At 68.7% G+C, this 226,952-nt stretch carries 217 protein-coding genes, 3 tRNA genes and 2 pseudogenes (2 of these 222 cut by a window edge); 106 read left to right on the top strand and 116 right to left on the bottom strand.

What is annotated here, in order from left to right; genetic code table 11:
* Positions 1 to 422, top strand: partial view of a MarR family winged helix-turn-helix transcriptional regulator gene (locus tag OG555_RS13950; protein ID WP_329483275.1) — the 3' portion only. 46 nt of this gene lie to the left of the window's left edge; 422 of the gene's 468 nt are visible here — the last part of the coding sequence; its start codon lies off the left edge, out of view; its stop codon occupies positions 420 to 422.
* Positions 423 to 524: 102 nt separating this feature from the next.
* Positions 525 to 2,132, top strand: a complete 1,608-nt coding sequence (locus OG555_RS13945) for a molybdopterin-dependent oxidoreductase (protein WP_329483274.1) — start codon at positions 525 to 527, stop codon at positions 2,130 to 2,132.
* Here OG555_RS13945 and OG555_RS13940 read toward each other — a convergent pair.
* Positions 2,113 to 2,724 carry a TetR/AcrR family transcriptional regulator gene (locus tag OG555_RS13940; protein WP_329483273.1) on the bottom strand — a complete coding sequence of 204 codons (612 nt, stop codon included), beginning with the start codon at positions 2,722 to 2,724 and terminating at the stop codon, positions 2,113 to 2,115. The two genes, OG555_RS13945 and OG555_RS13940, sit on opposite strands and share 20 nt — an antisense overlap.
* Positions 2,725 to 2,780: 56 nt before the next feature.
* On the opposite strand from OG555_RS13940, the gene OG555_RS13935 reads away from it, so the two are divergent.
* Both OG555_RS13935 and OG555_RS13930 read left to right on the top strand, forming a co-directional pair.
* Positions 2,781 to 3,497 carry a hypothetical protein gene (locus OG555_RS13935; protein ID WP_329483272.1) on the top strand — a complete coding sequence of 239 codons (717 nt, stop codon included), beginning with the start codon at positions 2,781 to 2,783 and terminating at the stop codon, positions 3,495 to 3,497.
* Positions 3,494 to 5,557 (top strand): YhgE/Pip domain-containing protein, encoded by a 2,064-nt coding sequence (locus tag OG555_RS13930; protein WP_329483271.1) that lies wholly within the window; start codon positions 3,494 to 3,496, stop codon positions 5,555 to 5,557. The genes OG555_RS13935 and OG555_RS13930 overlap by 4 nt, the downstream gene beginning before the upstream one ends.
* Here the strand turns inward: OG555_RS13930 and OG555_RS13925 are convergent.
* The 3 genes from OG555_RS13925 to OG555_RS13915 form a co-directional block, all read right to left on the bottom strand.
* Positions 5,554 to 6,795, bottom strand: a complete 1,242-nt coding sequence (locus OG555_RS13925; RefSeq protein WP_329483270.1) for a hypothetical protein — start codon at positions 6,793 to 6,795, stop codon at positions 5,554 to 5,556. The genes OG555_RS13930 and OG555_RS13925 overlap by 4 nt on opposite strands.
* A gap of 109 nt (positions 6,796 to 6,904) precedes the next feature.
* Positions 6,905 to 7,576 carry an N-acetylmannosamine-6-phosphate 2-epimerase gene (locus OG555_RS13920; protein ID WP_329483269.1) on the bottom strand — a complete coding sequence of 224 codons (672 nt, stop codon included), beginning with the start codon at positions 7,574 to 7,576 and terminating at the stop codon, positions 6,905 to 6,907.
* Entirely contained in the window at positions 7,573 to 8,460 is an 888-nt protein-coding gene (locus tag OG555_RS13915; protein WP_329483268.1) for an N-acetylglucosamine kinase, read from the bottom strand. The genes OG555_RS13920 and OG555_RS13915 overlap by 4 nt, the downstream gene beginning before the upstream one ends.
* A gap of 113 nt (positions 8,461 to 8,573) precedes the next feature.
* Here OG555_RS13915 and OG555_RS13910 point away from each other — a divergent pair, with 113 nt between their 5' ends.
* Complete coding sequence (locus OG555_RS13910) at positions 8,574 to 9,404, top strand: LLM class flavin-dependent oxidoreductase (protein WP_329483267.1); 831 nt, start codon at positions 8,574 to 8,576, stop codon at positions 9,402 to 9,404.
* Here OG555_RS13910 and OG555_RS13905 read toward each other — a convergent pair.
* Positions 9,401 to 10,831, bottom strand: a complete 1,431-nt coding sequence (locus OG555_RS13905) for a gamma-aminobutyraldehyde dehydrogenase (protein WP_329483266.1) — start codon at positions 10,829 to 10,831, stop codon at positions 9,401 to 9,403. The two genes, OG555_RS13910 and OG555_RS13905, sit on opposite strands and share 4 nt — an antisense overlap.
* A 7-nt stretch (positions 10,832 to 10,838) precedes the next feature.
* Positions 10,839 to 12,464, bottom strand: coding sequence for an amidohydrolase (locus OG555_RS13900; RefSeq protein WP_329483265.1), 1,626 nt, complete (start codon positions 12,462 to 12,464; stop codon positions 10,839 to 10,841).
* A gap of 177 nt (positions 12,465 to 12,641) precedes the next feature.
* Between OG555_RS13900 and OG555_RS13895 the strand changes: the two genes are divergently transcribed.
* The 3 genes from OG555_RS13895 (at position 12,642) to OG555_RS13885 (ending at position 15,851) form a co-directional block, all read left to right on the top strand.
* Positions 12,642 to 14,030 carry an aspartate aminotransferase family protein gene (locus tag OG555_RS13895; RefSeq protein WP_329483264.1) on the top strand — a complete coding sequence of 463 codons (1,389 nt, stop codon included), beginning with the start codon at positions 12,642 to 12,644 and terminating at the stop codon, positions 14,028 to 14,030.
* Between the two features lie 868 nt (positions 14,031 to 14,898).
* Positions 14,899 to 15,267, top strand: coding sequence for a hypothetical protein (locus OG555_RS13890; protein WP_329483263.1), 369 nt, complete (start codon positions 14,899 to 14,901; stop codon positions 15,265 to 15,267).
* 2 nt (positions 15,268 to 15,269) lie between these two features.
* Positions 15,270 to 15,851: a carboxymuconolactone decarboxylase family protein gene (locus tag OG555_RS13885; RefSeq protein WP_329483262.1), complete on the top strand. Its 582-nt coding sequence runs from the start codon at positions 15,270 to 15,272 to the stop codon at positions 15,849 to 15,851.
* A 284-nt stretch (positions 15,852 to 16,135) separates the two neighbouring features.
* On the opposite strand, the gene OG555_RS13880 is transcribed toward OG555_RS13885, so the two are convergent.
* From OG555_RS13880 to OG555_RS13860, 5 genes are read right to left on the bottom strand one after another with little or no spacing between them, the layout of a single operon-like run.
* On the bottom strand, positions 16,136 to 17,503 hold the full coding sequence (locus OG555_RS13880; RefSeq protein ID WP_329483261.1) for an NAD(P)/FAD-dependent oxidoreductase: 1,368 nt from the start codon (positions 17,501 to 17,503) through the stop codon (positions 16,136 to 16,138).
* Positions 17,500 to 18,297: an ABC transporter permease gene (locus OG555_RS13875; protein WP_328524980.1), complete on the bottom strand. Its 798-nt coding sequence runs from the start codon at positions 18,295 to 18,297 to the stop codon at positions 17,500 to 17,502. Before OG555_RS13875 ends, OG555_RS13880 begins: the two co-directional genes overlap by 4 nt.
* Positions 18,294 to 19,196, bottom strand: a complete 903-nt coding sequence (locus tag OG555_RS13870) for an ABC transporter permease (RefSeq protein ID WP_329483260.1) — start codon at positions 19,194 to 19,196, stop codon at positions 18,294 to 18,296. Before OG555_RS13870 ends, OG555_RS13875 begins: the two co-directional genes overlap by 4 nt.
* A complete protein-coding gene (locus OG555_RS13865) occupies positions 19,193 to 20,329 on the bottom strand; it encodes an ABC transporter ATP-binding protein (RefSeq protein ID WP_329483258.1) in 1,137 nt (378 codons plus the stop codon). The genes OG555_RS13870 and OG555_RS13865 overlap by 4 nt, the downstream gene beginning before the upstream one ends.
* A gap of 1 nt (position 20,330) precedes the next feature.
* A complete protein-coding gene (locus tag OG555_RS13860; protein WP_329483257.1) occupies positions 20,331 to 21,521 on the bottom strand; it encodes a polyamine ABC transporter substrate-binding protein in 1,191 nt (396 codons plus the stop codon).
* A 146-nt stretch (positions 21,522 to 21,667) separates the two neighbouring features.
* Here OG555_RS13860 and OG555_RS13855 point away from each other — a divergent pair, with 146 nt between their 5' ends.
* A complete protein-coding gene (locus tag OG555_RS13855) occupies positions 21,668 to 22,150 on the top strand; it encodes an Lrp/AsnC family transcriptional regulator (protein WP_329483256.1) in 483 nt (160 codons plus the stop codon).
* Positions 22,135 to 23,496: an NAD(P)/FAD-dependent oxidoreductase gene (locus OG555_RS13850; RefSeq protein WP_329484818.1), complete on the top strand. Its 1,362-nt coding sequence runs from the start codon at positions 22,135 to 22,137 to the stop codon at positions 23,494 to 23,496. The genes OG555_RS13855 and OG555_RS13850 overlap by 16 nt, the downstream gene beginning before the upstream one ends.
* On the opposite strand, the gene OG555_RS13845 is transcribed toward OG555_RS13850, so the two are convergent.
* The 3 genes from OG555_RS13845 to OG555_RS13835 all read right to left on the bottom strand — a co-directional run bounded on the left by OG555_RS13845 (position 23,482) and on the right by OG555_RS13835 (position 24,697).
* Positions 23,482 to 24,123: a nucleotidyltransferase domain-containing protein gene (locus OG555_RS13845; protein WP_329483255.1), complete on the bottom strand. Its 642-nt coding sequence runs from the start codon at positions 24,121 to 24,123 to the stop codon at positions 23,482 to 23,484. The genes OG555_RS13850 and OG555_RS13845 overlap by 15 nt on opposite strands.
* A gap of 80 nt (positions 24,124 to 24,203) precedes the next feature.
* A complete protein-coding gene (locus OG555_RS42825; protein WP_442914529.1) occupies positions 24,204 to 24,377 on the bottom strand; it encodes a hypothetical protein in 174 nt (57 codons plus the stop codon).
* Between the two features lie 80 nt (positions 24,378 to 24,457).
* Entirely contained in the window at positions 24,458 to 24,697 is a 240-nt protein-coding gene (locus OG555_RS13835; RefSeq protein WP_329483254.1) for a hypothetical protein, read from the bottom strand.
* Positions 24,698 to 24,995: 298 nt separating this feature from the next.
* Between OG555_RS13835 and OG555_RS13830 the strand changes: the two genes are divergently transcribed.
* Positions 24,996 to 26,354 (top strand): hypothetical protein, encoded by a 1,359-nt coding sequence (locus OG555_RS13830; protein WP_329483253.1) that lies wholly within the window; start codon positions 24,996 to 24,998, stop codon positions 26,352 to 26,354.
* Between the two features lie 4 nt (positions 26,355 to 26,358).
* Here the strand turns inward: OG555_RS13830 and OG555_RS13825 are convergent, their stop codons facing one another.
* On the bottom strand, positions 26,359 to 27,252 hold the full coding sequence (locus OG555_RS13825; RefSeq protein WP_329483252.1) for a phosphotransferase family protein: 894 nt from the start codon (positions 27,250 to 27,252) through the stop codon (positions 26,359 to 26,361).
* Positions 27,253 to 27,414: 162 nt separating this feature from the next.
* Between OG555_RS13825 and OG555_RS13820 the strand changes: the two genes are divergently transcribed.
* From OG555_RS13820 to OG555_RS13785, 8 genes are read left to right on the top strand one after another with little or no spacing between them, the layout of a single operon-like run.
* A complete protein-coding gene (locus tag OG555_RS13820; protein ID WP_329483251.1) occupies positions 27,415 to 28,203 on the top strand; it encodes a TIGR03084 family metal-binding protein in 789 nt (262 codons plus the stop codon).
* On the top strand, positions 28,200 to 29,912 hold the full coding sequence (locus OG555_RS13815; protein WP_329483250.1) for an acyclic terpene utilization AtuA family protein: 1,713 nt from the start codon (positions 28,200 to 28,202) through the stop codon (positions 29,910 to 29,912). The genes OG555_RS13820 and OG555_RS13815 overlap by 4 nt, the downstream gene beginning before the upstream one ends.
* Positions 29,909 to 31,030, top strand: coding sequence for an acyl-CoA dehydrogenase family protein (locus OG555_RS13810; protein ID WP_329483249.1), 1,122 nt, complete (start codon positions 29,909 to 29,911; stop codon positions 31,028 to 31,030). Before OG555_RS13815 ends, OG555_RS13810 begins: the two co-directional genes overlap by 4 nt.
* Positions 31,027 to 32,637 carry an acyl-CoA carboxylase subunit beta gene (locus tag OG555_RS13805; protein WP_442914503.1) on the top strand — a complete coding sequence of 537 codons (1,611 nt, stop codon included), beginning with the start codon at positions 31,027 to 31,029 and terminating at the stop codon, positions 32,635 to 32,637. The genes OG555_RS13810 and OG555_RS13805 overlap by 4 nt, the downstream gene beginning before the upstream one ends.
* A 5-nt stretch (positions 32,638 to 32,642) precedes the next feature.
* Positions 32,643 to 34,634: an acetyl/propionyl/methylcrotonyl-CoA carboxylase subunit alpha gene (locus OG555_RS13800; protein ID WP_329483248.1), complete on the top strand. Its 1,992-nt coding sequence runs from the start codon at positions 32,643 to 32,645 to the stop codon at positions 34,632 to 34,634.
* Positions 34,631 to 35,788 (top strand): acyl-CoA dehydrogenase family protein, encoded by a 1,158-nt coding sequence (locus tag OG555_RS13795; protein WP_329483247.1) that lies wholly within the window; start codon positions 34,631 to 34,633, stop codon positions 35,786 to 35,788. The genes OG555_RS13800 and OG555_RS13795 overlap by 4 nt, the downstream gene beginning before the upstream one ends.
* Before the next feature lie 48 nt (positions 35,789 to 35,836).
* Positions 35,837 to 37,402, top strand: coding sequence for an AMP-binding protein (locus tag OG555_RS13790; protein WP_329483246.1), 1,566 nt, complete (start codon positions 35,837 to 35,839; stop codon positions 37,400 to 37,402).
* On the top strand, positions 37,395 to 38,039 hold the full coding sequence (locus OG555_RS13785; protein ID WP_329483245.1) for a TetR/AcrR family transcriptional regulator: 645 nt from the start codon (positions 37,395 to 37,397) through the stop codon (positions 38,037 to 38,039). The genes OG555_RS13790 and OG555_RS13785 overlap by 8 nt, the downstream gene beginning before the upstream one ends.
* On the opposite strand, the gene OG555_RS13780 is transcribed toward OG555_RS13785, so the two are convergent.
* Positions 38,012 to 38,740, bottom strand: coding sequence for an AraC family transcriptional regulator (locus tag OG555_RS13780; RefSeq protein WP_329483244.1), 729 nt, complete (start codon positions 38,738 to 38,740; stop codon positions 38,012 to 38,014). The genes OG555_RS13785 and OG555_RS13780 overlap by 28 nt on opposite strands.
* A gap of 55 nt (positions 38,741 to 38,795) precedes the next feature.
* Here OG555_RS13780 and OG555_RS13775 point away from each other — a divergent pair, with 55 nt between their 5' ends.
* Positions 38,796 to 39,929, top strand: a complete 1,134-nt coding sequence (locus OG555_RS13775) for an MFS transporter (protein ID WP_329483243.1) — start codon at positions 38,796 to 38,798, stop codon at positions 39,927 to 39,929.
* On the opposite strand, the gene OG555_RS13770 is transcribed toward OG555_RS13775, so the two are convergent.
* Positions 39,926 to 42,175 (bottom strand): NACHT domain-containing protein, encoded by a 2,250-nt coding sequence (locus OG555_RS13770; RefSeq protein ID WP_329483242.1) that lies wholly within the window; start codon positions 42,173 to 42,175, stop codon positions 39,926 to 39,928. The genes OG555_RS13775 and OG555_RS13770 overlap by 4 nt on opposite strands.
* Before the next feature lie 216 nt (positions 42,176 to 42,391).
* Between OG555_RS13770 and OG555_RS13765 the strand changes: the two genes are divergently transcribed.
* The 3 genes from OG555_RS13765 (at position 42,392) to OG555_RS13755 (ending at position 45,524) form a co-directional block, all read left to right on the top strand.
* On the top strand, positions 42,392 to 43,846 hold the full coding sequence (locus OG555_RS13765; protein ID WP_329483241.1) for an MDR family MFS transporter: 1,455 nt from the start codon (positions 42,392 to 42,394) through the stop codon (positions 43,844 to 43,846).
* Positions 43,847 to 43,949: 103 nt separating this feature from the next.
* The gene (locus OG555_RS13760; RefSeq protein ID WP_329483240.1) at positions 43,950 to 44,453 is read left to right on the top strand and encodes a hypothetical protein; all 504 of its coding nucleotides are present in this window, start codon (positions 43,950 to 43,952) and stop codon (positions 44,451 to 44,453) included.
* A 33-nt stretch (positions 44,454 to 44,486) separates the two neighbouring features.
* Positions 44,487 to 45,524, top strand: a complete 1,038-nt coding sequence (locus tag OG555_RS13755) for a GNAT family N-acetyltransferase (RefSeq protein WP_329483239.1) — start codon at positions 44,487 to 44,489, stop codon at positions 45,522 to 45,524.
* On the opposite strand, the gene OG555_RS13750 is transcribed toward OG555_RS13755, so the two are convergent.
* On the bottom strand, positions 45,521 to 45,952 hold the full coding sequence (locus OG555_RS13750) for a MarR family winged helix-turn-helix transcriptional regulator (protein WP_329483238.1): 432 nt from the start codon (positions 45,950 to 45,952) through the stop codon (positions 45,521 to 45,523). The genes OG555_RS13755 and OG555_RS13750 overlap by 4 nt on opposite strands.
* 76 nt (positions 45,953 to 46,028) lie before the next feature.
* Here OG555_RS13750 and OG555_RS13745 point away from each other — a divergent pair, with 76 nt between their 5' ends.
* Positions 46,029 to 46,376 (top strand): MarR family winged helix-turn-helix transcriptional regulator, encoded by a 348-nt coding sequence (locus OG555_RS13745; RefSeq protein WP_329483237.1) that lies wholly within the window; start codon positions 46,029 to 46,031, stop codon positions 46,374 to 46,376.
* A 1,093-nt stretch (positions 46,377 to 47,469) separates the two neighbouring features.
* Here the strand turns inward: OG555_RS13745 and OG555_RS13740 are convergent.
* A complete protein-coding gene (locus tag OG555_RS13740; protein ID WP_328524955.1) occupies positions 47,470 to 47,643 on the bottom strand; it encodes a hypothetical protein in 174 nt (57 codons plus the stop codon).
* Between the two features lie 240 nt (positions 47,644 to 47,883).
* Between OG555_RS13740 and OG555_RS13735 the strand changes: the two genes are divergently transcribed.
* The 4 genes from OG555_RS13735 (at position 47,884) to OG555_RS13720 (ending at position 51,889) form a co-directional block, all read left to right on the top strand.
* Positions 47,884 to 49,179 carry an XRE family transcriptional regulator gene (locus OG555_RS13735; RefSeq protein ID WP_329483236.1) on the top strand — a complete coding sequence of 432 codons (1,296 nt, stop codon included), beginning with the start codon at positions 47,884 to 47,886 and terminating at the stop codon, positions 49,177 to 49,179.
* Between the two features lie 7 nt (positions 49,180 to 49,186).
* Complete coding sequence (locus tag OG555_RS13730; RefSeq protein ID WP_329483235.1) at positions 49,187 to 49,747, top strand: GNAT family N-acetyltransferase; 561 nt, start codon at positions 49,187 to 49,189, stop codon at positions 49,745 to 49,747.
* 27 nt (positions 49,748 to 49,774) lie between these two features.
* Positions 49,775 to 50,659 (top strand): oxygenase MpaB family protein, encoded by an 885-nt coding sequence (locus tag OG555_RS13725; protein ID WP_329483234.1) that lies wholly within the window; start codon positions 49,775 to 49,777, stop codon positions 50,657 to 50,659.
* Between the two features lie 81 nt (positions 50,660 to 50,740).
* Positions 50,741 to 51,889 (top strand): ROK family transcriptional regulator, encoded by a 1,149-nt coding sequence (locus OG555_RS13720; RefSeq protein ID WP_329483233.1) that lies wholly within the window; start codon positions 50,741 to 50,743, stop codon positions 51,887 to 51,889.
* Positions 51,890 to 51,949: 60 nt separating this feature from the next.
* On the opposite strand, the gene OG555_RS13715 is transcribed toward OG555_RS13720, so the two are convergent.
* The 6 genes from OG555_RS13715 to OG555_RS13690 all read right to left on the bottom strand — a co-directional run bounded on the left by OG555_RS13715 (position 51,950) and on the right by OG555_RS13690 (position 58,127).
* Positions 51,950 to 52,546 (bottom strand): ParA family protein, encoded by a 597-nt coding sequence (locus OG555_RS13715; protein ID WP_329483232.1) that lies wholly within the window; start codon positions 52,544 to 52,546, stop codon positions 51,950 to 51,952.
* A gap of 112 nt (positions 52,547 to 52,658) precedes the next feature.
* On the bottom strand, positions 52,659 to 53,615 hold the full coding sequence (locus tag OG555_RS13710; protein WP_329483231.1) for an ABC transporter substrate-binding protein: 957 nt from the start codon (positions 53,613 to 53,615) through the stop codon (positions 52,659 to 52,661).
* Positions 53,612 to 55,582 (bottom strand): ABC transporter permease subunit, encoded by a 1,971-nt coding sequence (locus OG555_RS13705; protein WP_329483229.1) that lies wholly within the window; start codon positions 55,580 to 55,582, stop codon positions 53,612 to 53,614. Before OG555_RS13705 ends, OG555_RS13710 begins: the two co-directional genes overlap by 4 nt.
* Complete coding sequence (locus OG555_RS13700; RefSeq protein WP_329483228.1) at positions 55,582 to 56,637, bottom strand: quaternary amine ABC transporter ATP-binding protein; 1,056 nt, start codon at positions 56,635 to 56,637, stop codon at positions 55,582 to 55,584. Before OG555_RS13700 ends, OG555_RS13705 begins: the two co-directional genes overlap by 1 nt.
* A gap of 119 nt (positions 56,638 to 56,756) precedes the next feature.
* A complete protein-coding gene (locus OG555_RS13695) occupies positions 56,757 to 57,215 on the bottom strand; it encodes a group II truncated hemoglobin (protein ID WP_329483227.1) in 459 nt (152 codons plus the stop codon).
* Positions 57,216 to 57,227: 12 nt separating this feature from the next.
* On the bottom strand, positions 57,228 to 58,127 hold the full coding sequence (locus OG555_RS13690) for an aminoglycoside phosphotransferase family protein (protein WP_442914502.1): 900 nt from the start codon (positions 58,125 to 58,127) through the stop codon (positions 57,228 to 57,230).
* A 38-nt stretch (positions 58,128 to 58,165) separates the two neighbouring features.
* On the opposite strand from OG555_RS13690, the gene OG555_RS13685 reads away from it, so the two are divergent.
* Complete coding sequence (locus OG555_RS13685) at positions 58,166 to 58,882, top strand: hypothetical protein (RefSeq protein ID WP_329483225.1); 717 nt, start codon at positions 58,166 to 58,168, stop codon at positions 58,880 to 58,882.
* On the opposite strand, the gene OG555_RS13680 is transcribed toward OG555_RS13685, so the two are convergent.
* Entirely contained in the window at positions 58,860 to 59,501 is a 642-nt protein-coding gene (locus tag OG555_RS13680; RefSeq protein ID WP_329483224.1) for a class I SAM-dependent methyltransferase, read from the bottom strand. The genes OG555_RS13685 and OG555_RS13680 overlap by 23 nt on opposite strands.
* A gap of 182 nt (positions 59,502 to 59,683) precedes the next feature.
* Positions 59,684 to 60,517, bottom strand: a complete 834-nt coding sequence (locus tag OG555_RS13675) for a siderophore-interacting protein (RefSeq protein ID WP_329483223.1) — start codon at positions 60,515 to 60,517, stop codon at positions 59,684 to 59,686.
* A gap of 201 nt (positions 60,518 to 60,718) precedes the next feature.
* Between OG555_RS13675 and OG555_RS13670 the strand changes: the two genes are divergently transcribed.
* Entirely contained in the window at positions 60,719 to 63,322 is a 2,604-nt protein-coding gene (locus OG555_RS13670) for an AAA family ATPase (RefSeq protein WP_329483222.1), read from the top strand.
* A gap of 6 nt (positions 63,323 to 63,328) precedes the next feature.
* Here OG555_RS13670 and OG555_RS13665 read toward each other — a convergent pair whose 3' ends face one another.
* The 3 genes from OG555_RS13665 to OG555_RS13655 all read right to left on the bottom strand — a co-directional run bounded on the left by OG555_RS13665 (position 63,329) and on the right by OG555_RS13655 (position 65,270).
* Entirely contained in the window at positions 63,329 to 63,769 is a 441-nt protein-coding gene (locus OG555_RS13665) for a type II toxin-antitoxin system VapC family toxin (protein WP_329483221.1), read from the bottom strand.
* Positions 63,766 to 64,020: a type II toxin-antitoxin system Phd/YefM family antitoxin gene (locus OG555_RS13660; protein ID WP_329483220.1), complete on the bottom strand. Its 255-nt coding sequence runs from the start codon at positions 64,018 to 64,020 to the stop codon at positions 63,766 to 63,768. Before OG555_RS13660 ends, OG555_RS13665 begins: the two co-directional genes overlap by 4 nt.
* Before the next feature lie 125 nt (positions 64,021 to 64,145).
* Positions 64,146 to 65,270, bottom strand: a complete 1,125-nt coding sequence (locus OG555_RS13655) for an endonuclease (protein ID WP_329483219.1) — start codon at positions 65,268 to 65,270, stop codon at positions 64,146 to 64,148.
* A 452-nt stretch (positions 65,271 to 65,722) separates the two neighbouring features.
* Here OG555_RS13655 and cysS point away from each other — a divergent pair, with 452 nt between their 5' ends.
* Positions 65,723 to 67,186 carry a cysteine--tRNA ligase gene (cysS, locus tag OG555_RS13650; protein ID WP_329483218.1) on the top strand — a complete coding sequence of 488 codons (1,464 nt, stop codon included), beginning with the start codon at positions 65,723 to 65,725 and terminating at the stop codon, positions 67,184 to 67,186.
* A 25-nt stretch (positions 67,187 to 67,211) separates the two neighbouring features.
* On the opposite strand, the gene OG555_RS13645 is transcribed toward cysS, so the two are convergent.
* From OG555_RS13645 to OG555_RS13630, 4 genes are read right to left on the bottom strand one after another with little or no spacing between them, the layout of a single operon-like run.
* On the bottom strand, positions 67,212 to 68,111 hold the full coding sequence (locus OG555_RS13645; RefSeq protein ID WP_329483217.1) for an ornithine cyclodeaminase family protein: 900 nt from the start codon (positions 68,109 to 68,111) through the stop codon (positions 67,212 to 67,214).
* The gene (locus OG555_RS13640; protein WP_329483216.1) at positions 68,111 to 69,238 is read right to left on the bottom strand and encodes a pyridoxal phosphate-dependent aminotransferase; all 1,128 of its coding nucleotides are present in this window, start codon (positions 69,236 to 69,238) and stop codon (positions 68,111 to 68,113) included. Before OG555_RS13640 ends, OG555_RS13645 begins: the two co-directional genes overlap by 1 nt.
* The gene (locus OG555_RS13635) at positions 69,222 to 69,845 is read right to left on the bottom strand and encodes a helix-turn-helix transcriptional regulator (RefSeq protein WP_329483215.1); all 624 of its coding nucleotides are present in this window, start codon (positions 69,843 to 69,845) and stop codon (positions 69,222 to 69,224) included. The genes OG555_RS13640 and OG555_RS13635 overlap by 17 nt, the downstream gene beginning before the upstream one ends.
* A complete protein-coding gene (locus tag OG555_RS13630; protein ID WP_329483214.1) occupies positions 69,842 to 70,648 on the bottom strand; it encodes a PrsW family intramembrane metalloprotease in 807 nt (268 codons plus the stop codon). Before OG555_RS13630 ends, OG555_RS13635 begins: the two co-directional genes overlap by 4 nt.
* Before the next feature lie 225 nt (positions 70,649 to 70,873).
* On the opposite strand from OG555_RS13630, the gene OG555_RS13625 reads away from it, so the two are divergent.
* Entirely contained in the window at positions 70,874 to 74,515 is a 3,642-nt protein-coding gene (locus OG555_RS13625; RefSeq protein WP_329483213.1) for a S8 family serine peptidase, read from the top strand.
* A gap of 59 nt (positions 74,516 to 74,574) precedes the next feature.
* Here OG555_RS13625 and OG555_RS13620 read toward each other — a convergent pair whose 3' ends face one another.
* From OG555_RS13620 to OG555_RS13610, 3 genes are all read right to left on the bottom strand, one after another.
* Positions 74,575 to 75,552: a helix-turn-helix domain-containing protein gene (locus OG555_RS13620; protein WP_329483212.1), complete on the bottom strand. Its 978-nt coding sequence runs from the start codon at positions 75,550 to 75,552 to the stop codon at positions 74,575 to 74,577.
* 336 nt (positions 75,553 to 75,888) lie between these two features.
* Complete coding sequence (locus tag OG555_RS13615; RefSeq protein ID WP_329483211.1) at positions 75,889 to 77,721, bottom strand: hypothetical protein; 1,833 nt, start codon at positions 77,719 to 77,721, stop codon at positions 75,889 to 75,891.
* Positions 77,706 to 78,461 carry an ABC transporter ATP-binding protein gene (locus OG555_RS13610; RefSeq protein WP_329483210.1) on the bottom strand — a complete coding sequence of 252 codons (756 nt, stop codon included), beginning with the start codon at positions 78,459 to 78,461 and terminating at the stop codon, positions 77,706 to 77,708. Before OG555_RS13610 ends, OG555_RS13615 begins: the two co-directional genes overlap by 16 nt.
* Before the next feature lie 137 nt (positions 78,462 to 78,598).
* On the opposite strand from OG555_RS13610, the gene OG555_RS13605 reads away from it, so the two are divergent.
* Positions 78,599 to 79,429, top strand: a complete 831-nt coding sequence (locus OG555_RS13605; protein WP_329483209.1) for a carbon-nitrogen hydrolase family protein — start codon at positions 78,599 to 78,601, stop codon at positions 79,427 to 79,429.
* A gap of 5 nt (positions 79,430 to 79,434) precedes the next feature.
* Here OG555_RS13605 and OG555_RS13600 read toward each other — a convergent pair whose 3' ends face one another.
* The 4 genes from OG555_RS13600 to OG555_RS13585 all read right to left on the bottom strand — a co-directional run bounded on the left by OG555_RS13600 (position 79,435) and on the right by OG555_RS13585 (position 83,998).
* Entirely contained in the window at positions 79,435 to 80,184 is a 750-nt protein-coding gene (locus tag OG555_RS13600; protein ID WP_329483208.1) for a hypothetical protein, read from the bottom strand.
* Entirely contained in the window at positions 80,177 to 82,915 is a 2,739-nt protein-coding gene (locus OG555_RS13595; RefSeq protein WP_329483207.1) for a CHAT domain-containing protein, read from the bottom strand. The genes OG555_RS13600 and OG555_RS13595 overlap by 8 nt, the downstream gene beginning before the upstream one ends.
* A complete protein-coding gene (locus OG555_RS13590) occupies positions 82,916 to 83,755 on the bottom strand; it encodes a hypothetical protein (RefSeq protein ID WP_329483206.1) in 840 nt (279 codons plus the stop codon).
* 156 nt (positions 83,756 to 83,911) lie between these two features.
* Positions 83,912 to 83,998 (bottom strand) — tRNA-Leu (locus tag OG555_RS13585).
* A 167-nt stretch (positions 83,999 to 84,165) separates the two neighbouring features.
* Here OG555_RS13585 and OG555_RS13580 point away from each other — a divergent pair.
* From OG555_RS13580 to pknB, 6 genes are all read left to right on the top strand, one after another.
* On the top strand, positions 84,166 to 84,993 hold the full coding sequence (locus OG555_RS13580; RefSeq protein WP_329483205.1) for a DUF3662 and FHA domain-containing protein: 828 nt from the start codon (positions 84,166 to 84,168) through the stop codon (positions 84,991 to 84,993).
* Positions 84,994 to 85,003: 10 nt separating this feature from the next.
* Positions 85,004 to 85,486, top strand: a complete 483-nt coding sequence (locus OG555_RS13575; protein WP_328524923.1) for an FHA domain-containing protein FhaB/FipA — start codon at positions 85,004 to 85,006, stop codon at positions 85,484 to 85,486.
* Positions 85,487 to 85,496: 10 nt separating this feature from the next.
* The gene (locus tag OG555_RS13570; RefSeq protein ID WP_329483204.1) at positions 85,497 to 86,882 is read left to right on the top strand and encodes a PP2C family protein-serine/threonine phosphatase; all 1,386 of its coding nucleotides are present in this window, start codon (positions 85,497 to 85,499) and stop codon (positions 86,880 to 86,882) included.
* The gene (locus OG555_RS13565) at positions 86,879 to 88,276 is read left to right on the top strand and encodes an FtsW/RodA/SpoVE family cell cycle protein (protein ID WP_329483202.1); all 1,398 of its coding nucleotides are present in this window, start codon (positions 86,879 to 86,881) and stop codon (positions 88,274 to 88,276) included. Before OG555_RS13570 ends, OG555_RS13565 begins: the two co-directional genes overlap by 4 nt.
* Positions 88,273 to 89,727 (top strand): peptidoglycan D,D-transpeptidase FtsI family protein, encoded by a 1,455-nt coding sequence (locus tag OG555_RS13560; RefSeq protein ID WP_329483201.1) that lies wholly within the window; start codon positions 88,273 to 88,275, stop codon positions 89,725 to 89,727. Before OG555_RS13565 ends, OG555_RS13560 begins: the two co-directional genes overlap by 4 nt.
* Before the next feature lie 112 nt (positions 89,728 to 89,839).
* Positions 89,840 to 91,684 (top strand): Stk1 family PASTA domain-containing Ser/Thr kinase, encoded by a 1,845-nt coding sequence (gene pknB, locus OG555_RS13555; protein WP_329483200.1) that lies wholly within the window; start codon positions 89,840 to 89,842, stop codon positions 91,682 to 91,684.
* Positions 91,685 to 91,741: 57 nt separating this feature from the next.
* On the opposite strand, the gene OG555_RS13550 is transcribed toward pknB, so the two are convergent.
* Positions 91,742 to 92,359, bottom strand: a complete 618-nt coding sequence (locus OG555_RS13550) for an aminodeoxychorismate/anthranilate synthase component II (RefSeq protein ID WP_328524918.1) — start codon at positions 92,357 to 92,359, stop codon at positions 91,742 to 91,744.
* A gap of 30 nt (positions 92,360 to 92,389) precedes the next feature.
* Positions 92,390 to 93,160, bottom strand: coding sequence for a DUF881 domain-containing protein (locus OG555_RS13545; protein WP_329483199.1), 771 nt, complete (start codon positions 93,158 to 93,160; stop codon positions 92,390 to 92,392).
* 99 nt (positions 93,161 to 93,259) lie between these two features.
* On the opposite strand from OG555_RS13545, the gene OG555_RS13540 reads away from it, so the two are divergent.
* Entirely contained in the window at positions 93,260 to 93,520 is a 261-nt protein-coding gene (locus tag OG555_RS13540) for a cell division protein CrgA (protein WP_328524916.1), read from the top strand.
* Positions 93,521 to 93,703: 183 nt separating this feature from the next.
* On the opposite strand, the gene OG555_RS13535 is transcribed toward OG555_RS13540, so the two are convergent.
* Entirely contained in the window at positions 93,704 to 94,150 is a 447-nt protein-coding gene (locus OG555_RS13535) for an Lrp/AsnC family transcriptional regulator (RefSeq protein ID WP_329483198.1), read from the bottom strand.
* A gap of 81 nt (positions 94,151 to 94,231) precedes the next feature.
* Here OG555_RS13535 and OG555_RS13530 point away from each other — a divergent pair, with 81 nt between their 5' ends.
* The 5 genes from OG555_RS13530 (at position 94,232) to OG555_RS13510 (ending at position 97,986) form a co-directional block, all read left to right on the top strand.
* Positions 94,232 to 94,849: a PQ-loop domain-containing transporter gene (locus tag OG555_RS13530; RefSeq protein WP_329483197.1), complete on the top strand. Its 618-nt coding sequence runs from the start codon at positions 94,232 to 94,234 to the stop codon at positions 94,847 to 94,849.
* Between the two features lie 47 nt (positions 94,850 to 94,896).
* Positions 94,897 to 95,505 carry a hypothetical protein gene (locus tag OG555_RS13525; protein ID WP_329483196.1) on the top strand — a complete coding sequence of 203 codons (609 nt, stop codon included), beginning with the start codon at positions 94,897 to 94,899 and terminating at the stop codon, positions 95,503 to 95,505.
* 75 nt (positions 95,506 to 95,580) lie between these two features.
* Positions 95,581 to 96,105 carry an EXLDI protein gene (locus OG555_RS13520; protein ID WP_329483195.1) on the top strand — a complete coding sequence of 175 codons (525 nt, stop codon included), beginning with the start codon at positions 95,581 to 95,583 and terminating at the stop codon, positions 96,103 to 96,105.
* Positions 96,106 to 96,238: 133 nt separating this feature from the next.
* Positions 96,239 to 97,198 (top strand): ATP-binding cassette domain-containing protein, encoded by a 960-nt coding sequence (locus OG555_RS13515; protein WP_329483194.1) that lies wholly within the window; start codon positions 96,239 to 96,241, stop codon positions 97,196 to 97,198.
* On the top strand, positions 97,195 to 97,986 hold the full coding sequence (locus OG555_RS13510; RefSeq protein ID WP_329483193.1) for an ABC transporter permease: 792 nt from the start codon (positions 97,195 to 97,197) through the stop codon (positions 97,984 to 97,986). The genes OG555_RS13515 and OG555_RS13510 overlap by 4 nt, the downstream gene beginning before the upstream one ends.
* Here the strand turns inward: OG555_RS13510 and OG555_RS13505 are convergent.
* The 3 genes from OG555_RS13505 to sigJ all read right to left on the bottom strand — a co-directional run bounded on the left by OG555_RS13505 (position 97,983) and on the right by sigJ (position 100,928).
* Positions 97,983 to 98,663 carry a pyridoxamine 5'-phosphate oxidase family protein gene (locus tag OG555_RS13505; protein WP_328524911.1) on the bottom strand — a complete coding sequence of 227 codons (681 nt, stop codon included), beginning with the start codon at positions 98,661 to 98,663 and terminating at the stop codon, positions 97,983 to 97,985. The two genes, OG555_RS13510 and OG555_RS13505, sit on opposite strands and share 4 nt — an antisense overlap.
* A gap of 54 nt (positions 98,664 to 98,717) precedes the next feature.
* Positions 98,718 to 99,890, bottom strand: coding sequence for an NAD(P)/FAD-dependent oxidoreductase (locus OG555_RS13500; RefSeq protein ID WP_329483192.1), 1,173 nt, complete (start codon positions 99,888 to 99,890; stop codon positions 98,718 to 98,720).
* A gap of 93 nt (positions 99,891 to 99,983) precedes the next feature.
* Positions 99,984 to 100,928 carry an RNA polymerase sigma factor SigJ gene (sigJ, locus tag OG555_RS13495; protein WP_329483191.1) on the bottom strand — a complete coding sequence of 315 codons (945 nt, stop codon included), beginning with the start codon at positions 100,926 to 100,928 and terminating at the stop codon, positions 99,984 to 99,986.
* Between the two features lie 18 nt (positions 100,929 to 100,946).
* On the opposite strand from sigJ, the gene pdxR reads away from it, so the two are divergent.
* Positions 100,947 to 102,335, top strand: coding sequence for a MocR-like pyridoxine biosynthesis transcription factor PdxR (gene pdxR, locus OG555_RS13490; protein WP_329483190.1), 1,389 nt, complete (start codon positions 100,947 to 100,949; stop codon positions 102,333 to 102,335).
* 129 nt (positions 102,336 to 102,464) lie between these two features.
* On the opposite strand, the gene OG555_RS13485 is transcribed toward pdxR, so the two are convergent.
* From OG555_RS13485 to arfA, 4 genes are read right to left on the bottom strand one after another with little or no spacing between them, the layout of a single operon-like run.
* Positions 102,465 to 103,400 carry a hypothetical protein gene (locus tag OG555_RS13485; protein WP_329483189.1) on the bottom strand — a complete coding sequence of 312 codons (936 nt, stop codon included), beginning with the start codon at positions 103,398 to 103,400 and terminating at the stop codon, positions 102,465 to 102,467.
* Between the two features lie 53 nt (positions 103,401 to 103,453).
* Positions 103,454 to 104,371: a glycoside hydrolase family 43 protein gene (locus OG555_RS13480; RefSeq protein ID WP_329483188.1), complete on the bottom strand. Its 918-nt coding sequence runs from the start codon at positions 104,369 to 104,371 to the stop codon at positions 103,454 to 103,456.
* Position 104,372: 1 nt separating this feature from the next.
* A complete protein-coding gene (locus tag OG555_RS13475) occupies positions 104,373 to 106,601 on the bottom strand; it encodes a family 43 glycosylhydrolase (protein WP_329483187.1) in 2,229 nt (742 codons plus the stop codon).
* 19 nt (positions 106,602 to 106,620) lie between these two features.
* Positions 106,621 to 108,108: an arabinosylfuranosidase ArfA gene (gene arfA / locus OG555_RS13470; protein ID WP_329483186.1), complete on the bottom strand. Its 1,488-nt coding sequence runs from the start codon at positions 108,106 to 108,108 to the stop codon at positions 106,621 to 106,623.
* Positions 108,109 to 108,234: 126 nt separating this feature from the next.
* On the opposite strand from arfA, the gene OG555_RS13465 reads away from it, so the two are divergent.
* The gene (locus tag OG555_RS13465; protein ID WP_329483185.1) at positions 108,235 to 109,233 is read left to right on the top strand and encodes a LacI family DNA-binding transcriptional regulator; all 999 of its coding nucleotides are present in this window, start codon (positions 108,235 to 108,237) and stop codon (positions 109,231 to 109,233) included.
* 214 nt (positions 109,234 to 109,447) lie between these two features.
* Here the strand turns inward: OG555_RS13465 and OG555_RS13460 are convergent, their stop codons facing one another.
* On the bottom strand, positions 109,448 to 109,669 hold the full coding sequence (locus tag OG555_RS13460) for a hypothetical protein (protein WP_329483184.1): 222 nt from the start codon (positions 109,667 to 109,669) through the stop codon (positions 109,448 to 109,450).
* A 71-nt stretch (positions 109,670 to 109,740) separates the two neighbouring features.
* Entirely contained in the window at positions 109,741 to 110,886 is a 1,146-nt protein-coding gene (locus OG555_RS13455; RefSeq protein WP_329483183.1) for an FAD-dependent oxidoreductase, read from the bottom strand.
* A 92-nt stretch (positions 110,887 to 110,978) separates the two neighbouring features.
* Between OG555_RS13455 and OG555_RS13450 the strand changes: the two genes are divergently transcribed.
* The gene (locus OG555_RS13450) at positions 110,979 to 111,530 is read left to right on the top strand and encodes a TetR/AcrR family transcriptional regulator (protein WP_329483182.1); all 552 of its coding nucleotides are present in this window, start codon (positions 110,979 to 110,981) and stop codon (positions 111,528 to 111,530) included.
* Here the strand turns inward: OG555_RS13450 and OG555_RS13445 are convergent.
* From OG555_RS13445 to OG555_RS13435, 3 genes are all read right to left on the bottom strand, one after another.
* Positions 111,527 to 112,312 carry a sugar phosphate isomerase/epimerase family protein gene (locus tag OG555_RS13445; RefSeq protein ID WP_329483181.1) on the bottom strand — a complete coding sequence of 262 codons (786 nt, stop codon included), beginning with the start codon at positions 112,310 to 112,312 and terminating at the stop codon, positions 111,527 to 111,529. The two genes, OG555_RS13450 and OG555_RS13445, sit on opposite strands and share 4 nt — an antisense overlap.
* Before the next feature lie 12 nt (positions 112,313 to 112,324).
* Positions 112,325 to 114,352, bottom strand: a complete 2,028-nt coding sequence (locus OG555_RS13440; protein ID WP_329483180.1) for a DUF4328 domain-containing protein — start codon at positions 114,350 to 114,352, stop codon at positions 112,325 to 112,327.
* A gap of 301 nt (positions 114,353 to 114,653) precedes the next feature.
* Positions 114,654 to 115,379, bottom strand: a complete 726-nt coding sequence (locus OG555_RS13435; protein ID WP_329483179.1) for a DUF4328 domain-containing protein — start codon at positions 115,377 to 115,379, stop codon at positions 114,654 to 114,656.
* 109 nt (positions 115,380 to 115,488) lie between these two features.
* On the opposite strand from OG555_RS13435, the gene OG555_RS13430 reads away from it, so the two are divergent.
* Positions 115,489 to 115,962, top strand: coding sequence for a methylated-DNA--[protein]-cysteine S-methyltransferase (locus tag OG555_RS13430; RefSeq protein ID WP_329483178.1), 474 nt, complete (start codon positions 115,489 to 115,491; stop codon positions 115,960 to 115,962).
* A 177-nt stretch (positions 115,963 to 116,139) separates the two neighbouring features.
* The gene (locus tag OG555_RS13425) at positions 116,140 to 116,478 is read left to right on the top strand and encodes a hypothetical protein (RefSeq protein ID WP_329483177.1); all 339 of its coding nucleotides are present in this window, start codon (positions 116,140 to 116,142) and stop codon (positions 116,476 to 116,478) included.
* A gap of 116 nt (positions 116,479 to 116,594) precedes the next feature.
* Here the strand turns inward: OG555_RS13425 and OG555_RS13420 are convergent, their stop codons facing one another.
* Entirely contained in the window at positions 116,595 to 117,440 is an 846-nt protein-coding gene (locus OG555_RS13420; protein WP_329483176.1) for a hypothetical protein, read from the bottom strand.
* A gap of 360 nt (positions 117,441 to 117,800) precedes the next feature.
* Between OG555_RS13420 and OG555_RS13415 the strand changes: the two genes are divergently transcribed.
* Both OG555_RS13415 and OG555_RS13410 read left to right on the top strand, forming a co-directional pair.
* Positions 117,801 to 118,343 carry a peptidylprolyl isomerase gene (locus OG555_RS13415; RefSeq protein ID WP_442914501.1) on the top strand — a complete coding sequence of 181 codons (543 nt, stop codon included), beginning with the start codon at positions 117,801 to 117,803 and terminating at the stop codon, positions 118,341 to 118,343.
* Between the two features lie 60 nt (positions 118,344 to 118,403).
* Positions 118,404 to 119,144: a rhomboid family intramembrane serine protease gene (locus OG555_RS13410; protein WP_329483175.1), complete on the top strand. Its 741-nt coding sequence runs from the start codon at positions 118,404 to 118,406 to the stop codon at positions 119,142 to 119,144.
* An 865-nt stretch (positions 119,145 to 120,009) separates the two neighbouring features.
* On the opposite strand, the gene OG555_RS13405 is transcribed toward OG555_RS13410, so the two are convergent.
* From OG555_RS13405 to OG555_RS13395, 3 genes are read right to left on the bottom strand one after another with little or no spacing between them, the layout of a single operon-like run.
* Complete coding sequence (locus tag OG555_RS13405) at positions 120,010 to 121,041, bottom strand: S-adenosylmethionine:tRNA ribosyltransferase-isomerase (protein ID WP_329483174.1); 1,032 nt, start codon at positions 121,039 to 121,041, stop codon at positions 120,010 to 120,012.
* A complete protein-coding gene (locus OG555_RS13400; RefSeq protein WP_329483173.1) occupies positions 121,038 to 121,757 on the bottom strand; it encodes an SDR family NAD(P)-dependent oxidoreductase in 720 nt (239 codons plus the stop codon). Before OG555_RS13400 ends, OG555_RS13405 begins: the two co-directional genes overlap by 4 nt.
* Before the next feature lie 45 nt (positions 121,758 to 121,802).
* Positions 121,803 to 123,368 carry an FAD-binding oxidoreductase gene (locus OG555_RS13395; protein WP_329483172.1) on the bottom strand — a complete coding sequence of 522 codons (1,566 nt, stop codon included), beginning with the start codon at positions 123,366 to 123,368 and terminating at the stop codon, positions 121,803 to 121,805.
* A 119-nt stretch (positions 123,369 to 123,487) separates the two neighbouring features.
* On the opposite strand from OG555_RS13395, the gene OG555_RS13390 reads away from it, so the two are divergent.
* The 3 genes from OG555_RS13390 to OG555_RS13380 all read left to right on the top strand — a co-directional run bounded on the left by OG555_RS13390 (position 123,488) and on the right by OG555_RS13380 (position 126,715).
* Entirely contained in the window at positions 123,488 to 124,108 is a 621-nt protein-coding gene (locus tag OG555_RS13390; protein ID WP_329483171.1) for a TetR/AcrR family transcriptional regulator, read from the top strand.
* Positions 124,109 to 124,146: 38 nt separating this feature from the next.
* Positions 124,147 to 125,679, top strand: coding sequence for a glycerol-3-phosphate dehydrogenase/oxidase (locus OG555_RS13385; RefSeq protein WP_329483170.1), 1,533 nt, complete (start codon positions 124,147 to 124,149; stop codon positions 125,677 to 125,679).
* 76 nt (positions 125,680 to 125,755) lie between these two features.
* Positions 125,756 to 126,715, top strand: coding sequence for a DUF4328 domain-containing protein (locus OG555_RS13380; protein WP_329483169.1), 960 nt, complete (start codon positions 125,756 to 125,758; stop codon positions 126,713 to 126,715).
* On the opposite strand, the gene OG555_RS13375 is transcribed toward OG555_RS13380, so the two are convergent.
* Together OG555_RS13375 and OG555_RS13370 are read right to left on the bottom strand one after the other, a co-directional pair.
* Positions 126,712 to 127,467, bottom strand: a complete 756-nt coding sequence (locus OG555_RS13375) for a protein phosphatase 2C domain-containing protein (RefSeq protein ID WP_329483167.1) — start codon at positions 127,465 to 127,467, stop codon at positions 126,712 to 126,714. The genes OG555_RS13380 and OG555_RS13375 overlap by 4 nt on opposite strands.
* Positions 127,468 to 127,479: 12 nt before the next feature.
* Complete coding sequence (locus OG555_RS13370; RefSeq protein ID WP_329483166.1) at positions 127,480 to 128,367, bottom strand: NAD-dependent epimerase/dehydratase family protein; 888 nt, start codon at positions 128,365 to 128,367, stop codon at positions 127,480 to 127,482.
* A 143-nt stretch (positions 128,368 to 128,510) separates the two neighbouring features.
* On the opposite strand from OG555_RS13370, the gene OG555_RS13365 reads away from it, so the two are divergent.
* On the top strand, positions 128,511 to 129,116 hold the full coding sequence (locus tag OG555_RS13365; RefSeq protein ID WP_329483165.1) for a pentapeptide repeat-containing protein: 606 nt from the start codon (positions 128,511 to 128,513) through the stop codon (positions 129,114 to 129,116).
* Positions 129,117 to 129,211: 95 nt separating this feature from the next.
* Here the strand turns inward: OG555_RS13365 and OG555_RS13360 are convergent, their stop codons facing one another.
* Positions 129,212 to 129,856: a VanZ family protein gene (locus OG555_RS13360; RefSeq protein ID WP_329483164.1), complete on the bottom strand. Its 645-nt coding sequence runs from the start codon at positions 129,854 to 129,856 to the stop codon at positions 129,212 to 129,214.
* Between the two features lie 320 nt (positions 129,857 to 130,176).
* Between OG555_RS13360 and OG555_RS13355 the strand changes: the two genes are divergently transcribed.
* The 3 genes from OG555_RS13355 to OG555_RS13345 are packed head-to-tail and all read left to right on the top strand — an operon-like array spanning position 130,177 to position 132,441.
* The gene (locus OG555_RS13355) at positions 130,177 to 130,590 is read left to right on the top strand and encodes a hypothetical protein (protein ID WP_329483163.1); all 414 of its coding nucleotides are present in this window, start codon (positions 130,177 to 130,179) and stop codon (positions 130,588 to 130,590) included.
* Positions 130,591 to 130,600: 10 nt separating this feature from the next.
* Positions 130,601 to 131,824 (top strand): sensor histidine kinase, encoded by a 1,224-nt coding sequence (locus OG555_RS13350; protein ID WP_329483162.1) that lies wholly within the window; start codon positions 130,601 to 130,603, stop codon positions 131,822 to 131,824.
* The gene (locus OG555_RS13345) at positions 131,821 to 132,441 is read left to right on the top strand and encodes a response regulator transcription factor (protein WP_329483161.1); all 621 of its coding nucleotides are present in this window, start codon (positions 131,821 to 131,823) and stop codon (positions 132,439 to 132,441) included. Before OG555_RS13350 ends, OG555_RS13345 begins: the two co-directional genes overlap by 4 nt.
* A 1-nt stretch (position 132,442) precedes the next feature.
* Here OG555_RS13345 and OG555_RS13340 read toward each other — a convergent pair whose 3' ends face one another.
* Positions 132,443 to 133,054: an FMN-binding negative transcriptional regulator gene (locus OG555_RS13340; RefSeq protein ID WP_329483160.1), complete on the bottom strand. Its 612-nt coding sequence runs from the start codon at positions 133,052 to 133,054 to the stop codon at positions 132,443 to 132,445.
* Positions 133,055 to 133,145: 91 nt separating this feature from the next.
* Positions 133,146 to 133,784, bottom strand: coding sequence for an SDR family NAD(P)-dependent oxidoreductase (locus OG555_RS13335; RefSeq protein WP_329483159.1), 639 nt, complete (start codon positions 133,782 to 133,784; stop codon positions 133,146 to 133,148).
* 80 nt (positions 133,785 to 133,864) lie between these two features.
* Here OG555_RS13335 and OG555_RS42820 point away from each other — a divergent pair, with 80 nt between their 5' ends.
* Complete coding sequence (locus OG555_RS42820) at positions 133,865 to 134,080, top strand: amidohydrolase family protein (RefSeq protein ID WP_442914528.1); 216 nt, start codon at positions 133,865 to 133,867, stop codon at positions 134,078 to 134,080.
* On the opposite strand, the gene OG555_RS13330 is transcribed toward OG555_RS42820, so the two are convergent.
* The 4 genes from OG555_RS13330 to OG555_RS13315 all read right to left on the bottom strand — a co-directional run bounded on the left by OG555_RS13330 (position 134,070) and on the right by OG555_RS13315 (position 136,669).
* A complete protein-coding gene (locus OG555_RS13330; RefSeq protein WP_329483158.1) occupies positions 134,070 to 134,858 on the bottom strand; it encodes an LLM class flavin-dependent oxidoreductase in 789 nt (262 codons plus the stop codon). The two genes, OG555_RS42820 and OG555_RS13330, sit on opposite strands and share 11 nt — an antisense overlap.
* A gap of 36 nt (positions 134,859 to 134,894) precedes the next feature.
* A complete protein-coding gene (locus tag OG555_RS13325; protein ID WP_329483157.1) occupies positions 134,895 to 135,815 on the bottom strand; it encodes an NAD-dependent epimerase/dehydratase family protein in 921 nt (306 codons plus the stop codon).
* Positions 135,812 to 135,967 (bottom strand): hypothetical protein, encoded by a 156-nt coding sequence (locus tag OG555_RS13320; protein WP_329483156.1) that lies wholly within the window; start codon positions 135,965 to 135,967, stop codon positions 135,812 to 135,814. Before OG555_RS13320 ends, OG555_RS13325 begins: the two co-directional genes overlap by 4 nt.
* Before the next feature lie 129 nt (positions 135,968 to 136,096).
* Positions 136,097 to 136,669: a TetR/AcrR family transcriptional regulator gene (locus tag OG555_RS13315; protein ID WP_329483155.1), complete on the bottom strand. Its 573-nt coding sequence runs from the start codon at positions 136,667 to 136,669 to the stop codon at positions 136,097 to 136,099.
* Between the two features lie 90 nt (positions 136,670 to 136,759).
* Here OG555_RS13315 and OG555_RS13310 point away from each other — a divergent pair, with 90 nt between their 5' ends.
* Entirely contained in the window at positions 136,760 to 137,158 is a 399-nt protein-coding gene (locus tag OG555_RS13310) for a nuclear transport factor 2 family protein (protein ID WP_329483154.1), read from the top strand.
* Positions 137,159 to 137,313: 155 nt separating this feature from the next.
* Here the strand turns inward: OG555_RS13310 and OG555_RS13305 are convergent, their stop codons facing one another.
* On the bottom strand, positions 137,314 to 138,939 hold the full coding sequence (locus tag OG555_RS13305; RefSeq protein WP_329483153.1) for an ABC transporter permease: 1,626 nt from the start codon (positions 138,937 to 138,939) through the stop codon (positions 137,314 to 137,316).
* Positions 138,936 to 139,871 carry an ABC transporter ATP-binding protein gene (locus tag OG555_RS13300; RefSeq protein WP_329483152.1) on the bottom strand — a complete coding sequence of 312 codons (936 nt, stop codon included), beginning with the start codon at positions 139,869 to 139,871 and terminating at the stop codon, positions 138,936 to 138,938. Before OG555_RS13300 ends, OG555_RS13305 begins: the two co-directional genes overlap by 4 nt.
* A gap of 274 nt (positions 139,872 to 140,145) precedes the next feature.
* Here OG555_RS13300 and OG555_RS42815 point away from each other — a divergent pair.
* Positions 140,146 to 140,304 (top strand): annotated as a pseudogene (locus tag OG555_RS42815) (nitroreductase family deazaflavin-dependent oxidoreductase); the annotation flags it as partial.
* 42 nt (positions 140,305 to 140,346) lie between these two features.
* Complete coding sequence (locus OG555_RS13295) at positions 140,347 to 140,535, top strand: hypothetical protein (protein WP_329483151.1); 189 nt, start codon at positions 140,347 to 140,349, stop codon at positions 140,533 to 140,535.
* 318 nt (positions 140,536 to 140,853) lie between these two features.
* On the opposite strand, the gene OG555_RS13290 is transcribed toward OG555_RS13295, so the two are convergent.
* Together OG555_RS13290 and OG555_RS13285 are read right to left on the bottom strand one after the other, a co-directional pair.
* The gene (locus OG555_RS13290) at positions 140,854 to 141,702 is read right to left on the bottom strand and encodes a hypothetical protein (protein ID WP_329483150.1); all 849 of its coding nucleotides are present in this window, start codon (positions 141,700 to 141,702) and stop codon (positions 140,854 to 140,856) included.
* 524 nt (positions 141,703 to 142,226) lie between these two features.
* Positions 142,227 to 142,667, bottom strand: coding sequence for a GNAT family N-acetyltransferase (locus OG555_RS13285; protein ID WP_329483149.1), 441 nt, complete (start codon positions 142,665 to 142,667; stop codon positions 142,227 to 142,229).
* Positions 142,668 to 143,068: 401 nt separating this feature from the next.
* On the opposite strand from OG555_RS13285, the gene OG555_RS13280 reads away from it, so the two are divergent.
* On the top strand, positions 143,069 to 143,380 hold the full coding sequence (locus OG555_RS13280; RefSeq protein ID WP_329483148.1) for a nucleotide pyrophosphohydrolase: 312 nt from the start codon (positions 143,069 to 143,071) through the stop codon (positions 143,378 to 143,380).
* A gap of 154 nt (positions 143,381 to 143,534) precedes the next feature.
* On the opposite strand, the gene OG555_RS13275 is transcribed toward OG555_RS13280, so the two are convergent.
* From OG555_RS13275 to gyrB, 6 genes are all read right to left on the bottom strand, one after another.
* Positions 143,535 to 143,610, bottom strand: a tRNA-Ala gene (locus tag OG555_RS13275).
* Between the two features lie 10 nt (positions 143,611 to 143,620).
* Positions 143,621 to 143,752, bottom strand: a complete 132-nt coding sequence (locus tag OG555_RS13270) for a DLW-39 family protein (protein WP_405070156.1) — start codon at positions 143,750 to 143,752, stop codon at positions 143,621 to 143,623.
* Between the two features lie 29 nt (positions 143,753 to 143,781).
* Positions 143,782 to 143,858 (bottom strand) — tRNA-Ile (locus OG555_RS13265).
* A gap of 96 nt (positions 143,859 to 143,954) precedes the next feature.
* Complete coding sequence (locus tag OG555_RS13260) at positions 143,955 to 144,854, bottom strand: DUF3566 domain-containing protein (RefSeq protein WP_329483147.1); 900 nt, start codon at positions 144,852 to 144,854, stop codon at positions 143,955 to 143,957.
* Between the two features lie 3 nt (positions 144,855 to 144,857).
* A complete protein-coding gene (gene gyrA / locus OG555_RS13255) occupies positions 144,858 to 147,461 on the bottom strand; it encodes a DNA gyrase subunit A (protein ID WP_405072149.1) in 2,604 nt (867 codons plus the stop codon).
* A 148-nt stretch (positions 147,462 to 147,609) separates the two neighbouring features.
* Positions 147,610 to 149,673, bottom strand: coding sequence for a DNA topoisomerase (ATP-hydrolyzing) subunit B (gene gyrB / locus OG555_RS13250; RefSeq protein ID WP_442914500.1), 2,064 nt, complete (start codon positions 149,671 to 149,673; stop codon positions 147,610 to 147,612).
* Positions 149,674 to 150,026: 353 nt separating this feature from the next.
* Between gyrB and OG555_RS13245 the strand changes: the two genes are divergently transcribed.
* The 3 genes from OG555_RS13245 to OG555_RS13235 are packed head-to-tail and all read left to right on the top strand — an operon-like array spanning position 150,027 to position 151,818.
* The gene (locus tag OG555_RS13245; RefSeq protein WP_329483145.1) at positions 150,027 to 150,662 is read left to right on the top strand and encodes a hypothetical protein; all 636 of its coding nucleotides are present in this window, start codon (positions 150,027 to 150,029) and stop codon (positions 150,660 to 150,662) included.
* Positions 150,659 to 151,261 carry a hypothetical protein gene (locus OG555_RS13240; RefSeq protein ID WP_329483144.1) on the top strand — a complete coding sequence of 201 codons (603 nt, stop codon included), beginning with the start codon at positions 150,659 to 150,661 and terminating at the stop codon, positions 151,259 to 151,261. Before OG555_RS13245 ends, OG555_RS13240 begins: the two co-directional genes overlap by 4 nt.
* The gene (locus OG555_RS13235) at positions 151,258 to 151,818 is read left to right on the top strand and encodes a hypothetical protein (RefSeq protein WP_329483143.1); all 561 of its coding nucleotides are present in this window, start codon (positions 151,258 to 151,260) and stop codon (positions 151,816 to 151,818) included. The genes OG555_RS13240 and OG555_RS13235 overlap by 4 nt, the downstream gene beginning before the upstream one ends.
* Positions 151,819 to 151,837: 19 nt before the next feature.
* Here the strand turns inward: OG555_RS13235 and OG555_RS13230 are convergent, their stop codons facing one another.
* The 6 genes from OG555_RS13230 to dnaA form a co-directional block, all read right to left on the bottom strand.
* Positions 151,838 to 153,196, bottom strand: coding sequence for a hypothetical protein (locus tag OG555_RS13230; protein WP_329483142.1), 1,359 nt, complete (start codon positions 153,194 to 153,196; stop codon positions 151,838 to 151,840).
* 66 nt (positions 153,197 to 153,262) lie between these two features.
* Positions 153,263 to 153,850: a DUF721 domain-containing protein gene (locus OG555_RS13225; protein WP_329483141.1), complete on the bottom strand. Its 588-nt coding sequence runs from the start codon at positions 153,848 to 153,850 to the stop codon at positions 153,263 to 153,265.
* Positions 153,828 to 154,967 (bottom strand): DNA replication/repair protein RecF, encoded by a 1,140-nt coding sequence (gene recF, locus OG555_RS13220; protein ID WP_329483140.1) that lies wholly within the window; start codon positions 154,965 to 154,967, stop codon positions 153,828 to 153,830. The genes OG555_RS13225 and recF overlap by 23 nt, the downstream gene beginning before the upstream one ends.
* A 1-nt stretch (position 154,968) precedes the next feature.
* The gene (gene gnd / locus OG555_RS13215; RefSeq protein WP_329483139.1) at positions 154,969 to 155,886 is read right to left on the bottom strand and encodes a phosphogluconate dehydrogenase (NAD(+)-dependent, decarboxylating); all 918 of its coding nucleotides are present in this window, start codon (positions 155,884 to 155,886) and stop codon (positions 154,969 to 154,971) included.
* Between the two features lie 26 nt (positions 155,887 to 155,912).
* On the bottom strand, positions 155,913 to 157,058 hold the full coding sequence (gene dnaN / locus OG555_RS13210; protein WP_329483138.1) for a DNA polymerase III subunit beta: 1,146 nt from the start codon (positions 157,056 to 157,058) through the stop codon (positions 155,913 to 155,915).
* A gap of 496 nt (positions 157,059 to 157,554) precedes the next feature.
* Positions 157,555 to 159,099, bottom strand: coding sequence for a chromosomal replication initiator protein DnaA (dnaA, locus tag OG555_RS13205; protein ID WP_329484813.1), 1,545 nt, complete (start codon positions 159,097 to 159,099; stop codon positions 157,555 to 157,557).
* Positions 159,100 to 160,731: 1,632 nt separating this feature from the next.
* On the opposite strand from dnaA, the gene rpmH reads away from it, so the two are divergent.
* From rpmH to OG555_RS13165, 8 genes and pseudogenes are all read left to right on the top strand, one after another.
* On the top strand, positions 160,732 to 160,869 hold the full coding sequence (gene rpmH, locus OG555_RS13200) for a 50S ribosomal protein L34 (RefSeq protein ID WP_130386492.1): 138 nt from the start codon (positions 160,732 to 160,734) through the stop codon (positions 160,867 to 160,869).
* 26 nt (positions 160,870 to 160,895) lie between these two features.
* A complete protein-coding gene (gene rnpA, locus OG555_RS13195) occupies positions 160,896 to 161,252 on the top strand; it encodes a ribonuclease P protein component (RefSeq protein ID WP_329483137.1) in 357 nt (118 codons plus the stop codon).
* Complete coding sequence (yidD, locus tag OG555_RS13190; RefSeq protein ID WP_328524856.1) at positions 161,249 to 161,563, top strand: membrane protein insertion efficiency factor YidD; 315 nt, start codon at positions 161,249 to 161,251, stop codon at positions 161,561 to 161,563. The genes rnpA and yidD overlap by 4 nt, the downstream gene beginning before the upstream one ends.
* 66 nt (positions 161,564 to 161,629) lie before the next feature.
* A pseudogene (gene yidC, locus OG555_RS13185) lies at positions 161,630 to 162,553 on the top strand (membrane protein insertase YidC); the annotation flags it as partial.
* Between the two features lie 312 nt (positions 162,554 to 162,865).
* Positions 162,866 to 163,393, top strand: a complete 528-nt coding sequence (locus tag OG555_RS13180) for a Jag family protein (protein WP_442914499.1) — start codon at positions 162,866 to 162,868, stop codon at positions 163,391 to 163,393.
* A 10-nt stretch (positions 163,394 to 163,403) separates the two neighbouring features.
* Positions 163,404 to 164,078 (top strand): 16S rRNA (guanine(527)-N(7))-methyltransferase RsmG, encoded by a 675-nt coding sequence (gene rsmG, locus OG555_RS13175; protein ID WP_328524855.1) that lies wholly within the window; start codon positions 163,404 to 163,406, stop codon positions 164,076 to 164,078.
* An 890-nt stretch (positions 164,079 to 164,968) separates the two neighbouring features.
* Positions 164,969 to 165,904: a ParA family protein gene (locus OG555_RS13170; RefSeq protein WP_329483136.1), complete on the top strand. Its 936-nt coding sequence runs from the start codon at positions 164,969 to 164,971 to the stop codon at positions 165,902 to 165,904.
* Positions 165,905 to 166,016: 112 nt separating this feature from the next.
* Positions 166,017 to 166,976 (top strand): ParB/RepB/Spo0J family partition protein, encoded by a 960-nt coding sequence (locus OG555_RS13165; protein ID WP_329483135.1) that lies wholly within the window; start codon positions 166,017 to 166,019, stop codon positions 166,974 to 166,976.
* Between the two features lie 412 nt (positions 166,977 to 167,388).
* Here the strand turns inward: OG555_RS13165 and OG555_RS13160 are convergent, their stop codons facing one another.
* The 5 genes from OG555_RS13160 to OG555_RS13140 form a co-directional block, all read right to left on the bottom strand.
* A complete protein-coding gene (locus OG555_RS13160) occupies positions 167,389 to 168,192 on the bottom strand; it encodes a class I SAM-dependent methyltransferase (protein ID WP_329483134.1) in 804 nt (267 codons plus the stop codon).
* Positions 168,193 to 168,233: 41 nt separating this feature from the next.
* Positions 168,234 to 168,587: a DUF3817 domain-containing protein gene (locus OG555_RS13155; RefSeq protein WP_329483133.1), complete on the bottom strand. Its 354-nt coding sequence runs from the start codon at positions 168,585 to 168,587 to the stop codon at positions 168,234 to 168,236.
* The gene (locus OG555_RS13150) at positions 168,584 to 169,429 is read right to left on the bottom strand and encodes an SURF1 family protein (RefSeq protein WP_329483132.1); all 846 of its coding nucleotides are present in this window, start codon (positions 169,427 to 169,429) and stop codon (positions 168,584 to 168,586) included. The genes OG555_RS13155 and OG555_RS13150 overlap by 4 nt, the downstream gene beginning before the upstream one ends.
* A 7-nt stretch (positions 169,430 to 169,436) precedes the next feature.
* The gene (locus tag OG555_RS13145; RefSeq protein WP_329483131.1) at positions 169,437 to 170,384 is read right to left on the bottom strand and encodes a D-alanine--D-alanine ligase family protein; all 948 of its coding nucleotides are present in this window, start codon (positions 170,382 to 170,384) and stop codon (positions 169,437 to 169,439) included.
* A gap of 134 nt (positions 170,385 to 170,518) precedes the next feature.
* The gene (locus tag OG555_RS13140; protein WP_329483130.1) at positions 170,519 to 171,829 is read right to left on the bottom strand and encodes an aminotransferase-like domain-containing protein; all 1,311 of its coding nucleotides are present in this window, start codon (positions 171,827 to 171,829) and stop codon (positions 170,519 to 170,521) included.
* A gap of 208 nt (positions 171,830 to 172,037) precedes the next feature.
* Here OG555_RS13140 and OG555_RS13135 point away from each other — a divergent pair, with 208 nt between their 5' ends.
* From OG555_RS13135 to OG555_RS13120, 4 genes are all read left to right on the top strand, one after another.
* The gene (locus OG555_RS13135; RefSeq protein ID WP_328524847.1) at positions 172,038 to 172,220 is read left to right on the top strand and encodes a hypothetical protein; all 183 of its coding nucleotides are present in this window, start codon (positions 172,038 to 172,040) and stop codon (positions 172,218 to 172,220) included.
* A gap of 85 nt (positions 172,221 to 172,305) precedes the next feature.
* Positions 172,306 to 172,962 carry a GNAT family N-acetyltransferase gene (locus OG555_RS13130; RefSeq protein ID WP_329483129.1) on the top strand — a complete coding sequence of 219 codons (657 nt, stop codon included), beginning with the start codon at positions 172,306 to 172,308 and terminating at the stop codon, positions 172,960 to 172,962.
* A 13-nt stretch (positions 172,963 to 172,975) separates the two neighbouring features.
* Positions 172,976 to 173,380: a DUF2784 domain-containing protein gene (locus tag OG555_RS13125; protein ID WP_329483128.1), complete on the top strand. Its 405-nt coding sequence runs from the start codon at positions 172,976 to 172,978 to the stop codon at positions 173,378 to 173,380.
* A gap of 30 nt (positions 173,381 to 173,410) precedes the next feature.
* Positions 173,411 to 174,073 carry a permease prefix domain 1-containing protein gene (locus tag OG555_RS13120; protein WP_329483127.1) on the top strand — a complete coding sequence of 221 codons (663 nt, stop codon included), beginning with the start codon at positions 173,411 to 173,413 and terminating at the stop codon, positions 174,071 to 174,073.
* On the opposite strand, the gene OG555_RS13115 is transcribed toward OG555_RS13120, so the two are convergent.
* On the bottom strand, positions 174,053 to 174,379 hold the full coding sequence (locus OG555_RS13115) for a PadR family transcriptional regulator (protein WP_329483126.1): 327 nt from the start codon (positions 174,377 to 174,379) through the stop codon (positions 174,053 to 174,055). The genes OG555_RS13120 and OG555_RS13115 overlap by 21 nt on opposite strands.
* Before the next feature lie 85 nt (positions 174,380 to 174,464).
* Here OG555_RS13115 and OG555_RS13110 point away from each other — a divergent pair, with 85 nt between their 5' ends.
* Positions 174,465 to 176,618 (top strand): MMPL family transporter, encoded by a 2,154-nt coding sequence (locus tag OG555_RS13110; RefSeq protein ID WP_329483125.1) that lies wholly within the window; start codon positions 174,465 to 174,467, stop codon positions 176,616 to 176,618.
* On the opposite strand, the gene OG555_RS13105 is transcribed toward OG555_RS13110, so the two are convergent.
* The 8 genes from OG555_RS13105 to OG555_RS13070 form a co-directional block, all read right to left on the bottom strand.
* On the bottom strand, positions 176,615 to 177,739 hold the full coding sequence (locus OG555_RS13105) for an N-acetylmuramoyl-L-alanine amidase (protein WP_329483124.1): 1,125 nt from the start codon (positions 177,737 to 177,739) through the stop codon (positions 176,615 to 176,617). The two genes, OG555_RS13110 and OG555_RS13105, sit on opposite strands and share 4 nt — an antisense overlap.
* A gap of 41 nt (positions 177,740 to 177,780) precedes the next feature.
* Entirely contained in the window at positions 177,781 to 178,098 is a 318-nt protein-coding gene (trxA, locus tag OG555_RS13100; protein WP_442914170.1) for a thioredoxin, read from the bottom strand.
* A 41-nt stretch (positions 178,099 to 178,139) separates the two neighbouring features.
* A complete protein-coding gene (trxB, locus tag OG555_RS13095; protein WP_329483123.1) occupies positions 178,140 to 179,141 on the bottom strand; it encodes a thioredoxin-disulfide reductase in 1,002 nt (333 codons plus the stop codon).
* A gap of 110 nt (positions 179,142 to 179,251) precedes the next feature.
* A complete protein-coding gene (locus OG555_RS13090; RefSeq protein WP_329483122.1) occupies positions 179,252 to 180,013 on the bottom strand; it encodes an anti-sigma factor family protein in 762 nt (253 codons plus the stop codon).
* Positions 180,014 to 180,124: 111 nt separating this feature from the next.
* Positions 180,125 to 180,847: an RNA polymerase sigma factor SigM gene (gene sigM / locus OG555_RS13085; protein WP_329483121.1), complete on the bottom strand. Its 723-nt coding sequence runs from the start codon at positions 180,845 to 180,847 to the stop codon at positions 180,125 to 180,127.
* Positions 180,844 to 182,508 carry a protein kinase family protein gene (locus OG555_RS13080; protein ID WP_329483120.1) on the bottom strand — a complete coding sequence of 555 codons (1,665 nt, stop codon included), beginning with the start codon at positions 182,506 to 182,508 and terminating at the stop codon, positions 180,844 to 180,846. Before OG555_RS13080 ends, sigM begins: the two co-directional genes overlap by 4 nt.
* A 139-nt stretch (positions 182,509 to 182,647) precedes the next feature.
* Entirely contained in the window at positions 182,648 to 184,294 is a 1,647-nt protein-coding gene (murJ, locus tag OG555_RS13075) for a murein biosynthesis integral membrane protein MurJ (protein WP_329483119.1), read from the bottom strand.
* Positions 184,287 to 186,566, bottom strand: coding sequence for a DUF6049 family protein (locus tag OG555_RS13070; RefSeq protein WP_329483118.1), 2,280 nt, complete (start codon positions 186,564 to 186,566; stop codon positions 184,287 to 184,289). Before OG555_RS13070 ends, murJ begins: the two co-directional genes overlap by 8 nt.
* A 63-nt stretch (positions 186,567 to 186,629) precedes the next feature.
* Here OG555_RS13070 and OG555_RS13065 point away from each other — a divergent pair, with 63 nt between their 5' ends.
* On the top strand, positions 186,630 to 188,051 hold the full coding sequence (locus OG555_RS13065; RefSeq protein ID WP_329484811.1) for a CCA tRNA nucleotidyltransferase: 1,422 nt from the start codon (positions 186,630 to 186,632) through the stop codon (positions 188,049 to 188,051).
* Here OG555_RS13065 and OG555_RS13060 read toward each other — a convergent pair.
* On the bottom strand, positions 188,048 to 188,821 hold the full coding sequence (locus OG555_RS13060) for an aminotransferase class IV (protein WP_329483117.1): 774 nt from the start codon (positions 188,819 to 188,821) through the stop codon (positions 188,048 to 188,050). The genes OG555_RS13065 and OG555_RS13060 overlap by 4 nt on opposite strands.
* 53 nt (positions 188,822 to 188,874) lie before the next feature.
* Here OG555_RS13060 and OG555_RS13055 point away from each other — a divergent pair, with 53 nt between their 5' ends.
* Positions 188,875 to 189,489 carry a hypothetical protein gene (locus tag OG555_RS13055; protein WP_329483116.1) on the top strand — a complete coding sequence of 205 codons (615 nt, stop codon included), beginning with the start codon at positions 188,875 to 188,877 and terminating at the stop codon, positions 189,487 to 189,489.
* Here OG555_RS13055 and OG555_RS13050 read toward each other — a convergent pair.
* Positions 189,486 to 189,944, bottom strand: a complete 459-nt coding sequence (locus tag OG555_RS13050; protein WP_329483115.1) for a GNAT family N-acetyltransferase — start codon at positions 189,942 to 189,944, stop codon at positions 189,486 to 189,488. The genes OG555_RS13055 and OG555_RS13050 overlap by 4 nt on opposite strands.
* A gap of 106 nt (positions 189,945 to 190,050) precedes the next feature.
* Between OG555_RS13050 and OG555_RS13045 the strand changes: the two genes are divergently transcribed.
* The 3 genes from OG555_RS13045 (at position 190,051) to OG555_RS13035 (ending at position 192,251) form a co-directional block, all read left to right on the top strand.
* Positions 190,051 to 191,313 carry an amidase gene (locus OG555_RS13045; RefSeq protein WP_329483114.1) on the top strand — a complete coding sequence of 421 codons (1,263 nt, stop codon included), beginning with the start codon at positions 190,051 to 190,053 and terminating at the stop codon, positions 191,311 to 191,313.
* A gap of 151 nt (positions 191,314 to 191,464) precedes the next feature.
* Positions 191,465 to 191,812 carry a hypothetical protein gene (locus OG555_RS13040; RefSeq protein ID WP_329483113.1) on the top strand — a complete coding sequence of 116 codons (348 nt, stop codon included), beginning with the start codon at positions 191,465 to 191,467 and terminating at the stop codon, positions 191,810 to 191,812.
* 40 nt (positions 191,813 to 191,852) lie between these two features.
* Complete coding sequence (locus OG555_RS13035; protein WP_329483112.1) at positions 191,853 to 192,251, top strand: hypothetical protein; 399 nt, start codon at positions 191,853 to 191,855, stop codon at positions 192,249 to 192,251.
* Positions 192,252 to 192,301: 50 nt separating this feature from the next.
* Here OG555_RS13035 and OG555_RS13030 read toward each other — a convergent pair whose 3' ends face one another.
* The gene (locus tag OG555_RS13030) at positions 192,302 to 194,206 is read right to left on the bottom strand and encodes a discoidin domain-containing protein (RefSeq protein ID WP_329483111.1); all 1,905 of its coding nucleotides are present in this window, start codon (positions 194,204 to 194,206) and stop codon (positions 192,302 to 192,304) included.
* A gap of 112 nt (positions 194,207 to 194,318) precedes the next feature.
* Here OG555_RS13030 and OG555_RS13025 point away from each other — a divergent pair, with 112 nt between their 5' ends.
* The 3 genes from OG555_RS13025 (at position 194,319) to OG555_RS13015 (ending at position 197,751) form a co-directional block, all read left to right on the top strand.
* Complete coding sequence (locus OG555_RS13025) at positions 194,319 to 195,347, top strand: LacI family DNA-binding transcriptional regulator (RefSeq protein WP_329483110.1); 1,029 nt, start codon at positions 194,319 to 194,321, stop codon at positions 195,345 to 195,347.
* 38 nt (positions 195,348 to 195,385) lie between these two features.
* Positions 195,386 to 196,849, top strand: coding sequence for a M81 family metallopeptidase (locus OG555_RS13020; RefSeq protein WP_329483108.1), 1,464 nt, complete (start codon positions 195,386 to 195,388; stop codon positions 196,847 to 196,849).
* A 227-nt stretch (positions 196,850 to 197,076) separates the two neighbouring features.
* Positions 197,077 to 197,751, top strand: a complete 675-nt coding sequence (locus OG555_RS13015) for a hypothetical protein (protein WP_329483107.1) — start codon at positions 197,077 to 197,079, stop codon at positions 197,749 to 197,751.
* A 27-nt stretch (positions 197,752 to 197,778) separates the two neighbouring features.
* Here OG555_RS13015 and OG555_RS13010 read toward each other — a convergent pair whose 3' ends face one another.
* On the bottom strand, positions 197,779 to 198,366 hold the full coding sequence (locus tag OG555_RS13010) for a TetR/AcrR family transcriptional regulator (RefSeq protein WP_329483106.1): 588 nt from the start codon (positions 198,364 to 198,366) through the stop codon (positions 197,779 to 197,781).
* Between the two features lie 56 nt (positions 198,367 to 198,422).
* On the opposite strand from OG555_RS13010, the gene OG555_RS13005 reads away from it, so the two are divergent.
* Genes OG555_RS13005 through OG555_RS12970 form a run of 8 tightly spaced genes read left to right on the top strand, consistent with a single transcriptional unit; the run spans position 198,423 to position 204,779 of the window.
* A complete protein-coding gene (locus OG555_RS13005) occupies positions 198,423 to 199,658 on the top strand; it encodes an acyl-CoA dehydrogenase family protein (protein ID WP_329483105.1) in 1,236 nt (411 codons plus the stop codon).
* Complete coding sequence (locus OG555_RS13000; protein WP_329483104.1) at positions 199,655 to 200,440, top strand: SDR family oxidoreductase; 786 nt, start codon at positions 199,655 to 199,657, stop codon at positions 200,438 to 200,440. The genes OG555_RS13005 and OG555_RS13000 overlap by 4 nt, the downstream gene beginning before the upstream one ends.
* Positions 200,433 to 201,482: a phosphotransferase family protein gene (locus tag OG555_RS12995; RefSeq protein WP_329483102.1), complete on the top strand. Its 1,050-nt coding sequence runs from the start codon at positions 200,433 to 200,435 to the stop codon at positions 201,480 to 201,482. The genes OG555_RS13000 and OG555_RS12995 overlap by 8 nt, the downstream gene beginning before the upstream one ends.
* Positions 201,483 to 202,163 carry a histidine phosphatase family protein gene (locus OG555_RS12990; protein WP_329483101.1) on the top strand — a complete coding sequence of 227 codons (681 nt, stop codon included), beginning with the start codon at positions 201,483 to 201,485 and terminating at the stop codon, positions 202,161 to 202,163.
* Positions 202,164 to 202,170: 7 nt separating this feature from the next.
* A complete protein-coding gene (locus OG555_RS12985) occupies positions 202,171 to 202,917 on the top strand; it encodes an SDR family oxidoreductase (RefSeq protein ID WP_329483100.1) in 747 nt (248 codons plus the stop codon).
* Position 202,918: 1 nt separating this feature from the next.
* Complete coding sequence (locus tag OG555_RS12980; RefSeq protein ID WP_329483099.1) at positions 202,919 to 203,869, top strand: LLM class F420-dependent oxidoreductase; 951 nt, start codon at positions 202,919 to 202,921, stop codon at positions 203,867 to 203,869.
* 59 nt (positions 203,870 to 203,928) lie between these two features.
* The gene (locus OG555_RS12975) at positions 203,929 to 204,339 is read left to right on the top strand and encodes a type II toxin-antitoxin system prevent-host-death family antitoxin (RefSeq protein WP_329483098.1); all 411 of its coding nucleotides are present in this window, start codon (positions 203,929 to 203,931) and stop codon (positions 204,337 to 204,339) included.
* A gap of 8 nt (positions 204,340 to 204,347) precedes the next feature.
* Positions 204,348 to 204,779 (top strand): hypothetical protein, encoded by a 432-nt coding sequence (locus tag OG555_RS12970; protein WP_329483097.1) that lies wholly within the window; start codon positions 204,348 to 204,350, stop codon positions 204,777 to 204,779.
* Positions 204,780 to 204,824: 45 nt separating this feature from the next.
* Here the strand turns inward: OG555_RS12970 and OG555_RS12965 are convergent, their stop codons facing one another.
* From OG555_RS12965 to OG555_RS12945, 5 genes are all read right to left on the bottom strand, one after another.
* Positions 204,825 to 205,199 (bottom strand): MmcQ/YjbR family DNA-binding protein, encoded by a 375-nt coding sequence (locus tag OG555_RS12965; RefSeq protein ID WP_329483096.1) that lies wholly within the window; start codon positions 205,197 to 205,199, stop codon positions 204,825 to 204,827.
* 124 nt (positions 205,200 to 205,323) lie between these two features.
* On the bottom strand, positions 205,324 to 206,505 hold the full coding sequence (locus tag OG555_RS12960; protein WP_329483095.1) for a methyltransferase domain-containing protein: 1,182 nt from the start codon (positions 206,503 to 206,505) through the stop codon (positions 205,324 to 205,326).
* Entirely contained in the window at positions 206,430 to 207,401 is a 972-nt protein-coding gene (locus OG555_RS12955; protein WP_329483094.1) for an MvdC/MvdD family ATP grasp protein, read from the bottom strand. The genes OG555_RS12960 and OG555_RS12955 overlap by 76 nt, the downstream gene beginning before the upstream one ends.
* Before the next feature lie 15 nt (positions 207,402 to 207,416).
* A complete protein-coding gene (locus OG555_RS12950; RefSeq protein WP_329483093.1) occupies positions 207,417 to 207,698 on the bottom strand; it encodes a hypothetical protein in 282 nt (93 codons plus the stop codon).
* Between the two features lie 218 nt (positions 207,699 to 207,916).
* Entirely contained in the window at positions 207,917 to 208,219 is a 303-nt protein-coding gene (locus OG555_RS12945; protein ID WP_329483091.1) for a hypothetical protein, read from the bottom strand.
* A gap of 190 nt (positions 208,220 to 208,409) precedes the next feature.
* Between OG555_RS12945 and OG555_RS12940 the strand changes: the two genes are divergently transcribed.
* Complete coding sequence (locus OG555_RS12940; RefSeq protein WP_329483090.1) at positions 208,410 to 209,636, top strand: helix-turn-helix domain-containing protein; 1,227 nt, start codon at positions 208,410 to 208,412, stop codon at positions 209,634 to 209,636.
* A gap of 74 nt (positions 209,637 to 209,710) precedes the next feature.
* Entirely contained in the window at positions 209,711 to 210,256 is a 546-nt protein-coding gene (locus OG555_RS42810) for a flavoprotein (RefSeq protein WP_442914498.1), read from the top strand.
* Here the strand turns inward: OG555_RS42810 and OG555_RS12935 are convergent.
* Together OG555_RS12935 and OG555_RS12930 are read right to left on the bottom strand one after the other, a co-directional pair.
* Entirely contained in the window at positions 210,198 to 212,084 is a 1,887-nt protein-coding gene (locus OG555_RS12935) for a sensor histidine kinase (protein WP_329483089.1), read from the bottom strand. The genes OG555_RS42810 and OG555_RS12935 overlap by 59 nt on opposite strands.
* Positions 212,074 to 212,772, bottom strand: a complete 699-nt coding sequence (locus OG555_RS12930; RefSeq protein WP_329483088.1) for a response regulator transcription factor — start codon at positions 212,770 to 212,772, stop codon at positions 212,074 to 212,076. The genes OG555_RS12935 and OG555_RS12930 overlap by 11 nt, the downstream gene beginning before the upstream one ends.
* 113 nt (positions 212,773 to 212,885) lie before the next feature.
* On the opposite strand from OG555_RS12930, the gene OG555_RS12925 reads away from it, so the two are divergent.
* From OG555_RS12925 to OG555_RS12910, 4 genes are read left to right on the top strand one after another with little or no spacing between them, the layout of a single operon-like run.
* Complete coding sequence (locus OG555_RS12925) at positions 212,886 to 213,941, top strand: hypothetical protein (protein ID WP_329483087.1); 1,056 nt, start codon at positions 212,886 to 212,888, stop codon at positions 213,939 to 213,941.
* The gene (locus OG555_RS12920) at positions 213,938 to 215,245 is read left to right on the top strand and encodes a peptidoglycan-binding protein (RefSeq protein WP_329483086.1); all 1,308 of its coding nucleotides are present in this window, start codon (positions 213,938 to 213,940) and stop codon (positions 215,243 to 215,245) included. The genes OG555_RS12925 and OG555_RS12920 overlap by 4 nt, the downstream gene beginning before the upstream one ends.
* Positions 215,242 to 215,934 carry an ABC transporter ATP-binding protein gene (locus OG555_RS12915; RefSeq protein ID WP_329483085.1) on the top strand — a complete coding sequence of 231 codons (693 nt, stop codon included), beginning with the start codon at positions 215,242 to 215,244 and terminating at the stop codon, positions 215,932 to 215,934. Before OG555_RS12920 ends, OG555_RS12915 begins: the two co-directional genes overlap by 4 nt.
* A complete protein-coding gene (locus tag OG555_RS12910; protein WP_329483084.1) occupies positions 215,928 to 217,274 on the top strand; it encodes an ABC transporter permease in 1,347 nt (448 codons plus the stop codon). Before OG555_RS12915 ends, OG555_RS12910 begins: the two co-directional genes overlap by 7 nt.
* Here OG555_RS12910 and OG555_RS12905 read toward each other — a convergent pair.
* From OG555_RS12905 to OG555_RS12895, 3 genes are read right to left on the bottom strand one after another with little or no spacing between them, the layout of a single operon-like run.
* Positions 217,176 to 218,534 (bottom strand): MFS transporter, encoded by a 1,359-nt coding sequence (locus OG555_RS12905; RefSeq protein WP_329483083.1) that lies wholly within the window; start codon positions 218,532 to 218,534, stop codon positions 217,176 to 217,178. The two genes, OG555_RS12910 and OG555_RS12905, sit on opposite strands and share 99 nt — an antisense overlap.
* Before the next feature lie 44 nt (positions 218,535 to 218,578).
* Positions 218,579 to 219,055, bottom strand: coding sequence for a DUF4188 domain-containing protein (locus tag OG555_RS12900; protein ID WP_329483082.1), 477 nt, complete (start codon positions 219,053 to 219,055; stop codon positions 218,579 to 218,581).
* Between the two features lie 50 nt (positions 219,056 to 219,105).
* Positions 219,106 to 220,059, bottom strand: a complete 954-nt coding sequence (locus OG555_RS12895) for an acyl-ACP desaturase (protein ID WP_329483081.1) — start codon at positions 220,057 to 220,059, stop codon at positions 219,106 to 219,108.
* Positions 220,060 to 220,164: 105 nt separating this feature from the next.
* Here OG555_RS12895 and OG555_RS12890 point away from each other — a divergent pair, with 105 nt between their 5' ends.
* Together OG555_RS12890 and OG555_RS12885 are read left to right on the top strand one after the other, a co-directional pair.
* Positions 220,165 to 220,581, top strand: coding sequence for an acyl-CoA thioesterase (locus tag OG555_RS12890; RefSeq protein ID WP_329483080.1), 417 nt, complete (start codon positions 220,165 to 220,167; stop codon positions 220,579 to 220,581).
* Positions 220,578 to 221,684 (top strand): zinc-dependent alcohol dehydrogenase family protein, encoded by a 1,107-nt coding sequence (locus OG555_RS12885; protein WP_329483079.1) that lies wholly within the window; start codon positions 220,578 to 220,580, stop codon positions 221,682 to 221,684. The genes OG555_RS12890 and OG555_RS12885 overlap by 4 nt, the downstream gene beginning before the upstream one ends.
* On the opposite strand, the gene OG555_RS12880 is transcribed toward OG555_RS12885, so the two are convergent.
* A complete protein-coding gene (locus tag OG555_RS12880) occupies positions 221,666 to 222,124 on the bottom strand; it encodes a YciI family protein (protein ID WP_329483078.1) in 459 nt (152 codons plus the stop codon). The genes OG555_RS12885 and OG555_RS12880 overlap by 19 nt on opposite strands.
* A 158-nt stretch (positions 222,125 to 222,282) precedes the next feature.
* On the opposite strand from OG555_RS12880, the gene OG555_RS12875 reads away from it, so the two are divergent.
* Positions 222,283 to 223,728 (top strand): M12 family metallo-peptidase, encoded by a 1,446-nt coding sequence (locus OG555_RS12875; RefSeq protein WP_329483077.1) that lies wholly within the window; start codon positions 222,283 to 222,285, stop codon positions 223,726 to 223,728.
* A 402-nt stretch (positions 223,729 to 224,130) separates the two neighbouring features.
* On the top strand, positions 224,131 to 225,288 hold the full coding sequence (locus OG555_RS12870) for a pre-peptidase C-terminal domain-containing protein (protein WP_329483076.1): 1,158 nt from the start codon (positions 224,131 to 224,133) through the stop codon (positions 225,286 to 225,288).
* 56 nt (positions 225,289 to 225,344) lie between these two features.
* On the opposite strand, the gene OG555_RS12865 is transcribed toward OG555_RS12870, so the two are convergent.
* Positions 225,345 to 226,532, bottom strand: coding sequence for a M20 metallopeptidase family protein (locus tag OG555_RS12865; protein ID WP_329483075.1), 1,188 nt, complete (start codon positions 226,530 to 226,532; stop codon positions 225,345 to 225,347).
* Between the two features lie 314 nt (positions 226,533 to 226,846).
* Positions 226,847 to 226,952, bottom strand: the 3' end of a protein-coding gene (locus tag OG555_RS12860) for a hypothetical protein (RefSeq protein WP_329483074.1). Its footprint extends 860 nt past the window's final position; the window shows 106 of its 966 coding nt (coding positions 861–966); its start codon lies beyond the right edge, outside the window; it ends in the stop codon at positions 226,847 to 226,849.

The raw sequence follows: 226,952 nt of genomic DNA, 5'->3' as shown, positions 1-226,952 counted from the left end.
ATCATCTGATGCGCCACTCCCTGAAGCGCAGTGGACTGCAAATGGCAATGTTCGAACTGTTGCTGCGGCTGGCCCGCAGCCACGGGGAGAAGCAGCGTCTCACGTCCCTCGCCCGGGAGTTGACCGTCACCACCGGCGGCATCACCCGGCTGGTGGACCGCGCCGAGAATCTCGGCCTGGTGCGCCGGGAGCCGTGTCCCGACGACGCCCGCGGCTCGTTCGCGGTGCTGACCGAGGAGGGGAAGCGGCGGCTGCGCGAAGCACTGCCGGACCACCTCCTCGAGATCGACAGCCTCTGGATGTCCCAGCTGGCCGACGAGCGGGACCTCGTCCTCGGCAAGCTCCGCCGGGTCCGGGACAACGCCCGCCGCTGGCCGAACGGCCGCCCGGGCCTGGGGCCGATCTCACCCGACCGGATCTGAACCACAGCGACAAACCTGAAAATCGGATACGAAGCATTACCCGCTACTAACGGTTGGGGCGCTCGGCTGGTGTCGAGCGCCCCGGCGCGTAATGGTTGAGAGGTGAAGCAACCAACCGGTCAGGTGCGCACGGACACCCCCAGCCGACGTACCGGCGGACCCGGAGACGGTGGCCCGCCGACCGGGCAGGAGCTGAGCCGGTGGCGGCATGCGACGCGGTGGCGGGGCGCTGTCGCCGGCGTGCTTTCGGCGTTGGCCGGACTGGCGGCGGGGAGTGTGGCGGCGGGTCTGCTCGGCACCTCGCAGACACCGGTGGTCGCGATCGGGTCGGCGTTCATCGACCGGACACCGCCGTGGCTGAAGGATCTCGCCATTTCGTGGTTCGGCACCAACGACAAGAACGCACTGCGGGTCGGCATCCTGATCGTCGTCCTGGCACTGGCCGCGATCGGCGGCGTTCTCGCCGTACGGCGCTATTGGGCCGGCGCACTCATCATCGTCGTACTGACCGGCGTGGCCGTGATCGCGGCGATGACTCGGGCGGACTCCGGGCAGACCGGGTTCCTGCCGTCGGCGGTCGCCGGGATCACGGCGTTGCTCATCCTGCGGCTGTTCAGCAAGCGGCTCGAGCCACTGATCGACTTCCCCGATGACGGCGTCACCCGCCGGGGGTTCCTGCAGTTGTCGGCCGGGGTCGCACTCGGGTCGGCGGCAGTCGGTCTGCTGGGCCGAGTGGTCAGTGGAAATCGTGCGGCCGTCGCGGACGCGCGGAAGAGCCTGAAGCTGCCCCAGCCGCCGACCCTCGCTCCGCCGGCCGGTGTGCAAGCCGACGGCGCCACCCCGTGGGCCACGTCGAACGCCGACTTCTATCGCATCGACACCGCACTCTCGGTGCCGCAGATCCTGCCGACGGACTGGAAGCTGCGCATCCACGGCATGGTCGACAACGAGATCCAGCTGACCTTCGACGACCTGCTGAAGCGCCAGGTGCTGCACAAGTGGGTGACGCTGACCTGTGTGAGCAACGAGGTCGGCGGCGACCTCATCGGCAACGCGCTCTGGTCCGGCGTACTCCTCAAGGACCTTCTGCAGGAAGCCGGACCGTCCAAGGACGCCGATGCGATCAAGTCGACGTCGAAGGACGGATTCACCGCCGGTACGCCGCTCAGCACGCTGCTCGACGATCGGCAGGCGATGCTCGCGTTCGCGATGAACGGTCAGCCGCTGCCGGTCGAGCACGGTTTCCCGGTGCGGATCGTCGTACCCGGGCTGTACGGCTATGTGTCGGCGACGAAGTGGCTGGTGGACATCGAGGTGACCCGGTTCGACCAGTTCGAGGCGTACTGGACGCCGCGTGGGTGGTCGGAGCTCGGCCCGATCAAGCTGTCGTCGCGGATCGACGTTCCGTTCGGCAAGAAGGTGACCGCAGGTCCGGTGACCGTGGCCGGGGTCGCGTGGGACCAGCACGTCGGGGTGTCCAAGGTCGAGGTGCGCGTTGATGGGGGCCCTTGGCAACAAGCGACGCTGGCGACGGACGCGTCGATCGACACCTGGCGGCAGTGGCACTGGACCTGGAACGCGCCGCATGGCACGCATCTGCTGCAGGTACGGGCGTTCGACGACAAGGGCAACCCTCAGGTCGAGGCGTCGGCTCCGCCCGCTCCGAACGGCTCGACCGGCCTGCACACCGTCAGCGTGAAGGTCGACTGACCGCAGCCAGCACCATGGGCAGGAACGTGTGCTCGAGCGAACCCGCCGGCACCTTCCGAGGCTCCAGCAGGCTCTGTGAGCGTGCGCCCTCATGCAACGCGATGACCATCCGGACGAACTGCTCCGGCGGCACGCTGAACGTCAGCCCACTGGCCGCGGAAATCTCCTCGACCAGTTTCGTCAGGCTGTCCCGGAACATCGCCCGCTGGCGGTTCAACGCCCGCGCCGCCTCTGGATGCCGCAGCGCGTGCAGAGTGAACTCGGTCGAGATCAGATGCCACTGCCGCTGGTCCGGCGACGCCTCGTCGAGCAGACCGAGGACGGCGTCCAGCAACGTGCCCGGCTGATTCGCGAGGTCGGGCAACAGCGCGGCGATCTGCTCGAGCAGGCGGTCGGTGGTGGCCTGGAACAACGCGAGGACCAACTCGTCCTTGGACGCGAAGTTCGAGTAGAAGGCGCCGCGGGTGAACCCGGCCCGGTCGCAGATGTCCTCCACCGAGGCTCCGTGGAATCCGCGCTCGGCGAAGACTTCGAGGGCGCCGTCGAGCAGACGGGCCCGGGTGGCGGAGCGACGGCGTTTGGGCGGTTCCATACGAGTAGGATACAGTTCTGTATTGAATACACAACCGTATTGAACGGGGAACTGGGATGCAGCTCGAGGCCACCGGGATCAGCGTGCGCGGTCCACACGCGCCAATGCTGGCCGCGACGTCGGTGCGCGTCGCCGATCATCAGCTGGTGGTGCTGGCGGGCTACCCCGGTCCGGGCCATGTCGCGGCCGGCCTAGGGCTGTCAGGTCGTCTCAAGCCCGACACCGGCTCGGTCCGGCTCGACGGGAAGGCGGACGCGGCGCTCCTGCGTCGGCGGGTCGCTGTGATCGATGCACCCGGTATTACCGAGCCGGACGACGCCCTGCCCGTTCAGACCGTCGTGGGCGAGGAGCTGGCGATCGCGGGTCGCAAGGCCGGCCGGAAGGCTGTCCTGGAGTGGCTGAACGAGCATGACGCGGCGGAGCATGCGGACAAGCGGTTCGAGCACCTGCCGGTCGGCGTACGGACCAGCCTGCTCGCGGAACTGACCGTCGCGCGGCCGGACGTGAAGCTGGTCATTCTGACGATGCCGGATCGGCACGGTGGAGATCCGCACGAGTGGTACGCGCTCGGTCGCGACCTGGCGTCCCGCGGGTACGGCGTGATCATCACGTGCGCCGATGCGTCGGCACGGCTGCTGGACGTGGAGGCCGCCCGGCTCGGCTCGACCGACCAGCCGGACCCGGTGCAGGTCACACCCATCGCACCCATCGCACCGATCGAGGACCCGACGCCGGAAGACGTCGTACCGCTGGAAGAGGAGACGAACGCGTGACCGCGATCAGGATGGCCTTGAGCGAGTTGCGCAGGCTGACCGCGGGGCGGTTGCCCAAGCTGGCCGTGGTCGCCCTGCTGCTCGTGCCAGTGCTGTACGGCGGTCTGTACCTCTACGCCAACCATGACCCGTACGGGCGCCTCGACAAGATCCCCACCGCGGTCGTGGTGGAGGACGCGGGGACGACGCTCGCCACCGGGGAGAAGCTGAACGTCGGACCGCAGGTCGCGGACGAACTCGTGAAGTCGCGGAGCTTCGACTGGCATAGCGTCGACCGGGCGGACGCGACAGCGGGAGTGTCGGACGGGAAATACGAGTTCGCGCTCGTGCTGCCGAAGTCGTTCTCCGCTGACCTCGCGTCCAGCGCCGAGTTCACGCCGCGGCAGGCGCAGCTCGAGCTGCTGACCAACGACGCCAACAACTACATCGCCCACACCATCGCGAACCAGGTGGTCGCGCAGGTGACCAAGACCGTCGCGTCGCAGGTGAGCGAGACGGCGGCGAGCCAGTTGCTGGCCGGGTACAACACGATCCACACGCAGATCGGGCAGGCGGCTGCCGGTGCTGCTCAGCTCCAGACCGGACTGACGTCGGCGGCGACGGGCGTGACCAAGCTCCAGACCGGCGCGACCCAGCTCAATACGGCACAGAAGCAGCTGTCGGCCGGCGCGACCAAGCTGGCGGCCGGCACCACTCAGGCATCGCAGGGCGCGACGTCGCTTGCGGCCGGTGCGAGCAAGCTGGACAGCGGTCTGGACACACTCAAGCGGAAGACGGCGACGCTGCCGAAGCAGACCAAGACCCTCGCCGCCGGTGCCGATCAAGTGGCTGACGGCAACGAGAAGATCGCAACCGCCGGACGCCAGGCCGCGACCGCGTCGAGCACGCTGGTGAAGGACCTCAGCACGCTCGATTCCGGATTGGCTGCCCGGCTCAGGGCCCGCGGCTTCAGCCAGCACCAGATCAACGAGGTCCTGACCGAGACCGCCAAGCTGCGTGGGCCCGTCGTACGCGCGAACACCAAAGTCCAGTCGACGTCCAAGCAGCTCAACCAGTTGGCCACCGGAGCCCGCAAGGTCTCGAACGGCGCGGCCGCGCTGGCCAAGGCGACGCCGGCGCTGACGAGTGGCATCAGTACGGCGGCCAACGGCGCACAGCAACTGGACTCCGGCGCGGGGCAACTCAAGACCGGCCTCAACAGCCTGCAGACCGGCGCACAGCAACTCGCGACCGGTGAGAAGCAGGCGGTGGTCGGACAAGGGCAGCTGCTGACCGGCGTGAACAGCCTTGCCACCGGAGTCACCAAGCTGAAGACCGGTGCGACTCAGCTGAACACCGGACTGGCCAGCGGCCTCAAGCAGATCCCCAACCCGTCCGCTGACCAGCGCAAGGCGGCAGCCGAGACGCTCGGCGCGCCCGTGACCCTGCAGAACGTCTCACAGGCGACGGCCGACAGCTATGGCGCCGGTCTGGCTCCGTTCTTCCTGAGCCTGGCCTGCTGGATCGGGGCGTACGTGCTCTTCCTGCTGGTCCGGCCGCTGTCACCGCGGGCGCTGGCGGCGCTGCAGTCGCCGTTCCGGGTCGCGCTGGGCGGCTGGTTGCCCCCGGCCCTCTTCGGCGCGATCCAGGCGACGCTCGTCTTCACCGCGGTCACCCTCGGCCTCGGCATCCACGCGGCGCATCCGTGGCTGACCGTCGGGTTCCTGATCCTCACGTCGTTCACGTTCGTGGCGATCCTGCATGCGCTGTCCGCGTGGTTCGGCGCGGTCGGCAAGTTCCTCGGTTTGGTCCTGATGGTGGTCCAGCTGGTCAGCGCCGGCGGCACGTTCCCGTGGCAGACCATCCCCGCGCCGCTCTACTTCTTCCACCACGCCCTCCCCATGAGCTACGCCATCGACGGCGTCCGCCACCTCATGTACGGCGGCCCCGGCACCTCCCTCGGCCGCGACCTCCTGGCCCTGCTGGCTTGGTTCGCAGTAGCCCTCGCCGCGTCGACCCTGGCGGCCCGCAAACAACGCGTCTGGCCAGCCAAGAGCCTCCAGCCGGAACTTGCGCTTTAGGTGTTCATGAAGGCGGTGGTGCGGGAGAGCAGTTGGGTGGTGGTGGGTTGGTCGAAGTAGGTGATGAGGGCTTCGTAGGCGCCGGATTCGGCGGCGGAGTGGTCTACGACGTAGCCGTAGTAGCCGTCGGTGTAGCCGACGACGCGGGTGACGGGGTGGGTGCTGTCGGCTTGCAGGCAGGCGCCGTGGACGGCGAAGAGTTCGACGGGGAGGTTGACCCAGCAGACGTCGCCCATCGTCACGACGCTGATGGGCAGCTCGAGGGAGTCCGGTAACGGCACGGCTGCCATCAGCGCTTGGCCGCGGGCGCCGTCGAGGCGGGTCTGGGCGATCCGGCCGGAGGGGTCGTCCTGGCCATTGGCCCGGCTCTCGGCCGCGACGACGAGTCGGGCGGCCTCGGCGGCCGACGGGATCTCGCGCACCTTGAGGTCCAGCGTCGTACGGCGAATTGCCGGTGCCGACTGTGGGAGCGCCAGGCCAGGCCCGGCCAGCGCTTCGCGGACCCGTGAGGCGAGCAGACCGCCGAGCCGGGCGACCTCGGCGGCTCCGCGACCCTGCCGAGTGAAGCGGGGACTCACATCACCGGCGGCACCCTGCAGGAACCCGACCACAGCGGGAGCGAGCGCGGCGCGGGCAGCGCCCGGCCAGTCGGCGGAATACCGCAGGTTTTCCGGACCATAGGTGGTCGGATGGCAGGCGAAGTCCAGCAGAACCGCCTCGAGTGAGCCCTCCGGCGAGTGCAGCGCGAGGATGCCGGCGGTGTTGTCGTGCGGACCGCTGCGACGGTGCCGATTGGTCCCGACACCGATCACCTCGACCGACCGCCACGACGCCGTCACCGACCGGCGCGCGAGACACGTCGCCCGGACCTCGGTCGTCAGCGCGTCGACCAGGTCCCGCTCCCGCTCGGCCGGGATGACCGGATGGATCTCACCGGTCCAACCGGACGGACCGGAATGCGTATGCGAGGCGGACACCACCACGTGCGACGCCGGGATGCCCGCCGCTGCGCCGGCCGCAACAGCCAGCTCTGTAGTCAGGTTCTTGCCGACGGCAATCGCGTCCAGCGTCAGCCACAGCACACCGGGCTCGTCCGCCGTACTCAGCCAGATGATGGTGGCCCGGAGTGGGTCCGCGGCCCCGGTCGCGAGGTCGGTACGGGCGGCATAGCCGTCCAGCCGGTGACCCGGTGGCGGGGTGACGTCCAGGGATGTCGCGGCCAAGAGGAGTTCGGTCACGTCGGGGCTCCAGCGTTCATACCGGCTTTGATCTGGCAGGGGCAGGCGAGTCGGTGTTGTGTACCAAGACAACCAGGTATTCGTTCCACCTGCCCAGACACAGAGCGGACTACCGCCGCGCGGGAATCGCGCTGACCAGGCGGGCGGTGATGTCCGTGGGGTCGGTGATCGCGTGGCCGACGACGACGGCGTACGCGCCCGCGTCGCAGACGCCACGGACGTCCTCGGTGGTGCGGATCCGGCCCTCGGCGACGACCGGGCAGTCCAGCCTCGCTGCGAGCCGGCGGACCAGTTCGACATCAGGTCCGGTCGGCGTAGGACCCGAGGTGTAGCCCGACAGGGTGGTCGCGATCAGGTCGGCACCCGCGTCCCGGGCAGCCAGGCCGGCGTCGAGGCTGTCCACGTCCGCCAGCACAGGTACGCCGAGTTCGTCATGGATCCGGCGGATCTGCCGGTCGAGCGGCTGTCCGTCGGGCCGCGGCCGGAGTGTGCCGTCGAGCGCGACGAGGTCGGCGCCGGCCGCGACGACGCCGGCCGCGACGTCGTACGTCGGGGTGATGAACACACCGGCCGGGTCGCCGAGCTTGTGCAGACCGATGATCGGCAGGCTGGTCACGGCCCGGATCGCAGCGATGTCGGCCGGCCCGTTGGCCCGGATCGCACCGGCTCCGCCGGCCTCAGCGGCCTGGGCCATCAGCGCCATCGCAGCCGGGGAGTCGAGCGGGTTCCCGGGACCTGCCTGGCAGGACACCACCATGGTGCCGGGCGCGAGAGCTGTCATCGACGGTGCGTCACGATCAAGTCGGCGTACGTTCCGACCGGCCCGGTCGCCAACCGCTCCGCGCCGTCGAGCGAGTTGCCCACGGCCGGGGTGAGCTGCGCTCTGGGCGACAACGCCGTACGGACCGGGGTCAGCAGCTGCTCGCCGGCGCCGTCGAACAGTCCGCCGACACACGCCACCGGAACAGGGCCTTCGCCGGCCAGTTGCGCCACGGCCGCACTGACCGTCTCGGCGATGTCGCCGGCCGCGCGTACGACGAGATCGTGCGCGACCGGATCACCCTCGGCGGCACACCGCAGCACCTCGGGAGCGAAGCGGGCGACGTCGTCGACCAGCGTCGAGGACCGGTAGAGCGTGACCGGATCGAGCGCGGTTTCCGCGAGCTTGGTCACCGGGCCGCGGCCGTCACGGGCACGCTGGACCGCGACCAGGCCGGCGCGGCCGATCGCGAACGCGCTCCCCGCGTCGCCGAACAGGTACCCATGCCCGTCGAGCTTGCGCCAGGTGCCGTCCCGGTCCACCGCGAGGCAGACCAATCCGGTGCCTGCGGCAACCACGACGCCGTACCCGTCGGGCAGGGCGCCGGCGTGCGCGGTCACCATGTCCTGGGCCAGTCGCACCTCGTCGGCGTCGAACAAGGCGCCGACCTCCGCGGCGAACGCCTGCGCCGCGCCCGGTGCGGGCGGGTAACCGGTCAGGCCGAGAGCAACCACCTCGACCGGCCCACTGACACCTGCCTCGGCCGCGGCGTCGCTGATGGCCGCCAGCATGCGTCGGGGAGCGTCCGGGCCGTGGGTGTACCCAGGCCCCCTGCCGGTACGGCGCGAAGGGAGGGCTCGGAGTCTGAGGGCGGACTGTCCGCCGTCGATCGCAATGCGGGTCACCGGTTCACTCTTTCCCACCAAGCGCGGCCGGTAAAGCACCTCGGGTAGACCACTCGGGCGGATCGCACCGAACACTGTGGCAGGCTGGCAGGAATCCTCGGGAGGGATCAGGTATGCGCTTCGGACTCAAGGTCAACCCGGCAGGCTGGGACGACGCGTCGTCCTGGGCGGCGATCGCGGAGGAGGCCGGCTTCGACGGGCTGTGGACCGGCGACAACCTGCGCAACCCGCGCGATCCCGCCATCGCGGTGCACGACGGGCCGACCATCATCGCCGGCTGGGCCGCGACCACGCGACGGATCCGGGTCGGCTTGCTGATCGCGAACCTGGTGTTCCGGCACCCGACCGTCCTGGCCAAGCAGGCGACGACACTCGATCATGTGTCGGGCGGCCGGTTCGATCTCGGCATCGGCTCCGGCGTCTGGCCGACCGACCACGGCATGGCCGGTACGCCGATCTGGACCGCGCGGGAGCGGACCGAGCGGCTGGCCGAGTTCGTGGCGATCGTCGACCGGCTGTTGTCCGGGGACGTGGCCGATCACGCCGGGCCGTACTACCCGTACTCGCTGGCCGCGATGACACCTGGGACGGTGCAGGAACGGCTGCCGCTGATCATCGCGGCGAACGCGCCCCGCGCCCTCGCGGTCGTCGCGGCGCACGGCGACGGGTGGGTGACGTTCCCGGGTGCGGCGACCGAGGCGGAGTTCTACGCGAAGTCGGTCGAGCGCGTGCAGGCCCTGGACGCGGTCCTCGACGGCAGGAGGATCCGGCGACTCCTGCTCGCCTACGGGCAGATCGATCCGTGGGCGTCGGAGGACGGGTTCGCCCGGCTGGTCCAGCGCTACCAGGGCATCGGCTTCGACGAACTGGTCGTCTACGCGCCGAAGGATCACGAACGCGCCGTCTTCGACAAGGTGGCGAAGCGGCTTGACGACTACCGCTAGTCCTCGATGTTGGACATGACGTGCTTGATGCGGGTGTAGTCCTCGAGGCCGTACATGGACAGGTCCTTGCCGTAGCCGGAGTGCTTGAAGCCGCCGTGCGGCATCTCGGCGACGATCGGGATGTGGGTGTTGATCCAGACGCAGCCGAAGTCGAGGCGGCGGGCCATCCGCAGCGCGCGGCCGTGGTCGCGGGTGAAGACCGAAGAGGCCAGTCCGTACTCGACCCCGTTGGCCCAGCGCAGCGCCTCGTCCTCGTCGGTGAATCGCTGGACCGTGATCACCGGGCCGAAGATCTCCTGCTGGATGGCGTCGTCGTTCTGCCGGAGTCCTGAGACGACGGTCGGCGCGTAGAAGTAGCCGCGTTCGCCGACGGCCGCGCCACCGGTCCGGACGGTCGCGTGGTCGGGCAGGTTGCGGATGAAGTCGCTGACCCGGTGCAACTGGGCTTCGTTGTTCAGTGCGCCGTACGCCGCGTCCGGATCGTCGGGCTGGCCGGTGTGGGTGTGGTTGGCCCGCTCGGTCAGGGCGTCGACGAAGTCGTCGTGGATGCCGGGACCGGCCAGCACCCGGGTCGCGGCCGTGCAGTCCTGGCCCGCGTTGAAGTAGCCCGCGTCCGCGATCGCCTGCGCAGCCTTCGCCAGGTCGGCGTCGTCGAAGACGACCACCGGCGCCTTGCCACCGAGCTCGAGGTGGGTGCGCTTGAGCTGCCGGGCCGCGGCCGACGCGACCTCCATCCCGGCGCGGACCGAACCGGTGATCGCGACCAACTGCGGGATCTCGTGGTCGACCAGCGCGCGGCCGGTGTCGCGGTCGCCGCAGACCACGTTGAGCACCCCTGGCGGCAGGAACTCGTTGCACAGCTCGGCGAGCAGCACGGTCGACGCCGGCGTGGTGTCGCTCGGTTTCAGCACCACCGTGTTCCCCGCGGCCAGAGCGGGCGCGATCTTCCAGATCGCCATCATCAGCGGGTAGTTCCACGGCGTCACCTGACCGACGACACCGATCGGCTCCCGCCGGATCCAGGACGTGTGGCCGGTCATGTACTCGCCGGCTGACCTGCCCTCCAGCACCCGGGCCGCGCCGGCGAAGAACCGCAGCTGATCCACACACGGCGGCACCTCGTCGGTGGCCGTGATGGACAGCGGCTTGCCCGTGTTCCGGCTCTCCACCGCGATGAACTCGTCCGCCCGCCGCTCCATCGCGTCCGCGATCCGCAGCAACGCCAACTGCCGCTCGGCCGGCGTCGTGTCCCGCCAGGTCTCGAAGGCCCGCGCGGCCGCGGTCATCGCCTGGTCGACATCCTCCGGCCCGGACAGCGGCGCCCGCGTGTAGACGTCACCGGTCGCCGGCGCGATCACGCCGTACGTCGCGCCACTCAGCGCGGCCACCGGCTTGCCGTCGACGATGTTGGTGAGGGTCTGGTCCATGACGGTCCTATCTGCTCGATTCTTCGCCGAAGACGCACTCGCCCTCGACGTAGGTGGCCCGCACCCGGGCTTGCGCGATCTCGTCCGGCGGTCCGGCGAACGGGTCGCGGTCGAGGACCGCCAGGTCCGCGAGCGCCCCGGCCTCGATCCGGCCGGTCTCGTCGGCGTGGTTCACCCACGCGCTGCCCGAGGTGTACGCCGCCAGCGCGGCAGCCAGGTCCAGCGCCTGCTCGGGGAGGAATGCGTCGGCCGCGCGGTCGTCCCTGCGATTCACCGCGACGTGTACGGCGGCCAACGGGTCCGGGCTCGACACCGGCCAGTCCGATCCGGCGGCGATCCGGGCACCCGACCGGGCCAGGGCACCGAACGGGTACTGCCACGCGGTCCGCTCCGGCCCGAGGAACGGGATGGTCAGGTCGACCATCTGCGGTTCGTACACCGCCCACAACGCCTGCATGTTCGCGGCCACCCCCAGCTTGGCGAAGCGGCCGACGTCATCGGGATGAATCACCTGCAGATGAGCGATGTGGTGTCGCAGGTCGCCGTCGCCGTTCTCGGTCAGCGCCGTCTCGAACGCATCGAGCGCCTCCCGCACGGCCCGGTCGCCGATCGCGTGCACGTGGACCTGGAACCCTTCCGCGTCGAGCCGCGTGACGTGCTGCCGCAACTCGGCCGGATCCACGAACGACAGGCCAGCGTTGGCGGTCCGGCAACCACAGCCGTCGAAGTACGGCTCGAGCATCCCGGCCGTGAAGTTCTCCGCCACGCCGTCCTGCATGATCTTCACGCTGCCGGCCCGGAACCGCGGGTAGTTCAGGGAGTCTCGCCGTACGACGAGGTCCGGGATCTGGTCGGCGCCGCGGTCCCGCTGCCACCAGAGCGCGCCGACGACCCTGGCGGTCAGGCGGCCTTCACGGGCGAGTTCGACGTACGCCGGGGTCGCATCGCCCATGTTCGCGTAGGCACCGAGGATCGCGTCCTGCCAGCCGGTGATGCCGAGCGAGTGCAGATACGCCTGCGCGTCCATCAGGGCCGCGACCAGCTCGACATGCGTGGTCGGCGGGAGCAGCCGGCCGACGAGGTCCATCGCACCCTCGTGCAGGGTGCCGGTCGGCGATCCATCCGGGCCGCGCTCGATCCGGCCGTCGGGCGGGTCCGGCGTACGCGCGTCGATCCCGGCCAGGGCGAGCGCCCGGGAGTTGGCCCAGGCGCCGTGGTGGTCCGCGTTCACGAGGAAGGCCGGGCGGTCGCCGGTGACTGGGTCGAGGTCGATCGCGACCGGCGCGGCGCCCGGGAAGTCGGGCTGGTGCCAGCCGCCGCCGAGGATCCACGGGACGTCCGGGTGCTGTACGGCGTACCGCGAGATCGTCTCCTGGTACGCCGCCAGCCCGGAGGCGGGCGCGAGATCGCAGCGGGCACGTTGCAGACCGCCCTGCACCGGGTGGATGTGGGCGTCAACGAATCCGGGGAGTAGCAGGCCGCCAGCCAGGTCGACCACCGTGGTGTGTGGACCACGCAGCTCGCCGAGGTCGGGACCTATCGCGGCGATCCGGCCGGAGCGGACCGCGAGGGCCAGGCCGGGCCGGTGCCGCAGCCCGTCGAAGACCGAGCCGTTGACGAACAGCGTGTCCACCGCCGACCTCCCGCTGTGCTCGGTGCTGTCACCCCAGTCGACTGATTCCGCATCAGATGCCTATCTGAACTGCCGACATCGACACACTATCGGCTCACTGGGAACGAAATCACTTGCCCGAACGCATTTTTCCAGGCACCATGGCGGGCAACGCCAGCCTGAGACGAGGGAACCACCATGTCGTCCGACACGCTCGACGACGCCGACTTCGCCCACCTGCAGCAGTCGGCTCGCGATCACCTGTGGATGCACTTCACCCGCTTGTCGAGCTACCAGACCGGTGAGGTGCCGGTCATCGTCCGCGGTGACGGCGCCTACATCTACGACGCCCGCGGCAAGCGATACCTGGACGGTCTGGCCGGTCTGTTCGTCAGCCAACTGGGCCACGGGCGGACCGAGCTCGCCGAGGCGGCCGCCAAGCAGGCTTCGGAGCTGGCGTTCTTCCCGCTCTGGTCGTACGCGCATCCCAAGTCGATCGAGCTGGCAGAGCGGGTCGCGGGCTATGCGCCGGGGGACCTCAACCGGGTCTTCTTCACCAGCGGCGGCGGCGAGGCCGTCGAGACCGCCTGGAAACTGGCCAAGCAGTACTTCAAGCTGACGGGCAAGCCCGGTAAGCACAAGGTGATCAGCCGTGCGATCGCCTACCACGGCACCTCTCAGGGTGCATTGTCCATCACCGGGCTGCCGGAGCTGAAGGCGCCGTTCGAGCCGTTGGTGCCGAGCACGTTCCGGGTCCCGAACACCAACATCTACCGCGCCCCGATCCACGGCGACGACCCGGCCGCGTTCGGCCGCTGGGCCGCCGACCAGATCGCGGTCGCGATCGAGAACGAGGGCGCCGACACCGTCGCCGCCGTCTTCCTCGAACCGGTGCAGAACGCGGGCGGTTGCTTCCCGCCACCACCCGGGTACTTCGAGCGGGTCCGCGAGATCTGCGACGAGTACGACGTACTGCTCGTCAGCGACGAGGTGATCTGCGCGTTCGGCCGGCTCGGACACATGTTCGGCGCCGAGCGGTACGGCTACCAGCCGGACATGATCACCTGCGCGAAGGGCATCACCTCCGGCTACTCACCGCTCGGCGCGATGATCGCGACCGACCGGCTGATCGAGCCGTTCCTGCACGGCGACACCACATTCGCCCACGGCTACACCTTCGGTGGCCACCCTGTATCCGCCGCGGTCGCGCTGACCAATTTGGACATCTTCGAGCGCGAAGGCATCAACGAGCACGTCCGGAGCCGGGAGGGGGATTTCCGGGCGACGCTCGAGAAGCTGCTCGATCTGCCCTTGGTCGGCGACGTCCGCGGCGCTGGGTACTTCTACGGGATCGAACTGGTCAAGGACAAGGCGACCAAGGAGACGTTCGACGACGACGAGTCGGAACGCCTGCTCCGCGGCTTCCTCTCCAAGGCCCTCTTCGACGCCGGCCTCTACTGCCGCGCCGACGACCGCGGCGACCCCGTCATCCAGCTCTCCCCACCCCTGATCTGCGACCAGCCCCACTTCGACGAAATGGAACAGATCATCCGAGCCGTCCTCATCGAGGCCGAGTCGAAGCTGTAGGCGTCGTCGGACCACCTCCGGGGGTCTGGACACCTTCGGGGGGTCTGGACACCTTCCGGGGGGTTCGGACACCTTCCGGGGGGTTCGGACACCTTCCGGGGGGTTCGGACACCTTCCGCGGGTTCAGCCACCTTCCGGGGGTGTGGACACCTCCCGGGACGTCGGACACCTCCCCGGGGGCGTGAACACGAAATAACCTGTGCCGGCCCACCACGTCTTGTCCGAGGCCCCGGCAGTTGGCTAGCGACTGGCCCAACCCCATCCCAGCGGACACCACCCGCCAGCGGACACCACCGCCCAGCTTGACAGCAGCCCGGCTGCACAGGAGCCCCGCTGCCACACCTTCGTCCGGGCCGATCACTTTGTGCACCAGATCCGTACGCCGACCACCTCGGCGTACGGATCCGGTGCACAAAGACGATCCCCGCCCTCGACCACAGCTCCGATCCACCCCGGCCGAGGACGGCGCCCGCGGGGGCAGCGCACGGAACCGACGTCACCACCACGGGGCGGTTCGGATCCGTGGCGCGGATCTGGGCCACTCACCAAGCAGACACCGCCCCCGACCGGTCACGCTCAAACCTGCACCCGTGATGACGCTGCAGTGGGGTTGGTGAGTGCCCCAGGTCCGCACCAGCAACGATCCGGGCACACCGGTCTCGAACACCGCCAGGACCAGTCGCCCACGGAAACGACACAAAGAGCCGAAATAACCTGTCGCAGCCCACCACGACCTGTCCCAGCCCACCAGACGTGGACCGATCCGCGGGCAACGAGCCCGCCGGCAGCCCGCAAGTCTGGCGGCGGTACGTCTTTGCGGCTGGTTTCGGGCGGATGTCGCGTTGAGCGCGCGCCGATCGTCATACAGGTGAGGGCAGATAGCCTGACTGCGGAGGAGGAGGCGGAGAGTGCCGTGCCGGATGACGACAAGAAGCGAGCAGCGCACCAGGCTCTGGTCGATCGAGTCCTGAGCGGGGAAGGCAAGGCACCCGCGGATCAGCGAGCGCGTGCCTTCAGGAACGACGGGCTGGCCCCACCGTTGGACGCCCTGATCGCCAAGGTCGCCGACAGGCCCGCGCAGATTACCGATGAGGACCTCGCTGCGGCCAAGGCGTCGGGCTGCACCGAGGATCAGCTGCTCGAGCTCGTGGTCTGCGCCGCGGTCGGCCAGGCTGCCCGGCAGTACGAAGCCGGACTGGCCGCCCTCGCCGAAGCGACCGGCCAAGGCGAGGCCTGATCATGCGTCTCGACATCCTCAACCACGGTTACGGGCCAGGCACCAAGATGCTCTTCGCGGTCATCCGGCTGTTCTCCCGGCACCCGGTACCGGACGCCGCCAAGCTGGTGTTCTACCGGCCCGACTTCTACGGCACCCGCGCCAAGGAGTTCACCCACGAAGCGATGCGCGGACCGTCCGCTTGGTCGGTCGGCGACCGCGAACTGATGGCCGCCTACGTGTCCAAGGTGAACGACTCCGCGTTCTGCATCAGCGCCCACACCGCAACCGCCTCCCGGGCCTACCAGGACGGCCCACGAGTCGCGGCGGTCCTGGCCAACCCGGACTCGCCCCCAGTCGAGGAGCCACTCCGGTCAACGCTGCGGATGCTAGGCAAACTGACCCGCGAGGGAAAGGTCGGCGCCGAAGACATGCGCGAAGTACTCACCTCCGGCGCCACACCCCAACAGATCAAGGACGCCCTAGCTGTCTCCGCTGCCTTCAACACCACCGACCGCCTGGCCGACACCTTCGGCTTCGAACTACTCACCCCCGAAGGCTTCGACGCAGGAGCCAAGTACCTCCTCAAACGGGGCTACCGGTAACCGATCTTGCCGACGGTGGATCGTTGCCGAGCCCTCCGGTCTTCCAGGCGAACTGACGATGGACCCGCCCCAAGGCGAACAGGAGCATGTCGCCGCGTACCGACGAACGGGTAGTGGTGTCGACATCGAGCGGCTGATGGATCCCGCAACGCCTGACGGGTGGAGGCGGGCGGCACTACTACCCGTTCGTCGGTACACAGACCTGGACATCGCGGGCAGAGGTTGCGATGGCACGCGCGTGAGCGCGACGGAGGAGTGGGGCCGCACGCCGGGGTCGGCTGCGGCTAGAAGTCGAAGCCTAGGCCCATTCGGTCGAGGGTTCGGAGCCAGAGGTTGCGGTGGCCGGCGTGGGCGTCGGCTTGGGACATGGACCAGCGGGTGAGGTGGATGCCGGCGGCGCGGAAGGGCTCGGGTGGGAAGCGGTGGGGGCGTTCGCGGACCATGCGGAGGCGGGTGCGTTCGGTGTCCTCGCCGTACAGGAGGTCGAGCATGACGTCGGCGCCGAAGCGGGTAGCGGCTACGCCCAGGCCGGTGTAGCCGAGGGCGTAGCCGACCCTGCCGGCGTGGGCGGTGCCGAAGAAGGCGCAGAAGCGCGTGCTGGTGTCGATGACGCCGCCCCACCGGTGGGTGAAGTGCAGGCCTTCCAGTTGGGGGAACGTGGTGAAGAAGTGCCGGGCCAGGAGCTTGTGGATGGAGTCGCGCTGCTCGAAGGCCGGGTCGATGCGGCTGGCGTAGTGGTAGAGGGGGAGGTAGCCGCCCCAGAGGATCCGGTTGTCGCGGGTGAGGCGGTAGTAGTGGAAGAGGTTGGAGGCGTCGCCGATGCCTTGGCGGTGGCGCCAACCGATGGATGAGAGTTGGGCGGCGGAGAGCGGCTCGGTGACGAGGACCAGGTCGTAGACGGGGACGGTGTACTTCCGCAACCGCCGCAGCAGCGAGGGGAACGCGTTGGTGGCGAGGGCGATGTGCTCGGCGCGGACGGAGCCTGTTGCTGTTGCCAACGAGCGGGTGTGCATCCGGTTGACCTGGCTGTTTTCGTGGATGCGTACGCCGAGGTCGAGGCAGGCCTGGCGCAGTCCCCAAGCGAGCCGCGCGGGCTCGACGAGTGCGGTGCGGCCGGGGTCGTGCAACGCGCCGAGATAGGTAGGTGAGTTCACCTCGGCGCGGGCCGCGTCCTGGTCCAGCAACCGCACGCCGGAACGCTCCTCGGCTTCCGCGGCCAGCTCGTCCAGGTGATGCGGCGCGGTGGCGACGGTGAGCTCGCCGGTTCGTTGCCAGTCGCAATCGATGCCGAGCCGGGTGACGGTGGCACCGATCGCGTCCAGGTTCTCCAGGCCCAGGCGCTCCAGGTCATCCATCTCAGCAGGCCAGCGGGCCTGCCCGTTGGCGAACCCGTGGGTGAGGCTGGCGTCGCAGAAGCCGCCGTTGCGGCCGCTGGCCGCGGATCCGCAGGTGTCCGATTCCAGGAGTACGACGTCCAGCGACGGGTACCGCTCCTTCGCCCTCAGCGCCGTCCACAGGCCGGTGTACCCGCCGCCGACCACGGCCAGGTCGGCCTCGGCCCGCCCGAGCAGTGCGGGCGCCGGCTCCGGCGCGGACTTGTCGTCGAGCCAGAAGACCCGCGGTTCGGCGTCTGCGAGCGCCGCGAGTTTCATCGCGCCCGTCGCCGCCGCGTGAGTTCGCCGCCCAGTACGAGGACGAGGGCGAGCAGGAACATCGCCGTACCGACGACGTTGATCTGCGGCGGGATGTCGCGTTGGGCCGAGCCCCAGACGAACATCGGGAACGTGACCGTGGTGCCGGCGTTCAGGTTGGTGATGATGAAGTCGTCGAAGGACAACGAGAAACTCAGCAGCGCCGCGGCCACGATGCCGGGGAGCACCAGTGGGAAGGTGATCCGCCAGAACGCCTGCCACTCGTTCGCGTACAGATCCATCGCGGCCTGTTCGAGCCGGAAATCCATCCCGTTCAGCCGGGCCTTGACCGTCACGACGACGAACGACAGGCAGAACATCACGTGCGCGATCAGCACCGTCCAGAACCCGAGCTGACCGCCGAACCCGCTGGAGACGAACAGCGCGAGCAGCGACGAACCGAGCACGATCTCCGGCGACGCCATCGGCAGGAAGATGAACAGGTTCGTCGCGGACCGGCCGCGGAAGCGGTGCCGCACCATCGCGAAGGCCATCAGCGTGCCCAAAGCAGTCGCGATCACCGTCGCGAGCAGGCCGATCCGCAGGCTGGTGCTGACCGCGTCGCACAGCCCGAACGGCCGGCACGGATGCTGCCAGTTCTGCCACGTGAAGCCGTCGAAGGTGTACGAAAGCTTGCTCTTCGGCGCGTTGAACGACATCAACATCACGACCATGATCGGCGCGAAGAGGTAGAGCAGCACGAGCACGGCGAACATCATGACCAGGTTCCGCCTGATCCAGCGCCCGGCCCTCATACCAGTTCCTCCGTCCCCGAGCGCCAAACGTAGACAACGACCAGTAGGACGATCGCCGCCATCAGTGTCACCGACAGCGCGGCCGCGGTCGGATACGCGCCCGCGGCGAACAGTCGCTGGATGTCGTTGCCGATCATCCGCTGCTTCGGCGTACCGAGCAGTTGCGCGTTGATGTAGTCGCCGGCCGCCGGGATGAAGGTGAGCAGCGTGCCCGCGACCAGGCCCGGCATCGACAGTGGCAGCGTGACGGTCCGGAACGTGGTGAACGGGTTGGCGAACAGATCCCCGCCCGCCTCGATCAACCGCGGGTCGATCCGTTCCAGGCTCGCGTACAGCGGCAGCACCATGAACGGCAGGAAGTTGTACGTCAGCCCGGTGACGACCGCGGTCGTGGTGGCCAGCAGCCGGCCGTCCTGGCCGAGGATGTGCAGCCACTTCAGCGTGTCGACGACGAACCCGTTGTCGCTCAGCAGCAGCTTCCACGACAGCGTGCGGATCAGGAAGCTGGTGAAGAACGGCGCGATCACCAGCGCCAGCATCAGGTTCTTCCACCGGCCTGCCTTCATCGCGATCGCGTACGCCAGCGGATACCCGAGGATCAGGCAGAACGCGGTCGTGATCAGCGAGTACCACAACGACCGGAAGAACGGCCGCGCGTAGTCCGCCATCGCGTCGGCGAAGTTCTGGAAGTGCCAGGTCATCTTGAACCCGGACTCGATCGAACCGTTCGGGTCGTACAGGCTGGCCGCGAGCAACGTCACCAGCGGTACGACGAAGAACAACAGCAGCCAGAGCCCACCCGGGAGCAGCAGCAGGTACGCCGTGAGCCGCCGGCCGGACCGTTGGGGCTTGGCGGTCGGGGCCGCGGTGGCCGCACCCAGCTGGCCGACCGCGCTCATCCGGCGCCGCCCCCCGCGTCGTCGATCTTCTCGACCCCGGCGTGCGCATCCTGCTCCGCGTCCAGCACGAACGTATGCGACGGTTGCCAGTGCAGGTCGACCGCGTCCCCGACGGCGAACGTGTCGCGGGCGCCGGTGTTCTGCTCGAAGACCGTCAGTTCCTGATCCCACGGCAGCTTCGCCAAGTACTGCGTACTGACGCCGACGTAACTCACATCGGTCACCAGCGCACCGCGCAGCTGGTTCGCTCCGTTGCTCTGCTCGGTGCCCGCTCGCGCCAGGAAGACCTTCTCGGGTCTGATCCCCATCCAGACGTCGCCCTCGGTCACCCGGCACCTGGGCAGCGGCACGGTCACCTTGCGTCCGTGCACGTCCACCACCAGGTTCTCGTCGGCCTGGCCGATGATGGCGGCCCGGATCAGGTTGGACTGACCGAGGAAGTTCGCCACGAACGTCGTGGCGGGCAGGTCGTAGAGCTCGGTCGGCGTACCCATCTGCTCGATCACGCCGGCGTTCATCACCGCGATGGTGTCGGCCATCGTCATGGCCTCCTCCTGGTCGTGGGTGACGTGCACGAAGGTGATGCCGACCTCGGTCTGGATCCGCTTCAGCTCCAGCTGCATCTGCCGGCGCAGCTTGAGGTCGAGCGCACCGAGCGGCTCGTCCAGCAGCAGCACCTGCGGGCGGTTGATCAGCGCCCGGGCCAGGGCGATTCGTTGCTGCTGGCCACCGGACAGCTGGCTCGGCTTGCGCTTGCCGTACCCGCCGAGCTCGACCAGGTCGAGCATCTCGTCGACCTTCGGCTTGAAGTCCTTGACGCCGCGGCGTCTCAATCCGAACGCGACGTTCTCGAAAATGTCGAGATGCGGGAACAGCGCGTAGTTCTGGAACACCGTGTTGACCGGACGCTTGTACGGGCGTAGCGCGGTGATGTCCTGCTCACCCAGCCGGATCTTCCCGGCGCTCGGCTCCTCCAGCCCGGCGACCATCCGCAGCGTGGTCGTCTTGCCGCACCCGGACGGGCCGAGCAGCGCGAAGAAAGCCCCCTCCGGCACGGTCAGATCCAGATCGTCGACCGCCCGATGCGCGCCGAATTCCTTGCTGATGCCGGTGAGAACCAGATCGCTGGTCATCTCAGCCCCCGATCGCGAGATTGAAGTCGGTTTCGTAGAGGGCCGCCTTGGCTGTGTCCAGTGGCATGAACGCGGAAGTCTTGGCCAGCATCGCCTCGTCGGGGAAGATCAGCGGGTCGTCGACGACGTCGGGATCGACCGTCTCCATCGCCTTCTTGGCGCCGGTGACCGGGCAGATGTAGTTCACCCAGTCGGCCAGCGTCGCGGCGACCTCAGGTTCGTAGTAGTAGTTCATCAGCTTCTCGGCGTTGCCCTTGTGGGTCGCCTTGTTCGGCACCAGCATGTTGTCCGACCAGAGATTCAGGCCCTCCTCGGGCACCACGAACTTGATGTCCGGGTTGTCGGCCTGCATCGCGATCACGTCGCCGGACCAGGCCTCGCAGGCGGCGATGTTGCCGGCGTTCAGGTCCTGCACGTAGTCGTTGCCGGTGAAGCGGCGGATCTGCCCGGTGCTGACGACGTCCTCGAGCTTCTGCAGCGCCTTGCTCCACTCGGCGTCGTTGAACTTCTCCGGGTCGGCGCCGACCAGCTTGAGCATGAACGACATCGTGTCCGGCATCTCGGACAGCAGCGTGATGCGGCCCTTCAGGTCCTCCCGGGTGAGCAGATCCGTGAAGCTGCCCACTGGCTTGGTGACCTTCGCGTTGTACGCGATCCCGGTCAGACCGCTCTGCCATGGGACGCTGTAATCGCGGTTCGGGTCCCAGCTCGGCGCCTTGAGCTTGGCCAGCAACTGCTGGTCGACGTTCGGAATCTTCGCGTGGTCGAGCTTCTGGATCCAGCCCAGGCCGATCATCCGGGCCGCCATCCAGTCGGTCAGCACGAAGATGTCCCGGCCGCAGGACTGGCAACTGCCGAGCTGGTCGCGCACCTTGGCGTAGAACTCGGCGTTGTCGTTCACGTCGGTGGTGTAGGTGACCTTGATACCGGACTGGGTCTGGAAGTCCTCCAGGGTCGGCAGCACCGTCTTGCCGTTGACCTTCTCGTCGGACTCGTCCATGTAGCTCGGCCAGTTCGAGAAGTTCAGCGTCTTCTGTTGCGCCGACTCATCGGTGCTGATGCAGTCGCCCGCGCTCTGCTTGGCCGCGGGGATCCCGCAGCCGGTGAGGACCCCGCCCAGCCCGAGGGCGGACAACGACATCCCCTTCAGCACCGCCCGGCGCCCGACAACAGGCTGGTGACGAGGACTCATTGGACCCCCCTAGAAAGCGTCGTTCGCGGGCGATACTGTCAAACCGGGCCGACATAGACAAGGGATTCCGAAGTTATTCGCCCATTTCGCAACGAATTCCGCTTTGTCGACTTGCTTACGCCCGGTGACACTGACAGGATCTCCGCGTGGCAGTACGAACGGGGAACTCCGACAAGAACCAGACTCTGCTCGATGACACCTCGAAGGCGATCATCGAGCAGCTGCAGCTCGACGGGCGTCGCTCGTACGCGGCGATCGGCAAGGCGGTCGGCCTGTCCGAGGCGGCGGTCCGGCAGCGCGTGCAGCGGCTGACCGAGGCCGGCGTGATGCAGGTGGTCGCGGTGACCGATCCGCTCGAGCTCGGCTTCGACCGGCAGGCGATGATCGGGATCAAGGCCGAGGGCTCGCTGGAACCGATCGCCGACGAGCTCGCGAAGATGGACGAAGTCGAGTACGTCGTGATCACGGCCGGCTCGTTCGACCTGCTGGCCGAGGTGTTGTGTGAGAGCGATGAGCACCTCCTGAAGGTGCTGTCGGAGCGGGTCCGGCAGATCGAGGGCGTGAAGGCGACGGAGACGTTCGTCTACCTGAAGCTGGTCAAACAAACGTACTCCTGGGGTGTGCGCTGAACCTCTGGTCCACGACCACCTCGGCCACCGAACGCCCCGGGCTCGCCGGTGACCGGGACGCCGACGTAGCGATCGTCGGCGCCGGGTACACCGGCCTGTGGACCGCGTACTACCTGGCGAAGGCCGATCCGTCGCTGCGCATCGTCGTACTCGAGGCACACACGGCCGGGTTCGGTGCGTCAGGGCGCAATGGTGGTTGGTGTTCCGCGCTGTTCCCGGTGTCGTCGCGGCGGTTGGCGTCGCTGCCGGGATCGAGCCGGGAGGCGGCGATCGAGCTGCACCGCGCGATGCAGGCGACGGTGAACGAGGTGGGGCTGGTCACCGCCGCCGAGGGGATCGACTGCGATTACCACAAGGGCGGGACGATCGTGCTGGCCCGCACGCCGGTGCAGCTCGCCCGCGCTCGCGCCGAGGTGGCCGCCGCTCATGAGTGGGGACCTGGCGACCTCCGGTTTCTCGAGCCGGACGAGGTCGCCGCGCAGGTGCGGGCAACAAAGGTGCTCGGGGCAACATTCACACCGCATTGCGCGGCGATCCATCCGGGCAAGCTCGTGCGCGGGCTGGCCGCCGTGGTCGAGCGTCTCGGCGTGACGATTCACGAGCACACGCCGGTACACACGATCGAGCCCGGTCGCGCGATCACGTCGTACGGCGGAGTGCGGGCGGACGTCGTGGTCCGGGCGACCGAGGGATTCACACCGGGGCTGGCCGGAGAGTCTCGGGCGGTGGCGCCGGTGTACTCGTTGATGGTGGCGACCGAGCCGCTCGATGCCGCCGTGTGGGAGCGGATCGGGCTGGCGGATCGGCCGACGTTCGGCGACCACCGGCACCTGATCATCTACGGGCAGCGGACGGCCGATGGGCGGCTGGCGTTCGGCGGGCGGGGTGCGCCGTACCACTTCCGGTCGCGGATCAAGCCGTCGTACGACGAGATACCGCGAGTGTTCAAGGGGTTGCAGGCGACGTTGCGGGAGCTGTTCGATCTGACCGAGGTTCAGTTCACGCATGCGTGGGGCGGGCCGCTGGGGATACCGCGCGACTGGTGTGCGTCGGTCGGGCTGGATCGCGGGTCGGGGCTGGCGTGGGCCGGTGGGTACGTCGGGGATGGCGTGAGTACGACGAACCTCGCGGGGCGGACGTTGACTGATCTGATCCTCGGGCGGGACACCGGGTTGGTCCGGTTGCCGTGGGTCGGGCATCGCTCGCGGCAGTGGGAGGCCGAACCGCTGCGGTGGCTCGGGATCAACGCCGGGCTGCGCGGGATGACGCTCGCGGACATGGAGGAGCGGGTGACCAGGCGGGAGAGTCGGATCGCGCGGTTGATGGCGCCGCTAGTGGGCCACTAGCGTCCGGCCGGATTCTGCCATCAGGGCTGCGAGCGGGAGACCGGTCAGTTGGATGCTGGGACGCATCCAGTCGTTGAGGATCGGCTCCTCGATGGCGAGGTGGCCGGCCAGCTCGGTCCGGCTGAGCTCGAAGACATGGGCCGGGTTGCCGGTGAGGTCGACCACGGTCTGCATCAAGCGGCCGGCCTGGTCCTCCCAGAGCACGTCGCCCGCATCCAGGTGGTCCGGCCGGATCAGCAGCAGGTCGACGTCACTGTCCGGATCACCGTCGCCGCGCGCGAGAGCGCCGTACACACTGGCGTGGACCGGCGGGATCCGCCAGCCGTTGATCTCGTCCGCGAGCCGGCTGATGAACGTACTGCGGAGGTCCGCGAGGAACTCGACCGCGGGGGCGACGAGGTGCTTGCGGTTGAGGCGATAGAGCAACGAGTTGCCCACGTCATCGACATGCACCAGCCCGGTTGCCGCCAGCCGCTGCAGCACGAGCCGGACGCCCGCGACACTCCCCGACCCGGCCAGCTTGTGGATCTGCCGTCCCGACAGCCCTTCCTCACTCCGCGCCAGCACCTGCAGGACCGGCCCGTCCAACGACGGCACCACAACACTGATCGGGCTCTTGAGATCCATGGTCCGCCCCACCCTAGTGATCCCCCGACCACTCAAGTAATCACCGTGACGAGTCAGCGATCGGAGACCTGGGGAGGATTTCAACCCGATTCGGGGGTGTGTTCTGAAGGGACATGTCTGACAGCCCGATTCGGGGGCAAGATCCTCCCCAGGCAGCGTGCCACCTTCGGCCGGCTCGTGTAGGTCCCGCTGCCGTGCCTGCGGATCAGCAACTCCTCGATCACCAACTCGTCCACCGCCCGCCGCAACGTCATCCGCGCCACGTTCCACCGCACCGCCAACTCCCCGCTCCGCCGGCAACGCCGGCCTTTCACCCGAATCGAGCCCAATCGCACTAGACCACTTCGCCATCGCGAGGGTAGTGCCCGACGTTGCTGGGACCGCACGCAGGCGGGCGCATCAACTTGAGGTAGCTGACGATTCCGGCGGTGTGGTGATGCAACTCTTCGTCAGGGTTGTCCCACGTGATGTAGATCCAGAGCGGCCCAGAGCCGTCAACGGTCCCGGCGCCGTACTCGAAGTGGCTGACCCGGTCCCCCTTCTTCAACCTCCACCAACGCAGCTCATCGGTCATCTTCGTCCCCGTGGTGGATTGAGAGATGGAGTGGTCAGCGAATCCGTCCGTCTTCTCGTGGTGGACGGGGCCGACGCCGGTCGCAGGGAATTCACAACGCCGGCCCCGCCGATCGAGGAGAACGTCTTCATCTCAGCGCCAAAACCACTTGGCCGGGAGATGCAAAGACCGTGCACACGGCAACGACCTGTGCAGAGCCTGTGCACTCACAGGCGACCCGCGGACTGGAACGACTGTTCGCTCTGCCATCCACCGGCTACTGTGAGTGGTTCAGACCAGTGCTTCTTGAAGAGGCTGCATGAATTCGCCCAACGAGTTGCTCGCCGCGCTGCTGGATGAGGCCGACTGCTCACGAAGTGCCCTCGCGCGCGATATCCGCGCACTCGCGGCAGCCAGAGGGCTTGAGGACATCCGCTGTGACCATGTCGATGTCGGCCGCTGGCTGAAGGGAATGGTGCCCCGTGGTGCCAAGCCGGTGCTGATCGCCGAGGCTCTTGGGCGCCGCCTCGGACGTGTGCTGTCGTTGAGCGATCTGGGCTTCGCCTCCGGGCAACCACTGACGCTCGGCCTGACCTTCTCCGAGTCCCGCGACACAACGATTCGAACCTCTCGCACGCTCTGGACAGAAGACTTGAGACGCTCGGACTTCCTCCGCATGGCAGTAACAGCGGGCACCCTGACCACGCCCATGGCCCGGTGGCTGGTCTCACCGCCAGCCGATCCGCCGTACCGTACGCAGGGGAATGACCGGGTCGGTGCCGACGACGTCGCGGCCGTTCGCGCGACCCTGCAGATGTTCGAACGTCTCGATCATCAGTTCGGTGGTGGTCACGCGCGAACTGCGGCGGTTCAGTACCTCAATGACGCGGTGACACCACGACTACACGCGAGTTACGGCGACGCGATAGGACGCGAGTTGTTCTCGGTCGCGGCACAGTTCACCTACAAGACAGGAGCAATGGCGTACGACGTCGGTCTGCACGGACTTGCCCGACGCTACTTCGTCCAGGCTCTGAATCTTGCCCACGCCTCCGGAGATCGCCCGCTGGGCGGGAAGGTCCTCGCGCTGATGAGCCACCAGGCCAACTATCTCGGCGAGCACCGGGAGGCCGTTGATCTGGCCAGGGCAGCGGCCCTAGGGGCGGGCGCGGACGCCACGCCGCGGGTCAGGTCGATGTACGCCGCTATGGAGGCGCGTGGACTGGCCAGCATCGGAGACAAGCGTGCCTGCCTACGGATGATGCGGCGGGCCGAGACTAGTTTCGCGAACGGCGCCGAGGTTGATGAGCCGGACTGGATCGGGTACTTCGATCAGGCCGAGCTCCAGGACGAACTGGCGCATTGCTTCACCGCACTCCGGATACCCCGAGAGGCCGAACTGCACGCGCACGCCGCGCTCGGACAGTCCATCGACCTGCATCCTCGGAGTCGGACGTTCTGCCGGATCTCACTCGCCACGTCGTATCTTGCTGCGGGCGACGTACCGCGGGCCTGTGAGACCGCTGGAGAGGCATTGGCGGCTGCGGGCAGGATCAAGTCCGCTCGGGTTCGGAAGTACGTGCATACCTTCGACCGCACGTTGAACGGTTTCGGGCGGCACCGGTCGATCTCGGAGTTCCGTGAGCAGGCGCGGGAGATCGTGAGTTACGCGTCGTGAGGTGTCAGGTGCCCGGCGTCCACAATCTCGGCGCCTCCGGGTCGCGGAGGGAGGCGATGCGGCGGGTGGCTTCGGGTTGGAGGCGGGGTTCTCGGGCGAGTCTGCTGATCAGCCAGGCGGTCATGCGGAACTCGCGGAGGGCAGCGAAGACGGTGATACCGTCCCAGGTCCGTACGTCCCAGCCATAGGCGGTGACGAAGGCGTCGTACTCGGGATCGGTGTACCAGCCGAGTCTCTGGTAGACCGCCGGTACGACGAGATCGAACTCACGCGGGCCGACGCTGAACCGCTCCAAGTCCAGCAGTACGGCGACCCCATCGTACCCGCGGATCGCGTTCTTCCGGTTGGCGTCGCCATGGATGACGCACACCGGCAGCCCGGTACTCACCTGCGCGTACTCGTGCCGAAGTTGATCCAAACGCTCTGCCAGAAAGCGGTGATCGCCGACTGACAGCGCTGTGTCGGCTGCAGCCAGATGTTCCTCGAGCCGAACGAATGGGTCCAACGCCGGGATCTCGAAGTTCGTCGGGACCGGCAGCGTGTGGAGCTGTCGAAGGAGCCCCGCGAGCTCCGCCGTACTCGCCATCGACGCGTCAGGCACTTCGTGCCAGATCGTCACAACATGTCCGTCGACGGACCACGGCAGGTCTGTCGACTCCAGCGGCTTCACCGCCGGCACACCCTGGGCCGCCAACCACCGACCCGTGCGGACCTCACGCAAGGCCCGCTGGTACGCCGAGCCTATCGAGATCCGAGCCACCAGCTGACCCGGCAACCGGAAGACCGCGTTGTCTGCGATCGGCCCGAGCAATTCAATCCCCGCGTCCTCCAACTCGAGCGTTGCGGCAACAGCCCGAACCACCTCGAACGCAGCTGCCCGATCAACCGCCCCAGCCATGCGTGAAGTCTCTCATCACCCGGGGCGACGGACGTTGTCCGCGCGCCTCGCCTTCTTCAACCTCGTACCCAGACAGGGCGGTCGTCGGAAAACAAGCACACTTGATTCTTTTTGCTGGGCGTGCCAGTGTCGGCTGCACGATCCCCGGCGAGGGAGTGCAGCGTGCAACTGGACGAAGTGCTGGCCGATCTGTGGGCCGAGAGCGCGGAGCTGGATCGGCTCGTCGGCGGCCTGGCCGCGGATGCGTGGGCGACACCAACGCCGGCCGAGGGCTGGACGATCGCACATCAGATCGCCCACCTGGCCTGGACCGACGAGGCCGCGCACCTGGCCGCCACCGATCCGGACGGGTTCAAGGCCTCACTGCAGAAGGCCGTCGCCAACCCGACCGGCTACGTGGACGAGGGCGCGGCCGAGACCGCGGCGCTGCCCCCCGACCAGCTCCTGCCGTACTGGCGCGAGACCCGCACCGAGCTCGTGGACGCATTGAAGAAGGTCCCGACCGGCGAGAAGGTGCTCTGGTACGGCCCGCCGATGAGTCCGACCTCGATGGCGACCGCCCGGTTGATGGAGACCTGGGCGCACGGGCAGGACGTGGTCGACGCGCTCGGCGTCCACCGCCAGCCGAGCAATCGACTGCGGCACGTCGCGCATCTCGCCGTCCGCACCCGCGACTTCGCCTACCTGCTGAACGACCGCACCCCGCCGGCCGAGCCGTTCTACGTGGAACTCACCGGCCCCGATGGCGACACCTGGACCTGGGGCCCGGACGACGCTGCCGACCGCGTGACCGCTCCCGCGCTCGACTTCTGCCTGCTGGCGACTCAACGCCGCCATCGCGACGACCTCGCCGTACGCGCGGAAGGCGCGCAGGCGGAGGAGTGGCTCGAGATCATCCAGGCCTTCGCCGGGCTCCCGGGGAAGGGCCGTGAACCGGGGCAGTTCGGATGACCGCGCCGATCCGGATCGGCAATGCGTCCGGCTTCTACGGCGACCGGTTCAGCGCGGTCCAGGAGATGCTCACCGGCGGTCCGCTCGACGTACTGACCGGCGACTATCTGGCCGAGCTGACCATGCTGATCCTCGGCCGGGATCGCCTCAAGGACCCGTCCCTCGGGTACGCGCGAACCTTCCTCAAGCAACTCGAGACCGGCCTGGGCGAGGCGCTCGACCGCGGCGTGAAGATCGTCAGCAACGCCGGCGGCCTCCACCCCGCCGGACTCGCGCAGGCCATCCAGCAGCTCGCCGACCGCCTCGGCCTGCACCCGAAGATCGCGTACGTCGAAGGCGACGACCTGCTCGCACGAGCCGAGGAGCTGGACCTCGGCACCCCGCTGACCGCCAATGCGTACCTCGGCGCCTGGGGCATCGCGGAAGCGCTCCAAGCCGGCGCAGACGTCGTGGTCACCGGCCGCGTCACCGACGCCTCGGTGATCGTCGGGCCCGCCGCCGCCCACCACGGCTGGAAGCGGACGCAGTACGACGAACTCGCCGGAGCGGTCGCAGCCGGCCACGTGATCGAATGCGGCTGCCAGGCGACCGGCGGCAACTACGCGTTCTTCAGCGAGATCCGCGACCTCGGCCGGCCCGGCTTCCCGATCGCGGAGATCCATGCCGACGGCAGCAGCGTGATCACCAAGCACGACAACACCGGCGGCGCGGTCACCATCGACACGGTCAAGGCGCAACTGCTCTACGAGATCACCGGCGCCAGGTACGCCGGTCCGGACGTCACCGCCCGCCTGGACACGATCGAGCTCGACGACGACGGGCCGGATCGGGTCCGGATCTCCGGTGTCCAGGGTGAGCCGCCGCCACCGACGTACAAGGTCTCGCTGAACAGCGTCGGCGGGTTCCGCAACGAGGTGGATTTCGTGCTCACCGGGCTTCAGCTGGAGGAGAAGGCCGAGCTGGTCAAGGCGCAGCTCGAGCAGGCGCTCCCGAAGCGGCCGGCCGAGCTGCGATGGACCGTGGCCTGGACCGAGAAGCCGAACGCGGACACCGAGGAGGAGGCCAGCGTGTTCCTCCGGTGCGCGGTGAAGGACCCGGATCAGAAGGTGGTCGGCCGGGCATTCTCCAGCGCCGCGGTCGAGCTGGCGCTGGCGAGTTACCCCGGTTTCCACGTGACCGCGCCGCCGGGCGACGGATCGCCGTACGGCGTCTTCCGGGCCGGGTACGTCGACATCCGCGAGGTGGAGCAGGTCGTCGTACTGCCGGACGGGGCGCGGAAGGTGATCGAGCCCGCGGCGGAGACGCAGCCGCTGACCGCGGTCGAGGAGACCGGACTGCCGATGCCGTTGCCCCAGCTCGCCTCGAGCGGACGACCGCGGACGCGCGAGATCCCGCTCGGCCGGATCGCCGGTGCGCGGTCCGGCGACAAGGGCGGCGACGCGAACGTCGGCGTGTGGGTGCGGCAGGAGAAGGCCTGGCGATGGCTGGCGCATTCGCTGACGGTCGAACTCTTCCAGGAGTTGCTGCCGGAGACCAAGGAGCTGACGGTCACGCGATATCTGCTGCCCAATCTGTGGGCAGTCAACTTCGTGGTCGAGGGGCTGCTCGGCGAGGGAGTTGCCGCGCAGTCGCGGTTCGATCCGCAGGCGAAGGCGGTCGGCGAGTGGCTGCGGTCCCGGTACATCGACGTACCGGAGGTGTTGCTGTGAACGACTTCCGGCAATCCGTCCGGCGCTTCATGGCCGCCGAGGTGCTGCCCCACTTGGACCAATGGGAGCGCGACGGCGAGCTGCCGCGCGAGCTGCACAAGAAGGCCGGTCAGCTCGGGTTGCTCGGGGTCGCGTTCCCGGAGGCGGTCGGTGGTGGCGGTGGTTCGTTACTCGATGCGCTCGCGGTGGTCGAGGAGATGCACTACGCCGGTGGGTCCGGCGGGCTGGTCGCCTCGCTGCTGACCTGCGGAATCGCCGTTCCCCACATCGTTGCTTCAGGCAACCAGGAGCAGGTCGACCGGTGGGTGCGGCCGACCCTCGACGGTGAGCTGATCGGCGCGCTGGCGATCACCGAACCCGACGGCGGTTCGGACGTCGCCTCGCTCCGTACGACGGCCCGCCGCGAGGGCGACGTGTTCGTCGTGAACGGGGCGAAAACGTACATCACCTCAGGGTGCCGCGCGGACTTCGTGACGACCGCAGTCCGCACCGATGGGCCGGGTGCGCACGGGATCAGCCTGCTGGTGATTGAGAAGGGCACACCGGGATTCGAGGTGTCGCGCAAACTGGAGAAGCTGGGATGGCTGTGCTCGGACACGGCTGAACTGTCGTTCACCGACGTACGGGTTCCGGTGGAGAATCTGGTGGGAGCCCAAGGCAGTGGGTTTGTGCAACTCGCGGTGAACTTCGTCGCCGAGCGGCTGACCCTGGCGGTGCAGGCGTACGCGGGAGCGCGGCGAGCGCTCGACCTCACCGTCGAATGGTGCAGGAACCGGGACACATTCGGCCGGCCGTTGATCTCGCGGCAGACCGTGCAGCACACGCTCACCGAGATGGCCCGCCGGATCGACGTCGCCCGGGTCTACGTGCACCACGTGGCCGAGCGAGCGATGAACGGCGACGACGTGATCGCCGAGGTGTGCTTCGCCAAGAACACCGCCGTCGAGGCCGGCCAGTGGGTGTGCGACCAGGCGCTCCAGTTGCACGGCGGTCTCGGCTACATGCGCGAGGCCGAAGTGGAGCGTCAGTACCGCGACCAGAAGATCCTCGCCATCGGCGGCGGCACCACGGAGATCCTCACCGGCCTGGCCTCGAGACGACTGGGGTTCACCGCATGAACAACACCGTTACGTCCGAAGATCCGAGGGCTCCAGGGCACACTTCTTCGGACGCAAGCAATCGCGAGGCGATGCTGGAGAAGCTGCGCGCGCTGGAGGTGGAGCACGCGAAGGCGCTGGCGGGGGGTGGGGAGAAGTACGTCGAGCGGCATCACCAGCGCGGGAAGTTGCTGGCGCGGGAGCGGATCGAGTTGCTGCTCGACCCGGATTCGCCGTTCCTCGAGCTGTCGCCGCTGGCCGGCTGGGGTTCGGACTTCACCGTCGGCGCAAGCCTGGTGACCGGAATCGGTGTGGTCGAGGGGGTCGAGTGTCTGATCACCGCGAACGATCCGACGGTGAAAGGTGGCGCCAGCAACCCGTGGACGCTGCGCAAGGCGCTGCGATCCGATGAGATCGCGCGGGCGAACCGGTTGCCGGTGATCAGCCTGGTCGAGTCCGGCGGCGCGGATCTGCCGACGCAGAAGGAGATCTTCATCCCCGGCGGCGCGATGTTCCGCAACCTGGCCCGGCTGTCGGCCGAGGGGATCCCGACGGTCGCGCTGGTGTTCGGCAACTCGACCGCGGGCGGCGCGTACATCCCCGGCATGAGCGACTACGTGGTGATGGTCGACGGCGGCGCGAAGGTGTTCCTGGCCGGGCCGCCGCTGGTGAAGATGGCGACCGGCGAGGACGCGGACGACGAGTCGCTCGGTGGCGCGTCGATGCACGCGCGGAAGTCGGGCCTGGCGGACTACTTCGCGGTCGACGAGCAGGACGCGATCCGGCTCGGGCGGCAGATCGTGTCCCGGCTGAACTGGCGCAAACTCGGTCCGCCGCCGGCTCCGTCGTACGTCGAACCTCTCTACGACTCCGACGAGCTCCTCGGGATCGTGCCCGGGGACCTGAAGATCCCGTTCGATCCGCGGGACGTGATCGCTCGCGTGGTGGACGGCTCGGTGTTCGACGAGTTCAAGCCGCTGTACGGCTCGTCGCTGGCGACCGGGTGGGCCTCGGTGCACGGATATCCGGTCGGCATCCTGGCGAACGCGCGTGGCGTGCTGTTCAGCGAGGAATCGCAGAAGGCAGCCCAGTTCATACAGCTGGCGAACCGGGCGAACACGCCGCTGATCTTCCTGCACAACACCACCGGCTACATGGTCGGGCAGGAATACGAACAGGGCGGGATCATCAAGCACGGAGCGCAGATGATCAACGCTGTCTCGAACTCCAAGGTGCCGCACATCTCGATCCTGATGGGCGCGTCGTACGGCGCCGGCCACTACGGGATGTGTGGTCGCGCCTTCGATCCGCGCTTCCTGTTCGCGTGGCCGTCGGCCAAGTCGGCGGTGATGGGACCGCAGCAGCTCGCCGGGGTGCTGTCGATCGTGGCGCGGGCGGCCGCGGAGGCGAAGGGGCAGCCGTACGACGAGCAGGCCGACGCCCAGATGCGCGCGTACGTCGAGGGCCAGATCGAGGCGGAGTCGCTGCCGATGTTCCTGTCCGGCAGGTTGTACGACGACGGCGTGATCGATCCCCGCGACACCCGCACTGTGCTCGGGATCTGCCTGTCCGCCATTCACTCCGCACCGGTCGAAGGCACTTCGTCCTTCGGTGTTTTCCGGTTGTGAGCCCGATGACTGTGCTTTTGGAGCCGCGCGTGATCACCTCCGTGCTCGTTGCCAATCGGGGCGAGATCGCTCGGCGGATCTTCCGTACCGCCCGCGCGCTCGGACTCGCCACGGTCGCCGTTCACTCGACCGCCGACGCGGGATCGCCCCACGTGGCTGAGGCGGACGCGGCGGTTCATCTGCCCGGGAACACGCCCAGCGAGACCTACCTGCGTGGTGACCTGGTGATCGAAGCCGCGTTGCGCGCGGGCGCCGACGCCGTACATCCCGGCTACGGCTTCCTGTCGGAGAACGCCGGGTTCGCGCAGGCCGTGATCGATGCGGGTCTGACGTGGATCGGGCCGCCGGTGGACGCGATCTCGTCGATGGGCTCGAAGATCGAGGCGAAGAAGCTGATGGCTGCCGCCGGCGTGCCGGTGCTCGCCGAGCTCACGCCCGCGGAGGTCTCCGCGGACGACTTGCCGGTGCTGGTGAAAGCATCGGCCGGCGGTGGTGGACGCGGGATGCGAGTGGTCACGCGGCTGGAGGACCTGCCGAACGAGATCGAGGCGGCCTCCGCCGAAGCGTTGTCCGCTTTCGGGGACGGCACGGTCTTCTGCGAGCGCTACCTCGCGTCCGGCCGGCACATCGAGGTCCAGATCATGGCCGATCTGCACGGCACGATCTGGGCGGTCGGCGAACGCGAGTGCTCCATCCAACGCCGCCACCAGAAGATCATCGAGGAAGCGCCGTCCCCGCTGGTCGAGCGGATCCCGTCCATGCGGGCCGAACTGTTCGACGCTGCCCGCAAGGCGGCTGCCGCGATCGCGTACGTCGGCGCCGGCACCGTCGAGTTCCTCGCCGACGAGCAGGGCGCGTTCTACTTCCTGGAGATGAACACCCGCCTCCAGGTGGAACACCCAGTCACCGAGGAGACCACGGGCCTCGATCTGGTGGAGTTGCAGTTCGCGATCGCAGCCGGCGAACCGCTGCCCCCGGGGCCGCCTGAGACGGTCGGTCACGCGATCGAGGTGCGCGTCTACGCCGAGGACCCAGCCCACGACTGGCAGCCCACAACCGGCCGGATTCACCGCTTCAGTGTCGGGGATGGTCAGCTGTGGGGAAACAAACTTGCACCAGGTGACGAAAAGTTTCCCCACGGCGGCAGAGGATCTCGGCTGCGGGTCGAGTCCGGGGTGGTTGACGGGTCGGCGGTGTCGCCGTTCTACGACGCGATGCTGGCCAAGGTGATCGTCTGGGCGCCGAGCCGAGCCGTGGCGGCGGCGCGGTTGGCCGCGGAGCTGGCGCGGGCGAAGATCCACGGCGTGGGCACCAACCGCGACTTGCTGGTGTGGATCCTGCGGCATCCCGCGTTCTTGGCGGGTGACACGGACACCGGGTTCTTCGAGGTCCACCGGATTGCGCCCGCTGTTGATGCCGAGGTCGTCAGGGTTTCGGCGTTGGCGGCTGCGCTGGCGGATGCGGCCGCCCGGGTGCCGGTGGTCCGGGTGCCGAGTGGGTGGCGGAATCTGGCGTCGCAGCCGCAGCGGAAGAGCTACCGGGCCGGGGGCGACACCTACCAGGTCGAGTATCGGCTGACCCGGGACGGGTTGGTTGCTGCGGGCAACGTTCAGCTCGTCGACAGTACGGCGGACCGCGTGGTGCTGGCGGCTGACGGCGTACGGCGTACCTTCGAAGTAGCGGCGTACGACGGGCTCGTCTGTGTGGACTCGTCACTGGGGAGCGTCGCGTTGACGCCGGTGGAACGGTTCACGGACCCGTCGCAGCAGGTCGCGGCCGGATCGTTGGTGGCGCCGATGCCGGGGATCGTGATCCGGGTCGGGGTGCAGGTGGGTGACGAGGTGAAACAAGGACAACCGTTGCTGTGGCTGGAGGCGATGAAGATGGAACACACCATCGCCAGCCCGGCAGATGGAATTGTCAACGAGATCACGGCCGAGGCAGGACAGCAGGTCGAGGTCGGCGCCATCTTGGCGGTCGTAGGGGAGGAAGCATGAGCTTCATCGAATCCGAAGAACGCCAAGTGCTCCGCAAGGCAGTGCGGGAGCTAGGGAAGAAGTACGGCTACGCGTGGTTCAACCAGCAGGCGCGGAGCGGCGGGCACACGACCGAGCTGTGGCTGGAGGCCGGCAAGCTCGGCTACCTCGGCGTGAACCTGCCCGAGGAGTACGGCGGTGGAGGCGGCGGCATGGCCGACCTGTCCATCGTGCTCGAGGAGCTCGGCGCCGCGGGCTGCCCGTTGCTGATGCTGGTGGTCTCGCCGTCGATCTGCGGCACGGTGATCGCCCGCTTCGGCACCGACGAGCAGAAGCAACGCTGGCTGCCCGGTCTGGCCGACGGTACGACGATCATGGCGTTCGCGATCACCGAGCCCGACGCCGGGTCGAACTCCCACCAGATCACCACGACCGCCCGGCGTACCGAGGACGGCTGGTCGCTGACCGGGCGGAAGGTCTTCATCTCCGGGCTCGACGTGGCCCAGGCCGTGCTCGTGGTCGGCCGGACCGAGGACGCCCGGACCGGCAAGCTCAAGCCGGCGCTGTTCATCGTCCCGGTGGACGCGCCGGGGGTGGAGTACCGGCAGATCGAGATGGACCTGATCAGCCCGGACAAGCAGTTCGCCTTGTTCCTCGACGACGTACGACTGCCGCGCGAGGCGCTCGTCGGCTCCGAGGACGCGGCCCTGATGCAGCTGTTCGCCGGGCTCAACCCGGAGCGGATCATGGCGTCCGCGTTCGCGCTCGGGATCGCCCGGCACGCGCTCGGCAAGGCGACCGCGTACGTCAAGGAGCGGCAGGTCTGGAACACGCCCATCGGCGCCCACCAAGGGATCGCGCACCCGCTCGCGCAGATCAAGATCGAGCTCGAGCTGGCCCGGCTGATGATGCAGAAGGCCGCCGCGCTGTACGACGCGGGCGACGACCTGGCGGCCGGCGAGGCCGCGAACATGGCCAAGTACGCCGCCGGCGAGGTGGCGGTCCGGGCCACCGACCAGGCGGTCCAGTCGCTCGGCGGCAACGGCATGACGACGGAGTACGGCGTCGCCTCGCTGGTCGCGGCCGCCCGGGCGACCCGGATCGCCCCGGTCAGCCGGGAAATGATCCTGAACTTCGTCGCCCAGCACTCGCTGGGTCTACCCAAGTCGTACTGAGATCCAGCACAGTCTGTTCACCATCCGGGCAAGGAGAGGATCCCGCCGATGATCATCACCAGTGAATTCCCGCCCGTCGAAGTGCTCGACGTCCCGATCCACGACGCCGTCCTCGGTCGCGCCCAGGAGTACGGCGACCGGCCGGCCATGGTCGACGGGGTCACGGGCCAGGAGATCAGCTACGCCCAGCTGGACGCGATGAGCCGCCGGGTCGCGGCCGGCCTGGCCGAGCTCGGGATTCGGCACGGCGACACGATCGCGCTCTACAGCCCGAACACGATCCTCTACCCGGTCGTCTTCTACGGGGCCACCCGCGCCGGCGCGACAGTCACCACGGTCAACGCGCTCTACACCGCGGACGAGCTGCACAAGCAGCTGGTCGACTCGAAGGCCAAGTTGCTGGTGACGATCTCGCTGTTCCTGCCGGTCGCCACCCGGGCGGTCGAGGGCACGGACGTCGGCGAGATCTTCGTCTGCGACAGCGCCGAGGGGTACCGCTCGGTGCTGGAACTGATCGCGTCCACGGGCCCCGAGCCGGACGTGACGATCGATCCGGCCGAGGACGTCGCCGTACTCCCGTATTCCAGCGGGACCACCGGCGCGGCCAAGGGCGTGATGCTGACGCATCGGAACATCGCGACGAACATCGCGCAGGCCGAGGTGATGATCAAGCTCGGCGAGGACGAGCGGATCATCGCGATCCTGCCGTTCTTCCATATCTACGGCCTGACCGTGCTGATGAATCTCCCACTGCGCCTCGGTGCGACGGTCGTCGTGCTGCCGAAGTTCGACCTGGACCAGTTCCTCACCACGCTCGACCAGCAGAGGATCACCCGCGCGTTCGTGGCGCCGCCGGTGGTGCTGGCGCTGGCCAAGCACCCGGCGGTGGACGGGGTCGACCTGTCCGCGCTGAAGTACGTGATGTCCGCGGCGGCGCCGCTGGACGGTGAGCTGGCCGAGGCGTGCGCGAAACGGCTCGGGCTGCACCCCGTACTGCAGGCCTATGGCATGACCGAGCTGTCGCCGGGTACGCACTCGGTGCCGCAGGACGACCAGGAGCCGCCGCCCGGCGCCGTGGGCAAACTGTTCCCGTCCACCGAGATGCGGCTGGTCGGTGCCGATGGCAACGATGTGGGCGACGAGGAGACCGGCGAGATCTGGATCCGCGGGCCACAGGTGATGAAGGGTTACCTGGGCCGGCAGGCCGAGACCGACGCGACCATCGACCCGGATGGCTGGCTGCACACGGGCGACATCGGCCGGGTGGACGAGCGCGGTTATCTGTACGTCGTCGACCGGGTGAAGGAACTGATCAAGTATCACGGCTACCAGGTGCCGCCGGCCGAGCTGGAGGCGGTGCTGCTCACCGACGACCGGATCGCGGACGCGGCGGTGATCGGGGTCGATGTCGAAGGCAACGAGGTGCCGAAGGCGTTCGTGGTGCCGATGCCGGGGATCGAGCTGACCGAGGCCGACGTGATGGAGTACGTCGCGGCGCGGGTGGCGCCGTACAAGAAGATCCGGCAGGTGGAGTTCATCGAGGCGGTGCCGAAGGCCGCATCCGGCAAGATCCTGCGGCGGGAGCTGCGAGCCCGCGAGGCCGCCCGTGAGTGAAGTGTTCAATGGTGAACTCGCTGCGCTCGCTCACGGCCTCAAAGCACCCCAGCAGGACCGCAGCCGGGCGACCCGGCAGCGGCTGCTCGCGGCGGCCGTGGAGTCGCTGGCCGAGGTCGGGTACGCCGCGACGACGGTGAGTGTCGTGGCGACCCGGGCCGGGGTGTCGCGGGGTGCCGCTCAGCACCACTTCCCGACGCGGGCGGATCTGTTCGCGGCGGCGGTCGAGTACATGACCGAGGTGCGGCTGGCCGAGATCCGCGCACAGGCTGGTGGACTGCCCAGCGGGCCCGGCCGGACCGAGGCAATCGTCGGGATGCTCGCGGAGGTCTACACCGGACCGCTCTTCCGGGCGGCCCTGCATCTGTGGGTCGCGGCATCGACCGAGGAGGCGTTGCGGCGGCAGATCGTCCGGTTGGAGGCGCATGTCGGGCGCCAGGCCCACCGGGCGCTGCTGGAAGTGCTCGAGGTGAGCGAACGGACACCTGGTGTCCGGGAGACCGTGCAGGGTGTGCTGGACATGGCGCGCGGTCTCGGGCTGGCTGACCTGCTCACGGATGACAGTGCGCGGCGTCGGGGGATCGTGCGGCAGTGGAGCCGCATCCTCGATCAGGCCTTGCGAGACCCCGGCGTGTGACCGAAGGCTCGGCGGAAGGTGTCGATGAACGCACTCGTCGACGCCCACCCACACTGGTGCGCCACGCGGGTCACCGACTCGTTGTGGGCCAGGAGCCGGAGAGCGTGATGCAGGCGCAACTGCGTGCGCCACTGCGGGAACGTCATACCCAGGTCGGTCTGGCAGAGGCGGCTCAGGGTGCGCTCACTCGCGCCGACCTCACGGCCCAGCTCCGTCAGCGTCCTGGTGTCCGCGGGGTCCTCGCGCAACAGGTCGCAGACAGCGGCCAGCCGTGGGTCGTGGGGTGCCGGTAGATACATAGGCCGCTGCGGCGATCGCCGCAGCTGATCAAGCAGTACGGCGTGGAGCCGCTCCCGTTCCACCTGGTCGCCATCACCTGACGTGTAGGCCAGGATCAGCTCCCTCAGCAGCGGGCTGACCACCAAGGCCGACGGTACGTCCAGACCGAGCGGGTTCTCGGTGAGACCCACTGTGTGCAGCGTGGTTTCGCCGTAGGCGCGGTGTTGGTGGAGGGTGCCGCCGGGGACCCAGATCGCCCGGGTGGCCGGGGCGATCCAGCTGCCCGCGTCGGTGGTGACCGAGAGGACGCCGCGGCCGGCGTAGACGATCTGATGCTGGTCATGCCAGTGCGCCTCGATGCCGCCGCCGGCCCGGATCGGCTGGTGGCCGGTGGTCGCGGTACGTTGGCGGGTTTCCGGCATAGGTTGGCATTTTATCGGAAGCCGGACAGGCAGTCCGCCCACGACGATCGATGGTGTGCGGAGACTGCGACCGATCGGGCTGATGGCGGTCGGCCACGCCTGCGTGGATGTCTACCAGGGCAGCGTCCCGGCGCTGGTGCCGTTCCTGGTCGCCGAGCGCGGGCTCGGGTATGTCGCGCTGTCCGGGATCACCTTGGCCGCGACCTTGCTGTCCTCGGTGGTCCAGCCGGTGTTCGGCGTACTGACGGACCGGCGCCCGCTGACCGGGCTGATCCCGGTCGCCATGACCACCGCCGGGCTCGGGATCGCGCTGGTCGGGGTCGGGCCGTCGTACTGGCTGAGCTGGCTGGCGGCCGCGTTGTCCGGGCTGGGGGTGGCGGCGTACCACCCGGAGGCCGCGCGGATGGCGCGGGCGGTGAGTGGCGGGAGCCATGTCGGGATGAGCTGGTTCTCGGTCGGCGGGAACGTCGGGTTCGCGCTGGCACCGGTGCTGGTCACGCCGCTGATCGCGGTCGGTGGATTGTCGCTCACACCGCTACTCATGATCCCAGCACTCTTCGGCGCAGCGGTCACCCAGCTCGCGCTTCGATCCACCCATCTAGTTGCCCCTAGCAAACAATCGTTGGCCGGCGCCGACGACTGGTCGTCGTTCCTGCGGTTGTCGGCGATCATGATCTGCCGATCGATCGTGTTCGTCGGACTCGGCACGTTCATCGCCCTGTACGCCGGTCAGCGGGTCGGCGGCGGGACGACGACGACCGGCGGGGTGGCGCTGTTCGTGCTGTTCGCGGCCGGTGCGTTCGGCACGCTGCTCGGCGGCCGGTTCGCCACCCGCTACGGGCGGGTCCGGACCCTGCGGACGTCGTACGCCGTCGCCGTGCCGGCGCTCGCGGGTCTGGTGCTCGCGCCCGGGCCGGCGTTCTTCGGGTTCCTCGCCGTCACCGCGATCGCGATGTCGATCCCGTTCTCGCTGCACGTCACGCTCGGCCAGGACTTCCTCCCCAGCCGGGTCGGCACCGCCGGCGGGATGACGCTCGGCCTGGCCGTCAGCATCGGTGGCGTCGCCACCCCGGTCCTCGGCACGATCGCCGAGCACACGTCCCTAGGCGTCGCGCTCAGCACGCTGATCGCCCTTGCCCTCACGAGCAGCCTGATCGGTCACGCCCTGACCGAGCCGGACATTGCCTAACGGCGGGCGGCGCGTTCGGCGATGCGGCGGTCGACCTTGGCGGCCAGTTGGTCGGGTGAGCATTCGGCCAGGTGGTCGCGGACGAGCAGGTGGATGAAGGAGTACTCGCCGCGGCCGCTGCGGGCGAGCACATAGCGGTCGGCGGCGTACCTGAGGAAGGCTCGGCGGCGCCAGGGGAGGTATCCGGTCCAGCGGAGCAGGAAGTCGTGGAGCAGGCGGGACAGGGGGCCGGCGAACACCGGTGGCCGGCGGCGCCAGGCCTTCGCGGCGACCGCTCCGACGATGACACCGGCGACGGCTTCCAGGTGGGGCGAGGCCGGGTCCGCACCGAGCGCCAGGGCCAGCAGGAGTCCGGCGGCGGCACCGCCCAGCACCCACGGGTCCATCCGCCATCCCTGTCCGGTCGTCGGGCGGACCAGATGATCGGTCGGAAGCGACTTCACCATGCGGATGCCTTGGGCAACGATCAGGCCGATGGCGAGCCCGGCGGCGAAGCTGCCCGGCGCGTCACCGAGGCCGAGCGTCACCCAACTGGCCGCGACGACGACCGTCAGCCGGACCGCGAGCAGCAGCCGGCGCCGGTTGTCGTGGAACACCATCAGCTCGACGACGTACGACGCTGCGATCGCGGCCGCCTCGATCGCGAGGGCGATCGATGTCGGAAGGAACTCCACCAGTCCCATCGCGGCGACCGTGAGGATGACGGTGGTCGCCGTACCCGCGAGGAGTGTGGCTGTCAGGAGTGGCGCCCACTGCGGTCTGGGTCCGTCGGTGGTGAGTGCCTGCCAGGGGTGTGGGCGCAGGTGCACAAGCAGCAGTATGGCCGCGGCTACGGCCAGCGCGGCGAGTACGCCGTACTGCGCAAACGTCACGAGCGTCGCGCCCGCGGCGAGGCCGGCGAAGAGTGCGGGCAGGCAGACAGCGTGGGCGAGGTAGTCCACCTCTGGGAGCGAGAGGCCGTACCAGCCGTTCGGGACGAGCCATCTGGGTACGGCGGTGCGATCGCCGGCGCGGCTGCGGGTCCACCAGGCGAGGCACCACAGTGAGCGGACCGCCGTGCTGGAGTCGTACTGGCGGCTGGTGGAGCGGTCGCGGGCGAGGACCTCGGTGATATAGGTGTCGAACAGTTCGCGGCGGAGGTCTGCGACGCCGCCCGCGGCGACCTCCTCCGGGGCTCGGCCCTGGTAGGCGAGGATCGTGACGTTCAGCATCAGGGGTGAGTTGACCAGGTCCCAGAGTGTGTCGTCCTGCTCGATCGCGGTGCGAGTGCCGTCCAGCTCCGGCCCAACGGCGGCGAAGTAGTCGAGCACCTGTTGCCGGTTGAGCGGTCTGATGTGCACAGCGCCGTACAGGCTGAGCTGGTCGGGGAGGAGCTCGTAGTCCTGGGTGCGGCAGGTGACTGCGAGCTTGCCGATCAGATAGCGGCGGCGGAGTTCTTCCAGCACCGGTGCAAGCTTGGGACGGTTCGGCTTGGCGATCTCGTCCAGACCGTCGAGGAGAAGGGCCAAACGACCACGCCGCAGCCAGGTGCGGCCGACGGCGACGGGGATGCCGTAGCGGGTGCTGAGCTCGAACAGGAGCCAGCGGACGAAGCCGGCCAGGTTCGGGCTGTCGAGCGGGTCGTCGTCATCCTTGCGGGACGGCTGCGCCGTCCAGTCGGCCAGATCGACCACGACCGGGATCGGCTTGCTCTCGTCGGCGTGGGCCTGCTCGGACAGCGTGCGGGCGAGCTCCAGCAGCAAGGTCGTCTTGCCGGCGCCGGGCGCGCCCAGAATCAGCATGGAGTCCTGGAGTTCGTCGAACACGGCAGCGATGTCGGTCTCGTCGGGCACCTCGCGAGGTGCGCTGTCGAGCGGTTGGACCAACAGGTCGTACGGGCGCAGCACTGCCTCGGGCCGTTCGTCGAGAGCGAGCGCGATGCGGGTGCGGGAGGCCAGCGAGCCGGCATGACGCTGGGACAGGTACCGGTCGACGCGGGCGAGGGCGTTGGGCCGGTTGCGCGGCTGGTCCGCGCTGCGTCCGGAGACGGTCGGCAGGCGACGGCTGCGGAACTCGAACAGTGCGGTGACGATCGCGACGAGCCAGAGCAGCCCGATCAGCGGCCAGGTCCAGCCCGCGTACGGCGCGAGGAACCTCGGCGCCGTCCCGCCGGTGCCCACGTTGATCGCGATCGGTAACAACACCAGGGTGAGTGACACGGTCACCACGAGCACGACGGCCCGCACCATCCCATCCCGGATCCTCACCCCCCGGAGCGTAACCGCCCGTAAGCCCACAGTCCCCACCTCCGCGTGCCGCTCCGTCAACTCCCGGGACCTGACACGGGCAGTGGTGGGCTGAGACAAGTTATTGCCTGTCCGCGCCCACCAGATGGTGTTCCCGGCCCCGACTCCGGGCACTGGTCCACCAACTGGGCCTGGGCTCGGGGAATTGTTGTCAGATCACATACATTGACCACTGATATGACTACTGAGCGGATCGACCGGGCGAGTGTGGGGCTCCGGTCGGAGCGTGGGCCGATCCTGCTCGCGGTGATGCTGAGTGTCGGGCTGGTCGCGATCGACGCCACCATTCTGGCCACCGCCGTACCGTCGATCGTCGACGACCTCGGCGGGTTCACCCAGTTCCCCTGGCTGTTCTCGATCTATCTGCTGGCCCAGGCGGTGTCGGTGCCGATCTACGGCAAGCTCGCCGACCTGCGCGGCCGCAAGCCGATCATGCTGCTCGGCGTCGGCCTGTTCATCCTCGGCTCGGTGCTGTGCGGGTTCGCCTGGAGCATGCCGGCGCTGATCGCGTTCCGGCTGGTCCAGGGTCTCGGCGCGGGCGCGATCCAGCCGATCGGGATGACGATCGTCGGCGACATCTACACGGTCGCGGAGCGGGCCAAGGTGCAGGGCTACATCGCCAGCGTGTGGGGGATCGCGTCGTTCGTCGGCCCGACGCTGGGCGGCGTGTTCTCGGACTACATCTCCTGGCGCTGGATCTTCTTCGTGAACATCCCGCTCGGGCTGGCCGCCGCGTGGGTGCTGGTGCGCCGCTTCCAGGAGAACGTCACCCAGAAGGCCAGCCACCAGATCGACTACGCCGGCGCGGTCCTGCTCGCGATCGGCGGTTCCCTGTTGCTGCTCGGCCTGCTCGAGGGCGGCGTGATGTGGACCTGGGCCTCCGGCGCGAGCATCGCGATCCTGGCCGCGGCGGCGGTGCTGCTGATCGTGTTCGTCCTGGTCGAGCGCCGGGCGGCCGAACCGATCCTGCCGTTGTGGGTGCTTGGCCAGCGCGTGCTCAACTCGGCCAACTCGGCCGCTCTGCTGATCGGGCTGCTGATGATCGGCCTGTCGACGTACGTCCCGCTCTTCGCCCAGAGTGTGCTCGGTACGTCGGCTCTGGTCGCCGGGTTCGCGTTGGCCGCGATGACGCTGGGGTGGCCGATCGCGGCATCGCTTGCCGGGCGCATCTATCTGCGGCTCGGGTTCCGGACGACCATGCTCTTCGGCGCGATCATCGTCGTACTCGGGTCGGCTCTGCTGTTGATGGTCGACTCCGGCAGCTCCGTACTGCATCTTGCCGCGGCCTGCTTCGTGATCGGCGTCGGTCTCGGCTTCTCCGCGTCACCGTCGGTCGTGGCCGCCCAGTCGTCGGTGGACTGGACGACGCGCGGTGTGGTGACGGGCGCCAACATGTTCTCGCGCTCGGTCGGTAGTGCGGTCGGCGTCGCGGTCTTCGGCGCAGTGGCCAACGGTGTGGTCGCAGCTCGCCTCGGCGACAGCCACGACGACTTGGGGAAACTCCCGGGCGAGGTGCTCGCTCCCGCGATCCACGATGTGTTCTACGGCGCCGCGATCGCCGCCGTACTCCTCGTCGTCGCCGTCCTCTTCATGCCCAACAGAGTCGCCGAACGCCCACCGGCAGGTCACTGACCAGCCATCTCCGCAACCGGCCGAGCGCGGCCGGTAGTGCTGCTCCTGCTGATCTTGTGCAGGTGCCTGAGGCAAGCACATACTCCGAACCGGGGGCGGGGACATGAGCACAGCGGGGATTCTCGAGTTCATCACGTACGCAGGCATGGCGGCATCCGTTGTGACGGTCGTCAGTGTCTTGCGACTGCACGGGCATGCCTGGAAGCAGGCCGGACGAAGGAAGTGGCTCTGGGCACTGTTGCCCGTTGTCACGTACTTCATCCTGCTGAGCATCCCGGTAGCTGTGTGGTACTACGTCCGGATCCGGCCGGGGGTCGCGGCCGCCGACGCGGACTGCATCGCCGCCCGCGTGGCGAAGCGCAACACCCGCGCGGCCAACCGCCCGCAGGCCGGCCAGCTGCCACCCCAAGGGTCGACTTCAGCCAGCTGGCTCGCAGCCAGCCCCGCGAAGCAGGTCTGCTCTGCCTGCACCAATGGCAAACAGATGTGCTGGACGTGCCATGGTCGCGGATCGATCCAGGACAACGACTCGACATGGAAGAGCTGCTGGGCCTGCAACGGCGGCTACACGACCTGCGCAATGTGCAACGGCAGCGGCTATCGCTGAGCCCACCGGCGCGCCTCGGTCTAGGTTGGGGGCATGCGTTCGGTCGACTGTGTGGGTGCTTTGATCCGGGACGAACAACACCGCGTTTATGTGCAGCGGCGTACGGCGGAGCGGCGGTTGTATCCGGAGATCTGGGACATCGTCGGCGGGCACCTGGAAGCAGGGGAGACGCCGGAGGAGGCGCTGGCGCGTGAGGTCGAGGAGGAGACCGGGTGGAAGGTCCGCGACATCGTGTGGGCCGTCGCCGACTGGGAGTGGGAGTACCAGGGACGCGTACGGCGTGAGCTCGACTACCTGATCACCGTCGACGGAGACCTCACTCGCCCGCGGCTGGAAGCCGGCAAGCACGACGCGTCGACCTGGGTCGGGCCGGACGACCTGGACCTGCTGATGGTGAACCGGACCGACGGCGACCGGCGATTGCGCGATCTGGTGGCACACACGGTGCGGACCAGGTTCACCGACCGCCTCCGCCTCGAACCGATCACCGGGCCCAACGGGGTCCTGCCCGGACATGTGGAGGACCTCGTCAGCCTGTACGCGGACCCGGTGGTGGCGCACTGGTACGACGAGTCCTGGTCGCCCGAGGAGGCGGCACGGCGAACTGCCGGGTTCCGGGACGCTTGGGAGCGAGACAGCGTGAGCAAGTGGATCGCCTACGAGCGCGTCGGCGGCGCGCTGGCCGGCCGCGGCGGGCTGTCCCGGATACCGGCCGATGCGCCGGCGGCCGCGGCTATCGCCGAGTTGGTCAGCCCGGAGTGGGCGGTCGATCGGCTGGAGTTGGGGTGGGCACTGGTCGCGTCGGCGCGGGGGCGCGGTCTGGCCACCGAGATCGGGCGTGCAGGGCTGGAGTTCGCGTTCCGGACATTGGGCGCTCAGGCGGTGATCGCGTTCACCGAGCAACACAACCGTGCGTCTCGGGCGGTGATGGAGCGGCTCGGCATGACCTACGCAGGCGAGATCACCGCGGGGGGCTGGGTCGAAGGCTCACCTGTGGTCCAGCCCGACGCTCCCTTCGCCGTCTACGTCACCGACGCGGCCCAGGTCACCGGACCGGAAGCGGACATCTAACGGTCCAGGCCGGCCACGAACCGGGTCAGGAGGTCCGCGAAGGTCTCGCGCTCGGTGGCGGTCCAGTCGTCCATCGCCGCGGCGAACCGCTCTCGGCGGTAGGCGTGCACCACGTCGAGCTGCTCCCTGCCCGCGGCGGTCAGCACGAGGTTCGTACGACGCCCGTCCCGCTGGTCGGCCTCACGTTGTACCAGGCCTGCCGACACAGCCGCCGCCACCAACTTGCTCGCCCGCGGTTGGTCCACCGCGAGGGCAGCCGCCACTCCGTTCACCCCGAGGGCGTCGGGCGCCGCCGCTTCGATCGCATCGAGGACCTCCTGGACCGGGTCGGGCCCGCCGGACTCGACCGCGAAGGTACGGCGGGTCTGCCGCCGGCGGACCGCGATCATCGCCGACTCGACCGCGGTTACAGGATCGGGCTTGGCCACAGCCTCTCCAGGTTATATGTTAATTAACATGTATATGTCAGATGACAACAAGCCTATCGGATGGTGGCTGAAAGAGGTGGACCGACTGCTTGAATCCTCGTTCGAGCAGGTCCTCGCGGCGGACGGGCTGACCCGCCGGCAATGGCAGGCACTGAACGCGGCCGCCGGGCCGGAGTCGGTTGCGAGCGCGCTGGCGCCGTTCCTGACCGGTGACCCGGCGGAGCTCGCAGCGGTCACGGACCCGCTGGCCGAGCGCGGCTGGCTGAGCGGTGACGAACTCACGCCCGCGGGCCGGGTCGCGCTGGCGGCGCTGACGACGAAGGTCCAGGAGCAGCGCAGGCGAGTGACAGCCGGAGTCAGCGATGACGACTACGCCGCGACCGTCGACGTACTGCGGAAGATGGCCGCAAACCTCGCCCGTTGACCCAGCGACCCCGAGGACACAACTGGCGCCCGTGAACAGGACCTGGTGCCTCCGCACAGGAGGCTATTTCGGCTCTTGTGCTGGGTGTGTGGGTGATAGGGGCCGCTGCGGTGCGGTCGGTGGGTTCGGGGTCTGTGGTGCGGTCGGTGGGGTCCGGGGGCTGCGGGGTCACCCGTTCGGGAGTGCGGACATGGGGTGTGGTGTCCGCGGTCTCGATCAGGTGTCCGAGGTCCGGAGAGTTGCTTGATCGAGTCCCCGGGAAAGACCCGGCGTACCGACGAACGGGTAGTAGTCGGCCACGCCCCATCCGACCGGCCGGCATTCAGGCTGACCGCCTCACCCAGGTGCCCGCGCCGGCTGACCACTACCCGTCCGTCGGTACACCGGGCCTCTCCCCTCCCCTCCTCCGCCACCGTCCCCGAGCCCTCGGGACCCGATCGGTAGGTCACCCTTGGGCGGGGGGCGCGAGGTCGACTTTGGGCACCAGATGGTCGTTCTGCGGGCGGTTTCGTGGTTGAACCGTGCCCAAGGTGGCGAGCCGGGCCCGGGCACACCCACGGAAACGACAGGGGAGCCGAAATAACCCTGTTCAAGCCCCCCACTCCCTCTCCAACCCCCCGCCGCCTGTCGCAACACTCCAAACACCCCGCCCCATCACCGCTGCCCACGGCAACCCCCGCCCCGGCAGCCCTCCGGCGTCTCCGGCCCCGGCCCGGGTGGACGAAAGAAAGGCTCCGCTGTGTGACCGCCCAGGCGCGACGGTCACACAGCAGAGCCGGCCACCTCAGGGGGAGGCTCCCGGTGAGGTGTCGGGAGCCTCCGGTGTCCTACCGCCCAGGACACTCGGCCCCGCCTGGCCCGAGGTGTCGGCCAGGAGGTGGTTGGAACGGCTGGGCGGCGGCGATACAGGGTCAGCCGCCAGGCCCAGCCGGGTCGGTGGGCGGTGCGGTCCGGAGCTGAGGAGTGCTCCGGACCGCACCTGGGTTTCGTCCGGGACTGAGGAGTGCCACGGACCTTCCAGTGCTACCCCTGGACGTGAGGAGACTCCAGGGCGCAGCGGCCGGGTCTGAGGAGGACCCGGAGGTTCAGGTTTTCAGTCGGTGCTGTCGAGCGGGCCGAGCAGGTCGTTGGTGACGCGGAGACCGGCGAAACGGCGCCGCATCGCCTGTTCGTAGCGGGCTGCCAATGGCGCGTCCGCGACGTACTGCGCGATCACATGCTCGCCGAACCAGACCCGAACTCTGCGTCGGTGCTGCCTCGACGTCATCTCCGCGATGCTCACTACCTCTCACCCCGTAACTCTGAGCCCTTGCAACCAGTTGGACTTACTGGTTGTCATGGCAGTAATGGTGCACGAGCCCAACGTGACCGCTCTAGGACCTGGACCGGACCTTTGCCGGACCTTTGCCGGACCTCTTCCGGTCCTCTGGCGGACATCTGGGGGACCGCACCTTGTCGTGGGGCATGAGTCGAGACAACGTCTGATCTGACGTGAACAGGAGGAACGATGGCGGGTAGGTATACGCCAAAGACGGTCCTGGCGCACCTGATCCAGCGCCGGAACCAGACCTACTCCGAGATCGTCGCCGAGTTCGTCGAGCTGGGTGGAACCATCACCGAGCGGCACCTGCGGCGCCTCGCATCGGGCGAGCGTGCAGGCACCACTCCTCAGACCCGGCGCACCCTGCAACGCATGTTCGGCAAACCGGTCGAGGAGCTCCTCGCGCCGTACGTCGCCGAACAGGCCGCCCAGGTGGTGCCGTCACCTGCCGCGAGTGGACGGATCACGACAGGTAATGAGATGGAGGTTCTCGACATGGCTGCCAGCCGAGCGAGGGCGTTTGCCCTCGCGGCCCAGTCCGGTCTCGGAAGCGAGGCCATGGAACAGGTGTACGACGATGTGCGCCACGTCGCGAAGGCCTACCCGCAGCGCCCGCTGCCGGAGATCCTCGGCCAGCTGGTCGAGACCCAGGACCTGGTCTTCGCCCTGCTGGAGAGCCGGCAACGCCCGGAGCACCTGCGGCAGCTCTACTTCCTCGGCGGCGTGACCGGCGGTCTGCTGGCCAAGGCGTCCCACGACCTCGGTAACCCGCATGCTGCCCTGACGCAGGCGAGGACCGCGTTCCTCTGCGCCGACAACGCCGACCACCACGGCCTGCGCGCCTGGGTGCGCGGCCTGCAGTCCCTGGTCTCCTACTGGGCCGGCAACCCGCACGACTCGGTCCGGTACGCGCAGCTCGGCGCCGGGTACGCCGAGCAGGCCAACAGCACCACCAGCGTCTGGCTGCCGGTCAGCGAGGCCCGTGCCTGGGCGGCGCTGGGCAACCCGGAGGCCACCCGGGCCGCGCTCGAGCGGGCCGAAGAAGCCTGGAGCTCGGTGCGCAAGGACGACCTGGACGAGATGGGCGGCCTGTGCACCTTCGGCCGTCACCGCCAGCTGTACTACGCCGCCGACGCGCTCGCCTGGCTGCCCGGTGAGGTCGACCAGGCCGAGCGGTACTCCAGCCAGGCCGTCGACGCCTACACCGACCAGAACCACCCGGAGTGGGCCTTCGGCGACGCCGCCGGCAGCCAGGCCGCGATGGCGATCAGCCGGATCGCCAGCGGCGAGCTGGACGGCGCGGCCGACGCGATCGCCCCGGTGCTGGGCCTGCCGACCGAGCGCCGGATCAACGGCGTGGTGCACTCGGCCCGCCGGGTCCACCAGGCGCTCCGGCAGTCCAGACGCGCGGACGACGCCCGGGAGTTGCAGGAGGAGATCGAGATGTTCACCCGGACGCCGATGCAGACCTTCTCCCGGTAGCGTGCGGATGGAGCCCCTCACCGGCGACCTGACCAGACTCCGTGACTTTCGGCCCTCCGACCTCGACGACTACCTGGCAATCGCCGGCGACGACCGGGTGACCGCCTGGATGGCGTTCGACAGCTACGACCGCGAGAAGGCGGCGGAGATGCTGGCCGGCATCATCGAGCGCTCGGCGCGGGAGGACCGCCCGGAGCACATGCTCGCCGTCACCCGCCAGGACGGCGACCAGGTGATCGGCTTCGCACGGATCGCTCCGAGTGGGCCCTGGGCGGCCAAGCTGGGCTATGCGATCCACGCCGACCACTGGGGGCACGGCTACGCGACCGACGCCTCCCGCGTGATGCTCGACTTCGCCTTCGGCCCGCTCGGCAGGCACCGGGTCACCGCGGCGATCGGCCCGGAGAACGAGGCCTCGATCGCCGTCGTCAAGCGCATCGGCTTCACCTATGAAGGCCACCTGCGCGATCACGTCTTCACGAACGGCAACTGGCGCGACTCCCTCCTCTACTCGCTGCTGGAGGACGAGTACGCCGAGCGTTCGTCCGGCGGCCGCCTGGAACCTTGACGGGACCGGTCGAGGCACACTGGTCGTATGACCGCCACCCTCGCTGGACCGCTGGACCCGCTGCGAGACGGACTCGCGCGGATGATCATGACGAAGGTGGCGGGTCCGGACCCGCGCGCTGAACGCAACCGGGTGCACAACACACCCGGTCCACGCTGGTTCGCACCGGACCGCCCGATCCGCCGAGTGCATGGCGACGCGTCAATGTTCGCCGGCGGTCTGCGCGCCCTGCTGCTGCAGTCGCTGCATCCGCTGGCAATGGCGGCCGTCTCGGCGCACTCCGGCTACCGCGGCGACCCGTGGGGGCGGTTGCGCCGGACCAGCTACTTCCTGGCGATCACGACGTACGGCGCGGTCCCGGACGCGGAGGAGGCGATCGCCCGCGTGCAGGGGGTGCACGAGCGCGTCCGCGGGACCAGTCCGGACGGGGTCAAGTACCGAGCTTCGGACCCGCATCTGCTCAAGTGGGTCCACCTGGCCGAGCTGGACAGCTTCCTCGCCGCCCACCAGACGTACGGCGTTCAGCCGCTCGACGCCACGGAGCAGGACCTGTACGTCGAGGACGCCGCACTCGTGGCCCGCAAGCTCGGTGTGGTCGACCCTCCGACCACCATGGTCGAGCTACGTCAGATGCTGGCCGAGTATCGGCCGGAGCTCCGCGGCACGACCGAGGCACGCCAGGCTGCGCGCTTCATGCTCGTCCACCCGCCGGTGCCGTGGGCCGCTCGTCCGGCGTACGGCGTACTCACGGCCGCCGCGGTCGGACTGCTGCCGTGGTGGACCCGCTGGCCGCTGCGGCTCCCGTACCTGCCGCTGGCCGAGCGGACCGTCGTTCGCGCGGCCGGCGAAGGCCTCACCCGCACTATCCGGTGGGCCCTGACCTCACCCATCCTGGGAAATATCGAGGTTTAGCGGCGGACTCGCCGGTAGGTTGTTCTCGTGCCGCTGCGTCCTCATCGCCCACTCCCCCTGGCAACGCCGGCGGGAGTCGCGGTGCTGACCAGGATTCTGACCCAGGGCCCGATCCCGCGGGTGGAGATCGCGCGCCGGACCGGGCTGTCCCAGGCGGCCGTGACGAAGGCGGTCGCGCCGCTGATCGAGACCGGGTTCGTCACCGAGCAGGGGGCGGTGCCGGCCGAGGTGGACAGCCAGCTCGGCATCGGACGGCCGGTCAGCCCGCTAACCGTCGTACCGAGCAGCGTGTCCGTGATCGGGGTGAAGGTGACCCCGACCAGCCTGATCGGGGTGACCACGGACTTCACCGCCGGGATCCTGAGCGTCCGGCACGAGAAGCTCGACGACACAGCGCCGGAGCGGGTGATCGAGCGCCTTGCCGAGCTGGCGAAGGCGTTGATCGGCTCGCTGAAGTCGGGCGAGGCGTTGGCAGGGCCGCTGATCGGGATCGGCGTCGCGGTGTCCGGTGATGTGGATGCCCGGCACGGCGTGGTGCGCGACTCGCCGCTGACGGGCTGGCGCGGCGTTCCGGTCGCGGAGTTGCTCGGCAAGCGGATCAAAGTGCCGATCGTGGTCACGAACGACGTCCGCGCGCTGACCGTGGCCGAGCACTGGTTCGGCGTCGGGGTGAACGCGGACTCGTTCGCGGTCGTGACGATCGGCTCCGGCATCGGCTGCGGCCTCTACATCAACGGCGAAGTGGTGTCCGGCGCGTACGGCGTCTCCGGCGAGCTCGGCCATCTCCCCCTCGCACCCGGCAATCTGGTGTGCACGTGCGGCCGGCGTGGTTGCGTGGAGACCGTTGCCTCGTCGGACGCGATCCTGGCGCGGACCCGCGAGACGACCGGGCGTGCGGACCTGGATCTGGCCGGTGCGATCAAGCTGGCCCACGAGGGTGACGAGCATGCGCGGGAGGCGTTCGACCGGGCCGGTGAGGTGATCGGTGCGGCCCTGGCCGCGATGGTGAACCTGGTCGGCCCGGAGCTCGTGGTGATCGCGGGCGAGGGCGTGGCGGAGTACGACCTGTACGAGGAGCGGATGCGGCAGACGTTCGCGGACCATGCCTTCGGCGCCGCGGGAGACTGCCGGCTGATGCTGCGCTCGCACACCTTCGACAACTGGGCGCGCGGCGCCGCCGCCACCGTCATCCGCTCGTACGTCCGCGGCGAACCACCCCTGCAACGCTGACGCGAAAGTTGGGCGGGCCGGGTCTGCGAGCGAGTTCGCCGACCCGCCCACCTCGGGCGATCAGGTCCGGGCCGCGGCCAGGATCTTGCGCCAGACCTTCTTGTAGGACTCCAGTCCGTCCGCGGCCAGCGGGCCGGCCGGACCGGCCGTGATGGAGACCCGCTCGGGGATCGTGCCCCAGACCGGGACGCCCTCCGCGGCGTACTGCTGCATGGCTTCCTGGTAACTGCGGGTGTAGGTCCGGGCCGAGCAGATCACCAGGCCGACCGGGATGTTGTCCGGCACCAGGTCGAGCACGGCCTTCACCCGCGGCGTCTCCACCCCGCCCACCCGGGTCGGGATGATCACGATCCGGGCCCGTTCGAGCGCCTTGTTCAGCAGCCGCTCGTGGGACGGGGGCATGTCGACGATGCCGATGCCCTCCGGCGGCACCTTGTCCAGTGCCTTGCTCAGGAGGCGCTCGGTCGGCGCCTCGGCGATCTCGATCCTGGCCAGGTGCTGGTCGTCGGAGGCTTCGACCCAGTCGGCTGCGCTGCCTTGTGGATCCGCGTCGACCAGAGTGGCTGTGCGGCGGTTGGAAGATGCCAACGAGGCCAAGTACACCGACGTGGTTGTCTTGCCGACCCCGCCCTTCAGTGCAGCTGTCACGATGATCATGAGATCGAACTTACCCGGTTTTGTCCGACATCCGGCGTGTCGTCGGCGTTGCTCGCTCACATCGTGATAGTTGCCCCCGGCCCGTGAGAACAAGCTCAAGGGCGCTTCAGAGCTACTTCCCGAGCCAGGCGTCGACCTTCGACTGGTTGTCCTTGATCCACTTCTCCGCGGCCGCGTCCGGGGTCATCTTGTCGACCGCGATCATCCGGGCTACCGCGTTCTGGTCCTCGTTGGTCCACTGGAAGTTCTTGACCAGGTTGTATGCCGGGCTGCCGGAGTCGGCGAACTTCTTCGAGACGATCTTGTCCAGGTCGTACGGCGGGTAGTCGCAGGCGACCTTGGCCGGGTCGGTGTCGCAGCCGGTCTTGTACGCGGGCAGGTCGACCTTGACCAGCTTGACCTCGTTGAAGAACCACTGCGGCTCGTAGAAGTACGCGAGCAGCGGCTTCTTGTTCTTCTCCGCGTCCCGGAACGCCTGGATCAGCGCGGTCTCGCTGCCGCTCTGCACGACCTTGTAGTTCAGCGCCAGGTTCTTCACCAGCGCCTCGTCGTTCGTCACGTACGACGGGTCGCCGTCGAGCAACTGTCCCTTGTCGCCGGACTCCGACGTCTTGAACAACGCGGCGTACTTGTTCAGGTTGTTCCAGTCGGTGATGTCCGGGTACTGCTGCGCCATCCACGGCGGCACGTACCACCCGATCACGCCTTTGACGCCGGTGGAGCCGGCCTCGACCGCGACCTTCTGGTCGGTGATGTATTTCTTCTTCAGATCCTCGTGACCCCAGTTCTCCAGGTTCACGTCGACCTCACCGGTGCTGAAGCCCTGCCAGGCGATCTCTTCCTTCAGGTCCTTCTTCACCACCTTGCAGCCGAGATCCTGGGTCGCCACGTACGCGACCACGGCCGCGTTCGCCTCGTACCCGACCCACGGGCTGACAGTCAGGTTGAAGGTGCCGCAGTCCTTGCCCGCGGCGACAGCCGGCTTGTCTTCGCCGACCTTCGCACCACCGCATCCGGACAGGGCCAGCGCCACCGCCGTCAGGACACCGGCGTACCGAAGCTTTTTCACCGCTTGTCTCCCATGCTTTTGAAGTGAGTAGAGCGTCGGAATCTCTGCGTACGGCGGGCCGCCGCTTGCGTCACCCGGTCGAGCAACACGCCCAGCAGGACAATCGCCAGCCCGGCCGCCAGGCCCTTGCCGTACAACTCGCTCTGCGCGAAGCCCGCGGCCACGTCGTACCCGAGCGCGCCGGCCCCGACCAGACCGCCGACGACGACCATCGCGAGCACGTAGATCAGGCCCTGGTTGACCGCCAGTGTGATCGCCGGCCGGGCCACCGGCAGCTGCACCTTGCTGATCACCTGCCAGCTGCTCGAGCCGACCGAGTTGGCCGCCTCGACGGTCGCGACCGGCACCGCCCTGATGCCATCGGCAACGATCTTGGTGGTGACGGGTACGGCGTACACGACGGCGGCCGCGATCGCCGTGAACCGGCTGGTGCCGAACAACGCCAGGAACGGCACCAGGTAAACGAACGGCGGCATCGTCTGCCCGGCGTCCAGCACCGGCCGGATCCAGGTGTCGACCCGCCGGTTGCGCCCGGCCCATACTCCGAGCGCAACTCCGGCGGCGACGACCACGACGGTCGCGAGCAGGGTCGAGGCCAGCGTGATCATGCTGTCGTGCCAGAGACCGGTCGCGACCAGCAACCCCGAGCACACCGCGGCCGGGACCGCCCCTCGCCAACCACCGAGTACGGCGGCCAGCGCGACGGCGACCGCGGTCACGAGCCACCAGGGCGACCCGGTCAGCAGAGCCTCGAGCGGGTTGAGCAAACCGTTGGTCACCGCGTCCCGGACGCCGTACGTGAACCCGCCGAAGACATCCTGCACCCAGTTCGTCACGTCGGTGGCGATCACCGCGATCCGTGAACCGATGTTGGCCTCAGACGGGAAGTCCGCCGCCCACACGTAGGTCCGGGAGAACCAGATCGCGACCAGCACCGCGACAGCTCCCGCGCCGAGCAGGATCTTCCGGCGCACACTCGCCGTACGCCAGGGGCGGTCGCCGGCCGCCGTGGTCACGCGGTCGAGCACGATCGCGAGCACCACGATCGCCAGGCCGGCGTTGAACGCGACGCCGACGTCCAGCGTCTGCAGCGCCTTCAGCACGGTCTGGCCGAGACCGGGCGCGTCGATCAGCGCGGCCACGGTCACCATCGACAGCGCGGCCATGATCGTCTGGTTGATGCCCACGACAACGGTCGACCGCGACATCGGCAGCAGCACCTTGGTCAGCGTCTGACCACGGGTGGATCCGAGCGACCGGGCCGCCTCGACGCTCTCCGGCGGGACGGAGCGGATCGCGTGCGCGGTCAGCCGGACGGCCGGCGGCGCGGCGTAGATCACCGTCGCGATCGTGGCCGCGGCCGGGCCGATCGCGAAGAACAACACCAGCGGCGCGAGGTACACGAACGTCGGCAGCGTCTGCATCAGATCGAGGACCAGCGTCGCGACCCGGAACGCGCGATTCGACAGACCGGCCAAGATCCCGAGCGGGATCGCCACCAGCAACGACAGCAGCACGGCCGCGATCGTCAGCGCGAGCGTGTCCATGCTCTCCTGCCACAACCCCTGCAACCCGACGAACACCAGCCCGGCCGCGGTCAGCAGCGCGACCTTCCAGGTGCCGAACGCCCAGGCCAGGTACGCCGCCAGCGCGACGACCCCGAGCCATCCGATCGCCGGGACCGGCCGGTCGTACGACGGTTGGGAGATCAGGTTCTGCAGCAGGACGACCAGGTGGTCGACGCCCACCCGGATCGCGTCGAAGACGGCGTTGCCCTGGCCGACATCGTCGCGGTGGTCGGTCAGCCAGCGGTGGAACGCGGTCGTCTCCTGACCGCCGAGCACGAGGTTGTCGATGCCGCGCAGAACGAAGTACGCCGCAACCCAGACGACGAGCAGGACGCCGACGACCACGCTGCGGCGGGGCCGGCGTACCTCGACGTGGAGGTCGCTGGTGATGGCGGCCATCAGGAGTCCGCGACGACGGCGAGGATCTCCTCGTCGCTGATCACACCCAGCAGCGTGCCGTCCGCGACGACCTTGACCGGGCGGTCCGACTCGAGCACGAGCCGGGTGGCCTCGCGGACCAGGACGTCCGGGCCGAGCTCGGGACCATCCAGCGGCTCCTCCGGGCGCGGTTCGCGGACGATCCAGCGCAGGGTGAGGACATCGGGCCGGTGCACGTCTCGCACGAACTCGCGGACATAGTCGTCGGCCGGTGCCCCGACCAGTTCGTCGCCGGTGCCGAACTGGACCGCGGCGCCGTCGCGCATCAGCAGGATCCGGTCGCCGAGCTTGAGCGCCTCGGACAGGTCGTGGGTGATGAACACCATCGTCTTGCCGACCTCGCGGTGCAGCCGGACGACCTCGGTCTGCATCTCGCGGCGGATCAGGGGGTCGAGCGCGGAGAACGGCTCATCGAAGAGCAGGACGTCCGGATCGTTGGCGAGCGCACGGGCCAGGCCGACCCGCTGCTGCATGCCGCCGGAGAGCTGCTCGGGGTAGAGCTGCTCGTTGCCGGCCAGGCCGACCAGGTCGATGACCTCCTGGGCGCGCCGGCGCCGGTCCGGCTTGCTCTCGCCGCGGATCTCCAGGCCGTACGAGACGTTGTCGATCACCTTGCGGTGCGGCAGCAGCCCGAAGTGCTGGAACACCATCGAGAACTTGCTCCGCCGCAACGCCCGCAGCCGCTTCTCGTCGGCCGCGCGCAGGTCCTCGCCCTCGAAGAACAGACTGCCGGCGGTCGGCTCGATCAAACGCGTGAGACAACGCACCAGCGTCGACTTGCCGGAGCCACTCAGGCCCATCACCACGAATACTTCGCCGGGCGCGACGTCGAAGCTGAGGTCGCGGACGGCCGCCGTACAGCCGGTCTTGGCGTAGAGGGTGGCGCGGTCGAGGGACGCAAGGTCGGGCCGGTGCGGGACCCGCTGCGCCTTCGGGCCGAACACTTTCCACAGGCCCTGGATGGACAGCAGCGCGTCGTCGTCCTGGATCCCGGGATACTCGAGCTGAGCGGTCACAGGTTCACCCTCGCATCCCCGCCACGCGGTTTCGTCGTGAACCGCGACTGTATCCAACCCCCAGTCCCGCGGCGTGTCCCCGGGTGTCTGTCAGGTCAACTATGACTGGTAGGGCTCAACTATGGCTGGTAGGGCGGGGCCTCGCCCCAGCCCCAGTGGGGGACCGGTGCCTTCGGGGGCGGGGTTGCGCCGGGCTGGGAGTTGGCGAGGGCGATCCGCGTGCCCCACTCGATGTACGCGACGAAGGCCGAGCGGAACTCCGGGTCGTCCGGCAGACCGGCCGGGTCCGCGCTCTGGGAGATCAGGGCCGCCCAGCGGGACCGCTGCTCCTCGGTCAGCGCCAGACCGATGTGGTGCGACAGCATCGCCGGGTAGCCGCCAAGCTCGTCGGTGTAACGGCTGGGACCGCGGAACACCTCGCCCAACCAGATCGCCACGTGCTCGCGATGCTGGTCGCTCATGTGCGCGAACACCGGCGCGAGCACGGGGTCATCGAGCACCTTGTCGTAGAAGACCTCGGTCAACCGCCGCAGCGCCTCATGCCCGCCGGCCCATTCGTACAGCGTCGGAGTACTCACGTAATCATGTAATCACACATAGAGGGCAGCCGAGATGGCCGCCAGCTCGGACTCCAGCCGGGTCGCGCCGTCCCCGACGAACCACAGCACGTTCTGCAGGATCCGGCCCGCCGTCCAGCCGAGCGCCCGGTCCCGATCGATCCCGGTGATCTCGAGCATCAGGTCGAACCGGTCCCGGATCGCCCGCGGCACGTCGCCGGTCGCGACCAGGTCGTCCCACCGGTTCCACAACACCGGGAAGACCTCGAACGCCGGGTCCCCCGCCAGCGGCTTGGGATCGATGACCAGCCAGGGCCTCCGCTTCGCTGCCATCACGTTGAGGTAGTGCAGGTCCCAGTGCAGCAGCCGGTCACCGGACTCCGGCAGTAGCTCGGTCACCTGAGCGACGAACCGCCGTACCAGCCGCTGCTCGGCCGGATCGGCCAGCCGGGGGATCAGACCGGGCGCGTCCTCGACCATCGCGCCGGCGATGTCGGCGAGCCGGCGGATCCCGGGCGGAGCCGGTACGGCGCTGAGCCGGGCGAGAAGCTCGGCCAGAATTCGCGTCGCCTCGACGTGGTCGGGCAGGTCGTCCAACGTGCGCGGTTCGAGTCGCTCGAGCAGGAGAGTCGACGTCTCGGGGTCGTCCTCGAACACTTCCACGACATCATCGTGGTTCCACGTCCGCAGGGCGAGGGCCTCGCCGTCGCTTTCGCCGTTCACCGGCTGAAGCTTGAGCATCGCCTCGGCGCCGTCCCGCCGTACGACGGGCAGGATCAGCGAAGCCTCGCCACTCAGCGGCTCACCCGTGACCGTCAACTGCCACCGGTCGAGGTACTTCGCAGCATCCCCAGGCAACCCCGCCAGCCACTCGGCCGACTGCTCGCCGTGGTTGTTGATCAGCTTCGTGGGAATCTCGATCACTCTCGGCACAGTAGGTGGTTGGGCGGCGATGTGCTTGGGTTTTCCCTGTGAGCGAAGTGGAGCGCAGGCATCGGCGGGTGCAGCGCGTGGTCGCGGTCATTTATCTCGGGATCCCGTTGGTATTGCTCGGGTTCGTCGCATGGATCAGCTCGACCGGGCCGGCCGCGGCCTGGATCGGGTGCGTCCTACCGGCCGGGATGCTCGTGCTCGGCTGGATTCTGCGGCGGCGGCACCGCTATCAGCCGCGCTGGTGGGTGGGCGTCGGCGGACTGTACGGCGGTATCGCCGGGCTGGTCGTGACACTGTTCCCGCTGGCGACGGGCGTCTGGTGGCCGGCGATTCTCGCGCTACCCGCGCTCATCGTTGGCGTGGTCGGAGGCCTGGCTCTGGCGCGGTACGCCGATCGCGTGTTGCTGGTGCCCGTCGTACCTGAGCTGGCGGATACGCCGTACGAGCTGGTCTTCCGGCTGCGTGGACTGCCGCTGGCCGCGGTGCTTGTCGGGGCGGACTCGGTGACGATCCAATCGCATCCGGTCCCGCGGTCGGAGCAGCAGTTCCGGACCTATCCGCTGGCCGAGGTGACGGGGACCTTCGAGTTCTCGCTGTCGGGGGCCGAGCGGCTCAAGTTCCCGATCGCGGTGAACCATGTGGTTGCCACTCCTGGACCGGCCGTCATCCTGCAGGCGTCGGGCGAGGACTGGGTCCTGCCGACGAATCAGCCGGACACGTTGATCGACGTACTCACGCGCCGAAAGCCCCACTGACGCCGCGACCGTCGGTCCAGCGCATCGCGAGCGCGAACCCGAGGTCGGCGTACTGCGCCCCCGGGAAGACGCTGTCGTAGATCTCGCGGAACTGCGACCGAGACAGGTACCGGTCGCTCCGTAGGTGGTCGAGCCACGGCTTGCTGTGCCAGAACCGGAACTCGAACCACGCGTCCCGCAACCCCAGCCGCGCGATCTGCCGCGGGAATCCCAGCCAGGCGCCGAGCAGGTACATCCACCCCGGCGGAGTCGGGTAGCGATCGCAGACATTGTCCACCACCGCCACTGTCCCACCGGGCCGAACCAGAGCCTTGAGGTGCTGGAGGCCGGCCCGGTAGTCGGGCAGGTGATGCATCATCGTGTGGCTGTAAACGAGATCGAAGCCGTCGTCGTCCACCGCGAACACGTCGTCCACCCGGTACTCGACATTCGGCTTGGACCGCTTGGTCCGGGCGAGCTCGATCATCGGCTCACTCAGATCGACGCCAAGCACCTCGTCGTACTGCGCAGCCAGCCGCTCGGCCGCATGCCCGGAACCACAGCCCACATCCAGCGCCCGCTCCCCACGCAACCCGAGCCCAGCCACCCACTCCACGTGCTGCCGAGGCTGCAAACTCACGAACCGGTCGTACGCCGCCGCGAACCGATCAAACGAAGCAGGATCCTCAACCATGCCCGGTACGACGCGGCACACGCCGCGATGGTTGGAAGCACCGGCCCGCGACTGCCCGGTGTTGTCGCGGCTTTGCGGCGCAACCCAACGGCGCGGCAAGGTCTTCTCCATCCGCGGTCTCTGATCGGTCAGGAGGCGGCGGCTTCTCGCTCCTTGCGGGAGGTCTCCGCCTTCTCGGCCTGCCAGCCGTCCTCGTTCTTGCCGAGGCGCCAGTAGCCGGAGAGGGAGACGCGGTCGCGGGGGAGGCCGCGGTCGGTGAAGAGGTTCTGGCGGATGCGGAAGACGAAGCCGGCTTCGCCGTGGACGAAGATGTGCGGGTCGCCGGCGGGGAAGTCGAGGGCCGCGACCGCGGCGACCAGACTGTCGCCGCGGGCGGTGTCGCTGCCTGCGCGGTGGAAGAAGGTCACGTCGACCTCACCCGAGCCGCCGAGCTTCTGCTCCTCGGTCTCGTCCTCCACTTCGAGCAGGACGGTCGCCCGTGCGCCCGGAGGCAACTGCTCGACCGCGGCGCCGATCGCCGGCAGTGCGCTCTCGTCACCCACCAGCAGGTGCCAGTCGGCGGCCTCGTTCGGCGAGTACGCACCACCCGGACCGTTGAACCACAGCACATCGCCTGGCTTCGCCGCCGCAGCCCATGGACCAGCCACGCCCTCGTCGCCGTGGTACACGAAGTCGATGGTCAGTTCCTTGCTGTCGTCGTTCCAACTCCGCACCGTGTAGGTCCGCATCGTCGGCCAGTGCTCGGCCGGGAACGTCTCGCGGACCACGCCCATGTCCAGCGGCTCCGGGTACTCGATGCCGGGCTTTCCGAACAGCAGTTTCACGTAGTGGTCGGTGGTGCCGTTGTCCACGAAGTCCTCGGAGGTCAGCACGACCCGGATCATGTGCGGGGTGACCCGCTCGGTCCGTTGGACGACGGCGCGCTTGCAGACGCGGTTACGGCGGGGTGCGGGGTTGGTCACGCGACCACGGTCCTCTCGGGCGGAAGTTAGGTTTACCTAACCGAGGTTAACCCACCAACGCCAACAACCGCCCGGCGAAGGTCGCCAGGACCGAGGCGGTGATCGGCGGCGGTCGGTGGTTCAGCTGCCGGGGGACGAGTGTTAACCGACAGGCCATGTACAGCCTGTGTCGGGGACCGCTACGGTCCGCACGCTGGTCCAATGAGCCAGGTCTTCGGTACGCCGCGGCGCCCGGCGTACACCGTCACGCGGACGGACCGGCTCGGACGGCCGATCTCGCTCGGTGACCCGCTCCCGGAGAGCAAGGCGATCCTCTTCACCGGGCCGCCCGGTATGGGCAAGACCCGGGAGCTGGATCAGGCCCGGGCGCTCGCGGCCCAGCACGGCTGGACGGCGATCCGGGTGGAGGCCTCGGCGCGGGATCCCTTGGAGAACCGCTTCACCCGCGCGATCTCCGCGGATCTCGAGAACCTGCGCGCGCGGTTCGGATGGCTGCGGGTGCGCAAGCTGCGGAAGACGGTCCGTGACCTGACCCAGCGCGCTCGCAACACCCAGCACGGCGCCGAGGTCCGGGTCGGCGCCGGGGCAGTGCAGTTCATCGGTAAGCGGCAGTGGGACGTCACGCCGCAGGACAATCTCGGCACCACTCTGAACGACTTCGCCGACCAGCTCGGAGAACTTGCCGCGAGCAAGGGTCAGCGGGTGCTGCTGCTAGTCGACAACATCGACGCTGCGTCCCCGCGTGACCTGGCCGGGCTGAACGAGCTCGCCGTACACCTGGAGCAGCAGGGCCGCCCGGTGTGGCTGGTCGCGGCCGGTGGCGCGATGGCCACGAGCCGGCTGATGGCCGCTTCCGACCGGATGTCGGGCATCGCGACCACGGTCACCAATCAGTTCGACATCCGCGAACTGGGGCCGATGGCCGATCATGATCTGCGGCCGGCCGTGACGGTACCGCTGCAGCAGGCCGGCATCCGCTACCAGCCCGAGGCGATCGACAGCCTGCTGCGCGCCGCGAACGGCGACCCGAGCCGACTCCGCACCCTCGCCGACACCGCGGTCGCCTTCGCTGATCCCGCCGACGGGATCACCATCGCGACGGCCGCCGCCGCGACAGCTCGCGTCAACGACGAGTCCGCGGTGCTGTACCAGGGCCGGTGGAACCGGTGCACCGACGCGCAGAAGGACCTGCTCGCCAAGGTCGCGGCCCAAGGCCCGAACGGGCTGTCGATGCCGGCCGAGACCCAGGTGGCCGGGCCCGGCCACTGGCAGGCGATCGACGAGGCGCGCCAGGATCTGGTCGCTCGCGGCCTGCTCCGTGAGCACGGCGGCGAACGTGTCACGATCGCCGAGTCCGGCCTCCAGGACTGGGTCAACGACTACCTCGACCAGACCCCGGCGGCACCGACCCCGGCCGGTCAGGAGCTCGCCCGTACCGCGCAGCAGGGCCCCGGGATCGCGCCCGTGCACCCGACCGGCGACCGGGCGGCACTCGTCAGCCAGGTGTTCGGTACGGCGCGCAACCCGGTCCACCCGGTGATCCGGACCGACCAGCTGGGCCGGCCGATCTCGCTGGACCAGCGGCTCCCGCGAGGGACCTCGGTCCTGTTCACCGGTCCGCCCGGCATGGGTACGAGCCACGAGCTGGTCCGGACCCAGGCGTTGGCCGACCGGAACGGGTGGACGGCCATCCGGCTGGACGCCTCGCCGCGCGAGCCCCTGGAGAACCGGGTGATCCGCGCCGTCAACCAGGACATGGACAAGTTCCGCCAGCGCTTCGGAATCGGCGCGGCCCGCGATCTCAAGAAGTCGCTCGGCGAGCTGGCGGTGCGGACCCGGAACGCCCAGAACGGCGCGGAGGTGCGGATCGGTGCGCCCGGTGTGTTCCAGGTCGTCGGCAAGCGGCAGTGGGACGACGCGCCCCGGGACACCGTCGGCAGCACGCTGAACGAGCTCGCGGATCACCTCGGCCAACTGGCCACGGAGAAGGGCGAGCCGATCCTGCTGATGGTTGACAACCTCGACGTCGCGTCGGACCGGGATCTGGTCGCCTTGACCGAACTCTCCGCACACCTGGAGCAGCAGGGCCGGCCGGTGTTCCTGGTCGGGGCCGGTGGCGAGCTGGCCACCACCCGGCTCCTGGGCGCGTCCGGCGGGCAGGCCGGTGTCGAGACCAAGGTCGCCCACCGGTTCGACATCCGGGAGGTGCCGCCGCTGACCGACACGCAGCTGCGCCAGGCGCTCACCGAACCACTGCGCCAGGCCGGCATCCCGCACGAACCGCAGGCTGTGGACAACCTGGTCAAGGCGGCCAACGGCAATCCCAGCCGCCTTCGCACGCTGGCAAGCTCTGCGCTCGAGCTCGCCGACCCGCAGACCGGGATCACCTCCGGGGTGGCGAAGGCCGCGATGGCCCAGCTGAACGACCGCTCACGGACGCTCTACGAAGCCGCGTGGCACAACTGCTCCGACGCGGAGAAGGAGTTGCTGGCGAAGGCCACCGTACGCGGTCCGCACGGGTTGTCGATGCCGGCCGAGTCCGGAGGCCGCGGCCGCTGGGACCTCGACAGCGCCGGTCAGGGCCTCATCTCCCGCGGCCTCCTCCGCAAGTCCGTCGGCCGCATCACCGTCGCCGACCCCGGCCTCCAAGCCTGGGTCCAAACCCGCCTGGGCCACTCCGCCGCCCACGCCGGCGTCGCCCTCCCCACCGCAGCTCAACCCCAACTCTCCACAGGCGACCGCCGAGACGGCCGCCATGCCCCCGGCTCGCCCCGGGAACACAGCGGCCGAACCGTCAACCGCTAACCGCGTCTACTGCCCGAACTCAGGATCATTGGTGTCCGCGACGTAGAACCCGAGATTCTGGCCGGCTTTAAGCAGCTGACGGTCTCCCGAGGCGAAGAGCAAGTCTCGGTCGTTGACCTCCTCGGCCGAGGCGCAATGCAGCGCGTCGTAGCCCCGGAGCGCCTCCGATGACGTGAGCGTCGCCGCTCGGCGAATGACCGGCTCGGTCGGCTCGATGACATTGAGCTCGCGCCAAAGCCGGTCGACTACGCGCAGCGCCCGCACCTCTTGGTCAGCTGTGATCCGGCGGCATCGCACCGCCTGAGCCAGCGCTCCCGCTGCCTCGACATACAGCAATCGAGTGGACATCACATCGTCTGCTTCCTCCCACAGCCGACGGCAGGCAGGTGACGACGCTTCATCGATCAGCAGCGGCACGAAGGCCGACGTGTCGAAGTAACAGATCATCGCCGTTGGTCGCCGATCAGGTCGCTGACGGTTCCCTCGGCTTTGATCGGTGGCGGTGCCGGCCGCTTGGGTTGCAGCGGCGGCCTGACCGTCCCCTCCGCCACCAGTTGTTGCAGTCGTGTTGGTCCGTCGACCGGGATGATCCGGGCGATCGGCTTGCCGTGGTCGGTGACGGTGATGGTGTGTCCTTCCCGCACGGACGCGAGATGACGGCTGAGACCGTCGCGGAGCTCCCGAATCCCGATATCCATCAGTAGTCCTCCTGTGGCCACTTTTCCTCCTTCGATACTAGCCACAATCTGTGTCTCCACTCACTGTGGACACACAGGTGGCCGGTGCGAAGGGCAGATGGTGGGGCAGGGCGGGGCAGATGGGGCTACGGCCAGATGGAGGTGATCCATTCGGGGTGGTCTATGAAGGGGTTCCGGTTGTGTTGGTAGGTGGTGTAGATGACCTCGTTGCGGCGCTGCTCGAAGGCATCGGGCGGGTCGGCGGCGGCCCAGGCCTTCAGGACCGAGAGCCTGCCGATGTACGGCGCGGTGCCGTTGTTCACCGAGTCGTCGAGCTCGAGGTTCGCGAAGCCGTCGTCGCCCTCATAGCGGACGGCCATGTAGAAGATCATCCGGGCAACGTCACCACGGACGGCGGCCCGCGGTGCGAAGGAGTCGGAGTCCGCGGTGCAGCCCGAGCATTGGGCGACCGCCGTACCGCCGTTGTCGAAGTCGAGGTTGCCGCGGGCCGAGTTCACCGATACGTCCTCGGGACGCAGGTGGTGGACGTCGGTACCCGGGCCGGTCGCCGTCCCGAAGTCGCCGTGGGACTTGGCCCAGACGTGCTCGCGGTTCCAGTCGTCGGCGGCGCTGCCGTTCGCGCTCTTGCTGATCGAGCGGCCCGAGTAGATCTCGATCACGTTGTTGCTGTTGGCCGGATCCTGGTCGGTGTCCTTGAGCGCGGTCCAGACCTGGTCGTAGGTCAGCTTGGTCTGGCTGGAGATGATCGTGTGCAGCGCGGCCTTCAACGCGGCACCGGTCTTGCCTTCCGCGCCGGCATAGTAGTCACCCGGATCTGGTCCCGGGTCGGACCCGCCACCGCCGGTGAATGCTGTCGCGTTCTTCAGCCCGGCATGCGAGAAGTACGCCGCGAGCGTGCCGGTGACCGTGATCTGCTGACCGACCAGTCCGGGGTTGCTCTGCAGTCCGTACGACGCGCGGAAGGCCGTCGGGATCTGGACGTACAGCATCGACGACGTACTGGTCTGGGTCGCCGAGTCGGCCAGCGCCAGCGCGAAGTCGTTCGGGAAGTTGCTGCGGACAACGGTGTTGGTGGCGGTCGGCTGACCGACCACGTAGCCCGTGACCGAGGCAGTCGATCCGTCCTGCCGGCCGATCGCCGTACTGACGGTGATGGGCGTGGCGGCGTTCGACGGCGTGATGCCGAAGCCGAGCAGAGCGAGTACGGCGGTGACGACCAGAGCTGGGCGGAACAAGCGGGATCTCAGCACGGCAACTCCCAGGGGCGGGTGGGGACCGGACGCCTGACAGTCTGCCCAGGTCGTCCGGCTACCGAACATCCCGATCGCGAACACGAGATGAAGAGACGGAACCACCACGGCCTGGGATCAGCCGGTGAAGAGTTGAGCCGGTGGGGCGGAGAGCGGGTGAGTGCCGCTCGCCGCCCCACCTGGGTGTCTGGGCCCCCATCAGGCCGCGACGAACTGCCGCGGGCTGCTCTGCCCAGCCACCAGCGAGGCGCTACTGGCGGGCAGCACCTCACCGACAGGGGGAGGACTCACCATCCTCCGGCGGTGGCGTGGTGCGGACGCCGTTTACGGACCGTACTCAGTCCAGCACGCATTGTCCACAGCTCAGCAGGGCTGTCTCACACTACTGACCGGTCACTGAGCGGGAAGCGGATCATCAGTGAGGTCCGACGGCCGCGGGCTAGCATCAGGCGGTGACCTTGCGGCTCTACAACTCACTCGGGCGCCGAATCGAAGACTTCGAGCCGGCCACGGACAACGTTGTGAAGCTCTACAGCTGTGGCCCGACGGTCTACAGCTTCGCGCATATCGGCAACCTGCGTGCGTACACGTTTGCCGACACTCTGCGCCGGGCCCTGCTGTGGAAGGGCTGGCAGGTCGAGCACGTCATCAACATCACCGATGTCGGCCACGCAGTGGCCGAAGCAGAACTCGGTGACGACAAGATCGAACTCGCGGCGGCTCGCGAGCGCAGGTCGGTCGAAGAGATCGCCGAGATGTACACCGAGGCGTTCTTCGCCGATCTCGACGCGCTCAACATCCTGCCTGCGCACCACTATCCCCGGGCGACGCAGTACGTCGACGCGATGATCGTGTTCGCGGAGCGCCTGGTGGATCGCGGCTTCGCCTACGAGATCCCGTCGGGCCTCTATTTCGACACCTCGAAGGATCCCGGGTACGGCCGGCTCGGTCTGGTCGACGTCGGCGGACAACTCGAGGGAGCTCGGGTCGAGCAGGTTCCCGGCCGTCGGGCCAAGACCGACTTCGCGCTCTGGCGTGCGGAGGCGCCGGGCCAGATCCGCGCCATGCGATGGAACTCGCCGTGGGGCTGGGGCGCGCCGGGATGGCACCTCGAGTGCTCGGTGATGAGCATGAAGTTCCTCGGGGAGCACTTCGACATCCACACCGGCGGAGTCGACCACCGGCAGTTGCATCACGTGAACGAGATTGCCCAGAGCGAGGCCTATCTGGGCGACGGCCGGCCGTGGGTGCGGTTCTGGCTGCACGGCGAATTCCTGCAGCTCGGCGCGGCGAAGATGGCGAAATCGGCGGGCCCTGTGCTGACCGTTCAGGAATTGCAGAAGCAAGGCTTCCACCCGCTCGCGTACCGGATGTTCCTGCTCGGTGGCCACTACCGCGCCCAGTTGGAATTCACCATGGATGGACTGGCCGCCGCGCAGGCAACGCTCCGCCGGCTGATCCGCCGTACGGCGGCGCTCGGGCGACTGCCGTCCGTCGGCACTCTCGAGGAAGCTCGCGCCCTGGCGAGCGACGACTCGGCCGCAGTCGCGGTGATCGACCAGCTCGATCAAGCGATCAGCGCGGACCTCAACACGCCTCGGGTGCTTGCGGTACTGCAGGAATCGTTGCGGGATGCGGTTCTGTCCGAGCACGGTCAGCGGGTGGTCACGGCCGCCAGTGGCGCCGTACTCGGACTGCCGTTCGATCGCCTCGAACCGGCCGACGTCGAGCCGGCGGCCGAGCAGTTCTCGCAGTCAGATCAAGCAATTGTCGACAAGTTGATCGCTGAACGCGAGGCAGCCCGTACGGCCCGGGACTGGGCTCGTGCGGACGCCTTACGCGCTGAGCTGAGCGAGCTCGGCGTTCAGCTCACCGACACACCGACCGGCCCGGTCTGGAGCAGAACCACCTCTTGACCGCGGTTGCGCCAAACTCAACGCACTATCTGACCAGTTGCTCCAGGACCGCAGCCGCGACCGCCGCGTCGGCCGCGCCGATGCCGGTCAGATCGGCGACCGACCGGCGCGTCCGGTCCACCCCGTCGCGGAGTACGGCGCCAACCGCGAGGTCGACGTCGTCAGTCACAACTCCGGCCCGGACCGCGTTCCCGAAGTCGCCGTGGTCGAGGCACTGGGCGTGGTCGTCGGTGGCAACCAGGGCACCCGCGAACACCTCGACCGGCAACTCGCCCTTGCCCGGCATGTCGGTGCCCACCCCGGTCACGTGGATCGCGGACCGGAACAGCTCCGCCGGCAACGGCTCACGGGCTGCGGTGGTCGCGATCACGCACGCCGTACCACCGAGCGCATCGGGCTGAGCGTCCAAACCATCCGCAACGAAGGCCGCACACAAGCTCTCCACGGCCTCGGGTCGGCGACCCCACACCCGCACCTTGCGCAGTGGTCGCAGCTCCCGCAACCACTGCACTTGCAGCCGGGCTTGCTCGCCGGTCCCGAGTACGGCGACCTCGTCCACGTCGGCCGGGGTCATCGCGTCGGTGATCAGCGCGCCGGCTGCCGCCGTACGCCAAGCCGTCAACATGCCCTCGTCAGCCAGCACCGCGGCCGGCGCACCCGTGGTCGCGTCGACGACGAGCATCAACCCGTTGTTCACCGAGGCGAAGGTGCTCGCGATCTTCACCACGAAGTACGGCGACCCGTCCACGTACCCGGCCTTCACGTGACAGTCGCCGGCGTGGTCCGGGAACTCCAGCACCATCGGCGCCGGCACCGACGTACGCCCCTCGGCGTGGGCGATCAACGCGTCCCGGACCGCGCCGAAGACCACGTCAGGCGTGGCGACCCGAGCGATCGCGTCGAGACCGATCACCGGCAGCGTCATCAGCGCTTCTCCAACCAGGCCGCCCAGACGTCGAGAGCCTCCGCGGGATCACGGCGCCCGAGGCCGACCCGGAAGCGGTCGGTCGGGGTCTCCGTCAGCGCGGAGCCGTAGATGCTCGACGGCAGCAGCAGTACGCCGGCCTGGTCGACGAGCTCGGCGCACATCGCCTCGACGCCGTCGGTACCGAGGTAGCGCGGAAAGCAGACGCAGCCGCCATCCGGCGGGGTGAACTCGAAGAGCTCGGGATACCTCGCGAAGAAGCGGCCGAAGACGGGAAGGTTCTCCGCGACGATCCGGCGGTTGCGGTCCAGCAGGTTCTCGCGTGCGCGGAGGGCGATCAATGCCAGCACCTCGCTCGGCGCGGAGTTGCAGATCGTCGTGTAGTGCTTGGCCCGCTCGAGCTTGTCGAGGACGGCGCGGTCCCGGCAGGCAATCCACCCGATCCGCAGGCCGGGCAGTCCGTACGCCTTCGACATCACGTTGAGGGAGAGCGCCGTACCCGAGAGGTCTGTTGCTTGAGGCAACGATGGGACCTCGAGCTCGAGGCCGCGGTACACCTCGTCGCTGAAGAGCGTGATCCCACGTTCGTCGCAGAGCTGCACCAACCGGTGCCAACTGTCGAGTGACGGGACGGCGCCGGTCGGGTTGTTCGGGAAGTTGACCGACACCATCCGGGTGTTCGGCCGGAGGACGCGCTCGATCGCGTCGACGTCCAGCGCCCAGTCGTCCTCGGGCCGCAACGCGACGCCGGTCACCTCGCACACGGACAGCGGGATCGTCTCGGCCGCCTGGTAGTTCGGCGTCAGTACGACGACATGGTCCGACGGCTCGAGCAACGTTCGCATCGCGAGGTAGATCGCTTCCTCGGCGCCGGCGAAACACAGGATGTCCTGGGGCTCGGCGTCCGAGTACGTCGCCGCGATCTCGGCCCGCAACGCGGGGAGACCCCGCGTCTCGGTGTAGCCGAGAGCCAGCGACTCCCACCGCTCCCGGCCGTCGTCGTCGGCCAGCGCGAGCAACTCCGACATCGGCAGCGTCTGCGCGTCCGAGGCGGTCAGGTGATAGCGGGCGCTGAACTCCCAGCGCGCGAAGTAGGTCTCCAACCGGAAGTCAGGCAGGGTCGGCATTCGGCTCCTTCCGGTTCTGGGCGAGCAGTTGATAGAGCGCGGACCGGGAGATCCGCAGGGCGTGGGCAACGGCCGGCACGGACCGGCGCTGGCTGAGTACACCGGCCGCGTCCAGCCGCCCGAGCAACTCCAGGCGGTCGGTCCGGCTCAACCGCTCGACAGTCACCCCGTGCTCCCGGACGTAATCGGCCACGATCTCATTGAGGGTCTCGGACCAGTCGTGCTCGAACAGCACCCGCGGCTGCCCCGCGACCGGCGCGGCGAACGCGGCCAGCAGCCGGCTCGCCTCCTCGAAGGCGGTCCGGTCGACGTTCACGCACAGCACGTACGCCGGTTTGCCGTCGTCGGCCCGGATTACGGCGCTGACGCTGGACAGCCGGCGACCGTCGGGCAGCGTCTTCGGGTAGGGGCCGTAGACGTCCGCGCCGCTCGCGCTCAGCTCATCCAGTTCGCCGAGCAGCGAGGGATCGCCCGGCTCCCGCCCGGACCGCGGGTTCCAGATCGCGGCGATCTCGTCGGTGGCCGGGTCATGCAGCACGACCTCGGCGTGGGGGGACAGCAGTCGCGCGAGCGCCTCGCCGATCGGGGTCAGTTGCTCCGGTGTCACGCTGAGACAATAGGTCCAGCTTGGACAATTTGTCCAGAGTCGCTGCGCTGCGCGCGCTTGAGGCCGTAGAGCAGCAGGCCGATGGAGATCGATCCGACGATGACGTACGTGATCCAGCCGCCGATGCCGTCCCAGGTGGTGTGCAGGGCGACGGCCACCGCGTACATGCCGAGGAAGAAGGCGAGGTGCCGACCGGACGGCGCGGTCACGAACCGCCACAGCCCCCAGCAGGTCAGCCCGGTCCAAGCGGCGTGTCCGGCCGGTGACAGCAGGCCGCGGATGAACAGCGTCTGCTCGGCGGCCCCGACATTCCCGTTCGACTCGAGCAGGGCGACGAACGCATAGCCCATCGTCTCCAGTACCGCGAACCCGGTGCCGACCGCGACGCCGATGACGATGCCGCGGCCGATCGAGGTCCGGTACCGGGTCCCGAAGAACACCACCAGGATCACCGGCACGATCAGCTTGGCGGCCTCCTCGATCAGCCCGACCCCGACCAACGGCAGGGTGCCCAGCCGCCGCATCGCCTTGTACTCGAGCAGACCTGCGACGGCCACGCCGACCACGCCACCGAACAGGAGGCAGCCACCGAGGGTCGGGCCGTCGATCAGCCAGCGCCCGGACCGGCCGTCCGCGAACGTGACGAACGTCAGCGGTACGACCATCGCGCCGAGCAGGATCAGGGTCGGGAACAGGTTCGGGTTTCCGGTGTCGGTGAGGACGGCGAGCACGCCCAGGTACAGCCCCCCGCCGATCAGTAACGTGCCCAGCCAAGCCCACCTGCGTACGACTCTTGGGGTCATTACCCGATGGTGCCGGTTGGTGGGTGGTTGCGCCATGTCGCAGGGACGGCAGTCCGGGAGTCAAAGGCCCCATGACCTGCCGCGCCGAAGGCGCGGCAATAGGTATGGCGTGGTTGCGCCATGTCGCAGGGACGGCAGTCATGGACAGGGCTCAGCCCCGTGACCTGGTTGCAGACTCTCTCGGAAGAAGAGGTGTGCCTGCCCCCAACCTCTCGAAGGAGAACTATGTCCCCCTACCGGATCACCGCCGCCACCCTTGCGGCGATGCTCACCCTCGGCGTGGTGACGGCCAACCCGGCCACCGCCGCGACGCCGAGGGCCGGGAACACCACTGTCAAGACCACCACGGTCACGCTGATCACCGGCGATGTCGTCGATGTGACCGACGCCGGCGCCGGCAAGAAGGCGGCCACCGTCCGTCCCGCCGCGGGTCGCGAGGGCGTCTCGTTCCACACGATCGAGGCCGACGGCGGACTCCGCGTCCTGCCGAGTGACGCAGTACCGTACATCTCCACCGGCGTCCTGGACGTCGACCTGTTCGACGTCGACGAACTGATCGCCGACGGGTACGGCGACTCCGCCGCGCGGCAGCTCCCACTGATCGTCAAGGACGGCGCAGGCTTCCGCGGTTCGCAGGCCCTGGCTGGTACAACGACCACCCGTCAGCTCCCGTCGATCGGTGGCCGGGCCGTGGACGCGGCCAAGGATCAGCTGCCCGAGCTGTGGAAGTCACTGAAGCCGGCCACAGGTGCGCGGTCGCTGAACAGCGGGATCACCAAGATCTGGCTGGACGGCAAGGTGCGCCCGGTGCTGGACAAGAGCGTGCCGCAGATCGGTGCACCCGACGCGTGGAAAGCCGGCTACGAGGGCTCCGGCGTCGAGGTCGCCGTACTGGATACCGGCGTCGACGCGACACACCCGGACCTGGCCGGCAAGGTCAAGGAGAGCCAGGACTTCTCCGGCAGTCCGAGTGGCACCGTGGATCACTTCGGCCACGGTACGCACGTCGCCGCGACCATCGCGGGCACGGGAGCCGGCGCGGGAGGGACCCGGAAGGGCGTCGCACCGAAGGCCGACCTGCTCGTCGGCAAGGTGCTCGGCGACGACGGGTACGGCTACGACTCGTGGATCATCGCCGGGATGGAGTGGGCCGCGGCCGAGGGTGCGAAGGTCGTCAACATGAGCCTCGGCGGTGAGGCGACCGACGGCACCGACCCACTGAGCCAGGCGGTCAACGACATCACGGCGCAGACCGGCACGCTGTTCGTCGTCGCGGCCGGTAACGAGGGCCAGGACGAGACGGTCGGTACGCCGGGCGCCGCAGCGTCCGCGTTGACGGTCGGCGCCGTGGACCGGAACGACGGTCCGGCCGACTTCTCCAGCCGTGGACCGCGGCTCGGGGACGCCGGCCTCAAGCCGGAGATCACCGCGCCGGGTGTGGGCATCATCGCCGCCCGGGCCGCCGGCACGATCATGGGTGACCCGGTGGACAACCTCTACACGGCCGCCTCGGGTACGTCGATGGCCACGCCACACGTGGCCGGAGCCGCGGCGTTGCTCGCCCAGCAGCACCCGGACTGGAAGGCCGACCAGCTCAAGAACGCGCTGGTCAGCACGGCGAAGACCCAGCCGAACCAGACCGTCTACCAGCAGGGCGCGGGCCGGGTCGACCTGACCCGGGCGGTCGCGCAGAAGGTGTTCGCCACCGGGGTCGCGGACTTCGGCCTGCAGACCGCGGCCGACGCGTCGAGCCGCACGATCACCTACCGCAATCTGGGTGCCGCCCCGATCACGTTGAGCCTGTCCGTCGCCGTCACCAACCTGGACGCGGGCAAGCCGGAAACCGACGCGTTCGCTGTCCCGGCGACTGTCACGGTCCCGGCCGGCGGCAGCATCGACGTACCCGTGAACCTGACCGCGACCAAGCTCGACCGCGGCCTGCACAGCGGCTGGATCGTTGCCACCGGCCCCGATGGGATCGTCACCCACACCGCGGTCGGCGCCCTCCGGTCCGGCCCGAAGCACAAGGTCACGCTGCGCGCCGTCGGCCTCGACGGGCAGCCCACCGGCGTCCCGGTCGTCTCGCTGTACGGCGACAACTCGCGATCGGACGTACTCGCCTGGATCCCGGACGGGTCGAGCTACACCGCCGAGGTCGAGGAAGGCACGTACCTGCTGCACTCGCTGGTGGAGAACAGCGACCCGCAGGACGAGCAGGTGAGCCTGTTCACCGACCCGAACATCGCGGTCATCCAGGACATCGAGGTGGTCATCGACGCCCGCAAGGCGGTGCCGATCACGATCGAGACGCCCAAGCCGTCCGAGCAGCAGGCGGTGCTCAGCTACTACGTGCACCGCGAGTACGGGAACGGCCGGTCCATCAGCCACGGCGTGATGCACTTCAGCACGGTCAAGCAGGTGAACGTGACCCCGACCAAGCCGGTCAAGGACGGCAGCTTCGAGTTCTCGTCCCGCTGGCAACTGGTCGCGCCGATGGTCCAGGCGTCGGTATCGGGGGTGACCGGGCCGCTCGACATCAACCTGCTGCACCAGTCGCCGTCGTACGAAGGGAAGAAACGCTTCCGGCTCGTCTCGTCGCTGCAGGACGCGAAGGGCGCCCTCGTGGTGCTGGACTCCGACGACGAGCAGGCGCAGATCGAGGCGGCCGCCAAGGCAGGTGCCGCGGCCGTGATCCTGATCCGGCCGGCGGACTGGTCGGCGTGGACGGTCTGGCGCCCGACGGGGGACCGGGAGCCGATCCCGGCCATGGTCACCACGTTCAAGGACGGTCACAAGCTGGTCGATCGCGCCGCCAAGAGCCGGGCCACCATCGACCTGACCCTGACCACGTCCAGCCCGTACCTGTACGACGTACAGCAGGTCTCGACCGGGTTCATCCCGAGCAAGATCGACTACAAGGTGACGCCGGCGAACAGCGCGCGGATCACCACCCGGTACGCCGACAACGGCGGCTTCGACTGGGCCAAGGAACAGCGGTTCGGGTGGCGGCCGTGGCAGGAGTACTCGTGGAACGACGCGCAGCGGTTCGTGCAGACGCCGAAGGTCCGGGAGGAGTGGGTCACGTCCGGTGACTCGCTCTGGCAGCACCGGGTGCACCACCTGTACACCTGGGACGACATGAACCCGTTGGCCGGTGGGATGACCACACTGCCGCGGAGCTACCAGACGGGCGCGTCGGACGAGACGTGGTTCGGTCCCGTCGTACGCCCGGCTGCCGCGCCGGGTGTGGTGTCGACCCGGACCGGTGATCGGTTGTCGCTGCGGATCCCGTCGTTCGTGGACGCGGCCGGCCACTACACGGTCGGCGGGACGACGTCGTCCTCGGCGGTGCTGTCACGCAACGGCTCGGTCGTCGCCGAGTTGCCGGATGCGTGGGAGGACGTGATCACGTCGAGCGATGACGCGTCGTACAAGCTGGATCTCTCGACCGAGCGGATCGATCCGGACGGCGAGTGGAACTGGGGGACTCGCACGCAGACGTCGTGGGAGTTCGGATCGAAGAAGCAGGCGGACGACAAGGCCGTCCCGCTGTCGCTCCTGCAGGTCGGCTACTCCGCGCCGACCGACCTGACCGGTCGAGTCGCCGCCCGGGCGCAGGCGATCGGGTTCACGGTCGATCAGCAGGAAGGTGCTCCGGCCGCACGATCGACGACGCTGCAGGCTTCGGTGTCGTTCGACGAAGGCAAGACCTGGCAGCGCGTTACCGCGGTCGGTGCCCTCGGCCACTATGTGGCTCTGGTTCCGGCCGGGCGGTCGGGTGGCACCGTCTCGCTCAAGGTGAGCGCCGGCGACAACACCGGCGCGAAGGTCACCCAGACAGTGATCCGCGCGTACGGCATCGGCTGACCACCGCGTTGCGTCCGAAGATCCGAGGGCTACAGCCCACAGTTCTTCGGACGCAACGGTCAGAGCCAGCCGCGTTTGGCGGCTTGGTAGGCCAGTCCGGTGCGGGTGTCGACGCCGGCCAGGGCCATCATCCGATCGAGCCGACGCTGGACCGTACGGCGGCTGATGCCCAGCTGGGATGCGATCGACTTGTCCGGTACGCCGGCTACCAGCAAGGAGAGGAGGAATCGCTCGGAGTCGTCCAGGCCTTCGGCCACCAGAGTGTCGTCCGGCCGCAATCGCACCGGCGTCGCCTGCTCCCAGTGGCTCTCGAAGAGCGCGAGCAGTGCGTCCAGCAGCTGGCCGCGGCTGATCACCGCGGCCGTCGGTTCGCCGATGCTCATCTCGTCGTCGCGAACGAGCGGACAGATCGCGGTCGACCGGTCCACGATCGCCAGCCGGACCGGGAGAGTCGGCAGGGTGCGGGCCTCCTCACCCCAGCCGACGCCCTCGGCGATCGTGTCGAGTTCGCCGGGGGTCTCGAGCAGCGCCCGCTCGTAGATCGCGCGATACCGGACGCCGCGGGACAGCGCGCCGTACTCCTCGGTATTGTCGGCGCCCTCCATCGCCAGCGGGTTGGCCCGGCAGAACCAGAGGATCTCCTCGCGGGCGGATTCCTGCAGGTCGCGCAGCCGCTCGCGGAGCGTGGCCGCCCCGACGATCACCTCGACCAGGTGGTGCGCGTCCCGGCGGCTCGCGCTCGCGCGGAACTCCTCGCTCAGCGCCGCCACCGTCTTCCGGGCCGCCTCGAGTGACTCCTGCCGGCGGAGCAGCGTCATACCGAGGGCCACGTCGGGCGGCAGCGCCCGGAACACCGGTTCGTCGGCCGGCTGGACCGCGACCAGCCCTTTGGCCTGCAGGCGTTGCAGCACCTCGGCCGCCTCGTGCTGCGGCAGCTCGGCGACCTCGGCCAGGTCCGCGGCCTTGGCGGCGGACAGACCGACGAGCAGCCGGTAGGCCTGTTCCTCACGGGCATCAAGCAACGAGCCGTCGTGCATCGACCCCACCTCCGGGCACCACCTAAGCAGGGTTTCCAGCGGTGGCACGAGGGCTTTCTCAATGACACACCAAGGCCACGGCATGCCTGTGCCATCACGGACCTGCCGAGGCACCGTCACTTCCGGTCAGAACGTTCGCGGAACTCGCCGCCCCCTGACCGGGACGGTGGGGTGGGACCGAGATGAGCACAGCGCCACCGCCCTTGAAGGAAGAACCAATGATGAGTCTGACCGACTATGCCGGAATCGCCGGCCTGATCGCCGCGGCCGGCGTCGGCGTCTGGATGCTCCGGAACGGCCGTACTCCCAGCGCCGCGGGCCGGCACCGGGGCAGCCCTACTCTGCGGCTACCGCGGCCGAGTCACCCCGAGCGGGCTTCGCGCGCAGATAGGTGAGGCCGCCGTACGTGTACATCGACACGCCGAGCGCGGCCATCGCCACGATCACGACCCACGGCCACGGCGCCGGCACGTAGAGGGCGAGGAACCACGACTTGGTGTCGTCGTTCCCGGTCAGCAGGAAGATCGCCGGTACGACGGCCTGCGGGAACAACGGGATCGCGGCGAACCCCAGGCAGAAGCCGGCCGTGGCACGACGCCAGCGCGGGAGCTTCTCGAGGTTGGACCGCTTGATCTCCCCGATCACGGATCGGCCGTGCCTGAGCAGCATGAGCAACTCCGGACCCCGGCGATCGAGCCGTCGTGCCGCCAGCCGGCCGAAGTACCACCACGCCAGTACGCCGGACAAGACACCGATCGGCACGCCCCACCACGACCAGGCGAGTGCGGCGACGAGCGCCGGACCCGCGGTCAGCGACACCAGCACGAGCATCAGGTAGACGATGCCCATCGTCTCGCCCTCGTTCTCGCCGGCGTTGAGAGGATTGCCGGACCGTTTGTGCGCGTCGGTCGTCGGTACGGCGGCGTACACCGAGCAGGCGACGACCAGACCGGCCGCGCCACCGAGGATGGCCGGCAGCACGCTGAGCACGAGCGGCCAGGCACTGGCGTAGCCCGACCACCAGGTCAGCAGCAGAGTGATCAGCAGGGTGGGCGGACCGAAGACAAGAAGGAACGCGCGCTGCCGTGCCCGCACATCGGGCCGGGCCGAGCCCGGAATCATCAGCGTGGTCCACAGCGCCGTACCGTCCGAGCCGTACAGGTTGGAGCACATCGAACCTGCCATCACGACGCCGGCCGGACCGGCCCACGGCAGCATGGCCTTCCAGCCGATCGCGAGTGGCATCAGGCAGAAGAAGAGCCCGTAGCTGATCGCGAAGACGGCCCGGTGACCGTAGAGCAGGTCCCGTGTCCAGGACCGCACCTCTTTGGCCGCAGCCGCGTCACGTGCGTTGGTCGCGCTGAGCAGCCGCCGGGGTTTGCTGCCCGCACGGCTACTCGTCGTACGTCGGACCAGCAGGGCGGACCAGGCCACCAGCATCACGGTGCCGAGTAACAGCAGACCCGCAAGTGCCACCAGCGCTCGGGGCCAATCGTTGCGCCCCGCCGCCTCGACGGCCACCAGACCCCAGCCGGACGGCGCAATGCGAGCGGCGCTCGCCATGGTGCCCTGCACATCGGTGGACACGAAGGCGACGATCAACGCCCACCCCTGGGCGGTGAAGGCCAGGATGAACGCGTTGACCAGCGCCGCGATGACCGCACCCGACCGGACTTGCAGGAGTACGCCGTACACGGCGACGGCGAGCCGGGACGCCAGGACGAAGCAGAACAGTTGGAGTAGGAGCGCGGGTACGGCGATGATCGCTGCCGCGACACTCAACTGCGCACCGACGACCAGCAGACTGAGTAGGGCGAGCAGGCTGATGACCGGCGCGACGCCGGCCAGCGCGGCGGTCAGAAGGCCGGTGGCCAGCGTGCGCGGCGGGAGCGGCAGCATGCTGAAGTACTCCGGCTTGAGCGTCTCGTCACCACCGCCCGCGAACATCGGCCCGATGATCCAGCCCAGCATCCACACCGCGAGCGCGACGGCCAGGATGTCGTTGTCGCGGCCCGCGACCCAGACGGTGCCGCCGGCGAGCACGAGGCCGACGAATCCACCCCCGACGATCCAGGTCAGCCGGTTCTGGTCCTTGAGCGCGTGCCGGAACGCGGCCAGCCGCATCCGGACCAGCGTGTGCGACGTGGCATAGGTCAGGCCGACAGCCACGACAACCCCTCCGCGCCCCGGGTGGACGCTCCGACCAGCGCCACGAACGCGTCCTCCAGGCTGCCGCCGGCCCGCACCTCGGAAACGGTGCCTGCAGCAACTACCTTCCCGTTGGCGACGACGGCCACGCGATCACACAACTGCTCGACGAGCGCCATCACGTGACTCGACATCACCACCGAGCCGCCGCCGGCGATGAACCTGTTCAGGATGGTCCGGATCGTCGCCGCCGAGATCGGGTCGACCGCCTCGAACGGCTCGTCGAGGACGAGCAGCCGCGGCGCATGCAGCAACGCGATCGCGAGCCCGAGCTTCTTCCGCATCCCGGTCGAGTAGCCGATCACCTGCTTCTCGTCCTCGTGGTCGAGCTCGAGCACCTCGAGGAGTTCCGCCGTACGCGCCTTGACCTCGTCCTCGGGCAGGCCGCGCAACAGGCCGAGATACGTCAGCACTTCCTGACCGGTCAGCCGCTCCGGTATCCCCAGCCCGTCCGGCAGTACGCCGACCAGCGCCTTCGCCTTCGTGGGCTCCTGCCAGACGTCGGCTCCGAAGATCTTCGCCGTACCGGCATCGGGCCGCAGCAGGCCGACCGCCATCGACAACGAGGTCGTCTTGCCGGCGCCGTTCGGCCCCAGCATCCCGAAGAACGATCCCTTGGGGACCGTCAGACTGAGATTGTCGACCGCCCGCTGGTCGCCGAAGGTCTTGGTCAGCCCGATCAGCTCGAACGCGTGCTCCATACGCAGCACCCTCTCATCCACCACCGACCCCAGGCGTCACTCTCCCGACGGATCCGGCCGCTCACCTGCCGGTCGGACCACCGGTCACCCGTGCGCCGGTCCACCGATCTGTCGGTTCCGGGTGGCACGGTAGGGCGATGACGGGGATTCGGGTCGGTATTGCTCAGCCGACGATCAGTGCTGACGCACGGGTCAACGGGGAGACTGTTCGGGCGTTGATGCAGAAGGCGGCGGCCAAGCGGGCGCGGTTGGTGCAGTTTCCCGAGGGGATGCTGAGTGGGTACGCCAAGGAGCAGATCGCGGACTGGTCGCAGGTCGACTGGGGCGTCGTCCGCGCGGAGCTCGAGCAGATGATGGCGCTGGCGGCCGAGTTGCGGCTGTGGGTGGTGCTCGGGTCTGCGCACCCGCTCACGCCGCCGCACCGGCCGCACAACAGCCTGTACGTGATCTCGGACGCCGGTGAACTCGTGGATCGGTACGACAAGCGCTTCTGCTCGCACACCGAGATCAACCACTTCTATTCGCCGGGTTCCGACCCGGTCGTGTTCGACGTCGACGGGTACCGCTTCGGCTGCATGATCTGTGTCGAGGTCAACTTCCCGCATCTGTTCAGTCAGTACGAGCGTCTCGGCGTCGAGTGCCTGCTGTTGTCGGCGTACCCGGTGGACTCGATCTTCGAGCTGAAGGCCCGCGCGTACGCCGCGATCAACTGCTACTGGGTCGCGCTGTCGCTACCGGCCCAGACCCTCGACCTGATGCCGGCCGGCCTGATCACGCCGGCCGGCATCTACGCCGCCCAGGTCACCGGCCGGGCCGAGCTCGCCGTCATCACCCTCGACCGCGACGACCCGGCCCTGACCGTCCCGCTCAGGCACGCCCGCCCGTGGCGCGCCACCGCCCTGAAAGGCGACATCTACCGCACCCGAGCCGTCACCGACCCCCGCTCCACCAACCGGAGGTCGCTCTGACACCGTCAGTCGTCGGCTGACTGGAAGGCCTGGATCTCGTCGAAGTACGCGGCGCGCAGCATCATCGACGCCTGCGGCTCGCCCGCGATGTCGGCGAGCTGCGACCCGAGCAGCGCGGTCATCCCGACCTTGCCCGCGTAGACCTCGTCCTGCTCGCGCAGTTCGACGTACTTCTCCAGTGCATCGACCGCCAACCGGAACGCCGCGACCGGGTCGGCCGAATAGCTCAGCTGGGCACTGACCGCGGTGAAGAACGCTTCCGCGGCCGGCGCTTCGAGCGCCTCGGACGTCTCCACGGCGTCGGCCACCTCGTCGAGGCCGACCGGCTCACCGCTGGCCAACCGATCGCTGAGCAGATAGAGATCGACGACAGCCGACTCCCGCGCTTCCCCGGCGAACGCCGCCCGCACCCTGTTGACCGTCGCCGCGCCGACCGCGCCCGGACCGAAGTACTGCTCGACAAGTTCGTCGAGCGCCGCCTTCTGCTCCGTGGGCAGCTGCTGCGCGCGGGCCGCCTCCGCGATCGAGCCGAGCATGTCGGCGATCGCCTGCCTTTCTCCGGTCGCGATCATGCGCAGCATCCAGGCGGTCCAATGGCCGGTGGTGAGGGCTGCCGCCGACGCATCCGCGGTGAGCAGGTTGCGGAGCATCAGCTTCTGCGCCTGGCGATCGCCGCTGTCGGCGGCCGCGTAGGTGTCGGCGTCGACACCGGCCAGTTCGCCGACGTCGATGTAGATGGGCTCGTCGTCAGACATGTGTTTCCTCCCCAATCAGGGCGCGTCGCGCCCCGTCGAGCGGCTCTTCGTCGGCGCTCAACCAGCGGAGCCGACGTCGAGCCGCGTCCAGAACGGTCTTGTTGTCGCCGAACGGCAACAGGTGCTTGCGCAACTCCACCGCGGCGGCGACCAAGAGATACGAGTCGCCGAGAATGCGTTCGATGGTGCGCGACTGGGCGACGATCACCGCGGCCTTGTGCTCGCGGTCCGCCGCGTCGGCAGTGGCGTGGCGCAACTCGCCGTACGAGCGCACCATCGCTGCCACGATCGCCGCCTGCGAGGTGGACGACAGTTGGTCGACAACCGCCTCGTCGGTTGCGGCGAAGTGAGCCGCATCGTGTTCGGCGAGCGCCCGGAGGTCGTCGTCGATCGCCTGCGCGAGGTTGGCCGGCAGCCGCGTATCGTCCGCGAGCCGGTCGCGAGCGGCGCGAAGGTGTTCCTCGGTCCCGCTCGCGAGGTACCGCGAGGCCCACTCCGACCACGTGCTCGGCTCGCTCAGGTGCGGACGGCCGAGGCGCAGGTCGGCAGCGCCGTGCTGGACGAAGCATCCCCACGCGGCCGGGTGGTATCCGTCCTCGGCGAGGGTTTGGCGCGCCAGCAGCATCGCATCCGTCAGCAGGGCGTCCTTGGCGAAGTAGTACAGCAATGCCGTGAATTCGGCGGCGAGATGGTCCGGGACCATGTAGGCAGCCGCGATCGCGCCCGGTGCTCCCGTCCGGATCAGCGCCGTGACGAACCCGTGCTCCTGACCGGTCCGCAGCTGTCGACTGCGCCCGGCGAGGCAGGCGCTGAGCATGGTGAACGGCGCCGGCGCCGGTCCGATGGCCTCGAATCCACGCGCCGTGAGCCGCTTGCCAGGACCGAGCGGAAGCTCCTCGCCGATCCTGTCGGCGAGTCCGTGGCCGACGTAATGCAGCAGGTCGGCCCCGGCGCCGAGGTCGTGCAGGAGCGTCGAGGGTTCAGGCGCTCTGTGGACACTCGGTGTCATGCCCAGGTCGGTGGCAGCGGCTACGGCCATGCTCGTCTCCGCGTCGGCGTGGACGAGCGCGTCCTCCGCCCGGACGACGATTGCCGTGCCGGTCGGCCGGGCGTTCACCAGGTTGCGAGACAGCGAGAGGTTCAGGTCGCGGAGCGCCGGCGAGCGAACGATTCGCTGGCGGAGGCCGAGGTACGTCGTGCCGTCGTGGAGGATCTCGATCGGCAGTTCGCCGAGGTCCGTGCTGCTGTCCATCACCACCGCGAGCACCCGGGCGCCGTCGATGTGCGCGCGGAGCTCGGGATCGAGCGCCTGCCACATCGCCTGACAGGCCTGCACATGCCGGGGACTCGGCGGGCTCGAGGCAGGGATCGCCCGATTCGAGAGACGGTCGGTCGCCAGCCGCTGCTCGGCGATGAGGTCGCCGACCACCGCGGCCGCGTCCCGATCGAGAAGCTGGACCGCCACGCTGCCGCCGGAGAGTGAAACCAGGAGAACGGCATCCGGCACGGACTCGACGACGAGCACCCCGGTCGCTGTACTCGTCAACCGCTCGAGCAGCACAGTGATCTCGGAGTGGAACGCCGCGTCCGGCCGCCGCTCCATCGCCTGCGTGACGCTACAGAACTTGCCTTCCTCCTCTTTGAGCGCGAACACGAGATGCAGGAAGCGGACAACGGCGCGGGCGTCGGTCGTGTCCAACCGCGCCGTCTCCAGCTTCAGCCAGAGCCGGTAGACGACGTCGAGGCCCTGCCGGACATCGAGATCCGATCCGCCGGCGGTCGACTCGGCCAGCACCTCCTCGTACCGGCACGCGAGGTCCGCCAACTCCTCGATCAGGCCGCCCTCCCGCCCCAGCTGGTACTTCGTGAACGCGACGGCGTAGCGAGCTCGCAGCGCCGCCTCGACGCGCCCGCCCACGCCGATCTCCGCTGCCGACGTGAACGCCTCCAGTGCATCCTCGAGTTGTCCCAGCTTGGCGTGCTGGTTGCCCGCGTTGAATGTCAACTGGCCTCGCAGGTTGGAGATCTCGGGCTGGTCGGCGTACCCGTCGAGACGCTGCAAGCCGTCCTGCAAAACAGCCAAGGCGCGGGCCGAGTCGTCGCACCGGTCGTAGACGTCCCCGAGCCTGAGCGCGAACCGAGCCCGGAGGAGGCCCTGCCCGGCCTTGGGCGTGAACCGCTCGATCCAGCCGAGGTAGTCGTTGGCGACCTCGTCGGCCAGGTCGACGCGATGCACATCGGCAAGGAGGCCGAGGACGAGGCCGACGCTCCGCTGGAACTCGATCACGAGCTGGTCCTCGAGCCAGGCGGCAAAGACCTCGGCGTCGCTGAGCTTCGGCGGTGGATCCGGCGAGGACAAGACGGCGAGCAGCGCACGCGCCGCGGGCAGGATGACCTCGGAGCTCGGTCCGTTCGCCAGTGCCAGCCAGCGCTCCCAGGCGGCTCGCGCCGGGCCGATCGCTTCGCGAGGCTCGTCGAGTGCGACCCAGCACCTCGTCTCACCGGCGAGCAGCTCGGCAGCGGCAACCGGATCAGGCGTCGTACTGTCCAGCGCGCGAGCCTCCGCGAGCCATCGCAAAGCCTGGCGCGGACGCCCCTGCCCCATCGCCCGCTCCGCTTCGGCCCAGCGCCGGAACACCCGCTCGAGCAGCAGGCCGTCGTCATCGGGCGGCACGCCGCCGAGCCCCGGGCGCGTGCAGTACCGGTGCAGGAGCACCTCGAACGCAGCCATCTAGGACCGCCCCCAGAACGGGAAGTCCTTTCGCCGGCCGATCAGCTCGTAGCCCACGAAGTTCGCGCGCCCTGGAAACGTGTACGACGCCTCACACCGGCTGCGGACCTCGCGGTTCATCGCGACACCGGGGACCAGTCCGCCCAGCGACAGCCCCGGGATCTGAAGGGTGACCTCCAGCTCCGTTTCCCGGGTGAACTCGACGGTCACGCGCTCGGTCACACCCTTGTCGTCCGAGGTCAGATCCCACCCGATGCCCGCCGGATGCGCTCGGTGCGGTCGACGAGCGGCGTCGGTGAAGCAGAGTGCGCAGGGCTGCAAGGGCTCGAGGTAGGAGTTGGTGACCGCTTCGACGTCCACCCGGAGGTCCTCGGGGGCATCGGCGCCGCGGCCGCGGAACGTCCGGAGCCGGACGTCGATCCACGCGCCGAGCGCGAAGCACTGGTCCCGCGTGCCGAGGTCGCGCTCGGCTCCGAAGCTGAACTTTCGCCCGGACCCACCGCCCAGGCCCATCACCTTCAGCTGCACCGCCGCATGCTGCGTCCCGGCGACTTCGAGCTGGAGCTGACCGGTTCCCCCTGGCGGGACGTGGAAGGCCAGCCACTCGAGCTTGGTCGAGTGCGTGCCCAGATCGTCGACCAGTTGCACGCCGCGGAACTGTTCGAGCAGGTTGCGCAGGATCCCCCGATCGCCCGCCTTCCCGACCTCCTGCTCGTCGAGATGCTGCTCGAGCGCGGCCGCGGCCGCTTCGTCGTCCTCGTCCGCCAGGCGTTCGACGGCCGCGGCCATTCCCTCCAGCGGCACGTCGTCCAGGATGACGAATCCACCCTCACGGTCCATCGCCCCTCCCACCACGCGGACGGACCATTCTCATAGATCAACGCACGGATCGATCAGCGAGGCAAGGCGCCGGACCCGGTCCGGCCACCGGACTCACCGTGTGAGTGAACACACCCCGCGGGAATGCAAAAAGTCCCGGTCATCGACCGGGACTTTTGGTGCGCGAGGGGGGAGTTGAACCCCCACGCCCTTTCGGGCACACGGACCTGAACCGTGCGCGTCTGCCTATTCCGCCACCCGCGCGCTGGTCGCTTCGAGATCTCTCAGCGACCGGAAGGAACAGTAGCACGGGTTGTGCCGGAGCTTCACATTGCGGGTTAGGTCGAACCTCCCGATACGATCGATCGTCGTACCCGGTGTGTCCGCCTCGACCGGTGGACTTTTGGTGTACCGACCATGGAGGAGGAGGCGTGCGACCGCTGCAGCGCTTCGAGCGACGCCTGGAGGGCATTGTGAGCGGTGTCTTCGCGCGTGCGTTCAAGGGCGACGTCGAGCCGATCGAGCTGGCGGCGGCGCTCAAGCGTGAGATCGACAACACCGCGCGGATCCTGTCCCGGGACCGGCGGCTGGTGCCGAATCACTTCACCATCGAGCTCGGCCCGGGCGACTTCGAACGCCTGAACGCCTACGGCCGGACCCTCAACACCGAGCTTGCGAACGAGCTGCGCGACCACGCCGACATCCAGCGGTACACGTTCTCCGGGCCGATCGAGATCGAGCTGACCCAGCAGGACGAGCTGCCGACCGGTAAGTTCCGGGTGGTCAGTGCCACGGTCGGGACGCCGCAACGGCGGCAGCCCCAGGCCTACGAGCAGCAGCCCTACCAGCAGGAGCCCTACGTGCCGCCGAGCGACGGCCAGACGGTCATGCACAGCACCCCGCCCCCGCAGCAGCCCCCGCGCAGCGGGCACCCGCAGGTGATGCTCGAGGTGAACGGCCGGCGCCGCCCGGTCAACCCGCCCGGCGTCGTGCTCGGCCGCGGCACCGACGCGGACATCCAGATCAACGACCCCGGTGTGTCCCGGCGGCACGCGGAGATCCGGCTGATGCCGGAGGGCCCGGGCGGGATCCGGGTGGTTCTGGTCGACCTGGGCTCCACCAACGGGACCCTGGTGAACGGCCGGCGCAGTACCGAGGCCGAGCTGGTCGACGGCTCGACCGTGCGGATCGGCAACACGACGATGACGCTGCGTCTGGCGGACGAGCCGATCGCCCAGCCGCCGAGCAGCGGGTGGTGATTGAAGCTCCATGTCGGAACTGACCCTGACCCTGATCAAACTGGGGTTCCTGGCCCTGTTGTGGATGTTCGTCCTCGCGGTGCTGTCCGTGATCAGGTCCGACCTGTTCGGTGCGAAGGTGGACAGCCGGGCCGCGGCCGCCGTCGTACCGCAGAACACCCGGACGCCGAAGACCACCAAGCCGGTGAAGAAACGCAAGGGGCTGCCCGGCTCGGTGACGATCGCGGACGGCCCCCAGGCCGGTGTCGGAGCGACCCTGGTCGACGAGCCGGTGATCATCGGTCGCGGCTCGGACTGTCAGATCCGGCTGGATGACGACTACTCTTCCACCCGGCACGCGCGGCTGTTCCAGTCCGAGGGGCAGTGGTGGGTCGAGGACCTCGGCTCCACCAATGGCACGTACCTGGACGGCCAGCGGGTGACCCGCCCGGTGCCGGCCGAGATCGGCGGCTCGATCCGGATCGGCCGGACGACGCTGAACATCGCGAAGTAGGCCTGCCTCGATGACCCTGTCGCTCGACTACGCCGCACTGTCCGATGTCGGACGAGTGCGGCGCAACAACGAGGATTCGGCGTACGCCGGTCCGCACCTGCTGCTGCTCGCCGACGGGATGGGCGGTGCGGCGGCCGGTGAGGTGGCCAGCGCGGCGGCGGTCCAGGTGATCCGGCGGCTGGACACGACCGAGATCAGCGGCGACGACATGATCGAGGCGCTGGCCGGCGCGGTGCACCGGGCGAACGAGCGGCTGTCCGAGCTGGTCGAGGAGGACCCCGAACGCGAGGGGATGGGTTCGACCGTCACCGCGCTGATGTTCGACGGGCAGCGACTCGGCCTGGCGCAGCTCGGCGACTCCCGCGCGTACCGGATGCGGGACGGGCAGCTCTATCAGCTGAGCCACGACCACACGTTCGTGCAGTCGCTGGTGGACGAGGGCCGGATCTCCCAGGAAGAGGCCTTCACCCACCCGCACCGCAACCTGATCCTGCGGGTGCTGGACGGCCGGCCGGACTCCGATCCGGACTTGGAGATCCTCGACGTCCGGGCCGGCGACCGGCTGCTGCTGTGCAGCGACGGCCTGCCCGACTACGTGAGCGACGAGGTGATCTCGGCCTCGATGGCCGACGGTACGCCGGACTCCGTCGTGGTGGAGCTGATCACCCACGCCCTCGAAGCCGGGTCCAACGACAACGTCACGTGTGTCGTGGCGGACGTGGTCGAGACGGAGCCGTCGAGCGGCATCACGCCACAGCTCGTCGGCGCCGCCGCGGAGCTGGCGCAAGGCGGGACCGGCCGCCCCGAGCCGACGATCGGCGTACGCGTCGGTGAAGGCTCCGATGGCGGCGGTCACACCAGTGGGCTCGACCCGGAGGAGTTGCGGTACGCGCCACGCCCCCCGAAGCGTTTCCCCTGGCTGCGGCGGATCGCCGTACTGGTCGTCATTCTCGGCCTGATCGGTGGCGGCGCCTGGTTCGCGTACAGCTGGACGCAGAAGCAGTATTACGTCGGCACCGACGGCGACTACGTGGCGATCTTCAAGGGTGTGGAAGCCGACATCCCGGGACTGACGCTGTCGAACGTGTACGAGCGGCAGACACTGCAGGTGGACAAGCTGCCGACGTACAGCCGGGAGCAGGTGGAGGGCAACATCCAGGCCGACAACCTGGCCGGCGCGCGGACGATCGTCAGCGAGCTGCAGCGGACCGCCGACGAGTGCGCCAAGCCGAAGCCGACCCCGACGCCCAAGCCGAGCACGCCGCCGGCGTCGAAACCGCCGGCGTCCACGCCGCCCAAACCGCCGGCGACGATTCCTGCGACGCATCCGTCCACCACGCCGTCCACGACACCGAGCGCACCGGTCGACCCGGACGACTGTGACGGGGTTCGATGAGCATCGCCTCGACCTCGGTCATCCAGATCATCCCGCGCACCCGGCGTGGGGTGGAGTTGGTGCTGCTCATCATCGCGATCGGCGTCTCTGTCGCCGCGTACGTGAACATCGGCATCACCGTCCAGGACAAGGTGCCGGCCAGCACCGGGTACTACGCGGCCGGGATCAGCCTGCTCGCCGTGATCGCCCACCTCGCGCTGCGCTATCGAGCGCCGTACGCCGATCCCGTCCTGCTGCCGTGTGCCGTGCTGCTGAACGGTCTCGGCGTCGCGATGATCCACCGCATCGACCTCGGTCTGGCCGCGGTCGCCGAGGCGAACGGCCGGACCCCGAAGCCGGCCGCCGCGCCGCAGCAGATCACCTGGACCGCGGTCGGCGTCGTGCTGTTCCTCGTGGTGATCCTGGTGATCAGAGATCACCGCCGCCTGCAGGCCTTCACCTACACCGCCGGACTGGCCGGTCTGGTGCTGCTCGTACTGCCGCTGATCCCGGGCCTCGGCGTCAACCTGAACGGCGCGCGGATCTGGATCCGGCTGGCCGGCATGTCGTTCCAGCCCGGTGAGTTCGCGAAGATCTGCCTGGTCGTGTTCTTCGCCGGCTATCTGGTGGTCAAACGCGACGTACTCACGCTGGCCGGGCACAGGTTCCTCGGGCTCGACCTGCCGCGGGCGCGTGACCTCGGGCCGATCCTGATCGCCTGGTTCGTCAGCTTGGGCGTCCTGGTGTTCGAGAGTGACCTCGGGTCGTCCCTGCTGTTCTTCGGCCTGTTCCTGCTCCTGCTGTACGTGGCGACCGAGCGGGCCGGCTGGCTGATCATCGGTGGCCTGCTGTTCATCGGCGGTGCGTACTTCGCCTACGTGGCCTTCGGCCACGTGCACAAGCGGATCACCGACTGGCTGGACCCGTTCTCGATCGACGGCGGTCAGGTGGCCAACGGACTGATGGGTCAGGCCTGGGGCGGCATCCTCGGCCGCGGACTCGGCCAGGGCCGGCCGGAGATCACCCTGTACGCGAACAGCGACATGATCATCTCCTCGTTCGCCGAGGAGCTCGGCCTGACCGGGCTGATCGCGATCATCCTGATCTACACGCTGATCGTCGAGCGCGGCCTGCGAACCGCGCTCGGCTGCCGGGACGTCTTCGGCAAGCTGCTGGCGACCGGTCTGGCGATGTCGTTCGCGCTGCAGGTGTTCGTGATCGTCGGCGGTGTCACCGGGCTGATCCCGCTGACCGGTCTGGCCACTCCGTTCATGGCCCTCGGCGGTACGTCGCTGGTCGCGAACTGGGCGATCATCGCGCTGCTGCTGCGGATCAGCGACCAGGCCCGGCGGCCGCAGACCCCGGCCGCTTTCGTGTCCGACGAAACGATCGCCATGGTGGTGCAGAAGCAGTGAACTCAGCGATCCGACGACTGGCCGTGGCGGCGATCATCCTGATGCTGGCGCTGATGGCGAACTCGACGTACCTGCAGGCCTTCCGGTCCAACGAGCTGAACGGCCGCAACGACAACCGCCGGGTGCGCGACTCGCAGTTCTCGGTCAACCGGGGCCCGATCCTGATCGGGAGTACGCCGATCGCCCAGAGCAAACCGACGAACGACCGGTTCAAGTACCAGCGCTCCTACCCGGCCGGGCCGACCTACGCTCCGGCGACCGGGTTCTACTCATACCTGTTCGGCCGCAGCGGGATCGAACTGACCAGGAACTCCGAGCTGAACGGCTCCGATCCGTCGATGGCGTTCCGCCGAATCATCGACGTGATCAGCAACCGGCCACAGCAGGGCGGCAGTGTCACGCTGACCCTGAACGCGGCGGCCCAGCAGGCCGCCTACGACGGCCTGGCCGGGAAGACCGGCGCCGTGGTGGCGCTGGAGCCGAAGACCGGCCGCGTGCTCGCGATGGCGACCAGGCCGTCGTACGACCCGAATGTGCTGGCCTCGCACGATCTGAACAAGGTCGGCGCTGCCTGGAAGAAGCTGAACGCCGAGAAGGACAAGCCACTGTCCAACCGGGCGGTCCAGGAGCTCTACCCGCCTGGCTCGACGTTCAAGCTGGTCACCGCCGCCGCGGCGCTCTCGAGCGGCAAGTACACGCCGGAGACCAAAGTGAACTCGCCGGCCGAGCTGCCACTGCCGCAGACCACTGTTCCGCTGGTCAACGAGGACCTGAAGAACTGCGGCGGGAGCAACAACGCGACCCTGACGATCGCGCTGCGGTACTCCTGCAACACCGCCTTCGGCAGCGTCGGCCTGAACCTCGGCCCGGACGCGCTCCGCGAGCAGGCGGCCAAGTTCGGCTTCGGCGACCGTCCGCTGGACGAGGTGCCGGGTGTGGCCACCAGCCAGTTCCCGGGCGACCCGAACCAGCCGCAGACCGCGCAGTCCGCGATCGGCCAGTTCGACGTCCTGGCCACTCCGCTGCAGATGGCGATGGTCTCGGCGGGGATCGCGAACAAGGGCGAGGTGATGAAGCCCTACCTGGTCCAGAACGTGAAGACGGCGGACCTGAAGACAGTGTCGGAGACCAAACCGGAGACGCTGCACCAGGCGGTCACCCCGGAGGTCGCGGCCCAGTTGACCACGATGATGGTCGACGTGGTGAACAACGGCACCGGGCGGCCCGGCCAAATCAACGGCGTCCAGGTGGCCGGCAAGACCGGTACGGCGCAGACCTCGAAGGAGCGCCCGCCGTTCGCCTGGTTCACCGCCTTCGCACCGGCCAACGACCCCAAGGTCGCGGTGGCCGTGCTGATCGAGGACGCGAACATTCCCCGCAACGACATCGCCGGTGGCACCTTGGCGGCACCGATCGCCAAGAAGGTGATGGAGGCGGTGCTGGGGCAATGAGCACGATACGGAATGATGCCGTCACAGCGCGTCTTTCCAACGGGGCTCCACGTGTGGCGGCCGCTACCGTGGGCAAATTGAGTGTTTCCGGACAGGTTGGAAGGCTGAGGTCATGACATCGCAGGCACGTCTCGTCGGCGGCCGATATGAAGAAGGCGAACCGCTCGGCCGCGGCGGCATGGCCGAGGTCCGCAGGGGTGTGGACAACCGGCTCGGCCGGTCCGTCGCGATCAAACGACTCCGGGTCGATCTGGCCAGCGACGCCACCTTCCAGGCCCGATTCCGCCGGGAGGCCCAGTCGGCCGCCTCGCTGAATCACCCGACCATCGTGTCGGTGTACGACACCGGCGAGGAGCCGGACCCGAACGGATCCGGCGTCACCATCCCGTACATCGTGATGGAGTTGGTGACCGGCAAGACGCTGCGGGACCTGATCCGCGAAGGCCGCAAGATCATGCCGGAGCGCGCCCTGGAGATCACCTCCGGTGTGCTCGAGGCGCTCGACTACAGCCACCGGGCCGGCATCGTGCACCGCGACATCAAGCCCGGGAACGTGATGCTGACCCCGCAGGGTCAGGTCAAGGTGATGGACTTCGGCATCGCCCGCGCGGTCGCCGACACCTCGTCCACGATGACCCAGACCGCGGCCGTCATCGGCACGGCGCAGTACCTGTCGCCCGAGCAGGCCCGCGGCGAGACCGTGGACGCCCGCTCCGACCTGTACTCGACCGGCTGCCTGTTGTACGAATTGCTCACCGGCCGGCCGCCGTTCGTCGGTGAGTCGCCGGTCTCGGTGGCCTATCAGCACGTCCGGGAGCAGCCGCTGCCGCCGTCGTCGTTCGACCCGGACATCCCGCCGGAGGTCGACGCCGTCGTCCTGAAGGCGCTGGCGAAGAGCCGCGAGGAGCGCTACCAGAGCGCGTCGGAGATGCGCCAGGACATCCACCGGGTGCTGGCCGGCCAGCAGGTGACCGCGCCGATGGCGCCGGTGGCCGCGATGTCGGAGACCCGGGCGATGGCCCCGACCGCCGTCGCGGCGGCCGCTGCGACCCAGGCGTACCGGCAGTCCGGGGACGACGACCTGCTGCCCCCGGGCGGCGACGACCTCGACGATCAGGACTCCCGGTCCCGGCGCAACCGCGGCCTCGCCTACTTCCTGCTCGGCCTGGCCATCGTGGCGGTCGCTGTCGGCGCGTACGCCCTGTTCACCAACCTCGGCAACAACAACGGTGGGGCTACGGCAACCAACACCCCGCCGGCGAAGGTCGCCGTACCGGACGTGAGTGGCAAGTCGGTGGCCGACGCGACTGCGTTACTCGCCGACAAGGGCCTGAAGCTCGCAGTGGGACCGGCGGAGACCAGCGACACGGTCGGCCGCGGTTCCGCGATCCGGCAGACCCCGGAAGCGGGGATCGAGGCCGACCAGGGTTCGACGGTCACCGTGGTGTTCTCGTCCGGGCGGAGTGCGTTCCCGGTGCCGGATGTGATCGGCAAGTCGGAGAACGCGGCCCGCAAGGCGCTGGAAGGCACGGCCGGGAACTTCAAGGTCAAGGACGCGACGGTCAAGCAGGACAGTTCGGAGAAGGAGGGGACCGTGCTCGCGGTCAGCCCGGACCCGAACGGACAGTACCCGTCGGGCCAGGAGTTCACGCTGACCGTGTCCAGCGGCAAGGAGCAGGTGGAGGTCCCCAACGTCGTCACCCAGGTGCAGGACGACGCGGCCGCCACCCTGAAGCAACTCGGCTTCCGGGTCGGCTACACGTCCGGCGTCGACCCGAGTGCTCCCGATCAGACGGTGCTCCAGCAGAGCGTGAAGGGCGGCACCAAAGCGCCGAAGGGCAGCTTGATCACGCTGACGATCAACAACCTGCCGCAGAACTCGCCGCCGCCGAGCCAGCCGACCGACACTCCGTCGAGCACGCCCACAGACACGCCACGGATCACCATCGGCGGCTGAGCGCCGTAGGCACGAAGAAGCCTCCCGCGGAGTCCGCGGGAGGCTTCTTTTCTTGGGTCAGCTGACGATCGGGGCCAGACCGGCGGAGCGGGCGACCGCGTCGGGGTCGCCGCAGATGGCCAGCCAGTTGGCCAGCATCCGGTGGCCGCCCTCGGTCAGCACCGACTCGGGGTGGAACTGCACGCCCTCGACCGGGCGGTCGCGATGCCGGGCCGCCATGATCACGCCGGCCTCGGTCCGGGCGGTCACCTGCAACTCGTCCGGCACGGTGTCCTGCGCGATCGCGAGCGAGTGGTACCGGGTTGCGGTGAACGGGGACGGGAGTCCGGCGAGCACACCGGCGCCCTCGTGGAACACCTGGCTGGTCTTCCCGTGCAGCAACTCGTCCGCGCGCCCGACGACACCGCCGTACGCGACACCGATCGCCTGCAGGCCGAGGCAGACGCCGAAGATCGGGACCTCGCCACCCTTCTCCTTCACGATGTCCACGCACGCGCCGGCCTCTTCCGGCGTACCCGGGCCGGGGGACAGCAGGACGCCGTCGTACTCGGAGACCTGGTCAGGGGTGACCTCGTCGTTGCGCAATACGGTGGTGTCGGCCTGCAACTGCTGCAGGTACTGAACCAGGTTGTAGACGAAGGAGTCGTAGTTGTCGACGACAAGGATCCGCAGCATGCGGACCATTGTGACAGCTAGGCCGCGACCTCAACGACCGGTCGTAGTCGGGCTGGCCGAGGGAGTGTGCTCGAAGCCGGGGACCGTCGCGCTCTGCAGGTCCAGCGTGCCCTCGTACGCCGGCATCTGGATCGAGGACTCGTTCTTCACCTCGTACCCGAGCTGGAACTTCACCACGTAGTCCTGCAGGTTCTCGATGTACTGCGAGTCGTCCAGCGCCTGCTGCAGCTTCCGCCGGTCGCCGATCGCGGTGATCCGGTACGGCGGCAGGTACGGGACACCGTGCAGGACGACGGAGTTGCCGACGCACTTGATCCCGGTGGTGGAGATGACCCGCTGGTTCTGGATCGACATGGCCTCGGCGCCGCCGGCCCAGAGTGCGTTCACCACGGCCTGGATGTCCTGCTGGTGGATGACCAGCCAGTTCTCGTCCACGTCGGGGTTCTCCTTGACCACCTCGGGCGGTGCGTCCTGGAGGGTCACGGTGAGTCCGGGTCCGGTGACCGGCCTCGTCCCCACCTGCTCGGACAGATCGTCGAGCTGCTTGGCCAGCTTCGGGTCGATCGATCCCTGCTGCGCCTGCAGGGTTTCGATGTCGTGGGTCAGCGCCGCGTGCTGGCGGACGAGGGTCGCGCTGCGCCGGCTCTGTTCCTCCACGAGCCCGGCGAGCGTAGTGTTGCGACTGGGCCGCAGGTCGGTGCCCCGGGCGTTGGTGGCGCTGGTCGCGAACAGCAGACCGGCGCACAGCAGCGCCAGCGGCGCCCCCACCCGCCACAGCGAAATACGCCTCAACCTACGCACCCGTGATCTCCGTGTTCCTCTCTGCACTACGCTAACCCGGGACCGGACCCGCACAGGTCCTCAGCGGTCAGCTTATGCGTCCTTACAAGGAGTTCAGTCGTGCCCGAGTCGAGCAGTCGCAACAAGAAGAAGACCGAGAAGGTCAAGGCGGAGAAGACGCCGAAGAAGCCGCGCACCACCAGTCGCGCGTGGGTGGCGCCGCTGATGCTGGCCTGCTGGCTGCTCGGTCTCGCCTGGCTGGTCGTCTTCTACGTGGCCGGCCAGGACATCCCGGTGATGGACAAGCTGGGCAACTGGAACCTGCTGGTCGGCATGGGCCTGATCGCCGTCGGCTTCGTCGTCTCGACCCAGTGGGTCTGATCCCGGCGCGGGTGCACGGCTGAGAATCACAGCGGTGGAGTTATCCACATCCGTATCCCCAGCTGTGCACACCATTTTCGCGAAGTTATCCCCACCTGATCCCCGAGTTCTCCACCGACTCTGCCGAAAACTCGCCCCAATCTGTGGATAACTGAGGTTTGAGCCGGTCAGTTTCCACACTGTTCACGTCGGCAGCGGGCGGTTGTCCACGACCTTCTTCATCACGATCGTCGACGTCATCCGCTGCACCCCGGGCAGCCGGGCCAGCCGTTCGTCACGCAACCGCTGGAACGCTGCGATGTCCGCAGTCGCCACCCGGACGAAGTAGTCCGGCTCCCCGAACAGCCGCTCGGCCTGCACGACCTCCGCGATCTCCGCGAGCCCGGCCTCGAACGCGGCCACCGATTCCTCCCGGTCCATCGTCACCGCGAGCAGCACCTCGAACCCGTGGCCGACCGCGGCGCCGTCGATGACGGCCCGATATCCACAGATCACCCCGGACCGCTCCAGCTCCCGCAGCCGGCGGTGACACGGCGCCGCGCTCAGCCCGATCCGCTGAGCCAACTCGGTCACCGTCAGCCGGCCCTCCGCCTGGAGCACCGCAAGGATCTTCCGGTCGATCGCATCCATGGCAAGGATTCTATCCCAAAGCGCCTCAACAGAGCATGAATTCGCACGATATCGTCGCGGATTCAGCCGTAATCTTGCGCCATGCTCGACTTCCTGCCCATCGCTGCTGCCGTTTTCGGGATTCCGCAGTACCTCCCGCAGATCCTCAAGCTCCGCCGGACCGGCGACACGGCCGGCGTCTCCTGGTCCTGGGCGACGCTGACGAGCATCAACAACGCCGCCTGGTTCGGCTACTTCATGGCCTCGGGCTACTGGTCCGCGAGCCTGCCGTCTACCGCCGCCAGTGTCCTGGCCGGCACGGTCTCGGTACTACTGGTACGACGTGGCGCGGTGAATCGGCGTGCGATCGGCTGGATCTGCGCCTGGGCTGGGCTGCTCGTAGCCGCCACCGTCCTCGGCGGGCGGCTCGGCTTGGGCACGCTGCTCGCCGCGGCCTCGATCGTCCAGGTGACGCCTTCCCTGTGGACGGCGTACCGGACCGCTCACCCGACCGGGATCTCGCAGGGCACCTGGGCGCTGGTCTTCGGCGAACTGTCGTGCTGGTTGACGTTCGGCCTGTGGAAAACCGATCCCCGCTTGATCACGCTCGGCGCCACCGGCGTCCTCGCCAGCCTCTTGATGCTGGCCCGGGCACGTCGCGCCGGCCACCCGTCGGCGATCAGGACAACGGGCGTCGACGAGGTGCAGCCGCAGGCGTAGCTTCGAAATGACCGCAGCGACCTGGGGGACACAGGGAGGGTCGCACTATGTTCGTTCAGGTCATTCAGGGACAGGTCACGGACGCCGAGCAGGCGCACGCCGCGTTCGATCGGTGGATGGAAGAACTCGCACCCGAGGCGACCGGCTGGCTGGGGACCACGGCCGGCGTCACCGAGGACGGCCGGCTCATCGCACTCGCACGCTTCGACTCCGCCGACGCCGCACGGCGCAACAGCGAGTCGGCGGCGCAGGACAAGTGGTGGCACGAGTTCTCGTCGGTGCTCAGCGGCGAAGCCACCTTCCACGACACCGACGACGTGGAACTCGACCTGCACGGCGAGCCGGACTCGGCCGGTTTCGTCCAGGTGATGCAGGGCCGGGTGACGAACCCCGAGCGAGCCCGGGCGTTGATGGCCCAGAACCCGGAAGAGTGGGCTGCGTTCCGGCCCGACTCCGTCGCCAGCATGTCCGCGATGTACGACGACGGCGGCTTCACGACGGCGATGTACTTCACCTCCGAGGTGGACGCCCGGGAAGGCGAGCGGAAGGAGCTTCCGGAGAACCTGAAGCCGATGATGGACGAGCTGAACTCGCTCGACGCCGAGCCGACGACGTTCTTCGACCTGAAGCAGCCCTGGTTCTACTCGCCGAGCTGATCCACTTCTACGTAGAGATATATGTAGACACCTGCGTAGCCTTCTGCGTATAGTTCTACGTAGGAGGAGTCAAGGATGCCCAACAAGACGATCTACGTGTCGGACGACGACCTGCCGCTGTACAAGCGGGCGCAGGAGCTGGCCGGGAACCTGTCCTCGGCGATCTCGATCGCGCTGCGCAAGTACGTCGAGCTGGAGGAAGGGCGGCTCGAGGGGTACGACGAGATCACCGTGCGGGTGGGCCGGGGCGCCGGCCGCAAGCAACGGTTCTCCGGCGTACTGCTCGCCGAGGGCGGCCGGGCCAGCAAGTCGGGTTACGAGGCCTTCAAGGTCTACCGGAGCCGGACCGGCAAGTTCGTGCTGCACGCGGACCGCCGCAGCCAGTACATCGTCGGCGCCGACGACGAGCGGTACCTGTCCGGATGGCGCTCCTGGGTCGGCAACTGGAGCAGTGACCAGTCCTGGAGCATGGCCCAGGGCGAGGCGACGCTGTACGTCGTCGACACCATCGAGGAACTGCGCGAGCTGGTCCCCGAGGACCTCTACGAACTGGTCGAGGAAGCCGCCGGCCAACCCGCGGTGGAGGACCTCGACATCTAGTCCCCTCAACTGAACACACCTGATCCGGGGCCCGGCCGGCCGGCTGGATCAGTGCGCCCTGAACCTCCTCCCGAAGACCCTTCAGCCACCTGGGTCAGGTTCACCCTGCCCGAAAACATCCGAGGAAGAAATCATGTCAGCAGCGATCGACGTCCGTGGACTGCGCAAGTCGTACGGCGAGAAACTCGTGCTCGACGGCATCGACCTGAACGTTGCCGAAGGCACCATCTTTTCCCTGCTCGGCCCGAACGGCGCCGGCAAGACCACCGCGGTGCAGATCCTGTCCACCCTGATCACCGCCGACGCCGGCGAGATCCGGGTGGCCGGCCACGACCTGCACGCCGAACCCGAAGCGGTCCGCGCCGCGATCGGCGTCACCGGCCAGTTCTCCGCGGTCGACGGTCTGCTCACCGGCCGGGAGAACCTGATCATGATGGCCGACCTCTACCACCTCGGCCGCCGCGAGGCGCGCCGCCGGGCTGACGAACTGCTGGAGCGGTTCGACCTGGTCGAGGCCGGCCCGAAGACGGCGATGACGTACTCCGGTGGTATGAAGCGGCGGCTCGACCTGGCGATGACGCTGGTCGGCGACCCGCGGATCATCTTCCTGGACGAGCCGACCACCGGCCTCGACCCGCGCAGCCGGCACAGCATGTGGCAGCTGATCCGGGAACTGGTCGCCGGTGGCGTCACGGTCTTCCTGACCACGCAGATCCTGGAGGAAGCCGATCAGCTCGCCGATCGGATCGCCGTACTGGATCATGGCCGATTGGTTGCCCAGGGCACCCCGGAGCAGCTGAAGCGGCTCGTGCCCGGCGGGCACATCCGGTTGCGGTTCACGTCGCCGGAGGCCTTCACACTGGCCGGTCAGGTCCTGCCCACCGCGGTGCCGAATCACGAGTCGCTGGTCCTGCAGGTGCCGAACGACGGCAGCGTGCACGCGCTGCGCGCCCTGCTGGCCCGGATGGACGACGCCTCCCTCGAGGTGGACGAGCTCACTGTCCACACGCCCGACCTGGACGACGTGTTCTTCGCCGTTACCGGTCAACCCACCGCTCACGAGAACACCGACGAGAAAGTGACGAGCAAATGAGCACCGCGTCCTACCAGTTGGCAGACACCGCCACGATGCTGCGGCGCAACCTGCGGCACGCGCAGCGCTACCCCGGCCTGTCCCTCGGCGCCCTCGGGATGCCGGTCATCATGTTGCTGCTGTTCGGCCTCGTCTTCGGCGACACCTTCTCGGCCGGCCTCGGCGGGGCGAGTGGCTTCGACTACATCGACTTCCTCACCCCGGGCATCCTGCTGATGTCCATCGCGTCCGGGACCATGTCGCCCGCGGTCGGCGCTGCGATGGACGTGACCGAGGGCATTGTCGCGAGGTTCCGGACGATGGCGATCTTCCGGCCCGCCGTGCTGGCTGGACACGTACTGGGCAACGTGATCGTGACGACCGTCAGCCTGGCCCTGGTGGTCGGCTTCGCCGTCCTGATCGGGTTCCGGCCGAACGCGTCGGTCACCGACTGGCTGCTGGCGATCGGACTGCTGGTGGCGCTGACCTTCGCCCTCACCTGGTTCGCGATCGCGCTGGGCCTGAAGAGCAAGACCGCGGAGGGGGCGAGCAACATCGTCCTGCCGATCAGCCTGCTGCTCCCGTTCCTGAGCAACACCTTCATCCCGCTGGAGTCGATGCCGAGCGGCATCCGCTGGTTCGCGGAGTACCAGCCGTTCACCCCGATCATCGACACCTTGCGGCATCTGTTGCTCGGCGCCCCGGTCGAGAAGGGCACCGGCTGGCTCGCCCTCGCCTGGTGCGTCGCGATCGCCCTGGTCGGCTACTTCTGGGCACAAAAGAGCTACAACAAGGGGACCGTCGCTTAAGAAGGTGCTCCTAGGAGGTTCGCGCGGGTGCGGATGTGTGCGGGCACCAGCAGGTCGCAGTCGGGGTTGTTCTCCGGTACGCCGGCCACGACGTGGAGCGGGATCACGCCTGTCCAGTAGGGCAGGTCGAGGTCCTGCTCCTCGTCGTTGGCGGGTCCGGAGCGGGTCTTCACCGAGGCCTCGGTCAGCGACAGGGCGAGGACTGAGGTCTTCGCCAGTTCCTTGCGGTTCGGCGGGCGGGTGGCGGAGGACCGGCCGGGCACCAGATGGTCGACGATCCGGTTGAGGCCGTGCAGTTTCTCGTCGGGGTCGGTGATCAGCCGCGGTACGCCGAAGACGACCGCCGAGCGGTAGTTCACCGAGTGGTGGAACGCCGACCGGGCCAGCACCAGACCGTCCGCGTGCGTGACGGTCACGCAGACGGTCTGCTCCGGCGCCGCGACCACACTGCGCGCCGCGACCGAGCCGTGCAGGTACAGCGTCCCGTCGGGTCCACGCTCGAGATCCACGCCGTACGCCGTTGGCAGCACCAACGGATCGCCGTCGACCACGACACCCAGGTGGCAGAACATGCCGTCGAGCAGAACGTCGTACAAGACTTGGCGATCGGTGGCAGCGCGTTCCTTCGAGCGTCGCAGGGAAGTGCGGGCGGTCGGCTGGAGCGGCGTTGTGGTCATGCAACCAGACTCACGCCGCGAGTGGCATGGTGGCACGGTCCATTCCGGCTCGAATCAGGTAGTCCATTCGTGCACTCCGACGGCGACGTGGCGGCGCCTGGTCGGCATCCCGAGCATCGGGTTGGCGACATGCCAGGCGGCGCCTTTGCAGATCAGCTCCTTGTAGACGGCGGCGAACCGTCCGGTTGTGGCCGCGTTAACGGCGCGGTCGTCGGTGGTGACGTACTGGATCAGGCCCTCCGTGCGGCCCAGCGAGATGCACTGGTTGAAGTAGAAGAGCGGCGCGTGCGGAAGCTTCCCGCCGGTCAGCCGCGCTGCGATGGAGTCGGCGGCCTGCCACGCCATCGGCTGCCCCGAGGCACACGACATCCGCAGCGGCTTGTTCTTCGCGCCCATCGCGAAGGCCGCGTCGCCGATGGCGTACACGTCGGGGTGCGAGACCGAGCGCATCGTCGCGTCGACCACGATCCGGCCGGTGTCGGTGACCTCGAGGGCGGTCGCGGCCACGATCGGGTGCACTGCGAAGCCCGCGGTCCACACGGTGACTGCGGCCGGGATCGTCGTACCGTCGGCGGTGGTGACGCGGTCGGCCTCGACGCCGGTCACGGCCGCGCGCTCGTGCACGGTGATGCCGAGCTTGCCGACAACCTTCCGCAGGTGCCGGCGGCCCTTGGGCGAGAGCCAGTCGCCGAGGCCGCCACGGACGGCGAGGGCGATGTCGAGGTCGGGGCGGGCGTCGGCGATCTCGGCCGCGGCCTCCAGTCCGGTGAGTCCACCGCCGACGACGGTCACGGTCTGCCCGGCCTCCAGCTGGGTCAGGCGCTCACGTAGCCGAAGCGCTCCGGGGCGGCTGGCGAGTTCGTACGCGTTCTCTGCGGTGCCGGGGACGCCTTGGGCATCCCAGCCACTGCCGAGTGCGTAGACGAGGGTGTCGTACTCAAGCTCCTCGGCACCGCCGTCGACGGTGACGGTCTTGCGGTCCACGTCGACCCCGGTAACCGTCGCGAGCTTCAGTACGACGCCGGTGCCCGCGAACATCTCACTGAGCGGCCGGGGCTTGAGGTCCTGGCCCGTCGCCAACTGGTGCATTCGGACCCGCTCCACGAAATCGGGTTCGGCGTTGACGAGGGTGACGGCGACCTCCTCGCGGTGCAGCCGCTTGGCGAGCCGCCCGGCGGCGATCGCTCCGGAGTAGCCGGCTCCGAGGACGATGATGCGGTGCTGCATATCCGTACTCCTGTCTGCTGCGGGTTCGCCCCTTGAACCGGGCAGCCCGCCGTTTCCTGACAGGAACGCGCTGTGAAGCACCTCACAGCATGGTCAGAAAGCCTCGAACAGCGGTTCCCCGTGGTCGGTGGCCGCGAACCGCTCGGTCGCGCGGGCCAGCTTGTCCGGGTTGGCCTGGCTGAGGAACGCGGCGATGCCGTCGGCGGTGACCTCCAGACACATCACGCCGACGACGTCGCCCTTCACGACCACGACGACCGCTGGGTCGCCGTTGGCGGTCCAGGCGTAGAGCTCCGGCGTACCGCCGAGCCAGACGCGCTTGGCCTCGGCGGGCTTGAACACGCCGCGCAGGAAGCGCGCGACCGCGAGCGCGCCCTCGGTCGCCTTCGCGCGAGCCGGAACCTTCCCGCCGCCGTCGCCGATCGAGATCGCGTCCGCGGTGAGCAGCCGCGTGAGCGGCTCGGTCCGGCCGCTGGTGGCGGCCGCGAGGAACTCCTCGACGATCCGCCGGGCGGCGGTCGCATCGACCTCGGTGCGGGCCTTCCCGTCCGCGATGTGCTGCTTGGCCCGGTGATAGGTCTGCTGGCTGGCGGCCTCGGTGACGTCGAGGATCTCGGCGATCTCCCGGTGTGGGTACTCGAAGGCCTCGCGCAGTACGTAGACGGCCCGCTCGTTCGGGGACAGGCGCTCCATCAGGGTGAGTACGGCGTACGAGATCGACTCGCGCTGCTCGGCGGTGTCGGCCGGACCGAGCATCGGGTCGCCGGCGAGCAACGGCTCGGGGAGCCACTGCCCCACATAGGTCTCGCGCCGCGCCCGGGCCGAGGCGAGCTGGTTGAGGCACAGGTTGGTGAGCACCTTCGTCAGCCAGGCCTCGGGGACCTCGATGCGGTCGAGGTCGGCGGCCTGCCAGCGCAGGAACGTCTCCTGGACGGCGTCCTCGGCCTCGCCGGCAGAGCCAAGGAGGCGATACGCGATGGCCTCGAGACGATGCCGAGACGCCTCGAACCGGTCGATGTCCGCCGCGGTCAGGGCCATGCTGCGATCCTAGCTTTCGTGGAAAGCTCGCTGCCGCTGACGATCGATCGCACCACCAGTCTGCCGCTGCACCTGCAGCTGGCCGAGCAGTTCCGGGCCGCGGTCCTGGACGGCCGGCTCCAGGCCGGTCACAGGCTCCCGTCCACCCGCGACCTCGCCCGGGACCTGTCCGTGTCCCGGTCCGTGACGCAGGCGGCGTACGACCAACTCCATGCCGAAGGCTGGATCGAGGGCCGCACCGGCGCCGGCACCTTCGTGACGGACGTCGTACCGCTGCAGCCCGCCGTACGCCGGCGAGCGGCACACCGGCCAGATCCCGGCACCAGGCTCCTCACTCTGCGACCGGGCATCCCATACATCGCCCCGACGCCCGACCCTGGCTGGCGCCGCGCGTGGCGGGAGGTGTCGACACAGTCGCCGCCGCCCGGGTACGACGATGCCGCCGGCCTCCCGGCGCTCCGCGCTGCGTTGGCCGATCACGTCGGCCGGGTCCGCGGGATCGCCTGCGGGCCGGAGAACGTCCTCGTCACCAACGGCACCATTCACGGCCTCCGATTGCTCCTCACCGTCACCCGTCGACCGGGCGACCGGATCGCGATCGAGGACCCCGGCTACCTCAACGCGGTCGTCGCCGCTCGCGACCACCAGCTCGAGATCGTCGACGTGCCGGTGGACGAGGACGGCCTGCAGGTGTCCGCGCTGACCGACGTACCCGCCGTCTATGTCACGCCGTCGCACCAGTACCCGCTCGGCGGCCGGCTACCCGTTGCCCGACGCAACGAACTGATCCGGTGGGCACGCCGGACCGGGGCGACGCTGATCGAGGACGACTACGACAGCGAGTTCCGGTACGACGTCGCACCGCTCCCAGCACTCGCCCAACTGGACCTGGATCGCGTCATCCACCTCGGCACCCTGTCGAAGACCCTCAGCCCGGCGCTCCGCCTCGGCTGGCTGGTCGCATCCGAACAGACCGTCGAACGCCTGGCCACCTTCCGCGCCGAGTCGGGCGACTGGCCCGGCTGGCCCATGCAGGCCGCCCTTCTGGCCATGCTCCGCGACGGCTATCTGGACCAGGCCGTCCGCCGCGGCCGCCGTCTCTACGCCGAACGCCGCACCCACACCTGCGCCGTCCTCTCCCCGTACGGCCAAATCATCGGTCAGGACGCCGGCCTCCACATCACGCTCCTATTACCCGACGACACCGACGACCTCCACCTCGCTGCCACGGCCCGAGCAGCCGGAGTAGTCGTGGCCCCCCTGTCCGAGTACCGCCGCAGCACCCCCGGCCCACCCGGCCTGGTCATCGGCTACGCAACCCCTTCCACCCCCGACCTACACAAGGCCCTGACCATCCTGACCCAGGTACTCGACAGGTCCGCCAGCCGTCGAACCCTGCCGGGCTGACCGGCCGCGATGACGGCGCTGACTCTCAAACTGCACAGCGCGGCCGATCCCTCCACGGCCGCCCTCGCTCACCCAACCGCCGCCACCACGCTCCCCTTGATGCAAACCAAACCGAAAGTTAGGCCCGCGTCACTCGCCGTTGAGTGGGTCGAAGTCGGAACGCCAACGGAAGTTCACCGGGTCCGGGAAGGTCCCCTGAACCTTGCCGAGCCCCTTGATGACGGTGGACAGTCCGTTCGCGTGCCCGACGGTGTACAGGTACCCCGCCTGAGTGTCCTTGTCGATCCCGAGCAACAACGTGCCCGACAAACCACACTTCGCCGCGACGAACGTCTCGAACGCCTGCCAGGTCTTACTGCGCACCACCTTCACCACCGGCTTCATCGGCGACGTGGTCGGGATACGGACGGTGTAGAGCCCGCCGCCGCGGGTCGTCGCCAGGAACGTGTCGTAGGTCCGCGTCTTGCTGATCAGAGCCATCGCCTTGACCGACGCGAATCCGCCCGCACTGCCGGCCTGGTGCCAGACGAGCCCGTCGACTCGCCAGCGGAAGAGCGTGCCGTCGTTCCTCAGCCCGTATGCCGACTCCCGGAGCGTCTGCCCGTGCTCTTCGGCGAGATACTCCATCTGCTCGACCAGCTTGAAACTCGACCAGCCGGCACCGATCCGGATCAACTGGGGTTGCTGTAGGTACTGACCGAAGGTCAACTCGAGCAGATAGTCGGTGCGGTACAACACGTCTCCCAGGACAGGCCAGCCGACAGCCAGCGTGCCCATGGAGTCCCGCTGGTTGACGAACGAGGAGCTCAGTCTCACCTGCCCTGGTGCGTAGACACCGGTACCGGCGCGGACCGGAACCGCCTTCACGGTCGGCGGTGCACCGGCCGTGATGGTTTTGAACGTGTGATCGCCTGCGGCGGTTACCGAACCGACGTCCATGGTGCAGGTGGCGGTCGGTCCCTCCGCGGTCGTCACTCGGGCTTGTGCAGGCGGCGTGAGTGCCGTCGTGAGAAGAACCGCCGCGCCGGCCACAAAGCCGGCACACATGATGATTGGTCGGGACATCTGCCCTCCCCCTCTCTCTCCATATAGCTCGATACGGGAGAGTGCAGGAAAGGTTATGCCCGAGTTGCACCAGGTCGAGTCGGATTGTTGCGGAGAGCCTCCTGGACGACAGGCACCTCGCCGTCCCACGTCAGTTGCGACAACCACATGGTGCGACCACGCGGATCCGTGCCGACCTCGTCGGGGTCCCAGGCGTGGTACGCGAACCAGTCCTCGTCGCCGACGTGGAGCACCATGTTGTGGCCCGGCCCGGCCGCGTCTGCTGAGCTCGCCAGGAGCGGACCACCGGACTTGGTGCACGTGCCGGTTGGTGACTCGCACAGCGCGTGGCCTACGGCGTACCCCGCTTTGTCGAAGGCGTTGGCGGAGTAGAAGAGGTGGAACTTGCCGTTGCGTTCGACCATGTAAGGGGCCTCGACCAGGTTGCCTTCCCAGGGGAGGGTTTGCTTGATCAGGCGGTGGGTCGGGCCGACGAGGGTCAGACCGTCGGCGGGGAGTTCGGAGGCGTAGATCCAGGTGTCGACGCCGATCGCGTTGCCGTCGTTCTTCCAGTACAGCCAGCGTTTACCGGCCGAGTCCTGGAACGGCGACGCGTCGATCGAGCCGCCCTCGTCCACCTGGTTGATCAGGGGTGAAGGCGATTTGTCGACATATGGACCTTCGGGTCTCGACGCCACCGCGACCCCTATCGCCTGCCGGCCCGAGGCAGTGTCGGCGGACGTGTAGTACATGACGTACCGGTCCGCGGCGTGGGCCGCGACCTCCGGCGCCCACACCCGGCCCGGCGCGGTCCACGGCGCGAGCGCGGGGAGCGCATCGCCGACCGGCTCCCACGAGACCAGGTCCGGCGACGTCAGCGTCTGCACGTTGCCGAGCGGCCCATTGGTCGCGAACGCGTAGTACACGTTGTCTACGGCAACAACCTGCGGGTCCGCGAAGTTGTTGCCGTAGACCGGATTCGTGAAACCCATCTCACTTACTCTCGTAGAAGCGCAGGTAGTCGAAGGTGGCGACGGGTGGTGGGTTCGCGCCGGTGAATTCACCGTGGGCGTACAAGCCGATCCTCGCCTGAGCGGGCAGCACCCACGACGCGCCCCACGTCCAGTTCGTCCCGTCCACCGAAGTCCCCGCGCGGTACACATGCTCGCCCGCTGCGTTCCTGTGGTACGCGAGCCGCATCCACAGCGTCGGCGCCGACCGTCCGATCGCGGCCGCACCGTACGAAGTCGCACCGTCCGACGACCGCGCCACCAACTCACGCCCGTACTCCGTCTGCCGGGTCTTCCAGATCGACACGTTCCCGAGTCGCGCGAAGTCGCTGTCGTTCAGATACGCGACCATCCCGGCCTGTTGATAGTTGCGGACATCATCGACACCAGTGTCGAGGTGCAACTTGGTCTCCGCGATCCAGCTGTCGCCGGCCGGCGTGGTGTGGAACAGCAGCCCGGCGTTGTTCGCGGCACCGACCAGGTCCGCGTTCTCCAACGGCCACGACAACTTGCCGTCGGCAACAACTGCGGCGGAGTCCTGGCGCACCCACGACCAGTCCGCGCCCAGTCCACCATCGAACTCGTCCCCGGCCAGCAGTTTCCCGGTCCGCGGTACATCGGCCATCCGTCGTACCGGCGGTGCCACCGGACGCACAGTCAGGTTGTCCACCTCCGCCGACCCGACCCACCGCACCGGCGCGGACCCGAGCTTCAGACCCGGTACGGCGAGCTGCGCCTCGGCGTACACATCACCCAGACCCGCGTCGTTCAACCGCGCACTCACGGTAGAGCCGGAGACCTGGACACTCAGCTTGTTCCACTGCGTCCGATCGAAGTCCGCGGGCAGCGGCGCCGACGCGGTACGGCGACCAGCCGCGATGCTGACCTTGTCAGTAGAGACCGTGACGACGACCGCAGCACCTCCGAGCACCGTGGTGAACGAAGAGCCGAGACGAACATCGGCCTCGACACGCAACGATCCGCCAGGAGCGGGCTTGCGAGTCTGCGCAGCATCCGCGATTGCAGCGGTTGCGCCGCCAAGTGCATCACCAGGCTTCCGCTGAGCGCCGAGCAGGCCGCCGGCCGGATCGGTGGAGTCGATACCCAGCCCGGATCCCGTCGTCGGCGCGGGCACCGGGCCCTCGGACGGACCGAGCCCGGCCCGTGTCCGCGGCCAGCCGTCGATCCAGTCGATCCGATCTATCAGCATCGGCCGACGGTTGATCCCGAACGGGTCGGTCAGCCACGGCGTACCGCGATCAATCGCGTGGTAGACGATGTGGTCCTGCCCGGCCGCGTCGGTGATGAACGCATGGTGGCCCGGGCCGATCCATTTGTTGCCGTTCTGCGTGATGACCGTCGTACCGCCCACGCGCGAGTCGGTGAGAGCGGCACCGTCCGCGTCGACGAACGGCCCGCGGGGAGACCGCGATCGCCCCGCGAAGACGGAGTACCCGGTGGTCGGGCCGGCGCAGCAGTTCATCGACGAGCCCATCAGGTAGTACCAGCCGTCGCGGTAGACGACGTACGAACCCTCGTACCTGTCGCCGATCGTCACCTGGGTCGGCGAGCCGACCGCATGCATACCGTCGGGCGAGAGCTCGGTGACTGAGATCCCGCCGTAGAAGCCGCCGTAGTACAGGTACCGCTTGCCGTCAGCCGCGGTGAGCAGGGCCGGGTCGATGGTGCCGAAGTAGCCACCGGCACCGTCCGGCCGTGGTGCGACGACCGGGCCGTCGCTCGCGGTCCAGGGCCCCGCCGGCGTCGGGGCGGTCGCGACACCGATCGCCGGGTCACCGCCTGGGTTGGCCGCCGTGTCGGTGACGGTGAAGTACATGACGTACCGGCCGCCGAAGTACCGGATGTCCGGCGCCCAGAAGAAGGACCCGGGCGCGGCCCAGGCCGGCTTGGTCTGGTCGTTGAAGACGGTGCCGAGGTACTCCCACGAGCTGAAGTCCTTGGTCCGGGCCATGTGCATCAGCCCGAACGGGCCGTTGGCAACCAACGGGTCCGAGGTCGCGTACGCGTACCAGTAGCCGTCCCGGCCCTGGATGATCGACGGGTCGGCGAACGTATCGGCGAAGGACGACGAGATGGCGTTCGTCGTCGTCACCACGGGTGCTGCTGTCGCGGCCGAGGTGCCGGCGGCTATCGCGGCCACGGCCAGCGCTGCGGCCAGGAGTTTCTTGACTGCGTTGAACTCTTTGGGCACGGGCGGGTCCCCTCTCGAATCAACGGTGCAGGCGGATCAGATGCCACGACGCCGGCGGCAGCGTGGCGGTACAGGTGCCGTTGACGACCTCGGTGCCGTCGACCGCGCGCGGCACCACGCGGTCCGGATCGTCGGCGGTGTTCACCGCGAAGCGGTCGTCGTCGTACAGGGCGACGTGCTCGATCAGTCGCAGGCCGAGCGGGATCTCCAGGTCGACCTTGTCGGTCTCGCTCCGGTTCACCACGAAGATCGCGGTCTCCCCGGTCTTCTCGTCGTACGTCGCTGTGCTCCACAGCGCCGGGATCCGGCCGAACCGGGCGGTGTCGATCTCCGGCCCGCCGGTCACCGCGGTCTGCAGCACGGTCGGACCGGCGTACCGCGCGGTCAGCGCGAACGGGTGGAAGATGGTCTGCCGCCACGCGCGGCCGCCGGGCTCGGTGCGGATCGGGGCGATCACGTTCACCAGTTGCGCGAGGCAAGCGATCTTCACCCGGTCCGCGTGCCGGAGCAGGGTGATCAGCAGACTGCCGACCACCACCGCGGCGTCGACGGTGTAGCTGTCCTCGATCAGCGGACCGGCCTCGCGGATGTCGAGGCCGAGCTCACCGGGGAAGTGCTGCTGGTACCAGACATTCCACTCGTCGAACGACAGGGTGATCTCCTTGTCGCTGCGCTTCAGCGCCTTCACGTGGTCCGCGGTCGCGACCACCTCGGAGATCATCCGGTCCATCTCCTCCGCCGCGGCCAGGAAGCTCGCCTGGTCACCGTCGTGCGGTTCGTAGTACGCGTGCAGGCTGATGTGATCGACGAGGTCGTACGTGCGTTCCAGGACGACGCGCTCCCATTCGCCGAACGTCGGCATGCCGGCGTTGCTCGAGCCGCACGCGACGAGTTCGAGCCCGGGCTCGACCCGCCGCATCGCGTTCGCGGTCTCCTCGGCCAGCCGCGCGTACTCCTCGGCGGTCTTGTGACCGATCTGCCAGGGGCCGTCCATTTCGTTGCCCAGGCACCACACTTTGATGCCGTGCGGTTCCGGGTTGCCGTTCGCGACCCGGCGGTCGGGCAGTTCGGTGCCGGCCGGAAGGTTGCAGTACTCGAGCAGTTCGACGGCCTCCCTGATCCCGCGGGTGCCGAGGTTGACCGCCCAGATCGGCTCGATCTCCGCCTTCCGGGACCAGGCCACGAACTCGTCGGTGCCGAACTGGTTCGGCTCGATCGCCCGCCAGGCCAGGTCGAGCCGCCGCGGCCGCTGGTCCTTCGGCCCGACGCCGTCCTCCCAGTCGTAGTTGGAGACGAAGTTCCCGCCGGGGTAGCGAATGGTGGTGACGCCGAGCTCGCGGACCAGGTCGAGCACGTCCTGGCGGAAGCCGTCCGGGTCGGCGGTGGCATGGCCGGGTTCGTAGATGCCGGTGTAGACGCAGCGGCCCATGTGCTCGACGAACGAGCCGAACAGCCGCCGGTCGAGCGCGCCGACCACGAACGCCGGGTCCACCACAAGCCGCGCCACAGGACCTCCCGGAGGGTCTTTACAACGTTTAACGTGGATGTCTACAACGATTGACAACCCGTGTAAAGGGTTCGCGCTGAACGGCCGTGACACACTCAGGCTCAGGCCGGTGACAGGAGGTTGGCGATGACGACCAGGCTGAGCGATGTGGCCGCGCGGGCCGGGGTGTCGGTGAAGACCGTCTCCAACGTCATCAACGACTATCCGCACATCACCGCGCAGACCCGGGCCAAGGTCGAGGCCGCGATCGCCGCGCTCGACTACCGGCCCAACGTCAGCGCCCGCTCGCTGCGCAAGGGCCGGTCCGACTTCATCGCACTGGCGATCCCCGAGATGGCCTCGCCGTACTTCGCCGAACTCGGCGCCGCGATCAGCCGGGCCGCGAAGCGCCGCGGCATCACTGTGCTGATCGACCAGACCGAGGGCGAGGCCCCCGCCGAGAAGGTGGTCCTCGACGGCATGCGCGGGCAGTTGATCGACGGAATCATCTTCTCCCCGATCACCACCGTCCCGGCCAAACTGACCGTCGCCTACACCGGGAAGCCGCTGGTCCTGCTCGGCGAGCGACCGGCCGGCGGCCAGTTCGACCGGGTCGCGGTCAACTCGGTCCAGGCGTCGTACGACGCCACCACGCATCTGATCGCGCTGGGGCGGCGCCGGATCGCGGCCATCGGCGTCGGCGGGACGAGCACCGGAGCGGTCCGGCGGAGGGGCTACCGGAAAGCACTCAAGGCGGCCGGGATCCCGCACGACCCGGCGCTCGAGCTGGCCGGGACCGGGTATCACCGGCCCGACGGCGCGGCCTCGATGCGCGAGCTGCTGGCGTTGCCGGAGCCGCCGGACGCGGTGTTCTGCTTCAACGACCTGCTGGCGCTGGGTGCACTGCGGACCCTTGCCGACGCCGGCCTCAAAGTCCCGGGCGATGTCGCGGTCGTGGGCTTCGACGATATCGAGGACGGCCGTTACCACGCGCCGTCGTTGACCACGATCTCGCCGGACAAGGAATGGCTGGCCGACAACGCGGTCGGTCTCCTGCTCGAGCGGATCGCCGGGACCGGTGAGGCTGCTCGCCGCGACCTCACCGTCCCGTACACGTTGGAGATCCGGGAGTCGACCGCTGGTTAGCAGGTGAGGTTCGGTCACGCTCGCGCCCCGGCCGACGGTGATCGGCCGGCTTTGATGGAGTGCCGGGCTGGATTGACGGTCGACTCGGCGCCCAATCCTCGCCAAGCACCGTTGAGGTCGTTACCGAATCTGGCTTCCGCTCGGGTCAATTTCGGGGGAGAACCTCGCAGCTGCACCCTTCTGCCCACCGCATACGTGGGGTGGAGGGGCCAGATCAGGGGTGAACCCCGCACCTGGCCGCCGGGGTCCGGGCCAGGTCGAGATCGAGGCCGGCCAGCCGCTTGCGGTCGGCCTGCGTCGGCGCGTTGACCCGGAGCAGGTGGATCAGTTCGTCGGCCTGCTCGGCCTCCGGTCCGGTGACGGTGTGGCCCGCACGTGGCTCGCGGCGCCGAAAGCGAGGACGGCCGCGAGCGCGAGCGGAATGATGCGGGTCCATCGGGTGGGGCGGAACACCACGACTTCCAGTCGTCGAATGGTTGCTTGTGGCAACTGAAGGCTAGCGGCCGGTCAGCGCTCTGGGAAGCCTGCCAACTGCTTGGCGAACTTGACCTGGACCTTCTGCTGCCGGCCGGCCAGGCCGACGATCGTGTTGCGCACCTGGCGCAGCGGCCGAGGGAGGTTCGCGAGCCGGGTCAGCCGGTGCGCCAGCCCGATCACCCGGACCGCCTCGGCGCGGCTGTTGGTCGCGTAGGCATCGAGGTCCGCGTCGTCGCCGCGGGTCAGCGCTACCGAGAGGGCGTCGGCCAGCGTCACCGCGTCCCGCAGTCCCAGGTTCATCCCCTGGCCGCCGGCCGGGCTGTGGGTGTGCGCCGCGTCACCGGCCAGCAGGATCCGGCCGGCCCGGTACTCGTCGGCGACCCGCTCGTGGATCCGGAACCGCGAGCCCCAGACCACCTCGGTGACCTTCGGCGAGGTCTTGCGCGGACCGCGGTCGATCAGCAACTGCTGCGCGTACGCGGCGTCCGGGTGCTCCGGGGCGTCGTGCACCTCAGCCACCAGCCGGAACGATCCGTCCGGCAACGGCGCCACCACGAGCAGGCCTTCGTTCGAGAAGTACAGGGCGACCTCGTCCAGCGGCAGACCGCCGTCGACACGGACATCGATCAGGCTGCAGGACAGCTGCAGGGTGTTGCCGGGCATCCGCAGACCGGCCAGCTCGCGGACCGTGCTGTTCATCCCGTCGGCGGCGACGACGTACTTCGCCTTGATCACGTCGCCGCTGTCCAGGGTCACCTCGGCGCCGTCCACGGTCTGGGTCACGGCGGTGGCGGCGTACGGTCGCAGCACCGAGCCACCGAGCTCCTCGAGCCGCTCGAGCAGGATCCGCTCGGTGTCCGACTGCGGGATCATCACGATGAACGGATACTTGGTCGGCAGCTCGGCGAAGCCGACCGGGATCAGGCGGCGGTCGGCGTCGCGGACCGCGAACTCCTCCAGCTCCAGGCCTTCGTCGACGAGCCGCTTGGTGGCGCCGATCTGGTCCAGCATCTCCAGGGTCCGCGGGTGGATCACGCAGGCCCGCGAGGTGTTCGCACCCGCGGCCTGCCGGTCGACCACGGCCACCGAGTGACCGTGCAGGCGGAGCCCGGCTGCCACCGCGAGCCCCACCGGACCGGCACCCACCACGACGACATCAGCACTCTCCGGAATCATGTTCTTCCCCTTCGCATTTATCAACGCTTGTTGACTTTTACTGTAGGAGCGCTTCCGAGAAAAGTCAACAACCGTTGGCATATGCTGGGGGCATGGCGGAGAAGAAGTCGGACCGGACCCGGGCGGCGATCCTGACGGCGGCCCGGGAGCGCTTCGGAGCGGACGGGTACGAGCGGGCCACGATCCGGGCGATCGCGGCCGACGCGGCGATCGACCCGGCGATGGTGATGCGGTACTACGGCAGCAAAGAGAAGCTGTTCGCCGCGGCGGCCGAGTTCGACCTCCGGCTGCCCGACTTCCGCGACGTCCCGCCGGACCAGCTGGGCGAGGCTGTCGTGCGGCACTTCGTGACGCGATGGGAGGGCGACGACACGCTCCGAGCGTTACTGCGGTCGTCGGTCACCAACGAGGCGGCGGCCGACCGGATGCGTGAACTGTTCGCCGCCCAGCTCGCGCCGACGCTCCGCGACCTCGCGATCGAGCAGCCGGCCATTCGGGCCGGTCTGGTCGCGAGCCAGACTCTGGGCTTCGCGCTCTGCCGCTACATCCTGGGGATCGCGCCGATCGCGACCATGTCCCACGACGACGTGGTCGCCTGGCTCGGCCCCACCCTTACGCGCTACCTGACCGCGCCGACGCCCTAGCTCAACCAGGCGAGCGCGGCGGGGAGGGCTTCCTCCAGCGGTGGGAGGTGCGGGTGCCACTTGAGCTCCCACTCGAGGGAGACCGGGTAGTCGGTGCCGTCGAGGGTCTGCAGCAGATCGTGGACCGGGAAGTCGCCGGCGCCGATGGCGACCGGGCGGTAGTCCTGACGGGAGTCACTGTCCTTGACCTGCACGAACTCGAGCCACGGCTGCAGCAGGTTGAACGCCTCGGCCGGTGTCTCGCCGTGTGACCACGTGTGGGAACTGTCCCAGATCACCTTGACGTTGTGGCCGGGGGCGTCGGCGTCGAGTAGCGCGCAGAGCGCGGCGACCTGCCGGCCGGCGGAGTGCGAGTCGTGAGTTTCCAACAGGATGTGGACATCCCTGGGGGCGGACGTGACCCGATCGAGGGCCCGGATCTCGCCGGGGGTGGGGGAGTCCGCCGTACCGGCGTCCGTCGCGTCCGTCGTACCGGGATCGTCGCCGGGGAAGACGCGGACGCCGCGGGCACCGAGGTCGGCGGCGAGTTCGAGGTGGGCCTCGAGAGGCTGGTCCTCGACCGCGCAGAGCTTGACGTAGCTGCTCACCGCGAGGATCTCCAGACCGGCGTCCTCGATCCGGGTCCGCAGCTCGCGCCGCTGCGCCGCGGTCAGCCCGGTGTGGGTGAACTCGTCCGGCGCGGCGCGCAGTTCCAGGCCGGAGATATTGTTGCCCTTGGCAAGCTCCAGGACATGGTCGAGGGGCGCTCCGGGGCAGCCGAGCGTGGCGAAGGCTAGATGCATACGGCTAGCTGATCAGACCCAGCGACGGCGCGGGTGGGTGCGCGGCGTGGTGGGCTGCTCGGGAGCGGGCTGCTGCTGCTCGTAGGAGTACGGCTGCTGCTGCTCGTACTCCGTCGGCTGCTGCTGCTCCTCAGCCGGGGTGTAGTACGACTCCGACGTGTAGTTCGGGCTGTAGGTCTCGTAGGGCTCGTTGCTGCTGTACTGCGAGCCGCTGCTGGAGTCGTACTCGTAGTTGCTGTTGCTGTTGGTCGAGTAGTCCGAGCTGTAGCCGTAGTCGGTCGGCTGGTCGTAGCTGCTGCTCGGGTACTCCGGGCTGTACGACGTCTGGTAGTCCGAGGGGGCCTCGTACGACGACGGCTGGTAGCTGGACTCGCCGTACGACGAGTTGCCGTAGTCCGAGCCGTGGTTGTCGGCCTGGTACGACGGCTCCGGGCCGTACTCGGGAACCGGCGGCAGCGGCTTCGACGGGGTCAGGAAGTCGTCCTGCTGCGTCACAGCCGGAGCCGGCTCGTAGTATCCGGAGCCCGCCGTCACGTGCGACGACGGCATGGTGTGCTCCGACGGCGCGTACACGGTGTGCTCCGACGGGGTGTCCACGGCGTGCGACGGGATCGCCGGCTGGATCGCCGACGGGCTGTCCACCGCGACGCGAGCGGCCCGGCGACCGGCGCGCGCAACTGGCGCGGGATCAGGCTCGGGTGCGGTCTCGACCTCCGGAACGGAGGACGTCGGGGTCAGGTAGTCGGGCGTCTCGTACGAGTACGGCTCGGAGTAGGTGGCCGCCCACGACGGCTCGGCCGGCTGCTCCGGCTGGTACGAGTACGGGTCCGGCTGGGCGACGGTCATCGGCGCCGCCTCGTCCAGCCAACGGCTCCCGGTGTCGGTGGAGAGGATGTCGTCGCTGCCGGAGTCCAGGTAGTCGCTCCAGGACGTCTTCGGGCTCTCGTACGACGTCTCCTCGGCCTGCCGCTCGTCCTGCCAGGACTCGACCGCGTTGAACTGCTCGGTGGCCGGACCGGTGTCGTTGCCGTCCTGCCAGCTCTCCACGACCGGAGCGAACGGGCTCCACTTCGGCGGCTCCTCCGGAGCGTTGTCGCCACCGAATGCGGCGGGCGCGGCACCGGCCGCGAAGGGGCTGCCACCGCCAGGGAATCCACCCGCGGCCGCACCGTCACCCGGGAAGCCCTGCGGAGCGGGGGCCGGGGCCGGGGCCGGAGCGAACGGATTCGGCGCCGGGGCCTGGCTGACGCCGGCCATCTGGAACTCGGGCTGGCGCTCCAGCCGCCGCGAGGGTGCCGGCATCGGGGCGGACTGGGCGATCGGCTCGGAGATGGCGGGCTGCTCGTCGGTGTCGTCGTTAGCGTAGGTCGGCACCGCGGTGAGCTTCGGCTCGCGCTCGTCCCACCACGGGACCCACGCGCGGCCGGTCTGCATCCCGTTGATCTTGCGGATCACCATCGTCGCCGCGACCGCGGACACGGCCGTCAGCACGAGGGACGCCGTCCCGGCCAGGGCGATCCCGCGCAGCGACCCGACGGTCGCCTCCATCCACATCAGGAAGCGGCGGACCACCACGTCGAACGCGAGAGCGCCGACCCAGGCCACCCACCACGCGGAGGTGAGGGTGGGAGTCCGGAATCGGCGCAGGTCGTCGGTGTACACCGGGGTCTTCGGATCGCTGGCGAGCCAGACGTCGTCGACGATCTGTTTCGGATACCAGAGATTCGGGCCGGGGACGAACCAGCTGGCCAGCACCCAGCCGTGGCTGCGGCGGTGGTCGGCCTGGCAGAACACCTCGGAGTTGATCCGGGCCCGCCAGAGCCAGATCACGAAGACCACGGCGGCGGTGACCGAGATGATGACGTTCGGGACCGCGGTGACCTTGGCGATCGCGTCGGCGCGGTTCAGGTCCGCGTCGTCGACGTTCGGCATCCCGCCGAGGTAGCGGTGGACGACGGAGTACGTGTTCCAGTCGGACCAGGTGGAGAGCAGATGGGTGACCGTCGATGCACCCAGCAGACCGATGGCGATCTTGCCCACCGTTCCGACTTGCTGGAACTCCTCGGCAGCGTGTGGCTGCCATTCTTCGTGGTCTTCAAGGGCAGACAGGACTGCTGGCTGCGGGTGGCTCACGTCTCGCGTCCCTCGCGTTGCTGGAACTCCGTCGTTCGTTGGGCGTCTCGGCCAGATCCTGCCCCCGCATGACCGAGCCACATTGATACCACGAAGTAGGTACGCGACGGGAGTCGGCCCCTGCACGGAGGGTGTCGACTTAACATGTTCTTTTCGTACGCCCATCACCACTTGTAACGACGCATTGGACGGTGCGTGACGGTTTGGTTTACCGCGCAGGAGGTTGGAACCCGTTCTGCGGCTGGTCGATCGCCCACCACGGCACCCACGGACGCTTGGTCTGCAGCTCGTCGATCCGCCCGACCAGAATCACCGCGAGCACCGCGGCCGCGGTGGTGAACACGGCCGAGATGCTGGACAGTACGACGTTCGTCCGCAGGTCACCGAGCTGCGTCGAGCCGGCCAGCACGCCGCGCTGCACGATGTTGCCGGTGACGAGGCCGACCACCCACGTGAGCCACCAGACCCAGACCAGTTGGGTGCCCGGGATCTCCTTCAGGCTCGCCGTGTGCGGATCGGTCCGCGGGTCGCTGGCCGCCATGATGTCGTCGACGACCTGCTTGGGGTACCAGAGGTTCACGATCGGGCAGATCCAACTGCCGAGCACCCAACCACGGGTCAACCGGTGCTCGCCGCGGCAGAACATCTCCGCGTTCCACCGGACCCGCCAGAGCCAGACGATGAACACCACCGCGGCCGCCAGCAGTGCGAGCGCGGCGACGATGCCGAGCGAGCCGGAGATGAGGTCGGCCTCGGCCAGCCGGCCCGGGTCGTCGGCGTAGTTCTTCAGCGTCTGGTACGAGTACCAGTCCGACCAGGCGGTCGCCCACGTGAGGACGGTGACGAGCCCGATCAGGATCGACGCGGCCAGGCCCATCGCACGCTCGGAACTGAACCAGCGGTCCAGCGGGGGTTGCGACGCCCGGCTCGGCATGGATCAGATGTAGCACAACACGGCGTGACCAGGCGAGGACATCACGTCGCGGTCGGCTGGTGGCGCATTTCCGCCGGAAACTGTCGGTGGGCGGCGGCAGGATGGGGGTATGCGCTGGTCCGTGATCGACTCGCCCATCGGCGACCTCACTCTCGCGGTCGACGACATCGGCCTCTGCCGCCTGCACTTCGGCTCGACCGATCGGCCGGTCGACGCCGACCCACTGCTCACCGAGACCGCCGAGCAGCTGAAGGCGTACTTCGCCGGCGAGCTCCAGCAGTTCACCGTGCCGCTCTCGGTCCCCGGCGGCTCCGACTTCGAGCGCGCCGTCTGGGCCCAGCTCGGCCGGATCCCCTACGGCGAAATGCAGACGTACGGCGACGTCGCGAAGATCGTCGGGGATCCCGGCGCCGCCCGGGCCGTCGGCGTCGCCTGCAACCGGAACCCGATCGCCATCGTCCTGCCCTGCCACCGGGTGGTCGGCGCCGGCGGCAAGATGGTCGGCTTCGGCGGCGGCATCCCGACCAAGCGGCATCTGCTCGAGCTCGAGGCCCGGGTCACACTCGAGACGCTCTGGACCTGAACCGGTGTAACCGGCGCGGCACGCTGCGAAACCTGACGAAGATCTGACACCGAGATGGTGCTTGTCAGCGCGCGGTTGGGGTTACCAGAGGACTACCGTTGCTGATAGCGATCGAGTCGTCACGTTTGAAGCGAGCGATTCAACCGCGCCCTCCACCCTGCCCCGGAAGACTCATAGATGACCAAAACCCGCTCGACTGCCCACCTCCACCCCGACCTCAGCGCGCTGATGGACAAGAGCGCCGAAGACTGGTCCGCCCCCGAGATCCAGGACGCCGCCCGTGCGGCGCTCCAACTGCACGCGCCCGACCGCGAGCCGCTGACCTGGATCAAGCGGTTCGGCATCCTCCCGTGGCTGCACCGCAACGACGCGGTGTGCCTGCACTGCGGCGGCACCTATCCGTGCATCACCCACCGGTACGCCACCCAGCTGCTCTCGGCCGGCCGTTACACGATCGCCAAGCCGGATCACGCCGACGCCGACACCGATACTGATCCCGAGCCGCAACCGAACTGACGTCGTACGCGCAAGGCGACGCCGAACAAACGAAGGCCGCGAACCCCCGGATCGGGTTCGCGGCCTTCGCCGTTGCGGTGGTCGGTCAGTCTCGGTTGGTCAGTTGCGGTGGTTGGTCAGGAGTCGGTCGGCTTGGACTCGGTCGAGCCGGTCGGCTTCCGGGAGGTGGTGGTCTTCTTGGCCGCCGGGCCGTTCGACGTGGCGCCGTTCGCGGCCGCCTTTGCCTCGGCGTCCGCCTTCGTGGCTTCGGTCTTGGCGGTGTCGGCGGGCTTCACGGTGTCGGGCTTGGCCGTGTCGGTCTTGGCGGTGTCCGGCTTCGGCGACTCGGCCTTCGGGGCGTCGGTCTTGCCGTTGGCGGACGGGCTCTCCGGGCGCGACGTCGTACCGGCCGGGGCGGAGCTGTAGTCGCGGCCGCTGGTCGGGGTCGACTGCCAGGCCGGCTCCGGCGGGGTCAGCAGCTTCTTCACCGCTGCCGCGGCCAGGGCGCCGAAGCCCAGGATCAGCACGACCGTGCGGAGCTTGTGGCTCTTCTTCTTCGGCACGTCGATCTCACCCTTGAGCGCGGCCTTGGTGGCCTTGCCCCGGCGCGAGGTCTCCTCGACCACCGGCTCGGCGGCGGCCGCGAGCGAAACCAGCGCGGCGGTCACCTTCGGCAGCACGTCGTCGTTGAACCGCACGCGCGCCTTCTCAGCGGCGGCCCCGGTGGCCGGTCCGACGCGGGCCAGCGCATCGTCGATCACCGGGCTGGCCTTCTCGACCGCCACTCCTGCATAGTGCGCGCCACGCTCGACGGCCTTCTCGGCGTACGGCGACACCTTCTCCCGTGCGGTGCCCACAGCGGGGCCGAGGTGGTCACGGACCTGGCCGACGGCCGGCCCGATCTTCCCCGACGCCGACTCGGCGAGTGGCCGGACCTTGTCCTTCTTGGTCTCGGCCCGGCCATTGGACTTCCTTGAACCCACGGTTCCCTCCTCGGTGCCACCCGTCATGACGGACAGCGCTCCGGCCCATCGGCGTCATGGACCCTGCTGATACGGCTCTGGACAAATCCGGTGTCATCTGCATCGTACGACGTACCCAGCCGATCACCCGGTGCCCCATCCCCGCCCCACCCATTCCCCAACCCAGTTCTCCCCTTCCCCTACCCGGGAGCAAAGCCGAGGCCCGGGCGATTGTCCAGCGCCTGGCCAATCCGGTTCTGCTCGGCCCCGGAGCGACGCGGAGGGGTGGCGTATTGGTTTCCGGCCGGTCGGTGCGGTTCTGCTTGGACTCACATGACAGGATCGAGGGCGTAAGCCGTAACTGATCTAGGAGTGACTCCCGTGGCCGAAGAGCTGTACGCGACCCTGCAGACGACGAAGGGTGACGTCGTCATCAGGCTGTTCCCCAACCACGCGCCGAAGACGGTGAGCAACTTCGTCGGCCTGGCCGAGGGCACCAAGGAGTGGACCGACCCGCAGACCGGGCAGGCCACCACCAGGAAGTTCTACGACGGCCTGACCTTCCACCGCGTCATCGACGGCTTCATGATCCAGGGCGGCTGCCCGCTCGGCACCGGCACCGGCTCGCCCGGGTACGCCTTCGACGACGAGATCCACCCGGAGCTCCAGTTCGACCGCCCGTACCTGCTGGCGATGGCGAACGCCGGCATCCAGTTCGGCCGCGGCACCAACGGCTCGCAGTTCTTCGTGACCGTCGTCCCGACGCCGCACCTGAACCGCAAGCACACGATCTTCGGCGAGGTCGCCGACGACGAGTCGAAGAAAGTCGTGGACGCGATCGCGACCGCTAAGACCGCGCCGGGCGACCGGCCGATCGAGCCGATCCTGATCAACACCGTCGTGATCGAGCGTAAGAACGCCTGATTTCCCGGTCCGGGCCGGTCAGCCGGCCCGGACCCGCCGTCCTGTGGAGGATCCAGCCGCGTGACCGAGACCGTCTGCTACCGGCACCCGGATCGGCCCGCCGGGGTCCGCTGCCAGCGCTGTGACAAGCCGATCTGCCCGGCCTGCATGAACAGTGCCGCGGTGGGCTTCCAGTGCCCGAGCTGCTTCAACGAGGGCGTGAAGTCGGTGCCGCGCACCCGGACCTCGCTCGGCGGCATCCAGCGCGGTAACCCGCAAGTCGTCACGCTCAGCCTGATGGCGATCAACGTACTGGTCTTCATCGCCGTCCGCACCGGCAGCGCCCGGATCCTCAACGACCTGGTGCTGGTCCCGGTGCTGGTGGACAACGAGCCGTGGCGGTTGCTCACGTCGGCCTTCACCCACGTGCAGATCTTCCACATCTTCTCGAACCTGTTCATGCTGTACGTGCTCGGTCCGCCACTGGAGCAGATGCTCGGCCGGATCAGGTTCTTGACCCTTTACCTGCTGTCCGCCATCGGCGGCGGCCTCGCGGTCTGGCTGCTCGCGGCCCCCGGCTCGGCGACCCTCGGCGCGTCCGGCGGCGTCCTCGGCCTGGTCGGCGCCCTCCTGGTGGTCAACCGTGCCCGCGGCCTCGACGTCACCTGGATCCTCGGCTACGTCGCCATCACGGCCGTCCTCTCCTTCGCCATCCCCGGCATCTCCTGGCAAGGCCACCTCGGCGGCTTCCTCACCGGCGCAGCCGTAGCCTGGGTCTTCCTCCAAACCAGCAACCACCGCCGCAAGAAGACCCGCACCTGACCCAGCTCCGACCGAAGAGCCGGTTGGTGCAGGGTGAGCACACCCGCCGCACAGTGCTGCGGCGGCAGCTCTCCGGACGGGGCGGCAGCTCTCCGGACGGTGAGTCGGCCGGGTTTCGCGCGTTCAGGATTCGAACCGCTTGACCCCGACGACGAGATCGCCGGCACGGCGGAACCAGTCGCCGCCTCCCGCCTCCCGCCTCCCGGCCCGGGCCGGCCCGGCGCCTGCCGCATTCGAGGGCATATCCGGCACTCCGGTCAGTCCGGTGGCTGTTGCCCGTGCCGTCGACCGGATCGCCAGGCCATCACAACGAGGCGAGGACGAAGGCCTCCCGCCGACGATCGCAGCGTCTCGGTGATTGTGATGGCCTGGAAGTCCGCCACCCCCCCCCCCGCCCAGCGGTGGCGGGTGGCGATGCCGGACCGCTGACCGGACCTGTGCCACTCGCCCAGCAGCGCGATGCCAGAGATGGCACGCTCGGCCGCGAGCACTCGGCGGCTGCCGGACCGGGGGTGAGTGCGCCACGTCCGCCCAGGTCGAGACCCACGGCCGACGGCCGATGTCGGGGCCAGGGACACCTCACGACCTGTCCCAGGTCCCGCCCTCTTGTCCCAAGGCCCCGCGTGCGTCCGAAGACGCGGCCGCGGCACGCCGCGTACACTGCCGGCCGTCCAATAGGCAACTAATCGGCCTAGGCCACAATTTGCGCTCGGTTCGATGAATGCGGATGACAGCAGCGGCCAGATACTCGTCTAATCAGGTGACGTCCCGACGGGGGACCCAAGTGGTAAGGACACCTGCGATGAGTCCACGTGCGGTGGAGAAACGTGCACGGCCGGGCAATGAGGGGCAGTTGCCGGCGCCGTCAGCGCAGCAGCAGGCAACTGTCGCCGAACTCGTGCCAGAGGTAGTGCTCGTCCAGGGCCGCGTCGTAGGCGCGCTGGACGGTGCTGCCTCCGACGACCGACTCGAGAAGGAGTAGGTGCGAGGCCTCGGGTGCGTGCATCCCGGTCACGAGGCCATCCACAACGCGCACCGGGTGGTCCGGGCCGAGGACGAGGTCGGTCCAGCCGTGCGCCGCGCTGACCGAGCCATCTGGCCTGGCGGCTGACTCGATGGCTCGGACCGCGGTCGTGCCCACTGCGATCACGCGCCCTCCGTTGGCCTTGACCCAGTTGACCAAGCGGGCCGTGTGCGCAGGTACGTCGTACCGCTCGGGCAGAGGTGGTTCGTGGCTCTCGAGTGACGACACCCCGCAATGCAAGAGGATCGGCGCGATCAGCACGCCCTGCGACGCCAGGTGACTCACCAGCTCAAAGCTGAACGGCCTTGCCGCACTGGGCATCTCCGCACTGCCAGGCTCGCGGGCGAAAACAGTCTGGTACGACGCCAGCGGCCATTGCTGACCGACGTACTTATAGGTGATAGGACGGCCATGGCGGTCCAGATAGCCGAGCACATCCACCACTGGAGGCTTGGCACGCCATAGGCGATTGGAGCCCGGTTGGTACGGCGACAGCAGCGTCAGCACACCCTCTGGCAGTTCGACGTGGTCGCCCGCCGTACCGCCGAACATCGGTGCACCACCGTTGCGTAGCTCGACCACCCAAGTGCCGTCGTCGAGCGCAGTGGAGAAGTGCACGACCGCTGGCTCCACACCCGACCCGCTGATCCATGAGCCGTCGACGGCCGCCGGCAGTGTGCCGGAGGTGTTCACCAGGAGCAGGTCTCCCGGTCGCAGGTGTTCGCCGATCCGGTCGAAGCGGGTGTGCGTGACGGTCGACCCCTCCGCGACCAGCAGCTTCACCTGATCCCGCGACAGTCCCCGAGCCTCGGGTGGTTCGCCGGCGTTGAGTGAATCGGGCAGGACGAATCTGGTGTGGGGATGCACCCTCACGACGTCACCGCCGGCGTGAACTCGGCGGCTCGGTAGCGACCACTCTCCGGCCGGCTGTCGAGCAACTGCAGGAACGCCGGTACGACGGTCGCCGGCTCGGGCCGGTCCGAGATGTCCTCGCCGGGGAACGCGGCCTGGTGCATCGCCGTACGCAGATCACCCGGATCGACGGCGTACACGGACAGCGTGGGGTGCTCCGCAGCGAGGACTCGGGTCGCGTGGTCAAGCGCGGCCTTGGCTGAGCCATAGCCGCCCCACGTCTCATATGCCTCCACTGCGGCGTCAGAACTGATGTTGAGCAGCACACCCGACGCCGCGGTGAGTGATGGCAGCAGTGCTTGGGTCAGAGCGATCGGTGCGAGTACGTCGACTTCGTAGACGCGACGCAGTTCGTCGAGATCGGCGGACCCCAAGTCCTGCAGGGGACTCGGGCCGAGGTAGCTCGCGTTGTTGACGAGCAGGTCGAGCCGGCCGAGCCCGGCCACGGCGTCGACCAGGTCGGCGCGATGCGTGGGGTCGGTGACGTCGCCCGCTAGCGGGATCACATCGGTGTGGCTCGCCAGCGCGTCGGCCGCGTCCTTCAGTGCTTCGGCGCCGCGGGCGTCGATCACCAGCGTCCAGCCGCGTCCGGCGAGTCCGTGCGCCAGCGCGAGTCCGAGACCGGCGGACGCACCGGTGATGAGAGCGACAGGACGGTCGGAGGATTCAGGAGTCATGCCCCGACTGTCATCCCTCAAGTGAACTTGAGGTCAAGAGTTCCGTCAGATCAGAATGCCGGGGTTGAGGACGGCGCCGGGGTCGAGGACGTGCTTGACGGCTTGGAGGGCTTCCAGCGCAAGCGGACCGATCTCGTCGGCGTAGGCCGCGCGGTGGTCGGTACCGACACCGTGGTGATGGGAGATGGTGCCCCCGACGGTCGCGATCGCCTGGCTGGCGGCGGCTTTCGCCGTACGCCATTGCCGCACGGGATCGCCGGTCTGCGCCGAGATCACCGTGAAGTACAGCGAGGCTCCGGTCTCGTAGACGTGGGACACGTGGCAGAGAACCAGTGGTGGCGTGCCTTGCTCGGTCAGCTTCTGCACCAACGCCGCGGTGACGGCAGCCTTCAGCTCGGGGATGCGGGACCAGAAGGCGGCCGTCTCGAGGGTCTCCACCAGCGCGCCCTCGTCGAGCAAGGGATCACGCAGGTACGGCGCTCGGTAGCGGCCGACTCGCCACGTCTCACCAGGACCCTCGCCGAGGTTCTGCCCACCGGCGGCGGTCAGGACCTCGGCCGTCCCGGAGTTGTACGGCCCGTCGAACCCGATGATCGCCAGTACGCCGCCCGACCCGCCACCGAGCACATCTGGATCGGCCAGGTTGACCGCGGTCTCGACCTCGTCGGACAACCGCAGCACTGTCGGCAACGGCCCGTCCTGCGCCAGCCGCCGGATCGCGGTCAGACCGTCGGCGAAGCTCTCGAACCGCCACCCCTCGAAGTGCCGCTCGGTCGGTCGCGGCCGGATCCGTACGACGACCGACGTGATGATCCCGAACGCGCCCTCGGACCCGAGCACGAGCTGGCGCAGATCCGGCCCGGCCGCGGACATCGGCGCCCGGCCGAGATCGATGGTCCCGCGCGGCGTGGCCAGTGTCAGCCCGACCACCATCTGGTCGAAGCGTCCGTACCCGGCGGACGACTGCCCGCTCGACCGCGCGGCGGCATAGCCGCCGATCGACGCGCCCTCGTAGGACTGCGGGAAGTGGCCGAGCGTATAGCCGCGTTCGGCGAGGAGCGCTTCGGCCGCCGGACCCCGGACACCCGCCTGCAGCGTCGCCGTCCGCGAGATCTCGTCCAGCGCGACCAGCTGATCCAGCCGGCGCAGATCCACGGTGATGAAGCGGCGATCGGGAGCGAGTCCGCCGACCACCGAGGTGCCGCCGGAGTAGGGCACAACTGCGAGGTCGTGGTCAGCAGCGCCGGCGAGGAGAGCGCGCACCTCGTCGTGCGACACCGGGTAGACGACGGCGTCGGGCATGTCGGACGTATCACCCGAGCGGTGGCGGAGGAGGTCGGTGGTCGAGTAGCCGCGGGTGTGCGCCCACCGCGATTCCAGGTCGGAAGCAACGTGCTCCGCACCGACGACTCCGGCTAGGAACGACAGTTGCTCCGGGCTCAGACCCGGTCGGTCGACCGCGGCCGGCGGGTCCACGGGATCCGTCGTCGGGCGTCGTACGCCGAGGTGCTTCAGGGCTTCGAGCGCCGCGGGCGGCAGGGCGACGGGGTGGGCGGGGTCGCCCCAGCGGCCGGGCGTGAGATGCACCACCGGAAGGTCCGACTCGGTCATCGTGGGCTCCCTTTCGGCGGTGCTTGCGAGGTAGCGTCCGTGGGAGGTGGAACCCCCTGGCTCCCACCTCCCACGGACAGTTTCGGGATGGCACAGTCGCTGATACACTCTGACGTGTGATGTCTCAGCGTAGCAGCGAGTCGGAGCCCGAGACCAGCGCCCGTCCGGCGCCCGCGAACGCGATCGGCGAGGAGCGGATCCTGGACGCGGCCTACGAGCTGCTGCTCGCGATCGGGATGCGCCGGATGACGATGGCCGACATCGCCCGGCATGCCGAGGTCTCCCGCGCGACCCTGTACCGGCGCTGGCCGAACGTGCAGGCCGTCGTCGCCGCGCTGATGACCCGGGAGTGGACCACCGCTCTGGTGTCGGCGTTCCAGCCGGACGCCGCAGACGCCCGGTCCCGGCTGGTCGAGGGCGTGGTCGAGGTGGTCGCGCAGACCCGGGTCCACCCGTTGATGCGCAAGATCATCGAGCTCGACCCCGAGTTCCTCACGCCGTACCTGCTCGAGCGCCGCGGCAGCAGTACTGTCGCGCATCTCAAGCTGGTCGAGGAGGGCATCAAGTTGGGCCAGGCCGACGGCTCGATCCGGACCGGCGACCCGGTCTGGCTGGCCCGGCAGATCATCCTCGTCTCGCTGGCCTCGGCGGTCTCCGGTCCGGTGATGGCGGCGAAGGACGAGTATCCGAAGCTCGACGACGAGCTGCGCGACATGCTCACCAAGTACCTGACGCCATGATCGACCGGGGCGGCGGGGCGGGGAAGGAATTCAGGACGGTGGGCAACGCCAGCCTGAATGCGGCCCGCCGGACCCGCGAGCTGGACTGGCTGGACATGACCGGCAAGGTCGACGTCCTGGTCATCGGCGGCGGGGTCACCGGCGTCGGCGTCGCCCTGGACGCGGCCGCCCGCGGCCTGTCCGTTGCGCTGGTCGAGAAGCACGACCTCGCGTTCGGCACCAGCCGCTGGAGTTCGAAGCTCGTGCACGGCGGGCTGCGGTACCTAGTGTCCGGTCATGTCGGCATCGCGTACGAGAGCGCGGTCGAGCGCGGCATCCTGATGAAGACGACCGCGCCACACCTGGTCCACCCGGTCCCGCAGGTCGCGCCATGGTTGCCGCAGGCAAGGTTCGCGCAGGCGGCAATGCTGCGGTCGGCATTCCTCGGCGGCGACGTCCTGCGCACGTTCGCGCGGACCAGCGACGACTTCCTGCCGCACTCGCGCCGGGTCAGCTCGGCCGAGATCCTCCGCTACGCCCCGACCCTGCGGCCGGAGGGCCTGCGCGGCGGCTTCCTGACCTGGGACGGTCAGTTGTACGACGACGCCCGGCTGGTGGTCGCGATCGCGCGGACGGCGGCGCAGTACGGCGCCCGTGTCCTCACCCGGGTCGCCGCCACCGAGGTCACCGGACGCGGTGCGGTCCTGGTCGACGAACTGACCGGGCACCGGCTGTCCGTGGACGCGAAGGTGGTGATCAACGCCGCCGGGATCTGGGCCGGTCAGGTCGCCGCCGGAATCAGGCTGCGTCCCAGCCGGGGCACGCACCTTGTCTTACCTCAGTCCGCCTTCGGCGGGTTGTCCGCCATCCTCACCGTGCCCGTGCCGGGTGAGCTGCACCGCGTGGTGATGGCGATCCCGGCGCCGGACGACCGGGTGTACGTCGGTCTGACCGACGAGGACGCGCCCGGCCCGGTGGACGACGTACCGCAGGCGACCGACGCGGAGATCGACTTCCTGCTCGACACCATCAGCAGCGCGGTGCAGACGCCGCTGACCCGGGCTGACCTGCTCGGCACGTACGCCGGTCTCCGCCCACTGCTCGACACCGGGCACCACAAGGGTGCGAACAAGACCGCGGACATCTCCCGCCGGCACGCGGTGATCACCAGCGACGACGGACTCGTGACGATCGTCGGCGGAAAGCTCACCACCTACCGCAGGATGGCGCAGGACGCGCTCGACAAGGCGCTGGAGCAGTCCACCCTCGACGTACGCCGGCCATGCCTGACCCACCGGATTCCGCTCGTCGGTGCGGCCGATCGGGTCCGGCTGGCGGCCGTACGGGCGCCGTCGCGATTCGTCCAGCGGTACGGCGTCGAGGCGCCCGAGGTGATCGCGGGAGCGGCAGGGTTGCTGGAGCCGATCGCGCCCGGACTGCGGACGACGTACGCCGAGCTGTTGTTCGCGATCCGGCACGAGGGTGCGCTGACGGTGGACGATGTACTGGACCGGCGGACCCGGATCGGGCTGTCGGCCGTGGATCGGGAGCTCGCGTTGCCCGCGGTCGAGCAGGCGTTCGCCACCGTCTAGTTGCAGCTTTTCACCTGTGGACAAGGGGTTGATCGCTTCTGGTCGTGGGTTAACTTGGCTGCGGGGAGGTGGACAGATGACGCAGCCGTATCCGGGCCAATATCCGCAGTATCCGGGCCCGTATCGCCCGATGCCGTACCAGCCGGCGCCGATCCCGCCGCGGTACCGGCCGCTGCGGAAGATCGCGCTGGTCAGCATCGTGCTGATGGGGCTGACCGCGGTCGCGGCGGTGATCCAGTCCGCGCTCCTGTGGAGTTCGTACGACGACGTCAAGCGGTTCGTCTACGGATTGCTGTCCGAGGAGGAGGTCAACCGCGGCATCCAGTCGATCGCCGGCACCGGACCCCTGCTCAACCTGGTCAGCTACCTGCTGATGGGCACGGCGGTCGCCTTCCTGATCTGGCTATGGCAAGCGCGGGAGAACACCGACTTCCTGCACTCACCGCTGGCGCCGCGTCCCGGGCCGCCGGTCGACCCGGCCCGCGGCCTGCATCGGCGTGCGCAGGGCTGGGTGGTCGGCTCGTGGTTCTGCCCGATCGTGCAGTTCTGGTACCCGTTGGAGATCGTCCAGGACATCGCCACCGCAAGCGAGCCGCTCGAGCAGCCGGGCGCCACCCGGACCGGCCGGATGCGCGCGCTGCTGTACGGGTGGTGGGCGTCGTGGACGGGATTCTGGGTGATCCTGATCGGCGGCGGTGGTATCGCCTTCATCGGCTTCATCGTGTGGGTCGTCCGCCTGGTCGACGCGGCCGACGCCGCCGACGCGACCGGTGACTACGTCGACATCTACGGCCTGCAGGACTTCATGGTCCGGGTCGCGCTCGCGGTCAACATCGGCTTCACCGTAGCGACCGTCCTGCTGATCGTCGCGGGCATCGCCGCCTCGCTACTGTTCCTCGAGATCACTCGGTGGCAGCAGGACCGGGTCGACGTTCCGCGCGTCACCGATGTGGTGCGACCGCCCGAGCCACCGCAGTACGCGCCCCGCTACAACAACCCCGGCCCGACCTTCCCGTCGTACGGTCCGCGTCCCTAGGGGCGGCAGAGTACGACGCTCGCGTCGTCGTACCGCTTCCCACGAACGCCGGCCGGCTGGGCCTCGTCGTACGCCCAGACCCGGTCGACCAACTCGCGCAGTCCGTCGGTGGTGAGGACGTCGACCAGGTCCTCCCACGGGTGGCCGTAGCGTTCGACGTACCGCGACGCGCCATCGGTCATTACGGCGACCACCTCGACGTCGGCGCGATCCGTCGTACCCGTGACCGCCTCGTACGCCGCCTTGGGATCGGTGCTCGCCACCCAGAAGCCGCCGGGCTGGTTGCGGAGCCGGCGGACGGCCGCCAGGGAGTACTCGGGGAGGAGGTCGATGCGGTCGTCGCTGTGGACGGTGATCGCGCCGGTCGGTGACCGTACGACGAGGGGCGAGTCGGCCAGGACCAGGTGCTCGACGCGGCCCGGCTGGATCCGGAGCATCGAGACGGTCGACGAAGGGCTGTCCGGGTTGGTGATGTCACAGGTGTCGGCGTGCGCAGCTCGGACCGCGGAGATCGCGTCGGCCAGCAGGTCGGTGAGCGGCGCGGACGAGTGCGAGAGCAGCGGCGGCGCGAGCTGGGTCGCGAGGTGGCTGACCAGCCAGGCGACTGTGTGCCGGCAGCCGGAGTCGACACCCGGTGGGGCGGTGGCGCCGTCGAGTACGACGACGAAGTCGGGCCCGGTGAGCACCAGGTCCTCGTTCACCGCGGGCGGTCGCCGATCCGGCGCGGGCAGGCTGAGCAAGCGGATCTCCACCTGTCCAGTCTCCTACGGCTGATCGGACCAACCGTCGGCAAGTGACTGTTCGAGCGAGATCTTCGGCGACCATCCGAGCTGTGCGCCGATCAACCCGATGTCCGCCTGCTGCCAGCTCACGCCGGGACCGCCGTCCTGACCGTCCTCGACGATCTTCGCCGGCTGCCCGCTCCGCTCGAACAGCTGACCGGCGACATCGCGTGCGAGCGTCGCCCGACCGGTGCCGACGTTCAGGACCGGCGGGAGCTTGGCGTCCGCGAGCGCCACCGCCACCACGGCCTCGGCGACGTCGCGGACGTCGACGAAGTCCCGCCAGACGTCGAGCGATCCGACCTCGATCAACTGGCGTGACCGGAGATCCCTGATCACGCGGCCGGGCAAGGTGCTTGCGGGCGCGCCGGGGCCGATCACGTCGAAGATCCGGAGCACGACGGCGTCCGCGCCGTTCCGCTGGGCGCGCAGGACGAGTTCGGAGCCGGCCAGCTTGGTGATGCCGTACGGACCGGCCGGGCGGGGTTCGGTCTGCTCGTCCAGGCTGGTGCCGTGCGGACCACCGCCGTACTCGGCGGCCGAACCGAGCTGGACGAAGCGGGCGTGGCCGGCGTTGTCCCGGGTTGAGGCGAGCAGGGCCTCGACGGCGATCACGTTCGCCCGGACGAGGTCGGCCGGCTCGCCCAGCGTGGCGCCGGCGGCGTTGACGATCACGGTCGGCTTGTACATGCCGATCTGGGTGTCCAGGGCGTACGAGTGCATCGCGGCCAGGTCGCACAGCCGGTACGGCTCACCCCGGCTCCGGCTCAGGCCGCGGTACTCGACCCCGCGGTCGGCGAGCAGCGCGCAGATCCTGGCGCCGAGGAAACCTCCCGCGCCGAACACCATCACCCGCTCAGTTCCGGTCACCCCTCCATCGTGCGGCCCGTAGTTGTCGGTCGGCCTACCGTTCTCCGTCGTACCGATCACAACTAGGTCGTGTCCGGTGACACGACCTTTGTCGGCGCGGGATGGCAGGGTGGGGACTCCAGGCGACCGACCGAGGGAGATTCATGGCCGACCGTGCGCGACCGGGAGCGCCGACCGAGTCGACGATCCGTGACTGGGACGACGCCGACCCATCTGGGCAGACCTACCACCGGGTGCTGTTCATCGACTCCGACCTGACCGAGGTGGACAACCACGGCGGGATCTTCGAGGAGTGCACGTTCCGCGGGGTCCGCTTCAACGCCTCGACCCACACCGACGCGGCGTTCGTGAACTGCACCTTCGTCCGCTGCTCGCTGTTCGACACCACCTTCACCCGGTGCAAGCTCGTCGGCAGCTACTTCGACGACTGCACCTTCAACCTGCTGAAGGTGTCCGGCGGCGACTGGTCGTTCACCGGCCTGCCGGGCGCGGACCTGAAGGGGACCGAGTTCACCGGGGTGAGGCTGCGCGAGGCGGAGTTGACCGGCATCCGGGCGGCGAAGGCGACGCTGCGCGACCTCGATCTGTCCGGCGCATCGCTGCAGCGGGCCGACTTCACCGGCGCCGACCTGCGCGGATCCGACCTGTCCACGCTCGACCCGCTGACGGTCACGCTCAGAGACGCCCGGATCGACGTCACCCAGGCGATGGTCGTCGCGGCCACCCTCGGACTGGACGTCCGGCCCTGACCTGTGGATATCTCCGCGTAGTTGCGCAGTCATCCCCCGTTCTATCCACAACCTGTGGATAACCATCCGGATAACTTCGTACACTTCTTGTGATATCACCGCGCTCTGGCGACCGTGCGTAGTCCGTTGGCTGGTTTCGGTACTGGTACAGGCCGCTGAACCAGCCCGCCGCGCCGGTGCCGCGCCGGTCGCCGGGACCGTACGACGAGCATCGCGGCGTGCTCGACGACGTACAGGCCCGTCACCAGCCGGCGGCTGCGGGTGAGGGTCTGCAGGCCGGCCGCGAGACCGACCCCGCAGAACGTGCCGAGCGAGTTCGCGATCAGATCGTGCAACTGACAGGACCGCCCGAGCTGCGGGATCAGCGCCTGGATCGCCTCGACCGCGGCCGACATCCCGATCCCGGCGGCGATCCCGTCGCCCGGGCGGCCGCCGGCCAGCGTGAGCATGCCGGCGGCCGGGACGAAGAGCAGGACGTTGAGCAGGCCCTGGAGCGAGGTGAGCCCGCCGGTGGTGGTGAGGTGAGTGCCGCACTGACCGACCTGGCCCAGCCGGTGTGCGGTCGGGCTGAGGGTTGCCGCGAGTACCAGGGCGAGGGCCACCGGTAGGCAGAAGGCCGCCAGGCGGGGGATCAGGTCGCCGGGCCGGCGCAGCGACGAGATGGCGATCGGCAATGCCATGCCGGTGAGCACGAGCCAGGTGTCCAGTAGGTGTGGGATGCCGCGATAAGTGTCGAGCACGCGTCCGGACCTCCCGTGGTCGACCGGCTGTCTCGATCTCTTCCTCGTCGATTGCGCTTCCTCACATGACGATCTGCCGTCCGCCCCGCGCCCGCCAGGCTTGCCCGGACATCTGCACGCACCCGCAAACAGTCCGTGACAATCCGTGCACAAACTGTTACGGAAGAAAGGTGCTCGGGGCAACGATATTTGCATACCCTCCACCGATCGGTGGAGTGCCCGGTCAGCCGGACGAGGCGTGGATATGGCCCGGCGGTCGATGTGGGCGAACGGGCCGGACCGCGACGCTGGAGTGGTCGAGCTTTCGAAAGGAGCCGGAGATGTCCACTGTGGACGTGCGTCACCCGCGGAGTGCGGCAGCGTTGCGGAGTGTGCAACTGCTGGTCGGCGGGTATCTGGCTATCAGCGTGCTGACGCTGGCCGCCATCATTGCCCTGCGCAACGACACGGCGGCGGTCAACGCCGCGGTCTGGACCCGCGGCACGATCGTGGTCGCCAGCTCGCTGCTCACGTTCGCGTTCGCCCGGCGGGCGGCGCGCGGATCCCGGAAGGGGTTCCTCCGGCTGCGGCTGGTGTCGGCGATCATGCTGGTCGCGATCGTGGTGATCATCGCGTTGCCGGGCACCTTCCCGCTGTGGATGAAGTGCGAGCAGGCGATCTGCGGTCTGCTGCTGCTCGGGGTCGCCTTGCTGGTCAACGGCAAGCACCTACGGTCGGTGTTCACTGGTCGGTGAAGGAGGACGGATGAGCGAGCGGGTGTGGCCGGTGCGGGTGACCGTGGTGCCGTACGCGCTGCTCGCCTTCCTCACCGCGGTCACTGTGCTGGTTCGCCGTACCGACCCTCGGGCGATGCTTGTCGACCTGGTGCTGTGTGCGGCGGCCGCGCTGTGGATGCTCCTGATGTTCACACTGCGCCCGGCCCGGCGCGAGCGGTTCGGACCGATGGTGGTCTTCATCACCGGCTTCGTGCTGATCATGGCGGTGCTGGTGGTCCGCGACTCGTGGTTCGGCTTCCTCACGCCGGCCGGCTACTTCTACGCGTTCGTCTTGCTGCCCTGGCCCTCCCGCCTGGCCGGCGTCGCGGCCGTCGCCCTGGTCGCCGGTACGGCGCAGGCGTACGACATCCCCAAGACCGACGCGTTCGGCCTGCTCGCGTACGTCGCGGTGCTGGGGGTGAACGTGGTCGGGATGTGCCTGGCCGCGTGGCTCGGCTGGCGCAGTGACGTGCTCAGCCGGCAGCGCCAGGAGGCGGTCGACGCGCTGACCGAGACCAATCGTCGCCTCGAGGTGACCATGGCCGAGAACGCGGTCCTGCACGACCAGCTCGTGACCCAGGCGCGCGAAGCCGGCGTGCACGACGAGCGGCATCGGATGGCCCGCGAGATCCACGACACGCTCGCGCAGGGCCTGACGGGGATCGTCACCCAACTGCAGGCGGCCGAGCACGCCGCGGACTGGCGCCGGCACGTCCAGGCCGCGGTCGGTCTGGCCCGGGAGAGCCTGACCGAGGCGCGCCGCTCGGTCGACGCCCTCCGTCCACAGCCGTTGCAAGCGGCGACCTTGAGCGAGGCGATCGCCGACGTCGTACGACGCTGGTCGGCTCTGCACGGGATCGACGTACAACTGGCGACCACCGGCACGCCACGGGTGATGACACCCGAGGCCGAGGCCGGCCTGCTCCGCGCGACCCAGGAGGCGCTCGCGAACGTGGCGAAGTACGCGCAGGCGACCCGCGTCGGTGTGACGCTGTCGTACATGGAGAAGGAGGTCGCCTTGGACGTCCGCGACGACGGCATCGGCTTCGACCCGTCCCGCCGGACCGCGTCCAATGGCGGCGGCTTCGGCCTGGTCGCGATGCGGCAGCGGATCGAGGCGCTCAACGGGACGCTGGCGATCGAGTCCGAGCCAGGATCCGGTACGGCGATCTCCGCGAGTGTCCCCATGACCGCGGCGGGGGCGCCGGCATGATCAGGCTGCTGATCGCGGATGACCATCCGGTGGTCCGGGACGGGTTGAGCGGGATGTTCGCGGCCGAGCCCGAGTTCGAGGTGGTCGGTGAGGCGGCTGACGGCGCCGAGGCGATCAAGCTGGCGCAGACGCTGCGGCCGGACGTGATCCTGATGGATCTGCAGATGCCGGGTGTGAACGGCCTGGCCGCGATCGCCGAGCTCGCCAAGAGCGGGGTCGCCGCTCGGGTGCTCGTCCTGACCACCTACGACACGGACGGCTACGTCGTACCCGCGATCGAGGCCGGTGCGACCGGCTATCTGCTGAAGGACGCACCCCGCGACGAACTGCTCCGCGCCGTCCGCGCCGCCGCAGCCGGACAGTCGGTGCTGGCTCCGTCGGTGGCGAGCACGCTGATGAATCGCGTCCGCACGCCACCCGCGCCTGACGTGCTCAGCCCGCGGGAACTCGAAGTCCTCGGGCTCGTCGCAGCCGGCAACACCAACCGGGAGGCCGCCGCTCATCTGTTCATCAGTGAGGCGACGGTCAAGACGCATCTGCTCAACATCTACGCCAAGCTCGAGGTGCCAGATCGCGCATCCGCCGTCGCCGAGGGCTTCAGGCGCGGTCTGCTCTGACTCAGCGCCGGTGCTCGGCGACCGCGGCCGCGGTCCGGTCTTCCCCGTCCGCGCGGAGCCCCTCGATCACCCCGTCGACGTCCGCCTCCGGCCGGTTCTGGCTGAGCTTGAACTTCGCCTCGATCCGGTTGATCGCGATCTCGACGCCGACGATCGCCCGGAGCTGCCCGCTGACGAACTTCTCCGGCGCGTCGTCGACCGACCACGGTTCGGTCCGGCCCGCCTCGTGGTGATCCGACAAGCGCCGTACGACGTTCTCGACCCAGGCTGGATCGTCGTGCACGGTCATGGTCCCGTAGACATGCGCGGTGATGTAGTTCCAGGTCGGCACCACACGGCCGTGCTCGCGCTTGGACTCGTACCAGGCCGGTGAGACGTATGCGTCCGGCCCGCGCATGATCACCAGTGCCTCGCCGACCACGGTCCGGCGCCAGTGGTCGTTGTTCCGGGCGAAGTGCCCGAGCAGCACGTTCCGCGAACGGTCGTGGACGAACGGCAGCATCGTCGCCACCAGCCCGTCCGTGGTCATCGTCACCAGGTCGGCGGCGCCGTGATGGGAGAGCAGCTCGTGCACCGCCTCGTCGTCGGCGGCGAAGTGGGCGGGAACATACATCAGCGATCCTCATCAGTGGCGGACAGCAACAGTCTCACCGACGCCGGCCGCACGCCGACAGGGCCAATCCGGAGGATCTTGACCAGTCCACTCACAGCACGACTTCGTGCGTCCAGTCTGCCCGCTGTTGGGCATGCAGGCGCCAGTAGTGGTCGGCGATGTCCTCCGGGTCCCACAGCGAGCCGGGAGCGACTCCACCACCCACGGTGACGGTGGCTGCGTGGATGCCCGCTGCGCCGTACTGCTGGTCGAGCAGGGTGACGAGCGTCCGGACGCCGGCCTTGCCGAGGGAGAGGCTGACGTAGGCGGGCTTCGGCTCGGGCATGCCGCCGGTGATGATGAACGTGCCACGCCCGCGCTCGACCATCGACGGTACGACGTAGGCCGCCGTGGTGATCGCACCGACCACGTTGACCGCCCAGGCGTCCAGCTGCTGCTGAGCCGTCAGGTCGCCGACCGCATCCGGCTGGATGACCGCCGCGTTGTAGACGACCACGTCCGGTACGCCGTGCGCGTTGATCACCCGATCGAGCGCGGCCCGCAGCCCGACCTCGTCCGTGCTGTCGGCCGTGACCGCGAGGACCTCGGCGCCCGCGAGCGCGTCGGCCGCGGCCTTCACCTTCTCCTCCGACCGCGCGATCAGCCCGGCACTCATCCCTTCCCGCACGAACCGCCGGGCCACCGCCACGCCGATCCCCGGTCCAACTCCAACCACCACGATTCCAGCCATGCCACGACCGTAAAGCCTGACACCAATGTCAAGGTCAAATCAGCGCCGCAGGAGCACGGTGCCGGAGCGCTTGAGAGTCGATCCGTGGCTGGACCGCAGACGCCGCGACGGTCCTGGGTGTCGAGGATCGGCTCGGTTCGATCGAACCCGGGAAGCTCGCGGACTTCGTCGTACTGGATCGGGACATCCTGACGTGTCCGGTCGACGACATCCGGGAGGCTGTCGTCCTCACCACGGTGCTGGCAGGTGGGGATCCAGACGGAGGTCAGTGTGGTTTGCGGGACACTAGGTCTTGAGCTTCGCGGCGTTCTCGTAGGCGCGGCGCCAGTCGACGGCGGGCGGGAGGATCAGGCGTTCGACGCCCGCCGCTTCATATGCTGCGAGCTGCTCGGCCGGGTCACCGTCCAGTTGGGGTGCGACGACCGTTGCCTTGAGCGCCGGCCTGTTGTGCTCGGCGGCGAGTTCGTTGATCCGGGCAAGGTTCGTCCGGATCTCGGCCGGCGACATCGCGATCGTCGCCCACCCGTCGCCGTACGTCGCCGCCCGCCGGTGAGCCCGTGGTCCGTTGCCTGCGACAACGATCGGCGGCACCACCGACCCGGGTTCCAGGGTCGCCTCGAGGCCGTCCGCGAGTACCGTCGGCTTGCCCGCGATCAGATCGCGCAGCTTGTCGAGCGCGTCGTCGGTGAGCCGGCCGCGGTCCGCGAACTCCACGCCGGCCGCGCGCCAGCCGATGTCACCGTGGGCCGGGTTGCCGGTGCCGACGCCGAGGACGAGCCGGTTGCCGGACACCAGTTGCAGCGTGTTCACCTGCTTCGCCGCCCACGCGACCGGACGCAGCGCCAGCAGCATCACGTTGAACCCGACCGTGATCCGCTCCGTCACCGCCGCCGCGGTCGCCAGCACCACCGAGCTGTCCAGCATCGGCGCACTCGCGATCAGATGATCCGTCGACCACACCGAGTCCAGCCCGATCTCCTCGGCGAACCGTGCACTCTCGCGCACATCGCCGAGAATCGGTTGCTTCGGATCCGGCGTCGACGTCGGGAGAATCACGCCAATCTCAAGTCCCATACTCCCGCCAACCTCCACCCCGGCGGCCCTATTCCGTCAGCGGGGGTTCTTCGCTCGCCAGGTGACGTAGTCGGCCACGGCCGCGGGGACATCGAACGCCGGCGTGAAGCCGGTGTCCTCGGTGAGCCGAGTGATGTCGAGGTACGGATCGTCGCCGGGACCGGCCTGCCGTCCAGGCAGGAGGTCGAGCCGCCGGCCGGGGGAGAGCGCCTGCAGGGCGTCCACGATCTCGCGGTTGGTGTACGGCCGGCCGCTGGACACGTTGTAGGTGTCGTGCCGCACGACGTCCGTGGTCGTCAGGAGGGCGATCGCACGTCCGGCGTCCGGCGCGTAGCAGGAGTCGCCGCCATCGTCGGCGTACAGCGGATGTGGTTCGTCACCACGCAGTACGGCGCTGATGTACGGCGGGATGTGGAAGAACGGTGTTTCCGGGTCGACGAGCGGTCCCCAGATGGTCCCGATCCTCAGTACGACCGGCTGGACGCCGCTGCCCTGGAGGCTGTGCGTCGTGAGTGGCTCGGCCGCCTTCTTGAAGGCGATGATCAGGTGGGGCAGCGCCATGGTGGGGAGCGCGAGGTCCTCGTGCCAGGGCATCTCGGTCCGGCCGGTGTACGCGCCGAGGCTGCTGGCGACAGCGAACCGGCGTACGCCCCAGGTGCGGGCGGCGTCCAGCGCGTTGAGCAGGCCGGTCAGGTCCGTGCGGAAGAACTGGACCGGGTCCTCGTCGGGGACACTGCCCGCAAGATGCACGATGTCGGTGATGTCGTAGCGGTCGCCGAGGGCCAGGAACGCGTCCCGATCGGTGACGTCGAGAGCTTTCACAGTGACGTTTCCGGCGAGGAACGACGGGACCTCGGTCCGACGATGGGTGGTGACGACGACCTCGCGTCCGAGATCGACGAGCGCCCGGGCGGTGTGGGCGCCGATCATGCCCAGCCCTCCGGTGACAAGGATCATCGGACCACCTCGTAGTGGAGGTGCGTCACGCCCGGTGCCGCGATGGCCGTGAGCAGGCGGAGGTTCACGTGCTTCGGGATCGCCTGGAAGAAGCTGCGCCCGGCGGCCGAACTCGTCGACGCCGTGCGGGGTGCGACCACTGATGTAGCCATCGACCGAGACGGCGTGGGCGCTGAAGACCTTGCTCGTGTCTGACATGCGGTCGAACCTACGCGCGGGCGTGACGACGAGTCTTGAAACATCTTGTCGTTGCCCGCCCAGCACGACGGCGGCTGTGGGGGTCAGGTGGGGTCGGCCTTGGTGAGGGAGAGGACGGCGGGGCGGAGGAGTTCGACGATCTCTTCGGGGTCGGCGTCGGCCAGTTGGTCGAGTTTGACCAGGTGGCGGCCGACGACGACTCCGATGAGTACGGCGCTGATCACGGCGGCGCGGAGGTCGCCGTCGTCGCCGGGGATGGCCTTGCTGACTTTGACGCGATCGGCGTGAGCGTTGCCCCGCACCTCCGCCGCCGCGTCTGGACGAGTGAGCATCGACCGCAGCGCCGCGAGTGAACCGATCGGCTCATCGATGAGTGACTGCCGAAGACGATCGAGCAGTTGCTCGGCGATCTCCTCAGCCGTCTCGCCGGTCACCGAAGGCATCTCGGTTCGGGTGGCGAGCGCGAACAGTTGTTCCTTGCTCCGGTAGTAGTGCATCACCAGGCCGGCATCCACCTGCGCCGCCGCGGCAACAGCCCGGATCGTGGTCCGGTCGTACCCCACCTCGGCGAACAGCCGCCGTGCTGCAGTCAGGATCCGCTCCTGCGTGTCGATCCGCTGCTGGGCCCGCGACGACCGCGGCGTGGAATCGCTCATCCCGTTCATTCTACGCCCGTTGACCGATGACGCGGTTTCGTTCTACGCTCGTTGAACCGTTCCACGTCTGTTGAATGAAGAGGAGTGACCATGAGGAGCCCACTCGACGTACTGGAACTTCGTCGCCAATACATCGTTGCCCGCGACTTCGAGTCGTTCGCCGGCCTGTTCGCGGCGGACGGCGTGATCGAGCTGCCGTTCGCCGTCGACGGCCTGCCCGCTCGTTTGGAGGGGCGCGCCGCCATCCGCGAGTTCTCGCTCAACACCAGCGACCGCCCGGTGGAGATCATCGACCTGCGCGTCGTCCAACTGCACCAGACCACGGATTCCGAGGTCGTGATCGTCGAACTCGTCACCGAAGCCCGCCACACCACGACTGGCGCATCCTTCGAAGCCCCCTGCATCCAGGTCTTCCGCATCCACAACGGCGAAATCAAACTCTTCCGCGACTACATCGGCGCCACCACCATCCCCAACCTCACCACCTAACAGCCCGCGACGAACGTGATCCGCCAGATCCCGACCGAGCGTCACACGATCGGGAGGCCGTTCAGCGCCCTCGTCGGAACGACCACCCGCCAGGATCGCGGGGGGATCGGTGCTCAGTTTGGAACGGCGAAGACCAACTGCAACCTCGGAGTCCGTCAGGCTGGGAGTGCCAGGTTCCGGCGGCGCAGGGCCACGACGCTCGTGGCGGCCAGCAGAAGGCAGGCCAGGCCCAGACCCAGGATCGGTCCGGAGGTGACGGCAACGGCTGGTGCGTTGGGCACCTGGGTGAAGGGCGACAGGTCCAGCAGCCACGTCGGCAGCCCGAGTGAGGGGCCGAACATCGGCCCGACGATGATCGAGCCCACCACCAGTGCCCAGGACAGACCGACCGACCAACGCGGCAGCAACATGATCACCGTGACGACCGCGGCTCCCAGGACGCCGACGGCGGGGAGTTGGACCAGCGCGGCGATGACCAGATCATGCACCAGAGCTGCGGTGCCGCCGAGCACCTGACCGCCGGTGATGCCCATCGCCACTGCGAAGACCAGGATCAGCAACATGGCCCCGGCCAGCGCGTTAACGGCGTACGCGCCCAGCCAGCGAAGTCGGGAGACTGCGGTGCCGAGCACCGACTCCAGCGTGCCGTGCGCTTCGTCGTGGTGCAGGCGAAGCAAGAGCGTGACTACGTAGATGGCCACGGCCATTCCCGCCATCTGCATCATCGAGGCCAAGTACGCGCCGAGCAGGTCGGCGTGACCGCCGAAGGTGGCGTACCACTCCGTGGCCGCTCCCTCGAGTCCCCCGATCTGGTCACTGAGCGCACCGAAGATCAGGCCGAAGCCGAACAGGCCGATCGCCCAGCCCAACAGCGTTCCACGCTGCAGCCGCCAGACCAGGCCGGCGGGGCTCAGCAGGACCGGGCTCGCGTGGGCGGCACCCCTGCGTTCGGGCCACATTCCCCGACCGACGTCGCGTCTGCCGACGAGGACGACGGCCAACCAGAACAGCGCAGCCAGGACCAGTACGGCGGGCCCGAGCGGCCACCACAGGTTGTCGGCGAACGGCCGCATCTGCTGGCCCCAGCCGATCGGGGAGAGCCAGGCCGGCCATGCGCTGGTGATCCTGAGGGCGGCGGAGTCCACGGTTCCGAGCATGTTGCCGAGCGCCGCAAGCATGAAGGCAACGCCGAGGCCCGCACCGGCAAGACCGATCGCGCTGCGCGTGGTCGACGCGAGCTGCGACGTCACCGCGGCGACGCCGGTGAAGGCCACGCCCACCAGGGCGATCGACGTACCGGCGACCAGGGACCCGGCCGCGGGTTGTCCCGCGACCACCATCCCGAGTCCGAGCAGTACGGCCAGGACAAGGTTCGCAACAAGCGCGACGGTCACGGCCGCGGCCAGCGAAGCGTAGCGACCGACCACGCCGGCACCCAGCATCTCCTCGCGACCGAGCTCTTCGGCCTGACGGGTGTGTCGCACGACTGCGAGGATGCTCATCACGGCGGCGAGCACGGCGAGGGTCATGGCGTCTCGGTGCATGGTGTAGCCCCCGACGCTGGAGCCTGTCACCAAGCCGAGCACGCGCATGCCGGGGTTATCTGTGACGATGCGGGTGTCCGGCTCCAGGAGCTGGGGGTGTTTGGAGTAGTTGTCCTCGAACATGGCGGTCGTCGCAGCCAAGAATGCGGCCATGCCGAGGATCCATGCGGGCAGCGTGATCCGGTCGCGCCGCAGCGCGAGGCGGACCAGCCGTGTCGTGCCTGTGAAGCCGCTCATCGTGCCGTCACCGCCTCGGCATCTGCATCCGCGGCAGGCGCGGCGATGTCCTCGCCGTAGTGCCGCATGAACAGTTCCTCGAGGGTGGGCGGCGAGGTCGTCATCGACCGCACCTGGAGGTCGACCAGGTGCTCGAGGACGTGGTTCAGCTCGCCCGGGTCGACGCTGAACTCCGCGTGGCCGTCGTGCGCCCGGGCGTCGTGGACGCCGGGCCACCGTGTCACCGACTCCAGCGGCTTGGCGGTGTCAACGACCACCGACGTGCGGGTGAGGTGACGCAGCTCGTCGAAGCTGCCGGTTTCGGCAGCCCGGCCCGCTCGGATGATGGTGACGCGGTCGCACAGCGCCTCGACCTCGGAGAGGATGTGGCTGGAGAGCAGAATGCTCCGTCCGTCAGCGCGCAGCTGCTGGACGACGTCCTGGAAAACCGCCTCCATGAGTGGGTCCAGCCCGGAGGTCGGCTCGTCCAGCAGGTAGAGCTCCACGGGGGAGGAGAAGGCGGCCACGAGGGCGACCTTCTGCCGGTTTCCCTTGGAGTAGGCGCGAACCCTCTTGGTCGGGTCGAGCTGGAAGCGCTCGAGGAGCTCCTCCCGGCGCTTCGGTTCGAGCCCTCCCCGCAGATCGCCGAGCAGGTCGATCACCTCGCCGCCGGTGAGGTTGGGCCACAGGTTCACCTCACCGGGCACGTAGGCCAGACGCCGGTGCAACGCCACAGTGTCGCGCCACGGGTCACCGCCGAGCAGGGCGACGTGTCCGTCGTCGGCGCGCAGCAATCCGAGCAGGACGCGGATGGTGGTTGTCTTCCCTGCGCCGTTGGGCCCGAGGAACCCATGCACCTCACCGGTCTCGACGTGCAGTTCGAGATGGTCAAGCGCCCGGGTCCTGGGGCCGAAGTCCTTCACAAGTCCGGAGATCGCTATCGCAGCCGTCACTGAGATCACTTCCCTTGGCACTTCTCGCCAATCCAGACGTCCCCAACTCTCAGCACATCGCAACCGCGCACGGGCAGGCAGGGCCGAACGCCACCGACAAGCCGGCCTTATGTCACCCGGAAGAGGGTCCGGTGGCACAAGGCGCGCGCGGAGAGGCGATATTCGCTGCACCCGCTGCGGAGCCCGGCCTTGCACGGTGCGAGAACGTCGTCGGGCTCCAGGCCCGGTCAGACCGCCACAATCACCGTTACCATGCATGCGGAGGTAGACCCTCATGCCCTGGCCGGCGTTCCTCAGACCCGCGCACGCAGCGATCAACCCGGTTGCGTTGCGGCTCGCGGGTCGAGCAGGTTCCCTTGCGGTCTTGGTGCATACGGGGCGGCGAACCGGGCGTACGTACCGCACTCCCGTCCGCGCGTTCAGACGCGGACACTGGGTGGCTGTCGGGGCGAACTTCGGCGCGGACTCTCAGTGGGTGAAGAACGTCGTTGATGCGGGCCATTGCGAGATGCTGCTCAGGCACGACCTGCTGTACCTCGCGCGTCCCAAGGTTGTGCCGCTCGACAGCCTGCCTGCAGTATTTCCAGGTTGGTACGCGTTCGGTCTACGTCATTTCGTGCGTACCCGCGAGTGCCTGCTCTTGCAGATCGAGGACCGGCGTTGACCGGTTCGAGGAGCCGGGCGAGCCAGGGTCCGAACGTCCTAGGTGCCAGCCACGGGGCGCGCCGTGAGCATCGTCAACCGGTACCGCCTGTTTCCGTCCGCGAACAGCTCGAAGGAGTCCGAACTGCCGTCGTCGTCCGCGAACGCGCCTCGGACCCTGACCAGATCAGGCGACACCGTTGACGTTGCCGAAGGCAACGCAGACCTGGTCCAGGATTGTTGCCCGCCACAACCACCTGCTGCCGCGACGCGGCGAGACTCCGCTTGATGATGATCCGGTGGCCCGCCGCGGTGAGGGCAGGGCCACCGGATCAGTGGGTTAGCGCCCAGTGGCGAAGAAGGTTGCGAAGACGTTCTGGAGCGCGAGTGAGTCGACCAGGGTCGGGTTGGCGCTGCTCTGGTTGCCCCAGCCGTAGGTGTAGTCCATCACTGGGGACGGCACGAGCCGCTTCCACTCGGTCAGGATCGCATGCTCTTGAGTCGCGGTCGGCAGGTTGTAGTAGTGGCTCGTCGTCCGCTCCTGGCCGAATGCCTGGTACACGGGCACGACAGCTGTCAGCGGGACACCAGCCGCCCGGGCCGCGGCGACCTTCTCGCCGATCTTGCTCAGGTCACACTGGGGGTGGGCGATCGAGCAGGGGTACGGGTCGAGGCCGACCAGATCAACATGGCTGCTCGCCGGCGCGAACGGCTTGTAGTCGGCCACCTTGCTCAGCACGATGAATGACTTCTGCCGCCCGCCGCTCGCGGCGCGAATGTAGTCCGCCCGCGACCGCAGCGCCGCGGGACCGCCTGGGCAGTCCCCGATGTGCGGCTCGTCGGACAGGTAGTACGCGAACACCTTCGGGTTCGAGGCGAGGGCGTCGATCTTGGCCTTGAAGGTGCTGTCGGCCGGGGTCGGGCACTTCTGGCCCAGCCAGAACACCGACTGCACCCCGGTCGGCAATGTGCTCAGGCTGGAGACCGAGGACTTGTCGGCCAGGGTGTAGCCGAGAGCGAAGGGCGCGGTCGCCCCCTTGAGATTGGCCACGAAATGGCGGGTCGGCGTCTGTACCCCCGTCTGGGCCTCCGCCTGCGCTCCGCCGGAGGTCGCGTTCAGGGCAACAACGAGGCTGGCCAGCAGAGCGAGCAGGCCGGCGCCGAGGGTGATCTTGGTCGTTCGCGTCATGAGCGGCCCCTCTCGCCGCAGGTCGCGACAAGGAAGGAGAATGACAGGTGAGCGGGGATGGCGGACATGCAGCAACCTTTCGGGCGCGTCGGATTACCGGACGGAGGGGGAACCATCCGGTCGGCAGGTCACCATCGGCAGTCGTACTGCGACCCCAGTTCCGCACCAGCCGCATCACGGTGACTCAGGGGCGATTTCCCCAGGCCACAATCGCCCTCTCTACTTGGCGCGTGACCTTACCGTGATGTTGCCGGAACGGCGAATGCCTACCGGATACCGGTCAGCCAGGTCCGCTGGCCGTGCTCTCGTCAGAGGAACCCACGATCCGCGAAGCCCTGCTGAACCTGGTCGACCACCAGCAGACCATCCACCGGCTCACCGAGGAACTCGAGCACGCGCGACTCGCTGCGCGCAGCACGGCGCGATACCCGGCGCCTCGAGCGCCGGTGGCGATCGCCGACCGTGATGCGACCCCCGCGTTCATCATCGATGGGACCCGAAAGCTGACGTGGCAAAGTGGGATTTCAGATGACGAGAGTCTTCTGATAGCAACGAGCGAGCGTGTCGTCGACGTACTTGCCGTACGGCTCGATCAACCGGTATCCGCGCCGTTCATACAGAGCGATAGCTTCAGGCTGCCGTACCCCTGTCGCCAGCCGGATCCTGAGGTACCCAATGTCCGCGGCGAGTTTCTCCAGCCCGGTCAGGACGGCTCCTCCAATGCCTCGACCACGGAACGCAGGAGCGACGTACATCCGCTTGAGTTCGCCGATGGACGAGTCACCCGACGGCTGCAGTGCGCCACAGCCGACGGCTCTGCCTTCCATGCCGACGACCAGGAACCGAGCATCCCCGTGGACTGGCGAGCGCCCCTCGGCTCCGTAGCGATTGACCAGTTCGCCAAAGGCGGCATCCAGAAGCACCGCGAGTTGTCGATCGGTGGGATGCCGCTCTTCGATCAACATGCGGCAGATGCTACGAGATCCATCAATCACATAGACAGCTGCGTCAGGGCACGTGGAGGGCACGCACGTCCACGAGATTCAATGGTTGCTGATCCAGCGTCGCCCATGGTCTATCGAGCTACCTGCCATGTCCGGCGCCGAGCCTGGAGGCGCCCGAACACGGTGAGACGTCTGCAGCCGTCCACGGGTCTTGTTAGCAAATCCGTTAGCAAGTGGCCAGTTTGGAGGATCGGCCGAACGTACGCCCACCACCCTGGCGGCGAGCCTGATCCGATGCCCGCCGAGTGACCCATCTGCCCCGTTGACCCCTCCTGATCGCTCGCGACTCTCTCCTGACGAGTGGGCTTTCGTGCGCACCTCGGAGACATGGCCCCGGGGCGATGAGGCTAGGGTCTACCGGCATGGATCTTGCAACCTTGCAGGCGCGTGCTGTTGCCATCAAGGAGCTGTATGACCGCTACAACGTAACTGCTGGTCGTACCGCGTGGACCAGCGGCGATCTTGCGCTTGGCTTCGTAGGAGATGTGGGAGATCTCGCTAAGCTCGTCATGGCCGTCGACGGCCGTCGTGAGATTGAGGACGCCCACACGCGACTGGGCCACGAGCTTGCAGACTGCCTCTGGTCGGTGCTCGTCCTTGCCGACCGGTACGGAGTCGACTTGGGCGCAGAGTTCACGCAGATGACCGGCGACCTGGAGGCGAAGCTGAGCTAAGGATCGCCAACAGGCTCAGTGCCCAGCTGCGCCAGGCTCACCCGAGGACTGGGGCCGATGCGTTAGGGCACGTAGAGGGCACGCGGCCTCTGAACGAGACTCAGGAGAACGGCGCTGTGGGCCGAGAATCGCGCTCTGACCTGCATGAACGCTTTGGTGGAGACGAGGGGACTTGAACCCCTAACCCCTGCCTTGCAAAGGCAGTGCTCTGCCAGTTGAGCTACGCCCCCGTGGGGGTGGTCAGTGGCCGGGGGGTACCCGGTCGACTGCCTCGGCCCAGAGGTCCTTCTCGGCGCGGGACTGCTGGGTCTTCTTGTAGGCGAAGTATCCACCGATGCCGGCCAGCAGCACCAGCAGGATCTTTCTCAGCACTGGAGACTCCTCGGAATCGGGGTTCGTGGTGGTGGGCCTAACTGGACTTGAACCAGTGACCTCTGCCTTATCAGGGCAGCGCTCTAACCGTCTGAGCTATAGGCCCGCGGTGCGGGGTCGAACCCGGGAGAGATTACCGCACCAAGTGCCTGTCTCCCAAACCGGTTCCGGCCGGGCCCACCTGAGGCCCGGCCGGCCGGTGTCAGTCCTCCGATGCCAGCGTGACTTCGAGGCCGCCGAGCAGCGTGGCGGCGATGTTGTAGAGGAAGGATCCGAGCGTCGCGAGCGCGGTGATGATCAGCACGTCCGCACACGCGAGCAGCGTGGTGAAGCCCATCACCTTGCCGGTGTTGACGTAGTTCTCGATCCGGAACGGCTCGGCCGTCGGCGTGCCGAGCACCTCCTGGACGGTGTTGTTGATGTTGTCGAACACCCCGGCCGCACCGATCGCGGACCAGATGATGAACACCGCGACCCAGGTCACGATGCCGAACGCGATCGACAGCAGGAACGCCGTCTTCATCACCGACCACGGGTCGATCCGGGACATCCGCAGGCGCGCCTTGCGGGTCTGCGGCCGGCTCGACGGCTTCGGTTCTCTCCCGGCCTTCGCCGCGTGCCTGTTCTCGGTCTTGTCCGTCTTGTCGTTCTTCACCGCGGCCGCCTTGTCCAGGACTGCCTGACGTGCCGCGCTCACCCGATCACCGAACGACTCGGTCTTCGGCTCGGTCGTGCCGGTCAGTCCGTACGACGAGGCTGACACCGGAGCACCGGGTGGCGGCGGGACCGGGGTGGGTGACCATGGCTCAGGGCGACCGGGCGTGCTCGGGCCCGGCGTCGTACCGGGACGGGCCGGCTGCTGCTGCGGGCGCACCGGTGTGGCACCGGCCGCGCCCGGCCGCGGCTGCTGGCGGAAGTCCGCCGGCCGCTGGCCGTTCGGCGTACCGCTCCTTGGCTGGCCGTTGCCGCCGGGCGCGGCACCGGAACGACCGTTGGAGGCCGGAGTGGCCGGTCCGGTGGGCGGCTTCCCGGCCTGCGATGCCCGCTGGCTGGAACTGTCCGCCGCACCATCGGGCCAGGTCGGCCTCGCGCGGTTGGTCATCAGTTACCCCTCCTGGCCGGCATCGTCGTCTTCGACGGTAGCCGCGCCGTCCACGTCCGTCGAACGTTCGTCATCATTCTGGACGCTCTCAGGGGTGGATTCGGTTGTCGATCCGTCCACATCCTGGGCATCTCCGAGGGATGTACCCCCTTCGACGCCTTCGGATTCCTCGCCGATGAGATCGCCGTTGACGGTCAGATCGGTGTTCCGGGCGATCGCGACGACCGCGTCGGACTCGCCGACCCCGGCGAACCGGACGCCCATCGTGTCCCGGCCCTTGACCGGCACGCTGTCGACCCGGCTGCGGACCACCTGACCGCTCGCCTTGATCGCCAGCACCTGGTCCTCGTCGACCACGATGAGTGCGCCGACCAGCGAGCCGCGCTCGTCGTTCAGCTTCACTGCCTTGATGCCGAGACCACCGCGGCCCTGCTGGCGGTACTCCGAGACCCGGCTGCGCTTGGCGTACCCGGCGTCGGTCACGGTGAAGACGAACTGGGAGTCCTCGTCCGCGCCGGCCCGGATCACCGACATCGACAGCAACTCGTCGCCGGAGCGGAACTTCATCCCGGTCACGCCGGAGGTGGCCCGGCCCATCGGGCGGAGCTGCTCGTCGTTCGCGGTGAAGCGGATCGACTGGCCCTTGCGGGACACCAGTAGCAGGTCGTCCTCGGCGGTGGCCAGGTCGGCACCGATCAACTCGTCGTCGTCCTCGCGGAAGTTGACCGCGATGATGCCGCTCTGCCGGGCCGAGTCGTAGTCGGTCAGCGCCGTCTTCTTGACCAGGCCCCGCTTGGTGGCGAGCACCAGGTAGTCAGCCTGCTCGTAGTCGCGCAGTGTCAGGACCTGCGCGATCTCCTCGTCCGGCTGGAACGACAGCAGGCCGGCGACGTGCGAGCCCTTCGCGTCCCGGGCGGACTCGGGCAGCTGCCACACCTTGGCCCGGTAGACCCGGCCCTTGGTGGTGAAGAACAGCATCCAGTGGTGGTTCGTGGTGGCGAAGAAGTGGCTGATCTCGTCCTCGGCCCGCAACTGCGCGCCGCGAACACCCTTGCCGCCGCGGTTCTGCGTCCGGTACAGGTCGGTCTTGGTCCGCTTCGCGTACCCGCCGCGGGTGATGGTGACGACGACGTCCTCGTCCGGCACCAGGTCCTGGACGGACAGGTCGCCGTCGGCCGCGATGATCTCGGTCCGCCGCTCGTCGCCGTACCTGTCGACGATCTCGGCGAGCTCGTCCTTGACGATGGACCGCTGCCGCTCGGGGCTGGCCAGGATGTCCTCGAGGTCGGCGATGATCGCCTCGAGCTCCTGCAACCGCTCGATGATCTTCTGCCGTTCCAGTGCGGCCAGCCGGCGCAGCTGCATGTCCAGGATCGCCTGCGCCTGGATCTCGTCGATGTCGAGCAGCTGCATCAGGCCGGTGCGCGCCTCGTCCACGTCCGGGCTGCGCCGGATCAGCGCGATCACCTCGTCGAGGGCGTCGAGCGCCTTCACATAGCCGCGGTAGATGTGCGCGTTCTTCTCCGCCTCGCGCAGACGGAAGCGGGTCCGCCGCTGGATGACCTCGATCTGGTGGTCGATCCAGTGGCTGATGAAGAGGTTCACGCTCAGGGTGCGCGGTACGCCGTCAACCAGAGCCAGCATGTTGCACCCGAAAGTGTCCTGCAGCTGGGTGTGTTTGTAGAGGTTGTTCAGTACGACGCGCGGCTGAGCGTCCCGCTTCAGCACGACGACCAGCCGCTGCCCGGTCCGCGACGAGCTGTCGTCGCGGATGTCGGCGATCCCACTCATCTTGCCGGTGTTCACCAGCTCGGCGATCTTCAACGCCAGGTTGTCGGGGTTGACCATGTACGGCAGCTCGGTGACGACCAGGCTGGTCCGGCCCTTGGCGTCCTCCTCGATGTCGACGACCGCACGCATCGTGACCGAGCCACGGCCGGTGCGGTAGGCGTCGTCGATGCCCTTGTAGCCGACGATCAGTGCGCCGTTCGGGAAGTCGGGGCCCTTGATGTACTGCAGGCAGGCGTCGAGCAGCTCCTCCTGGGTCGCGTCCGGGTGCTCAAGCGCCCAGTTGACCGCGGCCGCGACCTCGCGCAGGTTGTGCGGCGGGATGTTCGTCGCCATGCCGACGGCGATGCCGGACGAGCCGTTCACCAGCAGGTTCGGGAAGCGGGCCGGCAGGATCACCGGCTCCTGCGACTTGCCGTCGTAGTTGGCCCGGAAGTCGACCGTGTCCTGGTCGATGTCGCGGACCATCTCCATCGCCAGCGGCGCCATCCGGCACTCGGTGTACCGCATCGCGGCCGCCGGGTCGTTGCCCGGGGAACCGAAGTTGCCCTGGCCTTGGATCAGCGGCGCCCGCATCACCCACGGCTGCGCCAGCCGGACCAGGGTGTCGTAGATCGCCGAGTCGCCGTGCGGGTGGTACTGACCCATCACGTCACCGACGATGCGGGAACACTTGTTGAAACCACGGTCCGGTCGGTAGCCGCCGTCGTACATCGCGTAGAGGATGCGGCGGTGCACCGGCTTGAGGCCGTCGCGGACCTCGGGCAGTGCGCGGCCGACGATCACGGCCATCGCATAGTCGAGGTACGACTGCTGCATCTCGGTCTGCAGGTCGAGGGGCTCGACCCGGTCGTGGCCCGGGGAGGTGGGGGTCTCCGTCATGAAAAGCTCGTCCCGTTCAAGTCATCAGTACGTCGGTGAGTGGCGCAGGGTGGACTGTGGCCCGGGGCAACGGACCACGAACCCGTCAGATGTCGAGGAAGCGGACGTCCTTGGCGTTGCGCTGGATGAAACTGCGCCGCGCCTCGATGTCGTCGCCCATCAGCGTCTGGAACGTCTCGTCGGCACGGATCGCGTCGTCCAGGGTGATCTGCAGCAGCACCCGGTTGGCCGGGTCCATCGTCGTGTCCCACAGCTCGTTCGCGTTCATCTCGCCCAGACCCTTGTAGCGCTGGATCGGGTTCTCCTTGGGCAGCTTCCGGCCCGCCTCGGCGCCGGCCTCGAGCAGGCCGTCGCGCTCCCGGTCGGTGTAGGCGAGCTCGTCCGCGTGGTTGCTCCAGCGGATCTTGTACAGCGGCGGCTGCGCGGCGTACACATGACCACGCTCGATCAGCGGCCGCATGAACCGGAACAGCAGCGTCAGCAGCAGGGTCCGGATGTGCTGGCCGTCGACGTCGGCGTCGGCCATGATCACGATCTTGTGGTACCGGAGCTTGTCCTCGTCGAAGTCCTCGTGGATGCCGGTGCCGAGCGCGGAGATGATCGCCTGGACCTCGTTGTTCTGCAGGACCTTGTCGATCCGGGCCTTCTCGACGTTCAGGATCTTGCCCCGGATCGGCAGGATGGCCTGGAACTTCGGGTCCCGCCCGCCCTTCGCGGAGCCACCGGCCGAGTCACCCTCGACGATGTAGACCTCGCACTCCTCGGGGTTGGTCGACTGGCAGTCGGCCAGCTTGCCCGGGAGACCACCGCCACCCAGCAGGCCCTTGCGGTTGCGGGCCAGGTCGCGCGCCTTGCGGGCCGCGATCCGGGCACTCGCCGCGGCGGTCGCCTTGCGGATGATCTCGCGGCCCTCGGCCGGGTTCTGCTCGAACCAGGCGCCGAGCTTGTCGTTCACGACCCGCTGGACGAAGCCCTTCACCTCGGTGTTGCCGAGCTTGGTCTTCGTCTGGCCCTCGAACTGCGGCTCGGCGAGCTTGACCGAGATGATCGCGGTCAGGCCCTCCCGGATGTCGTCACCGGTGAGCCGGTCCTCCTTCTTCTTGATCATCCCCTGGTCCTCGCCGAACGAGTTGACCAATGAGGTGAGCGCGGCCCGGAAGCCTTCTTCGTGAGTGCCGCCCTCGTGGGTGTTGATGGCGTTCGCGAAGGTGTGCACGGACTCCTGGAACGAGCCGCTCCACTGCAGCGCTACCTCGAGGCTCATCGTGTTCTCGGCGGTGGCCGCCTCGAACGAGATGACGTCCCGGTGCACGGTCTCGCGGATGCCGGTCAGGTACTTCACGTAGTCGACCAGACCGTCGTCGTACCGGAACGACTGCTGGAGCGGCTTGCCGTCCTCGTCGATGTGGTCGGGCCGCTCGTCCCGGATCACCAGCTCGAGTCCCTTGTTCAGGAACGCGTACTCGCGGAACCGGGTGGCCAGCGTCTCGTAGGAGTACGTCGTGGACTCGAAGACGTCCGGGCTGGGCCAGAACGTGATCGTCGTACCGTTCGCGTCCGAGGTGCCGATCTCGGCGAGGTCGGCGTCCGGGACACCCATGCTGAAGGACTGGGTGTACAGCTTGCCGTTCTTCTTCACGTCGACGCGGAGGTGGCTGGACAGCGCGTTCACGACCGAGACGCCGACGCCGTGCAGACCGCCGGACACCTTGTACCCGCCGCCGCCGAACTTGCCGCCGGCGTGCAGCACGGTCAGCACGACGGTGACGGCCGGCTTGCCTTCGGACTCGACGATGTCGACCGGGATGCCGCGGCCGTTGTCGTCGACGCGGACGCCGCCGTCGGGCAGCAGGGTCACGACGATGCGGTCGCCGAACCCGGCCATCGCCTCGTCCACCGCGTTGTCGACCACCTCGGTGACGAGATGGTGCAGACCACGCTCACCGGTGGACCCGATGTACATCCCCGGTCGCTTCCGGACGGCGTCCAGACCCTCCAGGACCTGGATCGCGCTCGCGTCGTACTCCCGATCCACGACGTTCGACGGGATCGCGTCGAGCATCGCGGGGAGTTCACCGCTGTCGGGTACGACGGTGCCGATGGGGTCGGCGGACTGGTTGGCGTCGATCTCGGTCGGCTCGTCGGTCACCGGCTGTTGTCCTCCTCGGACCCCGCGCTCGCGAGGCATCGTGCACAGTGGAAGCCGCCCTCCACAGTATTGATAGAGGCGCGGCTTGCTCTACACCGTCCATCTTACCTGTCGACCGAAGCAGAACCGGCCACCAGCCGCCTGAAACTGTGGACAGGGCGTCTTTTCTCCCTCCTCGCCATGTCCCCACTCACGCATGGGGGGCCTGAAAGCGCTCACGGCCGCTCAGTGGCCTCCGGGGTCTTCACCACTGACGGTCTGGAGACCGAGACGACGCCGACCGGTCCAGACCGCTCACGACCAGGTGGACGAGCGGGGTCGCCGCGCACCCACGGGCCTTTAGGATCGCTGCCGTGGAAAGTCTCGACGACGTCATCGACGCCATGATCGCCGACCGGGTGATTCACCGGCACCGGCGCAAATGGCTGATCGCGATCGCGATCGTCGTCATCCTCGCGGTGGTCGTCCTCTTCACCGGCGGCTGGAAGGAGAAGCACGGACGTAAGGTCCCGACTCTGACCGCGCCGGCGACGCTGACCTCGGGCCGGTACGAATACAACTTCACCAAAGCGGAGATCGTCCGGACGCCGAAGACGAAGTACGACGAGGCGAAGGCGGAGCTGAAGGTCTACTTCGACGTGAAGAACGTCGACACCGAGGAGTTCACGAGCCATAACGTGGACGGCGACCTGCTCCGGCTGATCCCCGGCCCCGGCAAGGACCTGGTGCACTCCAACGGCGCCGACTGCCGCGGCATCCTCGGGTGGGAGCTGGTCTACGGGCTGCCGCCGGAGAGCTGTTTCACCAAGTTCGACATCCCCGCCGACTTCAGCGCGGACATGATCGAAGTCGGGGTCCTCGGCGAGCGCTATGAGTCGGACCCCTCCGTGCTCGGTGCGAATGACACGCCGTACTGGCACAACGAGACCGCGGACGCCGTTGTCCAGCTCAAGCCGACGGTCGTCATCGACGACGGGGAGGACAAGTGAAGCTCTATCGCCCGGCCACCGTGCTGGTGGGCGTCCTCTTCGTCCTGCTCGGCGGGCTCACCCGGCTGGCCGTGCCGGACCAGGTCTACAACGACGAGGACAACCTGATCATCGAGCACGGCACGGTCGGCTCGAAGCTCGAGTACGGCGACTCGACCATCGAGGTAACCCGGATGAAGTTCGCCAAGTCGTACCTGCCGAGCAGCGCCGGCGATGACGACAAGCCGATCGAGACCAACGGCATGTACGTCGCGCTCGAGTGGGACACGGTTCGCGGTACGCAGAATCCGACCACTCTGAACGTGACGATGGAGGCCGATGGTGGCACGGTCTACAAGCCGGTGGGCGAAACGACCGGAAACGGCATCGACTTCGCGGCCGCCGGGTTCGGGCAGACGGGCGCCGTCGTGTTCGAGGTCAACCCGGTCGATCTGAAGGGACTCACGCTGAAGCTCCGGCCGAGCCAGTTCTACAACGTGCTGGCGCACGCGATCGACGTCGACCTCGGCATCCCGAGCGAAACCGTCGCCCAGCAGCTCGTCGACGGCGCCGCGGAGCAATACGTGATCCCGAACTCGGTTGAGCGGGTTGCCCAATGAGAATCGCCACCCGGGCGGGCCGGGTGACCGCGCAGATCTCTCTGCTGCTGGCTCTGGTGTCCACCAGCGGCTACATGGTGACGCGGACCTATCTGGACGACCCGGAGCAGGTCTACAAGGACGGTGCGATCACCGATGTCGTCAAGGCCGGCGGACCGGTGACCATCGATCACGTCGAGTGGAAGCTGGACTCGCTGCAGGCGTACACGCGACTGGTCGACGACGAAGGCGAGGAGATCGACTCGATGGGACCGGCCGGTTCGGTGATCCTCGTCGCGACCGTGACACTGACGCCGCTCGACGGTCTCTACATGAAGGACAAGGGCTTCCACTGCGAGGCGGACCTGCGCGACGATCGCGGCAACGTCTGGCAGGGGCAGCAACCCTACGGCTATCCGCTGCCGACGTACTGCGGTGATACCGACCACCCGTGGACGCGCAACAAACCCGGCAAGATCGCCCAGGTGTACGTCGTTCCCGCGTCCGCCGTACCGCACCTGACCGGTATCCAGGTCGAGTTCAACGACGAGAACCGTCGCTTCCTCATCACTCCCTGACCAGGCCCCGCAGCCTGCTCTACACCGTGGCGACCTCAGCCTCGGGCTTGGCCTCGGGCTTGGCCTCGGCATCGACCTTGGCCTTGGCCGCCGCGGCGGCCTCGGTCTTGCGCTCGATGCCGACCGAGATGCAGAGGTCGAAGGCCGCCGCCAGCAACGCGATCCGCAGCGTCTGGAACACGACGTCCCCGATCAGCCGGGCGATCTCGGCGTTCATCAGGCCCCAGCGCTCACCGTGGTCCCCGATCAGGCGGCTCAGTCCGTAGAACAGCCAGTCGTCACCGAGCAGCCAGAACGTGTACACCATGCAGACCACGCCGAGGAACACCGGGCCGACCCGGACCAGCAGCCGGAAAGCGTTCAGCGTCGGGTAGAACTTCTCCCGGAAGCCGCCGAGCAGGAGGTTCGGGGCCTTGTTGGTGAGCGCGACGATCCTGTTCTGCTTCGGCGCCTCGGCCTCGAGCTGATCTCCGAACCGGCGCTCCACCCGGGTGCCCCGGAAGACGCCGCCGCTGGACAGCACGCGGTGGCCGAAGACGACGGTGGTGATGGCCAGCCAGGTCAGCGGCTCGGCGACACCGAGCTTGAACAACGGCCAGAGGTTCTCCCAGAAAAAGCCCCAGAGGAACTCGATACCGGCGGGGACCGGGATGTGGATGCTGGCGAAGAAGTCCGTCAGTCCGTCCCACCAGCCCAGCGACCAATACCAGAAGCTGCGGACCTCGAACCAGTCCTTGCCCTCCTGGATCGCGAACGGCGTCACGACGACGGTGATCAGCAGGAAGAACGACTCCGCCCAGACCTGGGCGAACTTCACCGGCCGGCTCGGCCAGCGGTCGTCGACCGCTTCGAACACCCGGCGCAGCACCAGCAGGATCACGATCGCCGGCAGGTACTTGTGCCACCGGCCGTCGGACAGCTGGAAGAACTCCGACCCGGGCTGCAGTCCGCGCTGGACCAGGTTGCTGACGTTGAGCTCGGAAACCTGAGTTTCCAGGAAGCCCCAGGCCGACCACACTGCGACCAGCGGAAGCAGCGTGACGGCGAGCAACTCCAGCAGACCCCGCTGGGTCGGGTCGGACGTCTCCTCGGCCTGGTTGCCGGCCGCGTCCCGCCAGCGGTAGAGCGACGTCGCACAGGTCCGGATCATGCCGACGTACGCCGCGATCTGCATCAGCACACCGGCTGAGAAGAGCCCAACGCCGATGCTGCCGTGGGAGTGCTCGGACAGCCAGATCGCACCCTCGGTGCAGGCCTTGAAGCCGATGTAGCCGGCCAGGAACCAGGTCGCCAACGGCACGAGGTTCCGCCACCAGAGCCGGAAAGTGTCTCCGATCAGGTGGACCATCTCGCGAAAACCATCGACGATCGTGCGCATCGCGCCCGATCCTAGGGGACCATCGGGGTCGCCTGACCGGTCGGTCTCACAGTTGGGGCCGGTTGCTCAGCCGTAGGTGTCGCGGGGGCCTCGGCCGCCGCGGACGGTGCGGGGGCCCTTGCGCCAGCTGGGGGTGTGGGGACCTTGGACGTTGACGCGGGTGACCGTGCCGTCGCCGAGTTCGGCATTCAGGCGGCGGACCAGATCGGGGGCGAGCAGCTTGAGCTGGGTGGCCCAGGCGGTGGACGACGTACGCACGGTGAGTTCGGTGTCCTGGTAGGACTCGGGCGTGCAATGTTCGGCCATCTCGGGGCCGACGATCGACGGCCAGCGCGCCATCACGCCGTGGACGGCGACGTCGACTTCCCAGCCCTGGTCGCGCATCAGCCGGCCAAGCGTGTTGGTCAGTTTCTGCGGGTCCCGGTCGTCGGGGCGGGCGCTACTGATCTGGGCGCCGTCGACACGCGGTCGCCGGCGCGTCCGCTTGACCGGCTTGATCCCGCCGTTGGCCGCCTTCAGCCGCCCGGCGAGCGATTTCGCCAGGTCCAGTCCCTGTTTGTCGTGCTCCGTTTCGCCCGGCGGTTCCGGAGCGGGCTCGCTCTCGAAGCCGCTCTCAGAGGAATTCCGGGGTTCAGACACGGCGAACGGACCCATCACCGACGTCGAACCGGGCTCCGCTGAGCTCAGCGGGCACATCCGCGCCGACCGCCGCGGTCACCAGCACCTGCTCGGCGGGCGCGACCAGCTCGGCCAGGCGGTCCCGGCGCTGCGAGTCGAGCTCGGCGAACACGTCGTCCAGGATCAGCACCGGCTCACCCCCGTCCGCTCTCAGCAGTTCGTACGACGCCAGCCGCAGCGCGAGCGCGAACGACCACGACTCACCGTGACTCGCATACCCCTTCGCAGGCAAGTCCCCAAGCCCGAGTACGACGTCGTCGCGATGCGGGCCGACCAGCGACACACCCCGGTCGAGCTCGTCCGGCCGCTTCTCGTGCACCGCCGCCAGCAGCACCTCGCTCAACTGCTCCCGCGACGTCACACCGGGCTCGAGCACGACCGACGACTTGTACTCCAGCCGCGCATCACCCTTGCCTCGGGCAACAGCGTCGTACGCGCCGGAAACCAGCGGGCGCAGGGATTCCAGCAACTCGAGCCGCGTCGCGAGGAGATCCGAGCCGGCGCGGGCGAGGTGCGAGTCCCACACCTCCAGCGTGCGCAACTGTCCCTCGGCGGCGCTCGACCGGTTCTGCCGGCGCGCCATCGACGCACTCCGCAACAGCGAGTTCCGCTGCTTCAGCACCCGGTCGTAGTCCTGCCGTACGCCGGCCATCCGCGGCGACCGCAGGGTCAGCAACTCGTCCAGGAACCGGCGCCGCTCGGACGGATCGCCCTTCACGAGTGCCAGATCCTCCGGCGCGAACAGCACCGTGCGGAGCAATCCGAGCACGTCCCGCGGCCGCGGCACCGGCGAACGGTTCACCCGGGCCCGATTTGCCCTCCCAGGATTGATTTCCAGCTCGACGACCACGTCGCGGTCGTACTGGCTGTGGATCTCGGTCCGTACGATCGCGCGGGTGGCGCCGGCCCGCACCAGCGGTGCGTCGTTCGCCACCCGGTGCGAGCCGAGGGTCGCGGTGTAGTGGATCGCCTCGACCAGGTTGGTCTTGCCGTGGCCGTTCGGTCCGACGAAGGACGTCACGCCCGGAGTGAGCTGGACCTCCGCCTGCTGATAGGACCGGAAGTCGAGCAGACCCAGGGCGGTGACATACACCTCAGTGCTTGATCGGGGGTGTCGCGTACGACGGGTCCTCGGCACCCTTCACCGCGTGGCCGCCGAACTGGTTGCGCATCGCGGCGATCGCCTTCATCGCCGGCGAGTCCTCCTGCCGGGACGCGAAGCGCGCGAACAGCGCCGCCGCGATGGCCGGCACCGGTACGGCGTTGTCGATCGCGGCCTCGACGGTCCACCGGCCCTCGCCGGAGTCGTCGGCGTACCCGCGGATCTTGTCCAGGTGGGTGTCGTCCTTGAGCGCGATCACCATCAGGTCGAGCAGCCAGGACCGGATCACGGTGCCCTCGCGCCACGAGTCGAACGCGGCCGGCACGTTGTCCACGATCTCCGCGGCCTCGAGCAGCTCGAAGCCCTCGGCGTACGCCTGCATGATGCCGTACTCGATGCCGTTGTGGACCATCTTGGTGAAGTGCCCGGCGCCCACCTTGCCGGCGTGCACGAAACCGAACTCGCCCTCGGGCTTCAGAGCTTCGAAGATCGGCATCACGGTCGCGACGGTGTCCTTGTCGCCGCCGCACATCAGGGCGTACCCGTTCTCCAGGCCCCAGACGCCGCCGGACACACCGCAGTCGACGAAGCGGATGTCCTTCTCGGCGAGCTGCGCGGCCCGGCGGGTGTCGTCGGTCCAGCGGCTGTTGCCGCCGTCGATCACGATGTCGCCGGGGGAGAGCAGGTCCGCCAGTTCGGTGACGACCGGGTCGATGGCCTGCACCGGAACCATCACCCAGACCACCCTCGGCTGGTCGGGGGCGGTGAGTTTGCCGACCATGTCGGCGAGATTGCCGGCGTCGGAGATGTCCGGATTGTGATCGAAGCCGACCACAGTATGGCCGGCGTTGCGGATCCGCTGGCGCATGTTGCCGCCCATCTTGCCGAGACCGACAAGGCCGAGCTCCATCGTGAATCCCCTTGTTCTGTTGGCGTTCAGCTGTTCAGGCGGACCGGCATCAGCACGTACCGGAACTCGGTGATCGGTTCGCCGTCGAAGTCCCGCACACCGGTCAGTTCGGCCGGCTTCGTCGCCTGCGTGAAGGCCAGGTGCGCGACCGGCGTACCGATCGCGTTCAGCCCGTCGAGCAGGTACGTCGGGTTGAAGCCTACGGTCACCGGATCACCGGCGACCCGCGCCTCGATCGACTCCGAGGCCTGCGCCTCATCACCACTGCCGGCGTCGAGCGTCACGCTGTCCTCGGCGAAGGTCAGCCGGACCGGCGCGTTGCGCTCCGCGACCAAGGCAACCCGCTTGACGGCCTCAACGAGGGTCGCGGTGTCGATCCGCACCCGGGTCGCGATCGCGGCGTCGGTCGGGATGATGCCGCGGACCTTCGGGAACTCGCCGTCCAGCAGCCGGGTGGTGGCGCGCCGGTTGCCGCCGGACACCTCGCCCTCGAAGCCGACGATGCCGTCACCGGTGCCGGGCGCGGCCAGCGAGACGATCACGTCCGATCCGGTCATCGCCTTCGCGGTCTCGGACAGCACCCGGGCCGGCACCAGCGCGGCCGCGGACGCGTCGGGGGACTGCGGGTTCCACTCGAGCTCGCGGATGGCGAGCCGGTAGCGGTCGGTGGCGAGCAGCGAGATCGTGGATCCCTCGATCTCGACCCGGACGCCGGTCAGCACCGGCAGCGTGTCTTCGCGACCAGCCGCGGTCACCACCTGGCCGACCGCCTGGGCGAACACGTCCGCCTTGACCGTGCCGCTCGCCGCCGGGAGCTCCGGCAGCGCCGGGTATTCCTCGGTGGGAAGCGTTTGGAGCGTGAACCGCGAACTGCCGCAGGTCACTTGGGCCTTGGCGCCGTCCAGCGCGATGTCCACGGGCTGGTTCGGCAGGCTCTTGGAGATGTCGGCCATCAGCCGGCCGGAGATCAGGCACTTGCCGGAGTCGGCCACCTGAGCGGGCACGGTGACCCGGACCGAGGTCTCGTAGTCGAAGCCGGACAGGGTGATCTGCCCGTCCTCGGCCTCGACCAGAAGGCCGGCAAGGATCGGGACGCTGGGACGACTGGGCAAGCTACGCGCGGCCCAGGCCACCGACTCGGCCAGTACGTCGCGCTCGACGCGAAACTTCACCGCTGGGTGCCTCCTGATTCGGCTGTGTGCCAGGCAGATCCTGCCACGGACAAGTGTGCTCTGCGCCAATCGGGCGTGACGTGGCGCTTCGGGCGGGTCGCGTCGGCGTCGTTCGGGTGCTGTTGAGGACAGCCTGACAGGTCGTTCAACCCGGCGCGAGACCGGGGTTTTCCCCAGGAAGCGCGGCTCGATCGTTTTGTGGACTGGGAACTCTCTACAGATTCCATAGGGTTCTTAGCACCGGTGGATACTGTGGAAAAGCGCCGACTTCGCAGGTCAGGTACCGAATCGCCCTGTGCACGGCATGTGGACGAATCTCGGTCGTGCTGAGGACGGCTGGGTACGACGGATTCTCTCCCCACAGCGAATCCACAGCACACAGCGATGTATCCACGGTGATACCCACAGTTATCCACAGGTGTATCCCCACCCTGTGTGGTTCCGGTGACCGCGTTGTAGCGCTCGGCGTCCGTGGCTTCGACGCGGTCACCGTTGCTCATTGCTGCTTGGCCTGGTGCTTGATCCGGTTGGTCAGTTCGGTGACCTGATTGAAGACGCTGCGCCGCTCGGACATCAGCTGCCGGATCTTCCGTTCGGCGTGCATCACAGTCGTATGGTCCCGGCCGCCGAACTGCTGGCCGATCTTCGGCAACGACAGATCGGTGAGCTCGCGGCACAGGTACATCGCGATCTGCCGAGCCGTCACCAGCACCCGGCTCCGGCTGGATCCGCAGAGGTCGTCGATCGACAGACCGAAGTACGAAGCGGTCTGGCCCATGATCATGCTGGCGGTCACTTCGGGCTTGCTGCCTTCGGGAATCAGGTCCTTCAGCACGATCTCGGCCAGACTCAGATCGACCGGCTGCCGGTTCAGGCTGGCGAACGCGGTGACGCGGATCAGTGCGCCCTCGAGCTCACGGATGTTCGTCTGCACCTTCGACGCGATGAACTCCAGCACCTCCGGCGGCGCCGTCAGCCGCTCGGTGGCCGCCTTCTTCCGCAGGATCGCGATCCGGGTCTCCAGGTCGGGCGGCTGGATGTCGGTGATCAGTCCCCACTCGAACCGGTTCCGCAGCCGATCCTCCAGCGCCTCCAGGCGTTTCGGCGCCCGGTCGGAGCTGATCACGATCTGCTTGTTCGCGTTGTGGAGGGTGTTGAAGGTGTGGAAGAACTCCTCCTGGGTCTGGATCTTGCCCTCGAGGAACTGGATGTCGTCGATCAGCAGGACGTCGACATCGCGGTACCGGCGCTGGAACTGGGACGCCTTGTCGTCGCGGATCGCGTTGATGAAGTCGTTGGTGAACTCTTCGCTGGACACGTACCGGACCCGCGCCCCGGTGTAGAGACTGCGGACGTAGTGGCCGATCGCGTGCAGCAGGTGGGTCTTGCCGAGACCGGAGTCGCCGTAGATCAGCTGCGGGTTGTACGCCTTACCCGGTGCCTCGGCGACGGCGACCGCGGCCGCGTGCGCGAACCGGTTCGAGCTGCCGATGACGAAGGTCTCGAAGGTGTACTTCGGATTCAGCCGGGCTTCACCCTGTGCCTCGGTGGCCGGCTGGATCGGAGCGGAGCCGTTCGGCAGCGGTGCGACCGAGCCGAACGGCTGCTGGGACTGCTGAGCCGGCTGGTCGTAGTGCTGACGGGCGGGCTGTTCGTAGCGCTGCTCCTGCCGCGGCTGACCGAACTGCGCTCCGGGCGCCGGGTCGGTCAGCGCGGACTGGATCGTCGGCTGGAACGCGCCGTCGGTCCGCAGCGGTTCGCGTACGGCGGGCTGCGGCGGCGACTGTGGTTCGCGCAGCTCCGGGTCGAGCGTCGGGTCGACGGTCACCGCGATCCGGATGTCACGACCGAAGCTCTCGGTCAGGATCCGCTCGAGGTCAGGTCGCAGCCGGGTCTCGAGCTGGCCGCGGGTGAAGTCGTCCGGCACGGCCACGATCGCCGTACTCTCGTGCAGCGTCACCGGCCGCGAGTTCGTCAACCAGGCCCGCTGGTTCGGCGGGAGGCCCGCGAGCACCCGGGCCCAGGCTTCGCCGAGGTCCATCACGGGTGCCGCGGCTTCCGGCTGTGGCTCGACGGGACGAGGCTCGACGGGACGGGGCTCAACGGCCCGCGTCTCGACAGGCCGTTGCTCGACCGGCTGGGGATCGATGGGCCGGGTCTCGATGGGCCGGGTCTCGATTCGGCGGGGCTCCGCCGGTGGTTGCTCGGCCGCCCGTGTCTTGGGCATCCGAGGCTCAGGTCCTCTGCCGTCACCGTCCGCACGTGCATCACCCTCGTTCCGCGCCGGCCCTGCTGTGTCGCCGCTGCCGGTACCCCCAGCGGCGTTCCGCTCACCACTCCAGGCATTGCTGTTCGAGTCGGGGTAGCCCAGGTTGCCGACCGCGGGTGCGCTACCGAAGTACGCCGTACCTGCGGAGGGCTCGGTCACCGGGCCGGTCGGAAGATCTGTCGCTGCGCGCTCCAGGTCGGAGCGGTAGCGGTAGCCGTCGTACTGCGGAGGAGCCGTCGGCCGGTAGCCGGACTGCGGTGGCTCGGGCATCGGGATCGGGAGAGAGGGGCTGAGGTGGTCGCCGGGATCCATCCGCGGCGCGGGCTCGGCGGCCGGAGCGACGTCGGGCCGGAACTCCGGCGGGACGATCTCACCCCGGAAGTCGGTCGGAAGGGGCTCGGCGCGGAAGTCGGCGGGGAGAGGCTCGGCGCGGAAGTCGGCGGAGAGGGGCTCGGCGCGGAAGTTCCCGGGGTTGGGTTCGGCCCGGAAGTCCGGGGGGTTGGGTTCGGCCCGGAAGTCCGCGGGGGTGGGTTCAGCGCGGATGTCCGTGAGCTCGGTGCGGAAGTCCGCGGGATGCGGCTCGGACCGGAATTCGGTCGGGGTCACCTCGGTGCGGAAGTCCGCGGCCGGTTCGGGTCGGAGGTCCTGGCCGCCGTCGCCCTCGTACTGCGACCCGATGCGGTCGGGCCTGATGTAGTGCGCCGGTGTGTATTCCGCCGGTGTCTCGTCCGCACTGGCGGAATGGTCCTCGACCACGCGTTGCTCCCCGATTCATCGCTGCGGTGGCCGGCGCGTTCCGGGGGGACCCGGGCGGCGCGACCATTCGACCCGACACCGTGCGGCCGGTGAGTCGTGGTGCTGTTCGGCTCAGCGCGGTTGCTGGTTTCCGCAGTCCGATCGCCGCACTGTCCACACGGTTGTCCACAACTGTGAACGACGCGTGGAGCAGGTTGGTTACCGATCGCGGGGTGTGGGACATCTGGTGTGAGGGGCTGACGCTAACAAGTCCGCCCAGGCTGCTTCAAGCCGTCATCCACAGGCTATGAAGCACAAATTGGGGGCAACCTCCGGCGTGTCGGCTAGACGCCGGAGCGTAGTCGTGGTCAGTGATCGCTGACGGTGGCGAATCGGATCGGACAGTGACGATCCTGGGTCGTCCACTCGACCAACCACCCACCCACTATTCTGTCCACAGGTCTGTGGACAACTCTGGGGATGGCTGGTTTGACCTGTCCACAGGCGGCCACGTACCGTGGATCAGTCGGTGTTGAGCCGGCCGTTTCGTGCTGCGCTCCCTGCTGGACCACCCTGGTTCTTGAGTGGTGTGCAGGACTTGCACCAGCGGCAGATCTATCCATGGATTTGTCGACAATTTTGTGATCTCGAGTAACCGGAGTCATTCCAGTGAGCAAGCGGACGTTCCAGCCGAACAACCGGCGCCGGCACAAGAAGCACGGCTTCCGTCTTCGCATGCGGACCCGTGCGGGTCGCGCCATCATCGCCGCCCGCCGTGGCAAGGGCCGCCAGCGCCTCGCGGCCTGAGCGACCTCCTCGACGGTGACCACCTCGTGTTGCCCGCGTCGAATCGGCTCCGCCGGTCCGACGACTTCCGCCGCGCCGTTCGTTCTGGACGGCGCGCGGGCCGGCGCGCGGTGGTGCTCCATCTTCTGGTGCGGGACGGCCGGGCGGACGACGCCACGGCCGAGCCCGCTCGCGTTGGATTCGTGGTGAACAAGGCGGTGGGCAACGCGGTTCTGCGGAACCGGGTCCACCGCCGCCTGCGTGCTGTCCTGGCGACTCGGCTCCCCGAGCTGCCGGCCGGCAGCCTCACCGTCGTCCGCGCACTCCCGTCGTCCGGCGCCGCGTCGTACGACGAGCTGGCGGCGGATGTCGACGGTGCGCTGAAGCGGTTGCTGACACCATGATGCGGTTCAATCCCGTGAAGAGCGGGATCATCGGTTTCCTGAAGTTGTACCGGCTGATCATCAGCCCGATGTACGGGCAGGTGTGCAGGTTCTACCCGAGTTGTTCGGCGTACGCCTTGGAGGCGGTCGAGCGCCACGGTGCGGTGCGCGGTAGCTGGCTGGCGGCGAAGAGACTCGCCCGCTGCCACCCGTGGAACCCCGGCGGCTACGACCCCGTTCCACCCACAGATGTCGACCAGCGCGGAGACTCGATCTCCGCCAACCAGCCCGGACCGTCAGCCGACGGCGGGCCTGTGCAGCGAGGTGCATGAGTGACTCTTCTGGCCATCCCCGGGCTCGCGGTGTGGGACGGGATCATAGACCTGTTCAACACCATCATGACGCCGCTGTACTGGGCCGTGTCGGCCCTGCTCGTCGGCTGGCACTGGCTGTGGAGCCAGGTGCTCGATCCGAACGGCGGCTGGGCCTGGGCGCTGTCCATCGCCGGCCTCACCGTGGTGATCCGGACCCTGCTGATCCCGCTGTTCGTCCGGCAGATCCGCTCCAGCCGGAACATGCAGCTGCTGCAGCCTCAGATGAAGGAGCTGCAGAAGAAGTACGGCCATGACCGGGAGAAGCTCGGTCAGGAAATGATGAAGCTGTACAAGGAGACGGGCACCAACCCGTTCTCCTCGTGCTTGCCGCTGCTGCTGCAGTCGCCGATCTTCCTGGCCCTGTTCCGGGTGCTCGACTATGCGGCCAACGGCAAGGCGCACAGCGCGATCATGCAGCCGTTGGTCTTCTCGCTGCAGCACGCGAAGATCTTCGGCGCGGAGATCTCGCAGAGCTTCCTGAAGGCGAGCGGCCCGGGCGCGAACAACGTCAAGGCCGTCGCGATCGTGCTGATCATCTTGATGACGGCGACGATGTTCACCACGCAGCTTCAGCTGATGCGCAAGAACATGCCGAAGGAGGCCCTCACCGGCCAGGCCGCGCAGATGCAGAAGATCATGCTGTACGTCTTCCCGGTCTTCTTCCTGATCGGTGGCTTCAACTTCCCGATCGGTGTGCTCATCTACTGGTTCGTGTCGAACCTGTGGACGATGGGCCAGCAGTTCTACGTGATCCGCCGCAACCCGGCTCCGGGCACCCCGGCGTACGACGCGATGGAGGCCCGCAAGCGCGAGCACAACCTGCGCGCCGGCCGTCCGGCCGACGCGGGCCTCGCGGGCGCCGACGGTACGACGGACACCGCCGTCCAGGACCGTCGTCCGGCGCAGCGGCAGCAGCCGAAGCGGCAGTCCCGCAGCGACCGCAGGGGTGGCCCCGTGACCAGCGGTGGAGCCGCGACGACGCCGTCGGACGCGGACACCGCCCCGAGCAATGGACAGACGTCCTCGAACGCTCAGCAGGGTGCGACCAAGAAGACTCAGGCCGGTGCCGCCAAGAAGCAGCCGGCTGCCAAGAAGGGTGCGGCTACGAAGCGCCAGCCCGCGGCCAAGTCGGCCGCGCAGAAGAAGGCGGCGCAGAAGAAGTCCGGCGGCTCGCGCTGATCGGCGCGCGCCGGTTCCCTCCCTGCTTGTGAACGACCTGGGTCCCCGTGGGGCGGATCTCGACATTGTGAAGGAGTGGCCGTGACCGACGGCATGCAGAACAGCGAGGCGGCGGAGCAGTCCGCCGGTACCACCAGCACCGCCGACGATCGGCTGAAGGCGCTGGAGGCGGAGAGCGACATCGCCGCCGACTACCTCGAGGAGTTGCTCGACATCGCCGACCTCGACGGCGACATCGACATGGACATCGACGGCGATCGGGCCGCGGTGTCGATCGTCGGCGCGGAACTGAACAACCTCGTCGGTGAGAACGGCAAGGTGCTGGAGGCGCTGCAGGAGCTGACCCGGCTGGCGGTGTACCGGGAGACCGGCGAGCGGTCCCGGCTGATGCTGGACGTGTCGAACTACCGGGCGAACCGGAAGGCCGAACTGGAAGAGGTCGGGCGCAAGGCGGTCGAGGAGGTCAAGGCGACCGGGACCCCGGTGCGACTGGACCCGATGACGCCGTTCGAGCGCAAGGTGGTCCACGACGTCGTCGCGGCCGCCGGCCTGACCAGTGAGTCGGAGGGCGAGGAGCCCCGCCGGCGCGTCGTCGTTCAGCCGTCGTGATCGTGGGCTCGTGACCGAGCACGTTTCACGTGAAACGCCGCCGCCGCTCGTGGAGGAACTGTATCCACGGGCGGCGGTTCGGCTTGCGGCCTATGCCGACCTCCTCGCGACCCAGGGGACGGTCCGCGGGCTGATCGGCCCGCGTGAGGTTCCCAAGCTGTGGGACCGGCACCTGCTGAACTGTGCCGTCCTCGAGCGCCTGATCCCGGAAGAGTCGTCGGTCGCCGATGTCGGCACTGGCGCGGGTCTGCCCGGGATCGTGCTCGCGCTGGTTCGTCCCGACCTCGAGGTCGCGCTCGTCGAGCCCTTGCTCCGGCGCACCACCTTCCTCCAAGAGGCGGTCGACGTACTCGCGCTCGACAACGCGACCGTGGTCCGGGCCCGGGCCGAAGAACTTCCTCCGGCGTCGTACGACGTGGTGACTTCGCGGGCCGTGGCTCCCTTGGGCAAACTGGCCCGGTGGTGTCTGCCACTGTGTGTCGAAGGGGGGCTGATGCTCGCGATGAAGGGGTCGTCCGCGGAGGAGGAACTGGACTCCTCCGAACGGGAGCTCGCGGCCCTCGGGGCCGAGCTGTGGCACATTCACCAACTCGGCGTCGATGAACTGGCCCAGCCGACGACTGTCGTGAGTATTGTGGCCGGACGTGCTGCAGGGGGATCCCGGCACGGAAGACGCGGGAGGTGAGCGGGTTGGTGAGTCGTGCCCTCGGATGGCCCGAGAAGAGCACCGGTGAACCGAGAACATCCCAGGCCATCGGCTGGCCGTCCGATCCGGATTCGGCCGTCCGCCTGATCACTCCAGATCCGCCCGCCGCCACCCACCCCGCCCCGGCGCCGCCAGTCCCCACCTCCCCCACCCCGGCAGCCTCGTCCGCGACCTCGGCCGCCGTCGCTCCGACGTCGGCCGTCCCGGCTCCCGCGCCGGCCGCCACTCCGGCTGCCGTGGCTCCCACGTCGGCCAGCTCGGGTCCTACGTCGGCGACTGCCGATCCGATGCCGGCCGCCTCGGGTGCCGCGTCGGCCACTCCGGCTGCCGCGTCGACGACACCAGCCGCCGCGTCGGCCACGCCGGCCGCTACGCCCACCGCCCCGCTTCCGACATCGACAGCCCTGGCTGCCACGCCGGCCTCGGCCCTCACCCCTGTTGCCTCGCCCCCCGCGCCGGTCGCCTCGGCTCCGATGGTTGGGTCCGTGCGGGCCACGATCGATCTGCCTGCGCCGGTCTCCGAGTCGGTCGCGATGAGCGAGTCGGTCGAGGACCGTGGGCCGATCGACAGCTCGGCACTGCGGGCGATCGCCGCGGCCGGTCTCGACCTCGCGCCGGCAGCCGACCCCGTTTCACGTGAAACGGGGGAGTTGGGAGATGATGGTCCGGGTCGGGAAACGGCGTCACTGGTGGACGCCGACCAGGACTTCGCGGAGTCTCCACGGCCTGTGGATGACGACCGCACGAAACTGCCCTCGCACACGGGAATTCGTCCACAGAGGCCTGTGGATGAAGCTGGGGGCAGACCTGCCCCGACCCCTACTGACATCCTCTTCGGGCCAAGTCCCGCACCTATCGGAATGGGCGCTATGACTGCCGCACAGATCGCCGCGCGGGCCACGTCGGACGAGCTTCAGCGACGACTTCTCGAGACTCCGATCGCCGCCGCCACCGAACGGACCCTGCTGGTGAATGAAGGACGCACGATGGGCCGCGAGTTTCCGCTGCCCGCCGAAACCCGAGTCTTCGTCGTTGCCAACCAGAAGGGCGGCGTCGGCAAGACCACGACCACCGTGAACGTCGCCGCCGGCCTCGCGCTGTACGGCGCCCGGATCCTGGTGATCGACCTCGACCCCCAGGGCAACGCCTCGACCGCACTCGGCATCGACCACTCGGAGGGCACCCCGGGTGTCTACGAGGCGATCATCGAGAACGAGCCGCTGAGCAAGCTGCTCCAGCCGTGCGCCGAGCACCCGGGCATCATGGTGGTCCCGGCGACGATCGACCTGGCCGGTGCCGAGATCGAGCTCGTCAGCATCGTGGCCCGGGAGAGCCGGCTGAAGCGGGTGCTCGACACGCACCTGGCCGAGACCGAGGCCGCGGGGGAGAAGTACGACTACGTCTTCATCGACTGCCCGCCGTCGCTCGGCCTCCTGACCGTGAACGCGCTGACCGCCGCCCGCGAGGTCCTGGTCCCGATCCAGAGCGAGTACTACGCACTCGAAGGTCTGTCCCAGCTCCTCCGGCACATCGACATGGTGAAGTCGCACCTGAACCCCGGGCTCGACGTCTCCACCATCCTGCTCACCATGTACGACGCCCGCACCAAGCTGGCCGGTGAGGTCGCCGCCGAGGTCCGTGGCCATTTCCGGGACGCAGTACTGCGGACCGCCGTACCGCGGTCGGTGCGGATCTCGGAGGCACCGAGCCACGGCCAGACCGTGCTCGCCTACGACCCGGCGTCTGCCGGAGCCCTCTCGTACCTCGAGGCGTCCCGCGAGATCGCGATGCGGAACAACTCCTGATTCGCTTGATCGCTGTGGCACCGTTTCACGTGAAACGAGCGCCCGCGGCGGACGGTGGCAGGTGCGGCAGGTCAGCAGTAGCTCAGCAGGATGTCGAACTCGAGGGAGCGCGATGAACACCCGACTCGGACGTGGACTAGGTGCGCTGATTCCCAGCAACCCGGCTCCCGGCACCAGTACGACGCTCGGCAGCAAGTCCCACTCGATTCCGGGAGCGCCGCCGATCGCGACACCGTCGGCGCCCGAGTTGGCCGCCGTACCGGGCGCTGAGTTCGCAGAGATCGACGTCGACAAGATCACTCCGAACCCGAAGCAGCCGCGCAGCGTCTTCGACGAGGACGCGATGGAGGAGCTGGTCCACTCGGTCAAGGAGATCGGGCTGCTGCAGCCGATCGTCGTCCGGCGGCTCGAGAAGGACAAGTACGAACTGGTGATGGGCGAGCGTCGCTGGCGGGCGACGCAGCAGGCCGGCCTCACCACGATCCCCGCGATCGTCCGGGACACCCAGGACGACGTGATGCTCAGGGACGCGTTGCTGGAGAACCTGCACCGCAGTCAGCTGAACCCGCTCGAAGAGGCCGCGGCGTACCAGCAGATGCTCGACGACTTCGGCTGCACTCAGGAGGTGCTCGCCACCCGCATCGGTCGATCGCGTCCGCAGATTTCCAACACGCTGCGGCTGCTGAAGCTCCCGGCGTCAGTCCAGCGTCGGGTCGCGGCCGGCGTCCTGTCCGCCGGTCATGCCCGCGCTCTGCTCGGCCTGCCGAGCGGCGACGCGATCGAGCGACTGGCCCAGCGGATCGTTGCCGAGGGCCTCTCGGTGCGCACGGTCGAAGAGATCGTTGCCCTGGGCGACATGAACGGCGATGACCCGACGCCGGCGCAGCGCCGCCGCAACAAGCCGGTCGCCCCACGCCTCGTCGACCTGGCCGACCGCCTCTCCGACCGCTTCGAAACCCGCGTCAAGGTAGACCTCGGGAAGACCAAGGGGAAGATCACCGTCGAGTTCGCCTCCCTCGACGACCTCGAACGCATCGTCACCCTGATGGACCCCAACAAGCAGAACAGCTAGCGCCTCACCCCTGCGTGAGCAGGTCGCGCCGCCGATGGGTGGCTGAGACAGGAACAGGTCACCGGGAACGTGACATTTCAGGTCCCTGCCCACCGACGGCTGTCTCAGGTCACGGCGGGTGCACCCGATCCGGCCGACGCCACCAGGCAGCCGAGGGTGCCGGGCGCCGCCACGCTCGCAGCGAGCCATTGACCGGATGGCCGCCGAGTCGTGGATGTGGGCTGACGAAACCGCCCGCCGCGAGCCACGGCCCACAACTCGGCGCAGCCATTGGCTGCGTGTCGGCGTTGCTGAGCTGTTGGGTGGGGAGTGCTGGTGCTGCCCGGGTCTGGTGAGTTTGCTGAGGATCGCGCTCACAGAGGAATTCTGGGGTGACGGACCTATCAGGGCCTCGCGGGATTTGTCGACAAAGTTACTTGGTGATTCGCGGCGATGTTTCATGTGAAACATTGCGTGTGGCTTTGATGAGGTAGGTGGCGGGGAGCTGGGCCGCGGCGAGGCCGAGGCCGGGGTACATGTCGGCGGCGGGGGACTCGCGGAAAACGGCGAGGTGGAGGCCGGCCGACATGAGGCTGGTGATGATGTCGCTCGGCGGCCAGATGAACGCGGTGAAGCCAGGGGCAGTCGGGTCGTCGCGAGCGCCGGTGGGGAGTTTGGCGTTGTCGATGGTGGCGCGAGGTGTGGAGCGGCCGAAGTAGTCGGCGGTGACTTCCAGCTGGCTGGGGCCGCGGACGGCGAGAACCTCCCAGAGCGGGTGATGATCCGCGAGCAGGACGGACCCGCCAGGAGCCAGCCGGTCGGCGACGAGGCGCGCGAAGACGGCCAGGTCAGGGACCCAGCAGATGGCGCCCCAGCTCAGGTAGATGAGATCGAAGCCGGTCAGCTCGGTCGGGAGGTCGAGCATGTCGGCTTGGCGGAAGTCGACCGTGAGACCGGTGGCGGCGGCCTTGTCGCGGGCCATCGAGACCGCGACCTCGGAGATGTCGACGCCGGTGACCTTGGCGCCCAGCAAGGCCCAGGACAGGGCTTGATCGCCGCAGGAGCAGGCGAGCTGGAGCACGCTCCGGCCGGATACGTCTCCGGCCGCGGCGATCTCGTCGGCATCGAGGGCCGAGCCGCCGGAGGTGAAGAACGCGGCGGGCTCGCCGGGGCGGGCGTGGTGGATCTGGTTCCAGCTGGCGCGGTTCGACTGCGTGATGTCGTGGAGGCTCGGCACGGACCTGAAGCTAGGTCAGAACGACCGAGCCGCCAAGGCAATTACCGGCCGAGCAGTTCGTGCGTGGTCTTCCGCTCCGCGTAGAACGACAGGAACGGGATGGTGCCGGCCAGGGCCGTCATCACGAGGCGGGGGAACGACCAGCGGACCCGGCGGTACAGGTCGAACGTGCCGACCAGATAGACCATGAACAGGAACCCATGCAGGGGACCGATCACGTCCATCGCGCCCTGCCTGTCGGCGAAGTACTTCAGCGGCATCGCGACGAACACAAGCAGCAGGAGCATCACGCCGACGACGTACGCGATCACGCGGTACCGGATGAGGGCACCCCGGACGGCCGGGGTCAGCGGCTGCGGGCTGGCGGAAGTGGCGGGATCGGCTGAGGAAGTCACGCTGAAACGGTACCGCTTGGCTCCACAGGCTCCCCGGCCTGGTCGTCCCCGGACTCCGCCTCGGTGGAATCGGGATCCGGCTCGGCAGGGGTCCGATGTGCGTCCAGCACCATCCGCCACCACATCCACAGCGTGAAGGCCGCGAAAACCCACCACTGGAAGGCATACGCGATGTTCCGCAGCCCGGCGTGGTCCGTCGGCGGCGCAGGTGGTTGTACGACGGCCGGCGCCGGTGAAGGTACGACGCCTGAGTCGACCGACGACTGGATCACGAAGGCGTCGTACACCCGATAGTCGACGAGGTGCACGATCGTGGGGATCCGGAGCGATGACAGCACGCGGCCCTTGGCAGCGTCGTCCGAAGAGTCCTCCGCCTCGGAGGCCGTCACAGTGCCCGTGAGCGAAACAGGACCGGACGGCGCAGCGGCGGCCGGATCGGACACCGCCGGCACCCAGCCCCGGACCACCATCACCGCACCGGCAGCCGAGCCGGAGCCGGCGGACGCGACCTTCAGCGGAGTCACCACCCAGAAACCGTCTGCCGAGCCCTGCTGGCGATCGGCGATGAACAGCTGGTCGGCGGCCGGCCCCCATGTCCCGTTCACCGTCACGCGGCGGCCGACAGCCTTCGACGGCAGACCCTCGTCGATGGAGAACAGCGACTGCAACGCAACCGGCGCGGTATCAGCTCGCTTGGCCGTCGCGGCGTCGGTCTTCGACCGGTACACGTCCAGCTGCCAGACGCCCATTGCCGACATCACCGCGGCGATCGCCAACGCAAGCAGGAGCAGCCCGGACCACCGCGGCGTCAGGATCGTCCGCCACAGCGGTCGCTCAGCCATCAAGACCTCAACGTGCCGCGGCGGCAGCCAGCAGGTCGCGGCACAGCACACCCAGCTCAATCCCCGCGGCCTCGGCGGCGAGCGGCACCAGCGAGGTCTCCGTCATCCCCGGCGCCACGTTCACCTCGAGGAACCACGGCACACCGGCCGCATCGACCACCAGGTCGGACCGGGACAGATCCCGCAGCCCCAGCGCCTGATGCGCCGCGACAGCCGCGGACGCACACGCGCCCGCCACCGAGGCATCCAACCGAGCCGGTACGACGAACTGCGTCGCGCCGGCCGTGTACCGCGCCTCGTAGTCGTAGAACCCGGAGTCCGGCCGGATCTCCACCGCCGGCAGGGCTCTCGGCCCATCCCCGGTGTCGACCACGGTCACGGCCACCTCGGTCCCGTCGATGTACTGCTCGATCAACGCCACCGGTCCGTACGCGTAGCAGTTCACCATCGCCGACGGCAGTTCCTCGGCCGACCGCACGATCGACGCACCCAGCGCCGAACCGCCGCGGGCCGGCTTCACCACCAGCGGCAGGCCGACCTGGTCGATCACCGCCGCCATCAGCGCCGCCGCACCGAGCTCGCGGAACGTTTCGTGCCCGAGCACCACGGAGGCCGGCGTGTGCAGTCCGGCCGTCCCGACCATCGTGGAGGCGACGGGCTTGTCGAAGGCCGTTCGGCACGCCGCCGCGTCGGCTCCGACGTACGGAACGCCGTACAGGTCGAGGACCTGGCGGAGCGCGCCGTCCTCGCCGGTGACGCCGTGGAGGACCGGGAAGACCGCGTCCGGCGGATCTTCTCGGAGCCGTTCGACCAGATTGGCGTCGACGTCACGCTGCTCGACCTCGACACCCACACTGCGCAGGGCGTCGGCAACCCGCCGGCCGGACCGGAGCGAGACATCCCGCTCGTGTGACAGTCCGCCTGCCAGTACCAGCACTCGACCCAGATCACTCATCACAAATATCCCGATCACTCGTGGGCGACTCCGGCACGGTCGCCGGTCCCGAGGCCCACTGGAACGGTACCGCGACCGTCTCAGCTACCCCCCGGGCGCCCGCAGATCCATTGCGCAACCTTTGCGCAGGACCCCTAGCTCAGCTCCGGTCCGGGGGCGTCGTAGTCCCGCCCCGGACCCGGTGTCAGCGGGCCGAACGTCTCCCGCAGTTCGAGTTCCTCGTGGATAACCGCGGCCAGCCGGCCGACCCCTTCGGTGATCCGCGCGGGCGTCGGATGACAGTACGACAACCGCATGCACTGGGAGCCGAAACCGTCGGCGAAGAAGGCGGTCCCGGGCACGTACGCGACCCGGGCGGTGACCGCCCGCGGCAGCATCGCCTTCGCGTCCAGGCCGTCCGGCAGGGTGAGCCAGACATAGAACCCGCCGCCCGGCCTGGTCCAGGTCGTTGCCGCAGGCATCTTTTCGGTCAGGGCCGCCAGCATCGCGTCCCGGCGCTCCCGGTACATCTCGCGGAACTGCTTCACCTGCCCGAGCCAGTCGTGCCGGGTCAGGTACGACGAGATCGCCAGCTGGCTGAAGACCGGCGGGCACAGGGTCGCCGATTCCTGTGCCAGCACAAGCTTTTCGCGGACGGCGTGCGGCGCGACCGCCCAGCCGACCCGGAAGCCCGGCGCGAACGTCTTCGAGAACGAACCGAGGTAGATGACACCCTCGCGGTCGTCGGCCCGCAACGCCCGCTGCGGCTCACCGTCGAAGCCGAGCAGGCCGTACGGGTTGTCCTCCAGCACCAGCAGATCCGCGCGCTGACAGATCTCCAGCACCCGCCGCCGGCGCTCGTCGGACAGCGAGACACCGGCCGGGTTGTGGAAGTTCGGGATCGTGTAGAAGAACTTGATCCGCTTGCCGGCCGCGCGCACCGCGGTGATCGCCTGCTCCAGCGCCTCCGGCACGACACCGTCGTCGTCCATCGCCACGTGGACGACCTCGCACTGGTACGCACGGAACACCCCGAGGGCACCGACGTACGACGGAGCCTCGCAGATCACCACATCGCCCGGATCGCAGAACACTCGCGTCACCAGATCGACCGCCTGCTGGCTGCCGACCGTGATCACCACGTCGTCCGGGTGGGCGTCGATCCCCTCGAGCCGCATCACGTCGCAGATCTGGTCGCGGAGGGCCGGATCACCCTGACCGGAGCCGTACTGCATCGCGGTGGCGCCGTTGTCGATCGCCAGGTCCCGGACCGCGCCGCCGACCACGTCCAGCGGCAGGCCGCCGATGTTCGGCATACCGCCCGCGAGCGAGACCACCTCGGGCCGGCTGGCGACCGAGAAGAGCGCCCTGATCTCCGATGCGGTCATGCCCTTGGTCCGTGCCGCGTACCGGTCGACGTAGTTGTCGAGGCGGGTCTGCCGGACATCGGGCACGTCAGCACTCACGGGGGCCACTCCAACGGTGAATCGAGGGGGAAGTCACCAGGTTACGTCGAGCGACCCGAGTTGTGTCCGGGCTGTGGATCGGCGCGACCTCTCACTACCATGCCTTATAGGGGCAGGTTCGACCACGCCGCCATCTGGCTGCTGAGACAGTCGCAGCCGGTGACGCGGGGCGGTGCGGCCTGAGAGGTGGAACCGGAAGGCGGATCGGATGAGCGTGGGCAAGACAGCCGGCGTGGCACTCGGTGGACTGCTGCTGGGCGTGCTGGCCGGGTTCGCGGGCGAACTGTTCAGGCGGCAACCCGCCGCGAAAGTGCAACAGCGGTACGTCGCTCCGGAGGCGGCGGTGACACCTGGCGCACGGACTCCGGCACCGGAGCCGGCTACTCGATGAGTCATCAAGTGATACCGATCGTGACGAAGGTAACAACCAGCACGCCGGCCGACCGGACGCGATGCACCGCGGATCGGACGCGCTGATGGCTCGACGGCTCGAACCGCTCACGCTCGCCAATCTCGACGAGCTACCGATGGCGTGCCGTGACTGTGTGTTCTGGGAGCTCGACCCGGTCGCCGCCAGGCAGGCCGACCGCAACGGCGACACCGGCCTGGAGAAGGAGGCCTGGCTCTCCCAGCTCCTACTCGACTGGGGTACGGCGGGTGTCGTGCTGTACGTCGACGACGGGCCGGCCGGGTTCGCGGTGTATGCGCCGGCGGCGTACCTGCCGAGGATCCAGGCGTTCCCGACCGCGCCGGTCAGTCCGGATGCCGTCGTCCTCGCGACCGGCCGGATCCAGCCGCGCTACCTGGGGCTCGGGCTGGGGAAGATCCTCGTCCAGGCGGTCGCGAAGGACGTGCTGAAGCGTGGGTTCCGGGCCGTCGAGGCGTTCGGCGACTCCCGGTGGGACGGGCCGGGCTGCGTCTGGCCGACCGAGTTCCTCCGAGCGGTCGGCTTCGGCGTCGTCCGCGAGCATCCACGCAATCCCCGGCTCCGGCTCGACTTGCGCTCGGCGATCACCTGGCGCAGTGAGATGGAGGCCGCGGTGGAGCGGCTGATGGGCGCGATCCGGCCCGAGCACTCACCGCCCGCGCCGGTCACGGTCCGGGACGGCCTCACCCGCGACTCGGCCACCTGACGGCAGGGCCATCATGATCTGGCGCTTCCTCGCCGACGTCGTGATGGTGGTGCACGGCGCCCTGCTGGTGTTCTTCCTGATCGGCGGTTTCCTCGCCTGGCGCTGGCCCAAGCTGATCTGGGCGCACCTGGCCATCGTTGTGTGGAACATCGTCATCGTGCTGGTCGACTTCGGCTGCCCGGTCACCGCGACCGAGAAGTATTTCCGTCGCCGCGGCGGAGAGACGCCGTACCCGGCCGGCTATATCGAGCACTACCTGGACGGCAAGCTCTGGCCGGAGGGCGCGACGCCGATCGTCGAGAAGATCGGCTTCGCGATCGTCGTGATCTCCTACATCGGATTCTTCATCCTGCAGCGTCGCCGGAAGGCGGCCGGACAGGCCAAGGTCAGGGGAGATTCAGTGGGACCCCGGACGTGATCGGATCCGGGGGGACCCATACTGAGAGGCGTGTCCATCCGCGTAAGCACCCGCACGCCGGTCGACGAGTACCTGGCCGCGCTGAGCAAGTCGCTCGCCGGTCCGCGTCGCCGGAAGGCGGACCTGCTGGCCGAGGCGCGTGACCACCTGACCGATGCGACCGAGAGCTTCGAGGCCGACGGTCTGGATCGCGAGCAGGCCGAGTGGGAGGCCGTGGCCGACTTCGGTGAGCTGTCCGAGGTCGCGCCGGGGTACCGGGCCGAGCTCGCGGTCAGCCAGAGCCGGCGGACCGCGATGCTGCTGTTCCTGGTGCTGATCGCGCAGCCGATCGTCTGGCAGGACGGGGTCTGGAGCTGGAACCAGGAGCCGAGTCAGCCGAACGTGCTGAACGACTTCCTCCAGACGCTGGTCCGGGGCATCGGCATGGCGGTGATCGCCGGTGCGGTCCTGGCAGTCATCGCGGCCGGCGTCGGCATGCGTTACCCGCTCGTCCGAGATCATGTCAGCCGGGTCACGGCGTTGTTCGCCCTGGCGAGCGCGGTCGTCATCAGTGCGATCGGAGTCGGCATGGCGGCGACCAGCCCGCACCCGCCCGACGTACCCGCCTTCGGCATCGTCGGGAGCTTCGTCGTACTGCCGCTGCTCCTCGTCGGCCTCCAGGCCGGCCGTGTCCTACGCCTGGCCCGGGCGTAGCACCCCTTCCACCACAGCCCGGAAGGTCACCCACTCCTGCTTGCCTGAGGCAAGCATCTTCGTGCCGGCGCTGGTGAGCTGATACGTACGGCGCTTCCGGCCACCGACCGTGCTCCATTCGCTGGCCAGGTAACCGGCCCGCTCCAGCCGCCGCAGCGCGGGGTAGAGCGTCCCGGTCGGCAGGTCGAGCTCGCCGCCGCTCCGCTCCAGCAGCGCCTCCATGATCGCGTAGCCGTGCAGGGGCTCGTCCTCGACGACCGCCAGGATCATCGGGTCGAGGTGTCCACGCAGCGCATCCGCCTTCATGTAGCCAGTCTACTCGTATGCCTGCTACTGTCGAGAGGCAACATGTAGCCAATCTACTTATATCGACAGCTGAGGAGGCCCGGCGATGACCGTGGACACCCCCGTACGACGACCGCCCGGGAAGGAGGGTGGACGCTCCGGCCTGCTGCACCGGGTGTCCGGCTGGTCGATGCGGCACGCCGGTCTCGCGCTGGCGCTCTGGGTGGTCGCCCTCGTCGCCGTCACCGCGGCGTCGACCGTGGTCGGCGACCGGTACAAGAACGACACCTCGCTGCCCGGCACCGACTCCCAGCGGGTCACCGACATCTTCCGTGCGCATCAGCCGCAAGGGGAGACGGCCTCGGTGCAGATCGTCGTGCGTGCCGACGGCGGACTGCCGGCCGAGAAGCCCCGGGTCGCCTCGATGCTGGCCGTGGTCCGGGACCTCCCGCACGTCGCCTCGGTCGCCGACCCCTTCACCGCTCCGGGATCACTCTCGCAGGACGGCCGGACGGCGTACTCCACGGTCAGCCTGGACGTCGCCGTCGCGGATATGCCGGTGGAGGACGTGCGGACGATCATCCACCGGGCTCAGGACTTCGCCCGCCCTGGATTCCAGGTCGAGGTCGGTGGTGATCTGGCCCGGTCCGCCGCGGACAGTTCGGGTGGCGCCTCCGAGGGCGCCGGCATTCTGGCCGCGCTGGTGATCCTGGTGTTCCTGTTCGGGTCGTTGCTCGCGGCAACTCTTCCGCTGCTGACCGCCGTGTTCGCGGTGGGGAGCACGCTCGGCCTGCTGGTCCTCGCGTCGCACCTGTTCACCGTGCCCAGCTATACGGCGCCGGTGATGATGCTGGTCGGTCTCGGTGTGGGCATCGACTACGCGTTGCTGATCTTCTCGCGCTATCGCCATGAGTTGCTCAAGGACGGCACCGATCGGGAGACCGCGTCGATGATCGCCCTCGACACCGCCGGCCGATCGGTGATGTTCGCCGGCTGCACGGTGGTGATCGCGCTGCTGGGTCTGCTGGCGCTGGGACTCGGTTCACTGCAAGGCGTCGCGCTCGGAGTCACGCTGACCGTGCTGACGACGATGCTGGCCGCGGTGAGCTTGTTGCCGGCGCTGCTGACGCTGTTCGGGAAGCGGATCGAGCGGAGTGTCCGCAAGCACGCCGCGAAGAAGCGCCGTACGCCCGGTGACGGCTGGCGGCGGCTGGCGGCCGCGGTGCAGCGTGGACCGTGGGTGCCGTTGGTGCTCGGGACGGTCGCGCTCATCGCCTTGTCGCTGCCGGCGTTGAACATGCGGCTCGGGTTCGCGGACGCGGGTACGGACGACCCGGCCAAGACGAGCCGGAAGGCGTACGACCTACTGGCGGACGGCTTCGGGCCCGGCTTCAACGGTCCGCTCGTGGTGGTCTCCGAGGGAGACCAGGCCGCGGCTCAGCGACTCGGGCAGACGCTGGCGGCCGATCCGGGCATCGCCGCCGTCACGCTGCCACAACTGACGCCGGACGGCAAGATCGCGACCGTCCTGGCGTTCCCGAAGTCGGCACCGCAGGACGCCGCGACCAGCGATCTCGTGAACCGGCTGCGGGACCAGACCCTGCCGGCCCTCGAATCGCAGACCAGAGCGACGTATCTGGTCGGTGGTGCGACCGCGGCGGCCGACGACTTCGCGTCGGCGGTGAGCAAGCGGCTGCCGATCTTCGTGCTCGTGGTGGTCGGATTGTCGGCGCTGCTGCTGATGGTGGTGTTCCGGTCGATCCTGATCCCGTTGAAGGCGGCGCTGCTCAACCTGCTCAGCATCGGTGCTTCGCTGGGAGTGATCACGCTGGTGTTCCAGCAGGGCTGGTTCGGGGCGCAGTCCGGTCCGATCGAGGCGTTCGTACCGGTGATGATCTTCGCGATCGTCTTCGGGTTGTCGATGGACTACGAGGTCTTCCTCATCTCGCGGATCCATGAGGAGTGGCGTCGTACCAGGGATGCTCGGGAGGCTGTGCGGGAAGGGCTGGCGACCACGGGCAGTGTGATTACGGCGGCGGCCGCGATCATGATCGTGGTGTTCGGCGCGTTCCTGCTCAGCCCGGACCGGATGCTGAAGCAGTTCGGACTCGGCCTCGCGACGGCGGTGCTGCTGGACGCGCTACTGATCCGCTGCATCATCGTCCCCGCCGTACTGCGCCTGTTCGGCGACCGCGCCTGGTGGCTGCCGCGCCGGCTCGACCGGGTGCTCCCGAAGATCGCGCTGGAGAAGGAGAACTAGACCGTGAGCTGGCCGAAGCGGAGCATGCCGGTGGCGGCGTCCTGGTCCGGCGGAAGGTACACGCGCTGGATGGCGACGACGATCGCCTCCGCGATGACGTCCCGGAAGGCCGGATCGGCCAGGCGGGCGGAGTCGTGGGGATTGGTGACGTAGCCGATCTCCAGCCGCACCGCGGGCATCTTGGTGCGCCGGAGCAGGTCCCAGGTCTTGGCGTGGGTGCGGCAGTTCAGCAGGTCGGTGCGGGCGACGATCTCGCGTTGCACGAGACCGGCGAACTGCTCACCCACGCTCGACGAGGCGCCGTGCAGGTCGTTGCCGTAGTAGTACGTCGCGACGCCCTGGGCCTCCGGGTTCATCGACCCGTCGGTGTGCAGCGAGACACACAGGTTCGCGTCCGTCTCGTTCGCGAACGCGGCCCGCGCCAGCTCGTCCGGTCCCTGATCACGCCCACGCGACAAGTACGCGCGTACGCCGGTCGCACCCAGGCGACCCTCGATCCGGGCGGCGAGGTCGTACGCGACGTCGGACTCGCGCAGGCCGAAGCCCTCCCAGCCGTGGTCGAAACCACCGTGGCCAGGATCGATCACCACGGTCTTCCCGGACAGCCGTGGTCCGGCAGCGCGAACGGCCTCGGAGGCGCGCAGGGCGTCCGGCCGGCCACCGGTCGCCATCGGCCGGATCCGCTGCAGTGCCTTGAACGTCGACGGGCCGCACGTGCCGTCGCCCGGCAGGCCCATGTTCCGCTGGAAGTCGGTCACCGCGCGCTGGGTGTCCGCCGCGAAGATCCCGTCGATCCGGGCGACCGCGAACCCGAGCTCCTGCAGCTTCGCCTGCAGCGCGAGCACGTCGTCACCGGTCAACGGGTGCGCCGGCACGTAGGTCAGCAGCCGGTCGCCCAGCCGCCAGCGCGCGTCGTCGATCGCCCGGTACGTCTGCGGGCCGACGATCCCGTCGATCATCAGCCCGCGTTCCTGCTGGAACCCCCGGACAGCGTGCGCGGTCGCTTCGTCGTAGACGTCGTGACCGCCGGCCAGCAGCCCGAGCCGCTGCAGCTTGCCGACGATCTCGGCGACAGCCTCACCGCTGTCGCCGATCCTGTACACGCCGTGGGGGGCTTCCATGAAAAGGCTCCTTGCCGTGGCGGTCGGAGGTGTCGTACGGATCAGGCCGTGAAGTCTGCCAGTTCCTTCAGCAGCGCGGCCTTCGGCTTGGCGCCGACGATGGACTTGGCGAGCTCACCGTTCACGTAGACGTTGATGGTAGGGATACCGGTGACGCGGTAGTTGCTCGGGGTGACCGGGTTCTCGTCCACGTTCATCTTCAGGAACGTGAGCTTGTCGCTGTGGTCCTGCGCCAGCTCCTCCAGGATCGGGGAGACCTGGCGGCACGGCCCGCACCACTCGGCCCAGAAGTCGACCAGCACCGGCTTGTCGCTCTTCAGTACGGTCTGGTCGAACTCGGCGTCAGTGACGGCGTTCATCTTCTCGCCCACGGGCGTAACTCCTTCAGTGGTTGTGAGGTTCAGACGGAGACAGGCTGAGTGGTCGCGGCGCTGGTGTCGCGGGCGGCCGTGGCCGTCTCGGCGTCCTCGAGGGTGGCCAGGAAGCGCTCGGCGTCCAAGGCGGCCGCACAGCCGGTGCCGGCCGCGGTGATCGCCTGCCGGTAGGTGTGGTCCACCAGGTCGCCGGCGGCGAAGACACCCGGCAGGTTGGTCTCGGTGCTGCCTTCCTTGACGAGGACATAGCCCTCCTCGTCCAGGCGCACCTGACCCTTCACCAGCTCGGAGCGCGGGTCGTGCCCGATCGCGATGAACAGGCCGGTCACCGGCAGCTCCCGGGTGTCACCGGTCACGGTGTCCCGCAGGGTGACGCCGGTCAGCTTGTCCTCACCGTGGATCGCGGCGACCTCGGAGTTCCAGGCGAACTCGATCTTGTCGTTTGCGAACGCGCGGTCGGCCATGATCTTCGAGGCGCGCAGCTCGTCGCGGCGGTGCACCAGCGTGACCTTCTTGCCGAACCGGGTCAGGAAGGTGGCCTCCTCGACGGCCGAGTCGCCACCGCCGACGACGGCGATCTCCTGCTCGCGGAAGAAGAACCCATCACACGTCGCACACCAGGACACGCCATGGCCGGACATCCGGTCCTCGTCGGACAGGCCGAGCTTGCGGTAGCCGGAGCCCATCGCCAGGATCACTGTCTTCGCCCGGTGCTGGGTGCCCGCCGAGTCGGTGACGACCTTGATGTCGCCGGTCAGGTCCACGGACACGATGTCGTCCGGCACCAGTTCGGCGCCGAAGCGCTCGGCCTGGGTGCGCATCTCGTCCATCAGCGCCGGGCCCATGATGCCCTCGGCGAAACCGGGGAAGTTCTCGACCTCGGTAGTGGTCATCAACGCGCCACCCGCGGTCACCGAGCCCTCGAACACCAGCGGGGCGAGCCGGGCGCGGGCGGCGTACACAGCGGCCGTGTAACCGGCCGGGCCGGAGCCGACGATGATGACGTTGCGGACTGTGGAGTCGCTCATGCAGGCGTTCCTCGTGTCGTCGAGACTTCTGGTACGTCGTACTCAACGGATCCTAGAGGCCGACCATTCCCACGGTACCCATCACGAGGCCGTGGCACCGCATTGCGGTCTCAGCGATTGCGCAGTGTCACCGAGGTGTCGTAGAACGGGCTGGCGACGCCACCTGGGTCGCTACATCCGGTGACCGCGAAGACCTGGATGTCGCGGGCCGATCCACCCTGCACGCCGATCAGAACCGCGCGCTTGCCGTCGACCTTGGCGGGCTGGACCAGCCGGAGCTGCGGGTTCGGCCGGCCGGCCGCGAACACGCGGGCGCAGGCAAGCTCGGTCGCCGAGCCGTGCAGCACGGGGTCCTTGCTGCTCTCCAGCCAGTGCTGGGCCTGCGGGCCGATGTCGTTCGTACTCATCGTCGGAACGCCGCTCGGCAGCGCGGTCGGGTTGGTGTTGGCGGCGTTGTCGCCGGCCTGGTCCTTGGTGGTGATCACCACACCGACGCCGATCGCCGCCACCAGCACGACGGCCGCGGCAGCACCCAGCAGCTTGGGCAGGTGCCGGCGGGGCTCCTCGCGGATCTGCGCCAGCGAGTGCACGCCGACGGTCGACGCGCGCAGCACGGACTCCGAGACGATGACCGCGTCCAGGTGCTCGGCGACGTCGGTCGGCATCGGGATGTCCTCCCGGCCCTCGTCAGCGAGATCCTCGGACAGCTGGACCAGGGCGTCGTACGTCTGCTGGCAGTCCGGACAGGCCTTCACGTGTTCACGAGCGCGATGCGCCTCGGGGGCGGGCAGCAGATTCTCGATCAGGTCGGCGATGGTGTCCGTGTCCAGGTGCTCGAGGTGCTCACTGGTCGGAAGACCGGAATCGGTCATCGGGAACTCGCCCCCTCATGGGAGGAACGCGGTGTGATCATCAGAGTGCTCCGGGTAGAGGCATGGAGGCTGAGTCGCAGGTAGGCGACTTCGCTTCGACGGAGTACCCACTCATTCGGTTCCCACCGTTTCGGCCGCGGATTTCTCCGGTACGCCGGCATCGGCGGAACCGGCCCGGGTCGTCTGCCAGTGCTTGAGCAGGGGCAGCAGCCGGGCGCGGCCGCGGGCACAGCGGGACTTCACCGTGCCGGGGGCGCAGCCGAGGATCGCCGCCGCCTCCTCGATCGAGTAGCCCTCCATGTCGACCAGGACGAGGGCACTGCGCTGGTCGGAGTTGATCTGCTTGAGCGCGTTCAGCACGTCCAGCCGGCGTTCGCGGACCTCGGCCGGGTCGTCCTCGGCCGGTCCGGCCAGCTCGGCGGCGCGGTCCTCGTCCTCCGGCAGCGGGTCGGCGGCCCGCACCTGGCGCCGGCGGATCCGGTCCAGGCACGCGTTCACCACGATCCGGTGCAGCCAGGTGGTCACCTTCGCGTCACCGCGGAACGAGTCGGCCCGGCGGAACGCCGAGATGAACGCCTCCTGCAGCGCGTCCGCGGCCTCCTCGGGCTCGCCGAGGGTGCGGATCGCGACGGCCCACATCCGGTCCCGGTGCCGCTTGACCAGGAACCCGAACGAGTCCGGATTGCCCGCCACGTGCAGCCGCAGCAGCTCGTGGTCGTCGAGCTGGTCGTAGCTCGTCGGCGGCCCACCGTGCGTGGCAGGCTCGGCCGCGCCGATCCGAGGTAAGTCCGACCGGGGCGGCGGCGTCGGGCCCGAGTCCAGGTGAGCCGTCATTTCTGGATTGTGACCTCCGAGATCGTGCCCCGGTACTTGCCGCCGTCTTCCTTCGGCAGCTTGGTCAGCCAGACCAGAACGTACTGCGTCTCGGCCGGCGCCGAGGGGGTAAGAGTCACCGTACCCTCGGGCTGGTCCTCTTCGGTGGCGACCGGCTTCCACCCGCTGACCGCGCCCGGCGACGTGCTGGTGTCGTCCTTCGGGATCATCAGCTGCACGCTGGAGCCGTCGCCCTTGAGCGTGACCTGCACCTTGGACACCGTGGTCGGAGCACCCAGGTTGTAGATGATGCCGACGCCCGGCTTCTGGCCCCCGAGGTTCGGCCGGCTGTACGACTGGGTGGTCCAGGTCGTACTCGTCTTGCCGTCATAGGTATTGCCGACGTCGTCCGGATGTTCGCTGCCATTGCCGTCGGGCAGCGGGTCGAAGTCCTTGGCGCTGACGATCTTGGCCACCCCGCCCGTCGCCGACGGCGTCGTGCTGGTCTGCGGCGCGTTGGTCGTCTTGTTGCTGTCGCCGCTGCCCTGGTCGTTGTTCATCGCGCCCTTGAGCAGGAACTGCGCCATCGCGACCACCGAGAGCAGCGCCAGGACGGCGAGCAGGATCAGGATCCGGCCACCCCAGGAGCCCTTCGGCTTCGGCTCGTCGGCGCGGCGCCGGCCGTTCCCGTTCGACGGGGGCGGTGGCTGGCGCCGCAGCGGCCGGGTCTCGGGCGCGGTCGTGTACGCCGAGTGCTGCTGGTGCCCGTTGTCCGACTGGTACGCCGACTCGTAGGCCGGTGGGGTCGGGTCGAGCGCCGGTGGCAGCGTCTCGGGGACGACCTGGGTGGCGTCGTCGATGCTGCCGTTCTGCCGGGCGACCTGGACGGTCTCGTCCATCTGGTTCGGCGGCTCGTGCGAGCTGCCGACGACGCCGGACAGTGCCGCGGACAGGCCGGCGGCGCTGGTGATCAGCGGGGCGTGGTGGCGTGGCGGATTGCTCAGCAGCCGGTCGCAGATGTCGTCGAGCGAGCGCGGAACGCCCGCTCGTACCTGGCGGGGACTGAGCAGCCGGCCGTGCTCGACCGGCGCGGGCTGCAGGCCCCAGGCCGGCGCCGGGCCGGGCCAGCGACCGGTGAGCGAAGCGAACAGCAGCTCACCGAGCGCGTGCACGTCCTGCTCGGGCGAGCCGGGGCCGGACGACCGCAGCGCCGCTTCGGTGGCGAGGCCGACGACCTTGATCGCGCCCGCGTCCGTGACCACGACGGTCGAGGGACTGATGGAGCCGTGCGCGAGGCCGGTGCGGTGCAGGTTCTCGAGCGCTTCGGAGACCTCGCGGGCCAGCCAGCCCGCTTGCTGCCCGGTCAAAGGGCCGGTGCCGAGCATCCGCTCGAGGGGCCGGCCGCCGGCCCACTCGCGGACGCAGTACGTGACGCCGTCGTGCATGTCACAGTCGAGCACGCGAAGGAAGCGCGGGTCGGCCGCCGCGGCGGCCCGCCGGGCGGCGTCGAAGAGCAGGTTGGTCCTGGGATCGCCGACCGGCAGGACGTCCACGACGACGGCCCGGCTGAGTACCTCGTCCACTGCCCGCCACACCCGCGCACCGTCGATCTCCGCCAGTAACTCGGCGATCCGGTAGCGGCCGGCGAGCAGGGCACCAGGACTGACGGTCTGGTTCGACACGGTGTCTCTCGCCCTCCTCGATGCACTGGTCGGCCTGCGTCTGCCACTCCGGACCCTGTCGGCGGGAGTCCGTTAGCAGCCCCCATGCTAGTGCCCCCCTGACCCGACAAGTGGTGCACGAGTGCACAAGCACCCCGGTTCAGCGGCGGCCGGGCAGTTTCCGTGTGACCACGGCCACCACGTCGTTCACTTCGTGGATGCGGAGTACCCTCGCCACCCCGGCGTACACCGGCAGCATCACGGCGGCCGCGACGGCCAGTTGGAGGATCGCGCCGATCGGGCCGGACCAGTCGACGGCCAAGCCGAGCAACTCTAGCGCGATGCGGCCGGCGGCGGCGCCGAGCACGGCGGCGATCACCATCGCGAGCAGCGGCAGGCCGATCCCGGCGCCGGGCACGCGCGGCACCTTCCGCCGCAGCACCGGCCGCGACATCAGCACGGCGACCAGGTAGGCGAGCGCGTACGCCGCACCCAGGACCACACCGCTGAACCGGAGGTGCTGCGGGTTCAGCAGCACTCGCACCCCGATCAGGGCCGCCGCGATGTTCGTCGCCGCGATCACGCATTGCAGGAAGAACGGCGTCCGGGTGTCCTCGAAGGCGTAGAAGGTGCGCAGCTGGAAGTACTGGATCGTGAACGGGACGATGCCCAGCGCGAGCGTCACCAGCGTGTACGACATCAGCGTCAGGTTGTCCTTGCCGGAGCCGTAGCCGGCGATCACCGTGACGATCGGGTACGCGAACGCGATCATCGCGGCCGCCGCGGGGACGACGATGGCCAGCGTCTGCCGGATCGATCGGGCCGACAGCCGCTCGACCTCGGTCACATCGCCGTCGGCCGCGAGCGCGGACATCTGCGGCAGCGCGGCCGTCGCGAGCGAGACCGTGACGATGCCGTGCGGCACCAGGATGATCAGCATCGCGGTGCTGTAGGCGAACAGACCGGCCTTGGCACCGGGGTCGTGCGACGCGCTACCGGCGATCGCGAGCCGGGTGACAACCACCAGCGTCACCTGGTTCACCACGACGAAAAGAACTGTCCAGATGCCCAATCGGGCAGTGTGACCGAGCCCGGTGCCGCGCAGACCGAACTTCGTCCGGTAGGTGTGCCCGCTGGCCCGCAGGTACGGCAGCAGCACCAGCAGCTGTACGGCGATGCCGAACGTGTGCCCGAGTCCGAGCAGCAGCTCCTCGCCGTGGCTGAAGGTGGCCGGCGGATCGCCGGTCCGGTAGATCATCAGGAAGATGACGATCGAGGCGCAGGCGACGACATTGTTCGCGATCGGCGCCCACATCATCGGGCCGAACCGGCGCCGCGCGTTCAGCACCTGGCCGACCAGCACGAACGCGCCGTAGAAGAAGATCTGCGGCAGGCAGAGCCGGACGAACATCACCATCGCTTCCCGCTCGGGCGCGCGGGACGGGTCCTTCAGCTCTTCCGGCATGTACAGCCCGGCGATCGCAGGTGCCAGCAGCACACACCCGACCGTCACCACCGCCAGGACGACGAAGCCGAAGGTCAGCAGCCGGTTGGTGAAGTCCTGGCCGCCGTCGTCGTGGTTCTTGATCGCGCGGACCAGTTGCGGGACCAGCACGGTGTTGAAGACACCGCCGGCCAGCAGGATGTAGAGGCTGTTCGGGATGGTGTTCGCGGCGGTGAAGATGTCGCCGCGCAACGCGGTACCGATCGCGGCCGCGAGCAGGGCGATCCGGACGAATCCGAGCAGGCGTGACAGCACCGTTCCGGCTGCCATCACCCCCGCGGAGCGCAGGGTGCGGTCAGCCATCCTTCGAACCGACTCCTTCTCTCAGGGACCCACCGGCTGGGGCGTCGGCGGCCGGCGGGTCGAGCGGCTCGGGGTGCAAGGCGTCCGGGGTGGCCTGCTCGTCCGCCGCCGCCTCCGACGACTGAGCCGGTGACGGATGCCGGCGTTCGGTGCGGATCCGCCGGTAGATGCGGACGAACGACGTACCGAAGAGCAGTGCGCAGGCGGCGCCGACCAGGATCCACCCGACGCTGCCGTACTGGCTGGCCTGGATCAGCAACTCCTGGGACTTGCCGACCGGGCGGCCGGAGGCGGTGATCACCTGGGCGCCGGCCCGGATCAGGCCGTTCTGCTCGGCGCTCGCGTTGATCCGGGGGGTGAACTTCTGCTTCGGCGCCAGGATCCTGGTCTGCTGCGGTTCGATCCGCAGGTCGGTCCGGTTCGTCGGGGAGACCACGATGCCGACCCGGACGGACCAGTCGGTGTCGTTGGTGATGGTCAGCGGGAAGGTGCCCTTGCTGCCGGCCAGGTTGACCTTGATCTCCCTGTGCTCGCCGTTCACCGCGTTGTTGACCAGGTGCACCTTGGACAGTTGCAGGTTCACCGAGCCGAGCTCGACCGCGGCGAAGCGCTTGGCCTCGTCCGGGAATCCGCGCCAGCTGATCGACGCCGAGCGGAGCAACGCCTCCGGCATCGCCTCCGGCAGGTCCGCGGTGGGGTTGGTCAGCAGATCCTTGAACGTCGTGGTGGCCTGGTCGAGCTGCTTGACGCCGTCCAGCTGGTCGGCGCTCATGATCGCGTTGGACCGCGGCGCGGCCGGGGCCTTGATCACCGGCGGTCTCGGTGTGCCGGCCACGACCTGCCCGACGCTGGTGGCGTTGATCCACGGCAGTGCCAGGTCTCCGGCCAGGGCGGCGGTGGCGCGACCGGTGGAGTCCCAGCCACGGGGCGGTACGGCGACCACCGAAGCGCTGCCCTTGCCACTGGCGGCGATCAGCGCGGTTTCGGCCGCGAACCGCTGCCGGACCTGGATCGGGTTCTCGCCGGTGTCCGGATCCGGGCCGCCCGCCGTCAGCGCGGAGTCGGCCACCACGGTGCGTACCGTGTCCCGCGGACCCTCCGGCGTTCGAATGTCGTACACCGGAGAGGTGGCCGTCAGACCGGCGCGCTCGACCGCCGGCCAGGAGCCGCTGCCGACCAGGTTCAGGTCGTCGTTGGACGCTCCGGGGAAGCCCTGGGAGGCAGCCGCGAGGTAGCGGCTGGCGGCGGCGCCGCCCTCCAGCCAGAGACCGTTGGTGAAGCCGGGCGGGAGGCTGAACCTCTCGGTGGTTCTCCGCGCGTCGGAGACCAGCTGCTTGAGCGGGTCGCCGGCGTCCAGCAGGCCGGCGATGTCCGGATCGCCGTACGGGAGCAGGGCGACCTGGTTTCCGCGGGCCCGGCTGGCGTCGAACGCCTTCAGCCAGGCCTCAACGACCGCCTGGCCGGCGCCGGGGGTGGGCTTGCCGCCTTCACCGACGTCGTACCCGTCCTTGACGATCCTGCGAGCCTCGTCGAGCGTGGCGGGGTCGACGAGCCAGGTGACCTTGCGCCCGTTGCCGAGGGCCAGCAGCCGGCCGAGCCGGCCGTTCGGCGCCATCGACTCGGCCAGCGACTCGTTGGTGAACCGCTTGCCACCGAGCTGCGTCGGCCGGTGCTGCAACGGAATGATCAGTGCGGTGTTCACCATGCGGGTCAGAGGCTGGTCACCGATCACCGGCATCAGGGTGCGGGCGCGACCGACAGTGAGCCGCTCCTGACCCTGCGGCGTCCCGCGGACCACGACGCCGACTACATAGACCCCGGTCTGGTGGCTGATGCGCCACTCGTTCCACGGGACCTTGAGGCTGAACTGCATCGATGCGTTCGGTGCCAGCGGGGCGTCGTACTGCTGGAACACGCCGGTGTCCGGAGTGGTCATCCGGCTGCAGCTGTTCCGGTCGTCCATCGCCACGTCCTGCTCGGCGGAGACGGCGGCGATCTCGGCGGCGGTGGACAGGCGGTGGCTCCGGTCGATACAGGCCAGCGCCTGCGGTGCGTCGAGCGTCTCGGTGCTGGTGTTGCGGACGGTGCCCTTGATCAGCACGTCCTCGCCGGGCGTCGGGGCGACCGGTCCGAAGGAGTCGATGGTGACCTGGACGACCGGGTCGTCGACAGGCGCCGCGACGGTCGGCGGGGTGCCGAGAGTCGCTGCCGTCGCAGCGATCAGCAGGCCCGCACCCGCCGCCGCGGAGAGCCTCAGTCGCCGTCTGAACACGCCGTCACCGTAACCTAGTTCCCCGTGTCACCCTTTGCCGACCAGTCAGCCTCCGCCGGATCGTTGTCCGCCGTCCAGCGGCGAGGCGTCCAGGCGCTCCTGGAGATCGCGCCGGTGGTGGACGAACTCGGGTCGCGGTTCGACCGGGCCGGCCACGAGATCGCGCTCGTGGGCGGTCCCGTCCGGGACATTCTGCTGGGCCGGGGGAGCAAGGATCTGGATTTCGCCACGTCAGCCCACCCGGACGTCGTGGAGCGGTTGCTGGCCGGCTGGGCGGACCACGTCTGGGACATCGGCAAGGCGTTCGGCACCATCGGCTGTCGTAAGGGTGAGTGGGTTCTGGAGATCACGACCTACAGGTCGGAGTCCTACGATCCCACGTCGCGCAAGCCGGAGGTCTCGTACGGCGACAGCCTCGAGGGCGACCTGGCCCGGCGCGACTTCGCGATGAACGCGATGGCGGTCCGGCTGCCGTCGCACGAATTCGTCGATCCGTACGGCGGGATCGCGGACGTCGCGAACCAGCGGATCCGGACCCCTGGAACTCCGGAGGACTCGTTCTCCGACGATCCGCTGCGGATGATGCGGGCGGCCCGGTTCGCGGCACAGCTCGGCTTCACGCCCGACCCGGCGGTAGTGGCCGCGATGACCGCGATGGCCGACCGGATCACGATCGTGTCGGCCGAACGGGTCCGCGACGAGCTGATCAAGCTGATCTGCGCCGACCACCCGCGGATCGGCCTCGACCTGCTGGTGACCACCGGCCTGGCCGACCACGTGCTGCCCGAGCTGCCCGCGCTCAAGCTGGAGCGAGACGAGCACCACCGGCACAAAGACGTGTACCAGCACTCGCTCACCGTCCTCGATCAGGCCATCGATCTGGAATCCCGTCTATCTGTTCCGACGCCGGATTTCGTCGTTCGGTTCGCTGCGTTGATCCACGACATCGGCAAACCGAAGACCCGGCGGTTCGAGGACGCCGGCAAGGTGACCTTCCATCACCACGACGTGGTCGGCGCGAAGCTCGCCCGGAAGCGGATGAAGGCGCTGCGGTTCAGCAACGAGCAGATCGACCAGGTCAGCAAGCTGATCGAGCTCCACCTGCGCTTCCACGGATACAGCGGTGGCGAGTGGAACGACTCGGCCGTACGGCGTTATGTCCGCGACGCCGGCGACCAGCTCGAGCGGTTGCACGTCCTCACCCGCGCCGACTGCACGACGCGCAACCGGCGCAAGGCCGAGATGTTGCGGGCGGCGTACGACGATCTCGAGGAGCGGATCGACCGGCTCCGCGAGCAGGAGGAACTCGACGCGCTCCGCCCCGACCTGGACGGCAACCAGATCATGGAGATCCTCGGCATCCCACCGGGCCGCGAGGTCGGTGAGGCCTACAAGTTCCTGATGAACCTCCGCCTCGACCAGGGCCCCCTCGGCGAGGATCAAGCCCGCGAAGCACTCCAACGCTGGTGGTCCGAGCGCGGCTAGATCTCCTGAGCCGGCTGTGCCGCGTACGCGGTCGCGATCAGCTCCGCCGACTCCGGATGCGATGCGTACGTCGTGGTGTCGGCGCCGGCGGTGATCGACGCGACCGGGAGGGCCGGGTCGATCGAGTTGGTCAGGTAGGCAGCGTCGTACGACGGGAGGTCGGTCAGGCGGACCGAGGTCGTGTCGAAGGTGCTGAGGCCGCGTTGGAGGGTTTGCTGGCGGATGCCGGGGAGGACCGGGGCGGACGGGAACACGATCGTGGTGCCGCGGGCGAAGCAGATATTCCAGATCGAGGCTTCGGAGATCTCGCCGGAGGTGGTGTGGAAGACGGCGTCGTCGTACCCGGCGAGCTCCGCCTGGCGGCCGTAGTACGTGAGGTCGAAGGAGCCGGTGTGCTTGAGATGCGGAAGGGCACGCTGGTGTTCGAACGCCAGCAGCCGCAGCGGTTGCACGCCGGGCTCGATCGGCGGGCTCACGCGGATGAGTAGCTGTAACTCCGTGGTGCTGAAGACGTTGACGCGGAGGGACAGGTCGCTGGAGCCGGCGTGCTCGAGGGCTGCGCGGAGGTCGGCGTGGACGCGGTCGGCGGGGAGCGGCTCACCGAAAACTTCGCGGGCGCTGCGGTCGAGACGCTCGAAGTGCAGGTCGAGACCGTGCACCACGCCGGCACGCACCTGCATCGAGGTGAAGTGCCCGTAGCTGATTGCTCTCAGCAACCCCGGGTCGACGGTCCGCAGAGGTTCACCGTTGAGCAGCAGCGACTCGGTCACAACCTCAGTCTGACCTCACCAGTCCACCGGATCAGCTGGTCTACCCTCGCGCTGTGGACGTCTTGAGCATCATCGGGTGGGGCGGATCCGCGCTGGTCGTGGTGTCGCTGCTGCAGACGCGGATCCTGCGACTGCGGGTACTGAACCTGGTCGGCTGCGTGATCCTGGTCGGCTTCAACCTGGCGATCGGCGTCTGGCCGATGGTCGGTATGAACGCGGTGCTGGCCGTGATCAACGTCGTATACCTGTGGCGGCTGTTGCGGCACCGGCACGACCAAGCCGAGTACACGGTGCTCCAGCTCAACGACACCGACGCGTACCTGGACCACGTGCTCGCCCGGCATGAGAAGGACATCAGCCGGTTCAACCCGGGCTTCACGGCGGGCACCAGTCCGTACGCGTTCCTGGTCCAGCACGGCGACCGCACCGTCGGCGTCGTCCTCGCCCACGACGCGGGCTCCGGCCGGGCCCAGATCGATCTCGACTACGTCCTGCCGAAGTACCGCGACTTCACCCCCGGTGAGTTCGTCTACCGCCGCAGCGACGTCTTCACCGACCACGGGTTCCACCAGGTCCTCGCCCCACCCCGCATGCGCGACTCCAGGCCCTACCTCACCAACCTCGGCTTCCACCGCGACGGCGACGACCTGGTCCTGGATCTGCGTTAGAGGTCCTTCGCGAAGCAGAGCGAGGCCGGCTCGTTCTCGAACGGCGGGTACGGCGCGATCGGCTGGTAGCCGTGGTTCGAGTAGAGGGCGATGGCCTCGTGCTGCCGGGTGCCGGTCTCCAGGCGTAGGCGGGTCAGGCCGATGCGGTGGGCCTCTGACTCGACGGCCTCGAGCAGGGCTCGGGACAGACCCCAGCCGCGGGCGGACGGATCGACGTACATGCGCTTGATCTCGCCGAGGCCGGTGGAGACGGGTTGCAGGCCGACGCAGCCGACCGGGGTGCCGTCGAGCAGGAGCAGCGTGAACGAGATGTCCGGGTGCAGTGCGACGAGTGGCTGGTCCTCGCCGTACGTCGCGGCCAGTTCGGCCTGCTGGGCGGTGGTCAGCGCCAGCAGGGCGGGGTCGGTGCCTGCGACCGCCCGGAGTTCCGTTCCCTCGATCAGTTCCGCCGTCATGCGTCCGGACGGTAGCAACACGGCATGACGCTCCTGTTTCTGTTTCCTCTCCGGCGCCACCTCACCGCGAGAGGCGGTTCCGCGCTCGGCGTGCTGTGATGACCCGATGGAGTCCCTGAAAGAGATCGCCACAGGTGTTCGGGCCGGCCGGGTCGACCCGGTCGCACTGGTCGAGGAGGCGTTACAGCGGGCCGACGAGAGCGCCGGGTTGAACGCGGTCGTCCATCTTGACGTCGAGGGTGCGCGGAAGGCGGCGGTGGACCACGACCGGACCGGGGCGCTCGCCGGTGTGCCAGTACTGGTCAAGGAGATCGTGGAGGTGGCAGGCCTGCCTTATCGCTGCGGGTCGGCCGCGATGGACGAGATCGGCCGGCAGGACGCCGACGTGGTGCGCCGGCTGCGGGCGGCCGGTGCGATCGTCATCGGGCTCAGCTACACGCACGAGTTCGCCTACGGATGCACGGGTACGTCGAACCGGGTCGGGCCGTGCCGCAATCCGCACGACCCGGCGCGGATGACCGGTGGCTCCAGTGCGGGCGCAGGTGCCGCGGTCGCGGCCGGAGTGGTTCCGTTGGCGATCGGCACCGACACCGCCGGATCCGTACGCATCCCGGCGGCGTTGTGCGGAGTCGTCGGCTTCAAGCCGTCGTACGGCACGCTGTCGACCGATCGCGTCTTCCCGCTGTCTCAGAGCCTCGACCACGTTGGTGTCCTGACGCGGACTGTTGCGGACGCCGCCTACGCGCTCGAGGCCCTCACCGGCGTTCCGCCGGCGGCGGCGCGACCGACGCGGCTCGGAGTGGTGACGAACCCGGAGTACCTCGACTTCACCGCCGAGGTCGGCGCGGCGTGGTCGGCCGCGCTTGCTCGTCTCGCCGCGGCCGGGGCCCAGCTCGTCGACGTCGAGCTGCCCGACTGGCGGCACAGCTTCACGACCGCCGCCGCGATCCAGGGACCGGAGGCCGTCGCGAACCACACCGGCCGATCCACCGCGCAGTACCAGCCCGACGTCCAGGAACGGCTCCGCGAGGCGGCCCAGATCACCCGTGCGGAGTACGACGCCGCCCGGACCGAAGCCGCCGAGATCACCGCTGAGGTGAACGGCGGACTTGGCCAGGTCGACGCCGTACTCATGCCGACCGTCCTCTGCACCGCACCGCTGATCACCGACGTCGACACACCCGAAGGCAGCAAGGCGGTCCGCTCCCAACTCCTCAAGAACACCCGCCTCGCCAACCTGACCCGGCACCCGGCCGTCAGCCTCCCCCTCCCGACCGACGGCCTCCCCGTAGGCCTCCAAGTCATAGCCGCCACCAACAACCAAGCAGCCACCACCACCCACTGGATCGAGGACCAGCTGTCGGCGTGACATTGGTGACAGAAGAGCGGCTTGTAAATCGATTATCGTTGCGAAATCCTCATTCCGAGCTGATAATCGATCAGTCGGTCCAACTGGGGAGAATCTCGTGAGGTCTCGTTCCTGGCGTGTCACAGGCGCGCTCGCACTGTCGGCAGTTGCGATGATCACCACCACCACAGGCGCATCCGCCGCCGAGCCGCCGGACGGGATCGTGTGGGACCACACCTACACGGCGCCCGGTGTGAAGGTGTACGTCGAGGAGCACGGCGACATCATCTCCGTCTGCGACACCTCGAAGAACGGATACGCCGCGTGGGTTCTCGTCACGGACCGGGTCGGCGTCCAGTTCCAGATCACGGCCAGAAACGGCGTCGGCAGCTGTGAGACCACACAGGCCGATGACGGCCTGCTCCACGACCTGTACGAAGGCGACCGGATCGACCTCCACCTGGACGGCGACGGCGACGAGCCCGGTGGCGCCTACGAAGCCTTCGTCAACGACCACTGAACCAGCTCGCAACCTTTCCATCGCGCATGAGGAGCTAGTGATGAAGTCACGTCTTGGTCGTGTCCTCGCGGGCACGTTCGCTTTGTCAGCAACCGCCGCCGCCCTGACGGCCGGCAGCGCCTTCGCCAACGAGCCGCCGGACGGCATCGTCTGGGACCACACCTACACCGCACCGGGCGTGAAGGTGTACGTCGAGGAGCACGGCGACTACGTCGAGGTCTGCGACACGTCGAAGAACGGGTACTCCGCCTGGGTCGAGGTCTACCTCGGCATCACGAAGTACCGCCTCACAGCCAGCAGCGGCGTCGGCACCTGTGAATGGGAGTCGGCGTCCGACGTCGATCTGCCGGAGAATGTCGACATTCTCCTGCACTTCGACGGCCGGGGCCACGACGTCGACCACCCCGACGGTGTCGAGTCCTTCTACAACGACCACTGATCGGCGGTGTGCCAGGGGTGGTGGGGATCCACCGCCCCTGGCACGGGTCTTCAGCGGTAGAGGCGGAGATCGGCGAGGGTCCACCAGTTGCCGGTCGTGCCGGTCGAGGTGATGCGCAGATACCTCGCCTGGGTCGGTCGCAGTGTGACTGTGGTGAGCTGACTGGCCGACGTACCAGTGGCGACAGGCCGCCAGTTGGTACCATCGTTGCTGACGGCAACTTCGAAGCCGCGGGCGAAGTCGCCGGTGTTCCCGCCGCTGTCCAGTGCGACCTGGCGGAAGGTCTTCGCCTTGCCGAGATCCACCTGCACCCACTGACCCGGCGATTGGGCCTGCTTGCTCTGCCACACCGTGGACCCGTCGGCGTCGATCGCCAGCCCTGCCTCGGCGCCGTTCACCGATGCGGTCGCCGTTGCGCCGTCCAGTGAGATCGGCTGCGGCACGTCCGCCGATAGGTGGTCCCAGGTGAAGGTTGCGATCGAACCACCGGGCAGCTCGTACTCGAACGACTTGTCGCCGACCGCCACCGCGAAGCTGCGCGGGTCGTCGTTCTCGTTGTGGACGAGGAGCGCAGTCGAGCCATCCGGGTTCCGGAAGGCGGCGGACATCAGTTGCCCGTTCCACCCGGTCGTCCCGTACGACGTACTCCCGATCCGGACCGCGCCCGCTTTCACGAACTTCGACAGGTGCCCGATCGTGTAGTACTCGGCGTCGGTCGTGACCGTGCCGTCCGGTTGCAGCGTGACCAGGCCGGTGCAGGTGTCGCAGCCACCGAGGTGTGGGCCGCCGCTGGAGTCGAGGGCGATGTTCCAGTTGACCACCGACTTCGCCCAGTTGCGCGTGGTGCCGAGCATCAGGGTGCGGGCGTGCCACGTCAGCGTGCCGCGGAAGATCTGCGGCGGCGTGTCGGTCGGCCCGTGCGACCCAGAGCACTCGGTGAACCAGATCCCCTTCGACGGGAACGCGTTGTGCAAATCGGTCTGCTTGGACGGATCGCCGGAGTAGCAGTGGTATGCCGTACCCGCGATCCACTTGGCCGCCGGCGTCTGCAGCAGCTTGTAGGGATAGTCGGTCTCGGGGTCCTCGCCGGGCGGGGTGGACGCGATGTCACCGGGGTGCGTGGTCCAGTTGTGGTCGTAACCGAGGATCTTCGTCCGCGGGCTCGCCTTCTGCAGCAGCGGGCCCAGCGCCTCGATCACCGCTGCCTCTTGGCGCACAGGCATGTCCGTGCCCGGGTACGCACTCGGCTTGCGGTTCTGCGGCTCGTTCTGCACGGAGAGGAAGTCGACAGGTACGCCGGCCTTCGCGTACGCCTGGACGAACTTCACCAGATAGCGCGCGTAGGCGTCGTACACCTTGGGGTCGTCCTTGAGCCGGCCGCCGACCAGCGAGTCGGCGGTCTTCATCCAGGCCGGCGGACTCCACGGCGTGGCCATCACCTTGACCGCCGGGTTGAGCTGCTTGGCGCGCCGGAGCAACGGCAGCACCTGCTGCTGGTCGTGCGCGATGCTGAACTGTGTCAGCCCGAAGTCGGTCTGCCCGGCCGGTACGTCGTCGTACGTGTAGTGCTCGGCCTCAGCGGTGAAGTCGGACGAGCCGACCGGCTGCCGCAGGAAGCTCACGCCGATGCCTTGGTTCGGATCGAAGAGTTTGCGCAGCGTCTGCTCGCGGTCCGCCGGGCTGAGCCGGTAGAGCACATTCGCGGACGAGTCGGTGATCGAGGCCCCGAAGCCGTCCATCGTCTGGTACGACGTCGTCGGGTCGACCGTGATCGTCGTACGGTCGCTGGCCGCGCGCTGGAACGTGACCGGCGCGCGCTCGTGCAACAACTCCGCGCGGTCGGGCGTCGTCACCCAGACCTGGGCCTGGGTCGACGGGGGATGGGCCTGGGCGGCGGGACCGGTGAGCGAAGCTGTGGCCAGGGCCAGGGCGACGCCGAATGCCTGTGTTCTCATCGCAGCTCCTCGAATGAAACAAACGGCCTCAGGACACGCCCCCCTCCTGCCCCTGTCAAGATCTGGCAGCGGTGGCCTAGAGTGCTGAGCGTGAAACACAGCGATGTAACAAATGCCTAGAGATCGGGCCACCGTTCGCGAGGTCGCCGCGGCGACCGGAGTCTCGATCGCGACCGTGTCCCGGGTACTCAATCAGCAGGGCAGTGTGGCGCCGGAGACCCGGCGCCTGGTCGAGCGCGCGGTCGAGGAGCTCGGCCTGCGCGCCCCGAGCCCGCGCGGCGGTACGGCGAAACCCGTCACCGGCGCCGTGTACGTGCGCTGCCCGTATGTACTCACGGACTACTTCGGCCTGATCGTGTCGTCGATCGCGGAGACGCTCGACCGGCGCGGACGGCAGGTCGTCCTCAGCGCGGGTGAGGCGGCGCAGCACGAGCAGGTGCTGTCCCGGCTGCCGGCCCAGCGCGAGATCGGCGGCGCGATCCTGATCCTGCCGCCGGAGCCGGGGGCGGAGCTGGTCCGGCTCGGTGCGCGCCGGTTCCCGTTCGTCGTCGTCGATCCACGGACGGCGCTGCCGCGCGACATCCCCTCGGTCTCCGCCGCTCACCACTCCGGCGCTCGGCAAGTCACCGCCCACCTGACCTCGCTCGGCCATACGCGGATCGGCGTCATCGCAGGCCCGCGCGAGTGGCTCGCCGCGGACGCCCGGTTGAGCGGTCACTCCGCCGCTCTCGCCGCCGCAGGCATCCTGCCGGATCCCACGCTGGTGAAACACGTCGAGCCGACCATCGCCCACGGCTACCGAGCCGCCGCCGAACTCCTCGACCTCGATCCCCGGCCCACCGCCCTGGCCGCGTTCAACGACAAGACCGCGATCGGTGCACTGCAGGCCGCTGCCGAGCGCGGACTGTCCGTCCCTGGAGATTTGTCGATAGCCGGCTTCGACGACATCGATCTGAGCCGCGCGACCACACCTCAACTCACGACGGTCCGGCAGCCATTGCAGGAGATGGGCCGGATGGCGGTCAGTCTGCTGATCCGCCTGCTGGACCGCCACGAGGTCGAGGCGCTGCACGTCGAGCTCGCGACCGAGCTGATCGTCCGCGGGACCACCGGCCCGAGAGTGTCCACCATCAGGGCGTAGGAGTGCGCGAAACGGCTCGGTTGTGGCAGGTTTTAGTCATGAACCTTCGGATCGGCATTGCCGGGATCGCCATCGAGTCCAGCACGTTCTCGCCGCATCGCGCCGGCCTGGCGGATTTCGACGTACGCCGTGGGGAGGACTTGTTGCGGCGGTACGACTTCCTCGGCAAGGAATGGGCGCAGGGCGTCGACTGGGTGCCGCTGCTGCACGCGCGCTCACTGCCCGGTGGCGCCGTCCTGCCGGAGGTGTACGACGACCTGTCCGCCGAGATCATCGACAAGATCGGATCGGCCGGTGAGCTGGACGGGTTCTTCTTCGATATCCACGGGGCGATGAGCGTGGTCGGGCGGCAGGACGCTGAGGGCGATCTGAGCACCCGGGTCCGGGCCGCGCTCGGGCCCGACGTCCTCGTCTCGACCTCGATGGATCTGCACGGGAACGTCTCCCGCGAGCTCGGCACGGCCGTCGACCTGATCACCTGCTACCGGATGGCGCCGCACGAGGACGCGATGGAGAGCCGGGAGCGCGCGGCCCGCAATCTGGTCGAGCGGCTCCGGTCCGGGCTCGGTAAGCCCGGCAAGGCGTGGATCCAGGTGCCGGTGCTGCTGCCCGGTGAGAAGACCTCCACCCGGCTCGAGCCGGCCAAGTCGATCTACCGGCGGGTCGCCGAGATCGCCGACGAGCCCGGCGTACTCGACGCCGCGGTCTGGGTCGGCTACGCCTGGGCCGACGAGCCGCGGTGCCGTGCGGCCGTGGTGGTCACCGGCGACGACCAGCAACTGATCACCGAACGCGCCGCCGAGCTGGCCCAGGCGTACTGGGGTGCACGGGACGACTTCGCGTTCGTCGCGCCGACGGGCACGTTGGAGGAGTGCGTGGCCGCCGGTCTCGCGAGTACGGCGCGGCCCTTCCTGATCAGCGATTCCGGCGACAACCCGACCGCCGGCGGGGCCGGCGATGTGTCCTGGACTCTCGGCCAACTGCTCACCGTCGACGAGCTGACCAGCGGCAACGCGACCGCGATCCACGCGAGCATCACCGACCCCGATGCGGTCGCCGCCTGTGTCGCGGCCGGCGTCGGCAACCCGGTCCAGGTCTCCGCGGGCGGCAAGGTCGACTCCGGTCCGGCAGGCCCGGTCGAGCTGGCCGGCACGGTGTTCTCGCTGTCGGAGGACCCGGTCGGCGGGACGGTCGCGGTGGTCAAGGCCGGCGGCCTGCACTCGATCCTCACGTCCCGCCGCAAGCCGTACCACCACATCGCCGACTTCACCCTCCTCGGCCTCGACCCGGCCGCCACCGACCTGGTGATCGTCAAGATCGGCTACCTCGAACCGGAGCTCTACAACCTCGCCAAGGACTGGCTCCTGGCCCTCACCCCCGGCGGCGTCGACCAGGACCTCCTCCGCCTCGGCCACCACGGCGTCCTCCGGCCCCTCTTCCCCTTCGACCCCGACATGCCCACCCCCAACCTCACCCCGGAACTCCTCCCACCCTCCCAGTAGACGCGCGCCACTGTTGTCGCGCGGGACCGATGAAACGCGGTCCAGCTCGACAGGAAGTATCCGGAGGTCGAGCCGGCTTCCCGGCGTGAGCAGGCGTGCGGTCGCCGGCTAGTGGGCGTATACGTCCTGTCGACCTGCCTCGGAACCGGACCGCGCAACCCTGTGGAGGTGTTCGGCAGGGGCGGTTTGGAAGGTGCAGGCGGCGTACGCTCGTGGGCGGGGGTGCCATGAGTGCTGGTGGCGGTGGCGAGCCGGGACAGCCGGTTCGGGGGGAGTCGCGGTGGCCGAGTCTGGCCGCCGTGGTGGTGGCCATCTTGTTGACGCTCGCGCGGCCGAAGGAGATGCGGGTGGCGCCGGCCTGGACGCTGCCGGCGGTCGAGGTCGTGCTGCTTGCGGTGCTGATCGTTCGTGATCCTGGGCGGATCGACAAGCGGTCGTCGTTCCTGCGCGGTGTGTCGATCACGGTCGTGGCATTGCTGGTGCTGGACGCGCTGCTGGCGACGGTGCGGCTCGTCGCGACGCTGATCCACGGCGGGTCGATCACGAACTCACCTGAGACACTGCTCGCTGCCGGCGGCATCGTGTGGTCGTCGAACCTGCTCGCGTTCGCCTTGCTGTACTGGGAACTGGACGCCGGCGGTGCCGCCAACCGAGCCCACCGGATGCCGAAGTACCTCGATCTCGCCTTCACGCAGCAGCTCAGCCCGGAGGTCGCGCGACCAGGCTGGCGACCCCGGTTCGCCGACTATTTGTATCTGGCGCTGACCACATCCACCGCCTTCAGCCCGACCGACGTGATGCCGCTGGCGCTCTGGGCCAAGCTGGCCATGGGCCTCCAGTCCATGATCTCCCTGGCCGTCGTCGGCCTCGTCGTAGCCCGCGCGGTCAACGTCTTCACCTGACGCCGCCAGGTGTCGGGAGCAGAAGTCCTACAGCTTGCGGAGGGTGTGGAGTGCTTCGATGGCGTGGTCGACCAGGAACTTGTCCGAGTACGGGCGCTCGTCTTCCGGGAGGCCGGACCACTCGATCGCGAGATCTTCGGCGTACGCGAGCCAGGCGTGGATGCGCATGTACTCGGGGGATGCGGGCTCGTCGGCGACTTCCGGCGTACCGATGTAGGTGAGGATGCGCTTGGTCAGCCCGGCGCGGGTTTCGTCGTAGACCTCGACGGCGTAGTCGTCGCCGCCGGCGGCTCCGCGGACGAAGGAGATGTACGCCGTCCGCCGCCGGCTGATGAACGCGACGAACTGCATCAGCATCTCCCGGAGCTTCTCCTCCGGCGGCAGGGACTCGTCCGGCTTCGTCACCCGGAGCAGGCGACGGCCGGCCGCCGAGATCACGGCGACGTAGTAGTCGCGCTTGCTCGGGAAGTAGTGGAACAGCAGGCCGCGGGAGATCCCGGCCTGGCCCGCGATCGCGTCGATCGACAGCTCGTGGATCGGCTGCGTGCGCAGCATCATCAGCCCGATCTTGACCAGTTGCTTCTTCCGGTCCTCCGCTGACAGTCGGTGATCCATGCTATTGAGCATTGCTTAGCGGCTGAGCTACGGTCAAGACGACCTAAGGAGTCTTGATGGGATTCGAACCTTCCGCCCGCGCGACTGAGCTGATCGGCCGGGCAGCGGAGTTCATCCGGACCGAGATCGAGCCGGTCGAGGCCGAGCTGCAGGCCGCGATCCGGGCGGCCGGTGACCCCTGGCAGCCGCAGCCGGTGATGAAGGAGCTGCAGGCGAAGGCCCGAAAGGTTGGCCTGTGGAACCTCTTCCTTCCGCCCGCCGAGCCGGGCAACGAGCAGTACGGCGAAGGCCTGTCGAATCTCGACTACGCCCCCATCGCCGAACTCACCGGCCGATCCTTCATCGCGCCGTACGTGTTCAACTGCAACGCGCCGGACACCGGCAACATGGAGGTCCTGCTCCGCTACGGCAGCCCGGACCAGAAGAAGCGGTGGCTGGAGCCATTGCTCGACGGCACGATCCGGTCCGCGTTCTGCATGACCGAGCCGGATGTCGCGTCGTCCGACGCCACCAACATGGCCGCGACCGCGATCGTCGACGGTGACGAGGTCGTCATCAACGGCCGCAAGTGGTGGAGCACCGGCGTCGGTCACCCGGACTGCGAGCTGCTCATCTTCATGGGCCTCACCGACCCCGAGGCTCACCGGTACGCCCGGCACACGATGGTGCTCGTCCCCCGCGACACCCCGGGCGTGAAGGTCGAGCGCCTTCTCCCCACGATGAGCCGGTACGACGAGCCGCACGGCCACGGCGAGGTGTCGTTCACCGAGGTCCGGGTGCCGGCGTCGAACATCCTGGTCGGACCGGGCAAGGCGTTCGAGATCGCGCAGGGCCGGCTCGGACCGGGCCGGGTGCACCACTGCATGCGACTGATCGGGCTGGCCGAGAAGGCGCTCGAGCTGGCGATCGAGCGCGGCACCAGCCGGACCGCATTCGGCAAGCCACTCGTGAATCTCGGCGGCAACCGGGAGCGCATCGCCGACGCCCGGATCGCGATCAACCAAGCCCGATTGCTCGTGCTGCAGACGGCGTACCTGCTGGACACGAAGGGGCTCGCAGGTGCGTTGAGCGAGGTGAGCCAGATCAAGGTCGCCGTCCCACGGATGGCGCAGGACGTGATCGACATGGCGATCCAGTTGCACGGCGGTGGTGGACTGTCCGACGACTTCCCGCTCGCGGCCGCGTGGACGAGTGCCCGGTCGCTGCGACTGGCCGACGGGCCGGACGAGGTGCATCGTGGGGTGATCGCCAGAATCGAACTGGCGTCGTACCTAGGGCGGGAGACGAAGTGAGCCGGATCCTCGTCACCGGTGGAGCGAGTGGGCTCGGCGCCGCGCTGGTCGCCCGGTTTGTTGCCGACGGCCACCAAGTGCTCAGCACGGACGTCGCGTCGGACGGTGCCGACGACGGGGCGACGTACCGGCAGCTCGACGTCCGCAGTCCGGCGGACTGGGCCGCGGCAGTCGAGTGGTGCGAGCAGAACTGGGGCGGCCTGGACATCCTGGTGAACAACGCCGGCATCGCGACCGGCGGCCGGATCGAGATCGAGTCTCTCGACGAGTGGGATCGCGTCGTCGACATCAACCTGATGGGCGTGGTCCGCGGCTGCCGCGCGTTCACACCGCTCTTCAAGCGGCAGCGGTCCGGCCATATCGTCAACACGGCGTCCGCGGCCGGGCTCGTCCACCCGCCGATGATGAGCTCGTACAACACGGTCAAGGCCGGAGTGGTCGCGCTCTCGGAGACCCTGTCGCACGAGCTGCATCCGTACGGCGTGACCGTCTCGGTGGTCTGCCCGTCGTTCTTCCGGACCAATCTGGCCGACTCGATCCGCGGCGCGGACACCGCCATGGGCGCGACCGCGCGCCAGCTGATCGAGAAGTCGCCACGGTCGGCGGACGACATCGCGGCCGCGGTGATCGCGGGGATCAAGAAGAGGCAGTTCCTGATCATCCCCGATCGGCCGGCCCTGCTGGCGTGGCGCACCAAGCGCTTCGCCCGTCCGCTGTACGACCGGCAGATGCGCAAGATCGCTGCCCGGGCGCGCGCTCGGGCCGAGGCCGCCGATGGGTGATGGCGCGCGGGCGGTCCGGGACGAGGACGCCTTCGACGTGCCGGCGGTCGATGGTTGGCTCCGGCAACAGACAGAGCTTCCGCCCGGCCTCCCCGAGGTGAAGCAGTTCTCCGGCGGAGCGTCGAACCTGACCTATCTCCTACGGTACGGCGACCACGAGCTGATCCTGCGCCGCCCGCCGGCCGGGACGAAGGCCAAAGGCGCGCACGACATGGGCCGCGAGTACCGGATCCAGGCCGCGCTGAAGCCGGCGTTCCGCTACGTCCCGACGATGGTTGCCCATTGCAACGACGACGCGGTGATCGGCTCCGAGTTCTACGTGATGGACCGCGTCGTCGGGACGATCCCGGGCCATCACGAGCTGGGCGTCGACCTGACCCCCGAGCAGACCCGGCAGCTGGGTTTCACCTTGATCGACACGCTCGCCGAGTTGCACGCCGTCGACGCCGAGGCCGCCGGCCTGACGGACCTCGGTCGTGGCGAGGGGTACGTCGGACGCCAGGTCACGGGCTGGTCGGAGCGCTATCGCAAGGCGAAGACGTGGAACGTGCCCAGCTATGAACGCGTGATGGCCTGGCTTGCGGAGAATCAGCCGGCCGACGTCCGGACCTGCGTTATCCACAACGATTTCAGGCTCGATAACGTCGTACTCGCGCCGGACGATCCGTTGCACGTGGTCGGCGTCCTCGACTGGGAACTCGCGACACTCGGCGACCCGCTGATGGATCTGGGGGGTGCGCTGGCGTATTGGGTGCAGGCGGACGACGACTGGGCGTTCCGCCGCTTCCGGCTGCAGCCGTCGGACGCGCCCGGCATGATCAGCCGCGACGAGATCGTTGCGTACTACACCGAGCGGTCCGGGCTGAAGCCGGATAACTGGGCGTTCTACGAGGTGTTCGGGCTGTTCCGGCTGGCGGTGATCGCGCAGCAGATCTACTACCGCTATCACCACAAGCAGACGCGCAACCCGCGGTTCAAGAGCTTCTGGTTCCCGGTCAACCTGCTCGAGCGGCGCTGCCGCCGGATCATCCGGCAGGCCTAGATGGCGGTCATCTATCTGATTCGGCATGCGCAGGCGTCGTTCGGCGCGCGTGACTACGACAAGCTGTCGGCTCAAGGTGAGCAACAGGCAGCGATGCTCGGCAAGGCGCTAGCCGATCGTGGTGCGCGGCCGGATGTGGTGGTCTCGGGGTCGATGCGACGCCACGCGCAGACCGCCGAGCTCGCGCTGGCGGCAGCGGGTGTGGACGCTCCTGTCGAGGTCGACGAGGGGTTCGACGAGTTCGACCACGACCAGCTGATCGTGGCGCACAAGCCGGCGTACCGAGTTCGTGCGGTGTTGCTGGCAGACCTGGCCCGGACCGGGAATCCCCACCGGGCGTTCCAGGAGATGTTCACCGCGGCCACGCAGCGGTGGATCGACGGTGGCGACGGCTACACCGAGTCCTTCGATGCCTTCTGCGAACGGTCGGAGGCCGCGGTGCGGCGTACCGCCGGGCGACTGGGGAAGGGCGAGACCGCGGTGGTGTTCACGTCCGGTGGACCGATCGCGGCGGTGGTGAGCCGGCTGCTGTCCGGCGGCGACGGGCTGTGGGCGAAGCTGAACCCGATCACGATCAACACCGCGATCACCAAGGTGCTATCAGGACAGCGCGGACTGACGGTGGTCAGCCACAACGAGCACGGGCATCTCGACGGTACCGGGATGATCTCCTACAGATAGGGCTGCGATGCGACGGAACATCCTGATCACCGGCGCCAGCGCCGGACTGGGCGCGGAGATGGCCCGGCAGTTCGCCGCGAAGGGTCACAACCTGGCGCTCACCGCGCGACGCGAAGAGCGGCTCGAGGCGCTGCGGACCGAGCTGACCGAGCGTTGTCCACAGGCACAGATCGTCATCCACAGGCTCGATGTGACCGATCACGACCAGGTGTTCGAGGTGTTCCGCAAGGCCGACGCGGAGCTCGGCCAGCTGGACCGGGTGATCGTGAACGCCGGCCTGGGCAAGGGCGCGCCGCTCGGCACCGGCCGGTTCGACGCCAACCGCGAGACCGCGCTGACCAACTTCGTCGGCGCGCTCGCCCAGGCGGAGGCGGCGATGGAGCTGTTCCGAGCCCGGAACGCCGGCCACCTCGTCTTCATCTCGTCCATCTCGGCGCTGCGCGGCCTGCCCAAGACGGTGACGACGTACGCCGCGACCAAGGCCGGGCTGGCGTCGCTCGCCGAGGGGCTCCGGATGGAGTTGCTCGGCAAGCCGATCACGGTCAGCACGATCTTCCCCGGTTACATCCGGTCCGAGATGAACGAGCACGTCGCGAACACCCCGCTGATCGTCGACACTGTTTCCGGCGTCCGTGCGATCGTCGCCGCGATCGAGGCCGAGAAGGCGAAGGCGTACGTACCGCCGTGGCCGTGGAGCCCGCTCGCCCGGGTGATGCGGTTCGCACCACTGCCATTGCTGAAGAGGATGATCTGAGATGCGCTGGGGTCTGACCGTTCCACTGACCGGGGTACCGCTGCGGGACCACCGGCCGCTGATTGCCGAGCTGTCCTCGCTGGGATACACCGACCTCTGGTCCGCCGAGGTCGCCGGCGCCGACGCGTTCACCCCGCTGGTACTCGCGTCCGAGTGGGACGACCGCTTGCGGTTGGGAACGGCCGTCGTACCCGTGCACACGCGCGGACCGGCCGCGCTCGCGATGAGTGCGGCGGCGCTCGCAGACCTCGCGCCGGGGCGGTTCGTGCTCGGGATCGGGGCCTCGTCGGAGACCATCGTGACCGGGTGGAACGGGATCGCGTACGACCCGCCGCTGGCGCGGACCCGCGACGTACTGCGCTTCCTGCGGCAGGCGTTCGCGGGGGAGAAGGTGGATGGGGAGTTCGACAGCTTCACCATCCAGCGGTTCCGGCTGGAGAAGGCGCCGGACGTGCCGCCGTCGATCATGCTCGCCGCGCTCCGGCCGCAGATGCTCAAGCTTGCGGCGCGCGAGGCGGATGGCGCGATCACGAACTGGCTGTCCGCGGACGACGTACGGCAGGTCCGCGCGGAGCTCGGCCCGGACAAGGAGTTGGCGGCACGGATCTTCGTCTGTGTCACCGAGGACGCGGAGATGGCCCGCAACATCGGCCGCTTCCTGATCGCCACCTACCTGACCGTCCCCGGCTACGCCGCCTTTCACGACTGGCTCGGCCGTGGCGCGGCAATGAAGGAGATGCGTGAGGCGTGGGCCGCGGGTGACCGCAACGCCGCGATGGCCGCCGTACCCCTCGAGGTCCTCGACGACCTGATCGTCCACGGCACCGCCGAACAGTGCCGCGACCACATCAATCGCTATGTCGACAACGGCCTCGACACCCCGATCATCGCCACCCTCCCGACCGGCACCGACCTCCTGGAGACCGCCCGCGCGCTGGCGCCGCTCAACTAGGCGCCACTTGGCGACGACCTCGCTGCCGTGTACGCTGTGTACACAGTGAAGGGATGGTCATGAGCTCCACGGTCGACTACCGCAGTGCCCGCGAGGCGCGTGAGCATTTCAAGGAAATCCTCGATGCCGCCGACGACGGTCGCCCGGCGACGGTGACTCGAGACGCACGCCGGGTCGCAGCCGTGGACGCTGACCGGCTGGTGCACTTCCTGACCCGGGTTCGCCCCTCCGGTGCTCAGGTGGTCGCGGAGAACGACGGTTGGTCCCTCTTCATTCCAGGACTCCCCGTTGCGGCAGATGGTGCCACGCTCGACGAGGCCGCGGAGGAGATGATCGACGCGCTCCGCGACTACGCCGAGGAGTGGGCCGACCACCTTCGCCTGGCTCCCAACCATGCCGAGAACTGGGGCATCGTGCAGATCGTCGCCCTGTCGTCGGACGAGCAGTTGCGCGACTGGCTGCTCGCCTGACGCGCGCCGTGAGCGAGCAACGCCGTCCGGTCACTCGGACGGACCACCAGAACTTCTGCCTCATCGAAGGCTGGACCGAACGCAAGCGCGCGACGGGCAAGCGCGGAACCCACCACGTCAACTACGAGTTCGCGCTGCCGGACGGGCTGATCCTCTACACGAGGATCAGTCACCCGGTCGATCGCACTGACTATGGCCCGTCGATCTGGTCGCACATCCTCCGTGACCAACTCGCCGTCACGGCCGAAGAGTTCTGGGCGTGCCTCGAAGACAAGGTCGTCCCGGATAGACAAGGCCCGCAGGTTCCCGCAGAGACGATCCCCGCAGGAGTCGTCCGAACACTCGTCACCGAGGCGCACATCCCGGAAGTCGAAGTACTGGCCATGACAAAGGCGGAGGCTGTCGAACGGCTCGCCCTGTTCTACACGACTGGTCAGTGAAGACACCGATCTGTCGTTGCAAGGCCGGCCTGTAGCTCACCGCGCTCAGTGTGGCAGTCGGTGTTCCTCGAGCCAGGTTCTGGCCCGGCGGTTGGAGGCTCGGGAGAGCCAGGCGTCCTGGATCACCTCGGTCAGCTCCTGCTTGGTGAGTTCGCCGATGCGGCTGCCGCGGACCAGGACCGAGGGGTGGCCGTCGAAGTGCGGGGTGGTGAAGAACGGGTTCAACTCGTCCGCCACCAGCGCCAGCTTCTCGTCCTGCGACTCGACCCAGAACACGATCACGTCGTCGTACCGCTCGCCGGTCGCGGGATCGAACGCATCCGGCCGCGCCGTACGGAAGAAAACAAAGGATTTGCCGCCGACCTGATAGATCGGCCGGTCGCTCCCGTCTTCCCGCTTCCAAACGGTGACATGCGGCATCCCAAGAGCGATCTCATGGACATCCGAGACCCGAGCTTTCCGTCCGGCCACAGCCCGAGTCAATCAGTTCGAGCGGGTTGCCAGCCAGAGCGCAGCGCGACTGCTGCAGAGTCCGGGCCTGTGGCTACTGGTCTTGTGGCGGGTGGAGTTCATGGACCGGGCTCGGGGAGTTGTCGAGCAGGATTCGTTGGTGCTGTCCGGTGACAGCCAGCCGATAACGCTGCCGGGCGGGCTTGCCGGCTTGGAGCCAGGTGCGGTGTGCCGATTCGACCTCATCCCAGACGTTGCGTGGGCCGCCCTGGGTCACGGTCCCGTCTGTGAGGCGTGCCCAAGAGCCGTCTAGGTGGAAGGCGATGGCTGCGGCGGCGACCTGCATGGTGCGGACGTCCGGCTGAGTGAGGTCAAGCCAGAAGCGGGCGGCGTTGTCGCGATAGATCGTCGAGTCGTACTCGTAGCCGCGGGTTCTACCGGGGCTGCTGACAGCGGTCTGGATCAGGTCGGCGACTGAGCTCTGCCCCTCATGGTGACGCAATGGCATGAAGTAGGCGGTGTCCGGCAAGAAGACTCCCCTCGCTTCCGCACTGTCGTCGTGTTTGGTGATTCGAGCGATACCTGCGCCCAGAGGTGTGACGATCGTGCCGGTGGGCTTGAGTTGGGTAAGCCAGGCCGGTGGGATGAAGTCGAGGCGGCAGGTGGCGATGATGCGGTCGTACTGGGCTCGAGTGGGATACCCATCGACGCCGTCAGTTGCCGCGAGCAACGGATGGTAGCCGGCCGCGGCAAGATGCCGGCGGGCCGCGTTGACCGATCGGGGGTCGATGTCGATGCTGACAATCTGCCGATCAGTGAGTCGTTCGGATAGCAACGCGGCGTTGTAGCCGGTACCGGTGCCGATTTCGAGGACCGTTTCATCGCCGATGAGGTCGAGGGCTTGAAGCATCGTGGCCATGAGGCTCGGCGCGGTTGATGACGAGGTGACGTCAGCACGGGTCACCAAGTGGGTGTCGGTGTAGATCATGGACAGCCAACGGTCGCCCATGGAGGCCTCGATCAGCGATGGTCCTTCGATGGTGTTCTGGTAAAAGCGCGGAACGAACAGGTGACGGGGTACGGCGGTGAACGCGGCCTGCCAACGCGGATCGACGATCGTGCCCGCTGTGACGAGTGCACCGACCATCGCCTTGCGCAGTTCGGTTGCCCGCTGGTCAATCGCGGTGGGAAGTGGCGCATTCATCGGCTGCTGGTCTCCAAGGTATCGGCGATCGCCCGGGCTATCACTTCCCGCAATTGTGGAACGAATGCCCACTGACCGTTCGGATTGGCCTCGAGGAATACCCAACCGCTGGGACCGACCCGGAAGTCGAGAGCCGCGAACGTCAGACCAAGCCTGTACAGCAGATCGAGTACGGCGGTCTTCACGCCAATCGGTATCTCGACGGTCTGGTAGGCCACATTTTCGTGGTGGGCCCGGATATCGAGCGGACCGTCGGAGCCAGTGGGGTTGATCTCGGCGGCGAAGAGCTTCTCGCCGACTGCGGTGAGGCGTACGTCGACCCCATCGACGAGCTCTTGGAAGAGATGGGCGGTGGTAGCGATGCCCGGGTCGGTCCAGTGCTCTTCGGCAACTTCGGTGGTGAACAGGACTCCACTGCCTAGCTCGTCGTCGATGGTGACCATTGTGGCCAATGACTTGGTGATGATCCGGCCACCGACATCGCTGGCGAAGTCGGTGACGGTGGCTGGGTCGTTGGTGATCAGGGTCGCTGGGATCTGCAGGCCGCAGCGCGAGGCGACTGCGAGTTGGTAGGGCTTCACCCGAGCATCAGCCATCGCCGCGGGATGGTTCAACCATGTCACGCCAGACAGCCCGGCCAGGACGCCAGGCACGCCGTGGCGCGCCTGAGCAGTCACGAACTCCTGGTCGGACTTCGCCAGCCCGGCTGGTGAGCGGAAGTCCGAGGGCCGCCGGTAGTAGACGGCCCGCACAGATCCCAGGTCGATACCCCGCGGCGCGCCGTCCAATGAGCCTTCCCATGACCCCTGCCCGGAACCGAGCCGGGCCGCCAGCTTCAAGGTCACCGGAAAGTTCCCGGGGTCGCAGCGTACGAACGGCGTTCCGCGGCTGTTCAACTCGTGCAGGACGACGTCGGCAGTCGGATCGTCATCGTGGGTCAGCACCAGGATCCGTGCGGGCTCGTTCACCGAGGTGGTCTTCCGCTACTTGTCGTCGGTCATCCAGTCGACGGCGAGGACGTCTTTTCCGTCGGACTCGTACGACGTCATCGTGGCAGCCATCGGCATTACCTCGCTGGCAGGGGCTCCGCCGACCAGCCCGACCTGGCGCTGCGGGCACAGCGTCACTCCGGGCCGGGTGAAACGCGGCCGGCCGGGTGAGTAGTCGACGAACCGCAGACCGAACGGACGCACCGCCGCCTCTGCCGGGCTGCCACCCGCGGGGTCGAGGGTGCTGACGGGGAATCGATCGTGTTCTCTCCACATGATGTGCTCCTCAGGACGCTTCGGGTCGTGCGGCTCATGAACCTGCTCAGCGTCAGATGTCTGGCGCATCGCAGGAGGAATCGGTGGTCACGGCGGACGGGCGCAGACGCAGGGGTCGGTACGCCCGCCCACCGGGCTGAAGTGGAGTCCAGCTCAAAGGGAATATGCCGGGCCACACTAAAGACCTTGTCGGTTTCATCGAGGTAGTCCGCTGGCGGTCAACGCGTGAGCGCGGGTTTCACGGTGCAAACGGTGCGCTTGGTCTCGCCGCTGCCGACCGCGCTCAAGTGCGCCTGGTTCGGCACGATCACTGCAGGAACCCTGCGCCGTTTCACCAGCCTGATCAATGCGTCGAACGCGGCCGGGTCGGTGTGCGGCTGTTCCACGAACACCTTGCACAGGAAGAATCCTCGACGCCCGGCGAGTGCCTTGAGCTGTTCCTCCGCCTGCAAGAGTTGATGGCTGGTCATGGATCGGTACTGCCGCAGGTATCCCACGGCGGGCGACAAGTGGCCGTTCATGCCCGCGCCTCTCCTATCTCCAGTACTGGATCGCAGTCGAGCTCGTCGCGCTGCGTAGTCAATTGTGGACATCACGCAGGCGGTCAAGTTGCACACTTCGTGCAACCGCGATGACGCTCGGCGAGCAGCGCCGGGCCAGCGCGGGTAACGTCATGTCCGACACTCATCGCCCGGACCGGAGGCCATCGCCTTGTCGCCAGATCGCAGCCTCAGCACCGGCGCCCGGATCGCGGCGTACCGCCGATTGAATCGGCTGACCCAGCGAGGCCTCGCAGGACGGGCAAACGTGTCTCACAGCCTTCTGACCAAAGTCGAGACAGGTGCCAGGCCGGCATCGCAGGCATTCCTGGCTGCCTGCGCCCGCGCGATGTCGATCCCGGTCACCCACCTGACCGGGCAGCCGTTCACCGAGGAACAGACCGCGGACCGACTGGCCGGTCCGCTCGCCGACTTGCGCGCATCGCTGGAGAACTTTGACCTCACCCTCGACGACTTGCCGGTGAGATCGCTCGCCGACATCCGGCCGGATGTACGCGAGATGGTGCTCGCTCGACGCGATGCGCAGTATTCGCGAATCCTCGGTCAGGTCCCCGGCCTGATCGATGAACTGGTCCAGCAGTCTCAGACACTGGCTGGACACGAGGCCGAGCAAGCTCACCACCTACTGGTTCAGTTGTACCGTTCGGCCGCCGACGTTGCCTTCGGCCTCGGTTTGGTCGACCTCGTCTCCCTGCTCCTTGCCCGCATGGACTTCTCGGCTTCCCGTTGTGCTGACCCCTACCAGGTCGCTACTTACCGCTATATGCGTGCCTACTCGACCTTCACCACTGGCCGCCACGAGGTCGGCCGGAAGATCATCCAGACCGCGCTGGCCGACATCGACACCGGTGTCAGGGCCGCTGACCCGATCGCAGTGTGCGCGGCCGGAAACCTTCGATTGCGCGCGTCGATCCTGGCGACACGTCAAGGTGACGCAGACACCGCCCGCGACGAACTCGCTGAGGCACGGCACCTCGCTGACGTTCTCGGCCGGGAGGTGAACGGTAGTGACTTGGCGACCGGCTACGCGGGGGCGATGTCCTTCGGTGCCACCAACGTCTCCATCCACGCGGCTGCAATCGAGATGGAACTCGGAAACCACGGCAGGGCCATCAGACTTGCCCAGCAAGTTCACGTGCCGAGGAACTATCCACCGGACCGGATTGGCCACCATCACATCGACACGGCTCGAGCGCAACTGTCGACCGGCGACAATGAGGGCGCCATGACATCACTACTCAAGGCTCGGCAGATCGCACCACAAAAGACGAAATACCACCCCAGTGTTCGCGAAACCATCGCCGGCCTTGTCCAAGCCAGCCGCCATACCCCCGACAACCTCATCGGCTACGCCAACTGGGTCGGCGTTCAACTCTGAGTCCGCCTTCGGCCATCCACGGCAGGATGGGCCTTTAATCCATACCTGACATCGCACTGCGCAGGAGTTCCCGCGTGAGCAACCACACCCTCTTGCTCGTCACCTGTGGTGCCCCGCTTGCCTCCCGGCTGGGAGACGGCATACGGGCTGCCCGAGAGCTGGGCTGGAGTCCCTATGTCATCCCCACGGACGCGGCCCAGCCGTGGCTTGACGAGCAGGATCTCGCCGATGTACCGATCATCGTCGGCAATCGGAAGCCTCATGAGCCAAGGCGCACTCCTACGGCAGATGCCGTAGCTGTCGTGCCGGCAACATTCCACACCCTCAATGCTTGGGCGACTGGGAACGCCTATTCATATCCGCTGACCACGCTATGCGCAGCCCTCGGATCGCGGACACCTACTGTCGCTGTGCCGTACGCCAGCCACGAGCTGACCAATCATCCTGCCTGGTCTGCGTCGCTCACCTTGCTCCGTCAGGCAGGTGTACGGGTCGTTGATCCGCACGACGGGTCACTCGGATCCTTAGAACCAGTTACCTCTGGGACGGGTGGGCAGGTGGTCAACGGATTCCGCTGGGAGTGGGTGTTCGAGCAGCTTGCCTCGGCAGCCAGATCGTGAAGGTCGATCCGGAGCCGAGGCGGCTGGTCACCGTGATCCGGCCGCCGTGCGCCTCGGCGAGGTGCTTGGTGATCGCGAGGCCCAGTCCGCTGCCGCCCGTCGACCGGCTGCGGGACTGCTCGGCGCGGTAGAAGCGGTCGAACAGATGTGGCAGGTGTTCGTCCGCGATCCCGGTGCCGTTGTCGGTGACGGTCAGGTTGTAGCCGTCGTCGACCCGTCGTACGCCGACCACGACGTTGCCGCCGGGCGGCGTGAAGCGGATGGCGTTCGAGACCAGGTTGCCGAGCGCCTGCCGGATCCGTGCGCTGTCGACGGAGGCCGTCGCAGCCCCTTGTACGTCGGCCGTCAGCGCTACCCCGGCCGTGTCGGCGGCAGGCTGGTGCGCCAGCACCACCTGTTGCGCCAGCTCCGTCAGATCACGTGGGGCGGGATGCAGCCGAAGCATGCCGGCGTCGGCGAGCGCGAGGTCCTGCAGGTCGGCCACCAGGTGCTCGAGCAGCTCGGTCTCCTCCAGCAGCGACGTCACCAGCTCCCCATCCAGCGGTACGACGCCGTCCTCGGACGCGACCAGATAGCCCTTGATGTTGGCCAACGGCGTCCGCAATTCGTGGGCGACGTCGCTGACCATCGCCTTGCGCTGGAAGTCGTGCCGCTGGATCGCCTCCGCCATCTCGTTGAAGGCGTTCCCGAGCCGGGCCACCTCGTCCCTCCCGGTCACCGGGACCCGGGCGGCGTGGTCGCCATTCCGCATCCGTTGGGCCGCTCCGGTGAGCGCCACGATCGGGCGGACCAGCCGGCGCCCGGCGAAGATCATCACCAGCGCCGCGATCAGCAGGACGCCGAGCGCGGTCGCCGCGGTCCGCAGCATGCCCTCGCCGGAGAACACGTTGAACGCGCTCTTCGCACCCAGATACAGCTTCGCGGGTGGAGCGACGTACGGCGTCAACGCCTCCGACCTGGCCTGCGTCGTACAGGTCGCGAACGCGTCGGACACTGCGCCCTTCGTCTTCGGTTCGGCCGCCTTCAGACCGTCGTAGTCGGCGATCGTGTATTTCTCACCGGCGGCGTCGAGGCAGGCGGTCGCACGCCGGAGCTCGTCGTCGTTCACGATCTTCGCCTTAGCGCTGGGCGCGTTCAGGCCCGGCGGCATGCACCTGTCCGACCCCGTGACTCCGGGCTTGGAGACCTGCATCTGGCTGACGCCGTTGGCGAGCTTGCCGGACTCGATCAGCACCTGCGGTGCGGCGTCGCCCCCGTTCGCGATGGATGCCGTAATGCCCTGGGCCCGGAAACAGTCGATCGCTTTCTGCGCGAGCTTCTCGCGCTCGTGCCACTCCTGCTCGGTCAGCCCCCAGACCGGGTACGGCGAACCTATCCCGGCCGACGTGATCACATCGGCCCGGCCCAACACGGTCGTCTTGCGCACAGCGGACAGGCTCAGCGCGCCGGCGAACTTCAAAGTGCCGTCGTTGCGGGCGTCGATGGTTGCCGCCGGCACCGAGGGCAGCTCGGGACCCGCGCCGAGCATCCGGGACGAGTCGGCGATCACAGTGCCGTCCGGTTCGGTCACGGCGATCCGGCGGCCGAGCTTGCCGGCCAGATCGTGCACCAGCTTGTCCACCCCGGACCAGGTCGGGTGATCCGAGGCGTACTTCGACAGCTCGCCGTAGATCTGCCCGTCGACCTGGAGCTGACCGGTGTTCGCGTCGATCTCGCCCTGCAGCTTCTCCGAGGTGCTGTAGGTGGCGATCACCGCGGTCGCGATCACTGCACCGAGGGCGACCGCCAGCGCCAGGCCGAGGAACCGAATCAGCACGCTACGACGCATCGACCTGTACCTTGTCCGCGAGCTTGTAACCGACGCCGTACACGGTCTTCAGGTACGCCGGTGCGGCCGGCGACGGCTCGATCTTCTTCCGCAGGTTCATCACGTGGACGTCGATCGTCCGGTCGAACACGTAGTGGTCGAAGCCGAACGCGTGCTCGAGCAACTGCTGCCGGGAGAAGGCCCGCCCGGGGGAGGCGGCCAGGCAGGCCAGGATCTTGAACTCGGCCGGCGTCACGTCGACCAGCCGCCCGGCCAGCCGGATCTCGTGCCGGATCGGGTCGATCTCCAGCTCGCCGACCCGGTACACCTCGCCCTCGGCGCGGCTCCGGGTCCGCCGCAGGACGGTCCGGACCCGGGCGACGAGCTCGCGCGGGTTGTACGGCTTGGTCAGGTAGTCGTCCGCGCCCAGGTCGAGACCGAGCAGCAGGTCGTCCTCGGTCGAGCGGGCGGTCAGCATGATGATCGGCACCTCGTCGTCGGCCCGCAGTACCCGGCAGACGTCCAGGCCGTCGACCTTCGGCATCATCACGTCGAGCACGAGCAGGTCGGGGCTGCGCCGGCGGGCCTCGTCGATCGCGGCCCGTCCGTCGTGCACGACGACGGTCAGATGCCCCTCCCGCTCGAGATACCGCCGAATCAGCTCCGCCTGCTTCAGATCGTCTTCGGCGACGAGGATCCGCGCTGGCATACCCATCAATGTCCCCGAGTTTGATGAGAATCCGATGAAGATCGACTGAGAGCATCGGGTGCAAATCGGTCCTTCACAGGTTCTTCACCGCCGGCGCCGCAGGCTCGACCGCCATGAAGACCTCTCGAAAAGCACTCGCCCTGGTGGCGGTCCTGGCGCTGGCCGGGTGTGGGAACAACCCGACCCCGGCCGCGTCCGGCGACCAGAACAGTGACAAGAGCCCTCTTGCGGAGTACATGGGCGAAGGCTTCACCTCGTCCGGCGGCGGGATGCGGATCGCGGTCCGGGCCGGCGGCGGTCAGCAGCCGTCGGAGGAGGAGCTGGCCAAGCAGCGCAAGGTCGAGGATGCCACCGCCGCCTGCATGAAAGCGGCCGGGTTCGAGTACGTCGCGGTCCCGCCGGAGTCGAACCCGAAGAGCAAGTTCGCCGACGCGTTCAACCTGCCACCGGACAAGTTCGCCGAGCAGTACGGCTACGGCATCAGCACCATCGACTGGTCGAAGGCCGGCGCCGACGACACCAACCCCAACACCAAGATCCGCAACGCCCTCTCCCCGAACGCGAAGAAGGCCTACGACAAGGCGCTGAACGGCCCGAACGCGGTCGGCAACGGCAATGTCGTGATCGCCCCGAAGGAAGGCGACGGCCCGAGTTCGAGCGGCACGATGGACCTCGGGTGCCGCGGCAAGGCGGTCGAGGAGGTCTACGGCAAGGGCAAAGACCGGACCGCCGACTTCAAGAAGTTCGACAGCCTGTTCAAGGACATCCAGGCGCTGTCGAAGCGGATCGAGGCCGACCAGCGGGTGGTGGACGCGACCAAGGCCTGGTCCGACTGCCTGGCCGACGCCGGTCAGGCCGGCTTCAGCAAGGTGGACGCGCCGCGCGAGAAGGTGCAGCAGAAGCTCGACGCGCTGACCGGCAACCAGGCACCGCCGAAGAACGGCCAGGGCAAGACGCTGCAGGGTCCGCCGTCGTTCGACAAGGTCGACGCGACCAAGCTGGCCGACCTGCGCAAGTTCGAGATCGACCTCGCGGTCGCGGACCAGAAGTGCAAGGCCAAGGTGTACGACGCGTCGTACAAGAAGGTGCAGTACGACCTGGAGAAGGAGTTCGTCAGCCAGCACAAGACCGAGCTCGAGTCGTACCGCGACGAGATGGCGAACCGGTGACCGCTTCGCCCAAGTCCCGGCGCCGGGTCCTGGTCGGGGTCTCCGCGGTGGCCGCCGTCTCGCTCGGCGTTGGCGTGGCCGCGGGCAGCCGGATCACCTCACCGGAGGACGCGGCCGCCAAGACCGCAGCCCCGAAGGCCTCCCAGATCACCGTGCCGGTGGCGAAGAAGGCGCTGTCCAGCAAGGTGATCGGCCGCGGTGACGCCTCGTTCGACGGCGCGGTGAACGTCCGGGTCGAGACCAGCGGGCTGACCACGCCGGCCATCGTGACCGGGAAGGTACCGGCGGTCGGGTCGACCATCACCGAGGGCAAGGCGTTGCTGGAGATCACCGGCCGCCCGGTCATCGGCCTGGCCGGCGTACTGCCGATGTACCGGACGTTGAGTCCGGGCAGCAAGGGACCCGACGTCCTCCAGCTCGAGCAGACCCTGGACCGGCTCGGCCTCGACCCGGGCACGGTCGACGACGAGTACGACACCGACACCTCGCAAGCGGTCGGGCGGCTCTACGAGAAGGCCGGGTACGACGCTCCCGCGCCGGATGAGCGACTCACGCAGGCCGTCGACCAGGCGAAGAAGCAGGTCGACGCGGCGAAGAACCAGCTCCGCCAGGCGAGGGCTCAGCTCAAGCAGGCCAAAGATGCAGCCAAAGCCGGTGGCAACACTGACACCTCGGTCCAGCAAGGTGCCGTCGACGATGCCGAGGCCAACCTCGCCGACGCCCAGCAAGCCCGGAGCGAGGCCGAGTTCAAGGCCGGTACCCCGCTCCCGGTGTCCGAGATCGTGTACGTGAAGACCCTGCCGCGCCGGGTCGACGACGTGAAGGTCGAACGCGGCGGCACGGTCAACGGTGTGGTCATGTCGGCGAGCGGCGCGTCGCTGGTGGTCACGGTCAAGGTCGACGCCGAGACTGCCCAGCGCCTGAAGGCGGGTATGGCCGCGACCCTCGACCTCGGCGAAGGTACGGCGGTCGCCGCGAAGGTCCGCCGGATCACCAAGAACGGCAGCCAGTACGACGTCGTGGTCGCACCCAACGCGCTGACCGCAAGCCAGTTGGCGCTGCTCCGAGACGCGAACGTGCGGGTGACGATCCCGGTGAAGAGCACCGGCGGCAAGGTTCTCGCCGTACCCGTGGCGGCGTTGTCGTCCGGTGCGGACGGCGGGTCGCGGATCGAGGTACTGCGGAACGGGAAGACGGAGCTCGTGCCGGTCACGATCGGACTGTCCGCCGACGGGTACGCGCAGGTCAGGCCAGCCGGCGACGCCAGGCTGTCCGAGGGCGATCAGGTGGTGGTGGGACGATGACCGCCACCGCGGTTGCCTTGCCGGCGCCGGTCGTCGAGATGATCGGCGTACGGCGATTCTTCCCCGGACCACCCGAGGTCCAGGCGATCCGCGAGGTCGACCTGACGATCGGGCAAGGGGAGTACCTGTCGATCGTCGGACCGTCCGGGTCCGGGAAGTCGACGTTGCTCCACTTGCTCGGGTTGCTCGACAACCCGACCGGTGGTGTCTATCGGCTGGACGGCGTGGACACGATGAGCTTGCGCGAGCGGCGTCGCGCCGTACTGCGTGGTGAGCGGATCGGGTTCGTGTTCCAGTCGTTCCACCTGCTCGACCACCGGACCGTGCTGGAGAACGTCGCCCTGTCGATGGTGTACGTCGGAGTGCCGCGGCGCGAGCGGATGGCCCGAGCCCGAGTCGCACTCGAGCGGGTCGGGCTCGCGCACCGGATGGAGTTCGCGCCGACCACGCTCTCCGGCGGTGAACGGCAGCGGGTGGCGATCGCGCGAGCGCTGGTCGCCGAACCGAGTCTGCTACTCGCCGACGAGCCGACCGGCAACCTGGACAGCGCCAATGCGGACGCGATCCTCACGGTGTTCGACGAACTGCACGCCGAGGGGATGACGCTGGCGGTCATCACCCACGACGACAACGTCAGCCGCCGGGCGCAACGTCAGGTCCGCCTCGTCGACGGAACGCTCCAGTGGTAACCCCAGCAGGCCCCCCGGATCCCGCCGGCGGGCCGTCCACCGATCGGCGCGGAGCGCGGCGACTGCGGCCCCGGCTCGCCCTTGCCGGACTGATCCGCCGGGCGGGCTCTCCCCGCCCCGCCTCGCTCCGCCGCCGGTCTCGTCCCGCTGTCCGGGACCTCCTCGACGAGGCGCTGGCGGGCGTTGCCGCCCGACCGACCCGGCTGATCCTGACGACGCTCGGTACTGTGCTCGGGATCGCCGCGCTGGTCGGGACGGTCGGCCTCGGGCAGACCGCGTCGGGCCAGATCACCCAGCGATTCGACCTCGCGGCCGCCACGCGGGTCGTCGTCCAGCCGGACGACAAAGGCGGTCAGGAAGGCGAAGCGGCCACGCAGTTGCCGTGGGACGCGCCGGAACGGATCCAGCGGCTCAACGGCGTGGAGGCGGTCGGCACGGTCAGCAACCTCGACGTGGGGGACGACCTCGTCCGCAGCGTGGAAGCGCTCGACGATCAGCGCAACGGTCATGCGCTGCAGGTGATGGCCGGCTCGGCCGGGCTGTGGGACGCAGTCCGCGCGGTGCTCTCGACCGGCCGGTTCTTCGACACCGGCCACGATCGGCGCGGTGACAAGGTCGTTGTCCTCGGCAAGCATGCCGCCGAGCGGCTGGGTATCAACCGGGTCGACTCACAACCAGCGATCTTCATCGGCGCCGAGCCCTACACGGTGATCGGCATCCTCGATTCCGTCTCCGGCCGGGCCGAGCTCAACGATGCCGTGATCATGCCGAACGGTGCGGCGAAGGCGGCGTACGACCTGGAATCCCCGGACGCGGTCGAGATCCGGACCCAGGTCGGTGCAGCGCAGTTGATCGCCGAACAGGCGCCGATCGCGATCGAGCCGAACAACCCGAGCACGCTGCGCGTCGACGCCCCGCCGAAGCAGGGCGCCGTACGCAAGGGGGTCGAGTCCGACCTGAACGCGCTGTTCCTGCTGCTCGGCGCGGTCGCGCTGCTGGTCGGCGGTCTCGGCATCGCGAACGTCACGCTGCTGTCGGTGCTCGAGCGGATCTCCGAGATCGGCCTGCGCCGCGCCCTCGGGGCCGCCCGAAGACACATCGCGGTGCAGTTCCTGGTGGAGAGCGTGATCGTCGGCTTCCTCGGCGGACTACTCGGTACGGCGGTCGGCGTACTGCTCACCGTGGGAGTGTCGTGGATCCGGGACTGGACGCCGATCCTGGACAACCGGCTCGCGTTCGGGTCACCCCTGCTGGGTGCGTTCATCGGCCTGGTCGCCGGCACGTACCCCGCGTGGAAGGCCTCCGCCATCCAGCCCATCACCGCCCTGCGCGGTACCTGAATCGTCCCGGCTGAGCCGTGAGTACACCACCGCGGTGGCGGCGAAGCCGAGGACGATGAAGGCGAGGACCGCGTACGACTTCCCGTCGTCGGGCAGGATCCACGCGCCGAGCGCGGCCGCGGAGACCTGCCCGACGTTGTAGATCATGTCGTACAGCGCGAACACCCGGCCGCGGTAGACATCGTCGACACCCGTCTGGACGAGGGTGTCAACGCTGATCTTCACGCCCTGCGCGCAGAAGCCGGTAAGGAAGCCGCCGACGATCAGCGCGGGCTGGGTGTAGAGCCCGATCGGCACGGCGGTCACGACCGCGGCGGCGACGAACAGCCAGGTGATCCACTGCCGCAGCGTCATCACCCGGGTGCCCCACGGGGTGACGAGGGCGGCGAGGAACAGGCCCGCGCCGACCGCGCCGGTCGCGATTGCGAGTGCACCGAAGGCCTCGTCGAGCTGATCGGGTCCGTAGAAGTAGTTGCGGTACAGCAGGATCATCGAGACGGTCATCAGCCCGAAGAAGAAGCGCAGCGAGCCGATCGCGCCCAGCCCGAGAGCCGCTTGCTTGCGCGTGCTCAGGTACCGGGCGCCGTCGATCAGGCCGGACGCGATGGTGCTGAGCGCTTCGACGATGCCGGGTTCGTCGCCGTTCAGGTCCGGGCCGAGCTGGTCGCGGCGTAGCCGGAGCGCGAGCAGGGCGGCGGCGGTGTAGACGACGACCGTGAGTCCGAGGACGGCGAGATCGGAGTCGCCGATCAGCTTGACCACGGCGCCGACCCCGCCGCCGATGAGGAAGAACGCCGTACCGGACGTCGGGGTGACGGCGTTGGCCATCACCAGTTCGTCGCGCTCGACCACGTGCGGGAGGCCGGCGGACAGGCCGGAGAGCAGGAAGCGGTTGACGCCGAGGGTCAGGAGCACGGCCAGGTAGAACGGCACGCCCGCGTTGCCGGTCGCGACGATGGAACCGACTCCGACCACGAGCACGGCCCGGGTGAGGTTCGCGCCGACGAGGATCTGCCGTCGCGACCACCGGTCCAGCAGTACGCCGGTGAACGGCCCGAGGACCGAATACGGCAGCAGCGCGACCGCGAACAGCCCCGCGATCGCCGCCGCGTCCGGAGCCCGCTCGGGCGAGAACAGCACGTACGACGCCAACGCGACCTGGAACACGCCGTCCCCGAACTGCGACGTCAACCGCACTGCGAACAACCGGCGGAAATCCCGGCGCTTCAGCAGCGTCCACAGATCCCGGATGAACCGCACGCCTGCACTGTAACCGCTGCGGATGGCCGGACCGGCCCGGGCGGCTACTCCTTGGTGTGCAGGCGTTCGGCGGCGGTCTCGCCCTTGGTGCCGACCGGGACGACGCCGGCGACCTTGCCGAGACCGAGCAGCGGCATGTTGCCGTAGATGGTCTCGGTGTTCCCCGCCGGGACGACGTACGTCTCGTGCCAGATGCCGACGGCGCCGCTCTTGTACGACTGCTTGAAGTAGTCGAGCCAGGCCGGCCGGTGGGTCCGGTTGCTGTCGTTCGCGAAGCTCTGCAGCTTCTCGATCGACTCCCAGTACTGGATCAGGGTGGCGCCGCGCCACGTCGGCAGCGTCCGGAACCCGAGCAGGCCGCTGTCCGGATCCTTCGACAGCTCACGCAGCATCGGTCCCATCGCCCTGGCGACCGGCAACCACGCCTTGAACCCCCGCAGCGAGTTGATCCGCAGACCGATCAGGAACACCACGACGTCCCCGTCGTACGCCGCCGTGTGCCGCCCCTCCACCACGCTCATCCGCCCCACCTCTCCTGGTCATCCCTGTCGAGGTACAGCATGAACAACGATCAGGCCGACGGCACCTCTGTTGCTCTGGTGGTGCGGACAGCCTGGCGGGCGCGCAGGCGGTCGCGTTGCTCGACGAACCGGGCGGCCTGGGCGTCCAGGCCGGCCATGAAGTCGGCGAGCTCGTCGCGGGCCTTGGCTCCGTCGCCGGTGAGATCCTCGCGGTCGAAGACCTTCCACTTCCGCAGGATCGGCGCGACCACCTCGTCATGGTGCAGGCGCAGATCGTAGATGCCGGCCTTGGCGATCGTCACCGAGTTGCGGGTGAATCCTTCCATCGTCGCGCCCGGCATGGAGAAGTCCCTCACCTCGTTGGTGACCGCTCGCATGGTCTCGTTCGGTGCCGTCTCGAACGCCGCGGCGACCAGGTTCCGGTAGAAGATCATGTGCAGGTTCTCGTCGGTGGCGATCCGGGCCAGGAGCTGGTCCGCGATCGGGCAGCCGGTGGCCTTTCCGGTGTTGCGATGGGAGACGCGGGTGGCCAGCTCCTGGAAGCTCACGTACGCGATCGCCTCGAGCATGTTCTTCTCGACGACGTGACCGGCGGTCATGTGCCTCATCCGGGCGTTCTCCAGCTCGACCGGGTCCACCCCGCGGGTGACCACGAGGTAGTCACGCAGCGCGATGCCGTGCCGGCCCTCCTCGGCGGTCCAGCGGCCGACCCAGGTGCCCCAGGCGCCGTCGAGGCCGAACTGGGTGGCGATCTCCCGGTGGTACGAGGGCAGATTGTCCTCGGTCAGCAAATTGGTGACCATCGCGACCTTGGCGACCGGATCGAGCCGGGACTGCTCCGGCGACCAGTCCTCACCACCGAGGAAGGCGAAGTCGCGGCCCTCGCTCCACGGCACGTAGTCGTGCGGATTCCAGTCCTTCGTCATCGCCAGGTGCCGCTCGAGATTGTCCTCGACGACGGGTTCCAGCTCGTGCAGCAGGTTCGTGACCAGCTTGTCGTTCACCGGGGTCTCCTTCGTCGGCGGTTCCCCCCACCCTACGGCACCGTAAGTTACGGCACCGTAAGTTGTGGGCCGTCGCACAGCCGGGGCCGCCGCTATGGTGGCCCGATGGATCGGAGTTCCTTCCCGCACTTTCTGGCGATCACGTTGCGGTGGAAGGACAACGACGTCTACGGGCACGTGAACAACGTCGAGTACTACAGCTTCTTCGACACCGTGATCAACGACTTCCTGATCCGGTCCGGCGGACTCGACATCCACGGCGGCGACGTGATCGGGCTGTGTGTCGACTCGCAATGCACGTTCAAGCAGGCACTGGAGTTCCCGGGCGTCGTCGACGCGGGATTGCGGGCCGCACAGCTGGGTAACTCCAGTGTGCGGTACGAGATCGGCCTCTTCCGGGAGGATTCGGACCTGCCGGCCGCGACCGGGCGGTTCGTGCACGTGTTCGTCGATCGTGCGGACCGCCGTCCGGTGCCGGTCCCGGATCGCATCCGGGAGGCACTCGAAGGGATCACGGGATGATCGTGCGCGGCGCCGTACTGCGGGAGATGCGACTGCCTCGCCCGTACGCCGAGTCGCGGCCGCTGAGCGTGGAAGAGGTCGAGCTGGCCCCGCCCGGTCCGGGTGAGCTGCTGGTCCGGATCCGCGCGGCCGGCCTGTGCCACTCAGACCTGTCGGTGATCGACGGCTCCCGCCCGCGAGTGCTGCCGATGCTCCTCGGCCACGAAGCCACCGGCGAGGTGCTCGAGTCGGCGGCGCCCGGGTTCGCGCCGGGTGACGTGGTCGCCTGCGCCTTCGTCCCCGCCTGCGGAAGCTGCGGCCCCTGCGCCGAGGGCCGAGCCGCCCTCTGCGAGCCGGGTGCCGCCGCAAACACCGCCGGCACTCTGCTCGGCGGCACCCGGAGGCTGAACAGCGTCCACCATCACCTGGGCGTGTCCGGATTCGCGGATCATGCGGTGGTGTCCGCGCATTCGGCGGTGAAGATCGATCCGTCGCTCCCGCCCGAGATCGCGGCGCTGTTCGGGTGCGCGGTGATGACGGGCGTGGGAGCTGTCGTCAACACGGCGCAGGTCAGAGCCGGCCGGAGTGCGGTCGTCTTCGGCCTCGGTGGTGTCGGGCTGTCGGCGCTGCTCGGTGCGGTCCTGGTCGGTGCGCATCCGATCGTCGCGGTCGACGTCGTACCGTCGAAGCTCGAGTTGGCTCGGTCACTCGGCGCCACGGTGACTGTGGACGCTCGGGATGCCGACGCCGTCGAGCAGGTCCGGGCGGCGACCGCTGGCGGAGCCGACTACGGATTCGAGACCGTCGGGAGTGCGAAGGTGCTCGAGCAGGCGTACGCCGCCACCCGCCGGGGCGGAACAACGGTCACGGTGGGGCTGCCGGATCCGTCGCAGTCGTTCAGCGTCCCCGCGGTCAGCCTGGTCGCCGAGGAGCGCACGGTGAAGGGGTCTTACCTCGGCTCGTCGGTGCCGTCGCGTGACATCCCGCGCTATGTCGCGCTGTACCAGGCCGGCCGGCTGCCGGTCGACCGCCTGCTGACCGCGACGGTCGGGCTCGACGAGCTCAACCGGGCCTTCGACGACCTCGCCGCCGGCACGTCGATCCGTCAGGTATTGCTCTTCTGAAGGTTCTCCGCGGCCTTCAGGAAGGTCTGCTCCTCGCGGGCCCGCGACTCCGGCGTGAACTCGGCGCCGAAGTCGTCCGGGGTCGCGACCTGCCGGATCTCCAGTCCGGTGCCCCGACCGGTGCCGGCTGGACCCTCGTCGGCGGCCATGCAGCGCCATCCCCACTCGAGGGCCTCTTCGCGGGAGGCCACCTCGATCAGGCAGAACCCGGCGATCAGCTCCTTGGTCTCGGCGAACGGGCCGTCGACTACCCGGCGCTTGCCACCGTCCAGCTGGAGCCGGACGCCGCTCGAGCTGGGCAGTAGCCCGTCGCCGGCCAGCAGGACGCCCTTCTCGGCCATTTCGGCCATCACCAGACCCATCTCGGTCAGGCTCTTCTCACTCGGCATCGCTCCGGCCTCGGATTCCTCGCTGGCCTTGAACACCATCATGAAGCGCATCGGAACCTCCGCAAGTCGGCGTTAAATCCCGAGACGAATCTATACAGCGCGAGGGCCGGTCGGGCAGGCTACCGAAAGTAGGTGCCCGCATACGAGATGTGAAGCAGTGCCCGCCCACCGCCCATGGTCGGTCGGAGTCCCTGAGGAGGACCCCAGCAATGCACACCCGCCCCCGCCGCGTCGGCGCCCTCGTTGGCGCCGGCGCTGTTGTCTTCGGTGCGCTGGCCGTCGTGGCCGGTAACCAGGCCGACGCCCAGCAACCCGCCCCCGCCCCGATCGACCAGCTGCTCGGCCAGGAGCTCCAGGGCAAGGCCGCCCTGGGCAAGGTCCAGTCGCGACTCGCCGAACTGGCGGGCCGCAACGGGATCCCGGCGGCTCAGCTGGAGCAGATCCTGGCCACCGACAAGACCAGTTGGCTGGACCGCGACGGCAAGCTCTTCTACCGCGAACCCGTCGCCGGGACTGCTGCCCGCCGCGCCGCCGCCGCGCCGTCCCCGCGCTGGGCGGCGAAGGCGGTCGCCGCTGCCACCGGTCCGGCCTTCGAGCTGCACAGCAAACCAGGCTCCAACCGCGTCATCTACCTGGACTTCGACGGCCACACCATCACCGGTTCGGCGTGGAACACCGGAGGCAAACCGACCACGGTGAACGTCACGGCGTACGACACCGACGGGAACCCGAACAACTGGAGCACCGCCGAGCAGGACGTCGTCCGTGATGTCTGGGCGCGGGTGTCCGAGGACTATGCGCCGTTCGACGTGGACGTGACCACGCAGGAGCCGGCCGCGGCGGCGATCACCCGGTCCGGTGCGTCCGACCAGCAGTACGGCACCCGCGTCCTGATCGACCCGACCACCTGGTACCAGTCCGGCTGCGGATGCGGCGGCGTCGCGTACGTCGGCGTCTACGACAACACCAGCCAGCACGCGTACTACCAACCGGCCCTGGTCTTCACGAAGGGTGTCGGCACTGGTGCGAAGAACATCGCCGAGGCCGCGTCGCACGAGGCGGGTCACAACGTGGGCCTGAGCCACGACGGTACGGCGTCCGTCGGGTACTACGCGGGTCACGGCGCGTGGGCTCCGATCATGGGCGTCGGCTACTCCAAGGCGATCAGCCAGTGGAGCAAGGGCGAGTACTCCGGCGCCAACAACAAGGAAGACGACTTCGCCGTCATCGGCCAGAACGGTCTGGCGCTGCGAGCCGACGACCACGGCAACGGCACAACCGACGCCACCGCGCTCACCCTCGGCTCCGGTGTGAAGGGCATCTACGCCAACGACACCGACGTCGACACCTTCCGGATCGACCTCGCGGGCGGCACCTTCACCTTCGCGGCGAACGCGGCTGCCTCCGGCGCCGACCTGGACATCAAGCTCCAGTTGCTGAACTCGGCCGGCACTGTCGTCGCCACCGCCGACCCGGCCGCCGGGCAGTCCAACTCCGCCACTCCGACCGGCCTGAGCGCGAGCATCAGTCGCCAGGTCACCGCGGGTCGCTACTACCTGCGGGTCGAGAACACCGGCTACGGCAACCCGCTGAACAGCGGCTACTCGACGTACGGCAGCCGCGGCGCCTATACGGTCCGGGTCACCGCCGGCTGAAACACCTGAGCTGTCCGGGGCCGTCGTTCCCACCGAGATCGACGGCCCCGGGCCTTTGGGGGATATGCCCGGGGGATACCGCCCTATCCCTGGAGGACCTTGTGAACAGACTCCGCCGCACCGGCGCACTGACCTGCGCCGGTGCTGTCGTGTTCGGTGCGCTGGCCGTGGTGGCCGGCAACCAGGCCGACGCCCAACAGCCTGCTCCGACCCCGATCGACCGTCCGACCCCGATTGCCCAGCTGCTCGGTGAAGCCACGCCCGGTGTCGCCGCGCTCGGCGAGGTGCGGTCCCGCCTGTCCGAGGTTGCCGCTGGCAACGGGCTCCCCGTGGCCCAGCTCGAGCGGATCCTGGCCACCGACAAGACCAGCTGGCTGGATGCCGACAGTCGACTGTTCTTCCGTGAGCCGACTCTCACAGCGACGCAGAAATCGGCTGGAAGCGTCACCCCGCTGGGCCGAGCAAGCCGTTGCCGCCGCGACCGGTCCGGCCTTCGAACTGCACAGCAAGCGCGGCTCCAACCGCGTGATCTACCTGGATTTCGACGGCCACACCATCACCGGTACCGCGAGGAACGCGTCGAAGGGGATCGATCCGGTGAACGTGTCGCCGTACGACACCGACGGCGATCCAGCGACCTTCAGTACGGCCGAGCAGGACGTCGTACACGAGGTGTGGGCGCGGGTTGCGGAGGACTACGCCACCTTCGACGTGGATGTGACCACGCAGGAACCGCCGCAGTCCGCGATCGACCGGTCCGACGCGTCGGACCAGCAGTACGGGACGCGGGTGCTGATCGACCCGGACACCTGGTACCAGTCCGGTTGTGGATGTGGCGGGGTCGCGTACGTCGGCGTGTACGACAGCACCAGCCAGCACGACTACTACCAGCCGGCGCTGGTGTCCACGAAGGGTGTCGGCACCGGCGCGAAGAATCTGGCCGAGGCCACTTCCCACGAAGCCGGTCACAACGTCGGCCTGAGCCACGACGGCACGTCCACTGTGGGCTACTACCAGGGGCACGGCGCCTGGGCTCCGACCATGGGCGTCGGCTATTACCGCGGCATCAGCCAGTGGAGCAAGGGTGAGTACGCCGACGCCAACAACACGGAAGACGACTACGCGGTCGTCGGCACCCACGGCTTGGCCTTGCGCGCCGACGAGGCCGGTGACACCAGCGGCGACGCGGCCGCGCTGACCGTCGGCACGCCGGTGTCCGGGGTGATCGCCGCGGAGGCCGACACGGACGTGTACCGCGTCGATGTCGGTGCCGCTGGCAACTACACCGCGACCGCGAGTGCCGCGCCGACCGGCGGTGACCTCGACATCAAGCTGGACCTGCTGGACAGCTCGGGCGCGGTCGTCGCCTCGGCCGACCCGGCCTCGGGTCAGGCCGACGCCGGTACGCCGACCGGCCTCGGCGCGAGTGTTAGCAGCACGCTCCAGGCGGGTACCTACTACCTGCGGATCGACAACGTGGGCTATGGCGACCCGCTGAACACCGGGTACTCCACCTACGGCAGCCGCGGCGCCTACACCCTAGGCATCACGCCCTCCTGAACCCTGTGGCTGGCCGGCCTCTGGCGGGCCGGCCAGCCCCAGGCCACGTCGAGCGGTCAGGCCGGGATCAGGTGGTTGACCGCGAGCTGAGCGAGCGCCGCGGCCTGGTCGCCGAGCACGACGTCGTCGAAGCGGACCACGCTGGAGTGATTGGACGGAGCGTCGTCCGCGTCGACATCGTCGGGACGCGCACCGAGCATCACGAACGTGCCCGGCACCTCCTGCAACACCATCGAGAAGTCCTCCGACCCCATCAACGGGTTGTCCAGCGGCTGCACCCGCTCCGCACCGAGCAACTGCTGCAGCACCGCCGACGTCTCCGCCGTACGCTCGGCGTCGTTGACCGTCACCGGATACTGCGGGACGAAGTTGGCGTCGACCGTGCAGCCGTGGGCCGCCGCGATCTTCTCGGCCAAGCTCGGCAACTCGTGCGACAACTGCTGGAAGGTCGCATCCGACAACGTCCGCACCGTCGCGCCGAGCCGGGCCGTGTCCGGGATGACGTTGATCGCGACTCCGGCCTCGAGCTGCGTCACCGTGATCACCACCGGGTCGAAGACATTCATCCGCCGCGTCGCATACGTCTGCAGCGCGAGGACGAGCTCGGCCACCACGGGCACCGGGTCGATCGTCTTGTCCGGAGACGAACCATGCCCACCCTTGCCTCGCACGGCGATGTGCAGCTGGTTCGATCCGGCCATGATCGTCCCGGGCCGCGTCTGGAAGATCCCGCTGGCCTCCTGCGACCAGACATGAATCGCGTACGCCGCGATCGGCTTGTCGCCCGTCGCCCCCAGCAGCCCTTCGCGGAGCATGTACCCGGCACCGCCCAGACCTTCCTCACCCGGCTGGAACATGAAGAGCACGTTCCCGTGCAGCTCCTCGCGATGAGCGCTCAGCAGCTGTGCCGCACCGACCAGCCCGGCGGTGTGCAGATCGTGGCCGCAGGCATGCATGTTCCCGTTCTCGGCCGCGTACCCGAGGTCCGTCTCCTCGACCACCGGCAGTGCGTCCATGTCACCCCGCAACAACACCGTCGGCCCCGGCTGCCCACCCCGCAGCAGGCCGACCACCGAGGTCAGCTCCTTCCCGGTGCTGACCTGCAACGGCAACCCGGCCACCGCATCGAGCACCATCGCCTGCGTCTTCGGCAACTGCAGCCCGACCTCAGGAATCCGATGCAACTCCCGCCGCAACTCCACCAGCCCAGGCGCGACTCCCGCACCCTCCGCGACCAGATCCACCACAACTCCCTCCACGAAGCTCAGCACAATCCGCAACAACACATCCGAACTCGCCGCCCGCGGCACGGCCGTCACACCACCGCGCCGAGCGGCACTACACCGACGGCCGCAGCTCCGTAACAGCCGCCGCCTTCAGCAGCCTTCCGCGCTCGCCGCAGCCACCACCGCTTTCAGCCTCCCGCCGCTCACCGCAGCCACCGCCGCGGCCAGCCGCTTCCGCGGGTTGCCGCAGCCGCCGCCACGTTCAGCCGCTCGCCGCAACTGCCTGCGGTGTCTGCGCCAACGCCCGCCACCGTACCCGCACCGCCGGACCGTCAGTCCCCCAGCACGTGAGGCTTTCGGTCCGGCCTGCCGGTGGCACCGGGTTCGTTGGGGCGGGTGTCACGGCCTGGAGTGCCGTACTGAGACTTCCGCAGCGGT

Origin of the sequence: Kribbella sp. NBC_01484 (genome assembly GCF_036227145.1) — a bacterium.
In the GTDB taxonomy this organism is placed as follows: domain Bacteria; phylum Actinomycetota; class Actinomycetes; order Propionibacteriales; family Kribbellaceae; genus Kribbella.
The sequence above is the reverse complement of the archived record's forward strand: the minus strand, read 5'-3'. Positions and strand labels throughout refer to the sequence as shown.

Excerpts from the sequence above, each read along its gene's own strand:
- OG555_RS13940 (WP_329483273.1), bottom strand. The coding sequence starts at position 2,724 with ATGGAACCGCCCAAACGCCGTCGCTCCGCCACCCGGGCCCGTCTGCTC.
- OG555_RS13935 (WP_329483272.1), top strand. The coding sequence starts at position 2,781 with ATGCAGCTCGAGGCCACCGGGATCAGCGTGCGCGGTCCACACGCGCCA.
- OG555_RS13920 (WP_329483269.1), bottom strand. The coding sequence starts at position 7,576 with ATGACAGCTCTCGCGCCCGGCACCATGGTGGTGTCCTGCCAGGCAGGT.
- OG555_RS13910 (WP_329483267.1), top strand. The coding sequence starts at position 8,574 with ATGCGCTTCGGACTCAAGGTCAACCCGGCAGGCTGGGACGACGCGTCG.
- OG555_RS13905 (WP_329483266.1), bottom strand. The coding sequence starts at position 10,831 with ATGGACCAGACCCTCACCAACATCGTCGACGGCAAGCCGGTGGCCGCG.
- OG555_RS13895 (WP_329483264.1), top strand. The coding sequence starts at position 12,642 with ATGTCGTCCGACACGCTCGACGACGCCGACTTCGCCCACCTGCAGCAG.
- OG555_RS13885 (WP_329483262.1), top strand. The coding sequence starts at position 15,270 with ATGCGTCTCGACATCCTCAACCACGGTTACGGGCCAGGCACCAAGATG.
- OG555_RS13880 (WP_329483261.1), bottom strand. The coding sequence starts at position 17,503 with ATGAAACTCGCGGCGCTCGCAGACGCCGAACCGCGGGTCTTCTGGCTC.
- OG555_RS13875 (WP_328524980.1), bottom strand. The coding sequence starts at position 18,297 with ATGAGGGCCGGGCGCTGGATCAGGCGGAACCTGGTCATGATGTTCGCC.
- OG555_RS13870 (WP_329483260.1), bottom strand. The coding sequence starts at position 19,196 with ATGAGCGCGGTCGGCCAGCTGGGTGCGGCCACCGCGGCCCCGACCGCC.
- OG555_RS13865 (WP_329483258.1), bottom strand. The coding sequence starts at position 20,329 with ATGACCAGCGATCTGGTTCTCACCGGCATCAGCAAGGAATTCGGCGCG.
- OG555_RS13860 (WP_329483257.1), bottom strand. The coding sequence starts at position 21,521 with ATGAGTCCTCGTCACCAGCCTGTTGTCGGGCGCCGGGCGGTGCTGAAG.
- OG555_RS13845 (WP_329483255.1), bottom strand. The coding sequence starts at position 24,123 with ATGGATCTCAAGAGCCCGATCAGTGTTGTGGTGCCGTCGTTGGACGGG.
- OG555_RS42825 (WP_442914529.1), bottom strand. The coding sequence starts at position 24,377 with ATGACGTTGCGGCGGGCGGTGGACGAGTTGGTGATCGAGGAGTTGCTG.
- OG555_RS13835 (WP_329483254.1), bottom strand. The coding sequence starts at position 24,697 with ATGACCGATGAGCTGCGTTGGTGGAGGTTGAAGAAGGGGGACCGGGTC.
- OG555_RS13830 (WP_329483253.1), top strand. The coding sequence starts at position 24,996 with ATGAATTCGCCCAACGAGTTGCTCGCCGCGCTGCTGGATGAGGCCGAC.
- OG555_RS13825 (WP_329483252.1), bottom strand. The coding sequence starts at position 27,252 with ATGGCTGGGGCGGTTGATCGGGCAGCTGCGTTCGAGGTGGTTCGGGCT.
- OG555_RS13815 (WP_329483250.1), top strand. The coding sequence starts at position 28,200 with ATGACCGCGCCGATCCGGATCGGCAATGCGTCCGGCTTCTACGGCGAC.
- OG555_RS13805 (WP_442914503.1), top strand. The coding sequence starts at position 31,027 with ATGAACAACACCGTTACGTCCGAAGATCCGAGGGCTCCAGGGCACACT.
- OG555_RS13800 (WP_329483248.1), top strand. The coding sequence starts at position 32,643 with ATGACTGTGCTTTTGGAGCCGCGCGTGATCACCTCCGTGCTCGTTGCC.
- OG555_RS13795 (WP_329483247.1), top strand. The coding sequence starts at position 34,631 with ATGAGCTTCATCGAATCCGAAGAACGCCAAGTGCTCCGCAAGGCAGTG.
- OG555_RS13790 (WP_329483246.1), top strand. The coding sequence starts at position 35,837 with ATGATCATCACCAGTGAATTCCCGCCCGTCGAAGTGCTCGACGTCCCG.
- OG555_RS13780 (WP_329483244.1), bottom strand. The coding sequence starts at position 38,740 with ATGCCGGAAACCCGCCAACGTACCGCGACCACCGGCCACCAGCCGATC.
- OG555_RS13765 (WP_329483241.1), top strand. The coding sequence starts at position 42,392 with ATGACTACTGAGCGGATCGACCGGGCGAGTGTGGGGCTCCGGTCGGAG.
- OG555_RS13760 (WP_329483240.1), top strand. The coding sequence starts at position 43,950 with ATGAGCACAGCGGGGATTCTCGAGTTCATCACGTACGCAGGCATGGCG.
- OG555_RS13755 (WP_329483239.1), top strand. The coding sequence starts at position 44,487 with ATGCGTTCGGTCGACTGTGTGGGTGCTTTGATCCGGGACGAACAACAC.
- OG555_RS13740 (WP_328524955.1), bottom strand. The coding sequence starts at position 47,643 with ATGACGTCGAGGCAGCACCGACGCAGAGTTCGGGTCTGGTTCGGCGAG.
- OG555_RS13735 (WP_329483236.1), top strand. The coding sequence starts at position 47,884 with ATGGCGGGTAGGTATACGCCAAAGACGGTCCTGGCGCACCTGATCCAG.
- OG555_RS13730 (WP_329483235.1), top strand. The coding sequence starts at position 49,187 with ATGGAGCCCCTCACCGGCGACCTGACCAGACTCCGTGACTTTCGGCCC.
- OG555_RS13725 (WP_329483234.1), top strand. The coding sequence starts at position 49,775 with ATGACCGCCACCCTCGCTGGACCGCTGGACCCGCTGCGAGACGGACTC.
- OG555_RS13715 (WP_329483232.1), bottom strand. The coding sequence starts at position 52,546 with ATGATCATCGTGACAGCTGCACTGAAGGGCGGGGTCGGCAAGACAACC.
- OG555_RS13705 (WP_329483229.1), bottom strand. The coding sequence starts at position 55,582 with ATGGCCGCCATCACCAGCGACCTCCACGTCGAGGTACGCCGGCCCCGC.
- OG555_RS13670 (WP_329483222.1), top strand. The coding sequence starts at position 60,719 with ATGAGCCAGGTCTTCGGTACGCCGCGGCGCCCGGCGTACACCGTCACG.
- OG555_RS13665 (WP_329483221.1), bottom strand. The coding sequence starts at position 63,769 with ATGATCTGTTACTTCGACACGTCGGCCTTCGTGCCGCTGCTGATCGAT.
- OG555_RS13660 (WP_329483220.1), bottom strand. The coding sequence starts at position 64,020 with ATGGATATCGGGATTCGGGAGCTCCGCGACGGTCTCAGCCGTCATCTC.
- OG555_RS13645 (WP_329483217.1), bottom strand. The coding sequence starts at position 68,111 with ATGACGCTGCCGGTGATCGGTCTCGACGCGATCGCTCGGGTCGCCACG.
- OG555_RS13640 (WP_329483216.1), bottom strand. The coding sequence starts at position 69,238 with ATGCCGACCCTGCCTGACTTCCGGTTGGAGACCTACTTCGCGCGCTGG.
- OG555_RS13630 (WP_329483214.1), bottom strand. The coding sequence starts at position 70,648 with ATGACCCCAAGAGTCGTACGCAGGTGGGCTTGGCTGGGCACGTTACTG.
- OG555_RS13625 (WP_329483213.1), top strand. The coding sequence starts at position 70,874 with ATGTCCCCCTACCGGATCACCGCCGCCACCCTTGCGGCGATGCTCACC.
- OG555_RS13620 (WP_329483212.1), bottom strand. The coding sequence starts at position 75,552 with ATGCACGACGGCTCGTTGCTTGATGCCCGTGAGGAACAGGCCTACCGG.
- OG555_RS13610 (WP_329483210.1), bottom strand. The coding sequence starts at position 78,461 with ATGGAGCACGCGTTCGAGCTGATCGGGCTGACCAAGACCTTCGGCGAC.
- OG555_RS13605 (WP_329483209.1), top strand. The coding sequence starts at position 78,599 with ATGACGGGGATTCGGGTCGGTATTGCTCAGCCGACGATCAGTGCTGAC.
- OG555_RS13600 (WP_329483208.1), bottom strand. The coding sequence starts at position 80,184 with ATGTCTGACGACGAGCCCATCTACATCGACGTCGGCGAACTGGCCGGT.
- OG555_RS13595 (WP_329483207.1), bottom strand. The coding sequence starts at position 82,915 with ATGGCTGCGTTCGAGGTGCTCCTGCACCGGTACTGCACGCGCCCGGGG.
- OG555_RS13590 (WP_329483206.1), bottom strand. The coding sequence starts at position 83,755 with ATGGACCGTGAGGGTGGATTCGTCATCCTGGACGACGTGCCGCTGGAG.
- OG555_RS13575 (WP_328524923.1), top strand. The coding sequence starts at position 85,004 with ATGTCGGAACTGACCCTGACCCTGATCAAACTGGGGTTCCTGGCCCTG.
- OG555_RS13570 (WP_329483204.1), top strand. The coding sequence starts at position 85,497 with ATGACCCTGTCGCTCGACTACGCCGCACTGTCCGATGTCGGACGAGTG.
- OG555_RS13565 (WP_329483202.1), top strand. The coding sequence starts at position 86,879 with ATGAGCATCGCCTCGACCTCGGTCATCCAGATCATCCCGCGCACCCGG.
- pknB (WP_329483200.1), top strand. The coding sequence starts at position 89,840 with ATGACATCGCAGGCACGTCTCGTCGGCGGCCGATATGAAGAAGGCGAA.
- OG555_RS13550 (WP_328524918.1), bottom strand. The coding sequence starts at position 92,359 with ATGCTGCGGATCCTTGTCGTCGACAACTACGACTCCTTCGTCTACAAC.
- OG555_RS13535 (WP_329483198.1), bottom strand. The coding sequence starts at position 94,150 with ATGGATGCGATCGACCGGAAGATCCTTGCGGTGCTCCAGGCGGAGGGC.
- OG555_RS13530 (WP_329483197.1), top strand. The coding sequence starts at position 94,232 with ATGCTCGACTTCCTGCCCATCGCTGCTGCCGTTTTCGGGATTCCGCAG.
- OG555_RS13525 (WP_329483196.1), top strand. The coding sequence starts at position 94,897 with ATGTTCGTTCAGGTCATTCAGGGACAGGTCACGGACGCCGAGCAGGCG.
- OG555_RS13520 (WP_329483195.1), top strand. The coding sequence starts at position 95,581 with ATGCCCAACAAGACGATCTACGTGTCGGACGACGACCTGCCGCTGTAC.
- OG555_RS13515 (WP_329483194.1), top strand. The coding sequence starts at position 96,239 with ATGTCAGCAGCGATCGACGTCCGTGGACTGCGCAAGTCGTACGGCGAG.
- OG555_RS13510 (WP_329483193.1), top strand. The coding sequence starts at position 97,195 with ATGAGCACCGCGTCCTACCAGTTGGCAGACACCGCCACGATGCTGCGG.
- OG555_RS13505 (WP_328524911.1), bottom strand. The coding sequence starts at position 98,663 with ATGACCACAACGCCGCTCCAGCCGACCGCCCGCACTTCCCTGCGACGC.
- OG555_RS13500 (WP_329483192.1), bottom strand. The coding sequence starts at position 99,890 with ATGCAGCACCGCATCATCGTCCTCGGAGCCGGCTACTCCGGAGCGATC.
- sigJ (WP_329483191.1), bottom strand. The coding sequence starts at position 100,928 with ATGGCCCTGACCGCGGCGGACATCGACCGGTTCGAGGCGTCTCGGCAT.
- OG555_RS13485 (WP_329483189.1), bottom strand. The coding sequence starts at position 103,400 with ATGTCCCGACCAATCATCATGTGTGCCGGCTTTGTGGCCGGCGCGGCG.
- OG555_RS13480 (WP_329483188.1), bottom strand. The coding sequence starts at position 104,371 with ATGGGTTTCACGAATCCGGTCTACGGCAACAACTTCGCGGACCCGCAG.
- OG555_RS13465 (WP_329483185.1), top strand. The coding sequence starts at position 108,235 with ATGACGACCAGGCTGAGCGATGTGGCCGCGCGGGCCGGGGTGTCGGTG.
- OG555_RS13460 (WP_329483184.1), bottom strand. The coding sequence starts at position 109,669 with ATGGACCCGCATCATTCCGCTCGCGCTCGCGGCCGTCCTCGCTTTCGG.
- OG555_RS13455 (WP_329483183.1), bottom strand. The coding sequence starts at position 110,886 with ATGATTCCGGAGAGTGCTGATGTCGTCGTGGTGGGTGCCGGTCCGGTG.
- OG555_RS13450 (WP_329483182.1), top strand. The coding sequence starts at position 110,979 with ATGGCGGAGAAGAAGTCGGACCGGACCCGGGCGGCGATCCTGACGGCG.
- OG555_RS13445 (WP_329483181.1), bottom strand. The coding sequence starts at position 112,312 with ATGCATCTAGCCTTCGCCACGCTCGGCTGCCCCGGAGCGCCCCTCGAC.
- OG555_RS13435 (WP_329483179.1), bottom strand. The coding sequence starts at position 115,379 with ATGCCGAGCCGGGCGTCGCAACCCCCGCTGGACCGCTGGTTCAGTTCC.
- OG555_RS13430 (WP_329483178.1), top strand. The coding sequence starts at position 115,489 with ATGCGCTGGTCCGTGATCGACTCGCCCATCGGCGACCTCACTCTCGCG.
- OG555_RS13425 (WP_329483177.1), top strand. The coding sequence starts at position 116,140 with ATGACCAAAACCCGCTCGACTGCCCACCTCCACCCCGACCTCAGCGCG.
- OG555_RS13400 (WP_329483173.1), bottom strand. The coding sequence starts at position 121,757 with ATGACTCCTGAATCCTCCGACCGTCCTGTCGCTCTCATCACCGGTGCG.
- OG555_RS13395 (WP_329483172.1), bottom strand. The coding sequence starts at position 123,368 with ATGACCGAGTCGGACCTTCCGGTGGTGCATCTCACGCCCGGCCGCTGG.
- OG555_RS13390 (WP_329483171.1), top strand. The coding sequence starts at position 123,488 with ATGTCTCAGCGTAGCAGCGAGTCGGAGCCCGAGACCAGCGCCCGTCCG.
- OG555_RS13380 (WP_329483169.1), top strand. The coding sequence starts at position 125,756 with ATGACGCAGCCGTATCCGGGCCAATATCCGCAGTATCCGGGCCCGTAT.
- OG555_RS13365 (WP_329483165.1), top strand. The coding sequence starts at position 128,511 with ATGGCCGACCGTGCGCGACCGGGAGCGCCGACCGAGTCGACGATCCGT.
- OG555_RS13355 (WP_329483163.1), top strand. The coding sequence starts at position 130,177 with ATGTCCACTGTGGACGTGCGTCACCCGCGGAGTGCGGCAGCGTTGCGG.
- OG555_RS13350 (WP_329483162.1), top strand. The coding sequence starts at position 130,601 with ATGAGCGAGCGGGTGTGGCCGGTGCGGGTGACCGTGGTGCCGTACGCG.
- OG555_RS13345 (WP_329483161.1), top strand. The coding sequence starts at position 131,821 with ATGATCAGGCTGCTGATCGCGGATGACCATCCGGTGGTCCGGGACGGG.
- OG555_RS13340 (WP_329483160.1), bottom strand. The coding sequence starts at position 133,054 with ATGTATGTTCCCGCCCACTTCGCCGCCGACGACGAGGCGGTGCACGAG.
- OG555_RS13335 (WP_329483159.1), bottom strand. The coding sequence starts at position 133,784 with ATGGCTGGAATCGTGGTGGTTGGAGTTGGACCGGGGATCGGCGTGGCG.
- OG555_RS13330 (WP_329483158.1), bottom strand. The coding sequence starts at position 134,858 with ATGGGACTTGAGATTGGCGTGATTCTCCCGACGTCGACGCCGGATCCG.
- OG555_RS13325 (WP_329483157.1), bottom strand. The coding sequence starts at position 135,815 with ATGATCCTTGTCACCGGAGGGCTGGGCATGATCGGCGCCCACACCGCC.
- OG555_RS13320 (WP_329483156.1), bottom strand. The coding sequence starts at position 135,967 with ATGGCTACATCAGTGGTCGCACCCCGCACGGCGTCGACGAGTTCGGCC.
- OG555_RS13315 (WP_329483155.1), bottom strand. The coding sequence starts at position 136,669 with ATGAGCGATTCCACGCCGCGGTCGTCGCGGGCCCAGCAGCGGATCGAC.
- OG555_RS13310 (WP_329483154.1), top strand. The coding sequence starts at position 136,760 with ATGAGGAGCCCACTCGACGTACTGGAACTTCGTCGCCAATACATCGTT.
- OG555_RS13305 (WP_329483153.1), bottom strand. The coding sequence starts at position 138,939 with ATGAGCGGCTTCACAGGCACGACACGGCTGGTCCGCCTCGCGCTGCGG.
- OG555_RS13290 (WP_329483150.1), bottom strand. The coding sequence starts at position 141,702 with ATGACGCGAACGACCAAGATCACCCTCGGCGCCGGCCTGCTCGCTCTG.
- OG555_RS13285 (WP_329483149.1), bottom strand. The coding sequence starts at position 142,667 with ATGTTGATCGAAGAGCGGCATCCCACCGATCGACAACTCGCGGTGCTT.
- OG555_RS13280 (WP_329483148.1), top strand. The coding sequence starts at position 143,069 with ATGGATCTTGCAACCTTGCAGGCGCGTGCTGTTGCCATCAAGGAGCTG.
- OG555_RS13260 (WP_329483147.1), bottom strand. The coding sequence starts at position 144,854 with ATGACCAACCGCGCGAGGCCGACCTGGCCCGATGGTGCGGCGGACAGT.
- gyrA (WP_405072149.1), bottom strand. The coding sequence starts at position 147,461 with ATGCAGCAGTCGTACCTCGACTATGCGATGGCCGTGATCGTCGGCCGC.
- OG555_RS13235 (WP_329483143.1), top strand. The coding sequence starts at position 151,258 with ATGAGAATCGCCACCCGGGCGGGCCGGGTGACCGCGCAGATCTCTCTG.
- OG555_RS13230 (WP_329483142.1), bottom strand. The coding sequence starts at position 153,196 with ATGCGCACGATCGTCGATGGTTTTCGCGAGATGGTCCACCTGATCGGA.
- OG555_RS13225 (WP_329483141.1), bottom strand. The coding sequence starts at position 153,850 with ATGGGTCCGTTCGCCGTGTCTGAACCCCGGAATTCCTCTGAGAGCGGC.
- gnd (WP_329483139.1), bottom strand. The coding sequence starts at position 155,886 with ATGGAGCTCGGCCTTGTCGGTCTCGGCAAGATGGGCGGCAACATGCGC.
- dnaA (WP_329484813.1), bottom strand. The coding sequence starts at position 159,099 with ATGGACCTCGGCGAAGCCTGGGCCCGGGTGCTCGCGGGCCTCCCGCCG.
- yidD (WP_328524856.1), top strand. The coding sequence starts at position 161,249 with ATGATGCGGTTCAATCCCGTGAAGAGCGGGATCATCGGTTTCCTGAAG.
- OG555_RS13170 (WP_329483136.1), top strand. The coding sequence starts at position 164,969 with ATGACTGCCGCACAGATCGCCGCGCGGGCCACGTCGGACGAGCTTCAG.
- OG555_RS13165 (WP_329483135.1), top strand. The coding sequence starts at position 166,017 with ATGAACACCCGACTCGGACGTGGACTAGGTGCGCTGATTCCCAGCAAC.
- OG555_RS13150 (WP_329483132.1), bottom strand. The coding sequence starts at position 169,429 with ATGGCTGAGCGACCGCTGTGGCGGACGATCCTGACGCCGCGGTGGTCC.
- OG555_RS13145 (WP_329483131.1), bottom strand. The coding sequence starts at position 170,384 with ATGAGTGATCTGGGTCGAGTGCTGGTACTGGCAGGCGGACTGTCACAC.
- OG555_RS13135 (WP_328524847.1), top strand. The coding sequence starts at position 172,038 with ATGAGCGTGGGCAAGACAGCCGGCGTGGCACTCGGTGGACTGCTGCTG.
- OG555_RS13130 (WP_329483129.1), top strand. The coding sequence starts at position 172,306 with ATGGCTCGACGGCTCGAACCGCTCACGCTCGCCAATCTCGACGAGCTA.
- OG555_RS13125 (WP_329483128.1), top strand. The coding sequence starts at position 172,976 with ATGATCTGGCGCTTCCTCGCCGACGTCGTGATGGTGGTGCACGGCGCC.
- OG555_RS13115 (WP_329483126.1), bottom strand. The coding sequence starts at position 174,379 with ATGAAGGCGGATGCGCTGCGTGGACACCTCGACCCGATGATCCTGGCG.
- OG555_RS13110 (WP_329483125.1), top strand. The coding sequence starts at position 174,465 with ATGACCGTGGACACCCCCGTACGACGACCGCCCGGGAAGGAGGGTGGA.
- OG555_RS13105 (WP_329483124.1), bottom strand. The coding sequence starts at position 177,739 with ATGGAAGCCCCCCACGGCGTGTACAGGATCGGCGACAGCGGTGAGGCT.
- trxA (WP_442914170.1), bottom strand. The coding sequence starts at position 178,098 with ATGAACGCCGTCACTGACGCCGAGTTCGACCAGACCGTACTGAAGAGC.
- trxB (WP_329483123.1), bottom strand. The coding sequence starts at position 179,141 with ATGAGCGACTCCACAGTCCGCAACGTCATCATCGTCGGCTCCGGCCCG.
- OG555_RS13090 (WP_329483122.1), bottom strand. The coding sequence starts at position 180,013 with ATGACCGATTCCGGTCTTCCGACCAGTGAGCACCTCGAGCACCTGGAC.
- sigM (WP_329483121.1), bottom strand. The coding sequence starts at position 180,847 with ATGACGGCTCACCTGGACTCGGGCCCGACGCCGCCGCCCCGGTCGGAC.
- murJ (WP_329483119.1), bottom strand. The coding sequence starts at position 184,294 with ATGGCTGACCGCACCCTGCGCTCCGCGGGGGTGATGGCAGCCGGAACG.
- OG555_RS13050 (WP_329483115.1), bottom strand. The coding sequence starts at position 189,944 with ATGACGGCGGAACTGATCGAGGGAACGGAACTCCGGGCGGTCGCAGGC.
- OG555_RS13045 (WP_329483114.1), top strand. The coding sequence starts at position 190,051 with ATGGAGTCCCTGAAAGAGATCGCCACAGGTGTTCGGGCCGGCCGGGTC.
- OG555_RS13040 (WP_329483113.1), top strand. The coding sequence starts at position 191,465 with ATGATCACCACCACCACAGGCGCATCCGCCGCCGAGCCGCCGGACGGG.
- OG555_RS13035 (WP_329483112.1), top strand. The coding sequence starts at position 191,853 with ATGAAGTCACGTCTTGGTCGTGTCCTCGCGGGCACGTTCGCTTTGTCA.
- OG555_RS13030 (WP_329483111.1), bottom strand. The coding sequence starts at position 194,206 with ATGAGAACACAGGCATTCGGCGTCGCCCTGGCCCTGGCCACAGCTTCG.
- OG555_RS13025 (WP_329483110.1), top strand. The coding sequence starts at position 194,319 with ATGCCTAGAGATCGGGCCACCGTTCGCGAGGTCGCCGCGGCGACCGGA.
- OG555_RS13020 (WP_329483108.1), top strand. The coding sequence starts at position 195,386 with ATGAACCTTCGGATCGGCATTGCCGGGATCGCCATCGAGTCCAGCACG.
- OG555_RS13015 (WP_329483107.1), top strand. The coding sequence starts at position 197,077 with ATGAGTGCTGGTGGCGGTGGCGAGCCGGGACAGCCGGTTCGGGGGGAG.
- OG555_RS13010 (WP_329483106.1), bottom strand. The coding sequence starts at position 198,366 with ATGGATCACCGACTGTCAGCGGAGGACCGGAAGAAGCAACTGGTCAAG.
- OG555_RS13005 (WP_329483105.1), top strand. The coding sequence starts at position 198,423 with ATGGGATTCGAACCTTCCGCCCGCGCGACTGAGCTGATCGGCCGGGCA.
- OG555_RS12995 (WP_329483102.1), top strand. The coding sequence starts at position 200,433 with ATGGGTGATGGCGCGCGGGCGGTCCGGGACGAGGACGCCTTCGACGTG.
- OG555_RS12990 (WP_329483101.1), top strand. The coding sequence starts at position 201,483 with ATGGCGGTCATCTATCTGATTCGGCATGCGCAGGCGTCGTTCGGCGCG.
- OG555_RS12985 (WP_329483100.1), top strand. The coding sequence starts at position 202,171 with ATGCGACGGAACATCCTGATCACCGGCGCCAGCGCCGGACTGGGCGCG.
- OG555_RS12980 (WP_329483099.1), top strand. The coding sequence starts at position 202,919 with ATGCGCTGGGGTCTGACCGTTCCACTGACCGGGGTACCGCTGCGGGAC.
- OG555_RS12975 (WP_329483098.1), top strand. The coding sequence starts at position 203,929 with ATGAGCTCCACGGTCGACTACCGCAGTGCCCGCGAGGCGCGTGAGCAT.
- OG555_RS12965 (WP_329483096.1), bottom strand. The coding sequence starts at position 205,199 with ATGCCGCATGTCACCGTTTGGAAGCGGGAAGACGGGAGCGACCGGCCG.
- OG555_RS12950 (WP_329483093.1), bottom strand. The coding sequence starts at position 207,698 with ATGTGGAGAGAACACGATCGATTCCCCGTCAGCACCCTCGACCCCGCG.
- OG555_RS12945 (WP_329483091.1), bottom strand. The coding sequence starts at position 208,219 with ATGAACGGCCACTTGTCGCCCGCCGTGGGATACCTGCGGCAGTACCGA.
- OG555_RS12935 (WP_329483089.1), bottom strand. The coding sequence starts at position 212,084 with ATGCGTCGTAGCGTGCTGATTCGGTTCCTCGGCCTGGCGCTGGCGGTC.
- OG555_RS12930 (WP_329483088.1), bottom strand. The coding sequence starts at position 212,772 with ATGCCAGCGCGGATCCTCGTCGCCGAAGACGATCTGAAGCAGGCGGAG.
- OG555_RS12925 (WP_329483087.1), top strand. The coding sequence starts at position 212,886 with ATGAAGACCTCTCGAAAAGCACTCGCCCTGGTGGCGGTCCTGGCGCTG.
- OG555_RS12915 (WP_329483085.1), top strand. The coding sequence starts at position 215,242 with ATGACCGCCACCGCGGTTGCCTTGCCGGCGCCGGTCGTCGAGATGATC.
- OG555_RS12900 (WP_329483082.1), bottom strand. The coding sequence starts at position 219,055 with ATGAGCGTGGTGGAGGGGCGGCACACGGCGGCGTACGACGGGGACGTC.
- OG555_RS12890 (WP_329483080.1), top strand. The coding sequence starts at position 220,165 with ATGGATCGGAGTTCCTTCCCGCACTTTCTGGCGATCACGTTGCGGTGG.
- OG555_RS12885 (WP_329483079.1), top strand. The coding sequence starts at position 220,578 with ATGATCGTGCGCGGCGCCGTACTGCGGGAGATGCGACTGCCTCGCCCG.
- OG555_RS12880 (WP_329483078.1), bottom strand. The coding sequence starts at position 222,124 with ATGCGCTTCATGATGGTGTTCAAGGCCAGCGAGGAATCCGAGGCCGGA.
- OG555_RS12875 (WP_329483077.1), top strand. The coding sequence starts at position 222,283 with ATGCACACCCGCCCCCGCCGCGTCGGCGCCCTCGTTGGCGCCGGCGCT.